Source organism: Methylophaga sp. UBA3613 (assembly GCF_002375415.1).
Taxonomy (GTDB): Bacteria; Pseudomonadota; Gammaproteobacteria; order Nitrosococcales; family Methylophagaceae; genus Methylophaga.
Window position 1 is genome coordinate 287,253 of record NZ_DFLS01000004.1, and the last position, 230,686, is coordinate 517,938.

Here is a 230,686-nt window from a genome sequence, read left to right on the forward strand (position 1 = left end):
TTTTGTTCAGCTTGTCTGTTGCCGGTATTTTTCTCAATCGTAAAAACATCATTATCCTGCTGATGTGTATTGAATTGATGTTGCTGGCGGTTAACCTGAACTTTATTGCCTTTTCTTATTACGCCGGGGATGCCGCTGGCCAGGTATTTGTGTTTTTTATTCTGACTGTTGCGGCGGCTGAAGCAGCGATTGGCCTGGCAATCCTGGTCGTATTATTCCGCAATCTCAGCACCATCAATGTTGATGATCTCAACCGGTTAAAGGGCTAACGGCATGACCCAGACCCTGTTACTGACCATTGTTTTAGCCCCCTTACTGGGCAGTATCATTGCTGGTTTTTTTGGTCGTAGGATTGGCCGGAACTGGTCACATCGAGCGGCAATCGCCGGTGTCAGTATTGCGTTCTTTTTATCGCTCTGGGTGTTGAAGCTGGTAGTCATGGATGGCGCAACCTATAACCAGGCGGTATATCAGTGGCTGCAAGTTGGCAGCCTGAGCATTGAAGTCGGCTTTATGGTTGATTCACTGACTGCAGTGATGATGACCGTGGTGACCTTTGTATCGCTGATGGTGCATATCTACACCATTGGTTATATGCATGATGATGACGGCTACAGCCGGTTTTTCAGTTATATCTCGCTGTTTACCTTCTCAATGCTGATGCTGGTGATGGCCAATAACTTTATGCAGCTGTTTTTTGGCTGGGAAGCGGTTGGCGTGGTGTCTTATCTACTCATCGGCTTCTGGTACAAAAAGCCCACGGCTATTTATGCCAATCTCAAGGCATTTCTGGTCAATCGTGTGGGTGATTTCGGTTTTCTGCTGGGGATTGCTGCCGTACTGATGTACTCCGGCAGTCTGGATTATCTGGAAGTATTTAATCAGGCTCCGGTGATGGCGGGGCAGACCATTTCCATATTTGATAATTACGCCTGGTCGTTAATGACGGTGATTGGCATTCTGTTATTTATCGGTGCAATGGGGAAATCAGCGCAGGTGCCACTGCATGTGTGGTTACCGGATTCGATGGAAGGTCCAACGCCAATATCCGCATTGATCCATGCGGCAACAATGGTGACGGCGGGCATTTTTATGGTGGCGAGAATGTCACCTCTATACGAATATTCTGAAACTGCACTGTCATTTATTCTGGTGATTGGGGCGATTACCGCTTTGTTTATGGGCTTTTTGGGCTTAATTCAGAACGATATCAAACGGGTTATTGCCTATTCAACCTTGTCACAGCTCGGCTATATGACAGTAGCATTGGGTGTGTCGGCATACTCCGCAGCCATTTTCCATTTATTCACCCATGCATTTTTTAAAGCTTTGCTGTTTTTAGCGGCTGGCTCAGTGATTTTAGCCCTGCATCATCAGCAGGATATTCGACAGATGGGCGGGCTAAAAAAATATTTACCCATTACTTACTGGACCAGTCTGATTGGTACGCTGGCGTTAATTGGTTTTCCCGGGCTGGCCGGCTTTTTCTCCAAGGACGCCATTATCATGGCGGTGCATGAATCGACCATACCAGGCAGTAGCTTTGCCTTATGGGCAGTGATGATAGGGGTATTTGTTACCAGTCTGTACAGCTTTCGGCTTTTGTTTTTGGTGTTCCACGGCAAAGAACGTTTTGATGCGCATGGCCATCCGCCACATGAATCCCCTAGCGTGGTTACCTGGCCGTTGATTCTGCTGGCGATTCCATCGGTATTGGCCGGTTATTTGATTGGCACTTTGGTGTATGACAATTTCTTCAGCGATGCGATAAACGTTATGCCGCAGCATGATGTGCTGGCGGCTGCCCATTATCATGGGTTAATCGGATTTATCAGCCATGGATTGATGACCGCACCGTTCTGGCTGGCAATGGCCGGTTTGGTAACCGCCTGGTATCTCTATCTCAAACGTCCGGATCTGCCCGCCAAAATTCAGCATCGACTGATGTGGCTATGGAAAATACTGGAAAACAAATACGGCTTTGATGCATTTAACGACCGAGTTTTTGCCGGTGGTTCACGAGGTCTGGGTTGGTTGTTCTCTCGCGTAGGTGATCGAATGTTGATTGATGGTTTAGTGGTTAACGGTACAGCACGGACAGTGGGCTTGATCTCGAGAGTAGGGCGCAAAATGCAGAGTGGTTATTTGTACCATTACGCCTTTGTAATGATTATCGGGGTGTGGCTGTTGCTCACCTGGTTTGTGGTTTAGGAGCAAGCTGATTAGATGATGGACTTCCCGCTACTCAGTATATTGATTCTGCTGCCGATTATCGGCGGCGGTTTACTCTTGTTCTGTAAACAAAATCATGTTTTGGCCCGCCAACTGGCTTTAGTTATCAGTGTCGCCACCATGCTGCTGTCTTTTTTGCTGTATATCGGCTTTGATACCACCAGTCATCAAATGCAGTTTGTTGAACGCCTGTCATGGATCGCCACATTTAATATCGAGTATTACCTTGGCATTGATGGCTTTTCGATGCCACTTATGATCCTGACCACGATATCTACAGTTCTGGTTGTTATCGCTGGTTGGCAGGTCATTCAGGATCGGGCAGCACAATACATGGCTGCTTTTTTGATTATGGAAGGCTTGATGCTGGGTGTGTTTGCAGCGCTTGATGCCATTCTGTTCTATCTGTTTTTTGAAGCAATGCTGATTCCGCTGTTTCTGGTGATCGGCATCTGGGGAGGACCCAATCGGGTCTATGCCACGATTAAGTTTTTTCTGTATACCTTTTTCGGCTCAGTGTTTTTGCTTATTGCACTGTTATATCTGCAATTTCAGGCGGGCAGTTTTTCGATTCTGGACTTTCATGCTGTCAGCTTGACTCTGACTCAACAGATATGGATTTTCCTGGCATTTTTAATTGCCTTTGCAGTGAAGATTCCGATGTGGCCGGTACATACCTGGTTACCCGATGCTCACGTTGAAGCGCCTACCGGTGGTTCGGTAATTCTGGCGGCGATCACGCTGAAAATCGGTGGTTATGGTCTACTACGTTTTGCTCTGCCGATTACCCCGGATGCCAGTATGACGCTGGACTGGCTGGTCATTGGCTTATCGTTGATTGCCATTGTTTACATTGGCTTTGTCGCGTTGGCGCAATCCGATTTGAAAAAACTGATTGCCTATTCAAGTATTGCTCATATGGGTTTTGTCACCCTGGGCTTGTTTATTATATTTCGGATTACTGCCAATGAGGCAATCACTATCGGTATCGGGAATGGGCAGGTGCTGGCGATTGAAGGTGCGATGGTCCAGATGATTTCGCATGGCTTTATCGCTGCGGCGATGTTCCTCAGCGTGGGCGTGTTATACGACCGGATGCATACCCGGGAAATCAGTGCCTATGGCGGTGTCGCCAACAGCATGCCGAAATTTACCGCGTTGGCCGTGTTCTTTGCGATGGCCAATGCCGGGTTGCCCGGTACATCCGGTTTTGTTGGCGAGTTTATGGTGATCCTGGCGGCGTTTCAGGCCAACTTCTGGTATGCCTTTCTGGCGGCCACGACTTTAATTCTGGGCGCGGCTTATACCTTGTGGATGGTCAAACGGGTATTTTTTGGAGAGATCGCCAATGACCAAGTCGCCAAACTACAGGATATTAATTCACGGGAAATGTTGCTGTTGGCAAGTCTTGCGGTCATTGTCTTAGTGATTGGTATTTGGCCCGATCCGTTACTTAATGTGATGCATGCGTCGGTAGATAATCTGCTGCTGCAAATCACTCAGTCAAAGCTTTAAAGGAAACACCATATGGCGTTTGAGGTTCCAAATATGCTGTTTGCCTTGCCAGAGATGCTGCTGCTGGCTATGTGCTGCATCGTGCTGCTCGTGGTCGCATTTACCGGTAATCGTCAGATTAATCTGGTGCATGCATTAAGCCAATTGAGTCTTTTAGTAACCTTTTTGACGGTTTTCTGGATGATGGGCGAGGGTGGGCTGACCTTTTCTGAAACTTATATCAAAGACCCGCTTAGCGATATCCTTAAACTGGCTATCTGCCTGGTGAATATGCTGGTTTTGAGCTATTCCTACAGTTATTTACAGGCCCGAAATTTATTGCAGGGCGAATTTTATGTACTGGCCTTGTTTGCCACCCTGGGTATGCTGGTAATGGTGTCGGCACATCACTTTTTGACGCTGTATTTAGGGTTGGAACTGATGTCGCTTTGTCTATACGCCATGGTGGCCATGCAACGAGATTCATTTGCCGCTACCGAAGCCGGAATGAAGTACTTTATTTTGGGCGCATTGGCTTCGGGCATGTTGTTATACGGCATGTCGATTATCTACGGGGTCACTGGTGAATTAGGTATCCAGGCCATAGCCGCAGCATTAGACACTGAAGAATTGAATCAGACAGTCCTGAGTCTGGGCATTGTGTTCTTGGTGATTGGTATCGGCTTCAAGTTTGGTGCGGTACCGTTTCATATGTGGTTACCGGATGTCTATCAGGGGGCGCCCACAGCTATTACTTTATTTGTCGCCAGTGCCCCCAAAATAGCGGCTTTTGCCTTGCTGATACGTATATTGACGGAAGGTATGGGCGATATGCTTAGTGTCTGGCGCGATATGCTGATCATGCTGGCCGTATTGTCGATTATCCTGGGTAATCTGCTGGCAATTGCACAGAGCAACTTAAAGCGGATGCTGGCCTATTCCACCATTTCGCACGTTGGTTTTTTATTATTAGGGGTTTTAGCCGGAACCCAGGCAGGCTATGCTGCAGCATTGTTTTACACCCTGGTCTATGCACTGATGACATTAGGCAGTTTTGGTATGATTCTGCTGCTGAGTCGTGAGGGCTTTGAAGCTGAAGAGATAGAAGACTTTAAAGGTCTGGGGCAACGCCACCCCTGGCATGCGTTGATGATGCTGTTACTGATGTTTTCCATGGCGGGTATTCCACCACTGGCCGGTTTCTATGCGAAATTAGGCGTGATTAAATCAGTCGTCGATGTTAATTTACTGGCCGTTGCTATTGTTGCTGTCGTGATGTCGGTTATAGGTGCGTATTATTATTTGCGGGTGGTCAAGGTGATGTTTTTCGACACTGCCACCGAAAAGCCCCATATCGCAGCCACAACCTCAATGCAGTACCTGCTGAGTGGCAACGTATTAGCAGTACTGTTACTCGGTTTGTTTCCGGGAAGTTTATTTGCGCTTTGCGCCAGAATATTTAGTTAGGTTTAAAAATGTCGATTTGGTTACTGCTGTTGATAATGTTTGTGCTGGCAAATTTACCATGGGTAAATTCAAGATTATTTCTGTTTATCCCGTTAAAAAATGGTAAAAATGCATGGTTAAGACTGTTTGAAGTAGTAGTATATTATTTTGTAGCTCTACTGGTCTCCATCGCTTTTGAGCAGCAGTATGCAGGCAATATTTATCCCCAGCAGTGGGAGTTTTTTGTCACTACCTTGAGTTTGTTTCTGGTGTTTGCCACACCGGGCGTAGTGTATCGGCATCAATGGTTGCCATTACAGCAAAAGCTCCGTTAAAAATCGCAAAAATGCGCCTGTTAAGGGCGTAGTAATTCAATCCGAAACTTCAAAAGACTGCTATCAGGGCACTTACAGGCTTTGATATCAATTCGGGATGCATCCCGAAGCATTGTAGTTTAGAATTTGCGGGTTTAACTCCCTGATGATGTAAACAACATCGGTTTTTCACACAAAAGAGACAGGATTATGGCTTCTTCCGATTTATCCAAGTACAGAAATATTGGTATTTTCGCTCACGTTGATGCGGGCAAAACCACCTCCACCGAACGTATTCTTAAACTGACCGGTAAAATTCATAAATCCGGTGAGGTTCATGATGGTGAATCCACCATGGACTTTATGGATCAGGAAGCCGAACGCGGTATTACTATCCAGTCAGCAGCCACAACCTGTGAATGGAAAGGCCATCGTCTGAACGTTATCGATACCCCAGGTCACGTTGACTTCACGATTGAAGTATATCGTTCACTGAAAGTATTGGACGGCGGTATTGGTGTTTTCTGTGGTAGTGGTGGTGTTGAGCCGCAATCAGAAACCAACTGGCGTTATGCGAATGACTCAGAAGTTTCTCGTCTGATCTTTGTTAATAAGCTGGATCGTATCGGTGCTGATTTCTACCGTGTTGTAAAACAGGTTGAAGACGTACTGGCAGCAACGCCACTGGTAATGGTTTTGCCAATCGGTATTGAAGATGAATTTACCGGTGTTGTCGATTTGCTGACCCGTAAAGCATGGATCTGGAAAGATGAGAAAAATGCTGAAGACTACACCATCGAAGAGCCACCAGCTGATATGGCTGACCAAATTGAAGAATGGCGTGAAAAACTGATCGAAACTGCTGTAGAGCAGGATGATGATCTGATGGAAAAATATCTGGAAGGTGAAGAGCCTTCTATCGAAGATCTGAAAAGATGTATCCGTAAAGGTACATTGCAATTGGATTTCTTCCCAACATACTGTGGTTCGGCATTCAAAAACAAAGGTATGCAGTTAATCCTGGATGCCGTTGTTGATTACCTGCCTGATCCAACCGAAGTTGATCCACAACCAGAAGTTGATCTGGAAGGTAACGAAACCGGTAAACACGCTATCGTTGATATCAAAGGCCCACTGCGTGCACTGGCATTCAAAATCATGGATGACCGTTTTGGCGCATTGACTTTCGTTCGTGTCTACTCAGGCGAATTGAAAAAAGGCGATACCATCCTGAATACTTTCACCGGCAAAACAGAACGTGTTGGTCGTATGGTGGAAATGCACGCCAATGATCGTAACGAACTGGATTACGCACACGCTGGTGACATTATCGCCATCGTCGGTATGAAAGATGTTCAGACTGGACACACCTTATGTGACCCGAAAAACCCGGCGACACTGGAACCAATGGTCTTCCCGGATCCCGTTATCTCAATCGCGATTGCGCCTAAAGATAAAGCTGCCGCGGAAAAACTCGGTGTTGCACTGGGCAAAATGATTAAAGAAGATCCTTCTTTCCGTGTTGAAACCGATGACGATAGCGGTGAAACCATTATGAAAGGTATGGGTGAATTACATTTGGATATCAAAGTCGATATCCTGAAGCGTACCCATAACGTTGATGTAATTGTTGGTGAACCGCAGGTTGCTTACCGTGAAACCATTACGCAAAAAATCGAAGACAGTTACACCCACAAGAAACAATCGGGTGGTTCTGGTCAATTCGGTCGTATTGACTACATCATTGAACCAGGTGAACCAGGCAGCGGTTTCAATTTTGAATCAACCGTAACTGGTGGTAGCGTTCCTCGTGAATACTGGCCAGCTGTTGAAGCCGGCTTCAAAAAAATGATGGGCCGTGGTGTTTTAGCGGGCTTCCCATTACTCGATGTCAAAGTAAACTTGTTTGATGGTGCATTCCACGCCGTGGATTCATCGGCAATGGCCTTTGAAATTGCTGCGATGGGTGCGTTCCGTCAAACCATTCCGAAAGCGGGCCCACAATTGCTGGAGCCGATCATGAAAGTAGATGTGTTCTGCCCGGATGATAACGTTGGTGATGTTATCGGTGACTTGAATCGTCGTCGTGGCATGATCAAATCGCAGGATGCCGGTGCAACTGGCGTACGTATTAAAGCTGAAGTCCCACTGAGCGAAATGTTCGGTTACATCGGTACTCTACGTACGATGACATCTGGTCGTGGTCAGTTCTCTATGGAGTTCCTGCACTACTTGCCATGCCCACGTAACGTGGCAGAAGAGGTTATTAAAGAAGTTAAAGAACGTGAAGCTGCTGCGAAAAAATAAGCAGTTTACTAAAAGTTCTATTGAGAAAGGGGCGTTTATCGCCCCTTTTTTTTGGCCAAAAATTGACCTTAACTCAGGTTAGCCCAGTATTGAAAGAACTAGTCTATGCTGAGCTTTCTTTACAATGGACAAGGCTGAAAAATGGACCTGAAAAGCGGGTATCCCTACTGGGCGATTAGAAATGGATTGATGCGAATCTTTCCGGCTCAGGACCAGGATATTGACTGTGATGTGGCAGTTATTGGCGGTGGTATAACCGGAGCTTTGATTGCTGACGATCTCAGTTCAAATGGATATACCGTCGCGGTTATCGAACAACGGGATATTGGCTGGGGCAGCACTGCTGCCAGTACCGCTATGCTGCAATACGAAATTGATACTCATCTGACTGAGCTTGCAGAATTGTATGGCGAAGTGGATGCATTAAAAGCTTATCGGGCATGTGCAGAGGCAATTAATGACCTTAAAAAACTTGCTGAGACTGTCGGTGATGTCGATTTTGAAATGCAGGAAAGTCTGTATTACGCCAGTCGCAGTCGTGATAAAAAATCCCTAAAAGCTGAATTTCTCTTACGACAAAAACATGGATTTGATGTTGAATGGTTGGAATCAGATGCGATAAAAAAATTGTATGGTTTTAAATCGCCCGGGGCGATCCTTAGCAAACTGGCTGCTCGAGTTGATCCTTATCGGCTGGCGCATAAACTTCTGGACAGGCTGCAAAGTAGTGGCCATCACGTTTATGACCGTACCGAAATAAAAGATTTGAAGCCTTCAGATAAACAGGTTGTTTTAACGACAACGTCTGGATTTAAAATTAACTGTCAACATGTGGTAATTGCAACGGGTTATGCCAGTCAGAAATTACTGAAACAAAATGTAGCGTCAAATCGCAGCAGCTATGCCTTTATCACCGACCCGATAGATCCCGAGTTACTGGGCGAATTAAATAAAACCATGATGTGGGAATCCACCAGACCGTATCTTTATATGCGAACTACTGGCGATGGTCGTTTGTTGGTCGGTGGGGAAGATGATGATATTGATATCCCGGCAAAACGGGATAAACGTGTCGATAAAAAAGCCCAGACTCTGGCCAAGAAAGTCGAAAAATTGTTTCCCAAACTACCAATGAACCCGACATTTTCCTGGGCGGGTACCTTCGCTGAAACGGAAGATGGCTTGCCATTTTTTGGTGCTCATCCCCAATATGGTGAACGTGTGCAGTTTGCCATGGCCTATGGTGGAAACGGTATTACCTACAGCATGATTGGTGCTGGCTTGTTAAGAGCGAATATCGAACAGCGCGAACACCCGTTAGCGGAGCTGTTTTCTTTCTCCAGATTAGACCAAAGCAACAACGATTGATGCACTGACACAGAACAATACAGTCCATAATGCCGAACGTTTCAGCACGAAAATAATTAAAAAGCCGCCGAGCGCAATCAGTAAATCCAGCCAATGATTTACGCCTTCAGTGAAAATCGGATCGTATAAAGCAGCGGCCAGTAAACCGACTACAGCTGCGTTAATGCCGGCAACAACGGCACCTGCATTGGGCAGATGAGCAAGTTGCTGCCACAGCGGTAATATCGCCAGCAATAATAAAAACCCCGGAACAAAAATGGCGAGGGTAGCCAGCAGGGCATTCCAGGCCGAGGGCACTTGAGTGGGGATTTCAGCGCCAAGATAGGTTGCAAGCGTAAACATTGGGCCAGGAACGGCCTGAGCGGCGCCATAACCGGTTAAAAACTGATCGGTGGTGAGCCAACCAGTGGCAACGGTCTGCTGTTCGAGCAACGGCAACACAACATGGCCACCGCCAAATACCAATGCGCCGGCCTGATAGAAGCCGGCCAGCATATTAGTGGCATTAAGCTCACTGCCAGCAAAAAGACTGAAAATAAGCAGCAACATAAATACACTGAATAATATCCACGCGGTTTGTTTGCCATAATTGACCGGGAATCTAAAATCCGCTGTAAGTTGTTGCTGGCGACATAAAAACCAGCCTGCCAGTCCACCCAGGATAATCACTGCAATTTGCATAATCGCCAGATTGAAAATCAACAGTAAGGCAAAACTGAACAGTGCTATCAAGATACGTTGCCAGTCTGGCGTCAGTTTCTGAGCCATACTGATAACAGCATGAGCGACCACCGCAACCGCCACCAGTTTTAGACCATCAATAATCGCCATGCCGATAGCATTGTCCAGCTGATGAGCAATGGTGGCAAAAGCAAACAGCAGTAATGCAGAGGGCAGGGTAAACGCGATAAAAGCAGCAATGGCACCAAGCCAGCCAGCGCGAAACAAGCCAATTGAAAATCCCATCTGGCTACTGGCTGGGCCAGGTAAAAACTGTGTAACAGCAAGTAGCTGAGAAAACTGCTGTTCAGAAAGCCATTGCCGTTTATTGATAAATTCAGTGCGAAAATAACCAATATGAGCAATCGGTCCGCCAAACGCCGTCAGACCCAGTTTGAGAAAGGCTAAAAACACATCAGCGATGTGATGCAGATTGTTAAGGGCCTTCAAAGCTATTTCCTCTGGTTAATCGGTATGGCTGGCAGCATCCATCCGTAACAGTTCCAATAATCGTTGCATATCATCGGGTAAGGGAATCTGCCAGCTCACTGCTTCCCCAGTAGTCGGATGATCAAACCCCAGTAAACCGGCATGTAAAGCCTGACGACGGGTATTCTGCAAGGCAGCCAGACAGCTATCCGTCATCCCTTTTGGTGTTTTAAACCGGCCACCATATAAAGGATCGCCCAATAAAGGATGGCGAATATGCGCCATATGCACACGGATCTGGTGAGTGCGCCCGGTTTCCAGTTTGCAACGCAAATGGGTATGTGCCCGAAAGCGCTCCTCAATCCGATAGTGTGTCACGGCAGGTTTACCGTTTTGTGTCACTGCCATACGTTTACGATCAATATGATGTCTACCAACTGGTGCATCAACCGTCCCCCCGGCGGTAAACACACCGCAGGCAATGGCCTGATATTCACGAATTACGGTACGCTGCTGTAGTTGGCTGATTAATGAATGATGTGCTTGCAGACTTTTAGCGACCATTAATAGTCCGGTAGTGTCTTTATCAATGCGATGCACAATCCCGGCGCGCGGGATATGAGTAAGTTGGGGCGCATGAGCCAATAACGCGTTGACCATTGTGCCATTCTGGTTGCCAGCGCCAGGATGCACTACCATGCCTGCCGCTTTATTGATGATTAATACATCGTCATCTTCATAAATAATATCCAGTGCGATAGTTTCGGCCTGCCAGTTATCTTCATGAATAATCTGCTGTGCGGCAATTTCAATCTGGTCACCGGTGCGTACCGCATCTTTAGGGCGACAGACTTTCTGATTGACCAATACATCGCCGGCTTTAATCCATTTGGTCAGCTGACCGCGGGAGTATTCTGAGAACAGCTGGGCCAAGGCCTGATCGACACGCAAGCCACTTAATGACTCGGGAATGGTGGCATCTAGTTTAATAATCTCGGTCATGAATGGCTTTGCATAAAATGGGTTACGTATTATAACGTAGCTTGATACATCGCCGTGAAACGGACGAAAGGGGGATTATGAAACGACTGCTGATATGTCTTGCATTGCTACTGACTTCGACCTGGATTCAGGCTGAGCCAAATATTGCTTTACTGGCTTCATCCTGCGCGACTTGTCATGGTACCAATGGCCACAGCAAAGGTGAAATGCCCAAACTTGCAGGTCTGGAGCAAGATTATTTTATTGAACAGATGCAGGGGTTTGCCAGCGGGGCGAGAGAGTCTTCTGTTATGCGACATCATGCTGCGGCGTACAGCGAAACTGAAATTCGCCTATTGGCAGAGTATTTCTCTAAACAATAATTTGCTTCAAATCTTTTGGCAATATGGGCAGAAATAGGTCGCCCGCTGTGACTGGCGAATCAATTCTATTGGATGACCACATTGTTTACAGCCTTGTTTCTGCCGGGCATAAACCCATAATTCCTGAGCAAAATATCCGGGTTTGCCTTCGCTATCCCGAAAATCCCGTAAGGTTGTCCCGCCCGCTGCAATAGCTTTTTCCAATGTCAGTTTGATCGCGGCAACCAGTTTTTCTGCCTGTTTTTTTGTTAGTTTTGCAGCTATCAGCTGAGGGTGAATGGCGGAGAGAAACAGCGATTCACTGGCATAGATATTCCCCACACCTACAACGATCTCCGCATTCATAATAAAAGTTTTAATGCTGACCTGACGTTTACGGCTACGTTGGAACAGATATTCGGCGTCAAAATCCTCCCCCAGTGGCTCTGGCCCCAGATGGTTTAATAACGGATGTTGCAGCGGTGGCTCACTGGTCCACAATACAGCCCCAAAGCGGCGTGGATCGGTAAAGCGCAGAATAATATTATTGGCAAACACAATATCAACATGATCGTGTTTTTCGGCTGGCTGAAAAGCAGTCAGAATACGTAACCGCCCGGACATACCCAGGTGGATAAACAGCGTGCCTTCAGTGGTATGCAACAATAAATACTTGGCGCGGCGGCTGACCGACTGAATGATTTTCCCACACAGTTTTTCATCCAGGTTGTCAGTGATAGGCCAGCGCAGTCGAGAGTCACGAATGACAACCTGCTTAACCTGCTGATTTTTTATATATGGCGCAATGCCACTGCGGGTGGTTTCGACTTCAGGTAATTCAGGCATATCACTCGTTTATTGAAAAGAGGGCAGGAATAATGGTGGCTGGAAACAGATATTGTAATTGTTGTTGATGATCAGTAAGCGTAAGACCTTCCTCGCTATTTGATACAACAAATTTACGCTGTGTGTGATCGGTTAATTTAATGGTCACTTCCTGCTCATCCGGTGTACTTGTTTCATCATCTAACATGATAACAACCTGCATGGCATAAGCCTGTTGCCAGTTTTGCAAAAGTGCCAGGAGTTTATCCTGAGGATAATTTTGCGGCATGGAGTGCCAGCTGTCATTTTGCTGAACTATGGAGAGTGCCGCGTATTTTTGCTGGCCCTGTTGGTTTTGCAGCTCAGGCAAGTGCAGAGCTGCAATTTTGCTGGCCGGATCCAATAAACGGTTATCGACAAAGCTACTGGCACTGGCACCGAGTAATGGTGAAATATCATCGTTAATTAAATAAATCTGCTGATTGTGCAGAATATAACGATACCCGCTGAGCGGTTCAGTATCACCAAAAGCAAAATGGTATTCATTGAAAACTAATGATAACTCAGGCTGCTGCAGTCCGAATTCTGCCAGGTCAGTTGTTTGTGTCACCGGGATCTGTTGATGAGCTGGTTGTTGTAACAGACTGAGTAACAGATTGATCCGGGTTTGATTGGCTCGCACATGTATTGGCTGGCTTAACTGCCATTGCTGATCGCGTTGCAAGTGAATGGTTTGCTGTTCACGGCGAACAATTGTAATTTGATTGACCTGTGCCGCCTGAATTTTATCAGTGATATAAGCTGAATCCTCTACTTGCGATTCTGTCATTAACCACACTAATAGAACCGCAACCACCAATAACAGCAGATTGGTCAGATATGTGCTTTTCATCGGCGTCTTCTAATCCACCAGATACTTATGCCAATCAAAAGCAGACTAAGTGGTAATCCGAGTAAAAATCCAATACCAATAAATAATGATTGGTGCTCGGTTAATACCAGTTGGTTATCTCGGGTTGTGATGACCGGAATATCGATTGAATCATCCTCAGCCACCAGCCAGTTTGCCAGAGCCATCGCAAGTTCAAGATTGGCCGCTGTGCCAAGATACAGGTCGGAGACAAAATCGCCATCACCAAATACGGCAACACGTTGTTGTTGAGTTGTTGAAACAGGTTTTTCCATTAATACGCTGAGCATTAACGGCCCTGGAATATCGATTTCTGCATCAAAACGTAAATCATCCAGACTGGTGCCGGTCATATCACCTAATTCAGACCAGCTATCACTTTGTGATTGCATCAGCTCAGTAACTTGCCAAGCAGATTCAGCTTCTGATAATTGAATAGCATGCGCTTCTGGCATCAGGGTGACGCTGGAAGTGGCTGCAGTAACCGGGTGATTGGCGTAATCTGTCACAATCACAAAACGTGGATCTTCCAGACCTAATTTACCGGCATTGGGATCCACCATCGTACCCGGTACAAAGCTCAGATTAAGCTGTTTACGGATGGCCGCCAAGCCCGTATCAGTGTCAGGTTCGCTGAGCCAGAGCAGATTACCGCCTTGCTGCAACCATGACTGTAACTGGACAATATCGCTTTGCGGCCAGGCGGCTTGTGAACTGGCAATAACCAATACAATTTTTTTATCCTCGCTGTTAAGTTGCATCGCTTCTGTCATGGTCAGAGATTGCACCTCAAAGCCGGTGCTATTCAACTGTTGTCCCCATTGCGACATATCAAATGCACCATCACCGGCAATATCCCGTTCCCCATGACCAGTAATAAAGATTAATTCAGGCAAGTTACTGCGACTGACTTTTATAATGGCATTGCTTAGCGATTGCTCAGATAAATCATATACATGTTGTTGTCCCTGTTGACCTGAAACTACCATTTCAGCCTGCTGCTGAATGTCCAGTTCACGAACCCGCTGTGGCTGGCTGACAGGATCAATAAACGACACTGTAAGTTGCTGACTATGCTGTTGATAGCGCTTTAATAAACTTTCTGCTGCTGATTGATACTGATGTCCGGGACTGATAAATACTTCTATTGTCACCGGAGTTTCAAGCGACTGTAATAATTCGGTAGTAGCAGAAGAGAGGGTATGTCGCTGGTTAGCTGTCCAGTCTGACTCAAAGCTGTAACGATTCGAAAGAACGGCTACTGCGATAATCACTACCAGCAATAAAATGTAAAAGATGATCTGTTGCAGGCGATGTTGATATTTAAACTGTTTTGACATCTTCATAGACTCAACCTCGCTGCATCAAGTCGCCGAATAGTCATCAGAATAAATACCACGCAGAACAGAGCAAAAAAGCTTAGATCAACACTGTTAATCTGTCCTGCCAGCAGCGGTTGAAAATGTCCTAACAGGGATAACCAGGCCAGCCAGTTAATTTGGCCTGAAACAGCGCTGGCCGCAGCAAAATCAATTATCCATAATAAAAACAGTAAACAGAATGTCATCACCGCTGCAATAATCGGCTGGGTGGTGAGTGATGATAAAAATATTCCGGCGGCCAAGAAACTGGCTACCAGCAAAAACAGCCCGAACATGCTAACACCAAACTGGTAAAAATCGATTGCTGATCCGGCAAGCAGCGATAGCGGCATTAAAGCAATCAATGCTAATTGCAGCAGAAAAAAACCAAGATATCCGAGGTATTTACCTAACACAATCTGACTGGCGGAAAGTGGCGCAGAGATCAAAAGAGGCAGACTATGGTTACGATGTTCATCAGCAAAAGCCCGCATGGTGATAAATGGGGCAATCAATAGCAACACCAGAGCAGCATTGCTTAATAATGGCGCAATAATCATTTCTGTTACACCGGGAGCTCCCGGGATGGCTGAAATCTGGCCCTGAATCTGAGCAAAATACTCAATATGACTGAGAAACATATATGCCAGTAAAAACTGTACCAATGCCAGCATTATCCAGGCAAAAGGAGACAAAAACAGTCGCGAAATTTCAAGTCTTGCCACGCACCACATCAGTTTTTAACCTCAGCTAGCGGTGCGTCATCTTTTATCAGATGCATAAAAATATCTTCCAGCGAGTCCTGTTCACGCAACAGTTCCTGCAGTTGCCAGTGTTTAGATACGGCACTCGCTATCAGGTTTTCTGTAGGATCCTGTTCCGGGTGATAAAGGATTCGAAACTGATTGGCTGAAACGGGCTCCACCGAAGACACATTCGTTAGAGCCTGAAGCTCGGTGATCGGTGGCGGGGCAGATAAAGTGATCCTCAGGCTGCTGTTGAGTCTTTGCTGATGCAGAGCTGTCAGGCTATCGGCAAACATGACCTGGCCTTTACTGATGATTTGTACCCGATCGCAGAGCATTTCCACTTCTGGCAGAATATGCGTCGACAGTATCACGCTATGTTCATTGGCCAGTTCACGAATGAGTTCGCGGATCTGCCGAATTTGTAGGGGATCCAGACCAGAAGTCGGTTCATCCAAAATGACCACCGCCGGGTTATGCACGATCGCCTGAGCGATGCCGGTACGCTGTTGGTAGCCTTTGGATAATTGACCGATCAAACGTCGCTGGACATCACCCAGTCCACAGCGCTCAATGACCGTTGCAACTGCAGATTTAAGTTGCTGGCCTTTGAGCAGATTGAGTCTGGCACAATGCTGTAAATATTCGTTGACGGTCAATTCACGATATAACGGCGGATTTTCCGGCAGATAGCCCAGTTGAGCCTTGGCCTGCTTAGGTTGCGACAATAAATCAAAACCATTGATATGGATCTCGCCTTTATCCGGCGCCAGATTACCGCTAAGCATTTTCATAGTGGTGCTTTTACCAGCACCATTGGGACCGAGAAAACCCAGTATTTCTCCGCGTTTTACCGTGAGATCGATATTTTGAACCACAACATTGGGTCCAAAATAACGTGACAGATTTTGTGCTTCCAGCAATATAGTCATAGCGCACTATAATACGGTTTTGAGGTGAATCGTCTACTACGTTGTTGCAACATAGATATCATCTGAGATTTCAATATTTTTGGAGCGCGGCACAGTTCATCTCATTGCCCAAAATAAAGAACAATTTTAAGTTTAATTTATTCGAGCCATAAAAAAACCCGCATTAAAGAGCGGGTTTTTTTAGAAGCAGTAAACAATAGTGTTACTTGATTTTTGCTTCTTTATACATCACGTGTTGACGGATAACGGGATCAAACTTTTTGATTTCCATTTTTTCCGGCATGGTGCGTTTGTTTTTATCAGTAGTGTAGTAGTGACCTGTACCTGCTGATGAAACTAATTTGATTTTATCGCGCATGTCCTGACTCCTTAGATTTTTTCGCCGCGGCTACGGAGATCAGATAAAACGGTATCAATACCTCTTTTATCAATGATACGCAGACCATGATTGCTGACACGCAATTTTACCCAACGGTTTTCAGACTCAACCCAAAAACGGTGTGAGTGAAGGTTAGGTAGGAAACGGCGTTTTGTTTTGTTGTGAGCGTGTGAAACATTGTTTCCGCTCATAGGGCGTTTGCCCGTTACCTGACATACTCTGGACATGTTAATCCTGCTCCTGATGCATTTTTAGTGACTGACGCGTCCTGCCAACGCATCATTCTGAATAAACTAAGCCGGACTTTATACCATATGTGCTATCTGATGTGTAGCAGTTTTAAGCTATAAATCAGCTGAGGCCCATTTTGTCGAGCTGTGCTGAAACGCTCTCTTTATCGAGTACACCAATTTTGCGCATCACAATTTTGCCTTCGGGCGAAATCAGATAATGCGTTGGTGTCACCCGAACATTATTAAATGCGCTGGAAATTTCGCCTTCACTGTCCCAGATAAGCGTGTAGGGAAGACCCCGGTCTTCACGCATTGCCTTGATATGTGAAGGTGTGTCGTGGGGCAGTGAAACGCCCAGCATGACCAAGCCTTTTTTTGCGTATTCTTCATGCAAAGCAATGAGTTCGGGCAGTTCCTGAATACACGCCGGGCAATCAGTCGCCCAGAAAATCATCAATATTGGTTTACCGGCATATTCGGTGAAATTATGCATTTTTCCGTCTACATCCTCAAACGTAAGTTCGGTGTAGGCCGGAGCGGTAGCATTCTTGTACATAAAGACGACAAACAATAATGCAAATAGGGCGGCTATAAACAGTGCAAAACGTTTTCCAGACTTCATTTTATCTCTCAGTTTGCTGGGTTAATTGACCTAGAGATTCTGTCAGTTTCAGATTTTCACGATAATCCACCGGACAATCAATAACGGTGACTGTATTTCTGTCCAAAGCTTCTTTTAAAACAGACATTAACTCTTCGGTCTTATTCACTCTGACACCCGTTGCGCCAAATGATTGCGCATATTGTACAAAATCCGGATTGCCGAATTTTACATTACTGGTTCGGCCAAACTGGTTTTGCTGTTTCCATTCAATCAGACCGTAGCTTGCATCGTTCCAAATCAGAATGACAATCGCGATATTCAAACGAATGGCTGTCTCAATTTCCTGAGAGTTCATCAGAAAACCAGCGTCACCGGTTACTGCAACGACTTTGCGTTCCGGATGTGCCAGTTTGGCTGCAATTGCACCCGGAACTGCTATGCCCATGCTGGCAAAGCCATTGGAAATAATGCAGGTGTTCGGGTATTCACAGCGGAACATTCGTGACATCCACATTTTATGGGCACCCACATCGCAGATTACGATATCTTCCAGATGCATGGCGGTACGCAGATCCCAGATGATTTTCTGTGGTTTAACAGGGAATTCGGTATCACGGCGATGCTGATTCATTTCTGTAATCAGACTATCGCGTAAAGTACGCATGGCCTTACCTTCGTGCGGCGTGGTTAGGGCTGCAATTCGATTCAGACTGTGCGTAATATTGCCCACAACACCCAATACCACACTGTAATATCCATCAACCTCAGCATGGGTGGTATCAATATGAATCAGCGTGCGATCCCGTGAGGGATGCCAGAGATAGGGGTGGTATTCAACCATGTCGTAGCCGATACAAATAATTACATCGGCATTGGCAAAGCCGGTATTTACATAGTCATTTGACTGCAACCCAACACTGCCCAGTGACATGGGATGACCAAACGGAATGACGCCTTTGGCCATAAAGGTGTTGGCGACAGGAATTCCCAGCTTTTCAGCAAATTCTGTAAGCGCTTTAGCGGCATGCGCACGAATGACGCCATTACCCGCCAGAATAATCGGATTTTCTGCATTGGAAATTAATTCTGCTGCTCGTTCGATATGTTCAGCAGCCGGTTCAGGAGGTGTGGCGTGTTTGACCCGCAGTGGAGCATCGTCAATTTCCATCTCGGCAATATTTTCAGGAAACTCAATAAAACAGGCACCGGTTTTCTCGGTCTGCGCCACTTTAAAAGCTTTGCGAACAATTTCCGGAATCACTTCAGGGCTGACAATTCGAGTGGAGTATTTGGTGATGGGCAAAAACATCGCTTCCAGATTCAGGACCTGATGCGATTCTTTATGCAAGCGATTGGTCGAAGCCTGACCGGCAATGGCTACCAGGGGGGCATGATCCATATTGGCATCAGCCACACCGGTAATCAGATTGGTCGCACCCGGACCGAGTGTCGCCATACAGACTCCTGCACGGCCAGTGAGTCGACCATAAACATCTGCCATAAAGGCCGCACCTTGTTCATGCCGGGTGGTAATAAATTGAATGGAGGAATCCAGCAAGGCGTCCATGACATCCAGATTCTCCTCACCGGGAATACCAAAAACATATTCCACACCTTCATTTTCCAGAGTACGGACAAATAGCTCTGCTGCTTTCATTTTTTCGCTCCGCGATGAATGGCTTTAAAAAAGGGGCTTTCGCCTCTAGGGTCTGTTGATCTTTCATAGCCACCACTGCTGGAGGCTATTTTTTTCGTCCTACAAGGCGGAAATGATGCGATGTAGTTGTTCTACATAAGTCATTTTCAACACTGTAGGGCGGAAAAATAGTCCCAGCCCTTTGGGTTGTGACTGAAAATGTACCACTCCACGTTGCTCGTCATGTATTTAGAGCAACTACAAAAACGTCTGGAACGTTTTTAAGCGTAAGCCCCTTAGGGGTGAGATACATGGATGTATCTCACAAACTGCATTCCTCGCGCCTTGATTGGAGCATTTTAGTCACAACAGAGGCGGCTCTGAAAGATCAACAGACCCTAGGTTTCACTGAAATGCTGTTGGAATTTGTTTATGCCAATCAGTGACCTGTTGGTATTGATGAGCAACATTAAGTAAACGTGCCTCATCGAAATAATTACCAATGATCTGTAAACCAGCAGGTAAGCCATTGGCAAAACCTGCCGGAATTGACATACCGGGCAAACCAGCAAGATTGGTATTAATGGTATAGATATCCGCTAAATACATGGCTACTGGATCATCGGCTTTATCACCCAGTTTAAAGGCTGTGGTTGGCGCGGTAGGTCCCATAATCACATCAACTTCTTCAAATGCCTGTTGGAAGTCATCGCTTATCAAACGGCGGCATTTCTGAGCTTTAAGATAGTAGGCATCGTAATAACCGGCAGATAGTGCATAGGTTCCGATCATGATGCGACGTTTAACTTCGTCACCGAAACCTTCACCGCGTGAACGTTGGTACAGATCCAGTAAATCTTTTGGATCTTCACAGCGATGGCCAAAGCGCACGCCGTCCATACGAGACAAATTGGATGAGCATTCTGCAGGGGCAACCACATAATAAGTTGGTATCGCCAGAGAGGTATTTGGCAGGCTGATCTCTTTGACGGTTGCCCCGAGCTTTTCGAATTCCTTAATGGCGACATCAATTATTTCTGCCACTTCCGGTGCCAGACCTTCACCAAAGTATTCTTTTGGCAGACCAATGCGCAGACCTTGCAGGGAATCATTCAGATTTGCGGTGTAATCTGGAACATCACGTTCCACGCTGGTGGAATCGCGTTCATCAAAACCCGACATGACATTTAACAATAATGCCGCATCTTCGGCGTTGGCCGTCATCGGGCCCGCCTGATCCAGGCTGGAGGCAAAAGCAATCATGCCGTAACGGGAAACACGACCATAAGTTGGTTTCAAACCGGTTAAATTACATAAAGATGAAGGCTGACGAATTGAACCACCTGTATCTGTACCGGTAGCCGCCGGTGCCAGTCGAGCAGCGATTGCTGCTGCAGAGCCTCCGGAAGAACCACCTGGAACCCGTTCAGTATCCCAGGGATTTTTGACCGGACCGTAAAAGCTGGTTTCATTGGATGAACCCATGGCAAATTCGTCCATATTGGTTTTACCCAACATTACCATGCCACTGGCTGCAATTTTTTCCACCACAGTCGCATCATAGGGCGCAACAAATTTATCGAGCATTTTTGATGCACAGCTGGTACGAACGCCCTTGGTGCAGAAAATATCTTTATGCGCCATTGGAATGCCGGTCAGTTTACCGGCAGTCTTGTCTGCAAACTGTTTATCAGCAGCCGCAGCCTGCGCCAGCGCGCTTTCTTCAGTCACACTGATAAAAGCATTCAAATTGCCATTATGCGTTTTGATACGGTTTAGAAAGTGTTGAGTCAGTTCCACACTGGTGATGTCACCGTTGTGTAGCAAGGCCGAAAGTTCAGAAAGAGTTTTGTTATGCATGTACTTGCCTGTGTTGGATTTATTCGATGACCTGTGGAACCAGGTAGACGCCAGCGTCGGTTTTAGGGGCAATAGACTGGAACAATTCACGTTGGTCAGTTTCGGATACCACATCCTCACGCAATCGTTGGTGTGCATCCAGTGGGTGCGCCATGGGACTGACTGCATCGGTATTCACCGCGCTCATCTGTTCGACCAGATTGAGAATGTTATTAAGATCTCGGGCGTAATCAGGAATCGTGCTTTCATCAATGGCAAGCCGCGCAAGATGCGCGATTTTTTCTACATCGGATTTATCTAAACTCATCAGTCGTCCCGTAAGTTAATTGATTTCACAAAGTTGAAGTTTAAATCATTAGTTGCTTGCCCAACAGACCTGAGCATTGCTAAAGTATCCATTTTACCTCTTCCGGATGTGGTTTCTTCAATGTTTGAACGTTTACGTGGGATCTTCTCTAACGATCTGTCTATCGATCTGGGTACAGCTAATACGCTGATTTATGTGCGCGGCCGGGGCATCGTTTTGGATGAACCTTCAGTAGTCGCAATTCGACAGGATAAGGGGCCAGGCGGCCCTCGCTCGATCGCCGCGGTAGGTGCAGAAGCTAAAAGAATGTTAGGGCGTACTCCTGGCAATATCACTGCGATACGTCCATTGAAAGATGGTGTTATAGCCGATTTCACTGTTACTGAAAAAATGTTGCAGCATTTTATTCGCAAGGTGCATGAAGGTCGCTTTTTAAAACCAAGTCCGCGCGTTTTGGTCTGCGTACCCTGCGGCTCAACACAAGTCGAACGTCGGGCAATTCGTGAATCTGCTGCCGGCGCCGGTGCGCGTGATGTATTTTTGATTGAAGAACCGATGGCAGCGGCCATTGGTGCCGGTATGCCGGTAGAAGAAGCCAGCGGCTCGATGGTGCTGGATATTGGTGGTGGCACCACTGAAGTCGCGATTATCTCACTGAACGGTATTGTTTATTCAGCTTCAGTGCGAATTGGTGGTGATTTGTTCGATGAGGCGATTGTCAATTATGTCCGTCGGAATTACGGCACATTGATTGGTGAAGCCACTGCTGAAAAGATCAAAAAAGAAATCGGTTCTGCCTATCCTGGAAACGAAGTCCGAGAAATGGAAGTACGTGGACGTAATCTGGCAGAAGGAATCCCCCGGAGTTTCACACTGAACAGTAATGAAATACTGGAAGCGTTGCAGGATCCATTAGCCGGTATTGTCGCTGCAGTGAAAACTGCGCTGGAACAGACACCGCCGGAACTGGGTGCTGACGTTGCTGAACGAGGCATCGTGCTGACGGGTGGTGGTGCGTTACTAAGAGACCTGGATCGCCTGTTAATGGAAGAAACCGGCTTGCCAGCCATTGTCGCAGAAGACCCGCTGACCTGTGTTGCCAGAGGGGGTGGTCGAGCATTAGAACTTATTGACGAACGCGGGAGCGACGTATTTACGTTTGAATAGTCTTCAGTCAGATTGAAGTAGGTATTTGACCTTTACAAATAGCAAGGTTATTTGTGAAGGTCTTTTCATTTTCGGAACTGAGCCATTAAACCGTTATTTGCCCAAACACCTTCATTAAATACTCGGATGCTGCTTGCAGTAGTCGCATCGTTGTTATTGTATTTTCTGGATACACGACTGGATTATTTCAAGCCCGTCAGGATGACCCTGTCTACGGCTGTTTATCCTGTACAGAAACTCGCCTCTATGCCAGACGATTTCACCACATGGTTTACTGATTTTTTTCAGGGCCATCGGCAACTGCGTGAGAAAATCATGAAGCTTGAAGCACAAAACCTCACTAATAGTGTGCGGATGCAAAAAATGCAGGCGCTGGAAAGTGAAAACATGCGCTTGCGAGAATTGCTTGGTTCATCATTTCGTCTACAGGAACGGGTGCAGGTTGCCGAACTGCTCAGTGTCGACTTAGATCCTTTTTATCAGCATGTCATCATCGATAAAGGTGAAACCTTTGGCGTCTATGAAGGGCAGCCAGTACTCGATTCTCTAGGTGTCATGGGACAGGTGGCGGAAGTCAGCCAGTTTTCCAGCCGCGTCGTGTTGTTAACCGACCCCAGCCACAGTATTCCAGTACAGATTGTCAGAAATGGCTTACGCGCTGTGGTCACTGGGCGGGGTCTAGGAGAAAATTTACAGATGGAGTTTTTACCGCACAATGCCGATGTGCGCGTTGGAGATCTATTGGTAACCTCGGGCCTGGGGGGGCGTTTCCCGGTTGGTTACCCCGTTGGAAAGGTGATCTCAGTAAACTTCCCTCAGGGAAAATCTTTTGCCGAAATTAGCGTTAGTCCAGCTGCTCGGTTGGCAACCAGTCGAGAAGTCATGTTGGTACTGCCGGGTGAAAAAATTGATTTCGGTATTACATATCCTTTGCAAATTGAAGAAAGTGATTTACCTGCAGTGGAAGAACAGCCTGCAGTGGATGCGCCAGTGACGCCATCGGAGGAAAGTAACTGATGGTTCTGGTGAAGTCACAGCATAGCAGTGTCATATACATTACCTTGTTATTCGCCATTTTATTAATGCTGGTGCCACTGCCAGATACGCTCCGATACGCACGTCCGGAATGGGTTGCTATCACGTTGATTTACTGGGCAATGGCTTTACCACAACGGGTCAGCATTGGCGTTGCCTGGTTTACCGGATTGGTGATGGATGTGGTCACCGGAGGTATTCTGGGGATTCATGCATTTGCCTATGCACTGGTGATTTATCTGGTTGGGCGTTTACATTTGCAAATTCGTCAATATCCTCTTTGGCAACAGGCTTTTACAATATTGTCCCTGGTTTCTCTGGTGCATTTTATCGTGATGCTGAGTGCGCCGATCACCTTCAGTTGGAACCACTGGTTGACCGTACTGACCAGTACACTGGTCTGGCCCTTTGTGTATGCCGTATTAAGGAAAATACGTCGTAGTTTTCAGGTGAGTTGATTGTGATCGATCCCCGGCACAGGCTCAAAGACCATTTTCGTGAAAGTCGATTGGTCAGTAACCGACTGATATTCGCCGGGCTTTTTTCGCTAGTGTTGTTTGGCATCATTATTTTTCGCTTGGTGATGCTGCAGATTGTCGAATTTGAACACTTTGATTCACTTTCCAATCGCAATCGGGTGGATATTGAGCCGTTAGCGCCTCAACGCGGCTTGATTTACGATCGTAATGGTGTGTTACTGGCCGAAAATATTCCGACATTCAGTCTCGAGTTGATCCCGGAGAAAGTAAAGAATGTGGATCAAACAATTGCCGAATTGGCTGAGCTGTTATCACTAACCGCTGAAGATATTGATGCGTTTAATGAACGCCGTAAACGTCATCGAGCCTTCGAAGAAATAGTGGTTCGTAACCAGCTGACTCAGAAAGAAGTCGCATTGTTTTCAGTTAATCGTCATCGTTTCCCGGGTGTTGATGTGGTAGGCCGGTTGATACGGCATTATCCGCAGGGACCGCTTTTTGCTCATGCGGTGGGTTATGTCGGTCGTATCAATCAGCAGGAAACACAGGTTATTGATCGACAAAATTACAAAGGTACACTGCAGATAGGTAAAACCGGTGTTGAAAAACAATACGAAGATTTTCTGCATGGCACAGTAGGGTATCGTCAGGTTGAAACCAATGTGCAGGGGCGCACCGTTAGAGAACTTTTCAGTGAACCGGCCACTGCAGGACAGGATCTGTATTTGCATCTTGATATTAACCTGCAGCAGGCGGCCGCAGAAGCATTGGGTGAATATAATGGCTCTGTTGTCGTACTCGATACAAAAAACGGTGGTGTGTTAGCCTTGGTCAGCAAACCGGATTACGATCCTAACTCTTTCGTGAACGGCATTAGCGTCAAAGAGTATGCAGAATTGCGTGACTCCATCGATCAACCCCTGTTTAATCGTGCATTGCGCGGTCATTATCCCCCGGGATCGACATTCAAACCCTTTGTTGCTCTGGCGGGTTTGGAGTTAAATGTCGTGACCCAGCAAAGCCGAACATTTTGCCCTGGTTTTTATTCATTACCAGGCAATTCTCATCGGTACCGCTGCTGGAAACGCATAGGACATGGTCACGTTGATCTGAAAAGTGCGATGGCCGAATCCTGTGACGTGTATTTTTATGATTTAGCACATGCAATTGGGATTGATCGGTTACATGGCTTTCTGGATTTGTTTGGTTTTGGTCATCAGACAGGTGTCGATATTCCTGGTGAGAGTAAAGGTTTGTCTCCTTCCAGAGAGTGGAAGCGTAATCAGCGCAATCAAGCCTGGTATCCCGGTGAAACGCTGATATCGGGGATAGGGCAGGGATTTAATCAGATGACGCCGATTCAACTGGCTCATGCAACCGCAACGCTTGGAATGATGGGAACGGTTTATACCCCCCAACTGGTTCGCGCTACCAAAGCGGATAATGACGAAGGTATGCAGTTGTTGGGTGTGCAACAGGCTGACAGTTTACCGATACAAAATTCCAGTCATTGGCAGTCGGTAATCGAAGCGATGGTTGAAGTGGTCCACGGCAAACGTGGCACGGCAAGACATATTGGAACAGATTTACCATTCCAGATTGCAGGGAAAACAGGCACAGCACAAGTATTCGGAATAGCCCAGGATGCTAAGTATGATGCGGAGTTACTGGCCAAAAAATTACATGATCATGCGCTTTTTGTGGCTTTTGCCCCGGCGGATGATCCTGAAATAGCGATTGCAGTAGTCGTAGAAAATGGGGGAAGTGGCAGTGCCACAGCTGCTCCAATTGCACGTAAGCTTATCGATGTATATTTTGGAATTGAGACTGATGAGCCAGTTACGGAATGAGGTAAGACAGTCGCCCAGAGCGATGAGCGGTTTGCTGCAGGACAGACGACGGGTGCCCGGATTTCAGTGGCGCTCAGGATTGCAACGTGTGCACCTGGATGGCTTATTAATATTGGGCATCCTGACGCTGCTGTTGTTCAGTTCTGTCGTGCTATATAGCAGTGGCGGTGAAGACATTGGTTTGTTGCTACGTCAGGGAGTCAGAATGGCAATCGCCATAACGGTGATGATTCTTCTGGCGCAGATACATCCCGATCGATTCAAAGATGTTGCGTTTTGGATTTATGCAGTCGGACTGCTAATGCTGATTGCTGTTTTATTGTTTGGCACGATAGGAAAAGGCGCTCAGCGTTGGCTTGATTTGGGTTTTTTCCGCTTTCAACCATCTGAGATTATGAAGCTGGCGGTGCCTTTGGTAGTAGCCGTTTATCTGGCAGATAGACCATTACCGCCCAGCTTTGTCAGAATGTTTTTTGCACTGGTGATGATTGCTGTTCCAGCCTTGTTAATTGCCAAACAGCCAGATCTGGGAACGGCATTGTTAATTGCCAGTTCGGGGTTGATAGTGGTTTTTCTGTCGGGTGTTTCCTGGCGATTGATCATGAGTTTTCTGGCTCTGGCCGCTGCAGCTGCGCCGGTATTATGGTACTTCATGCATGACTATCAGCGACGCCGGGTGATGACCTTATTTAACCCTGAGTCGGACCCACTAGGTGCCGGCTATCATATTATTCAATCGAAGATTGCGATTGGATCGGGTGGGTTACAAGGTCGTGGCTGGCTACAGGGGACGCAGTCGCATCTGGAGTTTTTACCGGAACGCTCCACCGATTTTATTTTTGCGGTGATTGCAGAAGAATTTGGTCTGATTGGTTTGACACTGTTGATTACAGTTTATCTGTTAATTACTGCGAGAGGCCTCTATATAGCTGCTCAAGCGCAATTGAGTTACATGAAATTATTGGCGGGCAGTATTGCCATTACATTTCTGGTCTATGTTTTTGTAAATGTAGGAATGGTTACTGGTCTTTTACCTGTTGTCGGGGTGCCGCTGCCACTGATCAGCTATGGAGGTACATCCATGGTGACCTTGCTGGCAGGCTTCGGTATCCTGATGTCCATACACACTCATCGGAGGATGATGTCACCGTGAAGAAACACATTACCGCTACACTGTTAAGCCTGATAATGACGCCAGCATTTGCCAATCCTGAACTACCGGATGTGGATAAATTTATTGATGAAATGGTTGAAGAACATGCGTTTGACAGAGCCGAACTGGAAAACCTGTTTGCTGAGGTTGAAGTCAAAGATAGCATTCTTAAAGCTATTTCCAGACCTGCTGAGAAAAGTAAGCCGTGGTATGAATATCGCGAGATTTTCCTCGATCAGGCACGTATTAATGCGGGTGTAGCTTATTGGAAAAAACATGCCGATACGTTAGAAAGAGCTGAAAAAGAATTGGGTGTACCCGCTGAAATAATCCTGGCTATTCTCGGTGTAGAAACCCGTTTTGGCGGTAACATGGGCAGTTTCCGGGTTCTGGATGCCTTATCTACTCTGGCCTTTCGTTACCCTCCGCGTAGCACTTTTTTCCGCTCGGAATTGAAAAACTTTTTAATCCTGACTCGCGAAGAGGAGATGTCTCAACTGGAACCGATTGGTTCTTATGCCGGGGCCATGGGGCTGGGGCAATTTATGCCTAGCAGTTTTCGTGAATATGCTGTCGATTTTGATAATGATGGCCACCGTGATATCTGGAATAATCCAACGGATGCTATCGGCAGTATCGCGAATTATCTGCGTCGTCACGGCTGGCAGCCAGGCGAAAGCATTGTGCATGCTACAAAGTACGAAGGTAATGATCTGCCACAGGATTTGATTGATCGCGGATTGAAGCCTACCGTAACGCGTGAAGAGTTAAGAAAATCCGGTTTGAGCACCGATAAATTACCCGAGGGTGAAGATGCGATTACCGTTTTCAGCCTGACCCAGCCCGATGGTGAAGAGCTATGGTTAGGCCGGCAGAATTTTTATGCGATAACCCGTTACAATCACAGCCGTATGTATGCCATGGCTGTTATCCAATTGTCAGAAGCGATTCGTGATGGTTATGAGTCTGTAAAATGAAACAGCGTGTAGTTAAGTATTTAACTTTATCGATAATGCTGACGGGGCTTTGGTCCTGTGGAACCGTGACTGAACAACAGGATTCTGCACCAAAAGTAAAACCGGATGTTTCGAAAATCCCGGATGCAGTCCCACGTGATGAACCAAGAAGTAAATATGGTAATCCAGCTTCATATGAAGTGTTCGGCAGAAGATATTACACACTTGCCAGTAGTGAAAATTATGTAGAGCGTGGCAAAGCATCCTGGTACGGTACAAAGTTTCATGGCAGACGCACCTCCAGTGGTGAGCCTTACGATATGTATGCGATGACGGCTGCTCATAAAACATTACCTTTACCAAGTTATGCTGAAGTCATCAACCTGGAGAATGGACGCAAGGTCGTGGTAAAAATTAATGATCGTGGACCGTTTCATGATGATCGATTGATAGATTTATCCTATAGCGCCGCAACCAAGCTGGGTATTATTGATAAAGGTACTGGCCAGGTTGAAGTAAGGGCAATCAGCAGTAAGAATGTCGTTGCGTCTACTACCGCTAAAAAAGATGTAGTCGCCAATGTAACACCCACAGCAAATGCTGTTTCAACCCAAACCACAACAATGGGGAAAGTCGGACTGTTTCTGCAAATAGGAGCATTCAGCACATTAAGCAGGGCAGAACAGATAAAGCAACAAGTTCAACAACAGATTCAAGAGCGAGTTCATATTTCATCTGTTGAACGTGTTCAAACTCCCTTATACCGGGTTCGGATTGGCCCACTTGAAAGTGTTGAATATAGCGATAGGATCGCTAATCAACTAATGGGATTAGGTTTTTCTGATACCCGGCTTATCAAGGAATAACTGTTTTTTATTGAGAGTAACTAAATGATTAAAATTTTCAAAATGAGCCTGGCAGGGCTACTGTTCAGTGTCGCCACTATCAGTTCGGCGGGAATGATCACGCCGAATCCTACAGCACCCTCAATTGCGGGTACTGCCCATATTTTGCAGGATTACGATAGCGGACATATTTTAATGTCCGAAAATGCAGATGAGCGTCTGCCACCAGCCAGCATTACCAAATTAATGACCTCTTATGTGGTTTCCCAGGAAATCCACGATGGCAATATTAAACTTGATGATGAAGTATTAATCAGTGAAAAAGCCTGGCGCATGATTGGCTCACGCAGCTTTATTGAGGTGAACACTAAGGTAACCGTGGAAGCCCTGTTGCGTGGCATGATCGTGCAATCAGGTAATGATGCTGCTGTAGCGCTGGCTGAACATGTTGCGGGTAGCGAAGAAGTGTTTGCCCAGATGATGAATCAATATGCTCAGAAACTGGGTATGGTCAACACCAACTATCAAAATGCCACCGGTTTGCCGGGACCAGAGCATTACACCACGGCGCATGATATTGCGATCCTTTCAGCAGCCTTAATCCGGGATTTTCCCGAACATTACCAATGGTATGCAGAAAAGGAATATACCTACAACGGTATTACTCAGCACAATCGTAATAAATTGTTATGGCGTGATAATACGGTTGATGGATTGAAAACCGGTCACACCGAAGAGGCTGGATACTGCTTATCTGCATCAGCAAAGCGTGATGGTATGCGCCTGATTGCTGTGGTTCTTGGCACGGCAAGTGAAAATGCACGGGCCCAGGAAATCCAAAAAATGTTTAATTTTGGTTTCCGTTTCTTTGAAACGCATCAGCTTTATGCGGCAGATGAGGCGATTACTCAAACCAAGGTTTGGAAGGGGCAAACTGATCAGTTGAATCTGGGTCTGGCACAGCCATTATCTATTACGGTTCCTCGCGGACGTTATAAAGACTTGCAGGCCTCAACCAATATCCAACAGCCTGTTGTCGCTCCAGTTGCCAAAGGCACTGAGCTGGGAGAGGTGGAAATCCGTTTGGGCGATGAAGTGGTTGCCACTCGTAAACTGGTGGCTGTGGAAGAGGTTGAAAAAGGCAGCTGGTGGAGACGAATCCTCGACAGTTTGTTGATGCTTATCTGGGGTTAATGTTTCGTGGCAATAGTTTATCTTAACGGCGAATTTATCCCCGCTGATAAAGCTCAGGTCTCTGTGTATGACCGCGGATATTTATTAGGTGATGGCATTTATGAAGTGATTCCGGTGTATGCCGGAAGCGCTTTTTTACTCGATAGGCACCTGCAGCGATTGCAGAATAGTCTGGACGGCGTACGGATCGAAAACCCGTTTTCAGATGCGCAATGGACCGGCATTATTAATGATTTGATCTCCCGGAATAATGCGGGCGATCAGTCGTTGTATTTGCAGGTCACCCGGGGCGTAGCACCAAGAGATCATATCTTTCCGATTGGTGTGGCACCTAGTGTGTTTCTGATGAGTAATCCACTGCATCCGGTTGCCGATAGCTGGAAGACGGATGGTATCAAGGCCATTACCACAGCCGATATTCGCTGGATGCGTTGCGATATTAAAGCAATTACCTTGCTGGCAAACAGTCTGATGAAACAGTTGGCGCAGGATGCTGGTGCACAGGAAGCGTTATTGCTCCGCGATAATTATCTGACCGAGGGTTCAGCCAGTAATGCGTATGTGGTCATCGACGGTGTCATCTTTACTGCGCCAAAAGATGAAAAAGTATTGCCTGGCATTACCCGTGATCTGATTATTGAGCTGGCGGCGCAAAATGATATGCCGCTACATGAAAGAGCCGTCAGTGAATCAGCTCTGCGAAATGCGGATGAAATCTGGATCAGCAGTTCAACCAAAGAAGTGGTGCCAGTGACCTTATTGGATGGTGAAATCGTTGGTAATGGTAAACCCGGCCCCGTGTGGCAACAAATGGACATCTTGTTTCAGCGCTATAAACAAGAGGTAATCTGATGAGTGAATCAAACGGCGAAGAGACGTTACTGGAATTTCCCTGTGAATATCCGGTAAAGGCAATGGGAGAAACCCACCCGCAGTTGGATAATATTGTGGTGGAAATCGTCCGCAAGCATGCTGGTGATATTACTGAAGGAGCAGTCACCAGTAGACAGAGCTCAGGGGGGAAATATACTTCCATCACCGTGGTTATTGAGGCGACCAGTAAAAAACAACTGGACGCTATCTATCAGGAACTCAGTAGTCACGATGCCGTTAAATACGTGCTCTGATGAAGATACAGGATCTCGGCCTACGGGATTATCAACCAACCCTGCTAGCCATGCACCAGTTCACGCAGCAACGTGATAATCACACCGAAGATGAACTGTGGTTATTAGAACATTATCCTGTTTACACTCAGGGGTTTAATGGTCAGGACGGTCATCTGCTGAGACAAAATACAATTCCGATGGTACGAACTGATCGTGGTGGTCAAATAACCTACCATGGTCCGGGACAATTAATCGTTTATCCATTAATTGATTTACGTCGTTTCGGCATGGGCGTACGCAATATGATCAGTTGTCTGGAAAACACGGTTATTGCCATGCTGGACGAGCATAAGATTGACGCATATGCTCGTAAAGATGCCCCCGGAGTGTACTGTGGCGAAGCGAAAATTGCTTCACTGGGATTACGGGTCAAACGCGGCGCCTGTTATCATGGCCTGAGTTTAAACATTGATATGGATTTACAGCCATTTGCCGATATCAATCCCTGTGGTTACGCAGGCATGCAAATGACCGATATGAAAACATTAGGTGCAACGGTCGATATGGCCTCAGTAAAACAACAATTTGTGTCTGTTTTTCTCGCACACATGCAACAAGGTAGCAACACATGACTGACACGGTTGAACCGGTAAAACGTGATGTAAAAGCGCTTAAAGGTGCCTCTAAAGTCGCGCGTATTCCCATAAAAATCGTTCCTAGTGATCCTAAGCGCAAACCGGAATGGATTCGTGCCAAATCACAAGGTGCACCTGAAGTACAGCGCATCAAACAAATGTTGCGTGATCATGATTTGCACACCGTGTGTGAAGAAGCGTCCTGTCCCAATCTTGGGGAGTGTTTTGCCCACGGTACGGCGACATTTCTGATCATGGGCAATATTTGTACCCGACGTTGCCCTTTCTGTGATGTGGCGCATGGCCGTCCTGATGCATTAGATGAGAATGAACCGAATCATCTGGCAAAAACCATTGCCGCCATGCAGCTCAAACATGTAGTGGTGACCTCGGTCGATCGTGATGATTTACGTGATGGTGGCGCTGCCCATTTCAGCCGCTGCATCAGTGAAATTCGTCAGCAATCGCCACAAACCCGTATTGAAGTGCTGGTGCCTGATTTTCGTGGTCGTATGGATGTGGCGCTGGAGATACTGGCGGATAATCCACCGGATATTTTTAATCACAACCTGGAAAGTATCCCCAGACTCTACAAAGCCGTTCGACCTGGCTCGGATTATCAATGGTCATTAGATCTGATTCAGCGCTTTCAGCAAATGCATCCTGAAGTGCCCACTAAATCTGGCCTGATGCTCGGTTTGGGTGAAAGCATCGATGAAGTTAAACAGGTGATGCAGGATTTACGCGATCATGGTTGTCGGATGCTGACGCTGGGTCAGTATCTACAACCTAGCAGGCATCATCTGGCAGTTGAGCGTTTTGTCACTCCAGCAGAGTTCGACGAGCTGGCAGTAGCAGGTAAGGAAATGGGCTTTGAACATGTGGCCAGTGGACCAATGGTGCGATCGTCTTATCATGCCGATCTGCAGGCTCAGGGTGAAAAAGTCTCTTGAGTCAATAATTATTAACAGCTGAGTGCTCTGATATGACTATCAAGCGTCGACAAGTGTTAAAAAATGCAGCTTATTTATCGGCTATGGCAGCCCTGCCATTGGGATTATCTACTGCTTGTTTTCGTAATCAAAAACAGAAAGTCGTAGTTATTGGTGGTGGGTTTGCTGGAGCCACTGCAGCGCGATATCTGGCAATGTGGGCGCCAGAACTTGAAATCACATTGATAGAAAAAAACAGTCAGTTTATATCCTGTCCACAGAGTAATCTGGTGCTTAGCGGCAATCGCAGTCTGTCACAGCTTACTCGCGAGTACACTGCTTTACAGACAGATAAAGCTATTCGCTTTGTACAATCGGAAGTTATTGCTGTTGATACTGAAAACCGTCAACTGTGGCTTGCAGATAAAAGCCGAGTGGACTATGACCGGTTGATTATTGCCCCGGGCGTCAGTTTCATTTATGACCAGTTGCCTATCCTTGCTACGGCCGAAGCTCAGGAACATGTTCCCCATGCCTGGAAAGCAGGTGAGCAGACTTTGTTATTAGCCAATCAGCTTAAGTCGATGCGGCAGGGTGGGGTCGTGATAATGACTGTCCCGGCTGCACCTTTTCGCTGTCCTCCTGGGCCTTATGAGCGTGCTTGTCAGATCGCATTGCATCTTAAACAACACAATCCTACCGGCAAACTACTGATACTAGATGCCAATCCGGATATTGTCTCTAAAAAAGCCTTATTTACCGAAGCGTGGCAACAGCAATATGCTGGCTTGATCGAGTATCAGCCAATGAATCCAATTGAATCGGTCAATGTCGGCAATCTGGAGGTTGAAAGTTTTTTTGATCACTACCAAGCCGATGTTTTAAACGTCATTCCTCCGCAAAAGGCCGGTGCGGTGGCTGCAATGGCTGGCGTGGTTAATGTAGATAATCGCTGGTGTGATGTAGACTTTCTGACCTATGAGTCGACAGCAGTTGAACGAGTGCACGTGATAGGGGATTCGGTGGCGGCGAAGGTGCCCAAATCTGCTCATATAGCTAACCAGCAAGCCAAGGTCTGTGCTGCTGCGGTCATCGCTCTATTGCGTGAAGAAATACCTGAGCAGCAACCCATTTTCAGCAATACCTGTTACAGTTTTGTCGATGGACAACAGGCAGGGCATGTTGCCGCGGTTTATCGTTATGATAAAAGCAGTCAGGATATGGTTCCTCACCCCAGTGGTGGGGTTTCCGAGACGGCAAGTGAAGAGGAAGGTCGCTATGCTCAGGGCTGGGCCGAAAACATCTGGGCTGATTCGTTAGGCTGATTTTCAACTTTCTTTACGCTGGTCTGCTCGGGGTTTCGGTCTTTCCCCATTGCAGTATAATGACCCCCAATTTCAATAACTCCACCAGCTGGATTTAAACACGAGGTAGTAGATGAGCGATTTTTTACCCGGCCTGGAAGGTGTGCCTGCCACGAAGTCAGCCATTTCATTTATTGATGGCGAAAAAGGCATCCTTAGTTACCGTGGTTATCCACTGGAAACACTGGCAACCAACAGTACTTTTGAAGAAACTACGCTATTGCTACTGGATGGCGAATTACCCACTAAAGCTGCATTAAATCGCTTTTCCAAACAGCTGCGCAGCAGTTATCGTATTAAATATCATATTCGTGAAATGATGCGTCATTTCCCACATACCGGTCATCCGATGGATATGTTGCAAACAGCGGTTTGCAGTTTAGGTATGTTCTATCCGGGCACCGAATGTCTGACCGATGCTGAAAGTTGTAAAGATATCGACTATGTCCGCAATATGACGGTCAATATTATCGCGCAGATGGCACCTTTGGTCGCGATGTGGGAACACATGCGTCAGGGCTATGATCCGATCAATCCACGTGATGATTTGTCAGTTGCGGAAAATCTGTTGTATATGTTTACCGGCAAAGAACCGGATAGTCTGATGGCACGCATTATGGACGTTTGCCTGATTCTGCATGCCGAACATACTCTGAACGCCTCAACGTTTGCAGCTTTGGTTGCCGGTTCAACATTAGCATCGCCTTACAGCGTTATCTCAGCAGCAATTGGAACCTTATCTGGTCCATTACATGGTGGTGCTAACCAACGTGTGGTAGGCATGCTGCAGGAAATCGGTTCACCCGATAATGTTGAAGCCTGGGTTGACAAGAAACTGGCCAACAAAGAAGTTATCTGGGGCATGGGACATCGTGAATATAAGGTCAAAGACCCTCGAGCCACTATCCTGCATAAGCTGGTGACCAAGCTGGTGGAAGAACGTGGTGGTTCACTGGATAAAATGTTTGCCACGGCGATGAAGCTGGAAGAAGTCTGTGTCGATCGTCTGGGACATAAAGGCGTTTATCCGAATGTGGACTTCTATTCGGGTATTTTGTATTCCGAAATGGGCATTCCGGAAGATCAATTCACCGCGTTGTTTGCAGTAGCACGCTCAGCGGGTTGGCTGGCACATTGGCGTGAACAGATTTCCAATAACCGTATTTATCGTCCGACACAGATTTATGTCGGTCATGAACAGCGTGAATATATTCCGATGTCGGAACGGAAAAAAGCGCCTAAGCAATAATGGTTTTACTGGCTTCACCTTGTTGCTCGCGCACCAGGCGTGGCACAAGGTAGCCAGGTAATTCGCGACGCATGGCAGCAATGAGCTCTATTCCTTGCTGTTCATCCACATCAAAATGACTGGCGCCTTTTACTTTATCGAGTAAATGCAAGTAATAAGGCACTACCTGAACCTCGCTTAATCTCTCACTAAGAGCGATTAAGCTGTCCGCATCATCATTAACTCCCCGTAACAACACAGCCTGGTTCAATAACTCACATCCAGCATTACGTAACTCTGATAGCGTCTCAGCAGTTTCAGCATCAATTTCATTGGCATGATTGGCATGGATGACCATCACCACCCGTAAGGAAGTGCTGCTGATCCAGTTCAATAAGCTGTTGCAAATCCGTTTTGGCAGCACTAATGGCAGCCGTGTATGAATTCGCAAACGTTTGATATGTGGGATTTTTTGTAAGTCCTCTACCATGGCGGCTAATTTTGTATCGGTTAATGCCAATGGATCGCCGCCACTGAAAATTACTTCACGAATACTGTTATCACTTTGCAGTGCAGCTACCGATTGTTGCCACTGACTCGCTAATGGATTGCTTTCGCTATAAGGGAAATGTCGGCGAAAACAATAACGACAATGAATGGCACAGGCACCGGTGGTCAGCAATAATGCACGGCCCTGATATTTATGCAAAATGCCGGGTGAGCTGATCGCCAAATGATCCCCCACAGGATCCGCTGAAAAACCTTCGACCTCAATAGTTTCATCAATCAGCGGGAAAACCTGACGTAAAAGCGGATCGCTGGCGTCGCCATAATGCATTTTATTAATGTAACTTAGCGTCACCCGCAGCGGGAATTTCTTTAAGCTCTCCGCATCAATCGTTTGCAGATGATTCTCCAGTCCGAGCATTTGCAGCAAGACTGTTGGGTTTTTAATGGCATGACTTAATTCATCCTGCCAATCAGCAAAGATTACGTCAGCTTGCGATTGCGGTATCATAGTGGGCTTTGATTTTGTGAACAGGCGACGATCGTCCCCCAAAAGAGGTAAGCATGGCAAGTTATAGTACAAATGAGTTTAAAGCCGGACTGAAATTCATGATGGATGGCGATCCTTGCAGCATCATCGAAAATGAATTTGTGAAACCAGGTAAAGGTCAGGCATTTAACCGTGTTAAATTCCGTAACCTTAAAACCGGTCGCGTTAATGAACGTACTTTCAAAACTAACGAATCTGTAGAAAGCGCTGACGTTGTCGAAATCGATCTGGAATTTTCCTACAGTGACGGTGAATTCTGGCACTTTATGGATCCCAGTAGTTTTGAACAATATGCTGCCGATGCCAATGCGATTGCTGACAGTAAAGACTGGCTGAAAGAACAATATGTTTATACAGTCACGCTATGGAATGGCACACCACTGCTGGTGACGCCACCTAATTTCGTTAATCTGGCAGTAGTTGAAACTGATCCGGGTGTGCGTGGTGATACTTCTGGTGGTGGTGGTAAACCGGCAACGCTGGAAACTGGTGCAGTAGTGCGAGTTCCGTTATTTATCGAAATTGGTGAAGTGTTGCGTGTTGATACTCGTTCAGCATCATACGTCGAACGTGCTAAAAAAGATTAAACTCATTATCAGTTTTTGTGTTTTTAGTGGTGCATGTAGCAAGCTTACATGCCTTAAACCTAAGTCTGAATAATGCTTCACAATGAGCAATTACAGAACATATTAAAACGGCGGGCAAAGCTTCTGGCAAATGTCCGCCGTTTTTTTTCAGTCCGCAATGTTTTGGAAGTGAATACTCCCATTTTATCTTCGGCAGCACCTACCGCGCCTTATCTTGACAATTTCTCTACCCGGTTCGAGGCTGGCAGCGACTCCAAAGTCCTGTATTTGCATACTTCACCTGAATTTGCGATGAAACGCTTGCTGGCGGCTGGTAGCGGCGCGATTTATCAAATTGCCACGGTGTTTCGTAATGGTGAGTTGGGTCGCCAGCATGCGCCCGAATTTTCCATGCTGGAGTGGTATCGACCAGGGTTTTCACTGACAGAGTTAATGGCAGAAGTCGATGCTTTGATGCAACAGGTGATCGGCTTACCTGCTGCAGTCATTTTTCCTTATCGTGATTTATTCGCGAAATATCTGCAGTTGGATATTTATCAGGCTGATGATGTTTTGTTGAAGCAAATTGCATTGGATTGTATAGCCGGGCTTACTGCTGATTGGCAAACTGATCGGGATGGCTGGCTGGAAATGCTGATGAGCGAAGTAATTGAACCACAGCTTAAAGCGCTGGAAATGCCGGTGATGGTTACAGAGTTTCCTGCTTCTCAGGCGCAGTTGGCGAAAATTGAAATAAATGCTGAAGGATATCAGGTCGCCAGTCGTTTTGAGTTATATGCTGGTGGAATGGAGCTGGCCAATGGCTATGACGAATTGTGTGATGCCACCGAATTACGTCAACGTTTTGAACACGATAATCAATTGCGTCTGCAACAAGGCAAACCTCAAATGCCGATAGATGAAAACCTGCTGACAGCGATGCAGTCTGGTTTACCGCAATGCAGTGGCGTGGCATTGGGGCTGGATCGTTTAATGATGTTAGAGCTCGATGAGAAAAATATCAGCCAGGTACAAGGCATTGCATTTATTGAGAGCTGAGAAATCTAGAAGCCACCAACGATGTCGTTGGTGGCTTTTTGGTTTTATAACTTAAATTAAAGTGATTTTTTGCGATTACGACGAAGTGAGAAAAATCCAATCAAACCACTCAGAAACAAGGGCAATGCGGCTGGGACAGGAACTGCTGCCGGTGGGACGAAATTAGTAGGTTGAGAATGAATCTCACCATATTGTGTCAGGCTTTTAGCGGCTAGCGTGCCCTCAATATTATTACTATTCGTCACAGCTGCATTCAATGCCAGAATACTACCGCCGAATTGGCTGGCCAGATTGAGCTCGGTAGCATCAACAAAATTCCATAAAAACATCGAGCCGTAAAGGGTCGCTGCACTGGCCAGGAAGTTCGCTTTGATATCAAACTCGGTATTACCCCCACCAAATACATTAAACAGAATGCTTTGCGTGTTGGTCATGCTGAAATCAAACTCAAAGGCTTTATCGAAAAAACTACTTGCATCCGTGATGCTGAAGATTGCCAGCCCACTATTGTTACCGACGGCGTTAAAAGTGACTTTTCCCCCATTAATGCTATAGCCACTGTTTGCGTCAAGCCCGGATAACTGGTTAGAAAAATTGCTTAATACATTCATCGCATTTAAAGCTTGAGTTGCAGGTTCGAAGGGTGCGGTAACCGGTTGGTTTGATACGGTTCCGCCGCCATTGGCATTTGCCGAACCTGTCAGATTTCCGCCATAAATCGTATTACCGCCATTGGTGTTTACATTACCTGAAATATCACCAACAACGGAGGTGGAGCCGCTGCCGTTTGCATTATTTTGTAAGGATCCAGATACCGAACCAACAAAGGCATCGCCACCATCATTCAGTGTGACATTCCCGGCAATATTTCCACCTACATTAAGGCCTTTGCCTTTGGTTTGAACGTTGCCACTAACGTTTCCACCCACCGTCAGTGAGGGCACAGCAGCATTTGATGATTGATGCATGTTGTAAAGGCCGCCATTTACATTGCCCCCAATAAGAGCGTTTCCTTCGACCTCTGAGGTACTTGAGACATTGCCTGAAGTAATGAGGTTATATTGGTTGAGTAATGAAGTGGCGTCGACAGGGCTGGCATTTGCCATCTGACTGAAACTGATAAAAAAGAGACTGGCAAGGGTTAATTTAGAGACATGCACTTGGCTTATTCCTTTAAAGGATACATGGGAGTCGATTGTATGATATGGATATACAAAAAAATAAACAATTGGACTTTGGTACACCCTTAAAAGAGATAGCGTGAAAGATCAACAGGCCCTAGCAGTCAGGCTTTACCCCATCAAGTTTGGCAACCAAAGTGAGATGGCCGGGAAACTGATAAGCAGTGCAAGCACAATAATCTGAATACCGACAAACGGCATGATGCCTCTATAGATATCCATCAATTTCAAGGTGGGTGGTGCACTGGCTTTCAGATAAAACAGTGAAAAACCAAACGGCGGTGTCAGAAATGATGTTTGCAGGTTAATTGCAATTAGCAGAGCAAACCACAATGGGTCAATATTCAAATGGATTGCTACCGGTGCAATGATTGGCACCACAATAAAGCAGATTTCAATAAAATCGAGAAAAAAGCCCAGTATGAATATCAGTAACATACTGAGAACTAAAAACGTCCATTTACCTCCCGGCAGACCTGAAAAAATATCCAGAATCAATCCATCCCCACCCATGCCGACGAACACCAGCCCAAAAGCGGTGGCACCAATAAAGATTAAGAACACCATGCTGGTCAGACGAGCTGTTTTCTCCATAGCATCGCGAAGATTAGGCAGCGTCAATCGACGATGCAGAGCAGCCAGTATCAATGACCCCAGTGCACCCACCGCAGCGGATTCTGTGGGGGAGGCAATACCATAAAAAATGGAACCTAATACCGCTATTATGAGCAATAAGGGGGGTAGCAGACTCTTTAATACACTGATCCACAGCGCGGCCAGTTCCGGGTTATCATCCCGTACCGCTGGTGCCAGGTGTGGATGGCGCCATGCGACATAGACTATATATAAAATGTAAGCCAGAATCAGCATTATGCCTGGCACTACCGCACCGATAAATAATTCACCCACCGGTACGCCGATAACATCACCTAACAGGATCAGAATGATACTGGGCGGAATAATTTGTCCTAAGGTGCCGGAAGCGGCAATAGTGCCACTGGCTAAAGACGGGGCATAACCTCGTTTCAGCATCGATGGCAAAGCAATTACCGTCATGGTGACTACTGATGCGCCTACTACCCCGGTGGTAGCGGCTAACAAAGCACCCACCATGACAACGGATATTGCCAGCCCTCCGCGGATTCTCCCAAACACCCGGCCCATGGTATCGAGTAGTTCTTCTGCCACCCCGGATTTTTCCAGTATTACTCCCATAAAGACAAACAATGGCACCGCCAACAAGGTGAAGTTGGTCATGATGCCCCAGATGCGAAATGGCAACAGCTGGAAGAAGTCAAAACCCAGATAAATACTACCAAATAACAGCGAGATGGCACCGAGCACAAAGGCGACCGGATAGCCGGTCAGCAGTAACAGGATCAACAAGCCAAACATCAGTAATGCAATATATTCCATTACTTTTGCTCCTGATGATGTTGAATAATGCGGATATTACGAATTAACTCCGCCACAGCCTGAATCATTATCAATAGAAACCCCAGTAACAAAGCTGCTTTGAGAAGAAAACGATAGGGCAGGCCGCCTGGGTCAGGCGACCCCTCCTGATAGAGATAGGCATTGTAGGCAAATGGCCAGCTGCTGATCAGAATCAGCAGACAAAACGGCATCAGAAATAATATGATGCCTATGACATCAATCCAGGCGCGATGTATATCACTAAGCCGTTGACTGCGATAAAGGATATCTACCCGCACATGCGCATCGTGTTTGAGCGTATAAGCGCTACCAAGCAGGAATATCAATGCAAACAGATGCCATTCCAGTTCCTGTAAACCGACCGATCCCTGTTGAAACAGATAACGCATCATTACGTCGTAGCAGGTTAACAATACCAGCAGCAAAACCAACCAGCTGCAAAGTTTGCCAGTGTATTCAGTAAAACAGTTTATCGATGTTTCCAACGAGGCAAAGAATCGGTCCATGGTAGTCTGTCATCAACAAAATAAACGTTGAAGTTTCCCATAAAGCGGCCAATTGCTCCAGTAATTCGGCATTTGCAACATTAATTGAAATTTATTGCTCGACTTTCCGCAACAAGTTATGGAAGTGTTAAAGTGATATTGACCTATCCTCTACCAGGAGAAATGAAATGGATAATACGGAATTTAAAAACAGTGATGAAAAAAACCAACTGATACGCCTTTTATATATGTTGCTTTACGGTTTTGTGCTCTATCTGACGATGTCAGTATTAGCGATTGTGGTTATTGTACAGTTTGTCTTTGCATTATTTAGTGGCAGCGCCAATGATGCTATTCGAGGGTTTTCAAAAGACTTGTCACGCTTTATACAGCAAATTGTTTTATTCCTGACATACAATGATGAGAAAAAACCGTTCCCATTCAACCCACTATATGACGAGGTGGAAGTTGAAGCGGTGTATGATAACGACGATTATATTGCTGACTATGAAGACATCACTGACCGTGATGATCCTGATGCCCCTAAAAAATAAAATTGATTGATGGAATACTGAATTTCTTATGCTGACTGTAATTTCTCCGGCCAAGACACTTGATTTTGATACGCCTGTGTCTACTAATAAATACTCTGAACCTCGCTTTCTGGATCAATCACAACAATTGATTGAGCAACTGAAAAAGCTGTCTTCTCAGGAAATTGCCAATTTGATGAAGATCAGCGACAAACTTGCCGGTTTGAATATGGCGCGGTTTCAGCAATGGCAAACACCCTTTACCGAAGAAAATGCCAAACAGGCGATTCTGGCATTTAAAGGCGATGTATATACTGGACTGGCTGCTGAGACCCTGGATGAAAAGGGGCTGGACTTTGCACAGCAGCATTTACGAATACTCTCTGGTTTATATGGGGTGTTAAGACCCCTGGATTTAATGCAACCCTATCGTCTGGAAATGGGAACCCCGTTTCAGAATGATGCCGGCAGGGATCTTTACAGTTTTTGGGGAGATCAAATACGTCACTCTCTGGAGGCTGAACCAGCACTGAAAGATGGCGTGTTGATCAATTTAGCGTCAAATGAATACTTTAAGGCCGTCGATGCCAAAAAGCTCAAGGCGACTATTATTACCCCGGTTTTTAAAGATTGGAAAAACGGGCAGTACAAAATCATCAGTTTTTATGCCAAAAAGGCGCGTGGACTGATGAGTCGTTTTATTATTGACCAGCAAATTAACTCTCCGGAAAAACTCAAGCAATTTGACTCGGATGGCTATCGTTACAGTGAAGAAATGAGTCAAAAAAATGATTGGGTGTTTATCCGGGATAATAATTAACTAAAGTGAACTAAGGTCGGCAATGAAGCCAGGGATGGTTAAGAGAAACATACATACAATACTGATCTTGATTGGCTTTATGGCGGGGCATATTTCAGCCAACGCAGAAGTCGTTTTGACGAAAGCAGAACAGGCTTATCTCACCCAAAAACAAGTCATCAAGCTGTGTGTTGATCCTGACTGGCTGCCTTATGAAGGCATTGATGAGCGCGATAAGTTCACCGGTATCATGTCTGACTTTTATGCTTTATGGTCTGACAAAATCAATATGCCCATCCAACTGGTCAACACGGAAAGCTGGGAGCAATCCTTGCAATTTATACAGGATGGCAATTGCGATATTCTTGCCAGCGCGCAGGATGTGCCCAGTCGACGTGACTGGCTCAATGTCAGCAATCCCTTTATTTTTTATCCATTGGCTGTAGCCACTCAGCCCGATCATCAGTTTGTGGTGAAGTTTGAACAAATCCAACATCGTGATTTTGTGATGGTGGGGGGTTATGCGGGGGTCGAATTGTTGCGTAATCGTTATCCAGATATCAATATCACCACCGTAAGCACCTCACGAGAAGGGCTGAAAATGGTCGAAACCGGTAATGCCTATGGATTTATCGATACGGTACCGACCATTAATTATCAGATGCTTCGCTGGGGAATATCGCATCTGAAGATCAGCAATGTGCTGGATCTGCAATATGCAATGTCGGTGGGAGTGAGCACCCGTGAACCCCAGTTACTCGAAATTTTCAACAAGGCCATTGATGATACTTCAGAAGTTGAACGACAGCGTGTATTGAACAATTGGTTATCAATAGAGTTTCAGCAACATAATACGGCGTTATTCTGGCAATTACTGGTGGGCGTGTCGTTAGTGTTGTTAGTATTGGTTTATCGTTATCGGCAGGTCCATCACCATAATCGAAACCTGCGTAATCTGAATAATCAGTTAGAACAAATCTCGCGCCACGATCACCTGACCGGGTTAGCGAACCGTTATGCGTTACATGAACGGTTTAACGTGGAAATGGAAACTTCCAGCCAGACCAGACAGGTCTTTTCAATCATTTTGCTGGACGTTGATTTTTTTAAAACCATTAATGACGAGTACGGTCATGATGTAGGCGATGAGGTTATCAAACAATTTGCTTCTCTGTTAATGTCCATGGTGCGTGAGAACGATATCGTTGGTCGTTGGGGCGGCGAGGAATTTCTCATTCTCTGCTCACAAACAACCAAAAATGGCGCTTTTCAGTTAGCTGATCAGCTACGGCATCAGGTGCAAAATTACAATTTCCCGGTAAATCAGCAAATTACTGCCAGTTTTGGATTAAGTGAGTATAGTCATGGCGAAACTATTGGTGATACGATTAAGCGAGCTGATGATGCGTTATATGATGCCAAGAAAAATGGTCGGAATCAGATTGTAATGGCGGACTCTGATTAATATGAATTCACAACAAAACACCCCGTTAACACCAGGCAGATATTTTTTCGCCTTGTCTCCAGATACCAGTTCACGGATGCAGATTCAGCACATTATGAAACGTCTGCCGGAAGATCCCTCGCTGAAATTACAAACCACCGCCAATTTACATCAGACATTGTTATTTCTCGGCCAACTAGACCAACAACAATTAAATGCCCTGTTAAAACAGACTGACTCAATACGTTTCCCGGCAATAGATATGCAGTTTGATCACCTGTCATACTGGGATGGTCCAAAGATATTTTGCCTGACAAGTCGTGCTCCAAGCAGTGAATTGTATAACCTGGTGAACCAACTGGAGCATATCGCCAGTCAGGCAGATATTAAAGTCGATGTAAAACCTTACCTACCCCATATTACATTGGCGCGAAAAGCCAGTGAATCTCTAGACGTGCCCATTGCCCCAGTTAATTTTAAAGCAGAACAGCTGGTATTAATGAAATCAGTTTCCACCGATCATGGGCCGCAATACCAACCCGTAATGCATTGGCCTGTCACTGCAGATTGATTAATTATATTTGCTCAATGAGAGCACTATAATCTGGTATAAATGGTGCTCTATCCCGGCGGCTATTCCCATAATGAGTTCAAACACAAAACTAGCCAATTTATTCAGGTTTTTGGTGGTGTTATCTGCCATCCTAACCAGCGGCAAATTGTGGGCTGAGGAAACTGTTTTACGGGTGGGTGTTTATGAAAACCCACCCAAATTGGTGATGGACCCAAACGGACAGGTGAGTGGCATTCTGGGGGATCTTTTACAGGTTATTGCGTTACAGGAAAACTGGAAGCTGGTTGCTGTACCCTGCTACTGGAATGATTGTCTGGAGCTTCTTGCTAAAGGGGAAATTGATTTATTACCTGATGTGGCAACCAGCTCAGAGCGAACTGAGTTTTATGATTTTCATAATACGGCTGCATTACTCAGCTGGTCGCAGATCTACGTAAATCGTGAACATAACCTCAGCAGTCTGTTGGAACTGGATGGTAAACGCCTGGCACTGCTCAAGGGCTCCATTCAATACGATTACCTTAGACAATTAGCTGAAAATTTCAATATTGATGTCACCTTTGTTGTTGTTGATACCCAACAGGCAGCATTCGCTGCTTTATCGGATGGCATTGCCGATGCTGTCACCGCTAATAATTTTATCAGTGAGCTTAAAGCGGCAGAACTGAATTTAAGACCAACGCCAGTGGTATTTCAACCGAGTCGATTATTTTTTGCTGTCCCCAAAAATAAACATGGAGAGGTGCTAAAAGCAATTGATAGCTACTTACAACAATGGCAGGCAGATGCCAATTCGCCGTACTTTACGGTCTTAAAAAAATGGAACAGCTCTACTAGCAAGATGACGATTCCAAAAGAAATCTGGTGGTTGCTTATTGCTTTGGTAGTCGGTTTTCTCAGTGCTTTAATGTTTTTGCTGTTGATGCGTCGCCGTGTAAAGGAAAAAAATATTTCTCTGCGTCAGACCCAACAAAATCTCAACGTGATTCTTGATAGTGTGGATGCTCATATTTACATCAAAGATCTGCAGTTACGCTATCAATATGTAAATAAAAATGTCTGCAAACTGATTGGGCTGGACGAAAAAGAGATTCTGGGTAAAACCGATGCCATTCTATTTGATCGGGATACCTGTAAAACGTTGCAGGAACATGATTTAAGGGTTATCAAACAAGGCGAACGGATTGTTGAAGAAGAAATAAATACCGTCCTTGGTTCAGATAAGCCCCAAACATTTTTATCGGTCAAACTACCATTGCGTCAGGAAGATGGCAGTATTTACGCTTTATGTGGGATTTCCACTGATATTACCGATTATCTATTAATTCAAAAACAGCTTCGTAAACTGGCGTTATATGATTCTCTGACCGGTCTGGCCAACCGCCGATTGTTAATGGAGTTTCTGGAGGATTCGCTGGCAGAAGGCCACCAATCGGAAATGGAAGGTGCTTTACTAATTGTCGATCTGGACTCATTTAAAACCCTGAATGATACCTTGGGACATCACGCTGGAGATTTATTATTACAAGGCGTCGCAAAACGACTTCAGTCTCGATTATTGCCACATGATCTGGCTGCCCGATTGGGGTCGGATGAGTTTGTAATCGTCAAACCTAAAATGGGTAAAGCGCGGGGAGAAGTAGAAGCGCTTGTACAACAATACGCCGAGGAAATTCTGCTGGATTTTGTCATGCCATTTGCACTTGAACAAACTCAGTACATTGCTTCCGCAAGTCTGGGTATAGCATTGTTCTCCGATGCCGAGGGAGATGTTGAGCGTCTTTTACAGGAAGCTGATATGGCTTTGTACCGAGCCAAAGCCTCGGGGCGAAACAGTCTGAGATTCTTTGATCCGGTTATGCAGATGGAAGTTAATCGTCGCAGTCAATTGGAACGCAAATTAAGAGAAGCCATTGCTTCTCAGCAACTTGAATTGTATGTACAGCCTCAAATCAGCAGTGACCAGCAGTATGTTGGCATGGAGGCGCTACTTCGATGGCATGATCCGGTTGAGGGCTTTATTTCACCGGTCGACTTTATCCCGGTTGCCGAATCCAGCGGCCTGATAATTCCTCTGGGCGCCTGGGTGTTAAGAGAGGCTTGTCAGATTTTGGCGCAGTGGGCGAAGCTACCTGAAATGCAAAATCTTACTTTATCGGTCAATATCAGCCCACGGCAGTTCCGACATTTGCAGTTTATTGACTATATCGACAGTTGTCTGAAAGAGTTAGATGTCAATCCAAATCATTTGGAGCTTGAAATCACCGAGAGCCTGTTAATTGAAGATATTGATCAGACAATCGAGAGGATGAATGCCTTGCGCCAACGTGGTTTGCGTTTTGCACTTGATGATTTTGGCACCGGCTATGCGTCGTTAAGTTATCTAAAATTACTGCCACTGAATAAACTGAAAATCGATCAGTCATTTGTCCGGGATGTGCTGACCGATCCAAACGATGAAGCAATTGTCAGCACCATCATTGCGTTGGGACAAAGCCTGGATTTGGCGGTGATCGCTGAAGGAGTGGAAACCGAAGAGCAGGCAGTGCTGTTGGAAAAATTTGGCTGCCATGTTTATCAGGGCTATCACTTTGGCAGGCCTGCACCAGTGGCCGAGTGGCAACAAACTATTTCCGAAAAGCGTTTGGCCCTTAAACCTCATTAACTTTTTTAATCAATTGAGTTTCTTGCGCAACGCAAACTTATAAAATTCAAATCCGCTAACGTTGTTGTAAAAAATTGTATGGGTATTTTCGACAAATTTAGCGTTAACACGCTATTTTTCCATACAATATCATTTTTTAGTTCAACATCCCCATACATTATCTTTTTTTGTATGTAAATAAAATTGTTTTTGTCCGGGAAAGTGCTTAGCCTGTAGCCTAAATGTTAGGGGCTGTTTATCTTTCATAGCCTCCAGCAGTGGTGGCGATGAAAGATAAATAGCCCCTAGGAATTTACCTATGCACTTGTGGAAAGCCCGAATCGAAACCGATGCTAAATCCAAATATCTTGGTATTGTGGAAGCGTTGGAAGCTGATATCTATTCTGGTTATGTCAAAGCCGGTGATCGTTTACCACCGCAACGCGCTGTGGCCGAAAGCTTAAATGTGGATCTGACCACCGTCACCCGTGCATTTAACGAAGCGCGCCGGCGTGGATTGATTGATGCGACCACCGGGCGTGGCAGTTATGTTCGACAGCATGTCGAAAGCAAACTTATTTCCCATATCTCTGAGTCTCGTCCATTGCTGGATTTGAGCATGAATAATCCGCCGCAGCCTGAGTCAGCCGGTTTACAGCAACATATTCCACAAGGTATTGCCCAGCTGATTTCCGCAGCCGACCGGGTATTACAGATGCATTATCAGGATAGTGCCGGGAACCCACATGATCGAAGTGCTGCCTCGGGCTGGCTAAATCAAACCATAACGAATGTCTCGGCAGAACGCACACTGATCACCGGTGGAGCACAGTCTGCTTTGTATGCCATTTTGCATTGTATGGCAAAACCCGGTGATATCATTGCTTGTGGTGAGTTTGTCTATCCCGGCCTGAAATCGGCTGCTGAACAGCTTGAACTGGTATTGCAGCCTTTAGCTATGGATGAAGAAGGGGTACTTCCAGCGTCATTTGAACAGGCATGTCGGGATCACAGAATCAAGGCAATTTATCTGGTGCCGACGATGGATAACCCGACAACCGCCACCATGTCATTAACCCGTCGGCAGCAAGTCGTTGCCGTTGCCAACGAATATGACATCACGATTATTGAAGATGATCCTTATTCGCCGCTGCAGACGGAGGCCGTTAAAGCCTTAGTCGATTTAGCAGCTGATCGTACCTGGTATGTAAGGACACTTTCCAAATGTATCACGCCCGCTTTGCGGCTGGCCTATGTGATTGCTCCCAGTAACTCACAGGCACTGGGCCTCGCTAATGTATTAAGAGCGATTAGCGTTATGGCATCTCCATTGATGGCTGCGCTGGTGACACGTTGGATTTACGATGGACGTATTAACCGGTTTGCTGAAGCCATTCGGGAAGAAAACCGTCTGCGTCAACAGATTGCCAGCCAATTATTAGCGGGAATGGACTTTTACAGTCATCAGGAAGGCCATCATATCTGGCTACAGCTTCCCAGTTGCTGGCAGGCCCAGGCCTTTGCTGAACAAGCCACCGTGCTGGGCGTATCGGTGGTGGCATGTAACAGTTTTGGTTTCACTGACAATCAGCGACAGGCCGTGCGCCTGTCGCTGGGATTGTCGCCGGATCATGCGACTTTGTCACAGGCATTAAGTATCTTGCGCGGATTATTAATTCAGCCCGCCACCACATCACATCACATCATTTGACCCCAGAGGTGAAATAATTATGACTGAACAACCTATTCACTTTATGGAAAAAAATGGCGATATCTATGAGGAAATGGCCGATTGGGATGTGAATGCCGGCGGCGAGAAAATTGTCGCAAAACGTATGTCAGGCCGGTTTCGTAACTTGAAATGGTTTGGTATGTCGGTTTGGCTGTTTTATTTTCTGGTGCCGTATATCCGCTGGGATGATAAACAGGCGGTATTACTGGATATTCCCAATCGTCAGTTTCATTTTTTTGAGCTGACGATTTTTCCGCAGGATATCTGGATGCTCTCACTGACGTTGTTGTTTTTTGCCATTTTGCTGGCGGCAGTAACCAGTGTTGCCGGACGGGTTTTCTGTGGTTACTTTTGTTTTCAGACAGTGTGGACCGATATCTATACCTGGATTGAAGGCAAACTCGAAGGCAATACTCCTCAAAAACAATTACGTTTCAAACAAGCGCCATGGTCGGTCAGTAAACTACTGAGAAAAATCAGTAAACACACGCTATGGTTGGCTATCGCCTTGTTAACCGGGCTGACTTTTTCAGCCTGGTTCACTGATGCGTTTGAGTTGTGGCGTGATGTATTTAGTTTCCAGGCGCATATTGCGGTGTGGATTGCGATGGCAATCTTTACCACTTTTACCTATGTTTTTGCCGGGTTTATGCGTGAGCAGGTTTGTTTCTGGTTGTGTCCTTATGCCCGTTTACAAGGGGTTATGTATGACCAGAATACGATTTTGCCTGCCTATGATGCTGAGCGGGGCGAGCCACGAGGCAAACTGAAAAAAGGTGAGACCGACCCGAGTAAAGGCAGCTGCATAGATTGCAAACTTTGTGTCAATGTCTGTCCGACCGGCATTGATATTCGTAAAGGTCAGCAGGAAGGTTGTATTACCTGTGGTTTGTGTATTGATGCCTGCGATTCGGTAATGGATAAGATTAATGAACCCCGTGGTTTGATTCGTTATGCTTCCTATGCCGAGCTGCAAGGTCACAGCAAACCACAACCCTTGTACAAGCGTCCACGGGTGATTATTTACAGCTTGATCCTGCTGGCGTCACTGGGCGGTATAGCCTACGGCTTTTTATCCTTATCAGCCACCGACTTCAGTGTCAGACCGGACCGTCAGCCTTTATTTGTGCGCCTCAGTGATGGCTCAATACAGAACCGCTATACGCTGAAATTGCTCAACAAGCAGAATGTGCCGATTGAAGTGCAATATCAGATTGAAGGTCTGGAGGGGGCCAGTCTGCATGGGGTGCATGACTCTTATGTTTTAGAGCCCGCCAAAGTACTAAGCGTGACTGCGCTGGTCCGGGTGCCGGAATCAGAGCTGCAAAGCGGCATCAGCCCGTTGACTTTTAATGTTGAGGTTATCGATGGACCGCAGTCCGATATTTCTTACCAGACTATCTTTATCGCACCCAAATAAAAGGGTGCGATAAGGTATTTAATCTTTTGGTTTGATAAACAGTTCGTAAAGATCGGCCCGACGATCTTTCAGATTATTGACGGCACCTTCATTGCGGACCAGTTTGAGTTTTTCCAGATCCAGATCGGAAAACATGATCATCTCACTGTTAGGCGTGGTTTCAGCCATTATTGCATCATGGGGGAAGGCGAAGTCAGACGGTGAGAATACCGAGGATTGGGCATATTGCACATCCAGGTTTTCCACTTTCGGTAAGTTGCCAACACTACCGGTAATCGCAACATAACATTCATTTTCAATCGCTCTGGCGCGTGCACAATGGCGAACCCGCAAATAACTGTTTTTGGTATCAGTCCAGAATGGAACAAAAATAATATCAACTTCCTGATCAGCAGCAATACGGCCCAGTTCAGGAAATTCAATGTCATAGCAGATCATGATGGCAACACGACCGGCATCGGTTTCAAAAACCTGAAATTTATTGCCACCTTCAATTACCCAGTCACGGCGCTCATGCGGGGTAATATGAATTTTACGCTGTTCATCGACCCGGCCATCACGATGGCAAAGATAAGACACATTGTAGACCCGATCATTTTCCAGTAACGGCATTGAACCGGTAATAATATTAATGTTGTAGCTGACCGCCATTTCCGACATTTCGTCGCGGAACTGTTCGGTAAAACTCGCCAGATAACGGATTGCCCGAGTCTGATCCATTTGATCGGTCAGTCCCATTAATGGGGCATTGAAAAACTCGGGAAACAGGGCAAAGTCGCTTTTGTAATCCGACAATGCATCAACAAAGTATTCAACCTGTTTAAGCACTTCCTCAACCGAATGAAACTCACGCATCTGCCACTGCACGGCGCCCAGACGAACCTGAGTTTTTTTGACATCCAATAACGAAGTGGGTGGGGTGTAAAGAATATTGTTCCAATCCAGCAATGTGGCATGGCCCAGAGATTTCTCATCTTCCGGCAGATACTTATGCATCAACCGCATGACCTGAAAATCATTGGATAACTGGAAAGTCAGGATCGGATCATAAATCTCTTTTCGTGAAACTTGATCGATGTACTCTGCAGGTGAAAGCTTGTCAGCAAATTTATGGTAATTAGGGATCCGTCCACCGGCCAGAATAGCGCGTAAATTCATTGAACGGCATAATTCCTTACGCGCTTCATATAAACGACGCCCTAACCGATAACCCCGATATTCCGGATGAATAAATACATCCAGACCATACAATGAATCTCCTTTCGGGTTATGCCAGATTTTGTCATTTTTCAAGATTAAATCATCGTAGGTATGCGGATTGCTGAATCGCTCATAACTGACCATAACGGTTAATGCCACAGCAATCAGTTCACCCGAATCTTCAATGCAGATCTGTCCATCCTGAAACTGATTAATTAATCCTTCAATCGTGGGTTGCGGCCAGGCACCGCCGATGTCGTCGTATACTGTGTCCATCAGAATTTTGAGCTGATCGTAATCCTCCAGGGTCAGATTACGTAAATTCAGGTGCAGCTCTTCATGGGCCATAAATGCTCCGGGGTTCAATTTGTTTCAATGATGAAATATCGCATTGAGTCTAGCAGATGCAGACAGGCATGATCAGGGCTTAAGACTTTATTTTTACATTAACCCGTACTAACGTCGTTCTCGGCACAAGCTGTTATATTGCGGTTTAAAAGGAATCTTATGACCACTGATCAAATCATTATTTTTGCCGTGCTGGCAGCAACACTGGGCCTGTTTATCTGGGATAAGCTGCGCTATGACGTGGTGGCGGTGTTGGCCCTGTTAGCTGTTGCGTTAACCGGTCTGATTCCCGCAGATGATGTCTTTTCCGGCTTAGGACATCCAGCGGTGGTGACGGTGGCTGCGGTATTAATTCTTGGTCAGGCACTGGTTAATGCCGGTGTGGTCGATGTCATTGCTCGCCAGTTGACCCGAGTGGGCAGTCATCCAACCATTCAGATGGCCGCGCTTACCGTGACCGTGGCAGTTTGCTCCGGATTTATGAATAACGTCGGTGCATTGGCCTTACTAATGCCCGTGGCGATCTGGATGTCCCGGCAGAGCGGACATTCGCCATCAATGTTTTTGATGCCTCTGGCGTTTGGTTCGTTATTGGGTGGTTGTTTGACCCTGATTGGTACACCACCGAATATTATTATTGCCAGTTATCGTGCTCAAACAGATTCACCCGCATTCGGCATGTTTGATTTTTTACCTGTTGGCGCAGCAGTTACGATTGTCGGCGTGATTTTTTTGGTGCTATTTGGCCGTTTACTGACACCTAAGCGTGAGGCCAGTAACAGTGAAGAAGAATTATTCGAGATCAGCAGTTATCTCTCAGAACTCACCGTGCCGGAACAATCTGATTATAGCGGACGCAGTCTGATGGATTTGGTCGCTGCAGTAGAAGATGAGGCTGATATCACGGTGTTGGCATTATTACGTGGTGAAGAGCGCTTTAATACACCTTCCATGTATAAAGTGTTACAGCAAGACGATGTGTTGTTGGTTGAAGCGGATTCCGACAGCCTGAAAGCGCTTACCGATGTCACGGGACTGAAGCTTATCGGCGATAAAACCAATGAGCAAACTGAAGAGCAAGCCGACGAGGCAGATTCGAGCAAAACCAAAGCTCTGGATTTGGCCGAAGCTATTCTGGCGCATGATTCGATTTTGGTTGGAAATACCTTAAGCAGTCTGTCAATCCGCCAACGTTACGGCGTCAATATTCTTGCTGTGGCACGTCGAGGTCATCAGCTCAAACAACGTTTGCATCAAATCCGCTTTGTCGCTGGCGATATTTTGCTGATGCAAGGTAATGAGGACGTGCTCAAATCAGTTATGGGAGAGCTGGGTTGTCTGCCCTTGGCATCGCGAGGCTTACGTCTTGGGCAACCGCGGAAAGTGGCCATAGCTTCGCTCATTTTTATCGGCGTAATTCTGTTGATTATGTTTGATGCTGTTTCCACTGCAACGGCAATGGTGGCAGGGGTGGTGGCGATGTTTTTTGCGGGTTTATTGCCGATTGCAAAGTTATACAAAAGTCTGGATTTGCCGGTGATTGTGCTGCTGGCGGCGATGTTGCCAGTGGGTCAGGCATTGGAAACAACGGGGGGATCAGAGTTAATTGCCACTTTATTACTTAATATGTCGGAGTCCACGCCACCGGCAATGACGTTGGTGATCCTGATGGTGGCAACAATGTTACTGTCGAATATTATCAATAATGCCGCGGCGGCGATATTGGCCGCACCAATTGCCTTGAGTGTGGCCAGCGGCATGGATGTTTCGGCAGACCCGTTATTGATGGCCGTGGCGATTGGTGCCTCTTGTGCTTTTTTGACTCCGATTGCTCATCAATCCAACACATTGGTCATGGAGCCCGGTGGTTATAACTTTACTGACTACTGGAAGCTTGGTTTACCGTTATCTATTTTGGTGATTCTGACAGCCTTACCGGTAATATTGTGGGTTTGGCCCCTGTAAACTTGTTTTAATAGAACGCTCCACTAATTTTTCAGCAACAGGACATTAAATGGCTCAGCAAATTGTGCAATTGCAACTCAGCGGCATGCGGTGTGCTGCCTGTGCGAACACCATCGAAAAAGCCCTGAAAAAAACGCCTTCGGTGAAGTCGGCGCAGGTGAATTACGCCAATGAAAAGGCCACGATTCGTGGCGAACAGCTTGAAGCAGATGTGTTGATAAAAGCCATTGAACAAGCCGGTTATCAAGCGCAATTAATTGATATTGAGCACCAGCAGGATAATCGGCAGGATTTGCAGAAAATCCAGCTATATAAATTTATTGCCGCAGCAATTTTATCTCTGCCGCTGCTTTACAGCATGATCGGTCATTTCAGTTGGACCCGTGATCTGCCGATTCCAACAGTTTTGATGAATGCATGGGTACAAATGGCCTTGGCCACGCCAGTGCAGTTTATTATCGGCTGGCAATTTTATCGTGGTAGTTATTACGCTTTAAAAAATCTCAGTGCCAATATGGATGTGTTGGTAGCGTTGGGCACATCAGCTGCCTATTTTTACAGTGTCTGGCTTACCTTCAAATTTGGTGCGATAGCAGCGCATGATGGTCTGTATTTTGAAACCAGTGCGGTATTGATCACGTTAATTTTATTAGGCAAATGGTTTGAAGCAAGAGCCAAAGGCCATACTTCTGAGGCTATTCGCAAACTATTAAAACTGCAGCCTCAACAGGCATTACGCGAATCACCAGATGGTCAGACCTTATTGGTTTCGGTAAAAGAGTTGCAACAGGGCGATATTGTGCAGATTAAACCCGGTCAACAGATCCCCGTTGATGGAGTGATAGTCGAAGGTCAGTCGGCTGTAGATGAATCCATGTTGACCGGTGAAAGCATGCCAGTGGAAAAAAACGTCAATGACAAAGTGGTTGGTGCCACCTTTAACAAAAATGGTTTTTTACGGGTTCGCGCTACCCATTTGGGCGAAGAAGCGGCACTGGCCCGAATTGTTCGGGTAGTTGAACAGGCTCAGGGCTCCAAAGCGCCGATACAGCGTCTGGCGGATAAAGTTTCGGGTGTATTTGTTCCGGTGGTTGTGGTGATAGCTCTGATTACATTTTTACTGTGGTGGTTTTGGTTTACCCCCGGTGATAGTGGCAGAGCTTTGGAAACCATGGTGGCCGTGCTGGTTATCGCCTGTCCGTGTGCTTTGGGGCTGGCTACACCAACCTCGATTATGGCCGGGTCAGGGCGGGCGGCTGAAGCTGGCATTTTATTCAAACAAGCCGATACGCTCGAATTAACTCAATCATTGACAGCGATTGTGTTTGATAAAACGGGTACGTTAACCCAGGGCAAACCGGCATTAACGGATTTTTTGCTGGCAGAAGATTATGAAAAATCGGTTATCGCTGGCATCGTCATCGCTATTGAAAGCAAATCAGAACATCCGCTGGCACAGGCTATTGTTGATGGGTTAAAACCCCAAAAACCTCAGAGTGTATTGATTGAGAACTTTACCGCCCTGAGTGGTCATGGGGTGATGGGTAATGCTGAGGTGAACGGCAAAACCTCCCAGATCCGTTTGGGAACCAAAAAACTGATGCAGGATCACGATATCGATATGGGTGATTGGCAAACTCAGCAACAGCAACTGGAAAAACAGGGAAAAACCGCCATGCTGATTGCAGTAGATCAGCAGGTAATCGGCTTACTGGCTGTGGCTGATACGATTCGGGATTCCGCCAAATCAGCTGTTACCGCTTTAAAAAAACGCGGTTTACAGATCATTATGTTGACCGGAGATAATCAGCTTACAGCGGATGCCATTGCTCTTGAGCTGGGTATTGATAAGGTAATTGCCGAAGTCTTGCCAGAACACAAAGCCGATAAAATCCGTGAATTACGTCAGCAGGGACAAGTCGTGGCAATGGTGGGGGATGGTATCAATGATGCCCCGGCAATGGCTGAAGCAGATGTTGGTATTGCAATGGGAAGTGGTACCGATGTGGCGATTGAAACAGCGGATATCGCGTTGATGCGGGCTGATTTGAATACCGTTGATACTGCCATTCAGTTAAGTCATCTGACCGTGCGAAATATTCGACAAAACCTGTTTTGGGCATTTGGCTACAATTCTTTGGGTATTCCTATTGCAGCAGCAGGTTTACTGGCCCCGTGGCTGGCTGGTGCAGCAATGGCGTTCAGTTCTATTTCTGTTGTGTTAAATGCATTAAGGCTGCAACGGGTTAAAAATATCCACTAGGGTTTGATGAGCTCTCATCTCCACTTTGTCAGACACAAAAATAACCTCCTGCAGTGGTAGATATGAACGATACAACAGATTCTGGTTCATTAAATGGGATAGTCATTATCAATATTTCTCAGCTTGATGCTGTTTCAGGGCTCTCAAACTTGTTAAAGCGTTCTTGGCTTGCATCACATTGCGGAAAATTATGAGTTCAGATCCATGCACAGCTGATGTAAGATTCCTGAAAAGGAATAAATCCTACATTGCCTATAACAAAGGTCGGACCAATGGCGGCAGAAGAGCTGGAAAGTAAACTCGAACAATGGAAGCACAAATATCTCGAGCTGCTTGCACGTGAAGAAAAACAGACAACTTATACCGAACTTCTGGAACGCAGTCTTGGACGACTTGCCCTGGTCTCTGAAGGGATTAATCCTGTCCTGGATAAACAGCTGCATTCACTGCGAAAGGAATTACGCAGTAATAAAGATGTTGGTCGGATCAGCGATATCCTCGAAAAAATACAGCAATTTATCAACCAAATGGATGAAAGTCCGCAGAGTTCCGATGCTTCAGAATTATTACGTCATCTGCTGTTATCGTTAACCATACCAGCAGAATCAAAGCCAGCTGTTGATAATCTGCTAATTCAGCTGAAAGATGCTACCAACCAACAAACCCGTGAATTGTTACCGGATTTTGTGTCTTTACTGGAAGCGATTAACGTCAAGGTATCTGCTTCACCGGACCAGGAAAAACCTCGTTCAGGGCTGTTGCAGAAAATCGGCTTTAAGAAACGTACTATTGAAGTCACTCAGTTGCTGTGCAGTATGATTGATAATCTGCAGTTGCCAGAAATGTTCAACGAACAACTCCGTGAGATCCATGCGCAATTGCAATCCCAGCCGGATAAAAAGAACTTACCGCAAATTATTGATGCCCTGACTGCGCTGATTAATTCGCTGGGAGCTCAAGCTCAGCTTCAACAACTTGAATACCGGGCTTTTCTTGCCACGTTAAGTGAGCGCATTAATGAGCTTGATGATTTGCTGCGGGTGACAGTGAAAGACGAAGAAGAAGCCTTTAATCAACGACAGAAAATTGGTCAAAAGGTTGATGCCGGACTGGATGATATTTACAAACAAATTGATGTTGCCAGTGAACCGCGTGAGTTGAAGACGATTATTCGTGAACGTTTGACAGCACTGAGCGGAGCGGTAGATGAATATCGAAACGCTGATCAGACACGCTATTATCAATCACAATTAGAAATCAAAAAGCTGACAGATCGGTTACAGGAACTGGAATCTGAGACCAAATCCTTACAGGATGGTATTCGCAAAGCCCATTAAATGGTACGCAAAGATACGTTGACTGGGATCGGTAATCGTCAGGCTCTGATGGATGCTTTGGAAACAGAATACATTCGCTGGCAGCGTTACAAACATCCGCTTAGCCTGGTGGTCTGGGACATTGATAACTTCAAACAGATAAATGACAATCTTGGCCATCTGGCAGGCGATAAGATATTAATTCGTATTGCCGAGATTTTATCGACTTCTACCCGTGAAATTGATTTTGTTGCTCGATTTGGTGGAGAGGAATTTGTCGGGATATTTCCTGCGACCGCATTAGCTGAAACCATGCTGCTGGCCAATAAAATTCGCGAAGAAATCAGCAACACACGTTTTCTATATGATGGCAAACCTGTGCCCATTACCGTTTCTGCTGGCGTAGCTACTTTTCATCAGGGTGATAATACCGAAAAAGTATTTAAACGTGCTGATGCTGCGATGTTTAAAGCCAAAAAGCAGGGGCGTAATGTCTGTGTTGTTGAAGAGATATAAGTTTTTTTTTGCCTGATTCACCCAGGAGTCGTGATGAGAATCATTGGGTTGTTTTTATTGTGTGTTTCAGCTCCTGTAGTAGCTGCAGAAAATTGCCAAAATGCCAACACAACCTATGAGATTGGTGTTTGCATGGCTGAGCAATTAGAGCAGCAAGAGGTTGAAATGCAACATTATCTTGCCGAAGCCAGAGCCCGTTATGCTGATGATATAGTGATTGTAGAATCGATTGAAAAGGCCCAGCAAAATTGGCTCGGCTATCGTCAGGAACAATGCGGTTCCATCTATAATATTTGGAGAGATGGGACTATCCGTAGCATCATGGGATTAAGCTGTTCTATTCGGATGACAAAATTACGAACGCATCAGATATGGCACAGTTACCTTACTTATATGGAAAATAGTCCACCACTTTTGCCTGAGCCAAAGATAGAGTGAATAACGGATTCTGGATGAGTCTCCATGAACAACAGTATTCAGGAAAAAATTCATCTGGAACATGAAGCAGCTAAATTGTTTATGCGGTTGTACGAAAAACAATTTGCTGTACCGATGCGACATATCTGGCATAACCTGCCGCGCAAACCGGATGTTTCATGTTATCTCAATGGCACACAGCTAGATTTGGAGATTGCGCATATCTACGGTAGTGAACCAGAGGCAAAGTTAATCCTTGGAAGAGCAGCAGAAGACAGGATATTAGCTGCCTTACACCAGCTATCAGAATTACCCATCAACAATCGGTTAATTGCATCGCTGAATGCTGTTCTTACTACTAAATCGCAGAAAAAATACCACAGCCAGAGGGTATGGTTGGTGTTACGCAATATGAATTCATTATGGCAACAAAAGAATTTTGAAAAACATCGCCATCAAATAGTGTTACCGGACAAACATCCTTTCGAACAGATCTGGTTAATTTGTGATGCCAAAGGCGATAGTGGTGTTATACGTTTATTTCCATATGAATAGCGAAACAGATTAATCGTTTTCTGCAGGAATTAACGTCACCTGGCGCCGAATTTTGGGGACCAGCTGAACGTTCCAATGCTGAATGGCCCATTCCCATAAGATATCCAGTGGGACATGGGCTAAATCCGTTGGTGGTTGCATCCCCAGAAAATTCAACACACGACACAACACAGCTCCGCTGTCTCTATGCTTTACCGGTTGTGCCCGGGTTTGCTTACTGAGTTTTTCACCATGAAGATTGGTGGCCACTGGTATATGGGCATATTCCGGGGAGTTAACCCCCAGCTGCTGTTGCAGATAAATCTGTCTCGGTGTTGAATCGAGCAAATCTGCACCACGCACAATATGTGTGACCCCCTGCAGCCCATCATCAGCCACCACCGCAAGTTGGTAGGCAAATAAACCATCTGCCCGTTTCAAGACAAAGTCACCGACTTGCTGACCGAGAATTTGAGATTGTTTGCCTTGAACACGATCTTCATAATCAATACTTTCATTATTTACCCGCAACCGCCAGGAAACTGGTTGCTTCCCTTCTGGCAAACCATGACGACAAAACCCAGGATAAACAGGGCCATCAATACCCATTTGGGCAGCAGCGTTAATTTCTTTACGACTGCAACCGCATGGGTAGGCCAATTGTTGTGAGATTAATTTTTCAAGTGCCCGACGATAGATATCATCACGCTGGCTTTGATAAATTATTTCACCGTCCCATTGAAAACCAAAGCTTATCAGCGTATCAATAATATCCTGAGCTGCACCGGGTACCTCACGAGGTTTATCAAGGTCTTCCATTCGCACCAGCCAACTACCATTATGTGCACGTGCATCCAGATAGCTGGCGGTTGCAGCGACCAAAGAGCCAAAATGCAGTGGGCCAGTGGGAGACGGTGCAAAGCGTCCGATATATTTTAGAGATGTTAAGTCTGAATTCATGTTTAGTTGAGATAATCCACCACGTAGAGTGTAATGAGTTTCTGTTGATCTTTCATAGCCTGAATTTATGACTGAAGATTATCTTTTTGTATACGGTACCTTACGTAAAAACACTGAACGCCATGATTTGTTGCAACGCTGCTGTGATTATATCGATACCGGAATGTTGCAGGCTGTCATGTATCTAATTTCTTATTATCCAGGAGTGATATTGACAGATAATCCGCAGCAGCAAGTTGTCGGGGAGGTGTATCGTATCCATAATCCCCAATTGCTGTTTGCCGAGCTTGATGATTATGAAGAATGTTCTTCAAGTTTTGCAGAGCCTCACGAATATGTGCGGCAGCAGCAAATAATTTGTTTGAGTAATGGAAATAAGCTCTCAGCCTGGGTTTATCTTTATAATCAACCTATATCGGGTAAGAAACGTATCATCTCCGGCGACTTTCTTAACCCTTAAACAACAGACCATCATAAAAACTATTTATTTCTATAACGGTTTTTAAAGATCACATCAGCAGTTAAAGTGCTTGAAAAAAAGAGGTTTTATGTTTCGATCAGATGCTTTTCGCCAGCAAGCTCAAAACTGGCAACAACAATTTCGACAAGTTCAGTCTGCCGGTTTTTTGCAACGTATTTTTGCCTGGATTTTACTGGGAATGGTGATGATGCTCAGCCTGGCGTTGTTGTTGGTGGTCGTGTTGCTAAGCTGGATTCTGATCCCCCTGATGTTGTACCGGGCGCGTAAACAAATGCGTAGAGCTCAGCAAGCAGGTAACCAGCATCAGCCGTTTTCTCAACGATCTTCTCGACAATCTCGTCATGAGACTCATATCATTGAGGGTGAAATTATCAGCCGTAAAGAGGATTAATTTGCCTGATTAATCGCTGTATGATATCAGTCGAACAAGGAGGCCACGATTGTCAGAGACCATTAGCCCGATAGGCTTTAGCGCCAGCGAAGACTGGACGGTAGAAGATTTTTACCGTTTCTTTCACCAACTAAATATATTGTATAACCGTCTTTATGTTCTGGAAAAGATAAAAAATAAAGGCCAAAGCCGTAATCTCAAAAATGCGTTTTACGGTTCATTATCCTCTGTGAGTGAATCCCACCGCCTGATTATCAAATCCATCGAAGTGCATTCGCCTGGAGATTTTAATCTATTGGGAGTGGATAAAATTATTCAGCAATTGCGTGATTTGTGGAAAGATATTTCCTATCAAAACCGGCTGACCAAACAGCGGCTCACTGAACAAAATCGTCACGATAAACAAATGCATCAGTTGAAAGAAGTCGCTGCAATGCAGAAACTGCTGCAAAATCAGATCAAATTGATGCACCAACTGGGATATAAAGAAGACGAAATTGCACAAGGAGTGAAAGCGTTGGCCGACCCACTCGAACAGTTAGTGGAACTGGCTGACAGCCGTAAAATTTCGTTGAAAGAGGTAAAGAGTAAAAATTAAGCATGAAGTCGTCATGACATTGATAGTAATCATCAAGCGATCGATGCCATTAAGATACAAACATCACAATAAAATCAAAAACGACGAAAGTTTATTACAACTCCCGTCGTCATTGGTACGTAATCTATTAAGCCTAAGGCGTAATGTTGAGATTGCCGCCAAAGATACCTACCAAACCGATAATAATCAGATAAATTGCCACGATATAGTTCAGTAATCTTGGTACCACCAGGATCAGAATACCGGCTATCAAAGAAATCAGTGGAGTCAGTGCAATAGTCATTTTTTTCCCTCGCTGTTGTAATTAATTTTATTATTGTGCTCAAAAAGCCTGTCAGAAGACGTGAGCAGGAATGATAATACAGAATTAGCCCTGTTCTTTAATCAGAATATTTTTCATTAGCTCTGGTTCATCAACCATATCTTCTGGCATCGCTGATGAATGGTGATTGATGATTAACCATTCACCATCATTCTGACGTTCATATACAAAGTTGTAGCGTGCCTGAACTTCCTGTTCCTGCCCGTTTTTTGTCAGGGTGAAGGTATAAATTCCGGCATCAATTGCAATATTGCCATTAATGGTAATGTTACTTTCATCAATCCGGCCATTGGGTTGCAGGGCGAGAAAATATCCGAAATATTCACGTATGCCCTCATGGTCAGTACGAACCTGGTTAGAGAGTGTTGGTAACAGAACCGCATCATTTGCATAATAAGCTGCTACCGCGGCTGCGTCGCCGGTTTGCAAAGCATTATTCCAACGGTCAAACAAGTATTCGATTTCTGCTTCAGTTGCCTGAACGTCTTTTACTTCAGGCTCTGGTGCACAGGCTGTCAGCATTAAGCCCAATGCTAAAGTAAAGGTCAGTTTGTGGTGTGGTTTAGATAAAAAAATACTCTTTGTCATAATGATTCTCCCTCGGAAAGCACTTATCATTAACAACATAAGGCGAAATAATAGGCTTCTACCGGCCAAGATACTCCAAAATGCTGTTTGATGTGATCAGTTTCCATTAAACCAGATAATACAGTGCCATGACTTAAGCCAGATTAATCAATGCTTAATTTATTGAGCAAACAGGCAAACTTTAAACAGAACGGGGGATAGTCATAGCCCTTTTCAGTAATTTTTCAGGACTCAGAATGCAGGCACATTATTTTCAGCATGTACCGTTTGAAGGTTTAGGCAGTATTGAAGCCTGGTTTCAAAATCATGGCTATCAAATCAATGCTACCCGGTTTTATCAACAAGCTAATTTGCCAGATATTAATGATGTGGATTTTCTGGTGGTGATGGGCGGGCCAATGAGCGTGAACGATGAAGCTCAGTATCCATGGTTAGCAGCAGAAAAGCAGTTTATCCGGCAATTTATCGAGACTGGTAAACCTGTTCTGGGAATTTGTCTCGGTGCACAACTGATCGCCAGCGCGATGGGTGCCAGAGTCTATCCCAATATAGAAAAAGAAATCGGCTGGTGGCCAATTCAGGCGGTGGCTAACAATAATGCAGCTGCTTTCACTTTTCCTGAAATGGCCATGGTGTTTCACTGGCATGGTGAAACCTTTGATTTACCGAAGAATAGCTTGTGGCTGGCAAAAAGTTTTGGCTGTCATAATCAGGCATTTCAATTGGGCCAATCAGTCATTGGTTTGCAATTTCATTTAGAGACCACCGAAGACTCTGCTCAGGCCATTATTGAACACTGTGCCGATGAATTGGTGCCGGCACCTTATGTGCAGGCTGAAGGTGAAATACTGACCGCCGATCTGCAAAAATATCAAAATATCAATCAGCTGATGAATTCAGTACTGGATTACCTTGATAATGCACAGCAACAATAGTAGTGACTAATAGATATGACACATAATCAACTCGAACGCTATCTGTATAAACACATTCCTTTGTCGGCAGCCATGCAGGTAAGTGTGCAGAACATGACTGCAAAATCATTAACTCTGCAGGCACCGCTGGCCCCCAATATTAACCATCAGGAAACGGTATTTGGTGGCAGTGCATCAACGTTGGCGATTCTATCAGCCTGGTCGTTATTGCATACACGATTGGCGGAGGAGGGGATAGCTTCTCAACTGGTGATTCAGCGAAACGAGATGGCCTATCTCAAACCCATGACCGGAGACTTCACTGCTACGGCTGCGCTAGTGGATGAAAATGATTGGACAAGGTTCCTTAAAATCTTACGTCGTAAAGGAAAAGCCCGTATTCGCATGGCAGCAGTTTTGTATTCCGGTCAACAGCTGGCGGCTAAGTTTTCAGGGGAATATGTGGCGTTATACGACGAGCACTAAATTATTTAATCGGATTTGGATTACATTGGCGTTATTGAGTTACGCTCGCCACGATCAACCCAATCACCAACAGCACAATTATTCCGCTGAGAATTTTTGTTTTGTTACCCGGCGTTTTACTGAGTTTAATCGTCGAAGCATGCGTTTGCGTTTTTACTGATCCCCCACGGCTAATATTGATGGCTCTGGTTTTACCATCGGCTGTGGTTTCAATGTCAAAATCAAGCAGTTCACCAACTTTGGGACGGGGACTGCTGGATGGGAAGGCTGAAATATGAACAAATACTTGCTGTTGATTATGCTCACAGAGGATGAATCCAAAACCTCTGTCATCTTTCCATTTGATTAACTTTCCGTGCATTTTCATTCAATCTTAATTTAATTAATAACTTGTCAACATAACAAAGCCAGACGCTTTAAGGAAGTTTAATAACGTTCGCCAGAAGGGATTTATGGATCGCTGATAAATTTATTCATGGTTAATGCAGGTCAGATCCATCGAGTTTGCCTTTACCTGGAACAACGATGCCTTGCAGGCTCGTAGTTGCTTGGCTATCTTCTTGCTGCACCACACTAAATGAACCATCGGTTTCCAAAACCACGGCTTTGATATGCTCGAATGTTTGATTACCCGAGGAGCGTACAGCCGAATGAATTTCATCTTCAGTGACTCGTGCACGTTTCAGTGCTGACGATAACAGGTTTCCCTCATAGACCAGCAGTGCAGGTTCGCCGGTGACAATTTTTCGAACCCAAGGCACCCTGACACTGGACCAGGTCACCAGATATTGCATGCCGATCAGCAAAGCAAACGCCAGGACTCCCTCTGCCAATGCAACATCTCTATTAAGTAAAATAGTCGCCAAAGTAGAACCCAAAGCTACAGTCACAACCATATCAAACGCATTCATTTTGGATAAAGTTCGTCTGCCTGAAATCCGTAATAAGATGACCAGACTGATGTATGCCAGCACTCCGATAATCAGAGTGCGAAATAAGGTTTCCCAATTATCAAAAAATATCTGGCTCATTTGTTTCTCCTGCTTATCCAACACGCCAACATTTTAAATTGATAGGTTAAATCAGGGTAATCATCTATCAATTAGGCTTGGTTTACTTCTGTGAGCTCACGATGGAGTATGGTTAATGGCATTCATTACTGCTGTTTAGCAGGCAGTTTTCAGTTTCCATTACTGACTCGATTTGAATGGTGGAATGTACGATCCCAAAATGATCATGCAAATGGTTTTGCAACTGATAGAGCAAGACAGTATTCAGATCGGACTCATCAACGACCAGATGAACGGTCAAAGCTGTTTCATTGGTGCTTAAAGGCCAGACATGCAGGTCATGAAAGTGTCTGACCTGTTCAAAGCTTAACAAATAATGCTGGATCTTTTTAATATCGATATTGGCTGGGACAGCATCCATCGCATAGTTGAGGGATTCATTTAATAATCGCCAGGTGCCTACCAGAATAACAGCAACAATGAGCAGGCTGACCACCGGATCAATCCATAACCACCCTTTAAACAAAATAAACAATCCGGCAATCACTACGCCTAATGAGACAGCAGCATCGGCAGCCATATGCAGGAAAGCCCCGCGAATATTCAAATCCTGTTTTTGCCCTTTAAAAAACAACAGTGCCGTGATGGTATTAATGACCACACCAATGCTGGCGACAATAATAACGGTCATACCTTGCACTGGCTGAGGGGCCAGCATCCTGTTGATCGATTCCCAGGCAATCCCACCCAAGGCAATTAACAGCATGACAGAACTGATTAATGCCGCCATCACGGTGGCTTTACGAAATCCATAAGTGCGTTTTTCAGTGGCAGCTTTTTTCGCCAGGATACTGGCTCCCCAGGCGAGTAATAAACTGACTACATCACTCAGGTTATGCCCTGCATCTGCCAGCAAAGCCATTGATCCAGACAGAATGCCGTAACTGGCTTCAATGATGACAAATATAATATTCAGGCTGATGCCAATGGCAAATGCCTGATTGTAATTAGCGACTTCGTGATGATGTGGGTGACTATGAGCCATCAGTTGATCCGTTAGTGAGTTCTTCAGGGTAATAAACAATAACCTGTTTGTCTTGTCTTGATGTTTTTTCATTAAAGCTAAAGGGATAAATACAAACGCAGCTATTCAACTGAGAGTAAGTCGACAATGCTATTATTTATCTGTTTAAAATTACTTCATCAGGGTGCTGCATGTCAGATTCAGTCAGTATAAAAATCAGGTTACATAACCAAGACTCGGTCGCGTTGGGGCCGGGGAAAGCCGATTTGCTTGATGCCATTTTACAGCATGGTTCAATCTCTGCTGCCGGGCGTGCGATGGGAATGTCTTATAAACGTGCCTGGGATCTGGTGAATACGATGAATCTGAGCTTTTCCAAACCGCTTGTGGTGACAGCAAAAGGTGGTTCACATGGAGGTGGAGCTGAAGTCACCGAGTTTGGGAAATCCATTTTGACTGCTTACCGTGATCTTGAAAAGAAAGCCTACGTTTCGATTGCTGATGATCTTGAAAAAATGACACAGCTGCTGGGCAGCTGAGTTCAGTAAACAGTATTAAAGAAATATTTACCTTAATCGTTATATATGTTGGAATACGTCGATAACAGGTTAGGAAGATTATGCTACCAACTAAAGCACAGCGCTGGTATATCGGGATTGATGATACAGATAATATTGAAAGCCGTGGCACCGGCTTTCATGCGCGTTCACTTGGTGCTGCGATTAATAACCAGCAATTGGGTAGATGCCGATTTATAACACGCCATCAATTATTGATGAGTCCGCTGGTGCCATTTACTTCCCATAATAGTGCTGCTTGTCTGGTTATTGAGCAGTTCAATGCTCCCGTTAGGCATATTGAAAAATTGTGTGTTGAGTATCTTTTAAACGAGAGTGCCGAGGGGGCTGATGTTGGTTTGTGCATTGCATCTGAGCAACAGCTTTCCATGGCTATGCTGCAGTTCGGTTTTATCTGTAAACAACGATTGGTGACTCAGCAGCAAGCCCGTGATCTTGCAAGGCAATACAACGTTATCCTCCATGGCCTGACGGGAACAGAGGATGGTGTAATTGGCGCGCTGGCAGCGGTTAATCTATGTGGCTCGGGAGTGGATGGACGTTTACTGTGGTTGCCTGGCATGCGTGATCATGTTCAGCAAACCTTAAGCCTTTCGAGTTTGTTGGATTTGACCGACATAACAGTGGTACAGGATCGGCAAGGAAAAGTGTTAACCGATCCTGTTATCCAAATTGCAATGGGAAGCTGGCCACGTGCTATCTGGCTGGGTGGAGAAGCCACCTTGATTGTTGAACCTGACGAGGAAACCCCCAATGAGTGGAAAGTTGCTGAAAAGAGCTATCTCAAACAGTTCTGAGGTCTGGCAATCAGATAAATCCCAGCATGCATGGATTTTTATCGCAGGTGCAATGGCGATGCTAATGCATGAAACCTTCCGTTTCGGACTCGATTTGCCAGGTCGTCAGGGACTGACGTTAATGGCAATATTGATATTTGTACGACTGGTTTCGCCATATCACTATTCTGCCACATTGGCTGGAAGTGGTGGTTTAGTGGCCGCTTTAGTGATACGTGACAATCCTGCTGCTGCGATTATCGTTTTGAGCCAAGGGATAGTCCTTGACCTCGCATTTAAACAACTTTCTGTTTCCAACATTACATTATGGTTATTGCCTTTAGCTGCTGGTCTTGCTCATATGTTAAAACCCCTGTTCAAAATGGGATTTCTAACTTGGGCAGGGGTCGAAACGGATTCATTGCGACATGGTTTGGCGTATCCCTTTATGACTCACTTTATCTTTGGTGCAGTGGGTGGGCTGATTGGCTTTCTGGCCTGGCGAACGCTAAAGACATCGCAAAAATACAATCACTAAACTCAAGGAGACTTTGTGAGCACTTCACATCATAATGCTGTCAACCGATATATATTAAAGAATATATCCAGGTTGGTTTTCAGTGCACTGATAATTCCTGTTTCAGCACAGATCATGGCTGCCGAAATAACAAATGAAAACTACGAGCTTGCTGAAATTAAGGTTGAAAATAATCCGGTGAACAGTTCACAGGTATTGATTGATCAGCATGATCTGGAATTGTTAGGTGCGAGAAGCCTGGAAGATGCGTTGCGCTTAGTGCCATCAGTCAATACCAGATATGGGGGTGACGGTACTCCTCGTATGGATATCCGTGGATTACGAACTAGGCAGGTCAAGCTTCTACTGAACGGTATCCCTTTTAATTCCACGTTTGATGGTCAGTTTGACCCCAGTCTGATTCCGGCTTTTGCTATTGGCAAAATTGATTTGAATATCGGTAGTTCATCGGTTTTGTATGGTGATGGCGGTATGGCTGGTGTGATGGATATTAAAACCCGCAATGCGATGAGCGGGTTTCAGGCCAGTTCCAAACTAGAACGTGGCTCAGATGACTTCTGGCTAGCCAATGGGCAGGTTGGTTATGGGGATGCCGATCAGGATTTTTTCTTTGGGTATGGTGTGAGAGAGCGTGATGGCTTTTCATTGTCCAATGATTTCACTTCGCCGCTGGAAACTTCTGCAGATAACTTTCAGGATAATGACCAGCGGCGTAACAGTGATGATCGACGGGAAAACCTGATATTTTCATATAATCGAAATTTAACCGAAAAACTCACCATTGGCATGTTTGCCAGCTATCTTGAAGGCCAGTACGGCAAGCCACCGATTGTCTTTGATAACAATAGAGACGATTTTGCTCAACGTGCCAGGTTTGAGCGTGTTGAGTCTCAGCGAGGCTTTTCTCTTCAACTTGGAGGGGATTATCAACTAGCCGATAACTGGTCAACGCGCTTATGGTTTTTTGAAAACCAACTAGAAGAGCGCAGCGCCAGTTACGATGATAATTCTTTCTCAACTATCACCACTAATAATACTTTTGCTAGAACAGAGCAGACTAAAACGCATGGTAGCCACGCCCAACTGACAGGTGTATTTCCCACAACCGGATCCAAAGTGGCATTTAGTTTTGATCAGCGTAAAGAAAGCTATGACGAGGCTGGTCTGGAATGCACCATTTCTGGCGGTGGCGGAGGCGGTGGCGGTGGCGGTGGCGGTGGCGGTGGCGGCGCCCAAACTTGCCCATCACGACCTTTTACCCAAACCAGTTCCGATGAATCGATCAGGGTAAAATCCTATGCAGCTGAGTTAACACAGCCATTGGCATTTGATATTACGGCTGTGCTGGGTATTGCGAGACATGAACTAGATAAGTCGGGAAATACTGATGAGTCAACGCACAGCGGGCAATTTTCACTCACTAAACCTATAACAGAGATATCAACCCTTTATGGAACAATTGCACGTAAAGTGGATGCTCCAACCATCCGTCAATTGTTTGAGCAGGGCTCTGGTAACAGTGAGTTGGGTTTTCAAAGGGCCAAACATTATGAAGTGGGTGTGAAAAATCAATGGCAAAAAGGTGCATTGAATATCGCCTTCTGGCAATCAGATATTAAAGATTTTATTGAAAAGGACAACATCACAGATGTATTTGAAAACCGTGATAAATTGCGTTTTAAAGGAGTTGATATTGATGGCGGATATCAGTTTACGGATAAATTAACCATTAACGCTGGGCTAGGCTTTTTAAGTGCTGAAGATAAGTCATCAGATGCCACTACTGAAAGACTGCAGTATCGCCCTTCACATAAAGCCAGCCTGCAGGCCATCTATCAGTTAACACCACAATGGCAATTGAGCGGGGATATCATTCGTATCGGTTCACAAAATTACTTTAACCGAAAGGATTCAGCTATTCGAGATAAACTCGATAGTTTTGAATTAGTAAATACTCGACTTAAATATACGCTTGCCAATCAGAAGGCCGACTTCTATGTTGGTGTTGAAAACCTTTTGGATGAGGATTACTCCACCAGTTATGGTTACCCCCAGGCAGGCAGGTTTGTTTATACCGGTGTGAATTTACGCTGGAAGTAATTTCAAATAGCAAAATCATAGCTACACTTGACGCTAGCTGCCCTAGCGTCAAGAGCCGCTTTGCCGAAGAGCATTGATGATCCGCTTTTGTTCTTCTTCGGCGTAAAAACTCGGATCATCGAATAAATCACGTTGCTGTTGATCAAACATCATATTAAGTGCCTGGGCACTGGTTTGCACCATTGGTTCAAAGTGGGCATTTTGACCACTAACCAGATCCACCACCCGGCGCCGACGATAAACGATATAACCGCCAAGTAACAGCAAGACCACTCCGATATAAATCGGTAACCCATGCGCTCCCAGTAATGTCATTAAGGAACCGGACAGCACCGGAGCAAACGCACAGCCGGCTCCATGCAATACCAGCATATCGGATGAACCGGAAACAATTTCATCCGGATGCAGTTGATCGATCAGCTGGGCAACCGAGAGTGGATAAATGGAAAACGCCAGGCCACGCCAGATAAAGAACATACTGAGCAGCAATTTTTGTGAGGACGCTATAATCATCATTATCGATATAGCTGCAGCCAGCATCACCACCCATGTCATGACTTTCGGTCGATCATGCTTGTCCGAATAGCGACCAATTGGAATCTGCAACACCGCACCCCCGATAATGGTCAGGCTCATGATCAAAGCAATACCGCTGATATCGTATCCAAGTTGGGTGGCATAAATAGGTGTCATTGACCAGAAAGCGCCCATAGCCAATCCGGATAAAGACGCCCCGGCAACAGACAGTGGAGCGATTCTTAATAAGTTTTTTAAACTGCTTTTTGGTCTTTCAGTCGCGATGTTGGGTTGATTACGCCTGGTAAGGGTTAGCGGTAAAATCGCCCAGCTCACCAGAATCGATACCAAAGCAAATAATAAAAAGCCTTCTGGCGAATCAAGATGCAACAATTGTTGTGCAAGAGCGAGCGCGCCCAGGTTGACTACCATGTAAAAGGCAAAGATGCGTCCACGTTCATGACTGGCCGCCTGACTATTGAGCCAACTTTCAATCACAGTCATCAGCGTGATATAGGCCAATCCATAAAAGAAACGAAAGCCCATCCACGCCCATTGGTCGATGAAGATAATGTGTAAAAGCGTGGTGGTGGCGCAGATAGAAGCACAAAATGCAAAAGTACGAATATGCCCCATACGACGAATCAAGCGTCCACTCACCCAGGTGCCACAGATAAATCCGACGAAATAAGCTGACATGATCATGCCCATTACTGCACTGGAAAACCCTTCACTGGTTCCTCGTAAGGTTAACAGTGTGCTGATAAGTCCATTTCCAAGAAGCAGGAGAGCAACGCTCCACAAAATCGACTGAATAGGTTTTAGCAACGCCAATGATTGCATGCATAGCTCCTTATTCGACTGTCCATTTGGTTATTTTTGAACCATCACGCACCAAAACAAAGCCGTGATGGATTCTGCAATGCAAATGCACCTAGCCTGGAAAATGCCATTAAACCTGCATTACTAAAAGGGATAAGAGGTTAGCATTGCTGATCAGCATCTTCGCTGCAATTGATTGCTTAAAGTATTATGCAATTGTTGAACCGCATGAAAGCTTGCTGGAAATACTGGCAGAATCAGCCATTGGGAAAACGAATTAACCAATCAGGCTGTGATATAGCGGAATGCCTACAAGCACATTAAATGGAAACGTCAGGCCTAATGCCGCCAGCATAGCTAAACCAATATCAGCTTGTGGAATGGCCGAACGAACGGCAACCGGTGCAGCAATATACGAAGCACTGGCGGTTAAACTTGCCAGGATCAATACGGAGCCGTCTGGCAGTCCGAGCAATTTACCGACAAACAATCCAGCCAACGCTAAGATACTGGGTGCAACGATGGCAAATAGTACTACGGGAATTTTATCGCGTGATAATTTACTCAATGCTTCGGCGGCGACCAGACCCATTTCCAAAAGAAACAGTGCGAGGACGCCCATAAATGCCCCGGTATATAAATCAGTTACCCCGGCGCCTTGTCTTGGACCATACATCCAGCCAATCACTACCCCGCCAACCAGCAATATAACGCCTCGGTTGGTTAATGATTCATGCAGAATGTTCAACATGCCACCGGAGGAGGCTTGTTTTACCCCGCTGAAATGCCGGTAAAGTATTAACCCAATAACAATAGCTGGTAATTCCAGTAACACCAGATAAAGTGTTACCTGTCCGCCAATCACCAATTGATTGCTTTCTGCATAAGCGAGCGACACAGCAAATGTACCGGCACTGACAGAGCCATAATGCGCAGCAAAACTGGCACTGTCGGCCAGATTCAGCCGAACAACTTTCAACAGTAATGGGAATAAAATAAGCGGTATCAAAAAGCCCAAAAAAGCCACGGATATCAGTTCTGGCACCAAATTCCAGCCCATATTGCCATGTAATGCCATACCGCCTTTGAGACCAATTGTCAGCATTAATAACAGACTTAAAACATCGTATGCGGCTTTGGGAATGGCCAGATCGGATTTCACCAGGCCACCCACCAGGCCAAGCAGGAAAAACATTACAACGATGTCAGGCACAGGCAATCCTTGATTCTATATAACAAACAAGAGGAGATAGTGTAACGTTATTGCCGGCTTGCGCCGAGCAATTCTTCGTTAAAGATGGAGCAGACACTGCGTCTTTAGTTAAAATTCAAATGCGGCAATTAATGGTGCATGATCCGACAGCATCTTCCAGGAGGAATGTGGAGGACATTCACAAAATGTTGGCTCCAGGCCACGATAATAAATGCGATCCATCTTGAAAATCGGCATCCATGAGGGCCAGGTTCGTGCATGTCTTTTATGCAGCGTTCGAAACGCTTCTTTCAAATCCAACCGTTGGGTGAAATGTTTTTCAGCCTGACCATTCCAATCATTAAAATCCCCGGCAACAACCAAGGGAGCGTCGTGCGGTACGTGCTGATCAATACGCTCACATAGTGTTTGCAGTTGACGTTTACGTTCGGTGCCCGTCAGACCAAGATGCAGGCAGACAATATGCAGTTCCTGCTGGGTATCGGGAATGTGAATGACGCCATGTAGCAAGCTGCGGCTTGCCCAGGTGTAGGGGGAAACATTGATATTTTCCCAGCTCTGCAACGCATATTTACTGAGGATGGCATTGCCGTGATGACCCACACTGTAAACGGCGTTTTTGGCATAGGCGAAATGTGGCCACATATCTTCAGCAATAAAATCACAGTGTGGGCAATCTGGCCAATGACTGTGTTTCTGCTGATGGCCAGTGTGCTCACCTTGAATTTCCTGTAACAGCATAATATCGGCATCTGCTTCGCGAAGCGCCTCCCGCATTTCATGCAGGATGAACTGCCGATTGCCGGTATTAAAGCCTTTATGCAGGTTGTAAGTCAGGATTCTAAGTGATTGTTTGGACATTCCATCTCTGAAAAAAGCTTAAAGCAATACAGTAACATCTCTTATGCCTAGAAAATATGACCTATATTAAACCTTTAAATCCTAGCCAAAAAAAACGCCGGTTCAACTATGAGCCGGCGTTCTGTAATGTGGCTTTTATAATAGCTTTTACTGAATCAAGGTTGTACCTCGGGAAGTTCTTCCGGATCTTTGTTTGCCAGCTTCACCTCACATTCTGGTGATGCGACCATCTTTTCAGAAGAACTCACCAATAGTGAATTTTCTAAAAAGTTACGCCCAACCAGGATAGGGAAGGTCATACGACTGCGATCAGCAAGTGTAAAACGGGTTTCTTCGTAATGGGTGCCAACACACAGCCCCATTTCAACTACATATCGTGTTTGTTTACCGCTGGCCTGTTTAATCGTGACTTTATCCACGATGGGCCGGGTCAAGATATATTCCTGGTCTTGATGATCGATAAAAGTAAAACGCACCATTTCCTCGCCGTTTTCTTCAATGACCTTTGTATCAACTGCATACATCGAATTGGTTGCAGCCCCGGTATCAATCCGTGCTTTAGTTTGGATTTCACCAGGGAATAACGTGACGATTTCCTGATGACCTAAAACCGATTGTTGTTCGATATCAACTTTGCTTTCATTGGCATGTACTGTGAAGCTGAAGGCCAATAACAAGCTCAAAGTGAGTTTACGCATGGTGTCTCTATCCTTTTCTTAATTATTTGAATTGGGTGGGCATCATGGCCAGCAACAGGCTAACACGGGCTTAATGAATTCAAGCTTAATCAAAGTTAAAGTGCTGATTTATCAAATTTTTAGCCTTTTATAGTGATGCACTCTTGATATCTAATATGAACAACCCCATCTGTGAGCTATCGTTAAAACAGCCAGACGGAGGCAACACAGAAATGGGCGTTGATGCACATAAGGAAACAATGGGTTTCCAGACAGAAGTCAAACAACTTCTCAACCTGATGATTAACTCGCTTTACAGCAACAAAGAGATCTTTCTGCGTGAGCTGATTTCCAACGCAGCAGATGCTGCCGACAAATTGCGTTTTGAAGCGTTATCCGATGATGCGTTATACGAAGAAGATGGCGATCTGAAAATCCGTGTCGATTTTGACAAAGAAGCCCGCACCATCACCATCACTGATAACGGTATTGGTATGACCCGTGAAGAAGTCATCAATAATATCGGCACCATTGCTCGTAGTGGTACCAAAGCATTTTTTGGTCAGTTAACCGGTGATCAGGCGAAAGACTCACAACTCATCGGCCAGTTTGGTGTGGGATTCTACTCTGCCTTTATCGTGGCGGATAAAGTCACCCTGAAAACCCGCCGTGCTGGTACTACCAAAGAACACGGTGTGTTATGGGAATCGGCTGGTGAAGGTGAGTTCAATATTGAAACCATTGAAAAAGTCACCCGCGGTACCGAAGTCACACTGCATTTACGTGAAGATGAAGATGAATTTCTCAATGGCTGGCGTCTGCGAAATGTGATCCGTAAATACTCTGATCACATCAATCTGCCGATCATCATGCAAAAAGAGCCAGTGCCGGATGAAGAGGGCAAGATCGATGAAAGCATTATCGAAGATGAAACCGTCAATAAAGCCACAGCCTTATGGACTTTATCCAAAAACGATATCACTGATGAGCAATACAAAGAGTTCTACAAGCAGATTGCCCACGACTTTCAGGATCCATTGAGCTGGAGCCATAACAAGGTCGAAGGGAATACCGAATACACTTCACTGCTGTATATCCCATCCAAAGCACCGTTTGATCTGTGGGATCGCGACCGCATGCATGGCATCAAGCTGTATGTGAAACGCGTATTTATCATGGAAGACAGCGAACAGCTGATGCCTCGTTATCTGCGCTTTATCCGTGGTGTAATTGATACCAACGATCTGCCATTGAATGTGTCGCGTGAAATCCTGCAAAGCAGCAAAGTCATTGATACCATCCGTGCTGCTTCAGTGAAGAAAATTCTCTCTGAACTGAACAAAATGGCCAATAACGAACCTGAACAATATGCTGAATTCTGGAAAGAATTCGGTCAGGTGATCAAAGAAGGTCCGGGCGAAGACTTTGCCAACAAAGAAGCGTTGGCAAAATTACTGCGCTTTGCAAGCACCGAAACCGGTAATGCTGATCAAACCGTTTCACTGGAAGACTATGTCAGCCGGATGAAAGACAAGCAGGACAAAATCTTTTACATCACTGCTGAAAGCTATGCCGCTGCGAAAAACAGCCCGCATCTGGAAGTATTCCGTAAGAAAGGCATTGAAGTCCTGTTGCTCACCGACCGTGTTGATGAATGGCTGGTCAATTCTCTGACGGACTTTGACGGCAAACACCTGCAATCCGTTGCCAAAGGCGATCTGGATCTGGGTGAGCTTGAAGATGAAGAAGAGAAAAAAGCGCACGAAGAAGTCGAGAAAAACTTCGAAGATCTGGTTGAACGGGTCAAGAAAACGCTGGATGAAAAGGTCAAGGATGTTCGCATCACCCATCGTCTGACCGATTCACCAGCCTGTCTGGTAGCCGATCATTACGATATGAGCGGTAATCTGGAACGCATGCTCAAAGCTGCAGGCCAACAGGTTTCAGCCAGCAAACCAATTCTGGAACTCAATCCTGAGCATCCAATGGTCGCCAAACTGAAAGACGAACAGAATGATGAACAGTTCAGTGACTGGACATCCATTATCTTCGATCAGGCTTTATTGGCTGAAGGCGGACAGCTGGAAGATCCGGCTAGCTTCGTCAAAAAACTGAACGCAATGTTATTACAACGCGCTTAAACTGAAATCAGCCCATTACTCCATTTTCTCGGGGTAATGGGCTTTTTCATTTTCCCGGAATGCTTAAACTTAGAGCCTAATCTGCGGATCAACACAACATTTGCTCATGGTAGGTTGGGTTGAGGCATGAAACCCAACAATCCACTTTGTTTTAATCATACTTGCCAAAACCCTGCGACCGAATCACAATCTAATTCCTCGAAAAAATCACCACAGCCATCGCGAGGGACAACGCTGATGAATATCACTAGAAAGCAGCATGATTCAGCTGTGCAAGAATATTCAACAGCTATGAGGGATTTTTTAGCCGCCCGAAGCCGCTGATAGTTTATGGCTTGATCTTCTTAGGGTTAAACCCCACTTGTAATCAGATACGTTAAAATGTCGCTATTATTCGGCAGCTTCATTTGCCATATAACCACCCGCTATAGATGCAGTGTGAGGATTCATCATGCAAGACGACGCCATTCAGGCAGATCATTTACAACGTTTCATCTTTGATAATGCCGCCATCCGTGGTGAATGGGTGCAACTTAAACAAACCTGGCAAACGGTTAAAGTTCAACGGGAATATCCACCTGCAGTTGCTGGTCTGTTGGGAGAAATGCTGGCAGCCGCAGCATTGTTGGCTGAAACAGTCAAAATGTCCGGACGACTGGTATTACAATGCCGTTCCGATGGGCCGGTATCGTTATTAATGGTTGAATGCACCAGTGATCACACTCTTCGTGGATTAGCGAACTGGGAAGGCGAAATTGCTGATGATGCCACGATGCAGCAAATGCTCGGCGACGGTAATCTGGCTATTACCATTGAAAATGTTGAAGCCAAACAACCTTATCAGGGCATTGTCAGCGTTCAGGGTGAATCAATTGCCGAGATGCTGGAAATGTATTTTGCCCAATCTGAACAATTGAAAACCCGTATCTGGTTATCTACTGATGAACAGACTGCTGGTGGTTTGATGCTGCAACAATTACCTGATCAGGATCCGGAACAGCATGACGAAAACTGGACGAGAATTAATTTTCTAGCCGATACCGTGACCTATGAAGAACTGCTGAACCTTGATGCAGTCTCTTTGTTATATCGATTATTTAACGAAGAAATGGTAAGACTATTGAGCACAACCGTATTGGAATTTGCTTGTACCTGTTCGCGCCAGCGAGTGGCTGATACTATCAAGTTACTGGGGCGGCAGGAAGCAGAAGACATTATTGCCGAACGAGGCTTTGTTGAGTTGGCCTGTGAGTTTTGCAATACCCATTATCAGTTTGATCCAGTGGATGTGGCAGGCTTATTCAGTGACCCGCTTAACATTCAGAATGACTCGGATACGCTGCATTAATTCAGGATAGATATGGCACATATTGTCATTATCGGAGCAAGTACCGGCGGGTTACCCGCTGCTTATGAATGTCGTTCTGCTCTTGATAAAAAACACCATATCAGCGTCGTTTCCAATACGCCAATATTTCACTTTGTACCCAGCAATCCCTGGGTCGCCGTGGGATGGCGCAAACGTGAAGATATCAGCTTTAAACTGGCCTCAGTTTTATCCAGCAAAAACATCGATTTTTATGATTCCGGTGTGGCCAAAATCAAACCGGCTACCAATCAGGTTTTGTTGGGTGATAACACCATTCTTAATTACGATTTTCTGATTGTGGCAACCGGAGCCAAGCTGGCATTTGATGAGATCGAAGGCTTTGGTCCACATGCCCACACCCATTCCATCTGTACCGTGGATCATGCTGAAGACAGCTACCGGGCCTGGCGTGAATTTCTGAAAAATCCAGGTCCGATTGTGGTGGGTGCTGTTCAGGGTGCTTCCTGTTTCGGTCCTGCCTATGAATTTGCTTTTATTATGAATCGGGCATTACGTAAGGCCAAAGTCCGCGATCGGGTGCCAATGACCTTTGTCACTCCCGAACCCTATATCGGCCATATGGGATTAGGCGGTGTAGGTGATTCAAAAGGGCTGTTCGAGTCCGAGTTTCGCAAAAACGATATTAAATGGATCACCAATGCTCGTGTTAAGTCCATCGCAAACGGCAAAATGCTGGTCGAGCAGGTGGACGATAACGCTGAGACTTTCAAAACGCATCAACTGGCATTTGATTACAGTATGTTGATTCCCGCGTTTAAAGGGGTTGATTGTGTCGCCAATCTGAATGAAGAACTGGTTAACCCCCGAGGCTTTCTTAAAGTCGATGAATTCCAGCGTAACCCTGTTTATCCCAATATCTATGGTGTCGGTGTCTGCGTTGCGATTCCTCCAGTTGAAGCAACGCCTTTACCCGTTGGCGTGCCGAAAACCGGTTATATGATTGAAAGCATGGCCAAAGCAGCTGTGGCTAATATTCAAGCTGCTATAGTAGATCGCCCGATTCAAACCCGAGCCAGTTTGAATGCGGTTTGTCTGGCAGATATGGGACATACCGGTGCTGCATTTGTGGCTTTACCACAAATTCCGCCACGCAATCTGGCTTGGATGAAAAAAGGCCGCTGGGTACAACTGGCCAAAATCGCCTTTGAAAAGTACTTCCTGTTCCGGATGAAACGCGGCCTGCCAGAATCTTTTTATGAGCGCTGTCTGCTGCGTTGTTTTGGCATCAGTAAAACCAAGTAACGCTGAAATAAAGCCCAGCAACAGTTTATTGTTCAATCGATACGGCCAGTTTTCCTGAGCGAATATGTAAATCACGTTGCGGGAATGGAATTTCGATGTCTTTTGCCCGAAGCTGGGTTTCGATTTCCCATAAAAACAATGCTTTGGTACGAGCCGGTCGACTCATTAATTCATTACCAACCCAAATCACTAATTCAAAATTCAGACTGCTATCCCCAAACTCGGTTAACCATACTTCAGCAAGTTTGCCCGGATCACCCGTTATCGCTCCCGGTACATGAGAGGCTGCCTCAAGTGCTGCTTCCCGAACCAGATCTTTATCCACACCATAAGCCACACCAAATGGAACATGGATTCGGCGCAGTTTCTCGCTAAAACTCCAGTTGGTGACCTGTCCGTTAATAAACTCTGAATTTGGCACCAGAATATCGATATTATCGCGCGTGGTAATACGGGTATAACGAAGGCCAATTTCCTGAACTATCCCGGTAGTGGAGTTGGATATTTCAATAAAGTCACCGACTTTCAGCGACTTTTCCAGGATCAAAATAATGCCGGAAATAAAGTTACTGACAATATTCTGCAGACCGAAACCAATGCCGACACCTATTGCCCCACCGATAAAAGCCAGACCGGTAAGATTAAAGCCTATATAAGACAAGCCAACTAATGTGGCACTGATCCAGATGAAGTAACGAAACAGCCGACTGATAAGATAAAAGGTAGAGTCATCGATATGCCGATAGGACTTTCCCAGCGTCATGCGTTGCAGGATTTTCTCGACTTTGGCTGATGCCCACCAGGCAACAAAGACAATCAATACAAATCCAAGCATATTCGAAATGGTGATACCGGAATCCGATCCCATTATGGGCGTTGTCATCCAACGAATAAAAATATCCCAGTAATAATCAAATTCATTCATAAAGCAATTTCTCAAGTGATGTAGCTTTCATTCTGTTTCAATCACTTTCGTATGTCGAGGCCAATGATTTCAGTTAGCTTTCCACAATGGTGAATTTTGACCCACAGTCCAGACACATTCGAAATTTTCGGAATAGCAGACAATAAGCTTTACAAATTTGGCTGCTAGGCTACTATCCGCTCTGAAAAATTTATTGAGATAGTCTACATGTCAGAAAAAATTAAAACGGTAGTGAATCAAGGATTGGCAATTGCCCAGGATATCGGGCTGATCATTGTGGCTATCGCCACCCTGGTCGCTGTGGGAATTGAAATCAATTTCATGGTTGAAAACGGTACAGTACTGCTGACAGATTTATTGTTGTTGTTTATCTATCTGGAAGTGTTGACCATGGTCGCGGTCTATTACAAATCAGGTGAGTTACCTATCAAGTTTCCGTTATACATCGCGATTGTCGCGCTGGCACGGTACCTGATTCTGGATATGAAAAACATTGATACCTGGCGGATTCTTGGGATAACCGTGGCAATTCTCTTGTTAGGCTTATCCATCATTGTGATTCATTACTGCAAAACAAATCTGTTTGAGAAAGACGCCAGAGATGAGAACTAACATTCACTACGTCTTTAGTTAAGTTCACTACGATTAAATAGCCAGAGTATCGGCTTAAGCCAATGCTGACGCCAGGTAAGGATGGTCGCAATGCCTTTTGCCGCTAAACTTAACAACATTACCCAGACTAAAACGGCCATCGTTGGATGATCGGCAGCAAGACACAAAAGCAATGCCACCACCAGACTGGAATAACCCAAAATACGCAGGCTAAGTTGTTCGGAACGTGAGGGGAGACTGGTTTCGATACCGGTAACCTGCCGCCAATGATTTGGCAGGCTGAGTGAAAGCGAGGCCATGCCCAACATAGTGGCAAAAATAGCAGCTATCCAACAAACGATCTCAACCACGGCTAGCCTCCAGGTTTTGTGCAGAAAATTCAATGGCCTTATGCACAGCAACATTTTCACGCCTTTTCAGAAATCTGGCGGCATAAATCGCAATCGCACTGCTGACCAGCAAGCTTAAATCCACCCCAGCTACCGGCCAATAATGAAATGCAGTTTTCAAAAGATGATCGCCAGTAGTAATCCAGTTAAGAATCACCGCAGCAACGGCAAGCACAGCAAATAAAATGCTCTGTTCACGCCAGGCAGGTGAAATACGCATATGACGAACGGCAGAGCTGCGCCAGAAAGCATGCAGTAACATCACGCCCCAGCTTCCCCAGAACACCACCTGTTCCCAGTAACCTTTGCCAACCATTTCGGCTGGTAGTAACCGGTTAGCCACTAACATACTTACCGTGGCCACTAACATGCCAGTCACGGTCGTTACCGCTAAAGCATCAACCACCTGACTACCAGAGCTACCCTGCAGCGTATGCTGGCGTTTACGTTTTTCAACGAAGAAGATAAAACCGGTAGCAATGCAGATGGCGCCAACCAGACCACCAAACACATACAGCCAACGCAGAAACCAATGTTCAAAATGCTGTAAATGCAAACCGGTTAGAAATTCTTCAGTTTCTGCAATAGCGGAGCGGGGAGGTTCTTCACGGATTAATTCGCCCGTAATGCCATTGAAATGCATGCCTTCACCAACCAGTGCCACCCGATCACTGCCAGCTCGATAAATGCTCACATAACTGTTGGCATCATCCACATGATTAATCTGCAAAAAGCCTACTTCACCTGGCATATCCTTTTCAGCCCAACGCTGTTTAGCCTTGGCAACCATCGCATCAATGGAAGCCATATCTGTGGGAACGCCGGCACGATCATGCGGCAGACCGGTTTCATTGGCCTCAACCATTTCGTGATATTTATGTAACGGTTCGAGCTGGGTATGTGTTACCGGAAAGAAGAAGAAACTGGCAAAAATCAGCAAACCGGTAAAGGTGAAGAAGAAATGAAACGGCAACGCCACCATGCCGGTAAGGTTATGTAAATCCAGTACGCTGCGTTGGGTTTGTTTGGTGGGGCGGAAAGTGAAGAACTCACGAAACCGTTTACGGTGAATAATGACGCCACTAACCAGTGCCGCCATCATAATAAATGCGGCGATACCGACGATATAAATCCCAATTCGATTCCAGTTCCAGTTCAGGCTGAAATGCATTGGATAGAAAAATTTACTACCGATTTTTAACTGATCATCAGGCAGGGCTTTACCGGTACGTGGATCAATGGTGATATTGCCATGAATATGATTGTGGCCTTCCGGATCCAAAGGTTGTGGCACCCGAAAACCAACACCCATAATTAATACCGGATCACGATGCGTGGTGTAGGCCCAGAACTCATCAGCAGGTAATTCGGTGCGAGGCGTCATTGGCCCCTGACTTGTATCATGCAACAGCGGCATGTTGGTATTGTAGTCTTCTTCATTGGGTTCAACCGAACGCAGAATGGGCAACAACATCTCATCAAATGATGGCATTACCTGTGGTTCAAATCGGGTTTCCGGAATCGACCAGCGATCAATCTCGCGATCAAAAACCGACAGGCTTCCAAAAAAGAAGACCACCATCAGAATAAAGCCTAAGGTCAGGCCAAACCACGTATGCAGCCAAGCCATTGCCTGTCGAAAGCTACTGAACATGGATTAAATTCCTTGTAAAAATGACTGTTGCACAACACTGGCCAGTAAGGTCATAGCCACACCACCGCCAAACAGGATTAGCCACAACCAGATTAATTTATCGGTGGCCATGCCCCACAAAAACAAACTCAAATAAACCAGCAAACCCAGCATCAGCATGCCCATCTCAGCATCATGAAACTCCACACCAAGTGGAATTAACGCCGCGATAACGATGGCAATCAAACCCCAGGTGAACAGGTAGCCACCTACAAGACTGGCAAAAATCCGACTGGCAATTGGCCAGGCAGGAGATGAAAAATTTGGCATGAAAACGGACCTGTTTGAAAAACGAAAAAGCATAACCAAGAGTAAGCAAAACCAATGCTCGTAAACGCTAATGCTAAATGATAATAATTAACATTCACATTGTATAGCGTATAGGGGCGTATTTCAAAGTAGAAAATGCGTCTAAAAATGACAAACCCATTAAATTGTCAGTGAGCTATTTGTACTGGTATGGTTTGATTAAATATTGAGCAGCAACCATTACATGCTGGCAAAGTGCTGAAATGAAATCACAAGGAGCGCTGACCATGACCAATCGCTTCACCCGCAGACAAAGTCTCAAGTTGATCGGTGCCGGTCTTGCCATGACTATGCTGCCATCGATGCCGAGCTTTGCGGCAAGCAATGAACTGCTTCAGAAATCTTATTCTGGTAACAAAAAGCTACCGGTCATCGGTATGGGAACCTGGCGAACGTTCAATGTCGGCACCGATCCAAAGTTGCTTGATGCCCGAACCGAAGTGGTAAAAACATTTTTCGAGCTTGGTGGTGGCTTGATTGATTCCTCACCCATGTATGGTTCTGCCCCGGATGTCATGGGCTATGCATTGCAACAGTTGGGTATTCCAGACAGCCTTTTTTCAGCAGAAAAAGTCTGGAGTCCTGCGGGCGGTTCAGCGCGTGAGCAGGTTGCTGATCTGCAAGCACGTTGGACTGTCGAGCAATTTGATTTAGTGCAGATACACAACCTGACAGACTGGCGCGAGCATCTGGCAGCACTGCGGGAAATGAAAGCCGAAGGCAAAATCGGCCATATTGGTATTACCACCTCACACGGCCGTCGCCACCAGGAGTTCGAGCAGATCATGGCTAACGAGGATATCGACTTCATCCAGCTGACATACAATATTGCTCAGCGAGAAGCGGAAAACCGTCTGCTACCACTAGCAGAAGAAAAGGGTATTGCTGTTATCGCCAATCGACCCTTTGATGGCGGTAGTCTGATTAAAGGCATGAAACGTCGCGATGAACCACTGCCGGAATGGGCTGAGGCAGAATGCGGCTGCACGACCTGGGCAGATTTTCTGTTGAAATTTATCGTCAGTCATCCGGCGATTACCTGTGCCATTCCCGCGACCACAAAAGTCGAGCATCTGCGAGAAAATATGCATGCGGGTACGAGTCCTATGCCTTCGGCCAGCACCCGGCAAAAGATGGCAGATTATATCGAGTCGTTATGAACACCTGGTCCAGCTACAAGCTGCAGGATTTTATTCCCTTTACTGCTGATATCTATTTCCGCCTTCTTGAACGCATGAGTGAAACCTTCTGGCCGTTGCATCTACTGACGTTGGCTTTAGGCGTTGCAGCAGTTTGGTTGGCACTCACCAACCGCGCTCGCCTTGCCAGTGCTCTTATCGCAACTGTTTGGGGCTTTGTCGGCTTTGCCTTCTTTATTCAACGTTATGCTGAACTCAACTGGGCTGGTGGTTATATTGGTTACTGCTTTCTTGGTCAAGCAACCCTGTTGTTATTGCTAGCGCTGATTGGAGTTGCTTTAGACAGCAATCCACGCAAAAGACCAGCTACTTTTATCGGTGTAGTCATCGCCCTTGTTGGATTAATTGGTTTGCCGTTTATCGCACCTTACACTGGCGGGTCCTGGTTCCAGGCAGAAGTATTTGGTATCCATGCCGATCCAACTGCCATAACAACGCTGGGGTTGGTATTGATTATGTTCAGAGGTTGGGCCTTGTGGCTTATTGCTATTATTCCAGTACTCTGGTTGCTTGTCTCGGGCTTAACTTTATTGGTTCTAGACGCAACCGCGGCCATTGTTCTGTTTGCCTTATTGGCAATAGGACTAATCGGCCTGGTTTGGAAGAGTGTTGAGTACAGATCTGCTTAAACAGGAACAAAAAATATGAAGCTCGAGTTTAAATGGTCTCGATTGGAGTTTTTTGCCGCGCTTGAGCTTTACCAGATCATCATGGCTCGCGAATCCGTTTTTGTTGTCGAACAACACTGTCCCTATCAGGAAACAGATGAGTTGGATCCTTATGCATGGCATCTATCTGCTTTGGTAAATGGTGAACTGGCAGCCTATGCCAGAGTGGTTGATCCGGGGATTAATAACAGCCAGCCTTCGATTGGCCGGGTAATGACCCTGAAAAAATTCAGGGGACAAAAGATTGGCCGTGCTCTGATGGAGGAAGCCATAAATTTCACTGAGCGAAAATATCCAGGCAATGACATCAAAATCTCAGCACAGGTTTATCTGCAAAAATTCTATGAGTCGCTTGGATTTCACTCTTCCGGGGAGCCTTATGATGAAGATGGCATACCGCATATTGAGATGATTAAGTCGAGCCAGACACTTTTCGTAAAGTCATAGACAGGAGTAAAGTCAGCCGTCTGGCCAGAAGGAAGTTTTATATCTTTATGTAGGGATCTGTCAGTGGCTGATCCTTGAAACCATGCCAAAGCAGATGTAACTCTGGTCAAGAAAGGTAGAGAACAACAAGTCTAAAATTTAGGATGTAACTGGTTTTCTTGAATTTAGACAAGCAAATAAAATGGGCTAATGCTTTTTTATAGATCTGTCGCAAAATATGGACAGATTTATCTTTGGAGATTTTTCAACTCGCCAAATGCTTTGAATATTTTCATGGATTCTCTATGGCTTTGATTTTGCCTGTCTGGTGGTGGGAGTCGCTCAGCCCTAAACCCTAATATTACTAGTAAAGAGTTTGGTAGTATCAGGTTTGTGTATTTTCCGCAAACACAGAACAGGAGGTTTGATAATGTCGGACGATGATTACCTGGCCTGGTACTACTTTAACGAAAATCGTTGGCATGGGCCCGTAAGTATTAACAAACTCAAATCATTATATTTTGGAAAAGAAATATTTGAGTCAACCAAGGTGGTTAAGCACTCTGATATCACTGATTTATCCAAGGATAAGGTAAAAGAAAGTGATTCGTTAGTCAGAGACCTTGAGCAATGTGAATTCTATCAGGACACAATTGCCAAATTGAATCTGCTTTACAATGAGGATGTTGCGGTCAGAGACTGGTCATCCAATAGTGCCATAGTCCCCATTCTGGGGTATGCCGTACTGGTTTTCTTTCTGATGTACGTTGTAATTACCACGCTGCCGGAGAGTTTCCTACATTTCGAACTGTCTGCCTCAAGAATTGTTTATTTACTGTCTTTGAGTGTGTACATTGGATTTTGGTTAGCTTATTTCTCATCCAGCAAAAAACTGAGATTCCTCAATGTCGCCACGCTCAGAAGAATACTGACGGCCTCCAGCCTGCAGTGGAAAGGCGAAGAGGGGAATGCAGGCGTTGTGGATGATCCCTTTTCTGTTAAGCACCAGCTTGAAGAATCCTATCGCGAGAAGGCGCGTGCTGCGATGACGGTAATCGCTATTATGATTGCTGGCAGTCTGATTCTTCTTGTACAGACTAACCAGTACCTGGTATCAAAAGCGGACTTCCTGACTTTACCTTTCATTTGGGAAAGCACCTTTTTGGCCTTGTCGGCCTTGTCATCATTTATCGCTTTCATTTCCTTTTTGTTATCAGTGGATGCACTGGACTCTATGTTCAACCGTTACCTGACAGATAGAATCGAACTGAAAATGGTTAGAAAATTCTATAGGTTCACTCTGAACCCTAAGTATATGGGGCTCATATTTCTAATATTAGGTATTACCTCTTTTGCAGCAATACATAATGGGTTGATTGCTTCTATTATGCTGTGGATTACTATGTCGATCGGCTATTATCACTGGTTCCCCTACCATGCCACTCTGGATGATCTTTCCTCAGAAGATTACGCTGAAAATAACCACGGCCTGGGAATGAGAATTCTGTATTCGGGTTTTGCCAGAGAGAGACTCAGGCTAATTATTAGAATTCCATTTTTTGGGGTGTTAACACCCTGCTTAATTTATGCGTACCTGGTTCTATGGAACTAACAGATATTTTTTCAAATTGGCCTAGTTATACTTTGCCCGTTATGAGCGCAGTTTTGTGGGCGTTGTCCGCACCAATTGTTAATCTAGGTTTAGATAAAATTCCCCCAAGACTAGGCAGTCATGGCGTTCTGTTGGGCTTGTTTGTTGCCTTGAGTTCCGCTGCGTTGTGCCTTGCCATTTGGGCTTGGCTGAGCGGCGCAGTGATAAATTTAAATTGGCGTCTGGCAGCAGCTGGGGTGTTCACTTTTCCCGTGGCCACTGGCATGTACTACATTACGGCGGTTGCTTTTAAAGGCCAAGCTGAGGTAGCAGCCCAATTCGCAAAACTCAAACCACTGATCTCGATTATCTTTGCAGCGGTCTTTGTAGGTGAGGCGCTGAACGCCGAGATGGTGTTTCCGATTGTGCTGATAGCTGCGGGTATAAGCATTTTTATTGTCACCGCAATACGCGGAAAAATTACCATGCAGGCGGTGTTTTTGGGAGCACTTACCGCGATGGCCTGGTCTGTAGGTGAAACCTTCATGATTCTGGGCCTGACCGGCGGTTCTCCTCTGACTGATAATTTCGTATCTTTAGTGTTTGGTGCCTTAGCTATAGTGCCGGTTATGCTGGTTTTTAGTAAAAAGTTGTATATTGAAAGACACTCCCTGGGGGGGGGATGGCTGTTGCCTTTTGCAGTGCATGGCATCATTAGTTTCTGTTTAGCTTATGCGTTATTTTTCGCGGCGCTGGAGTCGGTAGGAATGTTAAAGACAGTAGTTATTAATGCCTTTTGGCCAGTGCTGGCACTGCTTTTTACCTATGTTATTAATCGGGTCCGAAGAGTGAAATACAAGGTTCCCTACTATGCATGGTTAGCCGGAATTCTGCTTTGCAGTGGTAGCGCCGTGCAAATATGGAACATGGCAACTTAAAAGGCATACCTGATTAATATGCTCGAACCTGATAGTTCAGATCGGCCAGCTTGATTCCAGGTATCGTCATGGCCCAAAAAAAAGCCCGATGAAACATGCGTTCCACCGGGCGAATTATGATCATCAGTTGGCTAAGAGGACAAAAAAGCCAATCAGATTATCAATTATTGACGTAATGCAGTGCTGATGGCTGCATCACCTTCCAGTTCAATATAGTCTTCTGAACCGTAATCATTCATCTCTTTAAGCTGAGACTGTGTTGCTTTAACGTGCAATTCATCATTTGTGCGAGTGAACTTTTCAAGCGGTATCAAAATGGTTTTGCCACCTACGCCGAGCAAACCACCAACTGTAACAACGGCATGAACGTTTTGGTTATCAGGGCTCATAACGATTTTTTCAATACCGCCGATATCTTCGCCATCACTGGTAATGACGTCCATGCCATTCAATTCATTGGCTGACATATCGTACAGTCCACCTCTGTTAGCTGGTGTGCCTGCACCGGTTGGGCCATGAGGTTGTTCATTCATTTCAACATCATTGTTTCTATCCATTTGGCCTTTCATCTCAACATCAGTGTCGGTTTCGATTTCTGTATTACCGATTTCTTCTTCCTCTTCTTCTTCCTCGGTTACATTACTTTGATGCTCGGATAATGGACGATCAGTTTTTGCTGGATCAGCTCTATTGCCTGCGCTAGGGCCTTCATCATCTAGAGTATGGTTAAATTCGGCCTCATCGGCATTTTGACCATCAGATGATTTTTGCTTCTGCTGATCAGCTTTATTGCCCGCACTGGGACCTTCAGCATCGATGGTTTCGTTAAACTCTTCTTCATTGGCATTTGGGCTGTCAGTAGATTGTTGCATCTCTTTATCAGCGCTATTACCTGCTCTGGGCACATCAGCATCAATGGTTTTATTAAACTCATCTTCGTGATTCGGCATTGCTGGATGCGTTGAAGATGAGTCATTCTGTTGCATCTCACCTTGTTTACTCGCATCAGATCCATCGATAGTTTTCGAGTAATCATCTGCTGCAATGGCCCCTGAGCTAAAAATCGCGGTAAGGGCGCTGGCTATTAATGTTTTACGAAAAATAGAATTCATAAAAAGTACTCCTATTCGTACTATGAGCGTTTTAAATCTTCGATCCAATCCGGCGGATTGATATCAGACTTGCCATAGCGTGAAGACAGTATTGGCTACATTGAAAGCAGTGTCTGTGCGTTGTCGAACCAAGGGAAGTGAGTTGTAAAATGTAGATATGTCCCCGAAGATTGCCGCAAACAAAGCTTTGCTATACACCGATGATTTTGGACATGGCTCTTAGTCAGGAGTTAACTCAGTCTTTGTTGAAATGTGTGCCATAAGCGCATGAGCTTAGAGTAATTATTTTGGTCATGTTCACAGCTCATAATTTACAGAAAGTTGCTGATCAACATTCCCAGAGGAGGGTCGTATGCAAAAATCACATAGCAGATTCAAGCGGGAGCAATCTGGTGGGGAAGAGATTGCCAATGCGATCAGCCATGGATTCGGGCTTGTGGGTGCACTGATTGGTACGCCTTTTTTAATCACACAAGCTGTTCGTCAAGCTGATACGGCTTTTGTGGTCGGGGTCAGTATATTTTGCGCGACGATGATAATTCTTTACCTGGGTTCTTCGTTGTATCATGCATTGCCTGCGGGGAAGGCGAAGCAGCTTTTCCGGCGTATTGAACATTCTGCAATTTATCTGTTGATCGCTGGGACGTATACACCTTTCACCTTTGGTGTGTTGTATGGCGCATGGGGCTGGACACTCTTTGGCATTATCTGGGGGCTGGCAGCTATTGGTATTGTTCTTAAAATAGTTGAAAAACAACAACATCCGATCTTCTCTACCAGTCTTTATTTATTAATGGGATGGGTGATGTTGGTTGCTATCAAGCCTTTGCTGGAAAACTTACCCACTACTGGTTTTTTATGGTTAGTGGCAGGTGGTTTGTCTTATACCTTGGGGGTTGTGTTTTTTGCCACCGATTCAAAACTGAAATATGGTCACTTTATCTGGCATTTATTTGTTCTGGGGGGTACCACATGCCATTTTTTTGCCGTGTTGTGGTATGCCGCTTAGCTGAATAAATAGGGTTAATGTTGCAGTTATATACCTGGTTTAGGTGTTAGGGGCAGTTTACTCCCAAGTAAAGATGCTTAACCCACCATTAGGCTTGTTTAACTTTTAGGGTGAGAGCAACTCAGCTATTTTTTCTCAATTTGACTATCGTATTCCAGAAAATTTGGATTCTGGCGTGTTAAAACTATTCACTAAACCAAAACGAAACTAAGGACGGCTTTCCCCATGGAATTGAATCAACAGGATAAATCCACGCAATTACCATCAAAACTGATGATTCTGATATCACTATTGCAGGGGCTCGGTTTACTGTACCTGCATCAAGCCATTGAGCTTCATTACTGGCCACACGGCCAGCCAGAGTGGTTATTCGCTTTCTATAGCGTGATGTTTATTTGGCCGATTATGCTGTTGCTTGGGCTGGATCAGAACAATGGGCGGGCAATGGTCAAAGCTACCTTGCCATTCGCGCTGGTCAGCGGTCTGCTGGGATATTACGTCGGCCATCAGGTCACGCCCATCGAACATATTCGTTTTAATGCACTGTTGTTCAGCTTTGTGCTGACGATGGTCATCGCAACTTTTAAAGCGTTAATGTACAGCCAGCAGTGGGCCAGAGGGGAACGTGTTACTTATAGCGCGTTGTTTCTCTGGTCATGGCGTAATTTCCTGACTTTGTCTTTGGCAATGCTTTTTGCCGGCAGCTTCTGGCTGTTGCTGATGTTGTGGGCCGCGCTGTTTAAAGCTATCAATATCGATTTCTTCAGTGACCTGTTTGAGCAACGCTGGTTTTATTACCCTGCTATTGCGCTTGCCAATGGCTTCGGCATTATCATTTTTCGCAAACTCACTCATATTATCGACACCATTACCCGTCTTCAGCAGGCGTTGATTAAATTTCTGCTTGTGCTGCTGTCGTTGGTCTCACTGCTATTTCTTGGCGCTTTACCCTTTACCGGTCTCGAACCATTGTGGGAGAGTGGGGGGAGCAGCCTTATTCTATGGATGCAGGCGCTGATTTTGTTTTTCGTCAATGCCGTGTATCAGGATGAGCCGGACAACTGGCCTTACTCGGTTTGGCTGCACCGCTTTATTTATATATGTATCGCGATACTGCCTGTTTACAGTGTGATCAGCTTCTATGGTTTGAGCCTGCGTATTGATCAGTACGGTTGGAGTCTCAGTCGTTTTTGGGCTTACCTGATCTGGTTTTTACTGGCATTGTTCGCTATCGGCTACCTATGGGGTATTGCCAAATACCGGGATAGATGGGCACATCAGCTCAGCCGGACGAATGTTGCCATTGGTCTGGTCGTATTGGTGGTGATGCTATCGGTTAACTCTCCACTGCTGGATTTCAGAAAAATGGCCGTGGCTGATCAATTGCAACGGCTGGCTGACAACAAAGTCACGATTGAAGACTTCGACCTCAGCTATTTTCGTAACCACTTGGCACGGCCAGGCTATGAGGGATTACAAACCCTCAAAGCACAATACGGCGAAGCACATCCAGGTCTGCTGGTCAGAATCAACGCTCTGTATGCCAACGGTAACAATGATCGCCCCAGCTCTACCCGAGACGAATTTATCGCTGCCATCACCCAGTTATCCGAAAATCCGCCCGAGGCGTTGCTGACGGCTATTTATAAACAGGAGACAAAAAATCACTGGAACCTGCAGCAGACACAGCAATATTTTTTACAGGCACTGGATCTGGATAAGGATGGAGACCAGGAATATCTTTGGATTGAAAAAAAACCTGAACACACTGTAATAAAATTATTTTTCCAGCAGGATGAGCAATGGAAATCGTCTTATCTGGGAAGCTTTCGAAAAGATAAAGATAACGTTGACCAGTTTTATCAGGCGTTATTAGCGGGTGAAATTAAAGTGGCCCCATCACGCTGGAATGATGTAATTATTGGTGACCAGCGATTCAGGGCGGGTCTGAGGTAGGGGAGAGATGCCTTATCTCACAAGAAGCGTCCCCCTCGTGCCTTGATTGACGCTTTATCAAGTCATAACAGAGGCGGAAATGAATAAACACACCCTAAAAATCATGGGGCGGCAGCTAGATTTTGTGATCACGTTTGGTACATCGGGTATCTTGATTAGGGTTAACGACCTGGTCGTATTAAGGACTTATAGTCTTCTTGAAGCGTTTTTCATTTTCCTGACGAAAGCTATCTTAACAAGGGAATAAACATTTGCAGCACGCGTTGTTAATTATTAATCCGCATAGCCGAAAAGGGCAAGACGAGGCCTTGGAGGGAGCCGTGCGATTGCTTGAAGCCTCTGGTATCGAGGTATCCGTTTGTGAGTCTGAAAATGAGTCCCATTTGGTTTCGCTTATTAAAGATTATGAACGTGAAGACGGAATCGTCATTATTGGTGGCGGCGATGGAACCATTAGTTCAGCTTTGCAGCCGTTACATAGCTGTAAACGAACCTTGGCCATTTTCCCGATGGGAACGGCCAATGATCTTGCACGATCACTTGGTGTTCCAGAAAATTTGTTAGACGCTGCACAGGTCATCGTGGATGGAAAACGAGAACAGATCAGTTTAGCTAAGGTCAATAATGAACATTTTTTTATCAATGTGGCTCACATGGGGTTAGGTGTTGAAGTGACACGTGAACTCACTTCAGATAGCAAAAAGTTCTTTGGTATTTTTGCCTATCTGGGCGCTTTTTTAAAAGCGATAAAGCGAAATAAAAGCTTTAAAGTACACATTAAAACAGATGACTGGTACATCTCCACACGGGTGATTCATCTGGCGGTAGGTAATGGTCGGTTTTATGGTGGAGGCAATATCGTTGATCAACGATCAACGTTGCTGGATGGACAGCTGAATTTGTTTTTTATCAAGCCGCAACGATGGTGGCAACTGTTGTTGCTCGGGCCGAGTTTACGACAAGGCGCTTTGGATACGACTGACCGCATCGTCCGTAAAGCAGCTGAAAAATTCAGCATCCAGACCTCTAAACCAAAAGAATTGGAAGCCGATGGTGAATTTAAAACGACAACGCCTGTAGAATTTGAAGTCATCCCTAAAGCAATCGAAGCCATTGTTGGTGATATTCCAACATCAACCACAGGAAACGTTTGATATGTCGATACTACGCACCGATGACCAGGCAGATGCTCTGGAAATTTTAAAATTAATCATTGAAACAGCCGACTTTTACCGGGCAATGGGTGAGTTATTAACCGAAGATAATGTTGATCATCAGCTATTTGAGATTGCCAGCGAACGGGAAAGTTATATAGAGCCGTTTCGAGAGGTCGTTAAAGCGCTGCACGAACTTCCGGCGACACCTGATTCCGATAAAGAATTGGTCGAGCAGCTTGGTGGCAAATTGACCCAATTGCTTTCTGCTGATTCAACAAATGCTATTTTGGATAAATGTCTCAAAAAAGATGAAGCGCTGGTAAATCTTATCAGTAAGACGGCATTAGGTGAGCAATCGACGGAGTTCAAAAGATTACTTTATTCTCTGGATCAGCATCTCGCCAATACCAAAAAAATCCTGTTAAATAACTAACTGACGGGGTTCAGAAACGGACCATGGTCAGGCCACATAGCCATTGATATATCTATAGACTGAAAGAAGTTATGGAAAAAAAGCTGAAAGACAAATTGCAACGGATATACGTTTATATCATGGTAATAGCCGCCCTCTTTGTGATTGCCATGACGTTTTATCACGGATTTTTAAAGTTCAAAGAGATCCTAAGCCTTTAATTCGATTCAAACCGCATTTTGCATCATTTTCTGGCGCGCTCATCCGACTGGTGTTGCCATCCTTTGATAGGCCGTTTAATCACTTTCCGAGGATTTTAATCCACGCTCTGTAACAGTCTTTGATTTCATTTGTCTTTGAGCTATAAACAGTCTGAGGGATTTTGATCATGAATGCTTTTTCAAAACATGCCAGTTTGCTTCTGGCCGCGATTTTTTTCCTCACGGGACTAGCAAAGCTCGCTGGCCTGGAGTTTGAGATTCAGGCTTTCGAACGTTGGGGATATCCACTTTGGTTTATATATCTGGTGGGTTTTATTGAAGTGTCAGGTGCAGTGGCATTGCTGTTCAAACAGGTGCGAGCCCTAGCAGCAGCGGGTTTGGGGTTATTTATGATTGGGCCTGTGGTTACACACGTTTTACATGCAGAATGGGCCATGTTGATGGTTGCCTTGATCATCATGCTGTTTTCAGTTTGGATTGCCTGGCAATGGCGCAAAATGGTCTCACTGCCATTTTTAATTAAGTAAACCGCTTTTTATGTTTGAATGTTTCCCCTGACTCTCTGGATATCAGGTGATTGAACTCTGATCCGTTCGAAGATTTTGAAGTAGTTGAGGGGTACCTGAAACATGTTTAAGCGATTGCATGACTGGCTCGAAGGTCGTCGGATTAAAAAAATGGGGTTTACCGCCGACCAATGGGAGTCGGCGATTGCCGACTGGCCGGTCATGGAGCGTTATCAAGGAACTGAGCGTGACGACCTACGCGAGATGACCTTTCGTTTGCTGGCTCGGAAAAATGTGCTTTCCGGAGCTGAGTTTCAATTCACAGATGCGATGTGCCTGAAACTCGCCACTATGGCTTGTGTTCCCATTCTGCATCTTGGCCTTCATTGGTATGACCATTGGAAGACCATCATTCTGTACGAAGGGGACTTTGTCCCAAACCGGCCTTATCGAACTGACGACGGTGTAGTGCATCCCAGAAGCCCCGGCCTGAGTGGTGAAGCCTGGAAGCGTGGACCGGTGATTTTATCATGGCAGGCAATTACTGAAAGCGGCGGCAATACTCGTCACGGCAAGGCCAGTAATGTGGTTATTCACGAATTGGCACATAAGATCGATATGTTGCGTGATGGCGCCAATGGGGCACCGCCGATGCACCCTGATATGCAACCTGGTGAATGGCACGATATTTTTACAGCAGCATGGGATCGTTTGGAAAATGACAGGCAACACCATCGGTCATTGCCACTTGATGAGTATGCGTTAAACAGCCCGGCAGAATTCTTTGCTGTCTGCAGTGAGGCTTTTTTTGAGTCACCGGAAACCATGAAGGAAAAAATGCCCAAGGTTTATGGTTTGTTGTGCCAGTTTTATCGTCAGCAACCCTAGTATCCAACGATAATGACATTAAAGTATCGGCTGAGGAATCTTGGAACACCTTGCTCAACCAGGCTATTCTGGCTATTAAGCATTTTTCAGGGAGAGATAGTTGTACTGGATTCGGTTAGCTGTCTGCCATCAAATATCAGGATCGATTTTGATGCAAAACATCCGAAGTGATCTATTGAATTAAAAATGCAAAACCAAACCGTTAACGTCATTATTATAGATGAACGAACATCTTTATTATTTTCAAGAGTAAGCATCAAATGAAAAAAATCGAATATTATTTCGAGCAATTTTTGTGGAAATCCCGCTTTTTAGTTTTAATCGCGGTGGTTTCAAGCTTAATAGGATCATTGGTCCTGTTTGTAGTTGGTACGCTGGATATCTTCAAAGTAGGAATTTCAACAATTAACTATTACCTGGGACGAAGTGAGCAGGACATTCATGAGTTTATTGTCAAAGATATCATTCTTGCTGTTGATATTTACCTAGTAGCAGTCGTGCTGCTTATGTTTGGTGCTGGTGTTTACAGGCTGTTTATTTCTCCAATCGATCAGTCTGAGGAAAGTGATATTGCTCATCCATTCAATATACAGACCTTTGATGAGTTGAAAGATAAAATTGTCAGAGTGGTTATACTTGCAGTGATAATTGAATTCTTCAGGGCAGTAGTGGACATCCAATTTATCACTCCGCTGGATGCAATTTATTTAGCCTTGTCCGTTCTGGCTTTGGCAGCATCTGTATATCTCATGAATATGAATCAGGGAAAGAAAACCGAGGTTGGGAAAAAGTAGCTTTTAAGTTCATCAATCAAATCCGATCCGTCTATGCCAGTTGTCTGGCATGGCGGATCTGTAGTTCTCCAAATATGTCATATTATGTAGCAATTACTCGATCCGGTACTTTATGCACCGCAAATGTTTCAGTTTGTATTAGAAAAAGGACATTCCCACGCTTTTATCAGTAGAATCAGAAGCTAGATGATTCGGAGTAGACGTAATGTGGACAACAAATCTTTTGTTGGTCTTAAGACATCCTAAATATGTCGAGTTGCGTTAAGTGACAGCATATTCAAAGATCGTGCAACGGGAGTCACCAGTTCGAGTGAAAACCATTGTCGGGGTAGCGGTGGTGGTCTTTGTTTTTCTGATGCCTTTTTCACTCTATAACTTTTTTCAGGGAAGATATATTTTAGGAACGGGATCATTGTCCGTGGTCTTGCTTATGGCCATCAATGCCTGGAACTGTTGGCATGGTCGTTATTATCCTTTTTTGATATTGGTTGGCTTGGCACCAATCATCATTATCTTCCTCGGCTTCACTATTTATCAGCAGGGCCTTATTGGTTTGTTATGGTGCTACCCGGCGGTGATTTCCTTTTATTTCATGCTGCCGGAACGCTACGCCTGGGGAGCCAATATTGTTTTACTGGCGATGTCATTGCCAATGTCATGGCTGTTTTTAGATGCCGAACTGGCATCAAGGGCTACCGCCACCTTGCTGTGTGTCAGTGCCTTTGCCGTGATTTTTGTTCGGGTGATCAGTCTCCAGCAACATGAATTACATGACCTGGCCATGACTGACTCGTTAACGGGGCTGTCAAACCGTGTGCAGTTACACGACTCGCTGGAACAAGCTGTGCAAATGTTTGAGCGTCATGCGGTGCCAATGACGCTGATTTCATTGGATCTGGATAATTTCAAAAAGATTAATGACACCTTGGGGCATGATGCCGGTGATGACGTTCTGCGTGGTATTGGAAAACTACTGCAAAAGCGTATTCGGCGCTCTGACAAAGTATTTCGTCTGGGCGGGGAGGAGTTTCTGATCCTGCTCTATGAGACTGATTCAGCACAGGGTTTGCTGGTTGCTGAGGAGTTGCGCAAGAAGATTGAATCCATGCGGTTATTACCGGATCGAAGCGTAACAACCAGTGTTGGTGTCGCCACATTGCAGCCAAAAGAAGATTGGCGGGATTGGATGAAACGTAGTGATGACAATCTATATCGTGCCAAAAAGGAAGGCCGCAATCGCGTGGTAACTTGAAAATGGCTGTTTTATAAACGGGTCGATCAGGTTCAAAGCGTTGTGAACTGAGTTGAGTTCCTTGATAGTGCATGGTGAAAGTCATTGAATAATGCGTGTTAGTTTTTTCATAATTAACATAATCGACTTTTGCCAGTTTGTGATATTGCGGATTGTTGAAGTGACTAGTATGGAGTAAGAAATGTTATTCCATCGAGGTCACCATGAATACGCCAATCCACACCGCTTATAAACCAGAAACCACACCCGGTATTAAACCTACCCATCCGTTAGATCCATTGACCCTTGAAGAATTGGCTGAAGCCACTTTGCTGCTCAGAAAACAGAAACAGCTCAGTCCGTCATGCCGTTTTCCCTATTTGCAACTGGATGAACCTGCCAAAGATGAAGTACTGGCCTTTGAGGCGGGTAAACCCATTTCTCGTAAAGCCTTTGCGGTGGTGCTGGATAAATCGACGGGATTGATTCACGAAGCCAAAATCGATCTGATTGCTGAGCAGATTACCGAGTGGAAACAACTGGACCCGGAAGTCAACGGTCAGCCGCCTATAATGGTTGAAGAGTTCTTCAGTTGTGTGGATATTGTGCAAGCCGATGAAGGCTTCAGGGCAGCGGTGAAGCGTCGTGGTTTAACCGACAAAGATATTGAAAATATTCAAATCGATCCCTGGTCATTTGGTTATTACGGTGATGATGAAAAATATCGTGGTCGCCGGTTGATGCGTGGGGTTGCGTTTGTACGGGATGAGATTGTCGATAACGGCTATGCCCGTCCGATTGAAGGCCTGATGGCGATTATTGATCTCAATGAAGAGAAGGTTATTGAGATCATTGATGACGGTATGAATACACCGGTCCCCAAAACCAAACGCAATTACGATACACCGTCATTAGGCAAACCCCGTGAAGGCCTGAAACCGTTACATATCGTGCAACCGGAAGGAGTCAGCTTTACGGTGGATGGCTGGAGGGTGGATTGGCAGAACTGGTCATTCCGAGTGGGCTATACCCCACGTGAGGGACTGGTGCTGAATCAAATCAGCTATAAAGATGGCGAGCGGGTTCGTCCTATCATCTATCGGGCGAGTATCAATGATATGGCGGTGCCGTATTCTGATACCGCGCTCAATCATTACTGGAAATGTGCTTTTGACGGTGGAGAATACGGGCTGGGTCGTATGGCCAACCAACTGGAACTCGGTTGTGATTGTCTGGGTTCTATTCGTTATTTTGATATACCTGCCGTGGATGATCAGGGGCTGCCGTTTCTGATGAAAAATGCCGTGTGTATGCATGAAGAAGACTACGGCACCTTATGGAAGCATTACGAATTTCGTAGTGAAACCTATGAAATGCGTCGCTCACGCCGCCTGGTCATCAGCTTTTTCTGCACCGTCGGTAACTATGATTATGGTTTTTACTGGTATCTGTATCAGGACGGTACCATCCAGCAGGAAACCAAACTGACCGGCATTATCCAGACCAGCGGTATGGTGCCAGGCGATAAACCTAAATTCGGAGGCATTGTCACGCCGGAAATTTACGGCCCTACACACCAGCATTTCTTTAATGCCAGGCTGCATATGATGTTGGATGGCGAAAATAACTCCGTAGTGGAAACCAACTTTTCACCGGCCGATCAGGATGCGGAAACCAACCCGTGGGGCAATGTATTCAAAACCGAAACCACCTTATTCAAAACCGAACTCGAAGCCACCCGTGAAGCCAATGGCGCGACAGGACGTTTCTGGAAGATCATTAATCCTAATATGAAAAATTCGGTCGGTAATCCACCAAGTTATAAATTGGTGGCAGAGCATAATCCGGTGATGCTGGCGGGCCCCAATAGTTACATTGGCAAACGCGCCGGTTTTGCCAGCAAGCATTTATGGGTGACGCCGTATGATCCCAATGAAATGTATTGCTCAGGCATGTATCCCAATCAGAATAAAGGCGATGGTCTGCAATTCTATGTGGAGAAAAATCGACCGATTGAAAACACCGATATTGTGGTCTGGCATACCTATGGTCATACGCATGTCTGCAAACCGGAAGATTTTCCAATCATGCCGGTGGAATATGTTGGCTTTTCGTTAAAACCCAATAACTTCTTTGACGGCAATCCGGCAATGGATCTGCCGAAAGAAGTGGATGGCTATAGTGTTGATACCGCATCTGCTTCTGGCAGTTGCTGCTCCAAATAAGTCAATACGATGCTGCTCACCACGGCGGATCTGTTATGCAGTGTGATCTTTGTGATCACGCTGCATCAATGGAGTGTTGCCAATCAACTAATCAACCGACCTTTGTTATTTATTATCGGGAATGTGGTGTTTTTGACCGGTATGCTACCGTGGTTTGATGCCTTGGCACGCTATTCAATCTGGTTGCACAGCGCTCAGAGTGTGATGGTGCATCATCTTGCACCGTTATTATGGATCAGTGCGTTGCAACATCACTCAGCACGAAAACCGTCTAATGCGGTTGCTGCTTCACATTGGCCATTGACGCTATTGATGAGCGGCTTTGCCGTATTAACCTGGGTGTGGATGTTACCGGAATTGCATCCGTTATTTATGCAAAGTGCACTGTTATACAGCGTAATGAAATGGCTTATGGCATTGAGCGGCATAGCCTTGTGTTTGATGATGATACAAAAACATCAGCAGACAAGTTATTGGCAAAACTTAACGCTGTTAACTGTGATCATGCCGTTAGTGCTTTGGGGATTGTTGATGCTGGTGTTCCCAAATATGTACAGCGATACTCATTTAGGACCCCACCATCACCATATGATGATGAACAACTTACCGGACTGGCTGCAGCTTTCTGCGGTGGCCGATCAATATTTGGGTGGGCTGATATTTATAATAGCTGGATTAGCCTATTGGCAAACCGGAACATCAGGCATAAAGCTTACGCGTCATGCTCGGCGTTTCGCCAAATAAACGGCGATATTCCTGCGAAAAATACCCCATATGAAAGAAGCCGTAATTGGCGGCGATATCCGTTATCGAAAAAGCAGTCTGCAATAAATCACGCCGTGCGGCATTCAGTTTAACAGCCCGCAAATATTGCATCGGCGAGGTGCCGGTGGCTTTATGAAAACTGTAATTCAATGTGCGATGCGGGATATGTAATGACTCACAAATATCCACCACGCTGGCACAGCTGCCTTCGCTTGACGTCACATAATCATGGCAGCGTTGCACAATAGAGTTATGTTGATTGCCCAATCTTTTTGGATGACTGATGCCGGTTTCTTTAGCGTCATATATGACCAACACCATTAATATAATCTTATCTTCAATGGCTTTTAGCTGTTGCTGGATTTGGCTCTCTGATAATGCCGCGTCTTCGGGAATAGACGTTAACTGCTGCAGCAGTGCGGCAAGATGATGACGAAGCCGGGTTAACGTTGCAGAGTCCGTTTTCACACCATGACTTTTGTTAAACCCGATAAGACGTGAATAGGTTTCAGGACTGAGCAATTGACTTAGGCGTTGCTGATCAACGGCTATGACACTGTAATCCAATTCCGCGGGACCCACAAAAGCAAAATCACTTTCGTAAGGGAGCAGAGTCACCCCATCGGCCATGATCTGCCGGGCCTGATCAGAAGTATCACTGGCATCCATATTATGCGGAATCATTAAACTGATTTTCCCAGTGGGTGTATGGGTGTTCTGCACTACGCTTTGTTTCATTCGTTCACGAAAAACCCGCACGGAATCCAGCTGGATATCTTCAAGGAAACCTTCAAATTTGCCCGAGCTTAGTTGAGCATATTCCTGTGGCCAGTTCTGCAAAGAATGGGCATGTTGATTCACATCATCAAATACAGCAGATTGACTGAACATAATGCTGACACCTGTTAAGTCTAATAATCTGATGTATAAGCAAAAAATGCACCGTGTCAGTTTGAGAGTGGCTTTACCAGTTCTCTGAAAAACTTAACCAAGCAAAACCAATAGCTTTAAGAGGAAAACGAGAATTTTTGTCATTAAAACGGTTTTGAGAGAATTCGATAATTTTGCCCAAATTTAGAGCAAATTTATTAATCAGGCTTCAATTTAGGTCAATTATTGAGAGCCCATTGTTTTAAAAAATGAGTTAAAGCTTTTGTTAGCTTAACGTCCCCACGCAGAGCATGTGAACGAGATTTAGTTATATTACCAAAGCATTTTTAGGGTAGCGGAGAGATCATGACGTTGGTCAGAACTGGCCCATTCGCCTTGATAGCCCAATTGTATTGAAGTCAGCTCAGTCATCTGCATATCGAGACCCAGAGCTAGTCTGGCTCGATCACGGTTAAGCTCCGGGCCATCAACCTGGAAGTTAGCCAGCGAGGTGGCAGCAAAACCTGCACGCATCTGCGCTTCGTTATCCATCAATTCGTGCACCCAGGCCATTTCAGCTGTAGGTTGAATACGGTAGCCACGTTTGGTTTTCCACCGATGCGTAATACGTGTACCGAGAACCGATTTTAATGAATCCTGCCGGTCACGACGGACGTTAAGATTGCCTTCATCTGCATCTTTTTCAACGAAATCTGTCCGATTAGTGTGAGCATATTCTAGTCCAGCGAGAGGCGTGAGGTTTGTATTCTCACTAACTTCAATCAGTCGGCCAATTTCAACGGCGAGGTTGCTGGTCCATGCATGGTAATCCGCTCTGGCAGTCGAATTTGATAGACCAACAGTGATACCACGTTTGCTCTCAAAATCATGATAGCCAACACCAGCGATACCACTCACATAATAATTATCAGTAAATAACCTTTTGCCATACAAAGCGACCTGATAACTGTCTACATCCAGAGTACCTTGTGACACGCTGGCATCGGTCCGGTTATAGCCTAAAGCCAGCCCCACTGTGAGTAAATCATCCACAAAGATATCGCGTCCGGCGGCTGTACCAGCTGATTTGTAATAGGCACCGCTGGCATTGGATGTACCATCAATATCGGCATAACTGCCAGTACCACGCAGCCACCAGCCACGATTGTTAGCAGGCTTTTCACCTATTAATGACATTCCTGCATCCGTCATCGTGCCGGTGTCATTGTAGACAAGCTGGATCTTTCCGTTATCGGCCAGAGTGGAGGAACTGCTATGTAAGCGCCCAAGCAGCAAACCCTGGAACTGATTAAGGGATTGCAAAGCGATTAGATTGCTGTGAGTGTGCTGCACACCACTGAGTGAGTCATAGGCTTGTTGGGCCCCTTGATCCGACAGAATATTAAGATTATTAAACAGGTTATCCAGACTAGAGATGTTATCGAGCGCGAGGGTATCGAGCGTTGAGCTTACAGCTGTCTGGTTAGGCGTATTCGCAACAGAAGCATAGTCAAATGAATTACGACGCAAGTTTAGGAGGACATTACTGGCATCGTAAGTCAGTGTCGGAGTGAGAAAGGCGAGATTGGAGCTGATGCTATCAAATGTAGTACCGCCTAACCCGCCTGCTGCGCTGAGGATGGTGTAATCAGTGCTAAGCGAATAGTTGCCCGACTCAGGTAAAACCAACACCGTGCCGTTAGTGAGGGTGGCCATGGCGGTGGCATTAATCAAGTCGGAATTGCCTGCGGCATCCACTTCCACCTCATAAACACCGCCACCAGAGAAATCAACACTACCGGAGACGTTCATTGTGCCGATCGAGTTGCCAGGAGCGAGGGAGCCGCCATTGATTGTAATACTGCCAAGTGTGCCACTACCACCCAGCGCACCACCTGCATTGACCGTTGTACCGGAGTTAGCAATGGAGCCATTAACGATAAGCAGTCCATCATTAATGATAGTGGCACCGTAATAAGGGTTGTTGCCAGTCATGGTAAGCGTTCCAGTTCCTGTTTTAGTTAAATAACTAAAGTCAATAATTGTGCCGCTAAAAACAGTGGACGTATTATCGCCACCAACGGTCAGTGTAAAGCCACCCGACCCGGTATCCACATCAACAGTACCATTACCTGCTAACGAGCCAATTGTCAGATCAGATAATGCTTCAAGCATGGCACCAGTACCAACGGTCACCGCACTGTTGTTTCCCAATGTTCCGCCGTTATACACTACTAACTTTCCGCTACTAATATTAGTGCTGCCGGTGTAAGTGTTATTACCACTTATATACGTTGTGCCGCTGCCAACAAAATTGACATCGGTGGTTCCAGTTATTCTGATGGTATCGCCACCCGAAGTACTGTCGTTGGTAAAAAAATAATTACTCTCATTATGGTTGAAATTAAGTGTAGCCGTGCCTGGGCCACCATTGACTGCCGCCGCATTGAGAATGCCTGCCGCACCACCATTACCCATATTCAGTGTGCCGCTGCCGCCAAACCGTCCTAATTCAACAGTAGCTGCACCACTGGCGACCGTTACCAGCCCATCATTAATGATATTCAGCGTTCCGTTTCCCCAGTCGCCTAAACCTAAAGCGTTACTGTTGTTCCAACTAGAACCAGCGCCGTCCACAGTCACTGTTCCTGTAGCGCCAGATAGACGACCGACAGAGCCAAATGTGTTGCTGACCGAACCACCATTAAGAATATTAAGCGTGCCGTTGCCCGAGTTGCCTACGTTTATGCCGGCGTTAATGTTCGTCAATTTTGATCCAGTGCCATCCACTGTAACCGTACCGCTGCTGCCAGCATTGTCACCTATCGAAGTGCTCAAAAAAGAGTCAGCATTGAGCACTTCACCGCCATTGGTAATAGTAAGACTGCCTTCACCAGAGGCGCCCACGTCTAAACTGGCACTTGGGCCAGTGAGCTGCCAGCTTGAGCCAATTCCGTCTACAGTAACTGCTCCACTGCTGCCAGCGTTGCGGCCTATTTCATTACCATAAAAGCTCTCCAATTGGCCGCCGCCAAAAATATCCAGTGCTCCACTATTTACGTTGCCAATATAGACATAACCTGCTACTGAGTCGGTTGTCTGTACCTGTGCGGTGCCGCCATTATCAACAAAGGCAAAAGCATCCTCATCTGGAACCATTGAACCGAAGCCATTAGACCAGTTGCTGCCGTTCTCCCAGTCACCAGTGCCTGCGTTCCAGTTAAAATCAATGGCCTCGGCTGTGCCTAAAACGGCAGTCGTCCCAACCAATGTTGCGACCAATGTGATAGCGGTTTTATGTAAGTAGTGATGGGATAGGACTTCAGATAATGACATCAAGATGGATGAAGTTGTCTTACGTATAAACCGGAAATAGCGGTTCATGGATTATTCCTATTGAGCGAACAAATCCAATTAACTTACGCAGATGAACACATTACGACTATCCGATTTCCGCAAACCGGAAAATTGGACAGGATTTAGGTCAATGAACGGCGAAGTGTCGCAGAGGGGAGCTCACCAAAAAGCTGAACATAATCACTGGAGAAACGTCCCAGATGCCAGAAATGCCAGTGAAAAGCGACTTCGGTAACCGTCACATCACTGTCTTTGGGTCTAAGCAATTGGGCGCGTACCCGATTGAGTCTCAGCCGATAGAGATAGGCGTTAGGACTAATATCCAATACTTTTTTAAAGCAGTATTGCAGATTACGTTGACTGATTTTCAAATCGGTACAGATATCGACGATGCTGTGACAAGTGTGGCTCTCAAGCCCCGAATTTACATAGTTTATAGCCTGATTCACCAATTCACATGCTCGCCGCCGAGCAATCACATCTGGTGAGGTTGTTTCGTGTATCTGAGACGAATCTAAGGTTAATAACACCTGCTCCATAATCGAAGAGGCAACGTATTCTTCACGCCGGGTAAGACCTTCGGTTGAATGTAAAACAGAGTTTTCATAAAGGTGGTCGGTAAAACGATCTAAATATCGACGGTCAATAGCATCAAAAAGCAGTAGATTGTCAGGCGTATTTTCCCAACGTTGTGGGTTAATGGCTCTGGCCGATTCCAGCAGGGCCGATTCTTCAAACCGAAAATAGACGGTTTCTACATCGGCACCGACCTGAATATCCAGCTCGGCATTGCATGGAAGAAAAAATAAGGCATTTTTAAACGCGTTATATTCAGAAAACCGCAGGGAAGTGTCTGAAGAGCGAACAAAAGAAATGGTGCAGAGTTTGGCATCCATGATGCCACGTTTATGAACGGTACAATTTTGCTGCTCAAAAACAACTCTGACATCCTGGTTGCCTAATTCTTTAATTCGCCCTTGATAATCACCAGAAGAAATTTGAGCTATTTCCAATGGTAACCAGTCTTGTGCTGCCTGTTGTTCAGAGACATCACTTAAGTGTTCATCACGATAGAAAGCATGTTGTTTTGACAACATTATTTTAGGTTTCTCGATAGATTCTTTTAAAGATTTTTAAATGAATATACCGTACTTTTATTAATTCTATGAATATTGGTCCCATCTTTAAGGTAAAAAGCTGCGTTCCCACGCGGACCATGGGAACGAGGTTTTTGAAAAATAGAGCTCTTTTAGAACAGCAGTTTGATACCGACTGAAGCTATCCAGTCTTCTTCGCTCTCATCAGCATTTCGGGCGATAGACGCCGTTCGGCCAAATTTGCGTTCGTATTTCAGATCCAGATAAGGCACGACTTTACGGGTGATTTCATAAAACAGTTTGAAGCCGATTTCACCCTCGCTTAAGCCCCGGCCTAATTCCTGACGTTCAACATTCTGGGCAGTAAAGTCCAGTTGATAGTAGGGTTCAAAGCCAAACCGCTGGGTGAACAGCAGATGGTTTTTCTGTTTCAGCCGGGCACTGACATCACCGTAATCACTGATGAAGAAATGCGCCTGCGTTTCAAACAGGTAAGGTGCCAGACCATTAAAGCCCAACGTTAGATAGCGGGTCGATTCTGGTTGGGTATCCACACGCAGACCCAGTTGAGCATCCCAGAAGTCGTGCACATTTCGGCTGTACAACGCCCAGACTTCGCTTTGTTCCAGCTTGCCTTTGTGACCTTCCAGTTCACCTTTCAGCCAGAGCTTGTGATAGTCCCCGCCGATCCAGCCATCCCATTCAACATGGGTTTTATCACCTTCACTGCCACCGCCATGTTGGGCTTCAAACCATAAGGCATGAAAGATTTGCGATTCATGCTCGTGCCCATGCCCATCATAATTATCATCGGCATGGCTGCTGGAGATAAACAGACTCAGCACGAGGATGAAAAACAGATTGGTTTTAGTGATGATCATGATGACCTCCCATCTCTTGTAGTGCTGGTGGAGCAGCTGGTAAATCATCTTCGTCATACTCAGCAACCACTACGGAAGACATCATGCCAGCAGACATGTGATAGAGCAGGTGACAGTGAAATGCCCATTCACCGGGTTCATCCGCTGTCAGTAATACCGAATACTCTGTGCCAGGTGCGACATTTACCGTGTGTTTGTTGGGTAGTTTTTCACCGGGTTGACCGTTTTCCAGCTGCACAAACATGCCATGTAAATGCATTGGATGCGCCATCATGGTTTCGTTTTTAAAGATCAGCCTGACCCGTTCACCATAGTTAAGTTTGATCGGTTCAAAGCCCGGATCGCCATATTTATGGCCATTTAACGTCCAGATAAAGCGTTCCATGGTGCCGCCTAATTTGACCACAATTTCCCTTTCGGCAGGACGCAGATCATCTTGAGTGCCCAGTGATCTTAAATCACTATATTGCAACGCTTTGTGACCTTCTGGCGTACTGGCATCGGCCCAGCCACTTTGCATTTCAGCGGGTTCATCTTCCTGCATCGCCTGATGATCATCGCCGTGCATATCGTGTCCACTATGATCCATCGAATCAGTCTGGCTCATCTGATGATCGCCGTGATCCATATCGTGGCCCATATCAGCCATGGTTAATAATGAACGGGGCCGGTGTGCTGGCACCATTCCTTTCATGCCTGTTCGTGGGGCGAGCGTACCCAAAGCAAATCCGGTACGGTCTATAGATTCCGCTGCAATGGTGTAAGCCTGATCCGCCTCCGGCGTCACAATCACATCATAGGTTTCGGCCACGGCAAAACGGAATTCATCTACGGTGACCGGCTCGATGTACTGACCATCAGCTTGAATCACGGTCATTTGCAAACCCGGAATCCTTACGTCATACATCGACATGGCCGAAGCATTGATAAAGCGCAATCGCACACGTTCACCGGGTTTGAAAAGTCCCGTCCAGTTTTGTTCGTTGGTTTGACCATTGACCAGAAACGCATCGTAACGCACATCGGCCAGATCGGTGGGTGACATCCGCATCTCTCCCCAAGGGCGAACATCTTGCCAGGCGGAAGCTAAACCTTGCTCGCGAACTTCACTGAAAAAGTCGCCGACAGTACGTTGTGAATAATTGTAGTAGTGCGGGCTTTTTTTCAGATTGTTGAAAATCTGCTGACCGATTTCATTGCTGAAATCCGACAATAACACCACATAATCCCGATCAGCTTGAACCACCGGTTCATCTTTGGGGTAAATCACCAACGCCCCGTAATGCCCATCCTGTTCTTGTGTACCGCTATGAGCGTGATACCAGTATGTGCCGTTTTGACGCAGGGTAAAACGATAGGTAAACGTTTCACCGGCTTTGATGGCTTCATAACCACCCAGGCCCGGTACACCGTCCATTTCAGGCGGCAGCAATAAGCCATGCCAATGCACAGATGTTGGCTCATCCAGTTTATTTACCACATGGATAACCGCTTCATCACCTTCGGTGAATTCCAGTATCGGGCCGGGAATACCACCGTTAATAGTGATTCTTTCGACGGTTTTGCCCGTAATATTGACCGGTTCACGATCAATGACCAAGGTATATTCGGTCACATCCGCTATGGCGGAGAAGGGTAATAATACGGCTGAAATAGCGATCAGCCAGCGTGTAAATTGTTTCATGAGATCTATCCTCAACGTGTTTCGATTGGGTATCGGACGATACCCGCTACAACGGGAGGATTAGCTGCGGGGAGGGCGTTCTAGTTTGGTAGGAGATTGACGAACAAGCTGCTCAGCAGCAATGGCCAAGCGACTTTGTGAATAGAGTGAAGCAGTAAAAACAGATTGAAAACCTAAAACACCGGATGCATGACAATTGGCTGTTGCACAATGACAATGATCACTGGCGCAATGCGAATTGGCATCGTGTTTTACTTGAGGTTCAGCATCGGAATCACAATCATGCTGTTGCTGACTCATTTCATGATGCACAGCCATATCATTATTTTCTGCATGCGCAGCAGGCATCAGCATCGACAGCATAAACAAGCCGATAAGCAAATAATGAAAAAGAGACTGTGGTTTTGTCATTAACTAAATACCAATAAGTAACGTTTGGTTAGACACAGAATAAGCGAAAAGTTTTTTTGATGCCAAAATTCTAGAGAGAAAAAAGCAGAGGTTAACTTCTTAATGCAGTTTGACTCCGTTGCGCAACGCGCTACACTATGGCGCATGATCAAGTCTTTTAAGCACAAGGGATTGAAGCGCTACTACGAGACAGGGAGCATGCGTGGTATTCAGGTGAATCATGCCAAGCGGCTCAGAATGCAGGTGGCAGCTTTGGATACTGCAATGGAGATTGATGATCTCGATATACCTGGGTACGGGTTACACCAACTTAAGGGCGATAGAAAAGGGATATGGGCCATAACCGTCAGCGGTAATTGGCGACTGACTTTTGAGTTCTCGGATGGAAATGCGTACCTACTTGATTATGAGGATTACCACTAATGACTATGCACAACCCTCCACATCCTGGTGAGTTCATCATGGCAACCTATATGGAGCCTTATGGGCTAAGTTGTCGCTATCTAGCAGAGCAACTGGACGTCTCTCCCTCTACTTTAAATCGAGTTTTAAAGCAGCAGAGCGGAGTAAGCCCCGAAATGGCACTGCGCCTGTCAAAATCGCTTGGCCGAACTCCCCAGAGTTGGCTTGCCATGCAAGATGCCTATGACCTTTGGCAGGCAGGCAAGAGTATCAAGCTGGATAGAGTTCACAAGGTTGAACTAACAGCTGCATAACCATCAAAACCAAGTAAATCGATCTTATTGGGTTCATGCTCTTTTACGAGCCGTTTATAGGATAATCGATTTAACCTCAATCATATCGCCGACGGCCATTACGCCTTAGAGTTTGTCTTAACAAGTAATTCACGACAACAATAGGTTGAATGTTGGTATGAGTGACCCGATAAAAACAACTGATAGCGAGCAAACGTCAGATCCTGACATTGTCCAGACAGAAGGCGAGAGCGTTGATCAATCTCCAATAAACCCAAAGAAACGAATCATACGATCGTGGTTACTTTTTGGTCTGTTAGCTTTATTAGTTATTCTTCTGGTTGTGCGTGATGACGTAAGACAAAACGCAGCAGAAAGCAGCGAAAATGCACTCCATTACATTGCCTTTGATGTATTAGGCTGGTCTCCAAGAGATCTGTTTATCTGGCGTTTACGAATGGCGGGGTTGTTGGATAGCCCATTGGGGCAACGTTGGATAGAGGCTGTAAATCGAGCGGGCGAGCAACCCGTGCAAGCTGGCGGTCAATTCCGCACAACAGAATCCTTTACGAGTGATGAAGTTGAGGCACATGTTTATCAGGTATCGCTTGAGCGAGGCGAAAAGCTGATATGGCAATTTTCACGTCTGGATAATGCTGAAAGTAGGCTTTACGCCAGCCTGGAGCGTCGTGAAAAAAACGACCAACAATGGTCAACCATCACGGAACTGGATGCAGATGACACAACCAACAGTCAGGTGGTATCCAAAGCGGGTGCCTACCGCATCGTTCTGCAACCAGAGTTATTTGCCAATGCAGAATATTCACTGGCAATGGCCAATGGCGGTTCATTACCATTCCCAGTAGAGGGAGCAGGCCAACGGGATATTGGTAGTGCCTTCGGTGTGGAGCGCGATGGCGGTGCCCGAAAACATCACGGCGTGGATATCTTTGCAGAAAGGGGAACACCAGTTACAGCGGTTATTGATGGTTATGTCCGAACCGGAACAGGCGCTAGAGGTGGTGAACATGTCTGGCTATCAGGCAGCATGATTGGATTCGGCAGTGCTCGTTATTATTACGCCCATCTGGATTCATTCGCGGTTGAGTCCGGCGACAGGGTTAAAAGAGGCGACATACTTGGATACGTTGGCAACACCGGCAACGCTATCACCACGCCACCACATCTTCACTTTGGGATTTACTCAGGCGGCCCAGTTGATCCAGCACCGTTTCTTAAGCCAGAGCCGGAATTACCTGCTCTCTGAGCATCTGAATATTCAGCTAATTATGATTAATTAACTCCAAATAAGTTACTGAATTTGCATGCCATTTAAATCTGTGAAATATTCAATCCAAGACATCTGCAATGGATTGGAAAAATGAAAATAAAGTCATTTGGATTACAAGGATTTCGAGGTTATTCAAGTCGAATCAATGTTGAATTTCCCAATTTGCGAGTATTGGTCGGAAAAAACGACATCGGTAAATCAACTATTCTTGAAGCACTGGATATATTTTTTAACGATGGTAAGGGAAGCGTAAAGCTAGATAAAGAGGATATCAATAAAGCTAATCTGTTGACGGGCGATAACACTATCGAAATCTCTGTAGAGTTTGAAGACTTACCATCCAAGATTGTTATTGATTCATCAAACGAAACCACACTATCAGCTGAGTATTTGCTAACACCATCCAATACGCTGAAGGTGATAAAGCGTTATCCAAATGCGGGAGCAGCAAAAGTTTATATCAAAGCAAACCATCCAAATGCGGATGGATGCAAAGAGCTACTACTTAAGAAAAACGCTGATTTAAAAAAGATATTAAACGATCAATCTTTAGTGTGTGCAGACAAAACCAAAAACTCTGAGTTGCGAAAAGCTATATGGCTTGGTCAAGCTGATTTGCAGTTAGAAGAAACCGAGATAGAGGTGGCAAAAATTGACTCAAAAAATATTTGGGATCAATTGAAAGCTTACATGCCTCTTTATACGCTATTCCAATCTGACAGGAAGAATAGCGATGGAGACAGTGAGGTGCAAGATCCAATGCGCCTGGCTGTGAAGGAAATTTTAGGAGATCCAGGAATACAAGCGGATTTGGCTAAGATTGCGGACACTGTAAAGTCAAGGCTTGACGAAGTAGCCAGACAAACGCTTGTTAAGCTCAGCGAAATGAATCCAGATATTGCATCCTCCTTGAATCCCCAAATACCAGATTCAGGAACACTGAAGTGGGGTGATGTTTTCAAAAGTGTTGCCATTTCTGGTGATAACGAAATCCCTATTAACAAAAGAGGAAGTGGTGTTAAGCGGCTAATATTGATAAGTTTTTTTCGTGCTGAGGCGGAAAGACGGCAACGCGAGGCGGGTTTACCAAGCGTTGTTTATGCAATTGAAGAGCCTGAGACATCTCAGCATCCAGACCACCAACGTGCCTTGATAGACGCCTTAGTTGCATTATCGGATGTGCCACGTACACAAATTATCCTCACCTCGCACAGCCCCGAAATCGTAAAGCGTTTAAAGTTTGAAAATATTCTCTTAATAACCGGCCAAGACTCAGCTTCAATACGACAAGTGCAAGAGCATGAGCTTCCTTATCCCAGTTTGAACGAAGTCAATTATGTGGCTTTTGGTGAACCATCGTTTGAGTATCACAATGAACTTTATGGCTATATTGAGTCACAGGGAGCACTTGAAGCATATAAAGCTGGAAAACCAACTGTTGCTTATAATCGGTTAAACCGTAATGGAACCACCACACCACTACAAATAATCTTAACCGAGTATGTGCGCCATCAAATACACCATCCTGAAAACACCAGTAATCCTAAATTCACAGACGCCCAGCTAAATCAATCTATTGAGGATATGCGAATGCATATCCAGGCAAATCCTTGATCGGAGAAAAGCACATAATAAGCGGCTGTCGCCAAAGGACCAAAAGGGGCGGGGACCAAAAGGGTCAGAGTCAATTGAAATCCATCCGGCTATCAGTGATAAAGTCGTCATAAAAAACTAGTATCAATAAGATAGCTCACCATCTACAAATATATATCGAATGAGGTGCAAACATGGATGAATTAAAACAGAAAATCGCATTATTTATTGATGCTGATAATGCGCCCGCGAGTAAGTTTGAAGATGTTCTGAGCGAGGTCGCAAACTATGGTGTGGTTACCATTCGTAAAGCCTATGGCAATTGGAAGTCGCCTACGCTCAAGGCTTGGGAAGATCTGTTGCATGAATATGCCATTCAACCCATCCAGCAATATGATTTAACCAAGGGTAAAAATGCGTCTGATATCGCATTGGTGATTGATGCGATGGATGTGATGTATACCAAGCAAATTGATGTGATGTGTTTTGTGTCATCGGATTGTGATTTTACGCCGATGGTGACTAGAGCTTTAGCGGAAGGGAAGGTTGTGCTGGGGTTCGGTGAGCGGAAGACACCATCGGCATTTGTTAACGCCTGCTCTAAGTTTCTTTTTCTGGATCAAGAAAAAGAAGTCACCAAAACAGCGGTTAAACCCAAGAACATCAAATCCGATACCAAACTGATTCATTTGCTACGGCAGGCCATCGAGGCAACCGAAGACGAAGACGGCTGGGCGGCGCTGGGGCCGGTTGGTTCTAACATCTCGAACAAGACGTCATTTGATACTCGAAACTATGGCTTTAAAAACCTCAGCAGCCTGTTTAAAGCGATTGATTTATTTGAATTAAAACGTGGCCCAGGTAATTCGTTTTTAGTACGCAATGTTCGCAATAAGTAAATGCCATTTGTGGCTATGGCCTGAATAAGACCAGGTTTCTTTTATGTTGTTTTTCCAAAAAATGTTTATGAAATTGATCATCCCAATTGTTTTCTCTCTGGGGTTATCGGGAGTGATATTGCCTTCCTGGGCGGATGAGGCCACCGAGTACAAAATCGAGCAGATGAAAGACAATGTGTATCGTTTTTCGGCGGGTCATTATCATTCGATATTTGTGGTAACCGATGCGGGGATTCTCGTCACCGACCCAATTAATGATGCCGCGGCGAGCTATTTAAAAAAGGAATTGGCTAAGCGGTTTACTGTGCCGATTCGCTATCTGGTATACAGCCATAATCACATTGACCATACCATGGGCGGCCATATTCTTGCCAACAGGGATATTCGGGTGGTGGCACATGAATTTGCTGCAGAAGATTTGCAATGGACAAAAGCGCCAACCGCTTTACCAGATATCACGTTTCAGGATGCTAAGACCTTGCAACTGGGAGACAGTGAAATCCACCTGCAATATCACGGCCCAAACAATGGTCGTGGCTCAGTCAGTATGCGAGTTATGCCAGCCAATGTGCTGTTTGTGGTGGATTGGATTGTGCTTGGCCGAATGCCTTATCAGAATCTTTTAGGCTATGACATTCATGGCATGATTCATTCCACCCGGGAAGTGCTGGCGGCTGAACCGTTTGATTTATTTATCGGCGGACATGCTGATACCGGCACGCGCGAGGATGTGGAGCATTATCTTGGTTATCTGGAAGCGCTTTATGCAGCTGTGCGTGAGGGCATGCTGGCGGGGAAAACGCTTGAAACGCTTCAGGCTGAAATTCGCTTACCGGAATATGCGCATTTGCGGATGTATGATGAATGGCTGCCAATGAATATTGCCGGTGTTTATCAAACCCTGGTGGAGCAATCCTACTTTAATTTTCGACCGGATCTGAACGTTGAATTCTAGATCAGGAGTATCTGAGTAAACGTTACGAACTAAGGAACGTAACGAAATCAAAAGAGTAGGATGGCCACCACCCGTTATTTCATTTCTTTCACGGCAAGCCAGAATCAATTTTTACACTGTCTTTGAGATTAACACTCTGCATATTTTTAAGCTGTCATTGCCTTCTTACGTCGTAAACCCAAAAAGCCTAATAATGCCGGGCCAAATAAGAATAATGACGCTGGAACAGGCACTTCACTCACCGATTGACTGATTTCTAAATTGGCAAACGTATCACCAAACACCACATCAAAATTAAAGCCCATAAGGGATGGATAAATGATGCTATCAAAACTACCGACAATGCTGGCAAACGTTAAGAACTGAAATGTTCCTACTTGCACATTATCACCAATAAACTCAAAGGTTAGTAAACCGGCCAGAGAAGCCTCATGTGAAATATTAAAGATATCTGAACTGGTTTCATTAAACTCCACCACCATTGAACCGAATTCACCTTGAGTGTAATTGCCATTAATGGTCATCGTACCAATCGAGTTACCTGCATTTATGCTGGCATAGTTGTCAGAACTGGTGCCATTCACCGTGACATTGCTGTTAATGATGCCTGTACCAGATAAGCTACCGCCGTTGATATTGACACTGGTTTGAGTGATGACGCCGTTATTTATGGTTTGCCCAGCGGTTTGGGTGTAATTACCCACTGAACTGCCATTACCTCTTATGGTTGCTTTTTCATTGTTAATAAACACGCCCGTATTAATAATCTCGTTCATATTCTGAAGAGTACTATTATTGGTCATGACGCCATTATTGGTCACGGTGTCATTAATTGCATTGGAGAATACGTATTTATTCGTAAATGAACCATTATTAATTAACTTACCGGCATTAGTGAAGCGACCCTCATTGTTCATCGTGCCATCATTAATTAAAGTGGAATCGATATAGTTATTGAATCTACCCGCACTGGTATTAGTTAAGGTTCCCGTATTGGTCAGGGTTGCTCCTCTATAACTTGATAAAACACCTCTATTCGTGAGGGTATCTTGATTGGTTAACTGCCCGTAATTAGTCAATGTGCCTGAATTGTTAAACTCAGCCTGATTATCAATGAAGCCATCATTTTTCAAGCTACCACCGTTGTTGTATATATAGCCGGTGTTAGTGATGTGACCGCTTGCTGCATTATTTAAACCACTGACATGAGTAGTCAGACTGCCTGTATTTAACAGCACCCCATCATTTTTTAAATCACTGAATTTACCGTAAAAGGTACCATTATTTATAAAAGTCCCTTCGTTTGCTAAAACAGGATCTTTAACAAATGGCTGACCAATAACGGATAACTCATTATCATTTTGAAATTGTGTGCCCGTCACAATGGTTGTGGTGGCATCATCATTAATCGTTAAAGGTGATGTATTGACTCCAATTAAAACACTATCGGCACTTGCCGCAGTACTTAAAACGATTGATGAAATAAAAAATGTGCTGAGTACAGAACGTTTTAAAGATTGAGTTTGCATGTTCAAAGTCTCTTAAATCTATGCAACTCAGCCACCTTAACAACATCATCAAGGTCTGTAGTTTTCCGTCCTTAGTTCACACCAAGTTTGGCAATAATAAAATGGGCTATAGTCCAACCCAACCGAAATATGATGATATAGAGACGGATGACATGGCACTATCCGATTTTCGCAAAGAGATAAATTAATCATTTATCGAGAACACGGATAATCTTTATTAATTTTTTTGGATTAGAATCAGTCGGTTTTTATAAACCTAAGCCTGAATGATTAAAGGGGAGATTATGTTTACTTTTCGTTGCCTGCTTATATGACATTACAAGTCTGATATTCGATATCGGCCACATAAAGCCGTATCAATCGCAGCTAAAAAGTAATGATTTTAATTAAAGGCTCGATGTAATGTGGTGGAAGGCAACTCGCCAAATAATTGCAGATAATCCTTGGAAAAACGACCTAGATGCCAAAAATGCCAGTCACTGGCTAACTGCGTGACTGTCACACCGATATCAGCTGGTTTTAGAAGTTGTGCACGAACCCGGTTTAAACGTAATCGATACAAGTACGCATTGGGGGTGATTCCCATTGTTTTTTTAAAGTTATATTGCAGATTACGCTGGCTGATATGTAAATCTTTACAAATATCGATAATGGATGGACAAATCTGTCTCTCCAGGTTGGCGTGCATATAGTCTATTGCCTGCCTTACTGATTTTGCCGCCCGACGGCGAGACAGTACATCAGATGATTGTTCATCAAACACTAAAGATGAATCGAGAGAGAGCAAGACATATTCCATTACTGATAAATTAATATCTTTCTGCTGCTCATGCAGATTATCATCCGAACTCAGTGCCGAAAGCTGATATAAATAATCGGTAAAATCCTCTAGGGGTTCCCGGTTAATACCATCAAATACCAAAATACGGTCTGTCGGCATTTCCCAATATTTTGGGTTAATGACTCTTGCTGCTTCAATTAATTTAGACTGTTCGAATCTAAAATAGACCGTTTCAACACCGCTCGCTGCCTGAATATCGACTTCGACATTTGAAGGCAGAAAAAATAATGAATTATCGAAAGCATCGTACTCAGAGACCCGTACCTGATTTGCAATGCGTGCAAAAGAAACCGTACAGAAGTCCCGCTCAATAATGGCACGTTTGTGTATGACCTGATTTTGTTGTTCAAACACAACTCTGACATCATCATTACCCACTTCACGATAATGCCCACGAAAATTCCCTGCGGATAATTGCATTATCTCAATGGGCAACCAGTCTTGTGCCATCTGCTGTTCATAAGCATCGAACAAAGGCTGATCACGATAGACGGTGTGGTGTGTTGACGTCATTTTTAATGCATCAGCAAAGATATGAGAATGACCATGATAGTAAAACCATAAAATAATCAGTGAAAATGACTATACCTTATTCATTAACGTATTGGCATCTAAACAAAAATGAGCTTACTGGCTTGGTATTTGTTATCAAACAAACAAGCCTAATAGTTACCCACGGAGGCTTTTGAATACTATCTATATAAGGTTTTCGTACCTTGTCTCTATAAGCTTCAACTGCAATAAAGTTTTAAAATAAACGTATGACTTGATATTTTGTTTATGAAACATGTATCCGACAACTTGGTATTTTAGGAAAAATCTTATGCAACAAAATCGTGTGGATCCGTTAACCAATGGTGCGACGGCAGTTATTACCCATCAGGTTGCCAAGGATAAACATCCCGAATACGAAGCATGGTTAAATGAAATTGCTCCACATTGTAAAAGCTCGCCGGGGCATCTGGATCTGAACGTGATTCGGCCTATCGCAGGATTGACTGAAACGTATACGATTATTATTCGCTTTGATAACCAATCACATTTACGGGGCTGGATGGAATCGGCCAAACGCAGTGAGCTGATAGCCCAAGTTTCACCATTACTGGTGAAAGGCGATGATTTTTATATTAACAGCGGGCTGGATTTCTGGTTTACCCCGGAGCAGGCAAATACCAAAATTCCTATTCGTTGGAAACAGGCTTTGGTCACCTGGTCAGCTATCTATCCGCTGGTACTGATGTTGCCATTTTTGTTGCCACCCATTCACAGGTTGGGACTGCCTGATAATCATTATCTCGACACATTGATCATTACCGGTATTGCGGTTTTGCTAATGGTTTATGTGGTAATGCCGCGCTACACCAAATTAATTCACGCATGGCTGTTTCGAGGTTGTTAGGTTTAGAAAAAGGATCTTGAGATCAAGAGGCTTCAAATGCTGGCTATTTTACTCGAACCAGATGATTACCCCATCGGTACTATGAAATGACTTTAGAACGGAAGATTGCTGGGCTTTTTAAGCTTGATGATGACAACTGGATGAGGCACGCAAACCCCATTAGTGTTTGGACCCGATACTCTGTGCTTCCTGTTATCGTTCTCGCGTTCTGGAGTAGAGAGTGGATAGGCTGGTGGTGTTTGGTGCCAGGGCTGTCATCGCTTCTCTGGTTATTTTTCAATCCAATTCTTTTCAAAAAACCGAAATCTACCAAAAACTGGGCATCGAAGGCTGTTCTGGGCGAGCGTGTTTTTTTGAACCGGGATATTGTTCCAATACCGGATAGCCATAACACTCCGCTACACGGCATTCTTAATGGAATTTCGTTGATAGGCGTACTGGTATCGGTCTGGGCGACTGTTTATTTCTCAGTATGGGGCGCTGTATTAGGTGTTGCATTGGCTTATCTTGGCAAGAGCTGGTACCTGGACCGAATGGTCTGGCTATACGAAGATATGAAGGATAAAAACGAGCTTTATCGTAGCTGGGAATATTAGGGCTTGAATCAAGTCACGAGGTACACATTCCAGCTCCCTCATGAATCCTATTATGACGATTATCAATAACGCCAAAAACAAAATAAAACGAAATCTTCATTCCAAAAAACCAATAGAGATATCGCTTTTTTTCCTCAGCTCCATCTCACTGAATATTATTAAATCTCACTTTAGTTAATCTAATAAAAAAGCCATCCAACCCAAACTGTCTACCTAGCTGATCACTCCATCCTGTGCCGTTATGAAATGGTCGTTAAGACTTAAGTCATAAATTTTATTTATACCGAACATAAATATTTATGCCTTTTATTTATTGCCTCTCTGGTCTAGATTAAAAAAACCAGAAATGACTGGTCATCAGTGACACGCTTTTCCGCCTATGGAATTGCAAATCGAAAGGATGAATATTTTGGCATTACTAGATCTGGCAACAGCATGTAAACACATTGCTTTTACGGTTGGTCGAGGCGTCATTACTGGCATGTTGGACGCCTCGAACTCAACCAATGTAAAGGGTAAACCCCAACATCAGCCCGATATCATTACCAATGATATCCTGGTCGATGCCTTCTCGTGGACCGGCTACCTAGCCCGGAAATTGTATTCGTAACAAATACAAATTCGTTTCCCAATGTTCACCACCAAGGAGAAGGCTTAAATGTCGATTTCCCATCCGATTATTGCCGTTACCGGTTCGTCAGGAGCCGGTACTTCAACCGTAAAACATGCTTTTGAAGATATTTTTCGCCGGGCAAATATCAAACCCGTCGTTATTGAAGGCGATAGCTTTCACAAATATACCCGTGAAGAAATGCGTGCTGAAGTCATCAATGCTGAAGCAGAAGGCCGCTCGCTGACCCACTTCGGGCCGGAAGCAAACTGTCTGGATAAATTGGAAAAACTATTCCAAACCTACTCTGAAACTGGTCGTGGCGAAAAGCGTCACTACATTCATGATCAGTGTGAAGCCACCAGATATAACCAACCTCCCGGCACTTTTACCAAGTGGAAAGAAATCGATAATGACAGTGATTTACTGTTCTATGAGGGGTTGCATGGCGGTGTGGTGACTGATGAAGTCAATATTGCCCAGTATGCCGATCTGTTGATTGGTGTGGTGCCGGTTATCAATATCGAATGGATTCAGAAAATCAAACGTGACTGTGCCAACCGTGGCTATTCACAAGATGCCGTAGTAGACGTCATCCTCAAACGGATGCCAGATTATATTCACCATATAACACCACAATTTTCCCGCACCCATATCAACTTCCAGCGGGTGCCTCTCATTGATACGTCCAACCCTTTTGTGATGCGTGAAATACCGACCGCGGATGAAAGCCTGTGTGTGATCCGTTTCAAGAACCCGCAAGTGGCGGATTTTCCCTATTACCTGTCGATGCTGAAAGACTCGTTCATGTCACGTCCCAACAATATCGTGGTGCCTGGCGTCAAGATGGGCCTGGCGATGGAAATCATTCTGACACCGTTCGTCGAAAGGATAATGGAGAAACGCAAGCGAGGTTAAAGATGCTGTAACGGTCGATTGAGAGAACGTTTCAGATGGGAATGTTCTGATTATGAAACGATATGAATTTTTATCGACTGGATACTTACACACCAAAAAACCGATAGAAATAACGCAGTTTTTCCTGAGCTTCTTCCAGCGAAATCTGGGTAAATCTCACTTCGGTATGGGCTTGTTGCTGGGCCAGTAAAAAGGCATCAAGTACAAACAAGGTGCCAACTTTGGGATAGCCGCCCATGGTCTGACGATCTTTCAGCAAGATGATTGGCTGACCATCAGGGGGCAGTTGAATGGTGCCGTAGGGGATGCCTTCGGAAATAATGCCCTGCACATTAGGCATTATCGGTTCGCCTTCCAGCCTTATCCCCATGCGATCGCTTTGCGTCGAAATCCGATAGGTCCAGTGATAAAGCTTTTCCAGTTCGGCTTCGTCAAATTGATCAGTTTGTTCGTTAGGAATGACGCTGAGAATTAAAGAGCGCTGGTAATCAGGGATAAATAAGGGTGGTACATGTGTTGTCAGTTTTGGTTTGTGTTGACTGCATGGCAAAAAGTCATCGGCTTTTAACGGATTGCCGTAACCGTCAATGCCGCCGATTTTTTCTCGCATGACCGTCGCGACAGAGCCAAAGCTGGGCTGCAATTCAAAACCATCCTGTATTGCCAGGTAGCTGCGTATTCCTGAAGAGGCATGGGCAAAACTCAGTTTATCTCCCACCATGAGGGTATGCGTCTGCCAGTTATCAATGGGTTGGTTATTGAGAGTGGCGTTCATTTCGGCGCCGGTTATGGCAATAGTGGTATTAGCTAATACTTCAAGTTGTAAACCACCAAAACATATCTCCAACGCAGGACTGTTAGACCGGTTATTAAGTAAGCGGTTTGCCCATAAAAAAGCATGTTCATCGGCAGCACCGCCGGGGGAGAGTCCGATATGTTGATAGGCAAAGCGTCCCAAATCCTGTACCAGCGTTAAAATGCCGGGTTTGAGCACTTTTAAACCTGGCTGCGTCATTCGAGCTGGCCTCCTGCCAACAGAAATTCGGCTTTGCTGACCGAGACAAATTTCACTCTGTCACCGGGACGCACCGGGCATAATTTCGGGCTGTGACGATCAAACATTTTCATCGTCGTACGTCCCAGAATATTCCAGCCACCAGGTGTACTGATCGGATAAACCGCTGTTTGTTGATCGGCAATGGCAACTGAACCAGCTGCAACATGAGGCCGTGGTGTTGTCAGTCTTGGTGTGGCGAGTTGGTCGGATACATTGCCCATATAAGCAAAGCCAGGTGCAAAGCCAATGGCAAAGATTTGATAAATGGTTTCACTATGCCGTTGAATAACGTCATCAATGCTGATTTGATGATACTCGGCAACATGTTGTAAATCAGGCCCCACCTCGGGGTGATACCACACCGGAATCTCAACCAGATTACCCATTTCGGTCGGGCTGATATTCAAGTTGGCGAGATGCTGCTGAATTTTATCCTGAATACTGGGGAAGTCATTCTTGCGGGGATCATAACAAAGCATCAGGGTGGTATAGCTTGGTACAAGTCCACGAATTTCTTCCTGAAATTCTTTTTGCAGGCGTTTGGTGGCGGCACGAATGATGGGGACCAGATCCGTATTTATCTGATCACCAAACCGGATTAACACGGCATCCGGTCCAGCATGTTCAATATGAAACTCGAGTTTCATCAGCAGCGATATAGTTTGTTGAAGGAGTTGCGGATATGTCGAACAGCCTTAACCGATTCAGCGTTATCACCATGTACACATAATGTGTCGGCATCAAGCTTTAATCGCTGACCATTTCGGCTGATGACGCTACCTTCGGTGGCCAGCAATAACGCCTGTTCAAGGATTTGCTGTTCTGAATGATAAACAGCGCCTTCCTGAGTGCGGGGGCGCAGTTGGCCGTTATTCTCATAGGCACGATCAGCATAGGCTTCGAATAGTAATTTGATACCAAACTCTGCAGCAATCGATTCAGTTTTACGATTATCAGTGGAGGCCAGCACCATCAAGGGCAAGTTGCTATCGTAAGAGGTAATGGCCTCAAGTACTGCACGCAGAATATCGGGATCTCGCATCATATCGTTGTAGAGCGCGCCATGTGGTTTGACATATTCAACACGAGAATCATGTGCCCGGCAGATGCCATCCAAAGCGCCAATCTGATATTGCACCATGGAAATAATTTCCAGTGGTGTGCATTGCATGCTGCGACGGCCAAAGCCAATCAAATCGGGATAACTTGGATGGGCGCCAATTTGTGTTTTGGCTTGTTTCGCCAACAGGACAGTTCGGGTCATGGTGACTGGATCAGAAGCATGAAAACCACAGGCGATATTGGCCATATCCACCAAGGGCATAATCTGTTCATCCATCCCCATAGACCACGGCCCGAGACTCTCGCCCATATCACAGTTCAATAGCAGTTTTTTGATTGGGAGTTGGCGTTGGTTCATGGTTCAGTTGGTTCAGTAAATGAAACGGTAGGTAAAGGATACACCCTTATTTTAACGACAGTAATTTGTCTTGGTTAGCAGTAACATTCAATAGCAGGTATGCTTATTTAGAGGAATGGTTCCTGTGACACGAACTTATAAAAACCTTAAATGTCACAGGTTTTATTCGTTTGGCAGCAGCCTCAAATAATAAGACTAAACCAGCGTGAGTGAGTGCTGTGTGTATGTTAGCCAAACGTTTGCAGACCCTAAGCAGCGAAATAGCAAAGGGTTATATAAATGGAGAGAGTAGTAGACGTCCACCAGACGGTACTGTTTTCTGTTCGAAATAATTAATAATAATTGAGGGCAGGTGCTTATGGTATCTAACGATCTAAATAATAGCTCGACGCCTAACTGGGCCAGTATTCTTGGCGTAGTGGCGATCATGCTTGGTGTCTTTCTGACAGCAATGCATGGCACAGAGCTGATGAAACAATCTGTATTGACTTCAAATATGCCGGCATCGGGCGAAATGCCTGCGGCTGATTGTCCTTTAGGCGAACTTGATGAAGAAGGTATCACGCTGGAGCAGTGTGAATTCCTTGTTGATTACGTTCAAGGTGTTGCACAGGCGACCCCAGAGGGATTCCCGGGCACGATGATGACTCTGGCATTAATCGGTACCTTACTTGCGTTTGCATCAGTGATTATCGGTGGCGCTTTAGTGAACTATACCTCATGGTCTTCCATGGCAGCAGTGGTGGTATTTGCAGGACTGGCAATAGTTGATCTGCTGCAGTTTGCAACTGTGGTGAACGCGGGACCTATTTTGCGAGGCATGTATCTTTGGAGCATCCTGCTGTGGTTCATTCTGCATTTGATGTTACTGGTCGGAGCTCTTGCTGGTCGACATACCGAAGCGGCACGAATTGCCTGATTCTCACAAATAATTAATTGGAAGACATTATGCAAAGACAAGGTTTTAACAGAGCGGTCGTCGTCCTTCACTGGTTGCTGGCCGTATCCATCTTTTTTCTCTTCATTTCCAGCTGGTGGATGATGGGGCTACCTTTACCGTCTGAGGAGCTTCAATTCCGGGCTTTCCCGTTTCAATTGCACAAAAACATCGGCTTGACGCTGGTGGTACTGCTGATTGTGATGCTTTACATGCGATTTAAATATCCACCGGCTCCACCGTCGGCACAGGATATGACGCCGTGGATGCATAAATCAGCGATTCTGGCGCACATTGCCATTTACGGTCTGATCTTTTTTGTCTGTATCAGTGGTTATCTCTCTTCGGCGCATACCAAGTGGGATACCGTAGTGTGGTGGTCATTTACCTTGCCACGCATTGCTGAAGCCAACGAAGATATGAATGAATTCTGGGGTGAGTTACACACTTACTCAGCATGGATTCTGTTGGCATTAGTTGCTGTGCATGTCAGTGGGGCGATTTACCATTCGTACCGAAATGACGGCATTATCAGACGCATGATGCGTTGGTAAGAATTGCTGTAATGCAAAAATTGAAGGGCCGCTTTGCGGCCCTTTTTTTTGTAACCGCCGACAGGGATTTTCATTGTCGGCGTAAGTTTTCAAGCAATGTCTGGTGAAATTTATCAGGCGCCTGAATTTGTGGCGAATGCCCCAACTCTTTAAAAGTGATCAAAGTGGCATTCGGTATTTGATCAGCCACTTGCTGACTGATTTTTGGGTAGTTACCCAGCTCAGATTGTTTGTCTTTTGGTGCCAGGTTTTTACCAACCGCTGTATTATCCTGTTCGCCTATCAGCAATAAAGTTGGCACCTGCAGATTTTTAAATTCATACACTACTGGCTGAGTCAGAATCATGTCGTAGGTCAACGCTGAGTTCCAGGCGACAATTTCCTTTCCCGGGCCACGAAACATGCCGGCCTGCATTTCCACCCACTGATCGTATTCAGGCTGCCAGGTCCCTGCGTAATAGGTATTTTTTTGATAATTACGAATGCTCTCTGCATTGGTTTTCAGAGCATTTTGATACCAGCCATCGATTTCACGGTAGGGCACCCCTTTAGCCAGCCAGTCCTCAAGGCCTATGGGATTTACCATCACTAACTGCTGAACCTTGTCAGGATTTAGCAAAGCATGACGAGTGGCCAGCATACCGCCCATTGAATGGCCCATAACCGAGTAACGCTCAACAGCTAAATAATCAAGTAAAGCGCTGGTGTTGGCGGATAATTGATGAAAGCTGAATTGATAGTGCTCAGGTTTACTCGATTTACAGAAGCCGACTTGATCCGGTGCGATAACACGATAGCCATTCTCTGTCAGAAATTGAATAGTGCCTTCCCAAGTGGCTGCGCAGAAGTTTTTACCATGCAGCAGCACCATTGTCTGACCATTGGGTGTTTCAGGCTGAATATCCAGAAAGGCCATCTCAAGTGACTGACCTTGTGAATCAAACTGGAAATAGTCAACGGCAAACGGATACTCAAAACCTTCCAGCCTCGGACCGTAATTATGTTCCGTGGCCAGAACCGGCAGGGTGAACATCATCAAAGCGATGCAAAGCAGGCGAGACATAAACATTTTCTCCATAAACAAGCCCAAACGATGATGGTGATGGTTTTATTACGACTCTAGCTGCTTATAGCTGTGGCTATCAAACCAATTATCCAGCCAATCAAAGCAATCATAAGGACTAAAATGCTCAGTAATACGGCAATAAAGATAATATTCTCGATCAGCGATTTACGATAAACTTGTTGGGGTTGTTGCTGATATTTATCCAAAAGTGCTGCATTACGTTTATTGGCTTTCCAGACAAAATCAAACACATCGCCAGCAACCGGAATAGCACCTAATACGGTGTCAATCATCATATTAATGACCATTCTGCCCAGAATCATTCGTGGTACGCCTATTTGGTGAGCTTTGTAGATGATAACGCTGGATAACAGCCCGCCTATAAAATCGCCGATGCCAGGAATCAGACCAATAAAGCCGTCTAGCCCGATTTTATAGCCACCCGGAAGGGTAATGCTCTCATCGAGAAACCAACTTAAACGTTCGACAAAGCGACTTTTTGTTTTCATGATTCGATATCCTTATTTTAGTCTTGTTGATAATACGCATATTTTAACGGGGGTTTAAGCTTGACCAGTTCACCATCAACTTCTGCTACTTCAATAAAGGTTGCTGTTCAGCTGCTGTTCTCATGCAGTAAAGTGGTTAGCATACTGTAATTCAATTGCCAGTCTGCCATCTTTTCCGACCGCCGCAATCTGGGAAAGAACTTGTTATTTCAGGCACTCACGCGGTAATTACCTTATCTGCACAGCCAGCTTATTTATTAACAAACTCTGTCAATGAGTCGGGCCACTGATTACTGTTCATACCAACCATCGCTCTGTTTAATAAATGATTGCTTGGTGAGATAGGTAAAATCACCCTTTGACCAGTGATAGCGAGAAATCAGTATATTGCTCGGATCACCCTCTAGTAGATTAAAACTGTTGGGGAATCCCGGTAATAAACGGTCGGAAGTCGTTGTTCCGGCATGAGAGACAATAATGCCACCGTGAACATGGCAATAATCCAGATGTACATGGCCACTAAGAATGATATCCGGGCCATTGGCCTGAAAAGCTTGGATAGCTTGTTCAGATCGACCAATCAAGCCACGATGTTGATGCCCGGTAGGTAACCAGAAAGGATGATGTGCCACCAGAATCTTGATTTGCTGGGGTGAGGCGGATTCAAAAAACGCAGCGATCCGTTTGATTTGCTGGGCATTGATACGTCCTTGGGACCAATCCAGCGAATTGCCTACTCTTCTGGCCGTGTTGATACCGATGACTTTATATGTCTCTGTTTCAGTTGTTGGTTCCAAATCTGCAGCAATAAAGCGTTGCCATTTTTTCCAGGGGTAGAGAAACCGTTCATGCAGTCGGTAAGTACTTAAATCATGATTGCCGGGGATAATTAAATAAGGGGCAGAAAGCCTTTCAAGAAAATTAGCGGCCTGAATAAACTCGCTGGTTTTAGCTCGCTGTGTCAGATCCCCACTGATGATAATCAGCTCTGGGGACAATTCAGTTATTTTCTTTTCGAGTGCCGATATCACTTCGGGTATCAACCGGCCAAAATGTAAATCCGAAATATGTAAAATTCGTTTCATACACAACCTCTGGCTGGTGGCGGGGGGCTATTAAGACATTGCTTAACACCTGACATTTTTAATTGTCCTGACTTCTGCCTTCCTAAGCCTTAATGTAAAGCAATATCATCGCAAGAAGTTATTTAAGTACTTGTCTTTTATGGAAAAATAACTTAAAAGGAAAGTTGGAATTATTTCCAGCGAATTTCAAGGAGGGGGGGATGAAACAGCTTAAAAGGGTTATTTTCACCGTTTTTTGTTTTAGTTTTATGACGACAGTTCAGGCCAATGATTTCGATATCGTCGGCCTGAAATTAGGTATGACCTTTGAAGAAGTAGAAAAGACGCTGCTTGATTATGGCGCGAAACCGGAAAGTATCCAGCAGCAACATCAATATTTTCAATACCACGACGGCGCTGAACTCCACAAAACAGAGACTTTTCTGCATAGCGTGACGGCTGGAAAAGAGGTGATGGGGGAAAAAGGCCGGGATCAGGATAGCTTCATTGTGAATTTTTCGTCGCCACCGGAACAGTCTCGGGTTGTGGCGATTACTCGAATTGTCACAACACGTAATAATCCCACGACAGTAGGCCAATACATGGCGGCCCTTAACGATAAATATGGAGAAGCTCAGACGATAGGGAGTCGTCTTGTCTGGTGGTTTCCAGAGGGGAAGCAGAGTTGTTATTCCGCCACCAATCTGGTGATGTCGCCAGATATTGATCAGATTATGAAAAGTATTTTTTTGTCGAGTGGGAACCGATATTTTCTGGATAGATTTCAAAATACCAAACTCACCAGTGTTGATGATTGTGCAGGCTATCTTGTATACGAATTGGGCATGTTACAGCCAGATGCACCAGCCAATAGAGTCACTGCCACCATGATTGATGCACCAACGTGGGTGAAAGCTAACCTGAAATCCATGGAATGGGTTGAGCAGCTGCAAACCGAAGCCACTGAAGCCAGACTTGCTGGCAGTAGTAAACCTACTTTATAAGGAACAAGCAGATGAAAAAAATACTTATTATTAGCCTACTTTCTCTTTGGATGACAGCCTGTGGTTCAGGGCTGGAAGGCACTTATGCTGATGATATTGGCATCTATAACTACACCTTTGAACCGAATGGCAAAGTGATGATTCGTGAAAAAGGACAGATGCAGGAATATGAATATCACGTTGATGGTGACCAGGTATTCATTGAGTTGAGCGAAGAGGATGAGGAAGTCCTGGTGATTAACGATGATGGTTCGCTGTCACCTAAAGGCTTGAAAAATGTTTATTTGATCAAGCAGGAATGAGTTCGGTCATTTAATATTGCACTCTTAAAAAGGCGCTTTTTTGCGCCTTTTTCTGTTTAATCATCTGGAGTTTTTTATCAATTTCCGTTTAGCTAAACTGCTTGGTTTTATTCTTTTAAGTTGGATAAATTGATATTGACTCTCAACCATAGTGACGAAACATTTTTTGTTTAATAAATTTTATTAGCCTTCTATCCTGCCGAAATTACTGACAGCTTGCTGCCAATAGATGATGTCACGGCCCACTGCCTCGGCCAATCCAGCGAGAATGAGAGGTATGAACGACTCATTGACAATCAATTCGTATTGAGAACGCTTGCGCCTTCCCGAAACCTGCTCAGCCACGCTGAGTCCTTGATGCTGGCCATGACCATAAACTGTATAAGAGGTGAAACCGACTATCTGCTCAATGGAAAGCAGGTAATCAACCAGATCTTCCTCTAGTTCCGGCGCAACATTGAGCATCAGTAAGCTGATTTCCTCTTTGATATGTTCAGGGGGGGACGTGTTCATACGCGGTCTCCAGGGTTGTTAAGAGGACGATGAAATGCTTTATAAATAATTGGAAGCATGAAAAGGGTGAGCAGGGTGGAACTGATTAGTCCACTGATGACCACGATCGCCAATGGGCGTTGAATCTCTGATCCTGGACCGGTAGCAAGCAGCAGTGGTACCAGGCCGAAAGCACAGATCGTAGCAGTCATCATCACCGGACGTAGCCGTCGCAGTGCGCCTTCCGTTACCACCGTGGCAATATCCAGACCTTTGGCTCGTAATTGATTGAAGTAGGTCATCATCACCACGCCGTTCAATACTGCAATACCCAGCAGGGCGATGAAGCCCACCGATGCTGGTACAGAAAGGAACTCACCTGTCACCCACAAACCGATCAGTCCTCCTGTCAGGGCAAAGGGAATATTGGACAAAATGATCAGCGTCTGTTTGATGGAATGAAAAGTCAGAAACAGCAACAATGCGATCAATGCAAGTGCAAGCGGCACCACAAGCATTAGTCGCGCGGCTGCTCGCTGCTGATTTTCGAACTCACCGCCCCATTCCAGACGGTATCCATCCGGCATCTCGACATTATCTGCGATCAGCTTCTGTGCCTCTTCTACAAAGCCCACCAGATCACGTTCTGCTACGTCGGTGCGGATAACGCTGAAACGCTGACCGGATTCACGGGAAATCAGAATAGGTCCTTCGACACGTACCACACGTGCTATCTCTGAAAGCGGAATCTTGCCGCCTTCAGGCAAGTCAATGAAACTATCATTTAAATGTGCCAGACCATCACCTTCAATGGCTCCATAACGCAGCATGAGAGGAATGCGTGCACTTCCTTCAATGACATTGCCAATGTTGACACCTTCAATCTCAGCACGCAGCCGGAGCTGCAGTGCATCAGCATTTAATCCCAGCCGCCCTGCCATAATGCGATCGATGCTCACCTGCAGATATTGAGATCCCTCATTGAGTGTGGCAAAAGTATCAATAGCACCCGGAATGGTTTCTACCTGCGTGGCGATCTGTTGCGCAAGGGTGTTAAGGGTAGACAGGTCGGGGCCAAACAATTTGATAGCGACATCACCCCGCGAGCCAGTGAGCATCTCCGATACGCGCATGTCGATCGGTTGTGTAAATCCATAATTGAGGCCGACGAAACGCTCCATTACCTCCCGAAGTTGCTGTTCAAGTTCTGTCTTGGTGGCGACACCCCATTCTTCAACGGGTCGCAACTGCAGGAATATATCAGTCTCGTTCAGTCCCATAGGATCCATGCCCATCTCATCAGAACCGATACGAGAGACGATGCGTGCAACCTCCGGTACCTCTTCGAGAATCGCACGTTCAACCTGACGCACGATGCGAGTGTTCGCTTCGAGGCTGATCGAAGGAATTGTTTCCAGCTGGATGAGGATATCGCCTTCATCCATGGTGGGCATAAAGGTTTTGCCTACCAGTGGAAACACCACAAAGCTGGCTGCCAGCAAAACGCCTGCGGCACTTAAAACCAGGACGGGGTGCAGCAGTGCTTTGTGCAACAAAGGCTTATAGGTTTTTGCCAGAGTCCGGCTCAGCCAAGGCTCAGAATGGGCATCAGAGCGGACAAGGAATGATGCAATGACGGGAATCAATGTCAGGGATAGCAGCAGCGATCCCAGCAGCGCAAAGATGATGGTTAAGGTTACCGGCCCGAAAAGCTTTCCTTCCAGCCCTTCCAGTGTCAGTAGCGGCAGGAACACGATGACAATGATGATAATACCGGAAGCCACAGGTGCTGCTACATCACGCACTGCACGGTAGATAATATGCAGGTGTGGCAGTCTACGTGTGCCGCGCTGATGCGCGAGGGATGACACAATGTTTTCGACGATCACGATGGATGAGTCGACCAGCATGCCGATGGCGATAACCAGCCCCCCCAGGCTCATCAAATTGGCTGACATCCCCATCTTTCCCATCATGAGGAAAGTGAATAAGGCGGATAAGGGCAGGATGATAGCCACAGTGAGGGCGGCACGCACATTGCCAAGGAACAGGCCAAGCAGGATGATTACCAAAACTACAGCTTCCAGAAGGGCAGAAGATACGGTGCCTACCGCACTTTCGATCAGTACCGTACGATCATAAAAAACGCTGATCTGTGTGCCCTCTGGCAAGGTATCTTGCAACGTCTGCAGCCTGGATTTAACGCCTTGTACAACTTCACGGGAATTGGCGCCACGCAGGCCGATCACCAGGCCCTGCACAGCTTCTGCTCCACCATCCGCCGTAACTGCGCCATAGCGCTCCATACTCCCAGTGGTGATACGTGCCACTTCTGCTAGCGGAATGCGATCACCCTCAGCGTTGACGACGAAGGTATTGCTGATGTCTTCAAAGCCGTTAATCGCCCCTTCTACACGAACCAGAATGACTTCCTCTCCCTGGTCGATCCGTCCGGCACCATCATTTTTGTTGTTGGCGCTGAGTGCGTCGGCGATATCCTGCAAGTTAACACCCATTGCTCTCATGGCTTCACGAATAGGTTTGACTTCATAGGTGCGCACAAAGCCGCCGAGCGAGTTCACATCAGCAACTCCGGGCACGTTACGCAGCGCCGGACGAATGGTCCAGTCGAGCAGGAAGCGCTTTTCCTCCAGTGTCATGGATGGATTGTCGATGGTAAACATAAACATGTCGCCCAGTGGTGTGCTCATCGGTGCCAGTCCACCGCTGATGCCTCCGGGGAGATTGTCCCAGACATTGCTGAGCCGTTCGCTAACCTGCTGGCGCGCCCAGTAAATATCCGTACCGTCCTCAAAATCCAGTGTGATTGAGGTGAGTGCATACTTGGATATAGAGCGCAGCATGGTTTGGTATGGAATACCCAGCAATTCTACTTCCACAGGTTGTGTGATAAGCGACTCAACTTCCTCCGGAGTCATACCCGGCGCCTTGATGATGATCTTGACTTGTGTTGGCGAAATATCGGGGAAGGCATCAATAGGTATATTGAGCAGTGCACGACCACCAAAACCAATCAACAATATTGACAGCAATAAAACCAGCAGACGCTGACTGAGGGACCATTGAATAAGTGAAGACAGCATTATTCAGCTCCACCCAAACCGAGTTGAATCCCCTTGAGAACAGCGGTGCCCTGAATGGCGATCTCCTCGCCAACCGCAATGCCTTCGGATGCCAGATAGTTAGCGCCGATGGATTGTAGTTCCAGAGTACGTGCTTCAATCCCTGCAGCTGTTCGTACATAAATTATCGTTTCACCGCCGGTATGCACGACCGCACGGTCAGGAATGAGCACACCATTGTCGACCGGTGGCAGCACAATAGATAAGACCTGCCCCGTGGTGAAAGAAGTATTGGTGTTAAACTCCGCCAGCAATTTAATCGTCTGATTACTGCTGTCGATGACCAGATCCTTCTGGCGCAACGTCAACGTCTCGCCACTATTGGCAATACTCAGCTGATGGCCAATCTCCAATGCTTCTGCTGCTTTGGCAGGAATATGAGTGCTGACCCAACGGCGAGTACCTGCATTCAGCGTAGCGATGATTTGTCCAGCCTCTACATAGCTGCCGACGTTATACATGCGCTGTGAAAGGACGCCATCCTCCTGCGCCACCAAATAGAATTCTCCCAGGCCCGAACCCTGATTGCGCAGCGCCTCTAGTTTTGCGCTATCGAAACCGCCTTGTGCCAGATGTGATCGCGCAGTACGTTCAGCGAACGCGGCTTGTTGCTTTAGCAGGCGGGTTTTTGTCAAACGCTGTTTGGAGATAATGCCATCTTTGTATAGAGACTCGTCTTTGCGCAGTTCGAAGTCGGCTCCTTTCAGAGCGGAGACGGCATCTATCCAGGTATTTTGCAGGGGCAAGATGGAAGGGCTACTGAAGGTGGCGAGAATAGTGCCAGCAGTTGCACTCTGCCCAGGTATGAGGTTCCATGAAACCAGTGTACCGGCCCAAGGAGTTGTCAGGCTTGCTGCACTGTCCGGTGAGTTGACGACTGTCGCGGCATATCGTGCGCCGGAGCTCGTGTCCACTGGTATGGCTGGAGCAAAGACAATCCCCATCCTGGTTACATCTTCACTGTTAATAGGCACGATCTCCTGAGCACTCAGAGATGCAGAAAAAATTGCCAAAACAACCACAATGAATTTCTTGCGGAAAAAAAAGCTCATGGCAGGACTCCAACGATTTGGTTAAATTCAGTAATCAGGCGGGCGTGTCGCAGAGTAATCACTTCAAGCTCACGGGCACTCCGGCGCGACTGCTGCAAGGCGATGACTACCTGACTTATATCGGTCTCGCCGGTAACGAAAGCGGTTTTTGCCATCTCCCACTGCTGACGAGCCAGCTGGGCCTGCTCCTTGCTGAGTGGCAGAGATTCATTCAATGTGAAAAGCTCGTGGGCAACCTCATGAAGTTGCAGGTTTAATTCACGGTAAGTATTGAGGTAGCGCACATCAGCGTCGACCTTGTTGCGACGTGCCGAACTTGTTGAAGCATTGACATGTGCGCGACCGCCGAAGGGGATTGTCAATGAGAGTGCTAAGGCATCTTGATAATCGTTCTGATTACCGGCTCTTTGACGCCGTGACCCGATGCTGAGAGTGGGGCTGCCTAGTGCATCCAATTCTGTCTTGTCGATTTCGGCTGCTGCCAGATCAATATCGCTTCTTAACAGCCGCAACAAAGGATGTTCTGGGCTGACTTCTTCAGCTGTTAGGAGGGATTCGATATGCGGCTTTGCTGGTCGCCTATTCAGACCAGTCAGCATCTGATATTTACGTTCAGCATCAACACGAGCAGCTTCTGCTGCCAGTTCATTTCGTTGCTGGGCCAGCAGCAATGTTTGAGCCTGTAAAACATCACGCCGTGCGGTTTCGCCTGCAGCATGTAAGGACTCAGCGATTGACAATAGTTGCCGAGCATCTGCTGTAGCCTGTTTTTCTGTGGTTAACAGAGTATCTGCATCCTGCATGTCTGCCAGTACCTGGCGTAGTTTTCCTGCCATAGTCAAAGTAAAAGCTTTTTGCCACGCTGCTACCTGGGCATTGTATTGTTGTCCCCGGGCCTGCATGGAATTTCTCTCTCCCGATCGCCACAGCGGTAGAGCTATGCCATAAGTGAGCTCGCGTTCACCGAGGTTACTGAGCATTTGATCATCGATATAGTCCAGTTGCGCGCTTGGCCGGCCAGCAATCCAGCTTTCACCAACATCTACCATGGCCTGCGCCTGCTCTGTCCGTACTTCGGTTTCCAAAGCTTCAGGGGCATGGGCTAACGTCTGTTCCAGCAGGGTAGTAAAATTTAAATCTTGAGCCTTGATAAGTGGCGCATGATCTAGTTCCTGAGCGTGCAGATTTGGCGTGGTCATGAGCGCAACTAAAATGGTTAATGCTCTAAGGCGTTGTATGTGTGTTTTTTTCACTTTGTAATGTTTCCCTTTGTCAGTTGGGATAGGGTGAAAGCTTTTACGTCAGCCTAAGTCAGAAGTTGTAAATAAATTGTCAACCCGTTGAGTTGACTTTTTTTTGACATGGGCCGATGGACACTGACAAAGTTATTGATTGGTGTAGGGGGTGGCAGTGAAAGTGCTGGTAATCGAAGACAATCGCGACATTGCAGCAAACATTGCTGACTATCTCGAACCTAAGGGACATGTGCTCGATTTTGCTGCGACTGGACCACATGGTTTGAAGCTCGCGCTGAGCGAGCGTTATGACGTGATTGTCCTTGATATTATGTTGCCAGGACTTAATGGCATGGAGGTATGCAGGCGTCTGCGGAGTGAAGGCAGCAACGATGTGCCGGTGCTGATGCTGACAGCCCGTGATCAGCTTGACGATAAATTAGAGGGATTTCAGGCGGGGGCCGATGATTATCTTGTGAAACCTTTTTCAGTGAAGGAGCTCGAGGTGCGGCTGCAGGCACTGATAAAACGTGGCAGCTCACACACACCACGGACATTGATAGTGGGTGATTTACACTACGATCCCCAGACACTTGCTGCGACAAGAGCTGGTCAGCTTTTGGAACTCAATCCTGTTCAACGCAAAGTGCTGGAGCTATTGATGAGAAATACTCATCGTGTTGTCACCCGTGAAGAACTGGAGCAGCACATTTGGGGAGATATGCTGCCCGATAATGATGTGTTGCGGATGCACATCTACAGCCTGCGCAATGTGGTTGATAAACCGTTCGACACCAAACTGATTCACACTATTCATGGAGCGGGCTACCGACTGGTTGCCGAGCCATCACTTCCATGAAATCTAACGCATCCCTTAAATTTCGAATACTCACTGCACTTGTACTCATCGTCAGCATCACTAGTTTTTTGTTTGCAGGAGGGGTGTTGCTGATCAAGTCACAACTGGAGGCAAGAGTTTTCGGTGACATGGTCGCTGAGCAGTTGCGAGTGCTAACGGCGCAACTGGATGATGGCAGTTATCATGAAAATGCATTATTCACCGGCTGGGAATTTCTTATTGGTGATAAAAACACCAATATTGCTCCAGAGTTCGCTGAGTTGGAGCCAGGATCTCATCACACGGTCTCAATGGGGGATTCGGTTTATCAGGTTGAAGTGGGCGAATGGAATGGGAGTCCTGTTTATTTGACCTACGATATTACCGAGTGGGAAGCACAGGAACATGCTGTATTACGTATGCTTCTCTATGGTCTTTTTCTGGTATTGATCGTGGCGATTGTTATGGGGTTGAGTGCTACAAGGGCAATATTAGCACCGGTGCAGAATCTGTCGCGACGACTCATAGATATTGAGCCGGGACAAACCGGCTTACGTATTGCTGTTGATTATGTCGGCACGGAGATCGGTCAGATTGCTTCCTCGTTTGACAAATATCAGGAACGTTTAGAGAAATTTGTCGAAAGGGAGCGATCTTTTACTGCAGCGGCAAGTCACGAGTTACGCACGCCGCTGACCGTGATGATGGGGGCCCTGGATGTACTCTCGGCCGATACGCATAGCCCTGCGTCGCAGCGAGCATTGGAGCGTATAAACCGAGCCTGTACAGAAATGCTTGCCTTCATCGAAGCGACGCTTCTTTTATCACGCGAAGAAAGCAGCCAGATCCATCAGGACAGCTCCATCGACCTCGCGGCCCTGGTAGAGCAATGTCTGGAAGATTATGCCGGACAGATAGCTGACCAATCATTGCTGATTGAACGTGATTACGTTGGCACGCCGCAATTATTTCTACCCGTTAATCTGGTGCAGATAACCGTTAGCAATCTGCTGCGAAATGCTATCGAGCATACTCAGGGAGGAATCATACGGATTCACATTAGCGACAATGAATTTTCGATTAGCGACACGGGTGAAGGTATCCCAGCCGACAAGCTAAATCAGGTGTTTGAACGGAGTTACAGTACCAAGGTTGGTGGGACAGGGCTGGGATTGAATCTCGTTAGAAGAATTTGTGATCGATTGCACTGGACGATGACATTAGATAGCACGCTCGGTCACGGAACAATAGTTAAAGTGATTTTCCAGCAAAAAATTAAGCAAAAACCTAAACCTTTTTAAGGAGATTATCGGCAAGCTATTGCAGAAACACTCTCTAAGAGGGGCTTACACTCCGAATAAACGACCAACCAAAGCCGTCAGTCCCATTGCTAACGCCCCCCAAAACACCACACGTGAGACGGCTTTTGCAACGGGCGCTCCCCCAATCATTGCTGATAATGCGCCCAAAATCGCTAATGCTATTAAAGCACTGATGGAAACACTTAGTATCAATTGATTACTGGAGACCAGCAGCACCACCATCAAGGGTAGCAGCGCGCCAACTGTAAAGGTAATAGCAGATGATAACGCGGCCTGTACTGGACGAGCGGTAAATTCCTCAGAAATTCCCAGCTCATCTCGAGTATGAGCAACCAAAGCATCCTTATCCGTCAGCTGTTTTGCTACTTGCTGAGCAAGAGATTTATCCAGACCGCGATGAATGTAAATCGCGGTCAATTCTTCATACTCATGAAGCGGATCAGTTGCTAACTCGACGCGTTCACGCTCAATATCGGCTTTTTCAGTATCAGCCTGTGAACTAACGGAGACATACTCTCCTGCGGCCATGGACATAGCACCTGCAACCAGGCCTGCTACGCCTGTCATAAAGATGATCTCCGTTGATGCACCTGCCGCCGCCACACCAACAATAAGGCTTGCTGTGGAAACAATGCCATCATTTGCTCCCATTACCGCGGCACGAAGCCAACCAACATGTTGCGTTTTATGAGATTCAGTATGTTTTATCATTAAGGATCTTCCGATGTTGATTGTTTATATGCATATGTTTGAAAGCAGATATATGCGGCAGACTTTTACTGTTTTATAAACATAAACTTATTTGTAATAAGATGCATGGAAAACACTTTCACAGTATTCATGATTTCGATCCGATAGTCGTCCAAAAAACTTAAGTTTCTCTTAAGCATGAAGACAGACAATGCCACTTCCTTTCCTTATCAGAGTGAGCATGTCATATATGTCAAACCTGGATACCACTCAACTTGAATTTTCAGAAAAATATAATGAACTTCATGCAAAAGCCTACTTTTATAAGCATGCAGATGGTTTAGCAAGAAAATTGTCAAACTGGCGAGATCAACAGATCGCCAGAAAAGCCTTAAAAATTGCGGGTGATCCGCTGAGTGTGCTTGATGTCCCTTGTGGAACAGGACGCTTTTGGAAGGTACTGACGGAAAACCCTGAAAGAATAGTCTACGCCAGCGACAATAGTCAGAAGATGATTGATATTGGGTTGCAATATCGTGAAAAACATCTCTCAAAGAAAATACATACCTTTAAAGCGTCTGCTTTTTCGTTACCAGTTAGTGACGGTTATGTAGATAATATTTTCTGCATCCGTTTGTTACATCATATTGGTCAATCTGAAGACCGTCTTAAGCTGTTAAAAGAATTTCACCGCGTCACCAAATCAACAGTGATTGTCTCGTTGTGGGTGGATGGCAATGTGAAAGCATGGAAACGTAAAAAACTCGAATCCAACAGAACTAAACGATCATATCAAAACCGCTTTGTCATTCCCCAGCATATTATTGAAAAAGAATTTCAGGAAGCTGGTTTTCGTATAAAAAACCATCTGGATTTCCTGCCGAAATATGCGATGTGGCGGACTTATATTCTCGAAAAAGATGAGAATATGTCATGCTGAAAAGCATCAATCAAAGCAGTTTATTAGGCTCTGCTGCAAACAACAGCAGCGATACTTTCGATGTGCTTTGGCGTAACAATGCACCATGGTTTGAAGCTCCCAATATTCGTCGCGGAGGCTGGAGTGGCGTTGTTAAATGTGTAGTTGATCGCTTGGGTAAACCCGAAAAAGTCTTTATCAAGCGCCAAGAAAACCACATGACAAGAACACTGAAGCATCCAATTAAAGGTATTCCAACCTTTCTGCGCGAATACCATAATATTCAATCACTGCATGCCAAAAGTATCCCAACGCTGGATGTTTTATATTTTGGTGTCAGGTCGTCCAAAGCTATTTTGGTTACAAAAGCTTTAGAAGGATACGCAAGCCTTGATGAAATTGACTTTCAGACGCTTAATGGACGGGAGAGGAAAGCGCTAATTATTCGTATTGCCGAATTGATTCATCATCTACACCGATTTCATTACCAGCATAATTGTCTCTATCCAAAACATATTATGGTTAGGTATCAATACAATGAATGGGATGTAAAACTTATCGATCTTGAGAAGTTAAAATATCGATTATTTAAAAAAAATGCAGTCATTCATGATCTGACAACCTTTATCCGACATCTAAATGGGCTTTGGACGGCTAGAGATATCGTGTTTTTTTTTCAAGCATATTTCGGTCAACAGAAAATTTCGTTAACGTCTAAAAAAATGATTCATCAGATGTGCAAAAAAATTCAACAGAAAGCGAATTCCAGGAAACAGTTTCAATCAGTATTTATGCCTTGATTCAGGTACAAAAGCAGATCTAGCCAGGCTAATGAATTAAGGCCATTAGATTAAGATATCTCGATATAAGAACGGCTCTAGCTAAGAACAATTTATCCAGATAAAAAGCGTCATGAAGCAGGTTAAAGCTGATGACATCAATCAGAATCTTGTCTAGGATATGGCCATGTTTGCCTCTCAGGTATCCGTCCCCCGCTGGCGAAATGGCAACGCTTAATTTTCAAATTACATCACTTTCATACAAGGCGCTTTGGCGCCTTTTTTATATTGAAACGTCAACGGAATGTTTATGAAGATCCCTGTGGTTAGCTTGCTTGGTTTTATTCTTCTAGGGTGTAGCAATGCGTTTGCTCAATTGAATAGTGAAGAGCGACCTGACTGGCAGACAATTTTTGATAACTATGCTGCGCAAGGCACAATTGTGGTGCTGGATGAGCGTAAAGACAACGCCAAATTGATGGTATTTAATGAACCGAGATCCAAGCAACGTCTACCACCTGCATCAACCTTCAAGATACCGCATGCGTTGTTTGCTCTGGATGCTGGCGTGGTAAAGGATGAGTTTCAGGTGTTTCCATGGGATGGGGTTGAACGTAGTTTCGCAATACATAATCAGGATCAGGACTTGCGTTCTTCCATGCGCAATTCTGCAGTGTGGGTATATGAGTTATTTGGTAAACAGATCGGTGAGGATAAAGCTCGGGAATATCTGACCAAAATCCACTATGGCAATGCCGATCCATCAGGAGACACCAGTACCTACTGGATAGATGGTAATTTGCGAATTACCGCTCAGGAGCAGGTTCAGTTTCTGAAAAAACTCTATTTAAATGAGTTGCCGTTTGACGAAGCGGATCAGCGTCTGGTCAAAGATATTATGATCGTTGAAGCTGGAAAAGAGTGGATACTCCGGGCCAAAAGCGGATGGGAAGGACAAATTGGCTGGTGGGTAGGCTGGGTTGAATGGCCGACTGGACCAGTGTTTTTTGCGTTGAACATTGATACACCCAATCGGCTGGAGGACTTGCACAAACGCGAAGCGATCGTTCGCAAAGTGCTGCAATCCATCGAAGCTCTGCCCCAAAGTAAATAAATGGACAAATAATGTTGCCTGAGAATAAAACAGACACAAAGCTCAACGAAATCACAGACTTTTTACTTGAGTTGGATGCGCTTAAACATGTGGAACGGCGTAGTTTTATTACCGGCGGTGAACGTCGCGAGAACTCGGCAGAACATTCCTGGCATTTGGCGATGGCTTGTTGGTCCATCGCTAATCATTTCAAGCTTCAACTCAATATGGAAACATTATTAAAGTTGGCGCTCGTCCATGATTTGGGTGAAATTGATGCGGGCGATACGTTTCTATATGCCAAGGATCGTAGTGCAGCCCACCATGCTGAACGCTCTTGTCTGCAACGGTTAAGCGATCATCCGGGAAACAGTATTAACGATCTTAGCGATTTATGGGAAGAGCAGGAGTTGGGTAACAGTAGGGAGGCGATGTTACTTAAGGTTGTTGATCGATTACTGCCATTTTTATTGAATATTAATAATGATGGCAAACCGTGGAAAGAGCACAGTGTGAGAAAGTCGCAGGTCGCAGGAGCACATGCTTTCATTGCTGAGTTGTTTCCGGAGATTCATCAGTGGATAACCGACAATATCGAACGGGCAGAGGCAAAAGGCTGGTTAGTGAATGACTGAGCAAGCATAATGCCGTTGAGTTAGTTGATATTAAACGGATAACGATGTGGTGAGAGGACTGACCTATTAAAATACTTTGGATAGTAGTGTTTGTGAGCACACTGGTTTGGTCAGGTATTGAGCCAAAAGACCAGTTAACGTGGTTTCTTGAGGTATTGCCAGCGCTAATCGGTGGTGCCGTTTTGTTATTCACGTATCAGCAATTTCGATTAACGCCGTTGCTATACCTGCTCATATTGCTACATTGCATCGTGTTGATGGTTGGTGGCCACTATACCTACGCCGAAGTCCCCTTATTTGATAATTTGCTGGGCTTTGAGCGAAATAATTATGACAAGGTGGGCCACTTCTTTCAGGGCTTTGTGCCGGCATTACTGGCAAGAGAAATATTAAAGCGAAAACATGTCGTCAATGGCGAAGTTTGGCTGGTAGTGTTTATTTTATCGATTTGTCTGGCTTTCAGTGCTTTTTATGAACTTATTGAGTGGTGGGTTGCTTTACTAAGCAATGAAGCAGCCGAAGCATTTTTAGGGACGCAAGGCTATATATGGGATACCCAGTCAGATATGGCAATGGCTCTGGTTGGTGCCATCGTGGCGCTGGTATTCCTTTCAGGTATGCATAATCGCCAATTGAGCAAATTACCATCCTGATTAAACTGGACCCGAAAGGATGCAGTGTAATGAATATTCGAGCATTAAAAATGATGATGGACATACCGGGTTGGTCAGGAAAAAACTAATATGCTGAAAGTGGTCTACAGCAATTCGATGTCGCAGCTGGCTGCACATCTGGCGGAAAACCAGCAACAGAATCCTTTGCCACCTCTGCAGGCTGAAACCGTGATGGTGCAGAGTAACGAGCTGGCGCGCTGGCTTAATTTATTCCTGGCCTCAAACCAATCGATTGCTGCACATATTGAATTTCCGTTTCCATCTGCCTGGTTGTGGAAGTTATTTCGCCAGGTCTGGCCGGATATTCCCCGCGAATCGCCGTATTCAACCGATGCGATGAGCCTGAAAATCTTCGAATTGCTGCCAACGATCAAAAACCAGCCGGAATTTGAGGCGATCAGTCGTTATCTTGGCGAAGCAGATGATGCTCGGAAAATGCTGGATTTGTCACAACGCATTGCTGACAGTTTTGACCAGTATCTAATGTATCGTCCTGACTGGATTGCCAATTGGGAAGCAGGTAAAACAACTAACTGGCAAGGTGCTTTATGGCAGTTGTTAACCAGGGATGATCCTGAGCCGATGCACCGGGCGCGTTTACTGCAGAAGATGCAACAGGCACTTAAAAGCAAACAGTTTCCAACTTCAATATTACCCCCGCGGATTGCCATTTTCGGGCTGACAGCGATGCCACCCATCTATCTGGATTTGCTGGCAGAAATTGCTCAACTCACCGAGGTTTCAATTTACTTTCTGTCTCCCAGTGAAGGTTATTGGGGTGATCTGCTGAATCAGAAGTCACAGGCTAAACAACGACTTTTGTTTGATGATGAAGATGACTTCACTGATAACGGCCATCCTTTACTGGCCAGTCTGGGCAAACTTGGCCAGACATTTTTTGAGCAGCTACAGGCGATTCCTCATGAAGCGGAGATGCTGTACCTGCAACCCCAGGCTACTGACATCCTGAGCCAGCTTAAGCAGGATATCTATCAGCTGGATAATGCAGATGAGCTGGTGGCCGTGGCCAGTGATGACGATTCCGTCCAGATCCATAGTTGCCACAGCGCCATGCGTGAAGCCGAAGTATTACATGATCAATTATTAAACTTATTTGAAAAACACCCCAATTTATCGCCCACCGATGTGGTGGTGATGACACCGGATATCGAAGTGTATGCTCCGGCGATAGAAGCCGTTTTCAGTAGCCAGCCTGCTGAACGGTTCATTCCCTTCAGTATCGCTAATAGGGGTGATGCACAACAGCAGACCATTATTGAGACATTTACCGATTTACTCGGGCTGCCCCAATCCCGGTTTGATGCTGAGACCATTATGCGGCTTTTGGAATGTACGGCCATCCAGCGTCAGTTCAGACTGGACCATACAGATTTGGATACCATTCGTGGCTGGTTACGCCAAACCCAGATCCGCTGGGGACTGGATGGCAAGGACAAGCAGGCATTGGGTTTACCTGCGTTGGATGCCAATACCTGGCGAGCTGGATTGGACAGATTATTACTGGGATATGCCTTACCCCCGGCCGAACGTGATCAATGGCAGTTATTTAATGCGCAGTTACCAGTCGGTGGTATATCCGGTGATCGTGCCCAATTAATGGCGCAGCTCAATGCGTTTATTGATCAACTCAGCCAATTACGTAATGAATTAAAGCGGCCGAGAACGCCGTCTGACTGGCAAATATTGCTTATGGACTGGCTGCGTAAATTGTTTTCGGTGCGAGAAGAAAACGAGCAACTGCAACTGGATGCGATTTTGAAAGCGATAGATTCGCTGACCGAAGCGGCAGTGCTAGTTGGTTTTGAACAAAAAATATCGATTGAGCTGTTGCGCGACTGGCTGGACCTGCATATTGAACTGCCCAGTGCCGAGCATCAGTTTATGGGCCGCGGCCTGACTTTCTGCGATATGGTGCCGATGCGTAGCATTCCCTTTGATGTGGTCTGCCTGATAGGCATGAATGACAACAGCTATCCGCGACGCCAGCCCAAACCCGGATTTGATTTGCTTTCCAGCGATTATCGGCGGGGTGACCGCTCACGTCGAGATGATGATCGTTATCTATTTCTGGAAGCAATTCTCTCAGCGAATCGGCATCTTTATATCAGCTATGTGGGGGCCAGTATTCATGATAACTCGCCGATCCCACCGTCGGTGCTGGTCAGTGATTTTGCCGATGTGCTTAACAGGCGCTTTCAGACCGTTGACGGCACTGAGATCTGGGAGCAGTTACTTACGCGACATCCCTTACAGGCGTTTAGTCCACGCTATTTTTCGGGGCAGCATGAAACATTATTCAGTTTTAATACTGAGGCCTGTCCACCAGTAAAAAAACTGTCTGAAGCAACAAACTGGTTTGCCGGACCACTGCCTGAAGCGGATGAAAGCTGGCGCTTTGTCAGTCTGCATCAACTGATCAGCTTTTTCAGTCATCCGGCAAGATTTCTGGCCCAGCAGCGACTGGGTATCAACTTTGAAAATGATGATGCGACGCTGGAAATTCGTGAACCATTTGTTTTAAATGGACTGGAAGCCTGGTCTGTCCGGCAACAAATGCTGGAGGGCAGATTAAACGCACTGGATAAAGCGCAGATCCAACCAGTGATACAGGCGACAGGGGTATTACCACAAGGACATTTTGCCGATTTGTTATTTGATCAGCAGCTGGAAACGGTCGATGCCTTTACTGATAAGTTACAACCGTTAACCAGCTCTCAGACAATGCAACCATTGGCCTTTGAATTTGATCTTGGTGACTTCACCTTGACCGGCCAGCTTGAGGGACTTTCAACATCCGGGCTGTTGCATTACCGGCTGGCGAAAATGAAAGCCAAGGATCTGTTAGGTTTGTGGTGTTCGCATTTGGTGTTGAATTGTGTCAGCCCTGAAGGTGTGGCCTTACAAAGCCAATTACAATGTGAAGACAACTATCTGCAACTGAACCCTGTGAACGAGCCGGAACAATTGCTGGCCGATTTATTGACGATATACTGGCAAGGCTTGCATCAACCCATCCCACTAATGCCACAAACCAGCATGGCTTATGCGTTAGCAGAGCTGAATACCGGAAAAGCCGATCCGGAGAAAGAAGCGTATAAAGCCTGGCAATCCTCAAGATTTCACCAGGGGGAAGAGTCTGATCCCTATCATCAATTACTGTTCAACGACTTACCGTTGAATGATCAATTCCGTGACCTGGCGCTGCGAGTGTATGAGCCTTTATGGGATGCGCTGCAGGGAGACAAGCTATGAAACAGTTTGATCTGCTGCAAACACCGCTTCACGATGTCAATCTGATTGAGGCCAGTGCCGGCACCGGCAAAACCTTTACTCTGGCCGGCTTGTATCTGCGTTTGATTCTGGAACATCAGCTCAATGTCGATCAGATTCTGGTGGTCACCTATACCCGAGCTGCAACACAGGAGTTGCGGGATCGTCTGCGTAAAAAACTCAGTGACGAACGCAAACTGATTCTGAATGAACAGCCACACCGCAACGAAGATTTGAAACGACTGGATCTGGCGATTCAGAGTTTTGACGAAGCAGCGATTTACACCATTCACAGTTTCTGTCAGCAGGTGCTCAAGGACTTTGCCTTTGAGTCTGGCAGTCCGTTTGAAATGGATTTGATTGGTGATGACCGTGAGTTATTACTCTCCGTTACCGATGACTTCTGGCGACAAAATGTGGTGCAGGCGGATAGCGATTTCAGTGCCTATTTACTAGCCAGAAAACAAACTCCGGAAAGCCTGCTGCAATCGATCCGTAATCTGGTGGCGAAACCCTATCTGCAGATTCAGTCGTTACCGGAAGTTGATGCAGAGGCGATCACCGAAGCATTGAATAATGCCTTTTGGCATGTCAGCCAATGTTGGCAAAAAGAGTCTGAACAGATTACTGCCTTTCTGCACAGTGGTGGTCTGAGCAAAACCAGTTACAAACCTGAAAAAGTTGAAAGACTGCTGGTTCTACTACAACTTGTTTTCAATGAACAATCCTGTCCGTTAGCCTGGGATGAACTGCTGGAGTTGGCCACGCTGGAAAAAGCCGAGGCCAGTTTGAAAAAAGGCACGGCGTTACCAGAGCTGAGATTCTGGTCAGCTATGGATACGTTAAAACAACGTTATCAGGATCTGGACACTGTTCGGGCATTGCAATTACAGCATTTACGCCTGCATTTACTGAGTTATATCCGGGAACAACTGCCACAACAGAAAATCCAGCAGCAGGTGCAGTCCTATGATGATCTGTTGATCAACCTTTCTCAGGCACTGCAAGGCCCACAAGGTGAGTGGTTAATTACACGATTGCGTGAACAGTTCAAAGCAGCTTTGATTGATGAGTTTCAGGATACCGATCCGGTTCAGTACGATAACTTCCAGCGGGTTTTTGCTGACAGTGATCTGCCGGTGTTTTTTGTTGGTGATCCCAAACAGGCGATCTACAGCTTCCGTGGCGCCGATATTTTCACCTACCTCAAAGCGAAACAGGATGCTGATGAAACCTATACATTAGGTAAAAACTGGCGCTCACATATTTCGTTAGTCGGTGCGGTTAATCGCCTGTTTATGCAAACCGCTACGCCGTTTATTTATGAGCAAATCCCGTTTGTCGAAGTGGATGCTTCGCGTGATCAAAAGCCGGCTTTGCAAGTCGATGAAGGCGAGCAGGCGGCCTTGCAATTCTGTTATGTGGAGAGCGACAAACCGTTAAACATTGACCCTATGAAAAGCACGGCAGTCGAAGTGACTACTAACGAAATTGCCCGCTTACTGAATCTCGCTGCCGACAATAAAGCTCGATTGCTGGATGAAGACAGTCAACAGACAAGACCGCTGACAGGTGGCGATATTGCCGTTCTTGTGCCCAACCATGCACAAGCCGAATTGATTCAGCAGGCATTACGGCGTCGAGGCATTAATAGCGTGCAGCAGGGTAGGGAAAATGTGTTTGCTTCCCGGCAGGCTGCCGATCTGTCCTGCTTAATGCTGGCATTGGCACAGCCCGATCATCATCAACGACTCAGCACAGTATTGGCAGGTCCATTATTTCAGTACTCTGCGGAAGAGCTGTATGCGATTCAGCAGGATGAATTACGTTGGAATGCATTAATGGATCAGCTGCAACTGTTACAGCAACGCTGGCAGCAATCGGGTTTTATGGCGATGTTCCGGTCATTACTGCAGCTGGATAATGGTCTGCAACGGTTACTGGAACAGGCGGATGGGGAACGGCAGTTAACCAACTTTCTGCATCTTGCCGAATTAATCCAGGCTGAATCCGCCCGGCAGAATAATCATATTGAAGCAGTGAATCAGTGGTTTGCCAGACAGCAGGAAGCCAGTGCGACAGAAGACGAAATAGCGCAGTTGCGACTGGAAAGTGATGCGGCGCTGGTCAAGATCATGACCATTCATTCGAGTAAAGGGCTGGAATATCCAATTGTATTCTGTCCATTTAACTGGACAGCAAAATCCAATAGAACCAAGACGGATATCGTTGAATTTCATGATCCACGAAATCAGCATCAGCCCAGTGTTGCATTGGCCGAACCGCTTTTATCCGAAGCGCAGTTAGTGGCAGAACAGGAACAGCAGGCTGAATCATTACGTCTGTTGTATGTAGCGTTAACCCGCGCCAGAGAACGCTGTGTAATTGTCTGGGGCAATGTCAGAGATGTGCAGAAATCCGCTCTCTACCAACTTTTGCATGGTGAAAGTTCAGAGGGCATGCGTGACGATTTACACCGTCTGGCAGCTAGCAGTGCAGGCAGTATTGCCGTGACGCAGTATCAGCCTCAGCCACCCGTGGTATATCAGTCTGCTCAGTCAGGCACTGCCATTTATCAGGCTCGCCGCTTTAAAGGCGAAATCCATAAACCGTGGCGGATTGGTAGTTTTTCGTTGTTAAGTCGCGGCCATGTCTCAGAACAACCCGATTACGACGCTGAACCGGTGACGGTAGAAACCGAGATGGTTTTACAACGGAGCAGCAAAGATCGATTTGGCTTTGAACGGGGGCGTCAGGCCGGTAATTTCCTGCACAAATGTCTGGAAAATATTGAATTTGATTCAGCTGATAACAGCCAAATCAGCCAAACGGTATCGCGTTTACTGCCACAGTTTGGTCTGGATTTAAACTGGACTGAAGTGGTTACTGACTGGTTGCAGGCGGTGTTGCAGACACCATTGAATGCCGACAATGGTGTGCGATTATCTGATTTACCGGCAAGTCAGCGGATTAATGAAATGGCGTTTTATTTTCCGGTGGCCGGTTTGAATGTGGCCGGCTTAAAAAATGCGTTGCAGCAGACGGCCAAAGATTCTATCTGGCAGAAACTAGCAGCCGATCTGCACTTTCACGAACTCACCGGCTTTATGAAAGGCTTTATCGATCTGGTATTTGAATATGAGGGCCGTTTTTATGTGGCCGACTATAAATCCAATCACTTGGGGTCAGAACAGTCACAGTATCAAGGTGAAGCCTTGCAGAATGCGATGCTCAGTCATGGGTATCCGTTGCAATATCTGATTTACAGTCTGGCGTTACATCGACATCTGCAACAACGTTTACCGGATTATGATCCGGAACAGCATTTTGGTGGCGTTTATTATCTGTTTTTACGTGGCATGCAGCCGGAGTGGTCACAAACCGGTGTGTTTTTTGACCGGCTGGACAGGACATTACTGGAAGCAGTGGATCAGCTTATGGCAGGTGTTCAATGAATGCCTTGAAACTGCTGCGAGAAGCGGGGGTTTCCGAGCTGGCTTATCAGTTTGCAGCCTATATTAGTCGTCAACAACAGAATGAAGAGTCAATCGTTACCCTGACGGCTGGACTGCTAAGCGAAACCATTAGTGAAGGGCATGTGTGCCTGAATCTGAATGACTTCCAATCACTTAATCCGGTTATTCAGAGCGCGATTCCTGAAGCGTCACTGTGGTTGGAGCTTCTGCAAAACAGTGAGGTTATCGGTGCTCCTGGCGAATTTAAACCTTTAGTACTGACATCCGATGGCTTGTTATATCTATATCGCTACTGGCAGTCAGAACAACAGGTAGCAATTGCCATACAAAGGCGATTGAAGGACGGGGACACCCTGCCAGCAGCAGAAAATCTGTCGACATTTATGGTGGAGTGGCAAAATAATCTGCCCGATACCGACTGGCAGAAAGTTGCGGTATTAAGTGCGTTACGCCGACAGTTGTGTGTGATTTCAGGTGGTCCAGGCACCGGGAAAACCACGGTGGTGTTAAAAATTCTGCAATGTCTGCAATTAAACGACGATAAACCACGGGTAGCTTTGGCGGCCCCGACAGGAAAAGCTGCGGCTAGACTGCAACAAGCAATCAGTCAGCATACTGGTGAGCAATATGTTGCTAAAACGCTGCATCGCTTACTGGGCATCAGTGCACGTTTTGATCAGGGGCGCTATTCAGCAGAGCGTCCATTGCCGGTTGATGTGCTGATTGTTGATGAAGCGTCGATGATTGATATCAATCTGATGGCAATTACACTGAAAGCCTTACCATTGCACGCAAGGTTGATTTTATTGGGCGACAGTGATCAATTAGCCTCAGTGGAATCCGGCGCAGTACTCGCTAACTTATGTGCCGACACACCGGATTTTTCGGCTGATTTCCGATCCTGGGTGAAACAGATCAGCGAAATAGAGCTACCGGTTTCGAGAGATGACAATCCCTTGCAGGATTCGCTGGTCAAATTAAAGCACAGCTATCGTTTTGCAGCGGGAGGGCAGGTCGGTCAACTGGCTCAGGCAGTCAATAGAGGAGATGCTGAACAGGTAACGGATTTATTGGTAAATCAATCCTTATCCGCCTTAACTGTGCCCTCAACAGAGAATATCCAGGCCCAGTTACTCAACGGATATCAGCATTTTATTGAGACTATCGAAAAACGGGCAGATGCGGTGAGTTGTATTCAGGCATTTGAAGCGTATCGGATGCTTTGTGCGGTGAAAAATGGAGCGCAATCGGTGTATTCGGTGAATCAACTGATGAGCCAGCTTCTGGCAAAACGTGGCTGGAGAACAGCGCAGCCATATTATCCGGGGCGGCCAGTGATGATTACGCAGAATCATTATCGGCAGAATCTGTTTAATGGTGATATTGGTTTGGTTTTGCCGACTGCCGAAGGGGAACTGCAGGCCTGTTTTCTATTCGGTGAGGAGTTACGCTGGTTGCCATTAAGCCGTTTACCGGCCCATGAAACAGTGTTTGCGATGACGGTACATAAAAGCCAGGGATCAGAGTTTGACCACGTCTCACTGTTATTACCCCAGGAAGATTCGGTCGTGTTAAGTCGGGAGCTGGTTTATACCGCGCTTACCAGAGCAAGGCAAAACGTGAATATCCTGTCGACACAGCCTGTTTTGCAGCAGGCAGTATTACGTCGACATCAAAGGGAAAGCGGATTGGCGCGGTTACTCGCCAATATCCGCTAGACGATTTGTTAATAATCCTTTTGTACAGCCGTCGGGTTTACCTTGCTGTAATCGGGGTTAGGTTTTAAATCTTCTGTCAGCTCGGGTGGGATATGTTTATTGGCATCCGGACCATCCAGTAATGCACCGGCACGATCGGGTAATACTTTGCGTTCGGTGAAATTACCAAGCTTGTCATAACCTTCAGTCAGATGATCAAACATTTCTTTGTAAGGTGCTGCAATTGATACAAACAGATTGGCTGTTTTTTCGTGATAGGCATGCACTTCTTCTCGATAGGCATCCAGTTCGGCTTGCGTCTGCGCTAATTGACGTTCATGCGCCTGGGTCAGTTGTTTCATCTGTTCCGGGCTGCCAACGGGTTGCCGCCGACCCAACAGAAACCCCAAAATACCTGTAATTACTGCTGCAACAATGCCGATGGCCCATATTTCGATTGATGTCATGACAAATCCCTAATGAAATCTTTACTAAAAAGCTTATTATTTAACGTTACGATGTGGCAGATAGTCTGCTGTGACTGACTACAGCATAGCTTGCATCAGAATAGTCCGCAAACCGATAAGCTGATATACGAGACATTTAAAGTGTTTAATATCCCATCAGGATTTCGAGACCGAATTGGCACAGATAAGGAGAGCATATGGCACAACCCATGTTTGTAGGACAGGCTGAGCTGCCGGTTTTTTTGTTACCCCAAATGGCCAATCGGCACGGTCTGGTGGCTGGGGCTACTGGCACCGGGAAAACCGTGACCCTTCAGGGACTTGCTGAAGCTTTCAGTAATATTGGTGTACCCGTGTTTGCTGCGGATATTAAAGGCGATTTATCTGGTATTAGTCAGCCTGGTAAACCGCATCCTAAAATCAGTGAACGTGTCACCTTAATGCAGCTGGAGGACTTTCAGTTTTCGGGATTTCCAACCACCTTTTGGGATGTGTTCGGTGAACAGGGGCATCCTGTTCGTACCACCATTTCCGATATGGGCCCATTACTGTTATCCCGGTTGATGAATCTCAACGATACGCAGCAAGGTGTGTTAACACTGATATTCCGGGTAGCGGATGATAATGGCTGGCTGGTGCTGGATCTGAAGGATTTACGTGCCATGCTGCAGTTCGTCGCTGAAAATGCAGGCGAATTCAGGACGTTATATGGCAATATTTCTGCGGCCAGTGTGGGGGCAATTCAACGCCGGTTACTGGTATTGGAAGAGCAGGGGGCGGACAAGCTGTTTGCGGAACCGGTATTAAATCTCGATGATTTGCTGCAAACCGATGTGCATGGCAAAGGCGTTATTAATTTGCTGACAGCCGATAAATTGATGCAGTCACCGCAGTTATACAGCACCTTTTTATTATGGCTGCTGGCCGAATTGTTTGATCAGTTGCCGGAAATCGGTGATCCGGAAAAACCCAAATTGGTGTTATTTTTTGATGAAGCGCATCTGATATTTGATGATGCACCCAAAGCACTGCTGGACAAGATTGAACAGGTGGTGCGATTAATTCGATCCAAAGGTGTTGGCGTCTATTTTGTGACGCAGAATCCGACTGATATTCCCGATAGTGTATTAGGACAGCTGGGGAATCGTATTCAACATGCCCTGCGTGCCTATACCGCAAAAGATCAAAAAGCAGTTAAAGCCGCGGCAGAAACCTTTCGTGATAATCCGGCGTTTTCCACCACGGATGTGATAACTGATTTGGGCGTTGGCGAGGCCCTAGTATCAATGCTGGATGAAAAGGGGCGTCCGCAGATTGTGCAACGCACCATGATCAAGCCTCCTCAAAGTCAGATTGGACCCATTACGCCTCAACAACGTCAGCAATTATTGCGAAGCTCTCTGCTAGCCGGAGTGTATGACAAGATTTTGGATCGTGAGTCTGCCCATGAAGTGCTAGCTGAACGCGCTGAAAAAATGCAGCAGGCAGCTTTGGCAGAAAAGAATGAAGCAATGAAGGAAACGGTGAAACCATCGCGTGCGAGTAATCGTCAATCAATATTTGAAGCCTTTGCCAAAAGCGCGATGCGCTCGATTGGAAGTCAGATTGGTCGACGCTTAGTGCGTGGAATATTAGGTTCTCTGTTGAGAGGAAAATGATTTTTTAGTTATGTCGCTGACAATTCAGTAAAAATCATTTTACTTTTTGTGGCATTTTTCATTTGTAACTTTCGCCATAATTTTTTGGAACGGTTTGAAAGTTTTGCTTCCTGCTGATAAGCGCGGAAAAAAAACAGACGATCTTTTTCGGACCAGTTACCACCAGAGTGGCGATAAAGCGTAATCAAATCGCGATGAATGGCATTTCTTTTAAAAAGTTGCCATTTGAGCTTTTCCAGATCAATAAACCGGACTCGCCATGCACCATTCACATATTTAACAAAGATATGTTTTGGATACAGACAATTGTGCTGGTAGTGATGCTGATGCATTAATCTCAGGTTTTTGGCAACTTCAGTGAGTAATGCACGTTTTTGCTGGCGATCCAGTTTCAGTGAAGCGATATCCAGCGGTTGATAATCAGTAAGTGCCTTGGTCACCAGGATGGCTTTCATGCCACGCTGCCCAAAGAACAGCGCATTCAGGGTGGGGATTTTTTTTTTGGTTAAACGCCTGATATTGCGGTATTCCTTGTAGAAGGTAGCTTGACCTTTAAAAGGATGTAATAGCGTTTTACTGGAGTGATTTTCCTGGCGTTTGATAAAAACCTCGACGGCTCCCGACTCAACCTGAATAGGTTGTTTTATAACGCCACTCCAGCCACCTCGACGTACGTTGGGTTCTTCAAACCAGTTGGTATAAAGGTGCCACAGTGAGTCAAAGTTAAGACTGCTTTTTTGGGAAGCTGAGTCGTCTGTAAGAAGCAATTTAGATACCGTCCTAGCGCCACTAATATAAACCAGTATCTGAGGATATTGCATAACCAAGTGAATATTCAAGTCATTTGTAATAGTTCTGTAATAAATAGTGTTATTTTTTTTTAGGATTACCGTTATAAACTCAGATTTTTTTAGCGCTTTACGCTTTCAAGAGCAGATTTTTATTAGTCAAAGCTGTCACCAAAATGTCAGTCTATTCTGCTTTACAGTAGAATAAGCTTGAGTAACCAAACTTAAAGGAAGCCTCATGATAGATCCGAAAAAATTCGATGAAATCGCCGACACTATTACCCGTGCCTTGCCACCAGGCTTACTGCAGATGCGTGAAGACGCTGAAAAGAATATTCGTGCTGCAATGAGCTCTACGTTTAACAAGCTGGATTTAGTGACCAGAGAAGAGTTTGAAGTGCAGTCGCAGGTGTTGCTACGTACTCGTGAAAAGCTGGAAGCACTGGAAAAACGTGTAGAAGAACTGGAACAGCTCAATACAAAATAAACGTTTTACCATCACTAAAAAGGACGTTAGTAGAGAAATGAAAAAATCAGTGACTTTGATCCCATCAGCGCTGCTGGTGTTGATCATGCCAATGCTGGCAGGCGTTCAGGCAGATACGTCTTCACAATCTGCCGCTACGATCAGTCAAAACCATAAGCAAAGCCTTGAAGGACATTGGGTGGATACCTCAGGACGTGGGGTTTTAACCTTTGATAATGGCATCGCATTTTTATCACCAACCGGTGAAGCTGATCCACAGAATACCTATCAGGTTGAATTATCAGCTGATGATCAGTTGACGATGATACCTGCAGAGGGCAGCAAAAAAACCAATAAAACCATTACCACCGAAGTGGACTGGCAGAAACAAAGCTTCAGTTTCAAAAATGGACTTTATAACTTTGTGCGTCCACCGCAGATAAGTGCACAGGAATTGAATGGCTATTGGCATGAAGAAGCTGATATGCAGGCCCAAAGCATATCCGAGCCATGGAATATAAAGATAATGCCACACGCTACGATTACTATTGGTGGCGGGTTACCCAGGCATTGGGCACCTTTCAGAAAGGAGTTGATAGGGACGTACCGTTAAAAATGCAGCATGGTTTTGTGTTTACCGACCCTAAATCAAGCAGTCCCTATGTACATTATGCAATCAAAAAAGAGGGTGACACCATTCATTACGTAGATCGTAATGGTGCTACCTGGTCAGAAACCAAAACCGATACGCTTTACGTCTATGAAGTGCCAAAAGGCTTTAAAGAGATGAAAGACTGGATGACACCTTGATAACTCCGGCGTATATTTCTCCACATTTTTATCATTAGAGAATCCTATGTCTACATTTGAAAATGTCACGGTAACCCGTGAAGCCAATATCTATTTCGATGGCAAAGTCACCAGCCGCAAAGTCACCTTTGAGGATGGCAGCTATAAAACGCTTGGCATTATGATGCCGGGTGAATATAAATTTGGCACCGAGAAAGCCGAGTTAATGGAAATTCTCGCCGGCCAGCTGCGCTACCGTCTCGATGGCGACACCGAGTGGACACCGATTACCTACGGTCAGTCATTCAATGTACCGGCTAATTCATCATTTGATATCGAAATCACCGAATTAGTCGATTATTGCTGCAGTTATCTTGATTAAATTGTATTGAAAATGATTTTGCTAAACCGCCGTATGTTGCAGTACGGCGGTTTTTTTATGTCTTTTACCACACCTTCTGTCATTAAATCGTCATTTAACCTTCATTTATCGGTCATATACAAACCTTAGCATTCGATTGTGAACCGCAATACTGCGGTGCTAAATATTGCGAAAGGTGATGATATGACTACAACCAAGACATCTCAATCGATTCTCTCAATTGATAATCTTGGTATTACCTATCCAGGTGGTATTGAAGCATTACGAACAACTTCAATCGACTTTCAAGCTGGCAAATTCAATGTACTGCTTGGATTATCAGGAGCCGGAAAATCGTCGTTATTAAGGGCACTGAATCATCTAGTCAAACCGACTTCAGGTAAAGTGATTTCAGCCGAATTCGGGGTATTGAACAATCAACGTACCCTGCGCCGACATCGCCGTAAAACCGCTATGGTTTTTCAGCACCATCAATTGATCCTGCGTCACACCGCTTTACAAAATGTGCTGATGGGTCGGCTGGGTTATCACTCATTCTGGCGTAGCCTTATGCCGATGCCTAAAAGCGATTTGGAGCTGGCATTACATTGTCTGGATAGGGTCGGGTTGGCGGATAAAGCCATGACGCGTGTTGATCAGTTATCTGGGGGGCAGCAGCAACGAGTCGGTATTGCTAGAGCCTTGGCTCAGCAGCCCACCATCATTCTGGCGGATGAACCCGTTGCCAGTCTGGATCCTGCTACTTCCGAAAAAGTCCTGTCTCAGCTGAAAAAAATCTGTGCTGAAGACGGTATCACCAGCATTGTGTCTTTGCATCAGCTTGAATACGCCAAACGTTTTGCCGATCGCATTATTGGTCTGGCCAATGCACAAGTGGTGTTTGATGCTGCCCCTGAACAGCTTGATGACAAACAACTGGCGTTGATTTACCAGCAACCTGCTGAAAAAAATAAATCCACCCAAGATAGCCAACCCAAATCCTCCCCTGAACGTTTACCTACTAAAACTGCAACACAACTGGAGATTGCCTGATGAAACTGTTTAAACAATTACTGTTAGCGACATCCTTATTGGTCACTGCCGTTGCCCCAAGCATGGCGGCTGATGCTGACCCAGATCCGGATACGTTAAAAGTTGCCTTACTTCCCGATGAAAATGCGTCAGAGCTCATCAAGCGGAATCAACCGTTAAAAGACTATCTCGAATCCACGCTGAATAAAAAAGTAGAGTTGATTGTCACCACCGATTATTCCTCGATGATTGAGGCGATGCGATTTGGCCGTATTGATTTAGCCTATTTTGGACCACTTTCTTATGTGATGGCGAAATCGAAAAGTGAGATTGAACCGTTTGCTGCCATGGTGATAGATGGGGTGCCGACTTATCGTTCTATTCTGATTGCCAACGTCGATTCCGGTGTGGATTCATATGCGGATATCAAAGGTAAAAAAATGGCCTACGGTGACCGGGCTTCTACCTCCAGCCATCTCATCCCTAAAACGGTGCTGTTGGAAGAAGGTGGGATCGAAGCAGAAACTGATTATGAACAGCATTTTGTGGGAAGCCATGATGCCGTTGCAGTGAATGTGGCCAATGGAAATGCCGATGCCGGTGGCTTGTCTGAAGTGATTTTCAAGTATGTCGTAGAACGCGAACTGATTGATCCGGCGAAGGTAAAAGTGCTGGGTTACAGTAAGCCGTTTCCTCAATACCCTTGGGCCATGCGTTCAAACCTGAATGATGAACTGAAAGTACAAATCAAAGACGCCTTTATCAGTCTGGATGATGAAGAAGTGTTGAAGAACTTTAAAGCCGAGGGTTTTGCACCGATTACCGATGCAGACTATGACGTGATTCGTGATATGGGCAAATTACTGAATCTTGATTTTTCCAAGATGTAAGGTTGATTTATGACTACCCATGTCCTTGAACAATCAGAGGCACTGAAACGTTACAGCCAGCGCTGGAAAAAACAAACTCTGCAAGTGATGGCCTTATTGGCCATCATTCTGCTGGCAGCCTGGTATGTTGATGTCCTTAATTTTGAATTACTGGCGAATGGTTTGCCTGCTATTGGCACATTGGCCAGTGAATCATTTCCACCCGACTTTACCCATCTTCGTGACTGGTTTTCACCCTTATTGGATACCCTGGCGATGAGTATTGCCGGAACCGCGATTGCTGTGATGTTTTCGGTACCAATGGCGTTTTTAGCAGCTCGCAACACATCTCCCCATGGTGTGGTTTTTCAACTGTCACGCATCGTTTTGAATGCTTTGCGATCAGTGCCAGAACTGATTATGGGGATTATTTTTGTTGCTGCTGTCGGTTTTGGGGCATTACCCGGTGTATTGGCTTTGGCACTGCATTCGATTGGTATGGTGGGCAAGTTCTTTGCTGAAGCGATAGAACATGTGGATGAAGCGCCCGTTGAAGCAGCCCGAGCAGCCGGCGCTTCGCCAATGCAGGTGTTATATCACGCCATTCTGCCCCAGGTAATGCCTCAGTTTGCCGATGTGGCCATTTATCGCTGGGAATATAACTTCCGTGCTTCCACGGTCATGGGCATGGTCGGAGCCGGCGGCATCGGTTTTGAGCTGATGGGGTCGCTACGCATTATGCAGTATCAGGAAGTATTTGCGATTCTTCTGGTGATTTTGTTGATGGTTACGCTGGTTGACGCATTAAGCGGCGTGTTACGCAAAAAATTCAAGTAAAGGATGACAATGAAACCAAAACTGGTGATTACCCATAAAGTACATGATGAAGTGCTGGAAATGCTCGCACCGCATTGTGATGTGATAACCAATCAGACGACTTGCAGTCTTTCACGGCATGACACCATGCAGCTGGCAGCGGATGCTGATGCGTTAATGGTGTTTATGCCGGATCGGGTTGATGCAGATTTCCTAAAGGCCTGCCCTAAATTGAAAGTAATCGGTGCTGCATTAAAAGGCTATGACAATTTTGATGTGGAAGCCTGCACGGCGAACAATGTCTGGCTGACCTTTGTGCCGGATTTACTGACCGTTCCCACGGCTGAATTGACCATTGGTCTGATGGTCGGGCTGATCCGCCATATTCGGGCATCCGATGAACATGTGCGAAGCGGCTATTTTAAAGGCTGGCGACCACAATTTTATGGGCTTGGCGTTGAAGGCTCTACCATTGCCATTATCGGCATGGGAGCGATTGGTCAGGCGATTGCTCAAAGACTGTCTGGCTGGGATGCAAAATTAATTTATACCGATCAGCAGCCTTTATCTGCTGAAAAACAGGTGGCATTAAACCTGGAGTTTGTGTCACTGGATGAAGCGCTTGCACAGGCTGACATTGTGATTATGGCCTTGCCTTTAAACGCGCAAACGCAGCATTTAGTGAATGAACCGCGTTTAAAGCAGATGCAGTCCGGTGCGTTTTTGGTCAATCCTTGTCGTGGGTCAGTTGTCGATGAAGCAGCCGTTTTACGCATGCTGAGTAAGGGCCATCTGGCTGGGTATGCCAGTGACGTATTTGAAATGGAGGATTGGGCAAGAGCGGATCGACCAGGTGAAATCGATCAGGAGCTGTTGACGCATCCCAAGACGCTATTCACCTCACATATCGGTTCAGCTGTAAGCAAGGTTCGACTGGCCATTGAACAACGTGCCGCTGAAAACATTCTCAGCGTATTACGAGGTGAACGGCCACTTGATCCAGCAAATCAGTTATCTGACAAAAAGGAAATGTCATGCTCAACCTGATCTGGCTGAAAAGCCTGATAACCGTGATCGAGCAGCACAGTTTTCAGGCGGCGGCCAGTCAATTGGGTTTAGCTCAACCTACCATCACACAGCATATTCAAAAGCTGGAAGAAATGCTGAAGGTGTCACTGATTCAGCGAGGACGTAGTGGCTGCCAGCCGACAGAACATGCGTTAAGGTTGTTGCCTTATGCTGAGAGCATGTTACGTCTACAGGACAGAGCGTTACTGGCAATTAAGTCACCCAAGCTTAAAGTGGGTGCCAGTTCCAATATCGGTATTTATCTATTGCAGCCTTATTTACATGATTTCCTTCGCCATCAATCACAGGAGGAAGACAAGCTGGACTTACTGATTGATAACAATCCTACAGTTGCTGACAAACTGGAAAACGCTGAAATCGATATTGCCCTGATGGAATGGTGGTCATCTAAAGCCGGGTTTGAATCGCAAACCTGGAAAATAGAACCTTTGGTGTTGATTACACCCACGGATCATCCGCTGGCAAAGCTGCCATCAATAAGTAAATCAATTTTAGCCGGACTGGATTTGATAGGCGGTGAATCGGGGAGTGGAACAGGTCGATTGCTAAAAACGTATTTACAGGATTTTCAGCAGATGCCCAAAGTCACAATGCAACTAGGAAGCACAGAGGCTGTGAAACAGGCAGTTCGGGCGGGGCTGGGTATCTCACTGGTATTTGCCTCTGCCGTTGCCGATGAGGTAAGGCATGGAAGTTTATGCGCCATTCCGATTGAAGATAATGCTTTAAGAAAGTCCATCCAACTTGTCTGGCGACAACACCCGGCCGCTCAACAGAAACGGCCGGAGTTTGTCGATTATCTGCTACAGGATAATCCCTAGGGTCTGTTTACTCCCAATCGTAAACCAGATTCAGCCGATAATTGGTATCAGTCGTTTCAGCATCGCCGGCTGGTTGACTGTTGTACTGACTTCTCAGGCTGGCGCGTAGCTTCCAGGCTTCATCGTTGGTAATTGGCAATTCAGCGCCAAAATTAGTGACCAGCAGATAATTTTGTCCGGGGCTGCTAAACGAAGGGTAGTAAGTTAAATCGTGAAACAGATTCATTCGGCTATTGAGGTTGTAATTGGTTTCATAACCTAAAACGCCCGTTGGATCTTTTTCAGTGGTGCCATCAGAGTAACTTTCAAATCGATAACCGACACCGGCAAAGCCTTTAAAGACTAAATCCGGTTCCTGAATAAAAAATCGACCCAGACTGGCGGTGGCTATTGCCCGTAAATCCAGTTCTTCAAAATCATCAATCTCAAAATCGGCGCTGCCACGGGCAAAATAGTTTTCACTGATATCACGTTCTAATTTGATACCCGCCAGTTTCTCGTTCTCGGTTTGTTCGTCATCTTCCTTGGCATAATTGACTTCCAGGTACATGCCTAAACGTTCATTCACAGTTTCTCGGAAAAGCTCACCCCGACCGGTGACGGACATTCGATCAGTATTACCACTGGCTCCCTGAATACCAAATGCCAGATTACCGCTCCATGGATCCAGTAGTGCTTCGCGTTCCGCTCGGAGCTGTTGCACTTCGGCTGTATACGTTTCTTCCAATGCGGCTTTTTCCTTTGCCTGAGCTGTTTTGATTTGCTCAATTTCCTGCTGATATTGCTGTTCCAGTTGAGCATTCTGGGGTTGCACAGCATCTTTTTCCCACAGCGTATTAATCCGTTTTGGATCGATATCCACTGTACCAAATGCTGTACCAGTTAACTGGTGTTGCCCCTTATCATTAACAGTCAGCTGGCCCAGAACCCGATCACTACTATCAAGTTCAATAAGATGCTTCTGATCTGTACTGATTTGTGTCACTCGATTGAAATCAACGGTAACTTCATCGGCAAAAGCAGTATCCATAACCACTTTGCCTTCAGAAATCTGTTTAATAGAACCTTTAAGAATACTGCCATCATCGAGCAATATCTGATCCGCTGCGAGGCTGGTGGAAGTGAAAAGAAGAACGGTGGATATAGCGGTGCTCAATCGACGTTGAAGCATGATTTCTCCGTGTTTGATTAAGGTCTTCCGTGAATCTACGACGATTATTTGATGGATTACCTTTGGTTCAAAAATGCTTTGCCAAGGATGCGAAACCGAAGCTTTATAAATTGACTGAAACGTTATTTTTAAAACAATTTATTCGCGGTCTGGAAAAACGACTCCCACAGACCCTAAAAAATAAAACGTGAAAATACTGTGAAAAAGAATATTCATTTTCTTCAAATGACGTTTGGCTATTGTCACTTTTGAGAATTTTCACTTGGGAAAATTTCCTAGGTTTGCTGAAGCTGTGCCGTTATAATCTTTTGTTATATGGCATAACGCTTTAAGCCATCACCGATCCCCTTATCAGGATAAACAATGAAGTTCATAAATAACCTGCCGATTGGCAAGAAAATTTTCACCGTGGTCATTGTTCTTGGGTTGACCCAACTATTGATAGCGGCTTTTGCAATTTTAAAAATGCAAGAAATCTCAGAAGAATTTTCGGTGATGAATGAGATGGTTATTCCACTTGAAAGACGCGTCGCCAAGACCAGCGAACTTCAGTACAAAAAAGCCGCTACCTTGCAGTCACTTTTGCTGGATGCCCGCTCTGGTGCGCCCAGAAGTATCATCAAGACCCATTTCGCAGAAATAGAAAATATAACCACAGAGAGTCAGCTTACCTTGGCTGAAACCGTCGGTATTCTTGAACAAGCCAAAAGCACAAACCTGCAAGCTGAAATGCTGGTGGATGTGACAAGCATGTCGGAAAATATTGAAACAATCGTTCAACAGCAACAGAACTATCAGGCTTATGTAGATGCAGCGATCAATGTCATCAAACGGGGTGGCAGCATGTCCGGCGGTGGTTATTTGTCTGAAGAGGAACAGCGAGAACTAAAAACGATTGAAGCGGAATTATTCGTCACTCTGGCTGCGATGAAGGCGAGTATTGATAACATTTCACAACGTGCGGTCAGTAACGTTGAGCAGAAACAAAAAACAAGCATCCTTAGCCTGATAGCCATCGCTGCAGCATCATTATTACTTGGTGTCTTCATTTCAAAAATTATTATTAATAATATTGTCCGGCCCATCAAAGAGGTTATGAGTACCCTCAGCGCCATGGCACAGGATAACGATCTCACCAGAAGAATGACCTTCACCAGCAAAGATGAAGTCGGGGCGATGGGCGGCGTGTTTAATACATTCGTTGAAAAGCTTCAGGAGCTGGTGGTGGGGATTACTTCTGCATCCGAGCAGTTATCGACCGCCGCGGAAGAAACTTCGTCAGTCAGCGAAACAACCAATACCAATATTGCTAAACAGAAAAATGAAACAGATCAGGTTGCTACTGCTATCAATCAAATGACGGCAACGGTAGAAGAAGTGGCGGCAAATGCTGAGAAAGCATCAAATGCCGCCCGCAAAGGTGAAGCTGACTCTGAAGCAGGCAGAAATGTCGTTGAGCAAATCATGACATCAATTAATGCATTAGCCTCTGAAATCAATGATTCCTCCGGCGTGATTACCAAAGTGAAGACGGATAGCGAAAACATCGGTCTTATTCTGGATGTCATCAAAAACATCGCCGAACAAACAAACCTGTTGGCACTGAATGCTGCTATTGAAGCTGCCAGGGCAGGGGATCAGGGACGTGGTTTTGCAGTCGTGGCAGATGAAGTTCGTACACTTGCTCAACGCACACAACAATCTACACAGGAAATTGAATCGCTTATTTCAACATTACAGGCTGGTTCAGATAATGCGGTTCAGTCCATGGAGCAAAACCAGTCGAGTATTACCCAACTAGTCGCCAAGGGCACAGAAGCAACAGGTTCGTTGCTGGCAATCACACAGTCAGTCCGTGCCATCACCGAAATGAATCTATCGATTACCACAGCAGCAGAAGAACAAAGCCATGTGGTAAACGATATCAACCGAAATATTCATACCATTCAACATGTGTCTGAAAGCACTGCAGAAGGCTCAGAACAAGTCTCCAAAGCCAGCCAGGAAATTGCCAAGTTAAGTGAAAAACTCACGGCGATGGTTAGGCAGTTTAACGTTTCATAAAACAATCGCGTAAACCTTTTCTTTAAATTTAACCAGGGATTTGTTGATCTTCATAGTCACATTTGAATGATCAACAGACCCTTGAGGTCACAAACTTTATTTACTTGTAGATAATAATGAATATTATTTAGATTATTATTGACAGTAATTTTTGACTAGCTGATAATTTATCAATTCATCGTTGCTATACATGCGGCGATTCCTCTCCTCGTTAGTAAGTTGAAGATAAATGTCTCGCATTGATAATAAAAAAATCCCGTTAAAAGCTTTAAACACTAAGTCCCAACGTCATACTGCTGCTCTTCTTCTATGTACGCCATTAGTCGCTGTATCTCTTAGCGTGAATGCACAGGAAGAAAGCGATAAAGAAGTCTATCGGTTTGCCCCAATCATCGTTAATACTCAAGCCATGGCTGACGATGATGCAAATTCAATCGTCGCTCAGGAAATTTCGGTGGGTGGAAAAGTAGCGACCAGTATTCTGGATACACCTGCTTCTGTCTCAGTGATTACCGAAAAAGAAATTGAGCAACGCCATGCCAGCACCACCGAAGAAGTGTTGCAGTACACGCCTGGCATTATCACGGATTTTTACGGTACGGATGATCGTAATGATTATTTCCAGATTCGCGGCTTTCAGGCCACAACTTATCGCGATGGTATGACACTGGGTTCAATGCGTGGGGTGCGCGAAGATGCCTATGCCTTTGAGCGCGTTGAAGTCTTACGCGGTGCAAACTCAACCTTGTTTGGGGCTGCTGATCCGGGTGGATCGGTCAATTTTGTCAGCAAAACGCCAAAATTTGAGCAGTTTGGCAGCGGTTATGCCCGTTATGGTTCATTTGACCGCAAAGAGGTCGGTCTTGATGTCGGTGACACCTTAAACGAAGACAAAACGCTCGCTTACCGCTTTACCGGTAAATTTCAGGACAGTGAACGCGAATACGATTATTCCAAAGACGATAATGAGTTCTTTATGGGCGGCATTACCTGGGAGCCAACTGATTTCACCTCTGCGACATTATTATTGGATTACCTGAATCGCGATAGTACGCCTAACAGTGGTGGTTATCCTAAAGACAGGGAGTATGACCGCGATGAGTTTTATGGTGAACCCGATTTCAATTCTCAGGAAGTAGAACGCACCAGCATAACCGGCATGTTCAGCCATGACTTTGATAACGGTTTTATTGTTCGCGCTAATTTACGCTATAGCGATTTAACTGATGATTTTGGTTATGCTTATTTGACAGGCACTTCAAGCGCCGCAGGTGCAAACAGAGATTATTTTGGGACAGACAGCCAAGCTCAGGAGCTAATAGGTAACGCAATTGTGCAATATGATGCTCGCTTTGAGCACTTTGATACAAGTACGCTCATTGGTGTTGAGTATCGTGATGCATCTACCGAAGATAGTAGTATTTATGACCCGAATGTAGTCGCACCTATTAATATTGCCAATCCAGTTTATAGCGGTATATCGAGTCTTCCAGCACCATATAGTGCAAATGATCAGGATTACACAACGGAGTCTATTTTCCTACAACAAAACCTGTCATTTGCTGAGCGTTTTATTGTTACGGCTGGAGTTCGTACTGATCACATGGATCTTTCAAGTACGGATATTACCGGATTCGAAAAGTCGGATAATTTAACTGAAACATCATTGCGTGGCGCGCTAACCTATAAAGTTACAGACGAGGTTTCCACTTATATCAGTATGGTTGAATCGGTTGCTCCTCCATCAATTGGTGTAAAACCAGAGCGTGGTAAGCAATATGAAGTGGGTCTGAAATTTGCTCCTGCTGGTTCTAACGCGCTTTACTCAATGGCTATCTATGATCTGACCAAAGACGATGTCACTATCGCTGTTGTTCAAGAAAATGGATCGATTGAACGGGAGACTATTGGTGAATCAAGAGTAAAAGGGCTGGATTTAGAGGCCAAAGTAGAATTAAGCGATAGTTTCAGCTTAACCGGTGCTTATTCTTACATGGAGACAGAAGTAGTAAGCGGCACCTTACGTGATGGCTCTTCTATTAAAGGCAATGAGTTTACATCTGCACCAAAACAAATGGCATCGGTTTGGGGGCATTACACATTTCCTGCTCGGGATATGAGTTTGGGCCTTGGCGTTCGTTATACCGGCTCGTACTACTTCGATGCAGTGAATTCAGCAAAGAGCGATTCAGCTACATTGGTTGATTCTTCATTCAGTTACGAGTTTTACCAAAATACCGATTTAACGGTTTATGTACGTAACTTGTTTGATGAGCAACACGTAGTGGGATCCGGTACGGCCAATTATTACAATCCGGGCCGCGAAGTCCTGGCTACAGTTAACTATAACTGGTAAATCCATTAGCTAATCAAGAGGTCAGACATTTAACAATGTCTGACCTCTTTTTTATTGTTGATATAGGAAACTGATAACCAGGTTTGATTAAGCCGGGATTGGTCTTCATTACATAGCGCTAATCGTCTAGAATCGACTTACACTAATTTTCCAGGGAAGGAATATGAGTATTGCCACGGTTTACAGTCGTGCTTTGACCGGTATTTATGCTCAGGCAGTGACGGTTGAAGTGCATCTTTCTAATGGTTTACCCAGTCTGTCGATTGTGGGTATGGCGGAAACAGCGGTTAAGGAAAGCAAGGATCGCGTTCGATCGGCGTTGATTAACTCTCAGTTCACTTTTCCTCAGCAACGTATCACTATTAATCTGGCTCCTGCAGATTTGCCCAAAGAGGGTGGGCGATTTGATTTGCCGATTGCTTTGGGCATTCTGGCGGCTTCTAATCAAATTCCGGTGCAATCGTTAAGTGGTATGGAGTTTATCGGTGAACTCGGTCTTACCGGTGAACTGCGTGGTGTTCGCGGTGTGTTACCAACTGCATTAGCCACATCTGAGACTAACCGACAATTAATGGTGCCGTTTGAGAATGCTGAAGAGGCGGCCCTGACTGAACAGGGTGAGAGTTTTGCCGCTAAGAGCTTGTTGGAAGTCTGTGCACATTTGCATGATCAATTGCGTTTATCGACCAATATAAATCAACAGAAACATATTCAAAATAATTATGCAGACTTAGCAGATGTACGTGGTCAGGCATCTGCCAGACGGGCATTGGAAATCGCAGCTGCTGGATCACATAGTCTACTTTTTGCTGGTCCGCCCGGAACCGGAAAAACTATGCTGGCTAGTCGGCTTCCAGGAATTCTGCCGCCGATGACTGAGCAGGAAGCGATTGAAACGGCGACTATTCATTCCATATCGTCTGCCGGATTTGAGGTAGAAAACTGGATGCAGCGTCCTTTTCGGGCGCCACATCACACCGCTTCTGCTGTGGCCTTAGTCGGTGGAGGCAGCCAGCCTAAACCGGGAGAGATTTCGCTGGCGCATCAAGGTGTGCTGTTCCTTGACGAGTTACCGGAGTTTGATCGTAAAGTATTAGAAGTTTTACGTGAGCCAATTGAATCTGGGAAAATAACTATTTCCCGCGCCGCTAATCAAGCGGAATTTCCCTCTAAATTTCAATTGGTTGCCGCAATGAACCCCTGTCCTTGTGGTTATCTGGGGCAGGCAAGATGTCATTGCACAGAAGAGCAAGTCAGGCGCTACCGTGGTAAGATCTCCGGCCCGTTATTGGATCGCATTGATATGTTGATGGAGGTGCCGGCAGTGGATAAAAAACTGTTGCGACCTCAGCCTGATGATGTCCCGCCGGAATCCAGTGAAGTGGTTCGTCAGCGAGTGATTCAGGCACGACAGATTCAACTGGAGCGTGCCAATAAAGCCAATGCGTCCCTGCAACATAAAGAACTAGAGGTTTTTTGCACCTTGTCAGATCAGGATTTTCAATTAGTAGAAAAAGCCATCAGCCGTTTTGGTCTGTCGGCCCGTGCCTATCATCGTATTTTAAAAGTGGCCCGCACCATTGCTGATTTGGCCGGTTCACCCGACATTCAAACAGTCCATTTAACAGAAGCCATCGGCTATCGACGCCTCGACACAGCGAATTAATATTTAGTGAAAGATCTCAATCCGGAACAGCGGGAAGCTGTGCGTTACATCGATGGACCGTTGTTAGTGTTAGCTGGTGCCGGCAGTGGCAAGACGCGGGTTATTACCCGCAAGATTGCCTATCTGATCGAGCAGTGCGGCATCAAAGCCAGCAATATCGCCGCCGTTACCTTTACCAACAAAGCCGCTCGTGAGATGAAGGAGCGGGTTGCGGAGCTGATGTCTACCCGACAAGCCTCAGCACGTGGTTTGATGGTCTCCACATTCCATACGCTTGGATTGAATATCCTGCGTCGTGATGGCAAATCATTAGGCTATCGTCCGGGTTTTTCCATTTTTGATGCGCAGGATTCACTGGCAGTTTTCCGCGATCTGATGGGACGCGATTTTGCGGCTGACAGCGATCATGCCCAGGAAGTACAAAATCTGATTTCAAACTGGAAAAACCAGCTGATTCTGCCCGAACAAGCCGCCCAGATTGCTGATGGGGCTCAAGAGGAATTTGCTGCCAGGGTTTACCCACGTTACGTGCAGGCATTGCAGGCCTATAACGCTGTGGATTTTGATGACCTGATTTTAAAGCCAGTGATTCTGTTTCGTGAACACCGTGATGTGTTGCAAAAATGGCAGGCGAAAATTCATTATCTGCTGGTGGATGAATATCAGGATACCAACGGCTGCCAGTACGAGCTGGTCAAACAATTGGTTGGCATTCGTGAAAAGCTCACCGTGGTAGGGGACGATGATCAATCAGTTTATTCCTGGCGTGGCGCACGCCCGGAAAATCTGGTGCAACTGCAAACGGACTTTCCCCGATTAAATCTGATTAAACTGGAACAGAATTATCGTTCCATGGGCCGTATCCTGCGAGTTGCCAATAAACTTATCAGTCATAACCCCCATGTGTTTGAAAAGCGCTTATGGAGCGCTATGGGTGAGGGCGATGCCATTCGGATCATTGGTTGTCGTGATGACGAGCATGAATCGGAAAAAGTCATTTCCGAGCTGCTATATCACAAGCTCAAACACCAGGCGAGTTTCAAGGATTATGCGATTTTGTATCGCAGTAATCATCAGTCCCGTTCGCTGGAAAAAGTGTTACGCGAACATAATGTGCCGTATTTTTTGACCGGTGGCACCTCGTTTTTCTCGCGAGTCGAAGTCAAAGACATCATGGCCTATCTGCGACTGCTGGCCAATCAGGATGACGATAATGCGTTTTTACGGGTCATTAATACCCCACGTCGTGGTATCGGTTCATCCACCTTGCAGGCGCTTGGTGAATACGCCGCCAAACGTAACACCAGTATGTTCGGAGCCTGTTTTGAAATGGGATTGGCGGAAAGCCTGCCAGCTAAATCAGTGCAGAATCTGGAAGTCTTTACCCGCTGGCTGATTGATATTGCTGATCGCGCTGCTCGTGGCAATCTGCTGGACGCGATCAAAGATATGATCGAGGAAATCAATTACCGCGGCTGGCTGGAAGAAGTCAGCGGCGATCCAAATAAAGCCAATCGTCGTATGGAAAATGTCGATGAACTGGTTAGTTGGATCGAACGAATGATTGATCAGGACACCGAAGAAAAATCCATAGGTGATATTGCTGCACGTTTAACGTTGATGGATATCATGGACCGTCAGGCGGATGAAAATCAGTCCGATGCAGTGCATCTGATGACGTTACATGCTGCTAAAGGACTGGAATTTCCACATGTATTCATTGTCGGTATGGAAGAAGAAATCCTGCCACATCGAACCAGTATTGAAGAGGATTCCATCGAAGAAGAACGGCGTCTGGCGTATGTTGGCATCACCCGGGCACAACGCAGCCTGGTAATGACGCTGGCAAACACCCGCAAACGTTATGGCGAAAAGGTGGATTGTGAAGAGAGTCGTTTTCTTCGCGAATTACCACCAGAAGACTTGATTTGGATGACCGAAAAAACACAGGTCGATCCAGAAGAGCGAAAAGAGCGTGGCAAAGCCCATTTATCCAATATTCGCGATATGCTTAAGTAGCACATAGGTTGTATAACCTATTAGCGGATACGACTAAGGCGGTAAATATGAAAACAAAACTTCTGTACCTGGCGATGATGATTCCTGGCCTGGCAAATGCTCAAGTGTTTCTGGAACAGACTCAGGCCGAAAGTGGCAGCTATTACAAAGGTATACTCACCGTAACAGCAGGCTGTGATGGTTCGTCCACTACCTCCATTACCGTCGATATTCCCGAAGGTCTGCAATTTGTACAACCCATGCCCAAAGCAGGCTGGCAGCTGGAAATTGTTAAAAAACCTGTTGAACGACCCTTCTTTAAGGATGGGATTGAGATAACCGAAGCAGTAAGACAGATCACCTGGTCGGGTAATTCATTACACGATATTCATTTTGATGAGTTTATTTTCCGGGGCCGTGTCGGCGTTGGAGCTACCAGCGTGTTGTATTTCCCAGTTATTCAGAAATGTGAAGCAGGTGAACTGTATTGGGATCAAATTGCTGAGGTGGAACCGGTCAAAAAAACCATGCCCGAAACTGGTCCCCAATCCGTGATTGATCTGATGGAAGAAATGGAAGGGCTGGATAAAGAGCATCAAAATGATCAAGCGAAAAAATCAGAAATTTCAAGCGACGATGATCAGGTAAAAGCCGATCAACATCACCATGGTCATCAGATGGATATGACGGATACAGCCGATAAAATGGATCATTCAGCCCATTCTGGACATGGACAAACCACACTGCAACACCCCGCCCCGTTTGTCAAAGTGGTGGATGGCACCGGTGACCATAATCACCATTAATTCTCTCTGACTGAATAAAAAGGGCCCAGTTTTTAATTTAAATTGGGCCCTTTTTTTATGCATTATGGAGGAGTAGGCGGCTGCGGCATAGGCGGCGCGTCTTCAGCCTCTTTTTGTTTATCCTCATCCGGATCATCAGCCGGCTGATAGGTTCCTTTCGAAGGGTTTGGAACCTGAGGTGATTTTTCATCTTCTTTGTCCTCATATTCAGACTTTTTAGAAGCGGCGATAATAGTGGAGATACTCACTGAGCTTTCTCCATGGTTTTGTTGTAGTGTCATTATGTTATTTCCTTAAGGTAGTTAAAGAAGATATCTTGCAGCAATTGCAAGACTGGAATGACTAACGCGATAATTTGCAGGGGGTAACCATTCAATGTGGCTAACAGTATCTCAAGGTGAAAAATGAATTCGCCTTACGCATAACCTGCTTAGAGATTTACAGAATTGAAATGCTTTAGTGTTTTCTACAGTAACGTATATAAACAAAAATACAAGAACATGAGTTAAGACGATCCTGAATTATGTTCATTCAAATCTGCCCATGACTATTGCCAACCTTAATTTCAATTAATTCTGACTTTTTGATTTTAAATAAACAGGGCATTTTTGTCCGGTATTTAATAACGCATTAACTTTTAGAAATTAACTACAGAGACCCAAAGGGCGCAGAGAAAATAAGCTTTACTATCGATACATCCCTACTACATTAAAGAGATCTAAATATTCCAGTCTTTACCGAACCTTTTAATTTAGATGGTCAATGTAGGGTGGTCTTCCAACTTAAAGGCAGTCCTCTGATAAGTTGCGTCTCTGGTAAGATTGGTAAAGCAGAAGTCACCAAAGATTTGACCCATATCAACTGTTTGAATGTCTAACCCCAGTAAACTTGTTCTCTAGCTAAAACAGCATTTGCCAGACAAGGATCACACGCATATGAAACTTCGCTTTCTCGGTGGTACCAGCACAGTAACCGGCTCCCGCTATCTACTTTCTGATGATAACCACCGGTTACTGGTGGATTGTGGTTTGTATCAAGGAGTGAAAACACTGCGACGGCGTAACTGGGCGCCATTTCCGATAGATCCTTCAACTATCAATGCTGTGGTACTCACTCATGCTCATATCGATCATTCCGGCTATCTGCCGGCACTGGTGAAGAACGGCTTCAAAGGTAAAATCTACTGCACCAAGGCCACCCACGAACTGTGTAATGTGTTGTTACCAGATGCTGGTTATCTCCAAGAGGAAGATGCCAAATATGCTGCTCGCAAGAAGTTCTCAAAACACGAGAGCCCGGAACCGTTATTTACTGAAAAAGATGCCAGAGAAGCGTTAAAACATTTCGAATCTCTGCATTACCATGAGACATTTGAGCCGGTAAAAGGCTTTGAAGTCAGCTTCACACCAGCAGGACATATTCTGGGCTCATCCTGTGTGCATGTTCATCACAAAGCTTCAGACCGAACAGTGGTATTTTCGGGTGATGTAGGGCGACAAAACGACATTATCATGCGTCCACCGGAACCACTCCAGCACGCAGATGTACTGGTATGCGAATCCACCTACGGTGATCGCCTCCATGGTGAATCAGATCCCGAAGCGGTACTTGCAGAAATCATTACCAAAACCGCAGCCCGTGGTGGTATCACGCTGATGCCTGCTTTTGCTGTTGGCCGAGCACAAATGCTGCTGTATGTGGTGCATAAACTTATGGGAGAAGGCAAAATCCCCGAAATGCCGGTCTACCTGAACAGCCCGATGGCTATCAAGGCCACGGAGACTTTCATCAATCACCACAAAGAACATAAGCTGGATCAAAGCCAGTGCGCGCTGATAGATAATCAAACTCAGTACATCCGCACGGTAGAGGAAGCCATTGAACTAGATACCATGCGCTACCCGTGTGTGATTGTTTCCGCAAGCGGTATGGCCTCCGGCGGTCGGGTATTGCATCACCTTAAAACCTTATTACCCAATCCACGTAACAGTATTGTCTTCGCCGGCTTTCAGGCTCCAGGCACCCGTGGTGATGCGTTGGTGAATGGGGCTCAATCTGTCAAAATCCACGGTGCTTACTGGCCGGTAAAAGCCGAAATTCATAATATGGATTCCATGTCCGCTCATGGTGATTACAATGAAATCCTGACATGGTTAGAGCAGGGCAACCTCAAGCCCGATAAAGTTTACGTCACCCACGGCGAAGTCGTCGCCAGCGACACCATGCGTAAACACATCACCGAAAAATTTGGCTGGGATGCCGAAGTGCCAGAACTGTTTGAAGAAGTGGATATTTGATAACTCATCAGCTTTCAAAAAATAACCACAGAGACACAGAGGACACGAAGAAAAATTTTGAATTGCCGGTGCAGTTTTATGGCAGCTACTGAATTCGTCTGAATCAAATTCAAATCTTCGATTCATCGTTATATTTCAAATAAATCAAAGGTTTGTTTTAATATCAAAAACCGTATAAATTGTGAGCTATCTCTCATTTTGAGGCCGATATGAATATTCAGCCAGTATTGGCTTAGTTTTGCATTAGCTTTTGGAAAGGTACGAACATGGAAAATATCGGCGTTCGGAGTTGGTTGATAGCGTGTGATGAATCTGGCGTTCATGGCTCAGCCCATTATGGCTTTGGGAGTCTTTGGCTTAAGTGGCAGCGTCGCGGAGATTTTCTTGAAGATTTCCGAGCTATCAAGGAGCGTCATGGCTTTAGAGATGAGTGTAAATGGAACAAGGTCAATTCGGAGCGAAATTTACCATTTTACCAGGAGTTGATTTCTTATTTCTTTCAACGGCACTGGATTGTGTTCCATTGTTTGGTCGTCAGAAAAGACACTGTCAGAAAGGGTGAGTTTCATAACAATGATTGGGACTTAGCTCGTCGGAAGCATTTTACGATGCTATTAACGAACAAAATGGGAAAAGCGCTTAAGCGCTTTCCAGATAGAGAGCATGAGTTTCGTGTTTATGTTGACCCAATTGCTTCCCGATACGATAAGGCTGACGAAGCCGTTGAAGTAATCTCCAATAATGTGCTCAACCAAGAATTCCGAGGTAGATCGCCTGTTAAATCGGTGATCACTCGCGACTCGAAGTTAACTCCATCAATACAATTGTGTGATTTGCTGCTAGGTGCAGTTATGGAGACTTGGCAACAAAAAGCATCTAATCCTGCCAAGTTAGCTGTACGACAGATTGTAGCGGAACATCTCGGCTGGAATACGTTTGACTCGGATACTCACGTTCGAGAAAGGAAATTTAATATATGGTATTTCTTCGATCCTCCAAAAGAAGCGGTGCGGCGCGTAAAAACAAATATCGTGCATTTGAAATATCCATATCCTGATTCATAACGATATTTGGTCTTAAACACTCAATCTAAATGATGCGTTAAGAATTATTATTGGGCCACAGTCCTTAACATGTTAAATATATATCCAACATAGGGTTAGCAGATGAAAGTTTTAGCCATTCGTGCAGTCGTAATAACGTTAGTATGTGTGGCCCTATCTGCTTGCGCATCAATTGAAAAAAGCAGGTTGGCGGAACAGCCCACCAATCAGCCACTTTTAGCTGGCAAAGGTGACATCGTGCTGAGAGTTAACAAGAAACGTGATCTAGAAAACGCATTTGGTAATGCTGATATTTTCGGGCGTAAAACAAACGAAGGTTTCAGTGAACTTCGGTTCGTTGGGATTGAAAAATCAGGAGCGGTAGTTTTTTACCGAAATGATGTTCAAATAATAACCAATGAGACGACCATGAGTCGCAGTGGGGCTTCGACAACTTACGGTTCTGCAAACACGACAGCTTCCGGAAGTTACTATGGGAATGAAAATTACGGAACTGTCAGCGGGAGAGCCTCCACCAATTACTCGTCAACTACTTTGTCGCCAACAAGCGATTTTCACGCCATTATTCCACAGGGCGCCACACCAATAATATTAAAACCAGGCGATACCTCAATTGTGATGGAAGGTTATGTTGTGGAGGTTCTTGATGTGAGCAGCGGTGCTCTGAAATACCAAATTTTCGAACCATCAGATCTTTGAACCAGTTATTAATTTTCAATTGACTCTGACACTTTTGATTCATTCCCTCGTTACTTAATATCCATCGTTATTTACCTGAAGACAAACTAAGGAAAAAAAATGAATAAAAAAGTAATTGCCGTAACATCAACTACTCTCGGTTTCATTGTCCTGGCACTTGTCATTTCATGGCTAAGTGATAACAAACAAGTTGGCAAATTGTCACCATCTGTCATTGATTGTCAGACTTACGGGGCCGGCGAGGCTTGTAATGACCTTTTAGAGCTTGGAGTATCACCGGAGCTATCTAAGAGTAATAAGTCTTACCAATTGGAGAGTTCTGAAATAGCTGAAAGCCATGATCCAGAAGAAATGGAGAACCAGATTGATTTAACTTATCAGCACTTAGCTGAGAACAGCCACACTCTGCCAGAAAAATTTACTCAAAGATGGTCCTACACAAAGGTATCCCAAAAACAAATAAACACCAAACAACTGCAATTGATAGCAGCTAAATGTATCATAACAAGGAACCAGAATGGCCGCGAATGTCTTGAGTTATTCGAATTAGGCATTGCTCCTGGACTGTATTTGAATAATCAAACGTATCTTGAAAAGACATTCAAAAGAATCGCTAGTGCAGCAGAAAAATCAGACCCTAGTTTATTAAAAGATCTGGATGTGTATACGCATGAATTTGCTTCAGAGAATGGCATATCATTGCCTGAAAGTTATACTTCTCGCTGGCCTAAACCATAATTAAGTCAGAACCATTTTTGGATGTGAAATGACAGGAATATCAAGGGGTCAGCAAACTTGATATGAGACCAACGTTATTTGGGGATGAAAATGGCTAAACATCCTATCTTCAACATGCCATTTTCAAAGGTCTATCCGCTTTATATTCAAAAGGTCGAACGAAAAAATCGGTCAAAAAAGGAAGTGGATCAAATCATCTGTTGGCTGACCGGTTATGACCAAGCTGGCTTAAAACTACAAATCGAACTGGAAAATGATTTTGAAACTTTTTTTGCTCAATCTCCAGCCATTCATCCAAATAGCTCACTGATCAAAGGTGTGGTTTGTGGCGTTCGGGTTGAAGAAGTCGACGACCCATTAATGCAGAAAATTCGTTATCTGGACAAGCTTGTTGATGAGCTGGCTAAAGGCAAGTCGATGGAGAAGATTCTCCGGTACTAAAACCAGCTATCAACAGACTAGATACTTGATTAATTATGCGCGTGCTCCGGATGAGGACGATGATCTTCTACCCATTGATCGTCCATGCGTGGATCCATTTCAGCAAGAACGCTGCCGGATGCTGCCGGAACGGCAACATAGACATTCATATGGTCTTCTGAAACTCGCTCGCTTTGTAATGAGTAATAGCCTAATACCAAGGCAAACAACGCCAGCACGATAAAAAAGGCGATTGCTGAAAATCCCAGTACAAAACCCAAAACTAACGGTGCAATAAATGACCCGAAGCCATACGAAAACAATAAGGTTCGGCTAATCTCAACCAGGTCGGTGTTTTCATCAAATACATCATTGGCCCGGGCAACACTCAAGGGATAAATGCTGAACAAACTGACACCCAATAAAAATCCTACTGTATAAAGCAACGCCACACTATCACGCCAAATCAAAGGCAAAATCAGCATCAGCAGCAAAACACCAACACTGAAAAATCCAGACCAGGCCAGCATTTTCCGACGGCCTAAACGATCCGATAACATGCCCACAGGCAATTGCGCCATCAGCCCACCCAGAATGGTAATCGTCATAAACAATGAGACCACCTTAGGCTGATCAAACAGATTTAAGACGTACAGCGGTAGCATGGTGTAAAACGCGCCAACAAACACTCCACCAATAAAGCTCCCCACCAATGCCAAAGGGGCTATCGATAATAATTTTGGCATGCTGTAACGTTCAAAGGGCTTTAATACAGGTTGCGTGACACGCGTCACCGCGACCAATACCAGCGACCAGAGCACCAGAATGGAACCCAGAATGAAAATCGTATTGGCTGGCATCTCCAGTATTAATAGCAATTGACCTAATGCCAATGCCAAGAAGAATACGATGGTGTATATCGCAAGGATTTTACCGCGGTCTTCAGAGGAGCTTTTTTCATTGAGCCAGCTTTCTAATACGATCAGCATGGCGTAAAAGGCAAAACCGGATACCAAACGTAATGTGGCCCAAAACCAGGGATCAAACCATAAGGCGTGCCCTAAAAATGCCATGACCATAATTGCAGAAAAAGCCGAAAAACTGCGTGCATGACCTACGGTGACGATGAGTTTTTGACTGAAAATTGCGGCTAACATCGCGCCCAGGAAAAAAGCGGAATTGATTAAGCCGATGGCGCCCTCATTGAGGCCTTCCTGTTTCAGGAAGATGCCGATGAAGGTCATCAATAAACCGTAACCCGTTGCTAACAGTGCAATAGAGAAGAACAACGATGAAATCGGTAATAAGGCTCTTTTGAAAAACATGGGGGTTCCTGAACGAAAACAGCTTGCTGCGTGTAAACACAGCAAGCCACTATTTTGATTATTTTCTACACAAATTCAAGGCAGGATACAGCAAACTTGATTTATGTGGACTATGTTTATAACTGATCCTTGTGTGTTCATTGGAGTGGATATAAATATCTTCTAAATTGAAGGTACGATATATTCTCCCAATTCCTGAATTACCTCTTTCGCGGGACGTTTTCCATACTTGAGGTTGATCGTTACGTGATTAACACCTGCACCCTTAAGATGTAATAAATAATTCAACAGCGCTTTAATCCCAGTGCGAATGCCTAAATGGATGGGAGTTGGCAGCGTTTTAGGATCTGCAACTAAATCTATGTAGAGAGACTGTGCGAACGGTTTGAAAGGTTGATTATTCTCGTCCAATATTCGATACCACTCTTTGACAATTCGATCATGAATTGCGAGTGGTCTGGGGTAGGTAATCCATCCATCTGCATTTTTTGCAACCCAGTCTAAGCTTTGTTGGCTATGTCCAGTGACAAATAATGGAATCACTTCTTTTGCCTTAGGCAGACTGTCCGCTCGACCGTCCAAGACGCCATAAGAATTGTTGTACCGTGGTAACGTGTCGTACAGCAATGTTTTCAGTGTCTCGAAATGCTCTCTAAACAATTGCCCCCTTGATTCTAGGTCAACCCCAAATGCTGGAAATTCAATTGGTCGGTCACCTGATGCAACACCTGCTACGATACGACCATTGCTAAGTATATTGAGTGATGCTAATGATTTAGCCAGATGAACAGGGTGTCTTAGTGGCAGTATGAGCGATCCTGTCGCCAGCTTTATTCTCTTAGTATGTGCTGCAATCCAACTCATATAGACTAAGGGATCATAAATTTGTCCTACATCGCCAAACAGGGGATCTCGCAAAGGAACATCTCTAAACCAAAGCGCAGAAAATCCTGCCTCTTCTGCCAAGCAAGCCAATGACTCCTGATTGGCCATAGTTGGAACATCCCCCTGATAGGATTCAAGGGGAAACATAAGGCCTAAACTTAATTTTCCTTCAGTAAATATGCTGTTGGCATTAGTCGGTTCATTTTTCATGTAACCATGCTCCACTAGATTTTTGTCGAAATAATTGTTCGACCTCGTACTTTTCCATACAAGAAGCCGATTGCTTTCCCTTTGACCTAATCTAACGAAATATCCTCAACCATCGCTTCGGTTTTTTCGAAATTCAGATAACCTAAGCCAATCTTTTGCTTTTTGTTCTCTGGGCCATTATGCTCTTAATGGCTGCTGTTACACCTCTTAATATCACTGGCGCAACGCTTGCTGGACCTGCGGTCACGCCACAAGCGGTAACAAATCCACCATATTGTGTTGAGATGCAGGCATTTGCCAATACATCTCTGTGATTTGACTCTCAATAATCCAAGTTAGCGTGTGTCCCTGCTTATATAGTATGCAGAAATCCCGGCAGCGAGAACTACCGGGGTTTTTAAATATCAAAAGTCCAGTTGGGCTCCCAGTTTGATGGTGCGTGGTGCGCCCTGGGCAATGCTAGAGCTGCCTGCAGAGGTTAACCAATAGGCTTTATCTGTCAGGTTCTCAACGTTCAGCCGCAGTGTCAGTAGTTGTTTGTTGAGATCAATTTCATAGCGAGCGCCCAAATCAAACAACGTCACTGACCCGACATGCCATTGGTTTGCCGTATCCAGTGGTCGTTGGCTGGTATATTGCGCGCCGCCGGTCAAGGTCAGCTGGGTATTCGGCACCTGATATTCACTGTATAAACGGAACTGTTTGTCGGCGACACCTTGTATTGGTTCTCCTTCGAGGCTTTCATCAGTAGTTTTTCGGTTGGTGGCATCCAGCCACATTGCACTGGCTCCCACTAACCATTGTTCATTGATTTTGGCCCGGGTGGAGAGCTCAAGACCTTCATAACGTGCTTCACCATCCTGGCTGAAGACATCATTCTCATCCTCGTAGGTGAGGCCTTTTTGCAACTGGAAAACTGCCATATTGGCCGACCAGTTATCATGCTCAACTTTGATGCCGGTCTCGTACTGTTTGCTGATTAACGGTTCAAAAACCTCGCCAGCATTGGCAGCGGTGTTCGGTGCTGTGGCACCTTGTTCAAAGGCCTCTACATAACTGGCATAAATGGACATCCATTCGAGTGGACGATAAATGGCTGCGAAGGAAGGGGTGATTTCACTCTCTTTATAATCGCCATAGTCATCCTCAAGACTACCGTAGCGTGCCCCAATAATGAAATCCCAGCTGTCGCCGACATTCAGCGTATCGGAAAGAAATACTTCTTTACGGGTGACTCTGGAATACTCATTAAAGCTGGCATCACTTTTATCAAGATGGCCAACTGGACGCTCGAAATCAACAGGGGAAGATACATTACCCGATCCCAGTGGAATAGCCAGTGTACCAATACCGCTGCTATTTGATGAAATAGTGCGGGTATGTGATAAACCAGCCACCACATTATGCGTAACAAGGCCGGTTTCAATGATGCCACTGAGCACATTCTGTGTCTGATAGCTTTTGAACAGATTGTTGTAATTGTAAAGTGTAGCCGAATAGTTACCATCGCCATCCACGTACAAAATGGGCATCAACGGGTTGCGGTAGCTGGTGGAATAACGATAGGAAAGTTTATTGTTCCAGTTATTATTAATCTGCCAAATTAAATCACTGCCCGTGGTAATGTGCTCCGATTCGTAGCGGGTCCACTCTGGAGCCAGGCGTTTATCACCGTCAATTGGACTGACAATATTGCTGACTGTGCGATCAGTGAAAGAACCGTCGGAGTTGGGGGAAATCGAAAAATAACCACCATAGCTTTTACGCTCAGATATCAGTGCATCTGCCTGCCAGGTCAGATCCGGCGTAATACGTAAATCGACGGCAACAGAAGCTGATTTACGGTAGGCCTCACTGTCATCGACATAAGTGTCACCAGCCTCACTGACCACATTAACGCGGTAACCAAATATATCATCTGGACCGACACGACCGCCGACATCGCCGTGTGCCATTAGCAATCCGCTATCCATCACTTGTGTGGAAACACTGGCTTTGAATTCTTCTGTTGGCCGTTTAAGCACATAATTGATGATGCCGCCGGGAGCAGCAAAACCATACAGAAAACCGCCCGCACCTTTCAGAATTTCTACGCGTTCAAGGTGTTCCAGAGGGAGGTCTTTGGCACGGCTGCGGAAATTCATTCCATCGAGTTTCTGTCCGGTATCGAAATCCGGATTGATGCCGCGAATCGAAAATGCGTTATTTTCCGTGATCAAATTATTCGATGAGAGGCTGATAGCGGCATCAAATTTGGTTAACTCACCCAGCGAACGTGCCTGCAGATTAGCAATGTAATCTTCAGAGTAAGTTTCAATGGTAAACGGCGTATTTTGCTTTGAGAGGTTTCCCAGTGCACCAGCGAAAACATCACCCACCCGATAGGCATTGGCGGCCGAGCCATTCATACCCAGACCTTGTACCTGCATCGTCGATAAAGTGACGCTTTGATCATCCTGATTGGCTTGATGCAAAGCGTAACTTTTGTCACCTTGAGCAACTGCGACCAGACCACTGCCGTTGAGAATATGGCTTAATGCATTTTCAACGGTATAGTTGCCTTGTAATCCATCACTGCTCTTGCCGCTGGCTAATTCCGAAGCACCCACAAGATAGATTCCAGCCTGGGCAGATAAGCGGGCCAGTACCTGACTAAGCGAACCGCCGGGGATATTAAATTGTTGCGTGGCTTGAGCCGCAGATTGCGTTGTTTCTGCCTGTGCAGCAGGTAGTGTCAGCAACGTCCCTATGCTGGCAGCAGCAATAAGATGGATCGAAAGTGCCAGTGGCTTAAATCGGTTTATACCCGGTTGTGTGTGGCGTTGTGGTTTCACCATTGTTTTACCTCATCGAGTTTAGTGTTGATACAGATATAAACGGATGAGGCGTGTAAACCCGGAACCATAATTTGAAATAAAACGAAAACAATCTGTAGGTATTTGATTAAATTGAAATTTAACTCTGGATTGGTTCCAGAATGATCCACCCTGGAAACACCTGACGTGCCTGTATGGGCAAAACGCTGGTGAGCATTGCCAAAACACGGTCAGTATCCGCTAGCGGGAAACTGCCATACACTTTCAGCTGAGCAACCTCATCAGAGATATTGATATAGCCATATTGATAACGGTTAAGCTCGGCAATCAGCTCCTGCAGTGTCATATCTTCTGCCACTAACAATCCCTGTCTCCAGGCCTGTCTGGCAGTTACAGCATTCTGTTTTGGCATTATCTGGCTTTCATTAAAACGGCTTGTTTCACCTGCTTGAAGTTCAACATAGTGGTCGTTATTGGTATGAACAGACACTGAACCGTCATAGACGGTGAGCTCGATATCCTGTTGCAGGTTCATCACGTTAAATTGTGTTCCGAGCGCAGTTAATCTTCCATGCACCGTATCTACAACGAATGATCTTCTGACATCTTTTGCTGTCTCGATAAAGATCTCACCCTGGAGTAACTCAATGCGTCTTTGTTGGGTTGTGTAATCAACATTGATGGCACTCGCTGTGTTTAACCATACCTGCGAGCCATCTGGCAGGTTGATATCAGTTTGTTGTCCGACACTGGTGCGGTAGTCAGCAGCCAATGCCATCACACTGTCAGGCAGCCATTTTCTATTCCAGCTGAAATGACTTGCTAAACCAATCACAGCAATACTGGCCATGCCACTGAGAAGTCGGCGGCGTTGACGTAATCGTTGATTGGCATTGTATAGATTGTCAGCTGTGCTATGCGGGTCGGGTGTTTGCTGTAAGGGCTGGAAACCCTGGCTGATTTTTTCCACGTAAAGCCAGGCGGTTTTATTCTCAGGTTTGGCATCAAGCCATTTACGCCAGCCTGACTTGTGGTCATTGCTGGCTTGACCATCACGAAGAATGGCAAACCATTCGGCGGCTTCTTCCAACGTCTTATGAGAAGGCTCAGCCATTTTATGATTGTGGTTCAGAAATGAGTTCGCGAGTTGTTTGCGAGGCTTGCAGTTTCAGGCAGGCCAACATGGCCTTAGCCACATATTTACGCACCATGCGATCCGAGACACCCAATTGAACGGCTGTTTCGGCATCTGTCATCTGGCATACGACAGCTAAAAGAAATGCTTTGGCGGCTTTGGCTGGAAGCTCACTCAACATCAGATTAATTTCTTCCAGGGCTTCCAGCACTGCCACCTGTCGCTCGGCTGAGGGCGCGGTTTCTTCCGGATAGCTGGAAAGTGTATCGTGCCAGGCTTTTTCAATTTCCTTTCGACGCCAGAGGTCGATACAGAGGTTTTTGGCGGTAGCTCGTAAATAACTGCGCGCCTGATCGCTACTGGAAAAGTGGCGCGATGAGGGAAAACCAAGGAGGCGGAGAAACGTATCCTGAGTCAGATCAGCGGCTTCAGTACTATTACCTAATCGTTGGGATAACCAGCCTTTTAGCCAGTTATGATGTTCGCTATACAGCACCTGTACATGATGGTTGATGACAGATTGGGCACTGCTCACGAAAAGCTCCTGAATGCTATTTGGTAATGAGAATCAATATCATTCTATTGATTAAAATAAAACATAGCAAGTGAGCTGTAAGTCAGGAAGTAAAATGAATGGTATTGCTACTCAGGATGCTGAGTAAATGATTGATGTAAGGCCAGTGAAAAAGTGTGGAGTGGAGAAAAAATGTTCGATCAGTGCTTACTTATCATGATCGTTGCGTGTCACTAAAAATTCCAGACCGGCACCTACATCTTCTTCGCCACAGGCAGCCATATCATCAGGGCTGGCGGCCTGCGCATCTTCATGATTGAGTATCAAATCACGTTCGTTTCTCGGTTTATCTTTTTTAGTTTTTGCTTTGTCACTGACTTCAACTGAGCTTTTTGGCGAAATGGTGCTGTCGTCCATAGCATTTTCCGGGCCGTTAGGACTTTCCGCCTGAGTAGATTTAGATTTATTGCTCATGTTGTTTACCTCTAGTGACATCAAAAGTAAGACTATTTGATAGCAGGGAGAATTCCGACTTAACGCTTTGCCTTTTGTAACCACTTATCCAGTTGATTACCAAACGCTTGTCGATCACGTTGATTAAAAGCCGGTGGGCCGCCCATCTGTTCGCCGCTGCTACGCATGGTTTCCATAAAATTACGCATGGTCAGTCGGGCGCTGATAGTGTCTGTAGTATACAGTTCACCTCTTGGGTTTAAAGCCAATGCGCCTTTTTCAATCGCTTCGGCGGCAAGCGGGATATCGGCGGTGATGACTAAGTCACCTTTCATCAGACGTTCGACAATTTCATTGTCCGCGACATCAAAACCGGATTGCACTTGCTGGAATTTGAGAAAAGGTGAGGGCGGTAATCTTAAGCTATGATTGGCAATAAAAGTGGTTTGGGTTTCTGTTCTGGTAGCAGCACGATAGAGGATTTCTTTTATTACCACCGGGCAGGCATCGGCATCAACCCAGATTTGGGGCTTACGTGGTTCAATTTCGGTCAATTTATTTTTCCAACTGGCGGGTACGTTCCACCTGTTTAACTTTGATATGAATGGCAGCTTTTGCCATCAGATGTGCGCTTACCGGTGCAGTAATAAAGAGGAAAAGCGTCACCAGGATTTCATGCAAGCTGACACCATCTGTTTTAAAACTGAAATGAATTGCCGAGGCAATCAGAATAGCTCCCACGCCAAGTGTGCTGGCCTTGGTCGGGCCATGCAAGCGCATATAAAAATCGGATAGTTTGTACAGGCCGATTGAACCCACCAGCGTGAAAAACGCACCTATTAAAATCAAGATAGCTAAGACCCATTCAAGCATAATTGCCTCTATTCCATGATATCGCCGCGCAGCAGATATTTGCTTAGCGCGAGCGTACCCATAAAACCCATTACCGCGATTAATAAAGCCGCTTCAAAATAAAGAGCACTTTGCAGGTTTATACCCAGCAGAATCAGCAATGCAATGGAGTTGATGTATAAGGTATCCAAAGCCAGGATTCGGTCTGGTGTATTCGGACCAATAATCAGCCGGATAAAGCTTAGCAAAATCGCTAAACCGACCATGATGAACGCGAGTGATAAGGCCAGATTCAGCATGTGACAAATATCTCCAGCAATGGCTTCTCGAATTTGCGATGTATATCAGCTTTGATCGCTTCAACATCATCAATATGTAGCGCATGAATCAGTAAATAGCGGCGATCTTTTGAGAGATCACAACTGACAGTTCCTGGTGTTAAAGAAATGGTATTGGCTAACAGCCCGATGCCGACAGAACTGGTTAATTTCAGTTCATAATGCAGGAAGCCCGGTTTTAAATTCTTTTGAGGCCCCAGGATCAATTTGGCTACGACGGCGTTGGCTACCAGAATTTCATACAATACTCTAAGCACATAGAGCAATAACATCCATGGGTGCCGAATACTGATTTTTTCAGGCCAGTAACTGGAGGTCAGCCACGGAATTAAAATTGCCAACACTGCGCCCAGCACGATATGACCAGGGCTGATGGTGTTATTCAATAATAACCAGATACCCCACAAAATCAGCGTGAGGAATGGATGGGGAAATAGTCGCTGAAGAATCATTTGCTGTTATTTCCTCCATATGGAACTGTACTTAATACAGCATCAATATATGCCTGACCGTTGAATAACTGTCCAGCAATCTGAGTGTTCATATCGGTTAAAGGTTTAGCAAACATTACCATTAATGGACTGACCAGCATCAGCAGGAAAACAGCCACGAAAGCCGACTTATTTAAAGGACTGGTTTTTTGACCTTCTTCCTTTTGCACACTGTAAAACAATAATGAACCCGAACGGACTACCGCTATGATCATCACTAAACCGGCAGTTAATATCACGCTCAAAATGGCTGCAAACCAAGGATGGTTAAGAGCAGAATGTAAAATCATCACCTTACCGAAAAAACCGGATAACGGTGGCATACCGGTTAAGGCGATACCTAACAGCATAAACACTGAACCGACGATTATTGGCCGATCAATCGGAATGGCTTTGGTAAACGAATCGGAATAAATGCCACGGCCTTTCATAATCACATCGGCTATCAGGAACATTGCTGCACCAAGCATGGTGGAATGGATTAAGTAATACAAAGCGGCAGCAAGGGCGGCTTCATTATTGATACCGATGGCAACCATTAAGGTAGCGACTGACGCTAGTATCAAATAGGCGACCTGACGACGTAATGCACGGGCGGCCAGCACACCCAAAGCGGCCAGAGCCAATGTTATTAAACCGAGTAGCAATACCCATTCAATATGCACAAACGCCAAATCACCGGCTTCTTCGCCGAAGATCGTGCCATGGACCCGGATAATGGAGTAAAGACCAACCTTGGTCATAATGGCAAATAATGCTGCGACTGGAGCAGAGGTATAGGCATAAGCGCCGGGTAACCACAGATAAAGCGGGAACATGGCAGCCTTAATACCAAAGACCACCAGTAACAAGACGGCCGCGGTGGCAACGATGCCTTGATCCGCCTCTGATACGTTTCGCACGGCGATGGCCATATCAGCAATATTCAAAGTCCCCAGAATGCCGTAAAGCGTGCCGACAGCGAACAGGAATAAGGTTGAACCTACCAGATTGATCACCACGTAATGCAGACCTGCACGGGTTCTTAAACGCCCCCCGCCATGGAGTAATAAGCCATAAGAGGCGATCAGTAGCACTTCAAAAAATACAAACAGGTTAAATACGTCGCCCGTCATAAATGCACCGTTCAGGCCGAACAGTTGCAACTGGAATAACACATGAAAATGCTGACCCTGTTTATCGGTATCGGTACGAATCGCATACCATAACGCGCCCAACGCCAGAAGGGAGGTCAGCAACAACATCAGTGCCGATAGGCGATCCAGCACAATGACAATGCCAAAAGGCGCTTGCCAGTTGCCAAGCAGCACGACTTGATAAATCTCGCTGTTGGCCAGTTGGAAGCTGACAAGGCTCACACCCACCAACAGAGTAGTTAAAATCAGACTTAAAATACGTTGTGTATCAATGCCTATGGGACGAGCCATCAGCATCAGGATGCCGCCAATTAACGGCAATAAAACCGGCAAAATAGTAAACGGACTCATGATTGGCTCCGTTCAGTTTCTGTCTTTGTACTGTTATGTTTAGTGGCTTTCAGTTCATCATCTGAGCGATGCAAGCCATCAACATGATCATTACCCAGCTCGCTACGGGCTTTTAGGGCCAGTACGATGAGGAAAGCCGTCATCCCAAATGCAATTACGATAGCTGTTAATACCAAAGCTTGAGGCAGGGGATCGGTGTAAGCTGCAGCGGCAGGATCAATAACGGCCGGGATGCCGATTTGCAAACGCCCCATGCTAAATAGAAAGACGTTTACTGCATAGGCAAGCAGAGTCAATCCCAGTACTACCGGAAAGGTTCTTGCTCTAAGTGTGAGATACACTCCGCAACCTGTCATCACGGAAATGACACTGGCAATTAGCCACTCCATTACTTGATATCCTCAACATTGATGAAATGTGCAGCATGACTCAGTTTGCCAAGCTCAACCAGAATCATAACGGTGGCGCCAACCACCACCAGAAATACCCCTAAGTCAAAGGCTATGGCACTGGCCACTTCAAATTTACCCACTACGGGCCAGTTCAGATAGGTAAACGCAGATGTCAGGAATGGATAGCTCAGTAACATGGAAACGACACCTGTACCGGTAGCGATCAATAGACCCAGCCACATTACCCGATGCATATCGGTCCGCAACCGCTCATTGGTCCAGTCGATACCGTTAGCAAGATATTGTGAAATCAATGCAACCGAAGCAATCAGGCCGGCGATAAATCCTCCGCCAGGCAGGTTGTGACCACGAAGGAATATATACACTGCAACCATCAGCATTAATGGGAACAGCAGCCGGGTCAGAGTCTGCATAATCGGTGGGTGTGGGTCATGACTCCATTCCAGTCCTTCAACATCTTTTGCTGGTGCAGCAAGCTTGAGTCCTTCCAGCATGGCAAAGACCCCGAGACCGGCCAATGCCAGCACGACTATTTCACCTAAGGTATCAAAACCACGGAAATCAACCAGAATCACATTGACCACATTGGTACCACCACCACCCGGTTTGGCATTCTCTATAAAGAAATTGGCAATGGAGGTATATTCACGACTCAATACAGCCATGGTCAACAGGAATACCGCAACAGCGGCAGAAATGGAAATAATCCCATCACGGCTTAAACGGATATAGCTACGTTCCTGAGGGGTGTGCTGTGGCAAAAAGAATAACGCTAACAGCAGCAACACGATGGTCACCACCTCAACAGAAAGTTGGGTCAGAGCCAAATCCGGGGCTGAGAATTTCACAAATCCTAACGCTACCACCAGACCGACCACGCCGATACTAATCAGAGAAGTCAGGCGCTGATGATGCAAAACGACTGTTAACAGGCTGGCCACAATCAACGTCAATGCCATCAGAATGGTGATGACATCGGCTTCCATTAAAGCTCTGTCACCAAATAATGGTGAGTTAAACTGGAAGAACGTCAGGATGCTGAGCACCAATGCACCGCCAATCACCCAGCTCACGGAAGGTTGTAAGGTAGTTTGATCAAAATAATCGGTTACTTTTTTGGCGAACCGGATGGTTTTCCACTGCAGCCAGTCAAACACGGCTTTACCTTCAATCCCGTGTAAACATCTGTCATGCCAGGCAAACAGACGATGTCGTACGGTATAAACCGCCACCCCTAAAACCAGGGCAATAAAGCTCATCATCAATGGCAAGTTAAAGCCATGCCAGATGGCCAGACTGAATTCCGGAGCCGGGGCCTGCAGACTAGCGGCAACCGCTACAGACAGAATCGGCCCAATCAGTAACATTGGGGCTACCCCAACAATGAGACATAACACCACCAGAATATCGACGGGTATTTTCATAAAACGCGGTGGTTCATGAGGTGTTTTAGGCAAATCAATTGGTTCACCATTAAAGAACACATCGTGGATAAAGCGCAGTGAATAAGCGACCGAGAAGATAGCGGCCAGGGTGACTAATGCCGGGATGGTCCAGGCTGCCAGTGTGGTATCTGACGCGCTGATCGCCTGTTCAAAAAACATCTCTTTACTCAAAAAACCATTCAGTAATGGGACACCGGCCATTGCGGCGGCGGCGATCATGGCCAGCATTGCCGTATGCGGCATCATTTTGAATAAGCCGTTCAGTTTACGCATATCACGGCTACCGGATTCGTGGTCAATAATACCGGCGACCATAAACAGTGAACCTTTAAAGGTTGCATGATTAATGATATGAAAAATCGCTGCCACCAGTGCCATTTGGCTGCCAAAGCCGAATAACAGGGTAATAAGCCCCAGATGACTTAAGGTTGAATAGGCCAAAAGCCCTTTCAGGTCATGCTTGAATAAAGCGACATAGGCACCGATCAACAAGGTCAGCATACCGGCCGTACCGACCAGCCAGCTCCATTCCGGGGTACCCGATAAAGCCGGGAAAAAACGCGCCAGTAAAAAGATACCGGCTTTCACCATAGTGGCAGAATGCAGATAAGCTGAGACCGGGGTAGGGGCAGCCATCGCATGCGGCAGCCAGAAATGGAATGGAAACTGCGCTGATTTGGTGAATACCCCCAGCAAAATCAGTAGCAATGTCGGCAGATATAAATCATGACCTCTGATTAAATCGCCCGACGCCAGCACTTGAGTCAGTTCATAACTGCCAACAATATGGCCCAGTAATAACACGCCACCCAATAAGGCCAAACCACCTGCGCCGGTGATCGCTAAGGCCATTCTCGCACCTTGACGGGCATCCTGACGATGCTGCCAATAACTGATCAGCAGGAATGACGTTATTGAGGTGAGTTCCCAGAATACGACCAGTTGCAACAGGTTTTCAGATAATACGATGCCCAGCATAGAGCCCATAAACATCAGCATATAGGCGTAAAACCGTCCCATAGAATCTTTGGCTGAAAGATAGTAGCGAGCATAAAAAATAACAAGCAGACCGATCAGCAGAATCAGCAAGGCAAATAACAGCGCTAAGCCATCAAGCCTGAAGGCAATGTTAAAACCAATAGCTGGTAGCCATGACCATTGTTGAATGAGGGTTTCGCCAGCAAATACAGCTTGCATGGACGGGAATAGAATCGCCAACGTTAACAATGTTGTCAGTCCAGCTACCCAGGCAGAAGCCAATCGATTGTATCGGGTAGACCATGCAGCAAGTGGAGCGGCTGCAAATGGGAGGAGTGCGGCTAAGGGAAGATTAAAACTGAGTAAGCTCATGGCGGCTAATGTGATCCCTGTCGATGCTAGACGATAATCGTTTCAGCATGTGGCTTAGAATGATTAAATTTTACTCGCTGAGTTTTCAGTTATCCGTGAGAACCGAATATGTTCGGTGCTCACGGACTAATATTTTTATCGGTTATTCAGCCGAAGAGGTCATGTAGTCGACGGCAGCCTTAACTTCATCATCACTCAGTTTTGGATTGCCACCACGTGCCGGCATCATATTAAAACCGTTGATAGCATGAGTATAGAGAGTATCCATGCCTTTTTCGATACGGGGAGCCCAATCATTTGCATTACCAATTTTGGGCGAATTCATCATACCGGTTGAATGGCAGACCGCACAAACCTGAGTCACAACTTGTTTACCGACGCTAGCATCGGCAGCATCATCTGCAGCCTCAGTTTCCTCAGCTGTGGGAGCCTCTGCAACCTGTTCTTCACCAATGTTTACTTTGGCTACTGGTTTTAATCGCTCTGCAATTGCTTCAGCATCCATGGGCTCAGGTTCGACTACATTGTCGGCAATAGACAGCATATTCGACAAAATTAAATTAGCGATTAAAAACAATACCCCGACAACAATTAAACTGCCGATCAGGTACTTTGGTGTATTAGAAGATTGCATGGTTTACCTCTGACTCCATAATAGTGGCATTAATTATACGGGCATATGTTCAGCCGCGCTATGTATCAGATAGCGCTCCAAGCGTGATTTTTCCGATTGTTTGACCCAGGCTTAATAAATGATGAGCCTGATCAAGTGTTTGTGGCGTTAACTGATCAAAATGCTGCTGCGAAACAGGTTGTAACTGGTTTAAATCAGCCATCTCTGCAATACGTTGCAGAATATAGCCCTGTTGCTGAATATCGGCTGTTTTCATATTAGGACGGGTAAACATAAACTCCCATACCAGACCGGCGCTTTTGTTTTTTAACAGGTTCAAATCAACTGGTTGCTGGAAGCTGACCACGAGGGCGATTAACCCTTGAGGTGCAATCAGTTCAACCATTTGCGGGTAGTAATAATCACTGTCATTCAGACACAGAATATAATCTGCAGCTGGCAAATTTGCTGCCTGATAATTATCTTTCAACTCACCCTTGTGACTAATCACCACATCCGCACCTAATTTTTTACACCATTTTTGTGTTTCTGGCCGTGATGCCGTGGCAACCACCTTGAGGCTGGTGAGTTGTTTTGCCAGCTGAATCGCCATCGAGCCGACACCACCGGCAGCGCCAATAATTAATAAGGTTTTATCGCGATCTTTTTCTGCATCAATTTTCAGTCGATCAAACAGCGATTCCCAAGCTGTCAAAGCCGTGAGTGGTAACGCAGCTGCCTGATGGGGCTGCAATGATTTTGGCGCTTTGGCAATAATCCGCGAATCCACCAGTTGATGAGTTGCGTAACAGCCATCACGGCCAATATCACCGGCATAGAAGACTTTATCCCCCACCTGAAAGTTCTGACATTGTTCGCCAACGTCAGTGATGATTCCAGCAGCATCCCAACCGATGGTTTTGCCATTGGAGGCATCCTGAATAGTTGATTTCACTTTCAGATCCACTGGATTTACCGCGACAGCTTCTACTGAGACCACAACATCGTAACCCGTGGCTTTGGGCATTTCTTTTTGAACACGTTGGGCGGGGCCGGTTGCATGTTGAAATTGTAATGCCTGCATAACTATTTCTCCGTTAAGCGTTGAAGTGCATTGAGATAAGCGGTTTCGGATGGCGGTTGTTGGTTTTGCTGGGCCAACCACAACTGTTCTGCCAGACAGTCAATCATCATATGCTGTGCTTTATGCTCATCAGCCGTCTGGGCGATTAGACGCTGATATGCCTTTACAATTCCGGCTGGACGATCGGTGGAGAGCTGTTCAAGCACCGCAATATGCAGGCCCATATGCAGATAGGGATTGGTCTGCCCGTTTTCCACAAAATACTCCTGACCGGGTTGAATCGGGGAGGAGAGCAGGTTGTGATATTCCGGATGTAACACAATCACATCGGCAATCATTTGTTCGAGCGCGGTAAGTATTTGTCCGGATTGCATTTTTTTCCAGACATCATGGTATTGCTGGCGTAACGCATCACGATCCTGACTGAAAATGGCCATCAGGCGGTTTTCCGCTGGCGTTGAGTACGCCGGTATTCATCACATAAATCGGTAACGATGCATTGATCACAATGCGGTTTTCTGGCGGTACATACATAGCGGCCATGCAAGATCAGCCAGTGATGGGCATCAAGTTTGAATTCGTCCGGGATCACCTTCATCAATCGATCTTCAACTTCACGGACATTTTTGCCTTTCGCCAGACCGGTTCGGTTCGACAGTCGAAAGATATGGGTATCCACGGCCATGACCGGATGTTTAAAAACGGTGTTGAGAATAACATTGGCGGTTTTACGGCCGACGCCGGGTAGGGCTTCCAGCGCTTCGCGATCATCGGGTACTTCACCACCATGTTTGTCGATTAACTGCTGGCAGGTTTTGATGACATTTTCCGCTTTGCTGTTAAACAGTCCGATGGTTTTGATATAGCTTTTCAAACCATCCAGACCCAAATCCAGAATGGCCTGGGGTGTGTTAGCCACCGGGTAGAGTTTATCGGTAGCTTTATTGACGCCGACATCGGTTGCCTGAGCGGACAGGATCACGGCGATCAATAATTCAAACGGCGTCTTGTAGTTCAGCTCGGTAGTGGGCGATGGGTTGTGATCGCGCAGTCTGCTGAAAAATTGTTGCCGCTGCGTTTGATTCATCGTTAACCTGTTGTGGTTTGCGGAGTCAGTACTTCAGCTTTCACTTTCTCGGTCCGATTCGCCACACGGGCATCAATTGCATTTTTCAATGCCACGATAAGTCCCAGACCAATAAAGGCGCCGGGTGGCAAAATCGCAATAAGAAAACCACGATAATCATCGATGACTGTAATGGTTAAACCACGCGCTGCCTCACCAAACATTAAATGTGCCTGACTGAATAAGGTGCCCTGGCCAAGCAGTTCTCGCATTCCACCCAGCAGTACCAGTACGGCGGTAAAACCGATACCCATCATCAAACCGTCAAGTAATGACGGGGTAACAGGATTACGTGCAGCAAAGGCTTCTGCCCGGGCAATAATCGAACAATTGGTGACAATTAACGGAATGAAAATACCCAGGATCAGGTAAAGCTCATGGAACCAGGCGTTCATTGATAATTCAATGGCCGTTACAATCGACGCAATAATTAAAACAAACACGGGTAAACGTGCTTCATCGGGAATCTGGTGGCGCAGCATGGAAATAATGCCGTTTGAAGCCACCAATGTCAGGATGGTGGCAAGTCCCAGCCCCAGGCCATTGATGACGGTGTTGGTCACGGCAAGCAATGGACATAAACCCAGTAATTGCACTAAAGCCGGATTATTTTTCCACAGACCTTCTTTAATAATCTGATTGTAGATTGTCATGTGTTTTCCTCTGCCGGGATAAACAACTTACCCTTATTTGCTTCAAAAAATTCCAGTGTACGCTTGATGGCATTGACCACGGCACGTGCGGTAATCGTCGCACCGGTAAATTGATCAAACTCACCGCCATCTTTTTTAACTTTCCAACGTGATTCATCCGGTGATTCCAGTGATAGTCCGGCAAATTGCAGGATCCAGTCATCACGTTGCACATCAATTTTATCGCCGAGACCAGGGGTTTCCTTATGGCTGATAACCCGAACTCCCGCCAGCGTGCCATCCGTGTATATGGCAATCAGAATTTTGATACTGCCACTGTAACCATCAGGGGCCACAGCGGTTAATACGGCTGCCACGGGATGACCGTTTTTTCTGGCTCGGTAAACAACGGTTGGCTCCTCGGTACCTAATTGCGGCGTCGGCGGTAACACGAGTGTGTCACTCAGGATATTATTGTCATATTCTTGTTTAGGCACCAGCACATTTATCGCTTCGAGTAGGGCCTGACGTTCATTTTCTCTGATCTGTTCGCGAGTACTTTCTTCAGTAAAAGCAACCAGAGTGGTGGCCACAATAGCAAACACAGCCAGCATCAGCCCAACTCGAAATGCCGGTTGATTCCATAATGCTTTCATCGTGTTGCTCCACCATATACACGTGGTTGAGTGTAATAGTCGATTAACGGTACCAGCATATTCATCAAAATAACGGCAAAGGCAACGCCATCCGGATAGCCGCCCCAGATACGAATCACATAGGTCAGAATGCCAACGCCGGCACCAAATACAATACGACCTTTCAAGGTGGTAGAACCCGAGACCGGATCGGTCGCAATAAAGAATGCCCCCAGCATGGTGCCACCACTGAGTAAATGAAATAATGGTGACCCTGACACAGTGGGGTCAATTAACGTGGTAATACTGCTGATGATCAGCAAAGCCAGAATCATGGCGACAGGAACATGCCAGCTAATGACTTTGCGGTAAATTAACCAGATACCACCCAAAGCAAACCAGATATTGATCCATTCCCAGCCCAGCCCACCGACCATGCCGAACAATTCCTGACTACTGATAAATTCAGGATGCCGATCCAATACAATCTGCGTTTTCATTGCATCAAGTGGGGTTGCACCTGAATAAGCATCAATGCCCAAACCATTAAACTGACCGGTAAAAATTAATTGCAGGGCACTTAACCATCCCATTGGTTGCTCAGCAATCGACTGCACGGGTAACCAGGTGGTCATTTCCAGCGGAAAAGAAATCAAAAGCAAAACATAACCAACCATCGCCGGATTAAACGGGTTATAACCCAGACCACCATAAAGGTGCTTGGCGAAGATAATGGCAAAGGTCACACCAATTACCGTCATCCACCATGGCGAAAGTGGCGGGATAGCTAATGCCAGTAAAATAGCTGTTACCGCAGCGCTGCCGTCACTCAGGAAAGGCTTTAATGGCCGATGACGAAGTTTAAGCATCACCGCTTCGGCGATCAGGGCAACCACCACAGCAAGTGTGACATTAATCAGCACACCGGGACCGAAATAATATGTCATGGCGATTACTGCTGGAACCAGTGCAACAAGCACTTGCAGCATTTGTAAGGTGACGCGGTTAGCTCCAGCTAAAAACGGTGGGCTCAGCCGAAAAATGGGCATCAGGCTTTTTCCTCATTTACCGAATCTGCTGATTCTGCGTTTGTGGTGGATTCTTCTTTGGCTTTGGCTGCTTTGGAAGCCGCCAACGCAGCTTTACGCTGCCGCTGCCGCTCTTCTTTTTCCTGCTTTTCGCGTTCCAGTCTGGCCAAACGGCTTTCATGACGCTCACGAGCCAGATCAGCTTTTTGCTGTTCACGTTGCTGATTCATGATTTCGGTTTTGGAGAATCGGAAGTAGGAGACCAGCGGAATTTTGCTGGGACATACATAATCACAGCAACCGCATTCAATACAATCAAATAAATTGTAATTACGGGTTTGTTCAAAATCTTTGGCGCGTGAATACCAGTAAAGCTGTTGTGGTAACAAACTGGCAGGGCAGACGTCTGCACAATCACCACAACGAATACACGGTAACGGCTGAGCAGGTGGGGCAACATCATCCACCCCGACCAGAATACAGTTGGCGGTTTTGGTAATAGGTAAATCATCACCAGCCAAGCTGTAACCCATCATCGGCCCACCCTGAATAAAGGGCTCATCGGGTTGACGTTTGGTTTCACAAAAATCCAGTAAATCTTTGATCGGAGTACCAAACAATGTTTCAAAATTACCGGCGTGAGGGACATCAGTACCGGTAACCGTCACGACTCTTGAAATCAGCGGTTCACCATGCAGAATCGCACGACCCACAGCATAGGCAGTACCCGGGTTATGACAGACGATCCCAATATCAATCGGTAATTTATTGGTAGGAACCTGTTTGCCGGTGACCACCTGAATCAACTGCTTTTCGCCACCGGTTGGATAACGGGTCGGCACAATGACAATTTCGGTTTGCGATAAATGTGGTCTGCCGGTCAGGGCATAGCGTATTGCCGCAATCGCCTCAGGTTTATTATCTTCAATCGCCAGAATGCAGCGGGAAGCTCGCAGCGCAAATAACATGATCTCGACACCATCAAGAATGCCATCGGCACGTTCACGCATCAGCATGTCATCACAGGTGATGTAGGGTTCGCACTCAGCACCATTTATCAATAAGGTTTCGACAGTATGGTGTACACCCGGATTGAGTTTTATAAAGCTGGGGAAACCTGCTCCACCTAAACCGACAATGCCTGCATCACGAATAATTTGCCGTAACTCATGTGCGGAGTGTTGACGGAAATCGGCTATTTGCTCGCGTTCAATCCACCGATCTTCACCATCGGTTTCGATGGTAATACAAGGTGCTGAAAGCCCGGAAGGATGCGGAATAGCATGTTCTCCAATGGCGCTGACCACACCAGAGGTAGGAGCATGCAGACATACTGAAACATGTCCTTCCGCTCTGGCGATACGCTGGCCTTTTAATACGTTATCGCCAACTTCGACAATGGGCACGGCCGCTGCACCGATATGCTGTTGCAGGGGCAATACCAATTGTTTGCTCAATGGTGTTTTGCGAATCGGTTGCTGCGTAGAACGTTTTTTATGTCCTCGCAGTTTCAGTCCACCGGGGAAATTGCTTAACGGTGCACTCATGAGCCGGTCCTCCGTTGCAAATCAACATGGGAAGGATCCGGCCAGCGCCAGGTATGTGGATTTGGTTGGGTTTCGACCATATCAATACAATCTACCGGACAAGGTTCAACACATAATTCACAGCCGGTGCATTCATCAGCGATAACGGTATGCATATGTTTGGCTGCACCCAGAATGGCATCTACCGGGCAGGCCTGGATACACAGCGTACAACCAATGCAACGATCTTCATCTATTACGGCCAGTGTCTTGGGTTTTTCCACACCACATTCTTCATCCAGTGGTTTGGGTTCTACATCCAGCAGATCGGCCAGCGCCTGAATAGTGGTTTCACCGCCCGGGGGACAACGATTGATATCAACTTCACCGGCAGCAATCGCTTCAGCATACGGGCGACACCCGGCAAAACTGCATTGTCCGCATTGTGTCTGTGGCAGAATTTTATCGATTTGATCAACAATTGGATCACCCTCGACTTTGAAGCGGATTGAAGCAAATCCGAGTACAAGTCCAAGGACCAACGCGAGCAGCGTGATGGCAATGATGGCTGTCAGCATACGTTAGACCTTCACCAATCCGGCAAAGCCCATAAAGGCCATCGACATCAGTCCGGCTGTGATCAGCCCGATTGCGGCACCCTGAAAAGGAACAGGCACATCAGCGGCGGCCAAACGTTCACGCATTGCTGCGAAAATGATTAAGACCATTGAAAAGCCTACAGCAGCCCCGAAGCCATACAAAGCAGACTCAAGGAAGCCATGTTTTTCCTGAACATTAAGCAGTGCAACACCTAATACAGCACAGTTTGTGGTAATCAACGGGAGAAAAATACCCAGCACCTGATACAGCAGAGGGCTGGTTTTATGCACCACCATTTCAGTGAACTGTACGACGACTGCAATGACAAAAATAAAGCTGATGGTGCGCAGGAATTCAAGGCCCAGCGGAGACAATAGATATTCATTTATCAAATAGCTGCTGATAGAAGATAAGGTCAACACAAAGGTGGTTGCCAGTGCCATGCCCATTGCTGTTTCCAGCTTACGGGAAACACCCATGAACGGACACAGGCCAAGGAATTTCACCAGCACAATGTTGTTCACCAGAATGGTGCTTAACAAAATTAGGGCATAGTCAGCCATTTAATAACCTACTGATTTTCTCAGGAATTCACTTGGATTCACGCTTAATCCTGATTCAAATATAAATTACGAACCGAATAGTATAGCTTAATAACGCTTTTTATGTAGCGTTGCGATAGAGGTTAAGGCTTGATGTTGAAGGACTTAGGACCGTTGCAACGAGTTTGCAATCTGACTATGAAACGCAGCAAAGATTCCATTGTTTGATCTTTCATCTCCGCCTTGTCGGTCACAAAAATAGCCGCCAGCAGTGGTGGATATGAAAGATCAACAAGCCCTAGGCAGCAGCGGAATTCTTGCGACGCTGTCTGACTGCAGCTGCTAATTCACGTAACAGTGGCTCACTGTTCTCCCAAGCCATACAGGCATCCGTAATACTTTGGCCGTAAACCAGTTCTTTATCCGCTTCGACATTCTGTCTACCTGCCACCAGATTGCTTTCCAGCATCAAACCAATAATACGATTATCTCCAGAGGCAATTTGTTCGGCCAGCAACCGACCAACAACTTCCTGCTGCAGGTGATCCTTACCACTATTGGCATGACTGCAATCAACCATCATGCGAACCGGCTGACCGCTACGGCCAATGACTTCGGCTGCCTCATCAATACTGGTTTGATCATAATTAGGTTTTTTCCCGCCGCGGAGAATGACATGGCAGTCGGGGTTTCCCGTGGTAGAGAATATAGCGGAATGTCCGTCTTTGGTCAGAGACATAAAGTGATGGGGTTTTGATGCTGACAGACAGGCATCTACTGCGATTTGCAATCCACCGTCAGTAGCATTTTTAAATCCGACCGGGCAGGATAAACCCGATGCAAGTTCTCGATGAGCCTGACTTTCAGTAGTGCGTGCGCCGATAGCACCCCATGAAACCAAATCTGCAATGTATTGTGGACTGATCAGATCCAGATATTCGGTTGCCGCCGGCACTCCCATTTCTGCCAAATCCAGTAATAGTTTTCGCGCGATGTGCAGACCATCATTGATTTGGAAACTGCCATCAAGGTAGGGATCGTTAATCAGACCCTTCCAACCGACAACGGAACGTGGCTTTTCAAAATAAACGCGCATGATGATATGCAGATCATCAGCCAGTTCATGAATCAACGGCTGTAAACGGCTGGCATAGTCACGTGCCGCATTGGGATCGTGAATAGAGCAGGGACCAATAATAACAATCAGACGATCATCACGGTGATGCAGAATGTTCTGACAGGCTGTGCGTGCGTTAAACACAGTTTCAGATGCCGCATCCGAGATCGGTAATTGTTCATGCAATTGCGCTGGCGGTAATACTTCCTGTATTCCAACGATGCGTAAGTCATCTGTGTTGTAACGCATTTTCAACCTGATTTGTGTTCAAAAAAATAATCGGCAATTGTAATACTTCGGGGCCTTTTTCGCTATTTCAAGTTGTTACGGTCGCTTGATTTTTCTCAATAGCGGACCTTATGGCAATACCACCGTAAATAAATCTGCATTCAACCAAAGATGAACCCAGATGCTGGCGATGTAGCCCAGTGCGATTGCCCAAATCCATTTCAGGTGAGACATAAAAGTATAAATACCGCGGGCTTGACCCATCACAGCAACCCCGGCTGCAGAACCAATGGATAGCAATGAACCACCGACACCAGCGGTTAACGTTGCCAATAACCACTGACCTTGACTCATCTCCGGCATCATCGATAACACGGCAAACATCACTGGAATATTGTCGACAACTGCGGAAATCAGACCCACCAGAATGTTGGCGGTGGTGGCGCCTAGCTGACCGTATAAAAACTCAGAGCCCACACTCAGGTAGCCGATTGTTCCCAAACCTCCGACGCATAAAATAATGCCATAGAAAAACATCAGCGTGTCCCATTCGGCGCGTTGCAATTGTTCGAAAATATTAAAAGGTGCTTTTCGCTGTGTTTCATCCTGAATATTAAATGCAGCTTGCCCGTCAATCTCTTTCTTATTTAAAAGACGTTTATCATTCATTTTAAGGACATAACCATGCAACTTGAGAAACCCGAGTCCTGTCATCATGCCCAGTACGGGGGGCAGGTGAAGAAAGTGATGACTGCTGGCGGCCATGGCAATGGTGAGAATAAATAATCCAACCACGATCATCGCACCAGATTTAAGCGGTGCATATTCATGTACAGCGATAGCGGCAACATTTTTAATCGCCAGAGACAATAAGGCTGCCGGGATTAACCAATTGACTAATGATGGGACAAATAAAGCAAAGAATTCATGGAAAGCCAAAACACCTTTCTGCCACACCATCAGGGTGGTAATGTCACCAAAAGGACTGAAGGCACCACCGGCATTGGCTGCCACAACGATATTGATACAAGCGACCGCAATAAATTTGTGATTATTCCCAGCAACCGCCATCACCACCGTAGCCATCAATAGAGCCGTGGTTAAGTTATCAGCGACTGGCGAGATGAAAAACGCCATTAAACCCGTTAACCAGAAAATAGTTCTTAATGAAAATCCCTTATTCACCAGCCAGGCACGAATAGCATCAAATACACCACGTTCGCCCATGGTGTTGATATAGGTCATTGCTGCCAGCAGGAATAAAAATAACTCAGCATATTCAAGCAGATTATGCCGAATCATAATGCCAGCTGTTTCATGAAAAACCGGATCAGTCTGCTGTGAATAAATCAGGGCAATCAATCCCCAAATCAGACCGGCCGCCACAATGACCGGTTTGGATTTACGCATATGGATATGCTCTTCAGCGATTACCAACGCATAAGCAATGAAAAATATCGCTAAGGCGGCAAATCCGACCCAGTGTCCGGTTAAATCAAGTAATGCGACATTTTCTACTGCCCATGTTGAGGGGGAGAAAAGCATGGCCAATAAAAATAATGACCAACCGGTAAAAGACTTGAAAAGGCCTGAGACGGGCATAATGACTTCCTGAAAATGGGGGAGCAAAAGCGCTAAATGATACCCCTCATCACTGGAATGACAACTGTTATTTTAGAACTGTGCGATAGAAACCTTCTGCCGCATCTGTGACCAAATCAAATACATGGTTGAACCCATTCTGACCACCATAATACGGGTCGGGAACATCGGTCTCATCACGTCCTTCAGCGAAATCGAGGAACAGCTTGACCTTATGCTGGTGTTCGCTCGGACAGGCTTGCTGAAGAATCTCCAGATTGTCCTTATCCATTGCCAGAATATAATCAAAATGCTCAAAGTCCTCATAGCGAAACTTGCGGGCTCTGATAAAAGACAAATCAATACCACGCTGTTTGGCCGTTTGTTGGGCCCGGGCATCAGGTGGTTCGCCCACATGGTAGGCATGGGTACCGGCCGAGTCGATTAGAAATTTGTCACTGGTACCTTTAGCTTTCAGCAAACTGACAAAAACGCCTTCGGCGGTGGGAGAACGACAGATATTGCCCATGCAGACAAATAACACTTTGATTTGACTCATTCGTAACTAACTCCGTAGCTCGGCCAGTAATTGTGAAATCATGGCGTCGGCCTGACCGAGGTAGCCGCCACCAAACAGGTTGAGATGATTAATAATATGATAGAGGTTGTAAAGCGTTTTGCGTGTGCGATAGCCTGAGTCGACAGCACGAACATTGCGATAAGCCGCATGAAAATCGCTGCCAAACCCGCCAAATAATTCGGTCATCGCCAAATCGGTTTCGGCATCACCGTAGTAACAGGCCGGATCAAATATCACCGGATTACCCTGTTCATCACCGGCAGCATTTCCCCCCCACAGATCACCGTGCAACAGGGAGGCTTGTGGCTGATAATCGGTAAAAAAGGCGGGCAACTCATCAATAAGCCGTTCGCCATTTTTTTGCAGACTGCCTCTGAAACCATTGCTTGCAGCAAATTCCAGTTGTTTGCCCAAACGCTGCTGTTGCCAGAACTCCACCCAATTATTTGAGCGATCATTTAATTGTGGCGTGCTGCCAATGGTATTATCCATGTGCCAACCAAAATAGGGTTGGGGCTGTTGGTGGAGCAGGGCCAGTTGTTCACCGAGTTTGGCATTCGCGCCACCGCGCATGCCGCCTAAAGCAATATATTCCAGCACCAGATAACTATGTCCATCAGCGGTGCCGAAACAGATTACTTCCGGGACTCGCACAGCATTCAATGCGGCCATCTCCTGCAGGCCCTGCGCTTCTGCGACAAACATATCCGCCAGGTTTGGGCTATTTACCTTGATAAAGAATTGCTTGTCGGGCGTTTTCAATTGATACGCTGTATTAATGCAACCTCCTCCGATGGAAGACAGTTGATGCGGATGGCAACTTAGTCCGGTGACGCTTTCAATTTGCTGAATAATTTCATTGAGTTGAGCCATAAATTTCTCCATCAAAGATGAGCAGGCGGTTTAACCATGCTAAGCTGAAACGGTAATTTTGCCAAAACATTCAAGGAGTTTGTCAATGTCTACTGATACCGAGGCCACGCCACAAAGCCCCAAACAGCAAGTGGCAATCAAAGCCGCTGAAATTGTCGACAATGGCATGATTGTGGGGCTGGGGACAGGATCAACAGCGAATCTTTTTATTGATGAATTGGCTCGCCGTCAACGAGAAAATCAACTGGATATTCAAGTGGTCGCCAGCTCTGTGATCAGTCGGGTTAAGGCCGAACAGGCCGGGCTTAGAGTTATGGCCATAGAGCATCTGTCGCATCTGGATATGTATGTCGATGGAGCAGATGAAGTCACCAGCGATATGACTTTACTGAAGGGCAGAGGGCAGGATCTGGTTTGTGAAAAGTTGCTTGCCACTCATGCCACAGCCTTTTATGTGATGGTCGATGAAAGCAAAATGGTGAACAAAATAGGTGAGAAAAATGCCATTCCAATTGAGGTAATCCCGCAGGCAGCACAGCTGGTATTGAATCGCTTGTCCAAATTACAGGCCAAAGGCAGTTTGAGATTAAATGCCGCGGGTGACAATGTTGCTTACAGTGCGGCAGGGAATTTGATTCTGGATATGCAGTTTACGACGTTTGAAACCGCACAGATCAATGCTTTACTGACAGTGATGCCGGGAGTAGTTGAGCATGGGATTTTTGCTGATGTTGCCAAAGCCGTATTTGTTGGCTCATCTGACGGCGTCAAGTTATTGCAGGCCTGAATAAAAAAAGGGCAGTGATCAACACTGCCCTTTCAGCAAACAGATAACGTAATTGGTTTATTTTTTTAATTCTTCAAGAATGGTTTCGGCTTTGGATTTACCAAACTCACCCGAACCTTCAACACCAATGTATTTCACTTCGCCATCGGTAATGATCATCGCTGCACGGAATGAACGTACACCCATTCCACCACCGGTTAAATCACGATCCAGACCTAATGCTTTAATATATTCCGCACTACCGTCTGCCATCATGCGAACTTTGCCATTGGCCTTTTGTTCACGACCCCATGCCGCCATCACAAATGCATCGTTCACCGCTAAACACCAGATTTCATCAGCGCCAGCGGCTTTTAATTCTTCAGCATGTTCAATAAAACCGGGCAGATGTTGAGAAGAGCATAAAGGGGTAAAAGCGCCGGGAACCGTGAATAAAACAATGGTTTTGCCTTTTGCCATTTCACGTACATCCATCGGAGATGGATTCATCGGGCAGCCATTCTGAGGATCAAACTCCACACACTCTGTGAGTTTGCCATCGGGTATTTGTTGTCCAACTTCGATTGTCATAATCTCTCCTTATGGATAAATAAGCTGACTGGTTAGCATAAGCCATCTGTCAGGAGATATAAACACTGATTATTGCAGGGACTTTCAAGTTTGGTGCAATCAACTTAAATCGTTATGATGGATAGCACAAATGATTGATGGAGAAAAAAATGACGGCAGATAAAAACATTCTGAACTGGGGCATTCTCGGTGCAGCGCGTGTCACTGAAAAACTCATACCAGCCATTACGCAAGCCAGCAATGCGCGGTTAATCGCTGTGGCTAGCCGTCGTAAAGGGGCTGCAGCGGAAGTAATTGAAAAACTGGCCCCGGCAGATAACGATATTCAGGCCTGGGATGCCCCTGAAGCTTTATTAACGCATCCTGATATTGATGTGATCCATTTACCAATGGCCAATGAAGAACATGCTGAATGGGCATTAAAAGCGATTGCTCATGGCAAGCATGTGTTGATTGAAAAACCGATGGCTCTCACGGTTAAAGATATTGATGCCATTACCCAGGCTGCTAAAGAAAAGGGCGTGACGGTGATGGAAGGGTTTATGTATCGTTTTCATCCTCAGCATGATGCAGTTCGGGAGATTATCGAATCTGGTGTTATTGGCGAAGTCAGAACCGTCAGTAGCCGTTTTGCCTTTCCAATGAAACCGGCACGTTTATACCGGGTTAATCGACCCATTGCCAATGGTGGTGGAGCAATGTGGGATATTGGCCCCTATGCCATTCATACTGCCAGATTATGGTTTGAAGAGGAGCCCAAAGCCGTTACTGCGGTGGCTAATCTAAATGAGCACGGTGCTGACTTAAGTCTGACCGGTATTTTTGATTATGGTGAAGGAAAATTCGCCCAGTTTGAGATGAGTTTTCAACATGCCCGCCGCAGTGTCTACGAAATTATTGGCACTTTAGGCGGAGTCACCTGTCATGCCACCTGGCAACCGGCTGACGAACCCGCCAAGATTTCGTGGTGGACCGAGGCGGGCCAACATGAAACGGTTGAAGTGCCCGCTGCCGATCAGTTTGTTAACGAAATCGAACATTTTTCCAATTGCGTGTTGAATAATAGTGCTCCATTACTCAGCCTGGAGGATGCCCGGGCTAACTGCAAAGCGATTGTGGCTACATTGCAGTCGGTTAAAGAGGGCAAAATGATAAAACTGGATTAACAAAAAAGGCTGCACATTGATGCAGCCTTTCTATTTAATCAAACCTGGAATTTATCGACAGTAGTTTTGAGCCGTCCGGAGAGCAAGGCAAGTTGCTCAGCAGTTTGTGATATTTGCTCACTGATTTCGGCTCGGTCTTTTGCCATTTGTGAGATTTTGTCTATCTGGCTGTTAATTTGCTGACTGTCCTCACTTCCCTGGGCTGCTGCCGAGGCAATATTTTCAATGACATTATTTGTCTGCTGAGCGCCGGCGTTAATTTGCAGCAGGGATTGACCTGCTTTTTCGACCAGTTCCACGCCGTGTTTTACCAGTACTTCACCTTGATCTGCATGTTTAACAGCATTCTGCGTTTCCGATTGGACTGCGGCGATAACTTCTCCAATCTCTAATGTGGCCTGGGAGGTACGCTCGGCTAATTTGCGTACTTCGTCAGCTACAACGGCAAAACCTCGTCCCTGTTCACCCGCCCGTGCGGCTTCAATCGCGGCATTTAATGCCAATAAATTGGTTTGAGCTGCAATATCCTGAATCACTTGAAGAATGCCACTTATTTCGTCAGAACGTTCGCCGAGATTGGTAACCGTAGACGCCATATGTCGAACGGCTTCAGCAATTTGATTAATACTGTTAGCAGCTTCAGCCACAACCGCCCGACCGTTTTCTGCAGAATGTTGTGCGGTTTTGGAAATTTCCTGAGCTTCAGAAGCATTATTGGCAACTGACTGGATAGTGGAATTGATATGGCTAATTTTCTGAACGATATCATCTACCACTTGTTTCTGTTTGACTGAACCGGTGGCGACGCGATCGGATATATCCGTTAGCTGATTGGCAGATTCTGAAGTTTTTTGGGTATGTTCCAGTAAATCACGAATAATATTCTGTAAGTTATTCATAAACTTATTAAAGGCACTGGCCACCACGCCTATTTCATCATCGGCATTCACTATTGGTAACCGTTTGGTTAAATCGGCCTCACCCATAGCTAGATTGCTCATCGACGTTTCCAGTCCGTTAAGCGGCAGCAGTAAACGGCGGGTTAACAGACGAATGGCAATGGCAGAAATAATTACCAGGATAATGGCAAATATCATGCTTTTAGTCACCAGCTCGCCAATAATATCGAAAAACCGTGCTTTTTCGACACCGACATACAAAATGCCGATGACTTCACCCTCATTATTCAGAATAGGCTCATAGGCAGTAAAGTATCGTACTCCCAGAATATCTGCTTCACCATGAAATGGCTGCGCCTGTTTTAAAACCGTGTCGTAAACTTCTCCTGGTGCGAGCTTTGTACCAATGGCGCGTGTGCCATCGTCTTTAATCACATTGGTCGATATGCGCGTGTCATATTGAAAGATAGTGGCCGTACCGCCCACTAACTGTTTGATTTTATCGACGACAGCATAATCCTGATCAATGGGTTGGCCATCTATCAGTAATTGGTTGTTTTCCAGACTGAATTGCTGGCCTTGTTGCTCTAACACTGACCAGGCCACCCGCATATTGCTCTCCTGGTTTTCCTGAGCTTGCATGTATAAACCCTGACTCAGGATATAGGTAGTGGCGCTGACAATAATTAAGGTTAGCAACAGGCTGCTCACCACATTGGAGACAATGAGTTTCTGGTATAGCTTCATATTCTCTCATCCTAGTGTACTGATTTTTATAGAATAACTATGGCCCTTGATAGTTATCGTCCGCAGTAACTTTTTAATGAGTTTTATATTCTATTAAGTAACTATTTGGGGTGAGCTATATGTCCAGAAGTGAGGTGTAAAGCGATTAAACGGCGTTGTTAAACAAAAATGCCACTTAATGAAAAGTGGCATTTTCTATGGTCTTGAAGTGAATGATTTAACTTGCAGTTTTAAATTTACTGATGGATTGTTGCAGTGCATCAGCCAGTTGATTCAGTTCAGTACTGAGTGAAGAAATAGACTGTGATCCCGCTTCCGCCTTATCAGATACATCGGTAATCCTGCGAAAGTTATTGTTAATTTCTTCAGCGACGGCTGACTGTTGTTCGGCGACACTGGCTATCTGAGCATTCATATCATTGATGGCGGTAACTGAACGGCTGATGACCTCCAAAGATTCACCGGCATGTTCTGCCTGGGTGACACATTGATGGGCTTTGTTTTTGCCTTCTTCCATGACTTTCACTGCGATTACCGTTCTACTTTGAGTCTTTTCAATTAATTTCTGAATATTGAGCGTCGACTCTTTGGTACGGCTGGCGAGACCACGAACTTCATCAGCAACCACGGCAAAGCCTCTGCCATGTTCACCAGCACGGGCCGCTTCAATAGCAGCATTCAATGCCAATAGGTTGGTTTGTTCGGTAATGTCTGCAATAACTTCAACAACGGTGCCAATTTGTTTGCTGTCTTCGGAAAGTTCATCAATAACTCTGGCAGCTTCTTCTACTTTTGCCGCCAACTCTGCAATGCTGGTAAGTGTTTTGGCTACTTCCTGATTACCATTAATTGTCTCTTTATCCGCTGTTTGAGCTTGCATCGCAGCCTCACTGGTCAGACGTGCAATCTCTTGTACTGAAGTGGAAATTTCACTGATGGCATTCGCCCCATCTAGCGTTTGCTGTTTCTGGTCAATGACTAAACTCTGATTATCTGCCGAAGTTTGATTCATTACTTTTGCCGCATCTGATACTTGTCCTGCGGATGAGCTAATGGCTTTCATAATATGCGAGAGTTCGCTCGACATAGTGCTTAGTGCACCGACAATACTTTTAGGAAACTTTGTTTGAGCTTGTTGAGTTAAGTCACCTGAAGCAAATACTCTGATTAATTGAGCTGCTGAATCAGGCTCACCACCAATGGTTGAATACAATCGGCCAATCAATCGATAACTGACAAAGATGGCAATGACGAAGGCGATCAGCGTCACCGTAATCATTAATGCCATAAATCCCCCGGTTTGCTGACGTATATAGTCAACCTGATCGCTGATGGTGGCTTCCTGAAAATCAATAAATTGATTTACTGCTTTCAACCATTGTGTGTAAGCAGGGGAGGTATTCAGTAACAGATAATCCCGTGCTTCAATATCCCGACCCTGATTAATCAGCTGTATGGTTTCTGCGGTGTGGGAAAGCGTTTGTTGTTCAATGGTTTTAATATTATCCAGCAGCGTTTTTTCCTGAGCGGTAAATTGCTGAGGATTATTGGCCATTGCTTCCAGGCTTATCGCTGATTCTGCATAGAACTGTTCTAAACGTTCGATATCCTGAAGATGCTGCTGGCGCTCGGCACTGCTGTCACTTAACACCACATCCCGAATCGAAATGGCCCGGTCGTGAACACTGCCTCGAAAATTAATAGCAGCCCGTTGTTTTACGGTATCAACCTCATTGATTTTACTCATAGTACGGTCAATTTTACTGACTTCATTAATCCCGATAATGGCGATTAACACCATTAAACTTAAAACGATGCCAAAGCCGAGTTGAAGCCTGTTTTTAATAGTCACTGAATATTCCTGATATGCGTAAACGTACACGACATTGCGTAGTTAGCTGATGAAGCCGGCGATTATCGTTCAACACATGTGAGATTTATGTCAAAGCGGTATTATCGATGCCGTTTTAAATTATTGCTTCAGGAAATTTCTTTTTGGTCTTGGCAATTGTGGATTAAAGGAGAACGCAATAACTGCTTAGAAAGACACTATCGAAACAACTTCGCACTTTTTTCGGAGTTGGAATGCATCTTATGCATTTTAGTTTTATTTAAGAAGTTCATAGAATGTCGTTAGCATGGATTTTTTTGAATGCTGTCGTCATTTACAGCACGCCAGTAATACATCTAATAAAACAAAACATTTATTTCACAAAGACTTATGGTTTGGTACCGTAGAGTTAAAACGTTATGATAGTCAGAACAAATTGATGTAGTTGAAGTAAGTAATCCACCCATCCTTACCTAAAATCAGCACCGTTACGCTATTTAAACAGAAACAATTAACAAACTTCTTAAGGCGCAATAAAGCCATAGATGAATTCGAAATTGTAAGGTCTACATGTCCCTATTCTCAAAATTTTTCCCTCAGTTAGCCAGTATCCGTAGTCGTTTAGTTTTGTTGGTTTTGTTAAGTTTGGTTCCAGTTGCATTGGTATTAATCTATTCAGCTTTGGAAAATCGACGACTCACAGGTGAACAGGCAATTAATAAATTGTCCACGATTGTTGAATTGATTCACAACGATTTCGAAGATGCTATTTATGCCTCTTCTCAGTTATTAACCTCATTGTCATTAACACCTGAGAAATGGCTTAAAGCTTCTCCACAATGTAATCAGCAGTTGGCCAATCTGAGTAAACAATTTGCCAGTTACAGCAATATTTATTCGGTGGATCTCAATGGGGAAGTCATTTGTACTGCAACAAATAATGAGACAACGATAAATCTGCTGGATAGGGATTACATTCAGAATTCCTTGTCTGGTGGAGCAATTATTGTTGGTCAACCCGTAGAAGGAAAAATCTCCAAGCAAATGGTCATGCCAATAGCGCTGCCTTTATATTCATCAACGGGTGAAATTATGGGTGTCGTTGGCGTTAGCATCAATCTTTCCCTGTTTCTCAATCATAATCTTCGGTCGCATTCTCTCAACAGCAAAAGTCTAAATAATGTCACGGCGACTTTATGGCAACCAGATGGAACAGTACTGGTCAGAGCGCCGGACCCGTTCTCTATGACTGGGCTGCAAGCTCGTGAAAGTGAATTGTTTCAAACGCTCATTGGTAACACGACTAATCGACAGACAATGGAAGTACGCGGTCTGGATAATACACCGCGCTGGTATGCATTTGACCAAATTGGTCTTGGTGAATCCAATATTTTATTGAGCGTAGGTCTGCCAACGGAGGAGTTATTTGCGGAAGTCGATGCTATTTTTTGGCGAACATTAAGTGTACTGGCGGTGGTTAGCCTTTTAGTTATTCTCGCTGCATGGTTTATCGCTGAGCTCGCAGTGCGTCGGCCGGTGAGCAAGCTGGCAAGCCTGGTTGAACAAGTGTCAAGCGGTCAGCGTGGTATTCGTATTGGACAAATGGTCGGGGCCAGTGAATTAAAAACACTAGCCCACAACTTTGACTTAATGGTTAGTTATCTGGAAAGTTACGAAAACAAACAGGCTGCCAATCAGCAAGCTTTGACACAAGCCAAAGAAAGTCTTGAACTGAAAGTGCAGGAACGCACTCTGGCACTGGAGTCGGCCAGTCGTGAAGCTATTGATAGAGCTAAGCTGCTGGAAAAACAACGACTTGAAATTACTGTTATGAATGAGCTGACTGACATGCTGCAGTCCTGTCATACATTGGATGAAAGTTGGCCAATAATTGGGCGGTCTCTTACCCAATTGTTTGATGATTTAGAGGGCACGATTTATACCTATCGGGATAGCGGTAATGCTTTAATGCATGGTGTCAGCTGGGGAAAAAAAGCGATCGAAAAACATGATGGCTTTGCCCCTGATGATTGCTGGTCTTTAAGATTGGGCCGTAGCTGGCAATTTGAACCCGAAGGACTGCATACCCGTTGTAATCATATTGCTGAGACAGAGCAAGGTGCTTATATTTGCATTCCTATGCTGGCTGATGGCAAAACACTTGGAGTATTACATCTTCAACTCCCCACTAACGACGGAAAGCAGGTTTTTGTTGAGCTTGCTCAATCGGCTGCTGCACGATTGGCGCTTGCCTTATCCAATATCAAACTAAGACAGACGTTACGTAACCTGTCTATAAAAGACGTGTTGACCGGATTGTATAATCGTCGTTTTGTTGAAGAAATATTTGAGCATGAAGTTGCGCGCTGTCGTCGAAATGATAAATCTTTGTCAGTACTTATGATCGATGTTGATCATTTCAAACGTTTTAATGACAGTTTCGGTCATGATGCTGGTGACGTGGTTCTTCGAGCCGTCGGCACCCTGTTGAAAGAAAGTTTCCGTAAAACTGATTTTCCATGTCGTTTAGGTGGGGAAGAGTTTTTGGTCATTCTTCCTGAGTGTGATGGCAATGCGGCTTTCAAGGTTGCAGAACAATTAAGACTAAAAATCAGTGAGCTTGTATTGTTTCATCAGGGTAAAGCTTTGGATGGGGTGACAGCATCAATTGGTGTAGCCACTTGGCCAGAACCGTTGAAAGACGAGCATATATTGATTGCTGCTGCTGATGCCGCTCTTTACTCAGCAAAACATGCTGGCCGTAATCAGGTGCACACTGCCGAAAAGAATGATGCATTAAAAAAGGGATAGCTGCTGACCGGGAGCCTGGAATAAATCCTGCCTTAAAGGCGCTAATTTAGAGTCGATCTGAAGTTTTTTAGTGATATTTCGAAAGCGTTGGGCTAACAGATCAGCAAATATCCCTTCACCGCGCAGGCGGTGACCAAAGCGCGGATCGTTGTTTTTACCTCCACGTAAGTCATGGATTCGGTTCAGAATGTGCTGGGCCTGATCTGGTCGGTGAGTTTGCAGCCAGTTTTCAAATAATGGGCTTACCTCAAGGGGTAATCTGAGCAGAATGTAATTAACATCCAATGCGCCTGCATCGGTAACAGCTTTCACAATATTTTCCAGTTCGGCATCGGTTAATACGGGTATAACCGGGGCAATCAATACCGTCACCTCGATGCCTGCAGCACGTAAGGTTTCAATGGTTTGTAGTCGTCGTTTCGGCGCGCTGGCTCTGGGCTCCAGTAAGCGCGATAGCGCTGGATCCAATGTGGTTACTGAAAGATGTACCCGAACCAGATTTTGTCGGGCCATTTGCTGCAGAATATCGATATCCCGTTCAACCATAGATGATTTGGTGACGATATGACAGGGATGGCAGGTTTCATTCAACACTTGCAGGATCTGACGAGTGATTTGATATTCGCGTTCAATGGGCTGATAGGGATCGGTGTTGGCTCCCAATGATATTGGCGAACATGAGTAGCTTTTTGCAGCTAACTCTTTTTTGAGCAAAATGGCAGAATTGGGTTTGGCCGTAAGTCTGGTTTCGAAATCAAGGCCAGGCGATAACCCTAAATAGGCATGTGATGGCCTTGCATAACAATAAATACAGCCATGTTCACAGCCCCGGTAGGGATTAATAGATTGGCTAAAAGGCAGATCCGGGGATTGATTACGGGTGATGATGGTTTTGGGGTGTTCAATTTCTACCGTGGTTTTGGGCGGGTTTTCCGGTTCCTGAAACCAGCCATCTTCGACCGTTTCACGCTGATGTGTGTTGAAACGTCCATCAATTTTGTCTGCAGTTCCTCGTCCTTTGATAGAAGGTTGTGTAGGAGGCATCAATCAGACAAATAATATTCCACTGTAGAAACCACCCGAACCTTTTTGATATGCGGATTATTATTATCGCGGGCGCTGATACTGAATTGACCTTGAGATGCTTTGCGGATTTTGCCTAGATTGCTGTCAGAATCCTCGGCAAATTTTTCGGCAACTTCACGGGCATTTTCGGTCGCTTCTTCAATCATTTCCGGTTTGATTTCGTTCAGTCGTGTAAACAGATATTCGGTCTGTGCCATATAGTTATTACCCGCTAATACCAGACCTTTTTTGCCCAGATCGGCCAAATCTGTCATTGCCATGCGAACCGCTTCAATATTTTCTGAATAAACGGTTATTGTCTGGTTTGCGGTGTAACGAAATTCTGCCCTTGGGCCACCACCATATTGCTGGGCTGATTTATCGGTAATGGAAGGAGCATTAAAAGTGATTTCAGCTTCATCAATGCCACGTTGGAGCAGAAAATCACGAACTTTACTGCTGTTATCTTCGACAGTCCGATAAAGCTCAGGCAAATCATTGTTGGCTTCAATAAACTGAATAGGCCAAATCACCACATCAGCAGGGTAGTCACGTTCAGATAAACCTTTTACCGTGACGCTGCGTTCGAATTGTTTAAAATCAATCAACGCCTTGCCAAGTTGAAATCCCAGCAGTGTCAAGCCCAGAAATAATGCGCCACCTAAAATCAATGCGGTCGATTTGGTTTGATTGGCCATATCCTGAACTCCCATAGAATCAGCGATGATCGGTAAAGTGTTCTCTTGCATAGGCGACGCGGTCAGCGACACTCATTCTTCTCTTATGACTAAGACTTTCTATCTGGCGTAGTCGTGGCAGCAAGCCTTTGCCATTGGCAATCTGGATGGTCAGTCCAGGCCGGGCATTTAATTCAAGTAGCATTGGCCCTTTAAAACGATCCAAAACAATATCAGTGCCTAAGTATCCCAGCCCTGACATTTCATAGCAAGATACTGCCAGTGTTAATACTTCTTCCCAATGCGGGACCTTCAACGTCATCATATTCAATCCGGTATCCGGATGTAATAGAATCGGCTTGTCAAATTGTACGGCCCGCAGAGCATGACCATCACCTATATCCAGTCCAACGCCGACCGCACCTTGATGCAGATTGGCTTTACCATTGGAATCTGCGGTGGATAAGCGCATCATCGCCATGACTGGAAAGCCCCGGAAAACAATAACACGGGTATCCGGTACGCCTTCATAGCTGAAGCCGCTGAAGCAATCATCAAAGTGAATCAAATCTTCAATAATGGCCACATCGGCTCGGCCGCCCAGTGAGAATAGACCCGCCAGAATATTGCTGACATGGCGTTCCAGATCACTAATAGTGGCAAATTGACCGTTAGACTTTCGGTAACCTTCTTCACTCTGACGGGTAATTACCATGATGCCCTTACCGCCTGATCCGTGGGCTGGTTTGATGCAGAATCCGCTACTACAGCGCTGCAGAATCTGACTTAATTCTTTAACCGCATGCTGTTCACTGATAACGCCAATTAAATCAGGGACTTTTACCCCGGCCTCTAAAGCCAGTTCCTTGGTCTGTAGCTTATCGTCTACTAATGGAAAAAGATGCCGGGGATTGTAACGGCTAATATAGGAAACATTACGACGGTTCATCCCCAATACACCGATTTTACTCAGTGCACCGGGATGCGCGTAACGTTCACGCATGGTTTGGAACCAGTTCATTTTTACTGCTGGCTCGCTCATGATTTGTCCAGTTTGGTTAACGGTTTAAAGCGTTTTAACTCCAGTAAACGATAGCCGGTGTAACTTCCTGCCACCAGGGTCAATCCCATCAGGATGAATTGAATTCCCATGAAGTTGAAGGTCAAGTGACGCACCCAGTCCAGATTCATTGCCATATAAGCCAAAATGGCCACCAACAGAGAACCGCCACCCTGAATCATGACTTGTTTGGCACCTTCTTCTTCCCAAAGAATCGACATACGCTCAATTGTCCACGCCAGAATGATCATCGGGAAGAAGGTGATTTTCATACCTTCAGTCAGGCCAAATTTATAGGCGATGATGGAGAAAATGGCGATCATGCCAATAACCATGATGATTACCGCGGATATTCGGGCTACCAGTAATAGATTCAGGTAGGACAAATAGGAGCGAATCATCAGTCCCACACCGACAATCAATAAAAAGCCAATCAGACCGGTCAGCAGACTGGTTTGAATAAACGCCATGGCAATCAATACCGGCATAAAGGTACCGGAGGTTTTGATACCGACCAGAATGCGCATTAATACAACGATTAAAACACCAACCGGGATCAATAAAATGCCTTTGAAAATGGCCTGCTCTTCCAGCGGGAGTGTATATAACGAGAAATTCAGCCATTCATTATCGGCAAACTTTTGATTTAACGCGATATTAAAAGGTTGTTCCTGAGAGATCATTGAAAAGGAAACCTGAGCATTTGTCGCCCCAATGACTTCCAGTACCGGTCCGGAGTGATATTGCCACAACAACATATTTTCCGCTTGACCCTGCTCACCTGTTTCAGGATTGAAGATGTCATATTCTTCCCCCTCAAACACCTGAATATATTCAATTAACGACTGTCGGCGACGGCCATCCTCAAGTTCTAATGCATGGATACGCCTCGCTGGTACACCTGCCTCCTGTAGCAATTGTGAAATCCAGGCTGTTCTGGGTTTGACCTGTGCCAGCAGTTCAGCGGTTTGTTGTTGATTATTAAACTCATGTATTAACTCCCGAGCCAGCGTGTAATTGGATGATGAACGTTCTATTGCACGATCGAGAATCATTTGTGCTGCAGTAGCATAGGGCTCTTTTTCGACATTCGGTTTAGCGCTTGGAATGACAACCTGTTCGTCTGGAATGGCAAAAGGATCAACCAGCATATCTACTTTGTAATACAGAGACTGGTTACCAGTTGCTTCACGAATTGACCATTCAGCATAGGTACCACTTTCACGTTCAACAAAAGAAAGCCCATAACCCGGGCTGGCCGTCTGTTGGTTCAGCTGTGTAAAACCGGGTTGGGTATTTGGAATGGCTAAACGCGCCGTTACCGGATTTCCATCAGCTTCAAAATCTACCTTGGCTTCAATTGACCAGGTCTGTCTTTGCTCACCGGGAAACCAGGGAATATCAAAAGCAATATGCCGGTGCAGAGTTAACGCAGTACCGGCAAGAAACAGCAGACTTACCAGAATATAAAAAGGCGTACGTGATGCCATGATGAATCCTTATTCTTCGTCTGATGCTTTAGGGTTAGCCTGCTTGGCTTTTTTCGGTATCGCCGATGCACGATCTTTGAGGATTTCGGGTTTTGGCTGAACATTTTTCTTAGCCACATCCACCACCGCGATATCTTTTAAAAATTCACGACCTAACAGAATCGGATAACTCATATGCGAGCGATCGGTCAGAGTGAACTCTGCGGTGTCCGTCATGTTACCAATACGAATGGTTAGTCTTACCACGGGGCGTTTATCAAGTTCGTTGGTCGAGGACTGGCGAATATTCGCTATCCGGGCAATGGGGGCTTCCACTTCGTAACTATTGTCGCTGCCTTCTTCCGGAACAATGGTGAAACGCGCCCATTTTTGTCCATCACGCTCCAGAGTAATAATATCCTGAGCTGTCAAAGATGATGTTGTAGCGCCTGTATCGACTCGCGCAGGAAACACCCGATTTACGGCTTCAATCCACAACCATTCTGTTTGGCCCAATACCAGTTTGTCATTTAACGTCATGGGTGCCGCTGGTGGACAACTGCTGGTTTCCATTGGCTGAATAGCTTGTACTGACTGAACAACGGCACGTTTAGCCAGTGTTTCATTCAGTTCTGCAACTTGATCATTAAGCTGATCAAGCTGTTTACGGGTAATTTGTTGTTCTTTGGAAAATGACTGTAGCCCAGACTGGTGTTTGTTCTGGTTATCAATGATTTTCTGGCACTGTTGGCGAACCTGAGTTTCCATTCGTGATTCAGTGTCGCTAAGTGCGGATTTTAATTGTTCATTGGAAACAGTCGGGCGTGACTGGTTTTGAATACAAGCAGTGGTCAACAGACTTGATACCAGGATGATGAATGGAAGTTTTAGTTTGAGCATGTCTTTCCTAAATCTTAAAACGGATTATAAAGTCAAAACGCGTTTATCAAGTTCGGCTTGATTGGGCTGCATATTATGAAGTATTCCCGGTTAACCCGGCGACTTTTTCTCGGCCAGTAAATGCACGTAACGTCCCATATCACGATAGGTTGGCATTCGGCAATATTGCTGCTCTAAAGCCAGCAATTCCTGTTCATTTGTCTGGCGACGAGTCTCAGAGTTCAAATAATCACTAAACACGCGGATTCCACTTTGTTGTTTAATGTCAAAACCCTTATTTTGTAAAAACTGAATCAATTCAAATGGGTATTGCGGATTGGGTGGGCTGAGCTTGTTACCAACACCAATATAGCGATCATTAAGAATTGGTTCCAGTCTCCAGCCACCACGAATGATATTTTTGTAAACCATAGCGTTACGATTATAGAACATCAAGGACAGATAACCACCGGGTTTGACGCGATCCATGACCTGTTTCAGCGTTTCCAGGGGAGTTGCCAGCCATTCCACAACGGCGTGACAAATTACCAAATCAAACGCTGCCAGTTGCGGCGCCAATTGTTGAATAGAGGCATGGTGAAAACTGGCTTCCAGTCTTGACTGAGCAAATTCCTGTCGCGCCTGACTTAACAGTTTTTCAGAGATATCACACAACGTCAGCTGATGACCAAAACCGGCTAACCATAAACTCATCTGCCCGGCACCACAGCCAGCATCCCAGATGCTTAATGGTTTAGCCTCGGTAAACTGCTGTAGATCCTGTTTAAGGATCTCTAATCGTAACTGGCCTTTAGCTGTGTCATAAATTCGCGCATTAAATCGCTCAGCCAAATCGTCGAAATTTCGATCCTGTTGCATCAGGCGGCCGGTTTAAGCAGGTTATCCAGCAGTGTATCTATAACCATGATCCGACTTTCCGCATCCGGCATGTTATCGGTAAAGCGTAATTTATCCTGACCATCCAGTTTGAAGCGAGAGGGTTGTTTTTGAATCAACTGGATGATGGTCATCGGTTCAACCTGAGGTTCTTTATCAAACAGCAAACGACCCCCTTGATCATAAACATCAATCTTGCGAATACCGATGGTTTTGGCTTTAAGGCGCAACTCATGTACAGCAAATAAGGTTTGTACTGGTTCCGGTAACAAACCAAACCGATCAATCATTTCCACCTGCAGTTCGCGTAAAGCTTCTTTATCTGCCGCCGCTGCAATGCGTTTATATAACACCAGTCGGGTATGCACATCAGGCAGATAGTCGGATGGAATCAATGCGGGCACATGCAGATCGATTTCAACTGTGTGGCGCGCCATATTATCCAGATCCGGGGTTTTACCGGATTTCAATGCATTGACTGCACGTTCCAGCAGTTCGTTATATAAGGTAAAGCCAATTTCCTGCATCTGGCCGCTTTGTTCATCGCCCAATAATTCACCGGCACCACGAATTTCCATATCGTGGGTCGCGAGGGTAAAGCCTGCCCCCAAATCTTCAATTGATTCAATCGCTTCAAGACGTTTAATTGCATCCGCTGTCATGGCCTGTTGCGGTGGGGTAATCAGATAAGCATAAGCACGGTGATGTGAACGACCGACACGACCACGGATTTGATAAAGCTGGGCCAAGCCTAATTTATCGGCTCTGTCGATAAAGATAGTATTGGCAGTCGGTACGTCGATACCAGTTTCAATAATGGTGGTGCAGACCAGCACATTAAAACGCTGATGGTAAAAGTCGAGCATTACCTGTTCCAGCTCACGTTCACGCATCTGACCATGGGCAACGGCAATGCGCGCTTCAGGCATTAAGGTTTCCAGTTCGCGTGCCACCCGATCAATGTCTTCGACCTTGTTATGCAAGAAGTACACTTGTCCGCCACGTTTGATTTCACGCAGCATGCCTTCACGTATTTTGTCGGCATTCCATTGCAATACGAAGGTTTTGATTGCTAACCGGCGTGCCGGTGCTGTGGCAATAATCGATAAATCACGAATGCCGGAGATAGACATATTCAAGGTACGGGGAATCGGTGTCGCGGTTAAAGTGAGGACATCGATCTGGGCACGATATTTCTTCAGCTGTTCTTTCTGTGTGACACCGAAACGATGTTCTTCATCAAGAATAAACAAGCCCAGTCGTTTGGGATCAATATCCTGCTGTAATAATTTATGGGTACCAATGACAATATCGGCAGTCCCTTCGCTGATCGCTGCTTTAACATCATCAAGCTGTTTTTTACTGCGGAAACGGGACAAAACTTCAACGCGCATGGGCCAATCAGCAAAACGATCTTTGAAGTTTTCATAATGCTGCTGAGCGAGCAGGGTGGTGGGCACCAGGACCAAGACCTGTTTGCCTGATTGAACTGCTAAAAAAGCGGCGCGCATAGCGACTTCGGTTTTACCAAAGCCCACATCACCACATACCAGCCTGTCCATCGGTGTTTCTGATTGCATATCAGCAATCACAGCATCAATCGCATCCTGTTGATCGGGCGTAGTTTCAAACGGGAATGCCGCGGAGAAGGCTTCATATTGTTCATCGGGTGATTGCATCGGCGGTTTTTTGTTGGCAGCGCGTTTGGCATAAATATCGAGTAATTCTGCTGCCACATCACGTACTTTTTCAGCTGCACGGCGGCGCGCTTTTTCCCATTGCGTAGTACCAAGTTGATGTAACGGAGCAAGTTCAGGTGCAGAGCCGGAATAGCGGCTGATTAAATCCAATGAGGCCACGGGCACATAGAGCTTGTCGCCCTTGGCATATTCCAATGTGACATATTCAGTGGCCACATCACCAACATCCAGTGTTTGCAGACCCAGATAGCGGCCAACACCATGATCTTCATGCACCACGGCATCACCAATGGTCAGTTCAGCAAGGTTTCGGATGATGGCATCGGAGTCACGTTTTTTACGGCTACGACGACGGCGTTGCATAACCTGCTGGCCGAACAGCTGGGTTTCAGCCACCACCGCAATGTTTTCAACTTGCAGTAGCAAACCCTGTTCGAGTGGAGCCACGGTAATGCATAGCGGAGCATTTTCGTTAATAAACGCATCCCAGTTGTCGACAACTTTGGGTTGCAGCTGGTTTTTACGCAATAGGTCCAGCAGGGTTTCACGACGTCCTGCCGATTCGGCAGCGATTAAGATTCGGCCGGAAAATTTATCGATAAACTGATGTAACGCTTCGCAGGGACGATCCTGCTTTGAGTTCAGCGGTAAAGATGGTGGCATTACCGTGGCATAGTTGCTGTTACCTGCCGAGCCATCCAATTCAAAGTTCTGGCATTGCAGTCTTTGCCATTGTTTGAACTGACTGAATAATTCTTCTACCGGCACAAACACATTGATCGGGGGTAACAATGGTCTTTCTGGATCAACACTATGCTGACGGTAACGGATCTGGATTTCCTGCCAGAACAGTTCAGCAGCATTAAAGGTGTCATTGAGCTGTACTAACAGCGTGTTATCCGGCAGATAATCGGTGAGTCGGGCAGTTTGCTCAAAAAATAGCGGCAGATAAAACTCTATACCGCCCGGCATATTGCCGGCACTGACTTCCCGGTAAATCAAACTGCGTTGCGGATCCCCATCGAAATACTGACGGAATTGTTTACGGAATAACGCAATACTGTCGTCATTAACTGGAAACTCTCGCGCCGGTAACAACTGAATCTGATCAATGGAGTCGATGGATCGCTGGGTTTCCGGATCAAAGGTTCGAAGCGTATCAATTTCATCATCAAATAAATCAATACGGTAAGGATGCCGACTGCCCATTGGAAACAAATCGATAATCGCACCGCGAACCGCAAACTCACCGTGCTCAATCACCTGGGCAACATTCCGGTAACCGGATTTTTCCAGTTTCAATCGCCATTGTTCAATATCAAACTGATCGCCAATCTTCAGTTCCAGGTGGTTGCCATCGAGAAATGCTCGCGGTGCAATGCGCTGCATCAGGGTGGCAATCGGCACCAGTAAAATGCCGCGTTTAAAGTCGGGTAGTTGATGTAATGTCTGCAGTCGTTCTGAAACAATATCCTGATGCGGCGAAAAGCTGTCGTAAGGCAAGGTTTCCCAATCCGGGAAATGCAATATTGGCAGCTCGGTATCGCCCAGATAAAAACGAATTTCCAGTTCAAGCCGATGGGCGCTGGCAACATCATCAGTGACCACTAATAATGGACCATTATGTTGCTGAGCCGCTTTAGCTAACAGCAAACCCTGTGCACTACCGTATAATTGTCCGGCACGAAGTTGATCTTTGGCTGATGCTGGTAAGACAGGCTGAAGCAAATTAGCTGGCAAGAGTGATACCCTGATAGTGAAATGATAAAGCGCGTTATTTTCCCACAATTGCCCGATCACAGCACTCGTGATTTCGGAGGAAGATAATGTCCTTACAAACAATAAGTGTTAATGCTATAGTCAAAATTTTTGCAACGAAGCGGAGATGGAACATGGGGAAACGTACGGAAAATGTTGTGTTATTAAAAGTTATTGGCACTGCTGAGTTATTAGCTGCCTTGGCCATGTTTTATTTTTATCACGAAAATGTACCTGCAGTAATCGGTGGATTAATTTTACTAGGCTTGTCTGCTAACAGTTTTTATCAGGCCCATAAATGTTATCAGCGCCAATATTCTCCACGAAAAGACGATAATTCTTAATTACGAAATTTAATGAGTCAGGCTGAAAACCCCACTATAGAATCCCATTTCGATCCGGTCAGTTTTGTAAAATCACTAACCAGTCGTCCTGGTGTCTACCGTATGCTCGATGCTGAAGGCACGGTCATTTATGTCGGCAAGGCAAAAAATCTCAAAAAACGTGTTGGCAGTTACTTTCGCAGCAGCGGTTTAACCAGTAAAACCCAGGTGATGGTGGCGCAGATCGCGGCGATTGAAACCACTGTCACGCATACTGAAAACGAAGCCTTGATCCTGGAAAATAATCTGATCAAGGAGTTGATGCCTCGCTATAACGTGTTATTGCGGGATGATAAAAGCTACCCATACTTATTGATATCCGGTGATAAATTTCCTCGCTTAAGCGTTCATCGCGGTGCCAAGCGTAAAAAAGGCAAATACTTTGGTCCTTATCCCAGTGCCGGGGCGGTTCGGGAAAGTCTGAATCTATTACAAAAACTGTTTCCGGTGCGTCAGTGCGAAGACAGTTATTATCAAAATCGCAGCCGGCCCTGTCTGCAATATCAAATTAAACGCTGTACTGCGCCCTGCGTTGATTTAGTCTCTGAAAGCGATTATCAAAAAGATGTGCAGCACACCATTATGTTTCTGGAAGGTAAAAACCAGCAGGTAATGGATGAGTTGAGCCAGCAGATGGACACGGCGTCACAGAATCTGCAGTTCGAACAGGCGGCTTTTATCCGTGACAAAATCATCAGTTTACGCCGGGTGCAGGAACGCCAGTATGTCAGCTCAATGCAAGGTGATTCCGATGTGCTGGCGGCGATAGTCAGAGATGGTATAGCAGTAGTTGAAGTCAGTTTTGTACGAGGTGGACGTAATTTAGGTAGCAAATCCTATTTCCCTAAAGGGTCGTCGGATTTGACCGAGTCAGAATTACTGGCGGCCTTTATACCGCAGTATTATCTTGGTAAAGACGTGCCGGCGGAAATCCTGCTGAGTCATGAAGTTGAAGAATCACAGCTGTTGCAGGAAGTATTGCAAACCGAATCGGGACATAAAGTCAGCCTGCGTAAGCCGCAACGTGGCCATGCGACACGTTGGTTGCAGATGGCGATGACCAATGCCGATATCAGTCTTACCCAGCGTATCAGCAGTCGCTCCAATTTATTGCAGCGTTTTGAAATTCTGCAGGATGTATTAGAGCTGGATGAAATGCCCAAACGTATTGAGTGTTTCGATATCAGTCACACCAGTGGCGAGCGCACGGTAGCTTCCTGCGTGGTATTTGGTCTGGAAGGCGCAATTAAAAGCGATTACCGTAAATTCAATATCGAAGGCATTACCGGTGGCGATGATTATGCCGCCATGCATCAGGCATTGAGTCGTCGATTTACCCGATTGAATAACGGTGAAGGAAAACGACCGGATTTACTGTTGATTGATGGTGGTAAGGGACAGATTAAAGAAGCGCAGGAAGTGCTGGCTGAGCTGAATTTAAGTGATCTTCCTATCTTAGGTATCGCTAAAGGTCCTGCACGTAAACCTGGTGAAGAAACGTTATTTCTGGTCGGTCGGGCTGGCGAAGTGATCTTATCTGCAGATTCACCCGCATTACATTTACTTCAGCAAGTTCGGGATGAAGCGCACCGTTTTGCCATTACCGGTCATCGTCAACGCCGTGCCAAAGCCCGTAAAAGCTCAACCTTGGAAGATATTGCCGGATTAGGCCCCAAGCGTAGACAAAAATTATTGCAGCAATTTGGCGGCCTTCAGGAAGTAAAACGGGCAGGGGTTGAAGATCTGCAGAGGGTGGATGGAATCAGTGCTGCTTTGGCACAAAAAATTTACGATATGTTCCATCCGGACAATTAAACACGTCATAGTGCTAACATAAGCGTTATCTATAGCTTATAACGAAACGATTTATGCTGAATATACCTAACTTACTCAGTCTGCTCAGGGTGCTTTTAATACCTGTTCTGGTGGTACTGTATTTTCTTCCCAGTACCTATGCTCCTTTGTGGGCCACCATTGTCTTTGTGCTGGCAGGTATCACGGATTGGCTGGATGGCTATTTGGCTCGAAGGATGAACCTCACCTCGCCCTTTGGAGCGTTTATTGATCCTGTCGCAGATAAATTAATTGTGGTGGTGGCGTTATTGCTGATTCTTTTCAAATCACCAGTATGGTTTATTCTGCTTCCGGTGATTGTCATCGTATTTCGTGAAATCACAATTTCCGCATTACGCGAATGGATGGCTGAAATTGGTGCCCGCCATGTAGTTCAGGTTTCTTCTATCGGCAAATGGAAAACCACATTTCAAATGGTCGCTATCGGTTGCCTGATATTCTATAAACCGCTGTTTGGATTACCTGTTTTTGAAATCGGTGTAGGCTTGTTATACATAGCCGCATTACTCACTTTGACCTCAATGATCAGCTACTTGAAAGCAGCCTTGCCAGTGTTGGTAGATAAGGGTTGACAGAAAATATTAAGTGCCTATAATGCACGTCTTCCTAAGCGGGAATAGCTCAGTGGTAGAGCACAACCTTGCCAAGGTTGGGGTCGCGAGTTCGAATCTCGTTTCCCGCTCCAAGAATAAAAAAAGCCGCGGTCAGTCCAAGTTACTACTGCGGCTTTTTAGTCTTGAAACGTAAGAAAAAAGACATACCATGGCTGGGTGGCAGAGTGGTCATGCAGCGGACTGCAACTCCGTTAACGCCGGTTCGATTCCGACCCCAGCCTCCATTTTAAAGTTCAATACAATCAAATAGTTAAGGCGCTTTCGGCGCTTTTTTTATGCCTGCAATTTGATGTTTTCCATGATGGACCCTCTATATAGCTTTTACTTCACCTAAATCATCCGTTTGAACGGGGCTGCGTAAAAGTTGTATGCCTTAATGAATGGCAAACTTATCTGTAACTTTAAAAGCGAGAATAGGGGATGAAATTCCAAGATTTTTGTAATATGAGGAGGGTTGAAAAAAAGCAGTTTTATTTATCTTCCATAATCGTTTATATAGCCAGTCATGCTGGAAGCCGCAAAGAAATGAACGATCTTTGCCAGAAACTTGAAGGTGGCATTTAACCACTTTATCATTGGGCGAAAGACTGATTGGTGGACTTCGTGTGCCATCAGCAGCAACAGAAATCAGGACGGGTTCGTAGATTGCTCATTTCCCGCTGGTTCATGTTGTTTATTAAAAGTCTTAAGTCTTAAATTCCTCACTAAAGTGATTTAGCCGGACTCTTTCGCTCTATCTCAAACCTGTCTCTGCGAGAAAATAGTGTTTCCTGATCTTCGAACAATTGTCCTTGTTTTAGTTATCACCACCTGTATCGCGGCAATCGCCTTATTTCTGTTTTATCGACTGATAAAAGAGATAAATGGAATGCAATATGCCGCCATTGGAGGTGGTTGTCAGGCATTAGGTTCCGTGTTCTTATTGCTCAGGGATAGCATCGAGCCGATGGTATCGATCATGGTGAGCAATAGCTGTTTTTTTCTGTCATTTCTTTTTTATTATCAGGCTGTCAGATTACTGACCGATTTAAAAACGAGTTGGGTGATTCCATCAACGCTAATCGTTGTTTTGTCCCCGCTGTTTATGTTGTTCCCTGGCAATGAAAATCTTGGTGAACGTATCATTATCTCGTCGCTGGGTCTCGGCATATTAGGCATGATGTGTGGTTGGGTGTTGGGGAAAAATGCCATTGACTTGCCAGGCAGAAAAGGCCTGGCATTGATGTTTTTTTTATTCAGCGCGATAAGTTTGTGGCGTATTCCGAATATGTTGATTACCCCAATTGGGGAGGTAAGATTTTTAGATTTCAATGCGGGTTATATGATTTTTCTGTGGGGGATCATCAACAGTATCGTAACGACCATCGGTCTTATCATATTGGCGTCGGAAAAGTTGCAGCAGCAATTAAGAGCTAAGGTCGAGCAGGTCAGTTATGCCCGTGACATTGCCCATCGTTCGCTTCAGGAGCAGCAGCACTTCATGGCGATGTTGTCGCACGAGTTCAAAGCACCGATTGGTGCAATCAAAGCCAATGCAGATGCTGCCTTATTGTTAGCAACGCCACAGACCGGCTTTGTGGAAGAGAGTTTGTCACGAATTAAAAATGTTTCAGAACGACTCAATTCACTGGTGGAGCGATGCCTGGATGATGAATGGATGGCCCACTCAATCGAAAACAACCAGGTCAGTTTAGAACCTGTTTCGCTGACGCAAATTCTCAGGAGTTTATCTGACGAATTTAATGTGACATTTCACTCCACAGTTTCTACCGATGCTGTGGTCAAAGGTGAATCCATTTTTCTGCCGGTATTATTTGCCAATTTGATTGCCAATGCCTTGCGGCATGCGAGAAATATTGAATCTGTGCAGGTGAGTTTACTGGAGCAGGGCAATGATTATCTGGTTCAGGTAATGGATGATGGTGAAGGTATTGATGAACAACAGCGCCATTATATTTTTGATAAATACTACCGTGCTGACAATGGTCACTCGACAGGGGGCTCAGGGTTAGGATTGTTTTTTGTCAAAAAAATTACCGAAATGCATGAAGGTGAGGTCACAGTGAACTGTGATGGGCTGACGACATTTACCGTACGGTTAACAAAGACAGAGGAAAGCAATGGCTAAGCCCAGAGTTGTAATAGTCGATGACGATCCGGACTTTCGAGCGCCAATCAAAGCTGTGCTTATCAATGAGGGCATTGTGGTGCAAGAGGCAGAATCTGCATCACAGCTAAGGCAGATAATGGAGACATTTCACCCTGATATGGTATTGCTGGATGTGAATTTGCCAGATGACAGTGGTTTCAACATTGCACGCCATTTAAAACAAAATACTTACGTGGATGTGGTCATGCTGTCTTCAATGGGGGAAGTAGAACACCGGGTAAGTGGTCTTAATTCAGGTGCGGATTATTACTTGCCCAAACCCGTTGATATTCGTGAATTATTGGCCGTTATGCGCAATCGTTTTACGACGCAGGCTGTGAAACCTTTCAGGCAGACCGGACGTTGGACGCTGGATACAACGAGCTGGCTTCTGACATCACCCGATGGTCAGCAACATGCTTTGAACAGCAGTGAGTTTGCCTTGTTATCCGAACTGACCCAACAATCCCGTCAGGGTAAACCATCAACCCGCGAAGCATTGTACACAGCGATTGGCAATCCTAATTATTCCCCGGAAAGCCGAAGCCTCGATATACATATGTCACGCCTGCGCCACCGGCTGAGTTCAGACCAGTTCAGGTTCCCGATAAAAACGGTACGTAATGTCGGCTATGAATTGACCGAAGCCATAGTGATTGTTTAGCAAGACCTACACAGTTCGATGTTACATATTGAAACAAAAATAAGCTTAGAAAATACCCGCCTGTTCAGTATGGTTTATCGGTGCAAACAGGGGCCTGCAGTGAAATAAAATGCTGCAGGGTTACCTGTTTATCGATGAAACAAACGTTACAGGAACTCTCATGAACCGGGTATATCGCATTGTATGGAACGCCAGCCGTCAGGCCTGGATGGTCGCTGCTGAGCTCACTCGCGGCAAAACCAAAAGTCAGATCAGCCGTAAAAAAGGGTTGCTGAAGCTGATCAGTAGCAGCTTGTTGGTTTCAACCAGCCTTGCCTATACCGGTACTGCATTGGCAACAAGCTACGACTGGAACATACCGAGTGGTTATTGGAGTGAGGGGGCAAACTGGGCCGAAGGTGCAGCACCAGACGAAGCTAATCCTGAAAGAAACTACATTCGTATCAGTAATGGTGGCGAGGCAATTGTTCACAGTACGATTGATCTCGAGGCCAACAACAGTATTCTTTATGTTGGCAATGATACCAGTCAAACTGGTTCACTGGTTATCAACGATAATGGACAACTAACGCTTGGCATATTGTATATCGGGACATATGACGATTCACAAGGGAAGGTTTTGGTTACAGGTAAAAATGCCCGGTTAAATATGACTAGCACGAGTAGTAGGTCATATTTTGGCTTTAGTGGCAGTGCTGAAATTACATTGAATAACAGTGCTGTTATCACGGCAAATAGTATTACGCTAGCTTCATCTGTTGGCTCTAACGGCATAATTAATATTGGTGCTGCGAAGGATGAGCCGGCAGTTGCTGGGGGGAAGTTTGATGTTAACCAGTTAAGCTTTGGAGATGGGGTTGGCAGTCTGGTGTTTAATCACACTGATGAGGATCTTCAATTTCGCTCTTCAATAATTGGTAAGGGAGATATTGAGCTCTATAGTGGCACGACCCGATTCACTTATTATAATCAGCGGTTTTTTGCTGGTGATATGCGAGTAAATGGAGGCACGCTGGCAGTCGATTCAGGTAATACTCTAAACGTTGGAAGTATATATGCTAGTCAGGCAGCCAATTATCATCAGGAAACCAATGCCAAATTGAGACTTGGGGTGGCTACAATGGATAACTATGCCAAGTTGAATGTGATGGGGACTGCCACATTTGCCAAAGATACTGGTCTGGATGTCAATGTGATGGGGTCACCATCACTGACTCAGGGCGGCACTCTATCGAGTGTGATCAGTGCAGGCACACTCAACGCTTCTAGTTTTACCATGACTGATAACTCAGCTTTATATGATTTTGCCTATGAGATTAATGGCAATGTAGTTGACCTGAAAGTCATTGCTGAAGGAACGGGAGGGGATTCGGGCGATGACTCTGGCAATGGCGTGCTCAGAAGTGTTAATAGCCAGGGCTTTACACCAGGCCGCGGTGCTGCCAGGGTGCTGGATACCTTTGTAAATAGTGGTATCACCGGTACTGATATTGAAAATGTCACAACCGCTCTTGGTAAATTATCTACACAACAACAAGTCAGTGAGGCTGTAGCTGAAACCTTACCATTATTAGTTGCAGGCACCACTGGACTGGCTTCGAACACCATGCGCGGCACCAACCGGGTGATCCAAAGTCGGCAGGCCAGTAACCGTGGCTTATCCTCTGGTGATGAGTTCCTGGTGGATAAAGCGGTGTGGTTAAAACCCGTGGGAAGCTGGAGTCGGCAACAAGAGCGTAATGGCGTCAGTGGTTACGATGCTGACAGTTATGGGTTTGTTGGTGGTATTGATGGTGAAATAACGCCCACTAGTCGTTTAGGTTTTGCCGTGTCTTATATGAATACCAGTGTTGATGGCAATGGCTTAGCATCTGGCAATCGTGCCGATATTGATGCCTATCAGCTTATCGCCTACGGCAGCCATGACTTGACGCAATTTGAAGATGTCGAAGTGAGCTGGCAAGCCGATGTGGGTCTCAATAAAAACGATGGCAAACGCCGTATCAGCTTTATGAACCGTAAAGCCACTGCTGACTATGATAGTTATACAGCACACGTTGGGGCAGGCATTGGTAAGCGCTTTCAGCTGACTGAGCAAAGTCTGATTATGCCGAGCCTGCGTGCTGACTATGCTTATATTAAAGATGAAAGCTATACCGAAAAAGGTGCTGGTGCGTTAAATCTAGATGTGGATAGTGTCAATGCCGAGGAATTGATTCTGATGGCCCAGGTGGAAGCTAACCATCAGTGGAGTGAGTCAACTTCTTTATCGACCACGCTTGGTGTTGGTTATGATGTGATTAATGACGACACCAGTTTGACCGCCTCATATACGGGTGGTGGCGCTGCCTTTACCACAGAGGGAATAGATCCATCACCCTGGTTAGCGCGTGCAGGCGTCGGAGCAACCATTTCACTGAATGATATGACCGAGCTGACAGCCACCTATGATTTGGAAGGGCGTGAAGACTTTTTGAATCAAACAGCATCAGTGAATATGCGCTGGCGTTTTTAACAAAATGCTATGTTTAGTATAAAGAAAAGCCTCAGTGGATAACCACTGGGGCTTTTTTTGTGGCTTAATGCCCATGTTAAGTATGACGTTCAAAGTATTTAAGGATGGCAGGTGAAGCAGTTTGTTAAATCGTTTCCTTTTTATATTATTTTTTTCCTGCTGATCACTGGTTGCACTCATCTGCCATCTACTCAGGAACGCCTAGAGAGCGCTACAAAGCTTGCCGAAGACGCTGGCTGGACCTCTGAAACCATATCCACCTCCTATTTCGATCTTCAGGCTTTTATACCTGCACAGCGTTTGAAAAATACACGTTTGACAGTATTTATTGAAGGCGATGGCTTAGCCTGGATTTCACGTTCACAGCCTTCCTCTGACCCTACGCCGTTAAATCCTGTTTCACTGAAGCTGGCCTTAGCTTATGAGTCTGATGATGCCGTGGCTTATCTTGGGCGACCCTGTCAATTCACATCCCACGATCAAAAGCGTTGCACACAAAAATATTGGACCTCCCACCGCTTTTCAAAAGAAGTCATTATCGCCACAGGTGAGGCGATTACAGCACTTAAAATAATGATAGGAGCTTCTGAATTACAGCTGGTAGGCTATTCTGGTGGCGGGGCTATTGCAGCGTTAGTTGCCAGTCGACGCGACGATGTGACGCGTCTAGTCACGTTTGCAGGCAATCTGAACACAACAGCGTGGACAGAACTGCACCATATTTCACCGTTATCAGGGTCGCTCAACCCCGCAGACGAGGTATCAGGGCTTCAAGGTATACAACAGATTCATTTTGTGGGAGAACATGACCGTGTTACCCCTGCAGAAATTGTAGAAAGTTTTCAACGTTTATTACCACCAACAGCGGATAGTCAGATCATTATTATCCCCGAGGCAGATCATCGATGCTGCTGGCAACAGGTCATCAAACAAATGAAATAAGCGTATTAATCAATGCTGATAATTAGCACTTAATAAGTTTTTATTTACCCATACAGCAAAAGTCGCTCATTTCGGATAAATCTCACAAAGCTCACCCGGTTGAAGTAGTGTTTTCATGGTTGATAAACGTGAGAATTTAGTTCCTTTTGCCAACTTTCGTCTCTATGCATAAAGGCAATCATGTGCTGGGCGGAAAGGAAAGTTGAAATAGCACGCCTTAAGATTAGCCTATGTTCTTAAACTAAACTGGTTCGTTATTAGTCATACAGGCATACTGCGGTTCTGTTTTTTTATTATTTTGTTGGAGACAACAGTGTTCAGAAAAAAAATCATTTATGTGCCTCTGCTGATAATCGCTATTGCATTGGGTGGAGCCCATGCAGTTGCTAATAATGAGGCAAATCAGGCAGCTCAGGCGTTAGTTGATGAGTTAGTCGCTAAAATTAACCAGAATGGCGTTCAGGTCGAAGTCGGGGAGGTTGTTGCCAACCCCTACACCAAAGATATTACGGTGAATGATGTTCTCATCACTGATGATGCTGATCGTAAACACCAGATTGGTTTACTGACGATAAGTGATATTGAGTTGAATCAGGCGCAGGATTTTATCTATGCGATGGATATTTCAACTGAGGATGCGTTGTTTACCGTTACCGGTGGTGATGGCACGGAACAACAGGAACAATCTTTAGTTGAAGCATTGCGAAACCTGGGTATTAAAGAAGACAAAATTGGTCACAACCAGCATCTGGCTTACCGCTATCATCCGGTTGAGCGCCAACTGACGCTGAATTTGCAGAATCAGTTTTATAATCCCGAGTTAACAGAAAAAGATGCGGCACAGCTGTTTTCGATGAATCTACATACCAACTTTAGTCAGATCCCGGATCTGGAAAGTCAGATGAGACGGTTAAGAAATAATGAGGATATGTCGGCTGTTACAGCAGAATGGATGCAGACTGGTTTGATAACAGCTGCCATAGAGTTTGAAGATGCTGGTGCGTGGCAGCCTTTAATAGAGCAAGGTGCTGAAAGTGCAGGGATGACTACAGAAGAGTATAAAGCCGGCTTGAAACTACAGATTCAGCAACAGTTTTCAGCTTTACAGGCGCTTTCACCCGGATTAAGAACCCAATTGATTGAAGCCAGCAGTCAGTTTATTGATAGCGATACACCACAAGTCGAGCTGGATATAAATTCTAAAAGTCCCGAAGGTGCTGGAATATTTCTGGTCTTTATGGCGACGTTGATGTCGCCAAACGCACTTGAAAATTATTTTGATATTCAGGTAGCAGCCGAATAGGTCATGCTGATTATATCCATTTGGCTGAAAGCTTCCCAATAGCTTGTTTTAGCTGGTGTTTCACGGATAGCTACAGGAATTATTCCTCAATCTTTCCTGACCTATTGTTATCATCAAAACAGGCTCTTTATAATGAGAATGGTTGTTATTAAAGCTCAGTATCAAGTTTTGTCCCTGCAACATTAGCAGTTAGCTATCCATGAAGCTTAAGGACTACTTGTTTGTTATGGTTTGCTTGTAACTTTATCCCGGTAACGTTGAAAGGATGAGCATTAATAATGAATCATGTTTAACGCATATTAAACCAACTTAATTTTTCAGCTGATAAAGTTGATGCTCGTTGAGAAGGCAATGTTGCCGGAATTATTGGGAGATCGAAATGAAAAAAAATCGTTTGTTAATTGCTGTGGGATTGTTTGCTTTATTACCATTCACAGCATTTGCCGATGAATGTGATTTAGTGATTGAAGCGACAGATCAAATGACCTACAACACTAAGAAAATGTCAGTTCCTGCCAGTTGTGAAACAGTCAAAGTCACCCTTAAACATATAGGTTCATTGGCTAAAGATATGATGGGCCATAACTGGGTTTTGACCAAGGCAGATGATATGCAGGCAATCGTGAAAGAAGGCGCTGCTGCGGGGCTGGATAATAATTATCTGCCAGAAGGTGATGATCGTATTATTGCCGCGACGGAAGTAATTGGTGGTGGCGAATCGGCTGAAGTTGAGTTTTCTACTGAAGGACTTGCTGATGAAAAACTGACTTTCTTCTGTTCATTCCCAGGGCATAGTGGAATGATGAACGGTCGTTTCAATATCAAATAAGTTCACCTGAAATCCTCCCTCCAGCCAGTGTCTGTTGTTCTTTCAGAGCCACCACTGCCGGAGGGAGGATTTTTTATTTATATCATTCATACAAAGCCGGGTCGACTTCTGGCAAAGCTTCGAATTGAGGCCTGGCAAAATAATAACCCTGAAATAAAGCCACGCCTTGATCGCGGATAAATTGAAACTCTTCTATCGTTTCGACACCTTCAGCAATAACTCTTATTTCCAAATCATTACAGGTCATAATGATTGAGCGGACAATCGATTGTCTGACTTTATCTTTATTAATACCCCGAATCAGTGCCATATCGAGTTTGATAATGTCTGGCTGCCAGTCGGCGAGCAAATTTAAGCCGGCATAACCGGAGCCAAAATCATCAATTGCTGTAGTGAAATTATGCCGTTTGTATTCATCAAAAATATTTTTCAGATGATTATTATCAGTAACCTTTTCCACCTCGGTGACTTCAAACATTAAATTTTTGGTGGGAAAATCCATTAAATCAGCTGCTTCCAATGTCGCTCGAATGCAGGTTTCCGGACGATAAACGGCATTAGGAAAGAAATTAATGCTGAGCATGCCTTGTAAATCAAGTTGTTTAGCCAGCTGAATGGCTTTCACCCGAATTGTCTGATCAAAGGAATAACGATTGGTGTCATTCAATTTATCCAGAATGGTATAAGCCGGCTCATTATTTATGCCACGTACCAGTGCCTCGTAACCAAAAATCTGTTTTTCCTGAACATTAACAATCGGCTGAAAAGCCATTGAAAAACTGAAGTCTAATCCACCACCTTCTAAACATTTATTACAACCTAAAGGTTTGAAATCGGGTAGTTGATTTGTCATTTGATACTCTTTCTTTGTGTTGGTTATCGTTGGATAGTCATCTGTCATTAGATAAAAATCGTCTGATCAGTTTTCTTTATCGGGTTATTTAAATAATGTTTCAGCTGATAGGCAAAGTTGTCAGCATTATCATTCGATAACTTTTCTGGTAGCTCTTGCCTCAGCCGGCGCATATCGCCCTGACTGATATCAATGTATCCCATTGCCCAATTATTAAAAATGTATTTATTGCTAAGGCATATATTAATGAGTTTACAGTCATGATGACGTTCATCATCAAGGATTCTTTTATAGAGAGAGATAACAGCTGTTTCTGGACCTTCGAGCACCTGAATAAAATCGGAATGGTTATAACATAGGATGCCATGAATCTGGATGCGCTGATTATTTTCACGACTCTGATGTAACAATCTGGTTAAATCGACATCGGATAAGCGATTATGAGTTTTACTGGTATACAAAATTCTCAATAAGCTTTTCGTCAAAATACCGCATCCTGTTATCCAATACGAACAAGCTGGTACAACTAGCCTCGTCTTGTTTCAGATTAGTCTATGTCAGAGAATGCATGACGACAAGCTTAAACATGCATCTAACAGACCTGTATCACCTTTCTTGATAACCGTCCTTGAGCTGCTGTATTTTGTCAGGTTAATCAATCTGGACAGTTAATCTTGGGGCAACTGTTATGGGTCAGAGGTTCCAGCAGTAACATCTCCTGAAATGTGGACTGAATATTTTTGTCATCAGGTGCCAATCGTGTCGCACAAGATGCAGAAGCTAACGCAGTTTGATGGCAACCAATGTCTTTCAGGCTATAGGCCCGGTTATTCCACAGAGAAGCGTCGTATGGGAATTGTTCGGTTAATTGACCATAGACAGTATCAGACTTATCAAAACGCTCCTGCTGATAATACAAATTGGCAAGTGCGATTCCTGCCTGCTGATGTTCGCTCCAATGCTCCATCGCAGCGATATAGGCTTGTTCTGCTGTTTTATGCTGTCCGGTCTTTTCAGCATCATAGGCAGTTTGTAACCAGGCCGGCATGTTCGCGGTGGCAGGGATTTGTTCAGGCCTGACAATGACCAGTGCCCAATGATCGGTGCGGGCCCAGGTACGTTCAAAGGTTTTTAATGTTGTTTGCCATCGTTTGGTTTCACCAGAACGCAGAATGAGTTCCTGTGAGTTGATATCAAAACCAATCACCACGGCATAATGCCAGAAGGGTTTCCAGTTATAGCCAAGGTTTTGCATCACTAAAACGGGATTGCCATTCGCCACTTCAGTCAATAAATCGTTCATCTTTGGCGCCAAAGGGTAGGGCATCAAGCCTTGTTTTCGAGTTGCCGCAACCATTTCTATCTGCAGGCTGCCTTGTTTCTGTGGAATATAGACCTGATCAGTTAACTGATCGGGCGTGATATCGACGCCACGATATTGCATCACGGTTGCTAAGGCAGCCGGACCACACTGATATTGGGTCTGGGGAAAAAAGGGCACATCATCGAGCTCGGCCTGAACTGGCTCGAATGGCTGT

At 45.5% G+C, this 230,686-nt stretch carries 217 protein-coding genes, 2 tRNA genes and 1 riboswitch (2 of these 220 only partly in view); of the genes, 123 read left to right on the forward strand and 96 right to left on the reverse strand.

Going from position 1 to position 230,686, the window contains the following annotated elements:
* The 7 genes from nuoK to B3S93_RS03590 all read left to right on the forward strand — a co-directional run.
* Window positions 1-269: the 3' portion of an NADH-quinone oxidoreductase subunit NuoK gene (nuoK, locus tag B3S93_RS03560; RefSeq protein WP_292353720.1), read on the forward strand. Its footprint begins 37 nt before the window's first position; only the last 269 of its 306 coding nucleotides appear in the window; its start codon lies off the left edge, out of view; the stop codon is at window positions 267-269.
* A gap of 4 nt (window positions 270-273) precedes the next feature.
* On the forward strand, window positions 274-2,211 hold the full coding sequence (gene nuoL, locus B3S93_RS03565) for an NADH-quinone oxidoreductase subunit L (protein WP_292400013.1): 1,938 nt from the start codon (window positions 274-276) through the stop codon (window positions 2,209-2,211).
* Window positions 2,212-2,226: 15 nt separating this feature from the next.
* Window positions 2,227-3,747 carry an NADH-quinone oxidoreductase subunit M gene (locus B3S93_RS03570; RefSeq protein ID WP_292400011.1) on the forward strand — a complete coding sequence of 507 codons (1,521 nt, stop codon included), beginning with the start codon at window positions 2,227-2,229 and terminating at the stop codon, window positions 3,745-3,747.
* Between the two features lie 12 nt (window positions 3,748-3,759).
* Window positions 3,760-5,193 carry an NADH-quinone oxidoreductase subunit NuoN gene (gene nuoN, locus B3S93_RS03575; protein WP_292400009.1) on the forward strand — a complete coding sequence of 478 codons (1,434 nt, stop codon included), beginning with the start codon at window positions 3,760-3,762 and terminating at the stop codon, window positions 5,191-5,193.
* Between the two features lie 8 nt (window positions 5,194-5,201).
* Entirely contained in the window at window positions 5,202-5,507 is a 306-nt protein-coding gene (locus tag B3S93_RS03580) for a DUF2818 family protein (protein ID WP_292353728.1), read from the forward strand.
* A 189-nt stretch (window positions 5,508-5,696) separates the two neighbouring features.
* Entirely contained in the window at window positions 5,697-7,793 is a 2,097-nt protein-coding gene (fusA, locus tag B3S93_RS03585) for an elongation factor G (protein ID WP_292353729.1), read from the forward strand.
* A 141-nt stretch (window positions 7,794-7,934) separates the two neighbouring features.
* Window positions 7,935-9,161 carry an NAD(P)/FAD-dependent oxidoreductase gene (locus B3S93_RS03590; RefSeq protein ID WP_292400005.1) on the forward strand — a complete coding sequence of 409 codons (1,227 nt, stop codon included), beginning with the start codon at window positions 7,935-7,937 and terminating at the stop codon, window positions 9,159-9,161.
* Here the strand turns inward: B3S93_RS03590 and chrA are convergent.
* Together chrA and rluD are read right to left on the reverse strand one after the other, a co-directional pair.
* Window positions 9,138-10,331 (reverse strand): chromate efflux transporter, encoded by a 1,194-nt coding sequence (chrA, locus tag B3S93_RS03595; protein WP_292400003.1) that lies wholly within the window; start codon window positions 10,329-10,331, stop codon window positions 9,138-9,140. The two genes, B3S93_RS03590 and chrA, sit on opposite strands and share 24 nt — an antisense overlap.
* A 15-nt stretch (window positions 10,332-10,346) precedes the next feature.
* On the reverse strand, window positions 10,347-11,312 hold the full coding sequence (rluD, locus tag B3S93_RS03600; RefSeq protein WP_292400000.1) for a 23S rRNA pseudouridine(1911/1915/1917) synthase RluD: 966 nt from the start codon (window positions 11,310-11,312) through the stop codon (window positions 10,347-10,349).
* Window positions 11,313-11,389: 77 nt separating this feature from the next.
* Here rluD and B3S93_RS03605 point away from each other — a divergent pair, with 77 nt between their 5' ends.
* Entirely contained in the window at window positions 11,390-11,674 is a 285-nt protein-coding gene (locus tag B3S93_RS03605; protein ID WP_292399997.1) for a c-type cytochrome, read from the forward strand.
* 6 nt (window positions 11,675-11,680) lie between these two features.
* Here B3S93_RS03605 and mutM read toward each other — a convergent pair whose 3' ends face one another.
* From mutM to gatC, 11 genes are all read right to left on the reverse strand, one after another.
* On the reverse strand, window positions 11,681-12,499 hold the full coding sequence (gene mutM, locus B3S93_RS03610; RefSeq protein WP_292399995.1) for a bifunctional DNA-formamidopyrimidine glycosylase/DNA-(apurinic or apyrimidinic site) lyase: 819 nt from the start codon (window positions 12,497-12,499) through the stop codon (window positions 11,681-11,683).
* A 1-nt stretch (window position 12,500) separates the two neighbouring features.
* The gene (locus tag B3S93_RS03615; protein WP_292399992.1) at window positions 12,501-13,370 is read right to left on the reverse strand and encodes a DUF4340 domain-containing protein; all 870 of its coding nucleotides are present in this window, start codon (window positions 13,368-13,370) and stop codon (window positions 12,501-12,503) included.
* Window positions 13,367-14,734, reverse strand: a complete 1,368-nt coding sequence (locus B3S93_RS03620) for a GldG family protein (RefSeq protein WP_292399989.1) — start codon at window positions 14,732-14,734, stop codon at window positions 13,367-13,369. Before B3S93_RS03620 ends, B3S93_RS03615 begins: the two co-directional genes overlap by 4 nt.
* Window positions 14,731-15,483 carry an ABC transporter permease gene (locus tag B3S93_RS03625; RefSeq protein WP_292399986.1) on the reverse strand — a complete coding sequence of 251 codons (753 nt, stop codon included), beginning with the start codon at window positions 15,481-15,483 and terminating at the stop codon, window positions 14,731-14,733. Before B3S93_RS03625 ends, B3S93_RS03620 begins: the two co-directional genes overlap by 4 nt.
* Window positions 15,483-16,427 (reverse strand): ABC transporter ATP-binding protein, encoded by a 945-nt coding sequence (locus B3S93_RS03630; protein WP_292353745.1) that lies wholly within the window; start codon window positions 16,425-16,427, stop codon window positions 15,483-15,485. Before B3S93_RS03630 ends, B3S93_RS03625 begins: the two co-directional genes overlap by 1 nt.
* Window positions 16,428-16,629: 202 nt before the next feature.
* Entirely contained in the window at window positions 16,630-16,785 is a 156-nt protein-coding gene (gene rpmG, locus B3S93_RS03635; RefSeq protein ID WP_014707985.1) for a 50S ribosomal protein L33, read from the reverse strand.
* A gap of 11 nt (window positions 16,786-16,796) precedes the next feature.
* On the reverse strand, window positions 16,797-17,033 hold the full coding sequence (gene rpmB / locus B3S93_RS03640; protein ID WP_226070964.1) for a 50S ribosomal protein L28: 237 nt from the start codon (window positions 17,031-17,033) through the stop codon (window positions 16,797-16,799).
* A 124-nt stretch (window positions 17,034-17,157) separates the two neighbouring features.
* A complete protein-coding gene (locus B3S93_RS03645; RefSeq protein WP_292353753.1) occupies window positions 17,158-17,661 on the reverse strand; it encodes a peroxiredoxin family protein in 504 nt (167 codons plus the stop codon).
* Between the two features lies 1 nt (window position 17,662).
* Complete coding sequence (locus tag B3S93_RS03650) at window positions 17,663-19,300, reverse strand: acetolactate synthase large subunit (RefSeq protein ID WP_292353755.1); 1,638 nt, start codon at window positions 19,298-19,300, stop codon at window positions 17,663-17,665.
* Between the two features lie 384 nt (window positions 19,301-19,684).
* Window positions 19,685-21,139, reverse strand: a complete 1,455-nt coding sequence (gene gatA, locus B3S93_RS03655) for an Asp-tRNA(Asn)/Glu-tRNA(Gln) amidotransferase subunit GatA (protein WP_292353757.1) — start codon at window positions 21,137-21,139, stop codon at window positions 19,685-19,687.
* 19 nt (window positions 21,140-21,158) lie between these two features.
* Window positions 21,159-21,446, reverse strand: coding sequence for an Asp-tRNA(Asn)/Glu-tRNA(Gln) amidotransferase subunit GatC (gene gatC / locus B3S93_RS03660; protein WP_014707980.1), 288 nt, complete (start codon window positions 21,444-21,446; stop codon window positions 21,159-21,161).
* Window positions 21,447-21,566: 120 nt separating this feature from the next.
* Between gatC and B3S93_RS03665 the strand changes: the two genes are divergently transcribed.
* The 14 genes from B3S93_RS03665 (at window position 21,567) to B3S93_RS03730 (ending at window position 35,414) form a co-directional block, all read left to right on the forward strand.
* Window positions 21,567-22,613 (forward strand): rod shape-determining protein, encoded by a 1,047-nt coding sequence (locus B3S93_RS03665; RefSeq protein WP_041354692.1) that lies wholly within the window; start codon window positions 21,567-21,569, stop codon window positions 22,611-22,613.
* A gap of 84 nt (window positions 22,614-22,697) precedes the next feature.
* A complete protein-coding gene (gene mreC / locus B3S93_RS03670; protein WP_292400595.1) occupies window positions 22,698-23,630 on the forward strand; it encodes a rod shape-determining protein MreC in 933 nt (310 codons plus the stop codon).
* A complete protein-coding gene (gene mreD, locus B3S93_RS03675) occupies window positions 23,630-24,106 on the forward strand; it encodes a rod shape-determining protein MreD (RefSeq protein ID WP_292353761.1) in 477 nt (158 codons plus the stop codon). Before mreC ends, mreD begins: the two co-directional genes overlap by 1 nt.
* Before the next feature lie 2 nt (window positions 24,107-24,108).
* Window positions 24,109-25,977 (forward strand): penicillin-binding protein 2, encoded by a 1,869-nt coding sequence (gene mrdA / locus B3S93_RS03680; protein WP_292399984.1) that lies wholly within the window; start codon window positions 24,109-24,111, stop codon window positions 25,975-25,977.
* 22 nt (window positions 25,978-25,999) lie between these two features.
* Window positions 26,000-27,130 (forward strand): rod shape-determining protein RodA, encoded by a 1,131-nt coding sequence (gene rodA / locus B3S93_RS03685; RefSeq protein ID WP_292354105.1) that lies wholly within the window; start codon window positions 26,000-26,002, stop codon window positions 27,128-27,130.
* The gene (gene mltB / locus B3S93_RS03690) at window positions 27,127-28,107 is read left to right on the forward strand and encodes a lytic murein transglycosylase B (protein WP_292399981.1); all 981 of its coding nucleotides are present in this window, start codon (window positions 27,127-27,129) and stop codon (window positions 28,105-28,107) included. Before rodA ends, mltB begins: the two co-directional genes overlap by 4 nt.
* A complete protein-coding gene (locus tag B3S93_RS03695) occupies window positions 28,104-28,952 on the forward strand; it encodes a septal ring lytic transglycosylase RlpA family protein (protein WP_292353768.1) in 849 nt (282 codons plus the stop codon). Before mltB ends, B3S93_RS03695 begins: the two co-directional genes overlap by 4 nt.
* A gap of 24 nt (window positions 28,953-28,976) precedes the next feature.
* The gene (locus B3S93_RS03700) at window positions 28,977-30,125 is read left to right on the forward strand and encodes a D-alanyl-D-alanine carboxypeptidase family protein (RefSeq protein WP_292399979.1); all 1,149 of its coding nucleotides are present in this window, start codon (window positions 28,977-28,979) and stop codon (window positions 30,123-30,125) included.
* Window positions 30,126-30,131: 6 nt separating this feature from the next.
* Window positions 30,132-30,977 (forward strand): D-amino-acid transaminase, encoded by an 846-nt coding sequence (dat, locus tag B3S93_RS03705; RefSeq protein WP_292399976.1) that lies wholly within the window; start codon window positions 30,132-30,134, stop codon window positions 30,975-30,977.
* A complete protein-coding gene (locus B3S93_RS03710; protein ID WP_292353773.1) occupies window positions 30,977-31,252 on the forward strand; it encodes an HP0495 family protein in 276 nt (91 codons plus the stop codon). The genes dat and B3S93_RS03710 overlap by 1 nt, the downstream gene beginning before the upstream one ends.
* Entirely contained in the window at window positions 31,252-31,866 is a 615-nt protein-coding gene (gene lipB, locus B3S93_RS03715) for a lipoyl(octanoyl) transferase LipB (protein ID WP_292399973.1), read from the forward strand. Before B3S93_RS03710 ends, lipB begins: the two co-directional genes overlap by 1 nt.
* On the forward strand, window positions 31,863-32,822 hold the full coding sequence (gene lipA / locus B3S93_RS03720; protein WP_292353776.1) for a lipoyl synthase: 960 nt from the start codon (window positions 31,863-31,865) through the stop codon (window positions 32,820-32,822). The genes lipB and lipA overlap by 4 nt, the downstream gene beginning before the upstream one ends.
* 32 nt (window positions 32,823-32,854) lie before the next feature.
* The gene (locus B3S93_RS03725; RefSeq protein WP_292399970.1) at window positions 32,855-34,126 is read left to right on the forward strand and encodes an NAD(P)/FAD-dependent oxidoreductase; all 1,272 of its coding nucleotides are present in this window, start codon (window positions 32,855-32,857) and stop codon (window positions 34,124-34,126) included.
* A gap of 112 nt (window positions 34,127-34,238) precedes the next feature.
* Window positions 34,239-35,414, forward strand: coding sequence for a citrate synthase (locus B3S93_RS03730; protein ID WP_292399967.1), 1,176 nt, complete (start codon window positions 34,239-34,241; stop codon window positions 35,412-35,414).
* Here the strand turns inward: B3S93_RS03730 and epmB are convergent.
* Window positions 35,404-36,411, reverse strand: coding sequence for an EF-P beta-lysylation protein EpmB (gene epmB / locus B3S93_RS03735; protein ID WP_292399964.1), 1,008 nt, complete (start codon window positions 36,409-36,411; stop codon window positions 35,404-35,406). The genes B3S93_RS03730 and epmB overlap by 11 nt on opposite strands.
* A gap of 53 nt (window positions 36,412-36,464) precedes the next feature.
* On the opposite strand from epmB, the gene efp reads away from it, so the two are divergent.
* Window positions 36,465-37,037 (forward strand): elongation factor P, encoded by a 573-nt coding sequence (efp, locus tag B3S93_RS03740; protein ID WP_041354687.1) that lies wholly within the window; start codon window positions 36,465-36,467, stop codon window positions 37,035-37,037.
* A gap of 72 nt (window positions 37,038-37,109) precedes the next feature.
* On the forward strand, window positions 37,110-38,075 hold the full coding sequence (gene epmA / locus B3S93_RS03745) for an EF-P lysine aminoacylase EpmA (protein WP_292399961.1): 966 nt from the start codon (window positions 37,110-37,112) through the stop codon (window positions 38,073-38,075).
* Window positions 38,076-38,131: 56 nt separating this feature from the next.
* Here epmA and B3S93_RS03750 read toward each other — a convergent pair whose 3' ends face one another.
* The 3 genes from B3S93_RS03750 to B3S93_RS03760 all read right to left on the reverse strand — a co-directional run bounded on the left by B3S93_RS03750 (window position 38,132) and on the right by B3S93_RS03760 (window position 41,199).
* Entirely contained in the window at window positions 38,132-39,235 is a 1,104-nt protein-coding gene (locus B3S93_RS03750) for a choice-of-anchor A family protein (protein ID WP_292399959.1), read from the reverse strand.
* 132 nt (window positions 39,236-39,367) lie between these two features.
* Window positions 39,368-40,672, reverse strand: coding sequence for a TRAP transporter large permease (locus tag B3S93_RS03755; RefSeq protein ID WP_292399956.1), 1,305 nt, complete (start codon window positions 40,670-40,672; stop codon window positions 39,368-39,370).
* Window positions 40,672-41,199 (reverse strand): TRAP transporter small permease subunit, encoded by a 528-nt coding sequence (locus tag B3S93_RS03760; protein WP_292399953.1) that lies wholly within the window; start codon window positions 41,197-41,199, stop codon window positions 40,672-40,674. Before B3S93_RS03760 ends, B3S93_RS03755 begins: the two co-directional genes overlap by 1 nt.
* 167 nt (window positions 41,200-41,366) lie before the next feature.
* On the opposite strand from B3S93_RS03760, the gene B3S93_RS03765 reads away from it, so the two are divergent.
* From B3S93_RS03765 to ccoG, 7 genes are all read left to right on the forward strand, one after another.
* Window positions 41,367-41,732, forward strand: a complete 366-nt coding sequence (locus B3S93_RS03765) for a DUF4389 domain-containing protein (RefSeq protein ID WP_292399950.1) — start codon at window positions 41,367-41,369, stop codon at window positions 41,730-41,732.
* Window positions 41,733-41,760: 28 nt separating this feature from the next.
* A complete protein-coding gene (yaaA, locus tag B3S93_RS03770; RefSeq protein WP_292399947.1) occupies window positions 41,761-42,531 on the forward strand; it encodes a peroxide stress protein YaaA in 771 nt (256 codons plus the stop codon).
* Between the two features lie 34 nt (window positions 42,532-42,565).
* Complete coding sequence (locus B3S93_RS03775) at window positions 42,566-43,975, forward strand: diguanylate cyclase (RefSeq protein ID WP_292399944.1); 1,410 nt, start codon at window positions 42,566-42,568, stop codon at window positions 43,973-43,975.
* A 1-nt stretch (window position 43,976) separates the two neighbouring features.
* Window positions 43,977-44,525, forward strand: coding sequence for an RNA 2',3'-cyclic phosphodiesterase (gene thpR / locus B3S93_RS03780; protein ID WP_292399942.1), 549 nt, complete (start codon window positions 43,977-43,979; stop codon window positions 44,523-44,525).
* A gap of 73 nt (window positions 44,526-44,598) precedes the next feature.
* Window positions 44,599-47,193, forward strand: coding sequence for an EAL domain-containing protein (locus B3S93_RS03785; protein WP_292399940.1), 2,595 nt, complete (start codon window positions 44,599-44,601; stop codon window positions 47,191-47,193).
* Between the two features lie 298 nt (window positions 47,194-47,491).
* Window positions 47,492-48,883: a PLP-dependent aminotransferase family protein gene (locus B3S93_RS03790; RefSeq protein ID WP_292399938.1), complete on the forward strand. Its 1,392-nt coding sequence runs from the start codon at window positions 47,492-47,494 to the stop codon at window positions 48,881-48,883.
* A 19-nt stretch (window positions 48,884-48,902) separates the two neighbouring features.
* Window positions 48,903-50,324: a cytochrome c oxidase accessory protein CcoG gene (gene ccoG / locus B3S93_RS03795; protein ID WP_292399935.1), complete on the forward strand. Its 1,422-nt coding sequence runs from the start codon at window positions 48,903-48,905 to the stop codon at window positions 50,322-50,324.
* Window positions 50,325-50,342: 18 nt separating this feature from the next.
* Here ccoG and B3S93_RS03800 read toward each other — a convergent pair whose 3' ends face one another.
* The gene (locus B3S93_RS03800) at window positions 50,343-51,872 is read right to left on the reverse strand and encodes a bifunctional GNAT family N-acetyltransferase/carbon-nitrogen hydrolase family protein (RefSeq protein WP_292353805.1); all 1,530 of its coding nucleotides are present in this window, start codon (window positions 51,870-51,872) and stop codon (window positions 50,343-50,345) included.
* A 159-nt stretch (window positions 51,873-52,031) separates the two neighbouring features.
* Between B3S93_RS03800 and B3S93_RS03805 the strand changes: the two genes are divergently transcribed.
* The 6 genes from B3S93_RS03805 (at window position 52,032) to B3S93_RS03830 (ending at window position 58,904) form a co-directional block, all read left to right on the forward strand.
* Window positions 52,032-53,837: an SLC13 family permease gene (locus B3S93_RS03805; RefSeq protein ID WP_292399933.1), complete on the forward strand. Its 1,806-nt coding sequence runs from the start codon at window positions 52,032-52,034 to the stop codon at window positions 53,835-53,837.
* Window positions 53,838-53,886: 49 nt separating this feature from the next.
* Window positions 53,887-56,100: a heavy metal translocating P-type ATPase gene (locus tag B3S93_RS03810; protein WP_292399931.1), complete on the forward strand. Its 2,214-nt coding sequence runs from the start codon at window positions 53,887-53,889 to the stop codon at window positions 56,098-56,100.
* Window positions 56,101-56,348: 248 nt separating this feature from the next.
* On the forward strand, window positions 56,349-57,437 hold the full coding sequence (locus B3S93_RS03815) for a hypothetical protein (RefSeq protein WP_292399929.1): 1,089 nt from the start codon (window positions 56,349-56,351) through the stop codon (window positions 57,435-57,437).
* Window positions 57,438-57,932 carry a GGDEF domain-containing protein gene (locus B3S93_RS03820; protein ID WP_292399926.1) on the forward strand — a complete coding sequence of 165 codons (495 nt, stop codon included), beginning with the start codon at window positions 57,438-57,440 and terminating at the stop codon, window positions 57,930-57,932.
* Window positions 57,933-57,965: 33 nt separating this feature from the next.
* A complete protein-coding gene (locus B3S93_RS03825) occupies window positions 57,966-58,370 on the forward strand; it encodes a lysozyme inhibitor LprI family protein (protein ID WP_292353812.1) in 405 nt (134 codons plus the stop codon).
* Between the two features lie 24 nt (window positions 58,371-58,394).
* Entirely contained in the window at window positions 58,395-58,904 is a 510-nt protein-coding gene (locus B3S93_RS03830; protein ID WP_292353814.1) for a hypothetical protein, read from the forward strand.
* A gap of 9 nt (window positions 58,905-58,913) precedes the next feature.
* Here the strand turns inward: B3S93_RS03830 and gluQRS are convergent, their stop codons facing one another.
* On the reverse strand, window positions 58,914-59,843 hold the full coding sequence (gene gluQRS, locus B3S93_RS03835; protein WP_292399923.1) for a tRNA glutamyl-Q(34) synthetase GluQRS: 930 nt from the start codon (window positions 59,841-59,843) through the stop codon (window positions 58,914-58,916).
* Window positions 59,844-59,910: 67 nt separating this feature from the next.
* On the opposite strand from gluQRS, the gene B3S93_RS03840 reads away from it, so the two are divergent.
* From B3S93_RS03840 to B3S93_RS03850, 3 genes are all read left to right on the forward strand, one after another.
* The gene (locus tag B3S93_RS03840) at window positions 59,911-60,303 is read left to right on the forward strand and encodes a gamma-glutamylcyclotransferase family protein (RefSeq protein ID WP_292353818.1); all 393 of its coding nucleotides are present in this window, start codon (window positions 59,911-59,913) and stop codon (window positions 60,301-60,303) included.
* An 88-nt stretch (window positions 60,304-60,391) separates the two neighbouring features.
* Window positions 60,392-60,715 carry a hypothetical protein gene (locus B3S93_RS03845; protein WP_292399920.1) on the forward strand — a complete coding sequence of 108 codons (324 nt, stop codon included), beginning with the start codon at window positions 60,392-60,394 and terminating at the stop codon, window positions 60,713-60,715.
* Between the two features lie 49 nt (window positions 60,716-60,764).
* A complete protein-coding gene (locus B3S93_RS03850; protein WP_292399917.1) occupies window positions 60,765-61,313 on the forward strand; it encodes a hypothetical protein in 549 nt (182 codons plus the stop codon).
* A 133-nt stretch (window positions 61,314-61,446) separates the two neighbouring features.
* Here B3S93_RS03850 and B3S93_RS03855 read toward each other — a convergent pair whose 3' ends face one another.
* Together B3S93_RS03855 and B3S93_RS03860 are read right to left on the reverse strand one after the other, a co-directional pair.
* The gene (locus tag B3S93_RS03855) at window positions 61,447-61,596 is read right to left on the reverse strand and encodes a DUF3096 domain-containing protein (protein ID WP_014707945.1); all 150 of its coding nucleotides are present in this window, start codon (window positions 61,594-61,596) and stop codon (window positions 61,447-61,449) included.
* An 84-nt stretch (window positions 61,597-61,680) separates the two neighbouring features.
* On the reverse strand, window positions 61,681-62,223 hold the full coding sequence (locus B3S93_RS03860; protein ID WP_292399914.1) for an SgcJ/EcaC family oxidoreductase: 543 nt from the start codon (window positions 62,221-62,223) through the stop codon (window positions 61,681-61,683).
* 236 nt (window positions 62,224-62,459) lie between these two features.
* Here B3S93_RS03860 and B3S93_RS03865 point away from each other — a divergent pair, with 236 nt between their 5' ends.
* A complete protein-coding gene (locus B3S93_RS03865; RefSeq protein WP_292399910.1) occupies window positions 62,460-63,158 on the forward strand; it encodes a glutamine amidotransferase-related protein in 699 nt (232 codons plus the stop codon).
* A 15-nt stretch (window positions 63,159-63,173) separates the two neighbouring features.
* The gene (locus B3S93_RS03870) at window positions 63,174-63,623 is read left to right on the forward strand and encodes a thioesterase domain-containing protein (RefSeq protein ID WP_292399907.1); all 450 of its coding nucleotides are present in this window, start codon (window positions 63,174-63,176) and stop codon (window positions 63,621-63,623) included.
* 31 nt (window positions 63,624-63,654) lie between these two features.
* On the opposite strand, the gene B3S93_RS03875 is transcribed toward B3S93_RS03870, so the two are convergent.
* The 3 genes from B3S93_RS03875 to B3S93_RS03885 form a co-directional block, all read right to left on the reverse strand.
* A complete protein-coding gene (locus B3S93_RS03875) occupies window positions 63,655-63,984 on the reverse strand; it encodes a cold shock domain-containing protein (protein WP_292353831.1) in 330 nt (109 codons plus the stop codon).
* Window positions 63,985-64,102: 118 nt separating this feature from the next.
* A complete protein-coding gene (locus tag B3S93_RS03880; RefSeq protein WP_292399903.1) occupies window positions 64,103-64,654 on the reverse strand; it encodes a DUF421 domain-containing protein in 552 nt (183 codons plus the stop codon).
* Window positions 64,655-64,766: 112 nt separating this feature from the next.
* On the reverse strand, window positions 64,767-65,678 hold the full coding sequence (locus B3S93_RS03885; protein WP_292399900.1) for a cation diffusion facilitator family transporter: 912 nt from the start codon (window positions 65,676-65,678) through the stop codon (window positions 64,767-64,769).
* Between the two features lie 170 nt (window positions 65,679-65,848).
* Between B3S93_RS03885 and B3S93_RS03890 the strand changes: the two genes are divergently transcribed.
* The 4 genes from B3S93_RS03890 to B3S93_RS03905 all read left to right on the forward strand — a co-directional run bounded on the left by B3S93_RS03890 (window position 65,849) and on the right by B3S93_RS03905 (window position 69,649).
* Complete coding sequence (locus B3S93_RS03890; protein ID WP_292353837.1) at window positions 65,849-66,196, forward strand: winged helix-turn-helix domain-containing protein; 348 nt, start codon at window positions 65,849-65,851, stop codon at window positions 66,194-66,196.
* Window positions 66,197-66,276: 80 nt separating this feature from the next.
* Window positions 66,277-67,032: a hypothetical protein gene (locus tag B3S93_RS03895; protein WP_292399897.1), complete on the forward strand. Its 756-nt coding sequence runs from the start codon at window positions 66,277-66,279 to the stop codon at window positions 67,030-67,032.
* Window positions 66,989-67,549 (forward strand): hypothetical protein, encoded by a 561-nt coding sequence (locus B3S93_RS03900; RefSeq protein ID WP_292399894.1) that lies wholly within the window; start codon window positions 66,989-66,991, stop codon window positions 67,547-67,549. The genes B3S93_RS03895 and B3S93_RS03900 overlap by 44 nt, the downstream gene beginning before the upstream one ends.
* Window positions 67,550-67,564: 15 nt before the next feature.
* The gene (locus B3S93_RS03905; RefSeq protein WP_292748425.1) at window positions 67,565-69,649 is read left to right on the forward strand and encodes a TonB-dependent receptor; all 2,085 of its coding nucleotides are present in this window, start codon (window positions 67,565-67,567) and stop codon (window positions 69,647-69,649) included.
* 48 nt (window positions 69,650-69,697) lie between these two features.
* Here B3S93_RS03905 and B3S93_RS03910 read toward each other — a convergent pair whose 3' ends face one another.
* From B3S93_RS03910 to B3S93_RS03925, 4 genes are all read right to left on the reverse strand, one after another.
* Entirely contained in the window at window positions 69,698-71,008 is a 1,311-nt protein-coding gene (locus B3S93_RS03910; RefSeq protein WP_292399889.1) for an MFS transporter, read from the reverse strand.
* Between the two features lie 256 nt (window positions 71,009-71,264).
* Complete coding sequence (locus tag B3S93_RS03915) at window positions 71,265-72,200, reverse strand: sodium-dependent bicarbonate transport family permease (protein WP_292399884.1); 936 nt, start codon at window positions 72,198-72,200, stop codon at window positions 71,265-71,267.
* Between the two features lie 108 nt (window positions 72,201-72,308).
* Entirely contained in the window at window positions 72,309-73,061 is a 753-nt protein-coding gene (locus tag B3S93_RS03920; RefSeq protein ID WP_292399882.1) for an endonuclease/exonuclease/phosphatase family protein, read from the reverse strand.
* Window positions 73,062-73,216: 155 nt separating this feature from the next.
* Complete coding sequence (locus B3S93_RS03925; RefSeq protein WP_292399879.1) at window positions 73,217-73,759, reverse strand: ATP-dependent zinc protease; 543 nt, start codon at window positions 73,757-73,759, stop codon at window positions 73,217-73,219.
* 212 nt (window positions 73,760-73,971) lie between these two features.
* Between B3S93_RS03925 and htpG the strand changes: the two genes are divergently transcribed.
* From htpG to B3S93_RS03940, 3 genes are all read left to right on the forward strand, one after another.
* Complete coding sequence (htpG, locus tag B3S93_RS03930) at window positions 73,972-75,879, forward strand: molecular chaperone HtpG (RefSeq protein ID WP_292400592.1); 1,908 nt, start codon at window positions 73,972-73,974, stop codon at window positions 75,877-75,879.
* A 451-nt stretch (window positions 75,880-76,330) separates the two neighbouring features.
* Window positions 76,331-77,227: an Hsp33 family molecular chaperone HslO gene (hslO, locus tag B3S93_RS03935; RefSeq protein WP_292399875.1), complete on the forward strand. Its 897-nt coding sequence runs from the start codon at window positions 76,331-76,333 to the stop codon at window positions 77,225-77,227.
* Between the two features lie 12 nt (window positions 77,228-77,239).
* Window positions 77,240-78,511, forward strand: coding sequence for an NAD(P)/FAD-dependent oxidoreductase (locus B3S93_RS03940; RefSeq protein WP_292399872.1), 1,272 nt, complete (start codon window positions 77,240-77,242; stop codon window positions 78,509-78,511).
* Window positions 78,512-78,536: 25 nt separating this feature from the next.
* Here the strand turns inward: B3S93_RS03940 and B3S93_RS03945 are convergent, their stop codons facing one another.
* Window positions 78,537-79,436: a mechanosensitive ion channel family protein gene (locus B3S93_RS03945; protein ID WP_292399869.1), complete on the reverse strand. Its 900-nt coding sequence runs from the start codon at window positions 79,434-79,436 to the stop codon at window positions 78,537-78,539.
* A 207-nt stretch (window positions 79,437-79,643) separates the two neighbouring features.
* Here B3S93_RS03945 and B3S93_RS03950 point away from each other — a divergent pair, with 207 nt between their 5' ends.
* The gene (locus B3S93_RS03950; protein WP_292353860.1) at window positions 79,644-80,048 is read left to right on the forward strand and encodes a phosphate-starvation-inducible PsiE family protein; all 405 of its coding nucleotides are present in this window, start codon (window positions 79,644-79,646) and stop codon (window positions 80,046-80,048) included.
* Between the two features lie 14 nt (window positions 80,049-80,062).
* On the opposite strand, the gene B3S93_RS03955 is transcribed toward B3S93_RS03950, so the two are convergent.
* Genes B3S93_RS03955 through B3S93_RS03965 form a run of 3 tightly spaced genes read right to left on the reverse strand, consistent with a single transcriptional unit; the run spans window position 80,063 to window position 82,400 of the window.
* Window positions 80,063-80,398 (reverse strand): DUF3325 domain-containing protein, encoded by a 336-nt coding sequence (locus tag B3S93_RS03955; protein ID WP_292353862.1) that lies wholly within the window; start codon window positions 80,396-80,398, stop codon window positions 80,063-80,065.
* Window positions 80,391-82,091: a PepSY-associated TM helix domain-containing protein gene (locus tag B3S93_RS03960; protein WP_292399866.1), complete on the reverse strand. Its 1,701-nt coding sequence runs from the start codon at window positions 82,089-82,091 to the stop codon at window positions 80,391-80,393. The genes B3S93_RS03955 and B3S93_RS03960 overlap by 8 nt, the downstream gene beginning before the upstream one ends.
* A gap of 3 nt (window positions 82,092-82,094) precedes the next feature.
* Window positions 82,095-82,400, reverse strand: coding sequence for an iron uptake protein (locus B3S93_RS03965; RefSeq protein WP_292353866.1), 306 nt, complete (start codon window positions 82,398-82,400; stop codon window positions 82,095-82,097).
* A 266-nt stretch (window positions 82,401-82,666) separates the two neighbouring features.
* Here B3S93_RS03965 and B3S93_RS03970 point away from each other — a divergent pair, with 266 nt between their 5' ends.
* The 5 genes from B3S93_RS03970 to B3S93_RS03990 all read left to right on the forward strand — a co-directional run bounded on the left by B3S93_RS03970 (window position 82,667) and on the right by B3S93_RS03990 (window position 87,261).
* Window positions 82,667-83,599 (forward strand): aldo/keto reductase, encoded by a 933-nt coding sequence (locus B3S93_RS03970; RefSeq protein WP_292399864.1) that lies wholly within the window; start codon window positions 82,667-82,669, stop codon window positions 83,597-83,599.
* Window positions 83,596-84,267 (forward strand): DUF6064 family protein, encoded by a 672-nt coding sequence (locus B3S93_RS03975; RefSeq protein ID WP_292399861.1) that lies wholly within the window; start codon window positions 83,596-83,598, stop codon window positions 84,265-84,267. The genes B3S93_RS03970 and B3S93_RS03975 overlap by 4 nt, the downstream gene beginning before the upstream one ends.
* Before the next feature lie 15 nt (window positions 84,268-84,282).
* On the forward strand, window positions 84,283-84,753 hold the full coding sequence (locus B3S93_RS03980) for a GNAT family N-acetyltransferase (RefSeq protein ID WP_292353873.1): 471 nt from the start codon (window positions 84,283-84,285) through the stop codon (window positions 84,751-84,753).
* Window positions 84,754-85,162: 409 nt separating this feature from the next.
* Window positions 85,163-86,344, forward strand: coding sequence for a hypothetical protein (locus B3S93_RS03985; protein WP_292399859.1), 1,182 nt, complete (start codon window positions 85,163-85,165; stop codon window positions 86,342-86,344).
* Window positions 86,335-87,261, forward strand: coding sequence for a DMT family transporter (locus B3S93_RS03990; protein ID WP_292399857.1), 927 nt, complete (start codon window positions 86,335-86,337; stop codon window positions 87,259-87,261). The genes B3S93_RS03985 and B3S93_RS03990 overlap by 10 nt, the downstream gene beginning before the upstream one ends.
* A 164-nt stretch (window positions 87,262-87,425) precedes the next feature.
* On the opposite strand, the gene B3S93_RS03995 is transcribed toward B3S93_RS03990, so the two are convergent.
* Window positions 87,426-88,373: a PRC-barrel domain-containing protein gene (locus B3S93_RS03995; RefSeq protein ID WP_292399854.1), complete on the reverse strand. Its 948-nt coding sequence runs from the start codon at window positions 88,371-88,373 to the stop codon at window positions 87,426-87,428.
* A gap of 352 nt (window positions 88,374-88,725) precedes the next feature.
* On the opposite strand from B3S93_RS03995, the gene trhA reads away from it, so the two are divergent.
* The 10 genes from trhA (at window position 88,726) to B3S93_RS04045 (ending at window position 99,516) form a co-directional block, all read left to right on the forward strand.
* Entirely contained in the window at window positions 88,726-89,382 is a 657-nt protein-coding gene (trhA, locus tag B3S93_RS04000) for a PAQR family membrane homeostasis protein TrhA (protein ID WP_292399851.1), read from the forward strand.
* Between the two features lie 225 nt (window positions 89,383-89,607).
* Entirely contained in the window at window positions 89,608-91,338 is a 1,731-nt protein-coding gene (locus tag B3S93_RS04005; protein WP_292399848.1) for a DUF4153 domain-containing protein, read from the forward strand.
* Between the two features lie 251 nt (window positions 91,339-91,589).
* On the forward strand, window positions 91,590-92,492 hold the full coding sequence (locus B3S93_RS04010) for a lipid kinase (RefSeq protein WP_292399845.1): 903 nt from the start codon (window positions 91,590-91,592) through the stop codon (window positions 92,490-92,492).
* Between the two features lies 1 nt (window position 92,493).
* The gene (locus tag B3S93_RS04015) at window positions 92,494-92,928 is read left to right on the forward strand and encodes a hypothetical protein (protein WP_292399842.1); all 435 of its coding nucleotides are present in this window, start codon (window positions 92,494-92,496) and stop codon (window positions 92,926-92,928) included.
* Window positions 92,929-93,295: 367 nt separating this feature from the next.
* Window positions 93,296-93,655, forward strand: coding sequence for a DoxX family protein (locus B3S93_RS04020; protein WP_292399840.1), 360 nt, complete (start codon window positions 93,296-93,298; stop codon window positions 93,653-93,655).
* 102 nt (window positions 93,656-93,757) lie between these two features.
* Window positions 93,758-94,522: a zinc-dependent peptidase gene (locus B3S93_RS04025; protein ID WP_292399837.1), complete on the forward strand. Its 765-nt coding sequence runs from the start codon at window positions 93,758-93,760 to the stop codon at window positions 94,520-94,522.
* 260 nt (window positions 94,523-94,782) lie between these two features.
* Complete coding sequence (locus B3S93_RS04030; RefSeq protein ID WP_292399835.1) at window positions 94,783-95,316, forward strand: YqhA family protein; 534 nt, start codon at window positions 94,783-94,785, stop codon at window positions 95,314-95,316.
* 265 nt (window positions 95,317-95,581) lie between these two features.
* Window positions 95,582-96,568, forward strand: a complete 987-nt coding sequence (locus B3S93_RS04035) for a GGDEF domain-containing protein (protein ID WP_292399832.1) — start codon at window positions 95,582-95,584, stop codon at window positions 96,566-96,568.
* 203 nt (window positions 96,569-96,771) lie between these two features.
* A complete protein-coding gene (locus tag B3S93_RS04040; protein ID WP_292399829.1) occupies window positions 96,772-98,772 on the forward strand; it encodes a primary-amine oxidase in 2,001 nt (666 codons plus the stop codon).
* Window positions 98,773-98,781: 9 nt separating this feature from the next.
* Window positions 98,782-99,516 carry a cytochrome c oxidase assembly protein gene (locus tag B3S93_RS04045; protein ID WP_292399826.1) on the forward strand — a complete coding sequence of 245 codons (735 nt, stop codon included), beginning with the start codon at window positions 98,782-98,784 and terminating at the stop codon, window positions 99,514-99,516.
* On the opposite strand, the gene B3S93_RS04050 is transcribed toward B3S93_RS04045, so the two are convergent.
* The 6 genes from B3S93_RS04050 to B3S93_RS04075 form a co-directional block, all read right to left on the reverse strand.
* A complete protein-coding gene (locus B3S93_RS04050; RefSeq protein ID WP_292399824.1) occupies window positions 99,472-100,428 on the reverse strand; it encodes a helix-turn-helix domain-containing protein in 957 nt (318 codons plus the stop codon). The genes B3S93_RS04045 and B3S93_RS04050 overlap by 45 nt on opposite strands.
* 312 nt (window positions 100,429-100,740) lie before the next feature.
* Window positions 100,741-103,791, reverse strand: a complete 3,051-nt coding sequence (locus tag B3S93_RS04055; RefSeq protein ID WP_292399821.1) for an autotransporter outer membrane beta-barrel domain-containing protein — start codon at window positions 103,789-103,791, stop codon at window positions 100,741-100,743.
* Between the two features lie 95 nt (window positions 103,792-103,886).
* Window positions 103,887-104,861, reverse strand: coding sequence for a helix-turn-helix domain-containing protein (locus B3S93_RS04060; protein ID WP_292399818.1), 975 nt, complete (start codon window positions 104,859-104,861; stop codon window positions 103,887-103,889).
* 152 nt (window positions 104,862-105,013) lie between these two features.
* Window positions 105,014-105,742, reverse strand: a complete 729-nt coding sequence (locus B3S93_RS04065; RefSeq protein WP_292399815.1) for a copper resistance protein B — start codon at window positions 105,740-105,742, stop codon at window positions 105,014-105,016.
* The gene (locus B3S93_RS04070) at window positions 105,729-107,426 is read right to left on the reverse strand and encodes a copper resistance system multicopper oxidase (protein ID WP_292399812.1); all 1,698 of its coding nucleotides are present in this window, start codon (window positions 107,424-107,426) and stop codon (window positions 105,729-105,731) included. Before B3S93_RS04070 ends, B3S93_RS04065 begins: the two co-directional genes overlap by 14 nt.
* A 60-nt stretch (window positions 107,427-107,486) precedes the next feature.
* A complete protein-coding gene (locus B3S93_RS04075) occupies window positions 107,487-107,837 on the reverse strand; it encodes a hypothetical protein (protein WP_292399810.1) in 351 nt (116 codons plus the stop codon).
* A gap of 144 nt (window positions 107,838-107,981) precedes the next feature.
* On the opposite strand from B3S93_RS04075, the gene B3S93_RS04080 reads away from it, so the two are divergent.
* The 6 genes from B3S93_RS04080 to B3S93_RS04105 all read left to right on the forward strand — a co-directional run bounded on the left by B3S93_RS04080 (window position 107,982) and on the right by B3S93_RS04105 (window position 113,270).
* Window positions 107,982-108,260 (forward strand): type II toxin-antitoxin system RelE/ParE family toxin, encoded by a 279-nt coding sequence (locus B3S93_RS04080; RefSeq protein WP_292400588.1) that lies wholly within the window; start codon window positions 107,982-107,984, stop codon window positions 108,258-108,260.
* The gene (locus B3S93_RS04085) at window positions 108,260-108,553 is read left to right on the forward strand and encodes a HigA family addiction module antitoxin (protein ID WP_292399807.1); all 294 of its coding nucleotides are present in this window, start codon (window positions 108,260-108,262) and stop codon (window positions 108,551-108,553) included. Before B3S93_RS04080 ends, B3S93_RS04085 begins: the two co-directional genes overlap by 1 nt.
* A 157-nt stretch (window positions 108,554-108,710) precedes the next feature.
* Window positions 108,711-109,799: a M23 family metallopeptidase gene (locus B3S93_RS04090; RefSeq protein WP_292399804.1), complete on the forward strand. Its 1,089-nt coding sequence runs from the start codon at window positions 108,711-108,713 to the stop codon at window positions 109,797-109,799.
* A 114-nt stretch (window positions 109,800-109,913) separates the two neighbouring features.
* Window positions 109,914-111,437, forward strand: a complete 1,524-nt coding sequence (locus tag B3S93_RS04095) for an ATP-binding protein (protein WP_292399801.1) — start codon at window positions 109,914-109,916, stop codon at window positions 111,435-111,437.
* A 173-nt stretch (window positions 111,438-111,610) separates the two neighbouring features.
* The gene (locus tag B3S93_RS04100) at window positions 111,611-112,315 is read left to right on the forward strand and encodes an NYN domain-containing protein (protein WP_292399799.1); all 705 of its coding nucleotides are present in this window, start codon (window positions 111,611-111,613) and stop codon (window positions 112,313-112,315) included.
* 67 nt (window positions 112,316-112,382) lie between these two features.
* Window positions 112,383-113,270: an MBL fold metallo-hydrolase gene (locus B3S93_RS04105; protein WP_292399796.1), complete on the forward strand. Its 888-nt coding sequence runs from the start codon at window positions 112,383-112,385 to the stop codon at window positions 113,268-113,270.
* 146 nt (window positions 113,271-113,416) lie between these two features.
* Here B3S93_RS04105 and B3S93_RS04110 read toward each other — a convergent pair whose 3' ends face one another.
* Entirely contained in the window at window positions 113,417-114,799 is a 1,383-nt protein-coding gene (locus B3S93_RS04110; RefSeq protein WP_292399793.1) for a PEP-CTERM sorting domain-containing protein, read from the reverse strand.
* 18 nt (window positions 114,800-114,817) lie between these two features.
* Window positions 114,818-114,901, reverse strand: a riboswitch (cyclic di-GMP riboswitch).
* 280 nt (window positions 114,902-115,181) lie between these two features.
* Window positions 115,182-116,153: a helix-turn-helix domain-containing protein gene (locus tag B3S93_RS04115; RefSeq protein ID WP_292399790.1), complete on the reverse strand. Its 972-nt coding sequence runs from the start codon at window positions 116,151-116,153 to the stop codon at window positions 115,182-115,184.
* A gap of 310 nt (window positions 116,154-116,463) precedes the next feature.
* On the opposite strand from B3S93_RS04115, the gene B3S93_RS04120 reads away from it, so the two are divergent.
* The 4 genes from B3S93_RS04120 (at window position 116,464) to B3S93_RS04135 (ending at window position 119,163) form a co-directional block, all read left to right on the forward strand.
* Window positions 116,464-117,039, forward strand: a complete 576-nt coding sequence (locus tag B3S93_RS04120; protein WP_292399787.1) for an antibiotic biosynthesis monooxygenase — start codon at window positions 116,464-116,466, stop codon at window positions 117,037-117,039.
* 86 nt (window positions 117,040-117,125) lie between these two features.
* A complete protein-coding gene (locus B3S93_RS15585) occupies window positions 117,126-117,635 on the forward strand; it encodes a DUF6653 family protein (RefSeq protein WP_292399784.1) in 510 nt (169 codons plus the stop codon).
* Window positions 117,636-118,044: 409 nt separating this feature from the next.
* On the forward strand, window positions 118,045-118,245 hold the full coding sequence (locus B3S93_RS04130; protein WP_292399781.1) for a hypothetical protein: 201 nt from the start codon (window positions 118,045-118,047) through the stop codon (window positions 118,243-118,245).
* A gap of 48 nt (window positions 118,246-118,293) precedes the next feature.
* A complete protein-coding gene (locus B3S93_RS04135; RefSeq protein WP_292399778.1) occupies window positions 118,294-119,163 on the forward strand; it encodes a phosphoribulokinase in 870 nt (289 codons plus the stop codon).
* An 85-nt stretch (window positions 119,164-119,248) separates the two neighbouring features.
* Here the strand turns inward: B3S93_RS04135 and B3S93_RS04140 are convergent, their stop codons facing one another.
* Genes B3S93_RS04140 through B3S93_RS04150 form a run of 3 tightly spaced genes read right to left on the reverse strand, consistent with a single transcriptional unit; the run spans window position 119,249 to window position 121,640 of the window.
* Window positions 119,249-120,178, reverse strand: coding sequence for a biotin-dependent carboxyltransferase family protein (locus B3S93_RS04140; RefSeq protein WP_292399775.1), 930 nt, complete (start codon window positions 120,176-120,178; stop codon window positions 119,249-119,251).
* On the reverse strand, window positions 120,175-120,867 hold the full coding sequence (gene pxpB, locus B3S93_RS04145; RefSeq protein WP_292399771.1) for a 5-oxoprolinase subunit PxpB: 693 nt from the start codon (window positions 120,865-120,867) through the stop codon (window positions 120,175-120,177). The genes B3S93_RS04140 and pxpB overlap by 4 nt, the downstream gene beginning before the upstream one ends.
* The gene (locus B3S93_RS04150; RefSeq protein ID WP_292399768.1) at window positions 120,867-121,640 is read right to left on the reverse strand and encodes a 5-oxoprolinase subunit PxpA; all 774 of its coding nucleotides are present in this window, start codon (window positions 121,638-121,640) and stop codon (window positions 120,867-120,869) included. Before B3S93_RS04150 ends, pxpB begins: the two co-directional genes overlap by 1 nt.
* 358 nt (window positions 121,641-121,998) lie before the next feature.
* Here B3S93_RS04150 and B3S93_RS04155 point away from each other — a divergent pair, with 358 nt between their 5' ends.
* Window positions 121,999-122,559, forward strand: a complete 561-nt coding sequence (locus B3S93_RS04155; protein ID WP_292399765.1) for a hypothetical protein — start codon at window positions 121,999-122,001, stop codon at window positions 122,557-122,559.
* A gap of 29 nt (window positions 122,560-122,588) precedes the next feature.
* The gene (locus B3S93_RS04160) at window positions 122,589-123,131 is read left to right on the forward strand and encodes a cytochrome b (protein ID WP_292399762.1); all 543 of its coding nucleotides are present in this window, start codon (window positions 122,589-122,591) and stop codon (window positions 123,129-123,131) included.
* A 70-nt stretch (window positions 123,132-123,201) separates the two neighbouring features.
* Here B3S93_RS04160 and B3S93_RS04165 read toward each other — a convergent pair whose 3' ends face one another.
* The 3 genes from B3S93_RS04165 to B3S93_RS04175 all read right to left on the reverse strand — a co-directional run bounded on the left by B3S93_RS04165 (window position 123,202) and on the right by B3S93_RS04175 (window position 125,791).
* The gene (locus B3S93_RS04165; RefSeq protein ID WP_292399759.1) at window positions 123,202-124,194 is read right to left on the reverse strand and encodes an alpha/beta fold hydrolase; all 993 of its coding nucleotides are present in this window, start codon (window positions 124,192-124,194) and stop codon (window positions 123,202-123,204) included.
* A 56-nt stretch (window positions 124,195-124,250) separates the two neighbouring features.
* Window positions 124,251-124,706, reverse strand: coding sequence for a DUF4112 domain-containing protein (locus B3S93_RS04170; RefSeq protein WP_292399756.1), 456 nt, complete (start codon window positions 124,704-124,706; stop codon window positions 124,251-124,253).
* A gap of 290 nt (window positions 124,707-124,996) precedes the next feature.
* A complete protein-coding gene (locus B3S93_RS04175) occupies window positions 124,997-125,791 on the reverse strand; it encodes a metallophosphoesterase family protein (RefSeq protein WP_292399753.1) in 795 nt (264 codons plus the stop codon).
* Window positions 125,792-125,991: 200 nt separating this feature from the next.
* Between B3S93_RS04175 and B3S93_RS04180 the strand changes: the two genes are divergently transcribed.
* Entirely contained in the window at window positions 125,992-126,774 is a 783-nt protein-coding gene (locus B3S93_RS04180; RefSeq protein WP_292399751.1) for a hypothetical protein, read from the forward strand.
* Between the two features lie 11 nt (window positions 126,775-126,785).
* A complete protein-coding gene (locus B3S93_RS04185) occupies window positions 126,786-127,076 on the forward strand; it encodes a hypothetical protein (RefSeq protein WP_292399748.1) in 291 nt (96 codons plus the stop codon).
* A 183-nt stretch (window positions 127,077-127,259) separates the two neighbouring features.
* On the opposite strand, the gene B3S93_RS04190 is transcribed toward B3S93_RS04185, so the two are convergent.
* Genes B3S93_RS04190 through B3S93_RS04205 form a run of 4 tightly spaced genes read right to left on the reverse strand, consistent with a single transcriptional unit; the run spans window position 127,260 to window position 133,016 of the window.
* A complete protein-coding gene (locus B3S93_RS04190) occupies window positions 127,260-127,589 on the reverse strand; it encodes a DUF3240 family protein (protein WP_292399744.1) in 330 nt (109 codons plus the stop codon).
* Complete coding sequence (locus B3S93_RS04195; RefSeq protein ID WP_292399742.1) at window positions 127,586-130,672, reverse strand: efflux RND transporter permease subunit; 3,087 nt, start codon at window positions 130,670-130,672, stop codon at window positions 127,586-127,588. The genes B3S93_RS04190 and B3S93_RS04195 overlap by 4 nt, the downstream gene beginning before the upstream one ends.
* Complete coding sequence (locus B3S93_RS04200) at window positions 130,672-131,763, reverse strand: efflux RND transporter periplasmic adaptor subunit (protein ID WP_292399740.1); 1,092 nt, start codon at window positions 131,761-131,763, stop codon at window positions 130,672-130,674. The genes B3S93_RS04195 and B3S93_RS04200 overlap by 1 nt, the downstream gene beginning before the upstream one ends.
* A complete protein-coding gene (locus B3S93_RS04205; RefSeq protein ID WP_292399738.1) occupies window positions 131,760-133,016 on the reverse strand; it encodes a TolC family protein in 1,257 nt (418 codons plus the stop codon). The genes B3S93_RS04200 and B3S93_RS04205 overlap by 4 nt, the downstream gene beginning before the upstream one ends.
* A 157-nt stretch (window positions 133,017-133,173) precedes the next feature.
* Here B3S93_RS04205 and B3S93_RS04210 point away from each other — a divergent pair, with 157 nt between their 5' ends.
* Entirely contained in the window at window positions 133,174-133,857 is a 684-nt protein-coding gene (locus tag B3S93_RS04210; protein WP_292399735.1) for a response regulator transcription factor, read from the forward strand.
* Between the two features lie 86 nt (window positions 133,858-133,943).
* On the forward strand, window positions 133,944-135,137 hold the full coding sequence (locus B3S93_RS04215) for a sensor histidine kinase (RefSeq protein ID WP_292399732.1): 1,194 nt from the start codon (window positions 133,944-133,946) through the stop codon (window positions 135,135-135,137).
* Window positions 135,138-135,182: 45 nt separating this feature from the next.
* Here the strand turns inward: B3S93_RS04215 and B3S93_RS04220 are convergent, their stop codons facing one another.
* Entirely contained in the window at window positions 135,183-135,869 is a 687-nt protein-coding gene (locus B3S93_RS04220) for a VIT1/CCC1 transporter family protein (protein ID WP_292399729.1), read from the reverse strand.
* A gap of 229 nt (window positions 135,870-136,098) precedes the next feature.
* Between B3S93_RS04220 and B3S93_RS04225 the strand changes: the two genes are divergently transcribed.
* The 8 genes from B3S93_RS04225 to recD all read left to right on the forward strand — a co-directional run bounded on the left by B3S93_RS04225 (window position 136,099) and on the right by recD (window position 148,433).
* Entirely contained in the window at window positions 136,099-136,788 is a 690-nt protein-coding gene (locus tag B3S93_RS04225; protein ID WP_292399726.1) for a class I SAM-dependent methyltransferase, read from the forward strand.
* On the forward strand, window positions 136,782-137,567 hold the full coding sequence (locus B3S93_RS04230) for a lipopolysaccharide kinase InaA family protein (RefSeq protein ID WP_292399723.1): 786 nt from the start codon (window positions 136,782-136,784) through the stop codon (window positions 137,565-137,567). The genes B3S93_RS04225 and B3S93_RS04230 overlap by 7 nt, the downstream gene beginning before the upstream one ends.
* Before the next feature lie 289 nt (window positions 137,568-137,856).
* A complete protein-coding gene (gene blaOXA / locus B3S93_RS04235) occupies window positions 137,857-138,660 on the forward strand; it encodes a class D beta-lactamase (RefSeq protein ID WP_292399721.1) in 804 nt (267 codons plus the stop codon).
* Between the two features lie 11 nt (window positions 138,661-138,671).
* Entirely contained in the window at window positions 138,672-139,274 is a 603-nt protein-coding gene (locus tag B3S93_RS04240; RefSeq protein WP_292399718.1) for an HD domain-containing protein, read from the forward strand.
* A 92-nt stretch (window positions 139,275-139,366) separates the two neighbouring features.
* Window positions 139,367-139,927 carry a DUF2238 domain-containing protein gene (locus B3S93_RS04245; protein ID WP_292399715.1) on the forward strand — a complete coding sequence of 187 codons (561 nt, stop codon included), beginning with the start codon at window positions 139,367-139,369 and terminating at the stop codon, window positions 139,925-139,927.
* A 90-nt stretch (window positions 139,928-140,017) separates the two neighbouring features.
* Window positions 140,018-143,221 (forward strand): exodeoxyribonuclease V subunit gamma, encoded by a 3,204-nt coding sequence (gene recC / locus B3S93_RS04250; RefSeq protein ID WP_292399712.1) that lies wholly within the window; start codon window positions 140,018-140,020, stop codon window positions 143,219-143,221.
* Window positions 143,218-146,694 (forward strand): exodeoxyribonuclease V subunit beta, encoded by a 3,477-nt coding sequence (gene recB, locus B3S93_RS04255; protein ID WP_292399709.1) that lies wholly within the window; start codon window positions 143,218-143,220, stop codon window positions 146,692-146,694. Before recC ends, recB begins: the two co-directional genes overlap by 4 nt.
* Entirely contained in the window at window positions 146,691-148,433 is a 1,743-nt protein-coding gene (gene recD / locus B3S93_RS04260; protein WP_292399706.1) for an exodeoxyribonuclease V subunit alpha, read from the forward strand. Before recB ends, recD begins: the two co-directional genes overlap by 4 nt.
* Window positions 148,434-148,441: 8 nt before the next feature.
* Here recD and B3S93_RS04265 read toward each other — a convergent pair whose 3' ends face one another.
* On the reverse strand, window positions 148,442-148,879 hold the full coding sequence (locus B3S93_RS04265) for a YhcB family protein (RefSeq protein ID WP_292353974.1): 438 nt from the start codon (window positions 148,877-148,879) through the stop codon (window positions 148,442-148,444).
* Window positions 148,880-149,076: 197 nt separating this feature from the next.
* Here B3S93_RS04265 and B3S93_RS04270 point away from each other — a divergent pair, with 197 nt between their 5' ends.
* The gene (locus B3S93_RS04270) at window positions 149,077-150,537 is read left to right on the forward strand and encodes a helicase HerA-like C-terminal domain-containing protein (protein ID WP_292399703.1); all 1,461 of its coding nucleotides are present in this window, start codon (window positions 149,077-149,079) and stop codon (window positions 150,535-150,537) included.
* An 8-nt stretch (window positions 150,538-150,545) separates the two neighbouring features.
* Here the strand turns inward: B3S93_RS04270 and B3S93_RS04275 are convergent, their stop codons facing one another.
* Window positions 150,546-151,304: a lipopolysaccharide kinase InaA family protein gene (locus B3S93_RS04275; RefSeq protein WP_292399701.1), complete on the reverse strand. Its 759-nt coding sequence runs from the start codon at window positions 151,302-151,304 to the stop codon at window positions 150,546-150,548.
* Window positions 151,305-151,563: 259 nt separating this feature from the next.
* On the opposite strand from B3S93_RS04275, the gene ubiK reads away from it, so the two are divergent.
* From ubiK to B3S93_RS04320, 9 genes are all read left to right on the forward strand, one after another.
* On the forward strand, window positions 151,564-151,812 hold the full coding sequence (gene ubiK, locus B3S93_RS04280) for a ubiquinone biosynthesis accessory factor UbiK (RefSeq protein ID WP_292353981.1): 249 nt from the start codon (window positions 151,564-151,566) through the stop codon (window positions 151,810-151,812).
* 37 nt (window positions 151,813-151,849) lie between these two features.
* Window positions 151,850-152,404 carry a hypothetical protein gene (locus B3S93_RS04285; protein ID WP_292399697.1) on the forward strand — a complete coding sequence of 185 codons (555 nt, stop codon included), beginning with the start codon at window positions 151,850-151,852 and terminating at the stop codon, window positions 152,402-152,404.
* 2 nt (window positions 152,405-152,406) lie between these two features.
* A complete protein-coding gene (locus B3S93_RS04290; protein WP_292399694.1) occupies window positions 152,407-152,601 on the forward strand; it encodes a hypothetical protein in 195 nt (64 codons plus the stop codon).
* Between the two features lie 46 nt (window positions 152,602-152,647).
* Window positions 152,648-152,962: a pyrimidine/purine nucleoside phosphorylase gene (locus B3S93_RS04295; RefSeq protein WP_136552894.1), complete on the forward strand. Its 315-nt coding sequence runs from the start codon at window positions 152,648-152,650 to the stop codon at window positions 152,960-152,962.
* Window positions 152,963-153,145: 183 nt separating this feature from the next.
* Window positions 153,146-153,994: a phosphonate ABC transporter ATP-binding protein gene (gene phnC, locus B3S93_RS04300; RefSeq protein ID WP_292399691.1), complete on the forward strand. Its 849-nt coding sequence runs from the start codon at window positions 153,146-153,148 to the stop codon at window positions 153,992-153,994.
* Window positions 153,994-154,863 (forward strand): phosphate/phosphite/phosphonate ABC transporter substrate-binding protein, encoded by an 870-nt coding sequence (phnD, locus tag B3S93_RS04305; RefSeq protein ID WP_292353989.1) that lies wholly within the window; start codon window positions 153,994-153,996, stop codon window positions 154,861-154,863. The genes phnC and phnD overlap by 1 nt, the downstream gene beginning before the upstream one ends.
* Before the next feature lie 9 nt (window positions 154,864-154,872).
* Window positions 154,873-155,679, forward strand: coding sequence for a phosphonate ABC transporter, permease protein PhnE (gene phnE, locus B3S93_RS04310; protein WP_292399688.1), 807 nt, complete (start codon window positions 154,873-154,875; stop codon window positions 155,677-155,679).
* Between the two features lie 9 nt (window positions 155,680-155,688).
* On the forward strand, window positions 155,689-156,705 hold the full coding sequence (locus tag B3S93_RS04315) for a phosphonate dehydrogenase (protein WP_292399685.1): 1,017 nt from the start codon (window positions 155,689-155,691) through the stop codon (window positions 156,703-156,705).
* Window positions 156,693-157,568 (forward strand): LysR family transcriptional regulator, encoded by an 876-nt coding sequence (locus tag B3S93_RS04320; RefSeq protein ID WP_292353994.1) that lies wholly within the window; start codon window positions 156,693-156,695, stop codon window positions 157,566-157,568. Before B3S93_RS04315 ends, B3S93_RS04320 begins: the two co-directional genes overlap by 13 nt.
* A gap of 7 nt (window positions 157,569-157,575) precedes the next feature.
* Here the strand turns inward: B3S93_RS04320 and B3S93_RS04325 are convergent, their stop codons facing one another.
* Window positions 157,576-158,739 carry a DUF481 domain-containing protein gene (locus tag B3S93_RS04325; protein WP_292399682.1) on the reverse strand — a complete coding sequence of 388 codons (1,164 nt, stop codon included), beginning with the start codon at window positions 158,737-158,739 and terminating at the stop codon, window positions 157,576-157,578.
* 363 nt (window positions 158,740-159,102) lie between these two features.
* Here B3S93_RS04325 and B3S93_RS04330 point away from each other — a divergent pair, with 363 nt between their 5' ends.
* The 5 genes from B3S93_RS04330 to B3S93_RS04350 all read left to right on the forward strand — a co-directional run bounded on the left by B3S93_RS04330 (window position 159,103) and on the right by B3S93_RS04350 (window position 167,629).
* Window positions 159,103-160,803 carry a methyl-accepting chemotaxis protein gene (locus tag B3S93_RS04330; protein WP_292399679.1) on the forward strand — a complete coding sequence of 567 codons (1,701 nt, stop codon included), beginning with the start codon at window positions 159,103-159,105 and terminating at the stop codon, window positions 160,801-160,803.
* Window positions 160,804-161,032: 229 nt separating this feature from the next.
* Window positions 161,033-163,159 (forward strand): TonB-dependent siderophore receptor, encoded by a 2,127-nt coding sequence (locus B3S93_RS04335; RefSeq protein ID WP_292399676.1) that lies wholly within the window; start codon window positions 161,033-161,035, stop codon window positions 163,157-163,159.
* Window positions 163,160-163,322: 163 nt separating this feature from the next.
* On the forward strand, window positions 163,323-164,825 hold the full coding sequence (locus B3S93_RS04340; RefSeq protein ID WP_292399674.1) for a YifB family Mg chelatase-like AAA ATPase: 1,503 nt from the start codon (window positions 163,323-163,325) through the stop codon (window positions 164,823-164,825).
* Between the two features lie 6 nt (window positions 164,826-164,831).
* Window positions 164,832-166,844, forward strand: a complete 2,013-nt coding sequence (rep, locus tag B3S93_RS04345) for a DNA helicase Rep (protein ID WP_292354003.1) — start codon at window positions 164,832-164,834, stop codon at window positions 166,842-166,844.
* A 47-nt stretch (window positions 166,845-166,891) separates the two neighbouring features.
* Window positions 166,892-167,629, forward strand: coding sequence for a YcnI family protein (locus tag B3S93_RS04350; RefSeq protein ID WP_292399671.1), 738 nt, complete (start codon window positions 166,892-166,894; stop codon window positions 167,627-167,629).
* A gap of 62 nt (window positions 167,630-167,691) precedes the next feature.
* Here B3S93_RS04350 and B3S93_RS04355 read toward each other — a convergent pair whose 3' ends face one another.
* A complete protein-coding gene (locus B3S93_RS04355) occupies window positions 167,692-167,910 on the reverse strand; it encodes a hypothetical protein (RefSeq protein WP_292354007.1) in 219 nt (72 codons plus the stop codon).
* 654 nt (window positions 167,911-168,564) lie between these two features.
* Between B3S93_RS04355 and B3S93_RS04360 the strand changes: the two genes are divergently transcribed.
* From B3S93_RS04360 to B3S93_RS04380, 5 genes are all read left to right on the forward strand, one after another.
* Window positions 168,565-169,926, forward strand: a complete 1,362-nt coding sequence (locus tag B3S93_RS04360) for an MBL fold metallo-hydrolase RNA specificity domain-containing protein (RefSeq protein ID WP_292399669.1) — start codon at window positions 168,565-168,567, stop codon at window positions 169,924-169,926.
* Window positions 169,927-170,192: 266 nt separating this feature from the next.
* Complete coding sequence (locus B3S93_RS04365; protein ID WP_292399667.1) at window positions 170,193-170,990, forward strand: DUF3800 domain-containing protein; 798 nt, start codon at window positions 170,193-170,195, stop codon at window positions 170,988-170,990.
* 102 nt (window positions 170,991-171,092) lie between these two features.
* Window positions 171,093-171,689: a hypothetical protein gene (locus B3S93_RS04370; protein ID WP_292399664.1), complete on the forward strand. Its 597-nt coding sequence runs from the start codon at window positions 171,093-171,095 to the stop codon at window positions 171,687-171,689.
* A 99-nt stretch (window positions 171,690-171,788) separates the two neighbouring features.
* Window positions 171,789-172,427: a hypothetical protein gene (locus tag B3S93_RS04375; RefSeq protein WP_292399661.1), complete on the forward strand. Its 639-nt coding sequence runs from the start codon at window positions 171,789-171,791 to the stop codon at window positions 172,425-172,427.
* Window positions 172,428-172,517: 90 nt separating this feature from the next.
* Window positions 172,518-172,868 carry a DUF2200 domain-containing protein gene (locus tag B3S93_RS04380; RefSeq protein WP_292399659.1) on the forward strand — a complete coding sequence of 117 codons (351 nt, stop codon included), beginning with the start codon at window positions 172,518-172,520 and terminating at the stop codon, window positions 172,866-172,868.
* Window positions 172,869-172,897: 29 nt separating this feature from the next.
* On the opposite strand, the gene B3S93_RS04385 is transcribed toward B3S93_RS04380, so the two are convergent.
* From B3S93_RS04385 to B3S93_RS04515, 27 genes are all read right to left on the reverse strand, one after another.
* Entirely contained in the window at window positions 172,898-174,172 is a 1,275-nt protein-coding gene (locus tag B3S93_RS04385; RefSeq protein ID WP_292399656.1) for an MFS transporter, read from the reverse strand.
* A gap of 162 nt (window positions 174,173-174,334) precedes the next feature.
* Window positions 174,335-175,267, reverse strand: a complete 933-nt coding sequence (locus B3S93_RS04390) for an LLM class oxidoreductase (RefSeq protein ID WP_292399652.1) — start codon at window positions 175,265-175,267, stop codon at window positions 174,335-174,337.
* 404 nt (window positions 175,268-175,671) lie between these two features.
* Entirely contained in the window at window positions 175,672-178,104 is a 2,433-nt protein-coding gene (locus tag B3S93_RS04395) for a TonB-dependent siderophore receptor (RefSeq protein WP_292399649.1), read from the reverse strand.
* Window positions 178,105-178,222: 118 nt separating this feature from the next.
* Window positions 178,223-179,197, reverse strand: a complete 975-nt coding sequence (locus tag B3S93_RS04400; protein WP_292399647.1) for a FecR family protein — start codon at window positions 179,195-179,197, stop codon at window positions 178,223-178,225.
* Between the two features lies 1 nt (window position 179,198).
* Window positions 179,199-179,753, reverse strand: coding sequence for a sigma-70 family RNA polymerase sigma factor (locus B3S93_RS04405; RefSeq protein ID WP_292399645.1), 555 nt, complete (start codon window positions 179,751-179,753; stop codon window positions 179,199-179,201).
* A 186-nt stretch (window positions 179,754-179,939) separates the two neighbouring features.
* Window positions 179,940-180,206 (reverse strand): hypothetical protein, encoded by a 267-nt coding sequence (locus B3S93_RS04410; protein ID WP_292399642.1) that lies wholly within the window; start codon window positions 180,204-180,206, stop codon window positions 179,940-179,942.
* Window positions 180,207-180,265: 59 nt separating this feature from the next.
* The gene (locus B3S93_RS04415) at window positions 180,266-180,739 is read right to left on the reverse strand and encodes a YaiI/YqxD family protein (RefSeq protein ID WP_292399640.1); all 474 of its coding nucleotides are present in this window, start codon (window positions 180,737-180,739) and stop codon (window positions 180,266-180,268) included.
* Window position 180,740: 1 nt separating this feature from the next.
* Entirely contained in the window at window positions 180,741-181,058 is a 318-nt protein-coding gene (locus B3S93_RS04420) for a Na+/H+ antiporter subunit G (protein WP_292354027.1), read from the reverse strand.
* An 8-nt stretch (window positions 181,059-181,066) separates the two neighbouring features.
* The gene (locus B3S93_RS04425) at window positions 181,067-181,336 is read right to left on the reverse strand and encodes a K+/H+ antiporter subunit F (RefSeq protein WP_292354030.1); all 270 of its coding nucleotides are present in this window, start codon (window positions 181,334-181,336) and stop codon (window positions 181,067-181,069) included.
* A complete protein-coding gene (locus B3S93_RS04430; RefSeq protein WP_292399638.1) occupies window positions 181,330-181,827 on the reverse strand; it encodes a Na+/H+ antiporter subunit E in 498 nt (165 codons plus the stop codon). Before B3S93_RS04430 ends, B3S93_RS04425 begins: the two co-directional genes overlap by 7 nt.
* Window positions 181,824-183,353 (reverse strand): monovalent cation/H+ antiporter subunit D, encoded by a 1,530-nt coding sequence (locus B3S93_RS04435; protein WP_292399635.1) that lies wholly within the window; start codon window positions 183,351-183,353, stop codon window positions 181,824-181,826. Before B3S93_RS04435 ends, B3S93_RS04430 begins: the two co-directional genes overlap by 4 nt.
* Complete coding sequence (locus tag B3S93_RS04440; RefSeq protein ID WP_292399633.1) at window positions 183,350-183,742, reverse strand: Na+/H+ antiporter subunit C; 393 nt, start codon at window positions 183,740-183,742, stop codon at window positions 183,350-183,352. The genes B3S93_RS04435 and B3S93_RS04440 overlap by 4 nt, the downstream gene beginning before the upstream one ends.
* Entirely contained in the window at window positions 183,742-186,561 is a 2,820-nt protein-coding gene (locus tag B3S93_RS04445) for a monovalent cation/H+ antiporter subunit A (protein ID WP_292399631.1), read from the reverse strand. The genes B3S93_RS04440 and B3S93_RS04445 overlap by 1 nt, the downstream gene beginning before the upstream one ends.
* Window positions 186,562-186,703: 142 nt before the next feature.
* Complete coding sequence (locus B3S93_RS04450; RefSeq protein ID WP_292354040.1) at window positions 186,704-187,195, reverse strand: c-type cytochrome; 492 nt, start codon at window positions 187,193-187,195, stop codon at window positions 186,704-186,706.
* Between the two features lie 58 nt (window positions 187,196-187,253).
* Window positions 187,254-188,258, reverse strand: a complete 1,005-nt coding sequence (locus tag B3S93_RS04455) for a zinc-binding alcohol dehydrogenase family protein (RefSeq protein ID WP_292399629.1) — start codon at window positions 188,256-188,258, stop codon at window positions 187,254-187,256.
* A 2-nt stretch (window positions 188,259-188,260) separates the two neighbouring features.
* The gene (locus tag B3S93_RS04460; RefSeq protein WP_292399625.1) at window positions 188,261-188,695 is read right to left on the reverse strand and encodes a DUF1841 family protein; all 435 of its coding nucleotides are present in this window, start codon (window positions 188,693-188,695) and stop codon (window positions 188,261-188,263) included.
* On the reverse strand, window positions 188,695-189,345 hold the full coding sequence (gene nth, locus B3S93_RS04465) for an endonuclease III (protein WP_292354045.1): 651 nt from the start codon (window positions 189,343-189,345) through the stop codon (window positions 188,695-188,697). Before nth ends, B3S93_RS04460 begins: the two co-directional genes overlap by 1 nt.
* 2 nt (window positions 189,346-189,347) lie before the next feature.
* On the reverse strand, window positions 189,348-190,037 hold the full coding sequence (locus B3S93_RS04470; RefSeq protein ID WP_292354047.1) for an electron transport complex subunit E: 690 nt from the start codon (window positions 190,035-190,037) through the stop codon (window positions 189,348-189,350).
* Complete coding sequence (gene rsxG, locus B3S93_RS04475; protein WP_292399623.1) at window positions 190,034-190,672, reverse strand: electron transport complex subunit RsxG; 639 nt, start codon at window positions 190,670-190,672, stop codon at window positions 190,034-190,036. The genes B3S93_RS04470 and rsxG overlap by 4 nt, the downstream gene beginning before the upstream one ends.
* The gene (rsxD, locus tag B3S93_RS04480) at window positions 190,669-191,700 is read right to left on the reverse strand and encodes an electron transport complex subunit RsxD (RefSeq protein ID WP_292399620.1); all 1,032 of its coding nucleotides are present in this window, start codon (window positions 191,698-191,700) and stop codon (window positions 190,669-190,671) included. The genes rsxG and rsxD overlap by 4 nt, the downstream gene beginning before the upstream one ends.
* Window positions 191,700-193,226 carry an electron transport complex subunit RsxC gene (gene rsxC / locus B3S93_RS04485; protein ID WP_292399617.1) on the reverse strand — a complete coding sequence of 509 codons (1,527 nt, stop codon included), beginning with the start codon at window positions 193,224-193,226 and terminating at the stop codon, window positions 191,700-191,702. Before rsxC ends, rsxD begins: the two co-directional genes overlap by 1 nt.
* Window positions 193,223-193,783 (reverse strand): electron transport complex subunit RsxB, encoded by a 561-nt coding sequence (rsxB, locus tag B3S93_RS04490; RefSeq protein ID WP_292354055.1) that lies wholly within the window; start codon window positions 193,781-193,783, stop codon window positions 193,223-193,225. The genes rsxC and rsxB overlap by 4 nt, the downstream gene beginning before the upstream one ends.
* 3 nt (window positions 193,784-193,786) lie before the next feature.
* Window positions 193,787-194,368: an electron transport complex subunit RsxA gene (gene rsxA, locus B3S93_RS04495; RefSeq protein WP_292399614.1), complete on the reverse strand. Its 582-nt coding sequence runs from the start codon at window positions 194,366-194,368 to the stop codon at window positions 193,787-193,789.
* A gap of 277 nt (window positions 194,369-194,645) precedes the next feature.
* Complete coding sequence (locus tag B3S93_RS04500) at window positions 194,646-195,713, reverse strand: 3-deoxy-7-phosphoheptulonate synthase (protein WP_292354059.1); 1,068 nt, start codon at window positions 195,711-195,713, stop codon at window positions 194,646-194,648.
* Between the two features lie 108 nt (window positions 195,714-195,821).
* The gene (gene nhaD / locus B3S93_RS04505) at window positions 195,822-197,294 is read right to left on the reverse strand and encodes a sodium:proton antiporter NhaD (RefSeq protein WP_292399612.1); all 1,473 of its coding nucleotides are present in this window, start codon (window positions 197,292-197,294) and stop codon (window positions 195,822-195,824) included.
* Window positions 197,295-197,361: 67 nt separating this feature from the next.
* The gene (locus B3S93_RS04510; protein WP_292399609.1) at window positions 197,362-197,832 is read right to left on the reverse strand and encodes a low molecular weight protein-tyrosine-phosphatase; all 471 of its coding nucleotides are present in this window, start codon (window positions 197,830-197,832) and stop codon (window positions 197,362-197,364) included.
* 6 nt (window positions 197,833-197,838) lie between these two features.
* Window positions 197,839-198,726, reverse strand: coding sequence for a fructosamine kinase family protein (locus tag B3S93_RS04515; protein WP_292399606.1), 888 nt, complete (start codon window positions 198,724-198,726; stop codon window positions 197,839-197,841).
* An 85-nt stretch (window positions 198,727-198,811) separates the two neighbouring features.
* Between B3S93_RS04515 and rpiA the strand changes: the two genes are divergently transcribed.
* On the forward strand, window positions 198,812-199,513 hold the full coding sequence (gene rpiA / locus B3S93_RS04520) for a ribose-5-phosphate isomerase RpiA (RefSeq protein WP_292399603.1): 702 nt from the start codon (window positions 198,812-198,814) through the stop codon (window positions 199,511-199,513).
* 57 nt (window positions 199,514-199,570) lie between these two features.
* Here the strand turns inward: rpiA and B3S93_RS04525 are convergent, their stop codons facing one another.
* Window positions 199,571-200,083, reverse strand: coding sequence for a peroxiredoxin (locus B3S93_RS04525; protein ID WP_292355804.1), 513 nt, complete (start codon window positions 200,081-200,083; stop codon window positions 199,571-199,573).
* Between the two features lie 149 nt (window positions 200,084-200,232).
* On the opposite strand from B3S93_RS04525, the gene B3S93_RS04530 reads away from it, so the two are divergent.
* Window positions 200,233-201,249 carry a Gfo/Idh/MocA family protein gene (locus B3S93_RS04530; RefSeq protein WP_292399598.1) on the forward strand — a complete coding sequence of 339 codons (1,017 nt, stop codon included), beginning with the start codon at window positions 200,233-200,235 and terminating at the stop codon, window positions 201,247-201,249.
* Between the two features lie 38 nt (window positions 201,250-201,287).
* Here B3S93_RS04530 and B3S93_RS04535 read toward each other — a convergent pair whose 3' ends face one another.
* Together B3S93_RS04535 and B3S93_RS04540 are read right to left on the reverse strand one after the other, a co-directional pair.
* On the reverse strand, window positions 201,288-202,895 hold the full coding sequence (locus B3S93_RS04535; protein ID WP_292355800.1) for a methyl-accepting chemotaxis protein: 1,608 nt from the start codon (window positions 202,893-202,895) through the stop codon (window positions 201,288-201,290).
* 217 nt (window positions 202,896-203,112) lie between these two features.
* Entirely contained in the window at window positions 203,113-204,747 is a 1,635-nt protein-coding gene (locus tag B3S93_RS04540) for a methyl-accepting chemotaxis protein (protein WP_292399595.1), read from the reverse strand.
* Between the two features lie 549 nt (window positions 204,748-205,296).
* Here B3S93_RS04540 and B3S93_RS04545 point away from each other — a divergent pair.
* The gene (locus B3S93_RS04545; protein WP_292399592.1) at window positions 205,297-207,537 is read left to right on the forward strand and encodes a diguanylate cyclase; all 2,241 of its coding nucleotides are present in this window, start codon (window positions 205,297-205,299) and stop codon (window positions 207,535-207,537) included.
* Here B3S93_RS04545 and B3S93_RS04550 read toward each other — a convergent pair.
* The 7 genes from B3S93_RS04550 to mfd all read right to left on the reverse strand — a co-directional run bounded on the left by B3S93_RS04550 (window position 207,523) and on the right by mfd (window position 217,024).
* A complete protein-coding gene (locus tag B3S93_RS04550) occupies window positions 207,523-208,581 on the reverse strand; it encodes a PA0069 family radical SAM protein (RefSeq protein ID WP_292399589.1) in 1,059 nt (352 codons plus the stop codon). The genes B3S93_RS04545 and B3S93_RS04550 overlap by 15 nt on opposite strands.
* Window positions 208,581-209,300 (reverse strand): SIMPL domain-containing protein, encoded by a 720-nt coding sequence (locus B3S93_RS04555; protein ID WP_292399586.1) that lies wholly within the window; start codon window positions 209,298-209,300, stop codon window positions 208,581-208,583. The genes B3S93_RS04550 and B3S93_RS04555 overlap by 1 nt, the downstream gene beginning before the upstream one ends.
* Before the next feature lie 19 nt (window positions 209,301-209,319).
* Window positions 209,320-210,321 carry an alpha-L-glutamate ligase-like protein gene (locus B3S93_RS04560; RefSeq protein ID WP_292355792.1) on the reverse strand — a complete coding sequence of 334 codons (1,002 nt, stop codon included), beginning with the start codon at window positions 210,319-210,321 and terminating at the stop codon, window positions 209,320-209,322.
* Window positions 210,318-211,829 (reverse strand): inactive transglutaminase family protein, encoded by a 1,512-nt coding sequence (locus tag B3S93_RS04565; RefSeq protein WP_292355790.1) that lies wholly within the window; start codon window positions 211,827-211,829, stop codon window positions 210,318-210,320. The genes B3S93_RS04560 and B3S93_RS04565 overlap by 4 nt, the downstream gene beginning before the upstream one ends.
* Before the next feature lie 9 nt (window positions 211,830-211,838).
* A complete protein-coding gene (locus tag B3S93_RS04570) occupies window positions 211,839-212,708 on the reverse strand; it encodes an ATP-dependent zinc protease (RefSeq protein WP_292355788.1) in 870 nt (289 codons plus the stop codon).
* Between the two features lie 90 nt (window positions 212,709-212,798).
* Complete coding sequence (locus B3S93_RS04575; protein ID WP_292399583.1) at window positions 212,799-213,566, reverse strand: methyltransferase domain-containing protein; 768 nt, start codon at window positions 213,564-213,566, stop codon at window positions 212,799-212,801.
* Window positions 213,566-217,024 (reverse strand): transcription-repair coupling factor, encoded by a 3,459-nt coding sequence (mfd, locus tag B3S93_RS04580; protein WP_292399581.1) that lies wholly within the window; start codon window positions 217,022-217,024, stop codon window positions 213,566-213,568. Before mfd ends, B3S93_RS04575 begins: the two co-directional genes overlap by 1 nt.
* Window positions 217,025-217,176: 152 nt before the next feature.
* On the opposite strand from mfd, the gene B3S93_RS04585 reads away from it, so the two are divergent.
* From B3S93_RS04585 to azu, 11 genes are all read left to right on the forward strand, one after another.
* Window positions 217,177-217,386: a hypothetical protein gene (locus B3S93_RS04585; RefSeq protein ID WP_292355782.1), complete on the forward strand. Its 210-nt coding sequence runs from the start codon at window positions 217,177-217,179 to the stop codon at window positions 217,384-217,386.
* Between the two features lie 12 nt (window positions 217,387-217,398).
* Window positions 217,399-219,240 carry an excinuclease ABC subunit UvrC gene (gene uvrC, locus B3S93_RS04590; RefSeq protein WP_292399579.1) on the forward strand — a complete coding sequence of 614 codons (1,842 nt, stop codon included), beginning with the start codon at window positions 217,399-217,401 and terminating at the stop codon, window positions 219,238-219,240.
* Between the two features lie 53 nt (window positions 219,241-219,293).
* Complete coding sequence (gene pgsA, locus B3S93_RS04595) at window positions 219,294-219,851, forward strand: CDP-diacylglycerol--glycerol-3-phosphate 3-phosphatidyltransferase (protein WP_292355778.1); 558 nt, start codon at window positions 219,294-219,296, stop codon at window positions 219,849-219,851.
* Window positions 219,852-219,889: 38 nt separating this feature from the next.
* Window positions 219,890-219,964, forward strand: a tRNA-Gly gene (locus tag B3S93_RS04600).
* Window positions 219,965-220,043: 79 nt separating this feature from the next.
* Window positions 220,044-220,117, forward strand: a tRNA-Cys gene (locus B3S93_RS04605).
* A 539-nt stretch (window positions 220,118-220,656) separates the two neighbouring features.
* Complete coding sequence (locus B3S93_RS04610; RefSeq protein WP_292399577.1) at window positions 220,657-222,021, forward strand: sensor histidine kinase; 1,365 nt, start codon at window positions 220,657-220,659, stop codon at window positions 222,019-222,021.
* Window positions 222,014-222,706: a response regulator transcription factor gene (locus tag B3S93_RS04615; RefSeq protein ID WP_292399576.1), complete on the forward strand. Its 693-nt coding sequence runs from the start codon at window positions 222,014-222,016 to the stop codon at window positions 222,704-222,706. Before B3S93_RS04610 ends, B3S93_RS04615 begins: the two co-directional genes overlap by 8 nt.
* Window positions 222,707-222,866: 160 nt before the next feature.
* Window positions 222,867-225,221 (forward strand): autotransporter domain-containing protein, encoded by a 2,355-nt coding sequence (locus B3S93_RS04620; protein ID WP_292399574.1) that lies wholly within the window; start codon window positions 222,867-222,869, stop codon window positions 225,219-225,221.
* A gap of 111 nt (window positions 225,222-225,332) precedes the next feature.
* Window positions 225,333-226,163, forward strand: coding sequence for an alpha/beta fold hydrolase (locus B3S93_RS04625; protein WP_292399572.1), 831 nt, complete (start codon window positions 225,333-225,335; stop codon window positions 226,161-226,163).
* A 313-nt stretch (window positions 226,164-226,476) separates the two neighbouring features.
* Complete coding sequence (locus B3S93_RS04630; protein WP_292355752.1) at window positions 226,477-227,466, forward strand: hypothetical protein; 990 nt, start codon at window positions 226,477-226,479, stop codon at window positions 227,464-227,466.
* A 379-nt stretch (window positions 227,467-227,845) separates the two neighbouring features.
* Window positions 227,846-228,295 carry an azurin gene (gene azu / locus B3S93_RS04635; protein ID WP_292399568.1) on the forward strand — a complete coding sequence of 150 codons (450 nt, stop codon included), beginning with the start codon at window positions 227,846-227,848 and terminating at the stop codon, window positions 228,293-228,295.
* An 82-nt stretch (window positions 228,296-228,377) separates the two neighbouring features.
* On the opposite strand, the gene B3S93_RS04640 is transcribed toward azu, so the two are convergent.
* The 3 genes from B3S93_RS04640 to B3S93_RS04650 all read right to left on the reverse strand — a co-directional run.
* Window positions 228,378-229,148, reverse strand: a complete 771-nt coding sequence (locus B3S93_RS04640) for an EAL domain-containing protein (protein ID WP_292399565.1) — start codon at window positions 229,146-229,148, stop codon at window positions 228,378-228,380.
* A gap of 47 nt (window positions 229,149-229,195) precedes the next feature.
* Window positions 229,196-229,633 carry a BLUF domain-containing protein gene (locus B3S93_RS04645; RefSeq protein WP_292399563.1) on the reverse strand — a complete coding sequence of 146 codons (438 nt, stop codon included), beginning with the start codon at window positions 229,631-229,633 and terminating at the stop codon, window positions 229,196-229,198.
* 170 nt (window positions 229,634-229,803) lie between these two features.
* Window positions 229,804-230,686 carry the 3' portion of a PA2778 family cysteine peptidase gene (locus B3S93_RS04650; protein WP_292399561.1) on the reverse strand. It continues 113 nt past the right edge of the window, so only the last 883 of its 996 coding nucleotides appear in the window; its start codon lies off the right edge, out of view — the gene reads right to left on this strand; its stop codon occupies window positions 229,804-229,806.

What these genes read in the sequence shown, in the direction of transcription:
- nuoL (WP_292400013.1), top strand. Translation starts at nt 274, where the DNA reads ATGACCCAGACCCTGTTACTGACCATTGTTTTAGCCCCCTTACTGGGC.
- B3S93_RS03570 (WP_292400011.1), top strand. Translation starts at nt 2,227, where the DNA reads ATGATGGACTTCCCGCTACTCAGTATATTGATTCTGCTGCCGATTATC.
- nuoN (WP_292400009.1), top strand. Translation starts at nt 3,760, where the DNA reads ATGGCGTTTGAGGTTCCAAATATGCTGTTTGCCTTGCCAGAGATGCTG.
- B3S93_RS03580 (WP_292353728.1), top strand. Translation starts at nt 5,202, where the DNA reads ATGTCGATTTGGTTACTGCTGTTGATAATGTTTGTGCTGGCAAATTTA.
- fusA (WP_292353729.1), top strand. Translation starts at nt 5,697, where the DNA reads ATGGCTTCTTCCGATTTATCCAAGTACAGAAATATTGGTATTTTCGCT.
- B3S93_RS03590 (WP_292400005.1), top strand. Translation starts at nt 7,935, where the DNA reads ATGGACCTGAAAAGCGGGTATCCCTACTGGGCGATTAGAAATGGATTG.
- rluD (WP_292400000.1), bottom strand. Translation starts at nt 11,312, where the DNA reads ATGACCGAGATTATTAAACTAGATGCCACCATTCCCGAGTCATTAAGT.
- B3S93_RS03605 (WP_292399997.1), top strand. Translation starts at nt 11,390, where the DNA reads ATGAAACGACTGCTGATATGTCTTGCATTGCTACTGACTTCGACCTGG.
- mutM (WP_292399995.1), bottom strand. Translation starts at nt 12,499, where the DNA reads ATGCCTGAATTACCTGAAGTCGAAACCACCCGCAGTGGCATTGCGCCA.
- B3S93_RS03615 (WP_292399992.1), bottom strand. Translation starts at nt 13,370, where the DNA reads ATGAAAAGCACATATCTGACCAATCTGCTGTTATTGGTGGTTGCGGTT.
- B3S93_RS03620 (WP_292399989.1), bottom strand. Translation starts at nt 14,734, where the DNA reads ATGAAGATGTCAAAACAGTTTAAATATCAACATCGCCTGCAACAGATC.
- B3S93_RS03625 (WP_292399986.1), bottom strand. Translation starts at nt 15,483, where the DNA reads ATGTGGTGCGTGGCAAGACTTGAAATTTCGCGACTGTTTTTGTCTCCT.
- B3S93_RS03630 (WP_292353745.1), bottom strand. Translation starts at nt 16,427, where the DNA reads ATGACTATATTGCTGGAAGCACAAAATCTGTCACGTTATTTTGGACCC.
- rpmG (WP_014707985.1), bottom strand. Translation starts at nt 16,785, where the DNA reads ATGCGCGATAAAATCAAATTAGTTTCATCAGCAGGTACAGGTCACTAC.
- rpmB (WP_226070964.1), bottom strand. Translation starts at nt 17,033, where the DNA reads ATGTCCAGAGTATGTCAGGTAACGGGCAAACGCCCTATGAGCGGAAAC.
- B3S93_RS03645 (WP_292353753.1), bottom strand. Translation starts at nt 17,661, where the DNA reads ATGAAGTCTGGAAAACGTTTTGCACTGTTTATAGCCGCCCTATTTGCA.
- B3S93_RS03650 (WP_292353755.1), bottom strand. Translation starts at nt 19,300, where the DNA reads ATGAAAGCAGCAGAGCTATTTGTCCGTACTCTGGAAAATGAAGGTGTG.
- gatA (WP_292353757.1), bottom strand. Translation starts at nt 21,139, where the DNA reads ATGCATAACAAAACTCTTTCTGAACTTTCGGCCTTGCTACACAACGGT.
- gatC (WP_014707980.1), bottom strand. Translation starts at nt 21,446, where the DNA reads ATGAGTTTAGATAAATCCGATGTAGAAAAAATCGCGCATCTTGCGCGG.
- B3S93_RS03665 (WP_041354692.1), top strand. Translation starts at nt 21,567, where the DNA reads ATGTTTGAACGTTTACGTGGGATCTTCTCTAACGATCTGTCTATCGAT.
- mreD (WP_292353761.1), top strand. Translation starts at nt 23,630, where the DNA reads ATGGTTCTGGTGAAGTCACAGCATAGCAGTGTCATATACATTACCTTG.
- rodA (WP_292354105.1), top strand. Translation starts at nt 26,000, where the DNA reads ATGAGCGGTTTGCTGCAGGACAGACGACGGGTGCCCGGATTTCAGTGG.
- B3S93_RS03695 (WP_292353768.1), top strand. Translation starts at nt 28,104, where the DNA reads ATGAAACAGCGTGTAGTTAAGTATTTAACTTTATCGATAATGCTGACG.
- B3S93_RS03700 (WP_292399979.1), top strand. Translation starts at nt 28,977, where the DNA reads ATGATTAAAATTTTCAAAATGAGCCTGGCAGGGCTACTGTTCAGTGTC.
- B3S93_RS03710 (WP_292353773.1), top strand. Translation starts at nt 30,977, where the DNA reads ATGAGTGAATCAAACGGCGAAGAGACGTTACTGGAATTTCCCTGTGAA.
- lipB (WP_292399973.1), top strand. Translation starts at nt 31,252, where the DNA reads ATGAAGATACAGGATCTCGGCCTACGGGATTATCAACCAACCCTGCTA.
- lipA (WP_292353776.1), top strand. Translation starts at nt 31,863, where the DNA reads ATGACTGACACGGTTGAACCGGTAAAACGTGATGTAAAAGCGCTTAAA.
- B3S93_RS03725 (WP_292399970.1), top strand. Translation starts at nt 32,855, where the DNA reads ATGACTATCAAGCGTCGACAAGTGTTAAAAAATGCAGCTTATTTATCG.
- B3S93_RS03730 (WP_292399967.1), top strand. Translation starts at nt 34,239, where the DNA reads ATGAGCGATTTTTTACCCGGCCTGGAAGGTGTGCCTGCCACGAAGTCA.
- epmB (WP_292399964.1), bottom strand. Translation starts at nt 36,411, where the DNA reads ATGATACCGCAATCGCAAGCTGACGTAATCTTTGCTGATTGGCAGGAT.
- efp (WP_041354687.1), top strand. Translation starts at nt 36,465, where the DNA reads ATGGCAAGTTATAGTACAAATGAGTTTAAAGCCGGACTGAAATTCATG.
- epmA (WP_292399961.1), top strand. Translation starts at nt 37,110, where the DNA reads ATGCTTCACAATGAGCAATTACAGAACATATTAAAACGGCGGGCAAAG.
- B3S93_RS03755 (WP_292399956.1), bottom strand. Translation starts at nt 40,672, where the DNA reads ATGGAATATATTGCATTACTGATGTTTGGCTTGTTGATCCTGTTACTG.
- B3S93_RS03760 (WP_292399953.1), bottom strand. Translation starts at nt 41,199, where the DNA reads ATGGACCGATTCTTTGCCTCGTTGGAAACATCGATAAACTGTTTTACT.
- B3S93_RS03765 (WP_292399950.1), top strand. Translation starts at nt 41,367, where the DNA reads ATGGATAATACGGAATTTAAAAACAGTGATGAAAAAAACCAACTGATA.
- yaaA (WP_292399947.1), top strand. Translation starts at nt 41,761, where the DNA reads ATGCTGACTGTAATTTCTCCGGCCAAGACACTTGATTTTGATACGCCT.
- B3S93_RS03775 (WP_292399944.1), top strand. Translation starts at nt 42,566, where the DNA reads ATGGTTAAGAGAAACATACATACAATACTGATCTTGATTGGCTTTATG.
- thpR (WP_292399942.1), top strand. Translation starts at nt 43,977, where the DNA reads ATGAATTCACAACAAAACACCCCGTTAACACCAGGCAGATATTTTTTC.
- B3S93_RS03785 (WP_292399940.1), top strand. Translation starts at nt 44,599, where the DNA reads ATGAGTTCAAACACAAAACTAGCCAATTTATTCAGGTTTTTGGTGGTG.
- B3S93_RS03790 (WP_292399938.1), top strand. Translation starts at nt 47,492, where the DNA reads ATGCACTTGTGGAAAGCCCGAATCGAAACCGATGCTAAATCCAAATAT.
- ccoG (WP_292399935.1), top strand. Translation starts at nt 48,903, where the DNA reads ATGACTGAACAACCTATTCACTTTATGGAAAAAAATGGCGATATCTAT.
- B3S93_RS03800 (WP_292353805.1), bottom strand. Translation starts at nt 51,872, where the DNA reads ATGGCCCATGAAGAGCTGCACCTGAATTTACGTAATCTGACCCTGGAG.
- B3S93_RS03805 (WP_292399933.1), top strand. Translation starts at nt 52,032, where the DNA reads ATGACCACTGATCAAATCATTATTTTTGCCGTGCTGGCAGCAACACTG.
- B3S93_RS03810 (WP_292399931.1), top strand. Translation starts at nt 53,887, where the DNA reads ATGGCTCAGCAAATTGTGCAATTGCAACTCAGCGGCATGCGGTGTGCT.
- B3S93_RS03820 (WP_292399926.1), top strand. Translation starts at nt 57,438, where the DNA reads ATGGTACGCAAAGATACGTTGACTGGGATCGGTAATCGTCAGGCTCTG.
- B3S93_RS03825 (WP_292353812.1), top strand. Translation starts at nt 57,966, where the DNA reads ATGAGAATCATTGGGTTGTTTTTATTGTGTGTTTCAGCTCCTGTAGTA.
- B3S93_RS03830 (WP_292353814.1), top strand. Translation starts at nt 58,395, where the DNA reads ATGAACAACAGTATTCAGGAAAAAATTCATCTGGAACATGAAGCAGCT.
- gluQRS (WP_292399923.1), bottom strand. Translation starts at nt 59,843, where the DNA reads ATGAATTCAGACTTAACATCTCTAAAATATATCGGACGCTTTGCACCG.
- B3S93_RS03840 (WP_292353818.1), top strand. Translation starts at nt 59,911, where the DNA reads ATGACTGAAGATTATCTTTTTGTATACGGTACCTTACGTAAAAACACT.
- B3S93_RS03845 (WP_292399920.1), top strand. Translation starts at nt 60,392, where the DNA reads ATGTTTCGATCAGATGCTTTTCGCCAGCAAGCTCAAAACTGGCAACAA.
- B3S93_RS03855 (WP_014707945.1), bottom strand. Translation starts at nt 61,596, where the DNA reads ATGACTATTGCACTGACTCCACTGATTTCTTTGATAGCCGGTATTCTG.
- B3S93_RS03860 (WP_292399914.1), bottom strand. Translation starts at nt 62,223, where the DNA reads ATGACAAAGAGTATTTTTTTATCTAAACCACACCACAAACTGACCTTT.
- B3S93_RS03865 (WP_292399910.1), top strand. Translation starts at nt 62,460, where the DNA reads ATGCAGGCACATTATTTTCAGCATGTACCGTTTGAAGGTTTAGGCAGT.
- B3S93_RS03870 (WP_292399907.1), top strand. Translation starts at nt 63,174, where the DNA reads ATGACACATAATCAACTCGAACGCTATCTGTATAAACACATTCCTTTG.
- B3S93_RS03875 (WP_292353831.1), bottom strand. Translation starts at nt 63,984, where the DNA reads ATGCACGGAAAGTTAATCAAATGGAAAGATGACAGAGGTTTTGGATTC.
- B3S93_RS03880 (WP_292399903.1), bottom strand. Translation starts at nt 64,654, where the DNA reads ATGAGCCAGATATTTTTTGATAATTGGGAAACCTTATTTCGCACTCTG.
- B3S93_RS03885 (WP_292399900.1), bottom strand. Translation starts at nt 65,678, where the DNA reads ATGGCTCATAGTCACCCACATCATCACGAAGTCGCTAATTACAATCAG.
- B3S93_RS03890 (WP_292353837.1), top strand. Translation starts at nt 65,849, where the DNA reads ATGTCAGATTCAGTCAGTATAAAAATCAGGTTACATAACCAAGACTCG.
- B3S93_RS03895 (WP_292399897.1), top strand. Translation starts at nt 66,277, where the DNA reads ATGCTACCAACTAAAGCACAGCGCTGGTATATCGGGATTGATGATACA.
- B3S93_RS03900 (WP_292399894.1), top strand. Translation starts at nt 66,989, where the DNA reads ATGAGTGGAAAGTTGCTGAAAAGAGCTATCTCAAACAGTTCTGAGGTC.
- B3S93_RS03910 (WP_292399889.1), bottom strand. Translation starts at nt 71,008, where the DNA reads ATGCAATCATTGGCGTTGCTAAAACCTATTCAGTCGATTTTGTGGAGC.
- B3S93_RS03920 (WP_292399882.1), bottom strand. Translation starts at nt 73,061, where the DNA reads ATGTCCAAACAATCACTTAGAATCCTGACTTACAACCTGCATAAAGGC.
- B3S93_RS03925 (WP_292399879.1), bottom strand. Translation starts at nt 73,759, where the DNA reads ATGCGTAAACTCACTTTGAGCTTGTTATTGGCCTTCAGCTTCACAGTA.
- htpG (WP_292400592.1), top strand. Translation starts at nt 73,972, where the DNA reads ATGGGCGTTGATGCACATAAGGAAACAATGGGTTTCCAGACAGAAGTC.
- hslO (WP_292399875.1), top strand. Translation starts at nt 76,331, where the DNA reads ATGCAAGACGACGCCATTCAGGCAGATCATTTACAACGTTTCATCTTT.
- B3S93_RS03940 (WP_292399872.1), top strand. Translation starts at nt 77,240, where the DNA reads ATGGCACATATTGTCATTATCGGAGCAAGTACCGGCGGGTTACCCGCT.
- B3S93_RS03945 (WP_292399869.1), bottom strand. Translation starts at nt 79,436, where the DNA reads ATGAATGAATTTGATTATTACTGGGATATTTTTATTCGTTGGATGACA.
- B3S93_RS03950 (WP_292353860.1), top strand. Translation starts at nt 79,644, where the DNA reads ATGTCAGAAAAAATTAAAACGGTAGTGAATCAAGGATTGGCAATTGCC.
- B3S93_RS03960 (WP_292399866.1), bottom strand. Translation starts at nt 82,091, where the DNA reads ATGTTCAGTAGCTTTCGACAGGCAATGGCTTGGCTGCATACGTGGTTT.
- B3S93_RS03965 (WP_292353866.1), bottom strand. Translation starts at nt 82,400, where the DNA reads ATGCCAAATTTTTCATCTCCTGCCTGGCCAATTGCCAGTCGGATTTTT.
- B3S93_RS03970 (WP_292399864.1), top strand. Translation starts at nt 82,667, where the DNA reads ATGACCAATCGCTTCACCCGCAGACAAAGTCTCAAGTTGATCGGTGCC.
- B3S93_RS03975 (WP_292399861.1), top strand. Translation starts at nt 83,596, where the DNA reads ATGAACACCTGGTCCAGCTACAAGCTGCAGGATTTTATTCCCTTTACT.
- B3S93_RS03980 (WP_292353873.1), top strand. Translation starts at nt 84,283, where the DNA reads ATGAAGCTCGAGTTTAAATGGTCTCGATTGGAGTTTTTTGCCGCGCTT.
- B3S93_RS03985 (WP_292399859.1), top strand. Translation starts at nt 85,163, where the DNA reads ATGTCGGACGATGATTACCTGGCCTGGTACTACTTTAACGAAAATCGT.
- B3S93_RS03990 (WP_292399857.1), top strand. Translation starts at nt 86,335, where the DNA reads ATGGAACTAACAGATATTTTTTCAAATTGGCCTAGTTATACTTTGCCC.
- B3S93_RS03995 (WP_292399854.1), bottom strand. Translation starts at nt 88,373, where the DNA reads ATGAATTCTATTTTTCGTAAAACATTAATAGCCAGCGCCCTTACCGCG.
- trhA (WP_292399851.1), top strand. Translation starts at nt 88,726, where the DNA reads ATGCAAAAATCACATAGCAGATTCAAGCGGGAGCAATCTGGTGGGGAA.
- B3S93_RS04005 (WP_292399848.1), top strand. Translation starts at nt 89,608, where the DNA reads ATGGAATTGAATCAACAGGATAAATCCACGCAATTACCATCAAAACTG.
- B3S93_RS04015 (WP_292399842.1), top strand. Translation starts at nt 92,494, where the DNA reads ATGTCGATACTACGCACCGATGACCAGGCAGATGCTCTGGAAATTTTA.
- B3S93_RS04020 (WP_292399840.1), top strand. Translation starts at nt 93,296, where the DNA reads ATGAATGCTTTTTCAAAACATGCCAGTTTGCTTCTGGCCGCGATTTTT.
- B3S93_RS04025 (WP_292399837.1), top strand. Translation starts at nt 93,758, where the DNA reads ATGTTTAAGCGATTGCATGACTGGCTCGAAGGTCGTCGGATTAAAAAA.
- B3S93_RS04030 (WP_292399835.1), top strand. Translation starts at nt 94,783, where the DNA reads ATGAAAAAAATCGAATATTATTTCGAGCAATTTTTGTGGAAATCCCGC.
- B3S93_RS04040 (WP_292399829.1), top strand. Translation starts at nt 96,772, where the DNA reads ATGAATACGCCAATCCACACCGCTTATAAACCAGAAACCACACCCGGT.
- B3S93_RS04045 (WP_292399826.1), top strand. Translation starts at nt 98,782, where the DNA reads ATGCTGCTCACCACGGCGGATCTGTTATGCAGTGTGATCTTTGTGATC.
- B3S93_RS04050 (WP_292399824.1), bottom strand. Translation starts at nt 100,428, where the DNA reads ATGTTCAGTCAATCTGCTGTATTTGATGATGTGAATCAACATGCCCAT.
- B3S93_RS04055 (WP_292399821.1), bottom strand. Translation starts at nt 103,791, where the DNA reads ATGAACCGCTATTTCCGGTTTATACGTAAGACAACTTCATCCATCTTG.
- B3S93_RS04060 (WP_292399818.1), bottom strand. Translation starts at nt 104,861, where the DNA reads ATGTTGTCAAAACAACATGCTTTCTATCGTGATGAACACTTAAGTGAT.
- B3S93_RS04065 (WP_292399815.1), bottom strand. Translation starts at nt 105,742, where the DNA reads ATGATCATCACTAAAACCAATCTGTTTTTCATCCTCGTGCTGAGTCTG.
- B3S93_RS04070 (WP_292399812.1), bottom strand. Translation starts at nt 107,426, where the DNA reads ATGAAACAATTTACACGCTGGCTGATCGCTATTTCAGCCGTATTATTA.
- B3S93_RS04075 (WP_292399810.1), bottom strand. Translation starts at nt 107,837, where the DNA reads ATGACAAAACCACAGTCTCTTTTTCATTATTTGCTTATCGGCTTGTTT.
- B3S93_RS04080 (WP_292400588.1), top strand. Translation starts at nt 107,982, where the DNA reads ATGATCAAGTCTTTTAAGCACAAGGGATTGAAGCGCTACTACGAGACA.
- B3S93_RS04085 (WP_292399807.1), top strand. Translation starts at nt 108,260, where the DNA reads ATGACTATGCACAACCCTCCACATCCTGGTGAGTTCATCATGGCAACC.
- B3S93_RS04090 (WP_292399804.1), top strand. Translation starts at nt 108,711, where the DNA reads ATGAGTGACCCGATAAAAACAACTGATAGCGAGCAAACGTCAGATCCT.
- B3S93_RS04095 (WP_292399801.1), top strand. Translation starts at nt 109,914, where the DNA reads ATGAAAATAAAGTCATTTGGATTACAAGGATTTCGAGGTTATTCAAGT.
- B3S93_RS04100 (WP_292399799.1), top strand. Translation starts at nt 111,611, where the DNA reads ATGGATGAATTAAAACAGAAAATCGCATTATTTATTGATGCTGATAAT.
- B3S93_RS04105 (WP_292399796.1), top strand. Translation starts at nt 112,383, where the DNA reads ATGAAATTGATCATCCCAATTGTTTTCTCTCTGGGGTTATCGGGAGTG.
- B3S93_RS04110 (WP_292399793.1), bottom strand. Translation starts at nt 114,799, where the DNA reads ATGCAAACTCAATCTTTAAAACGTTCTGTACTCAGCACATTTTTTATT.
- B3S93_RS04115 (WP_292399790.1), bottom strand. Translation starts at nt 116,153, where the DNA reads ATGACGTCAACACACCACACCGTCTATCGTGATCAGCCTTTGTTCGAT.
- B3S93_RS04120 (WP_292399787.1), top strand. Translation starts at nt 116,464, where the DNA reads ATGCAACAAAATCGTGTGGATCCGTTAACCAATGGTGCGACGGCAGTT.
- B3S93_RS15585 (WP_292399784.1), top strand. Translation starts at nt 117,126, where the DNA reads ATGACTTTAGAACGGAAGATTGCTGGGCTTTTTAAGCTTGATGATGAC.
- B3S93_RS04135 (WP_292399778.1), top strand. Translation starts at nt 118,294, where the DNA reads ATGTCGATTTCCCATCCGATTATTGCCGTTACCGGTTCGTCAGGAGCC.
- B3S93_RS04140 (WP_292399775.1), bottom strand. Translation starts at nt 120,178, where the DNA reads ATGACGCAGCCAGGTTTAAAAGTGCTCAAACCCGGCATTTTAACGCTG.
- pxpB (WP_292399771.1), bottom strand. Translation starts at nt 120,867, where the DNA reads ATGAAACTCGAGTTTCATATTGAACATGCTGGACCGGATGCCGTGTTA.
- B3S93_RS04150 (WP_292399768.1), bottom strand. Translation starts at nt 121,640, where the DNA reads ATGAACCAACGCCAACTCCCAATCAAAAAACTGCTATTGAACTGTGAT.
- B3S93_RS04155 (WP_292399765.1), top strand. Translation starts at nt 121,999, where the DNA reads ATGGTATCTAACGATCTAAATAATAGCTCGACGCCTAACTGGGCCAGT.
- B3S93_RS04160 (WP_292399762.1), top strand. Translation starts at nt 122,589, where the DNA reads ATGCAAAGACAAGGTTTTAACAGAGCGGTCGTCGTCCTTCACTGGTTG.
- B3S93_RS04165 (WP_292399759.1), bottom strand. Translation starts at nt 124,194, where the DNA reads ATGTCTCGCCTGCTTTGCATCGCTTTGATGATGTTCACCCTGCCGGTT.
- B3S93_RS04170 (WP_292399756.1), bottom strand. Translation starts at nt 124,706, where the DNA reads ATGAAAACAAAAAGTCGCTTTGTCGAACGTTTAAGTTGGTTTCTCGAT.
- B3S93_RS04175 (WP_292399753.1), bottom strand. Translation starts at nt 125,791, where the DNA reads ATGAAACGAATTTTACATATTTCGGATTTACATTTTGGCCGGTTGATA.
- B3S93_RS04180 (WP_292399751.1), top strand. Translation starts at nt 125,992, where the DNA reads ATGAAACAGCTTAAAAGGGTTATTTTCACCGTTTTTTGTTTTAGTTTT.
- B3S93_RS04185 (WP_292399748.1), top strand. Translation starts at nt 126,786, where the DNA reads ATGAAAAAAATACTTATTATTAGCCTACTTTCTCTTTGGATGACAGCC.
- B3S93_RS04190 (WP_292399744.1), bottom strand. Translation starts at nt 127,589, where the DNA reads ATGAACACGTCCCCCCCTGAACATATCAAAGAGGAAATCAGCTTACTG.
- B3S93_RS04195 (WP_292399742.1), bottom strand. Translation starts at nt 130,672, where the DNA reads ATGCTGTCTTCACTTATTCAATGGTCCCTCAGTCAGCGTCTGCTGGTT.
- B3S93_RS04200 (WP_292399740.1), bottom strand. Translation starts at nt 131,763, where the DNA reads ATGAGCTTTTTTTTCCGCAAGAAATTCATTGTGGTTGTTTTGGCAATT.
- B3S93_RS04220 (WP_292399729.1), bottom strand. Translation starts at nt 135,869, where the DNA reads ATGATAAAACATACTGAATCTCATAAAACGCAACATGTTGGTTGGCTT.
- B3S93_RS04225 (WP_292399726.1), top strand. Translation starts at nt 136,099, where the DNA reads ATGTCAAACCTGGATACCACTCAACTTGAATTTTCAGAAAAATATAAT.
- B3S93_RS04230 (WP_292399723.1), top strand. Translation starts at nt 136,782, where the DNA reads ATGCTGAAAAGCATCAATCAAAGCAGTTTATTAGGCTCTGCTGCAAAC.
- blaOXA (WP_292399721.1), top strand. Translation starts at nt 137,857, where the DNA reads ATGAAGATCCCTGTGGTTAGCTTGCTTGGTTTTATTCTTCTAGGGTGT.
- B3S93_RS04240 (WP_292399718.1), top strand. Translation starts at nt 138,672, where the DNA reads ATGTTGCCTGAGAATAAAACAGACACAAAGCTCAACGAAATCACAGAC.
- recC (WP_292399712.1), top strand. Translation starts at nt 140,018, where the DNA reads ATGCTGAAAGTGGTCTACAGCAATTCGATGTCGCAGCTGGCTGCACAT.
- recB (WP_292399709.1), top strand. Translation starts at nt 143,218, where the DNA reads ATGAAACAGTTTGATCTGCTGCAAACACCGCTTCACGATGTCAATCTG.
- recD (WP_292399706.1), top strand. Translation starts at nt 146,691, where the DNA reads ATGAATGCCTTGAAACTGCTGCGAGAAGCGGGGGTTTCCGAGCTGGCT.
- B3S93_RS04265 (WP_292353974.1), bottom strand. Translation starts at nt 148,879, where the DNA reads ATGACATCAATCGAAATATGGGCCATCGGCATTGTTGCAGCAGTAATT.
- B3S93_RS04270 (WP_292399703.1), top strand. Translation starts at nt 149,077, where the DNA reads ATGGCACAACCCATGTTTGTAGGACAGGCTGAGCTGCCGGTTTTTTTG.
- ubiK (WP_292353981.1), top strand. Translation starts at nt 151,564, where the DNA reads ATGATAGATCCGAAAAAATTCGATGAAATCGCCGACACTATTACCCGT.
- B3S93_RS04285 (WP_292399697.1), top strand. Translation starts at nt 151,850, where the DNA reads ATGAAAAAATCAGTGACTTTGATCCCATCAGCGCTGCTGGTGTTGATC.
- B3S93_RS04290 (WP_292399694.1), top strand. Translation starts at nt 152,407, where the DNA reads ATGCAGCATGGTTTTGTGTTTACCGACCCTAAATCAAGCAGTCCCTAT.
- B3S93_RS04295 (WP_136552894.1), top strand. Translation starts at nt 152,648, where the DNA reads ATGTCTACATTTGAAAATGTCACGGTAACCCGTGAAGCCAATATCTAT.
- phnC (WP_292399691.1), top strand. Translation starts at nt 153,146, where the DNA reads ATGACTACAACCAAGACATCTCAATCGATTCTCTCAATTGATAATCTT.
- phnD (WP_292353989.1), top strand. Translation starts at nt 153,994, where the DNA reads ATGAAACTGTTTAAACAATTACTGTTAGCGACATCCTTATTGGTCACT.
- phnE (WP_292399688.1), top strand. Translation starts at nt 154,873, where the DNA reads ATGACTACCCATGTCCTTGAACAATCAGAGGCACTGAAACGTTACAGC.
- B3S93_RS04315 (WP_292399685.1), top strand. Translation starts at nt 155,689, where the DNA reads ATGAAACCAAAACTGGTGATTACCCATAAAGTACATGATGAAGTGCTG.
- B3S93_RS04320 (WP_292353994.1), top strand. Translation starts at nt 156,693, where the DNA reads ATGCTCAACCTGATCTGGCTGAAAAGCCTGATAACCGTGATCGAGCAG.
- B3S93_RS04325 (WP_292399682.1), bottom strand. Translation starts at nt 158,739, where the DNA reads ATGCTTCAACGTCGATTGAGCACCGCTATATCCACCGTTCTTCTTTTC.
- B3S93_RS04330 (WP_292399679.1), top strand. Translation starts at nt 159,103, where the DNA reads ATGAAGTTCATAAATAACCTGCCGATTGGCAAGAAAATTTTCACCGTG.
- B3S93_RS04335 (WP_292399676.1), top strand. Translation starts at nt 161,033, where the DNA reads ATGTCTCGCATTGATAATAAAAAAATCCCGTTAAAAGCTTTAAACACT.
- B3S93_RS04340 (WP_292399674.1), top strand. Translation starts at nt 163,323, where the DNA reads ATGAGTATTGCCACGGTTTACAGTCGTGCTTTGACCGGTATTTATGCT.
- B3S93_RS04350 (WP_292399671.1), top strand. Translation starts at nt 166,892, where the DNA reads ATGAAAACAAAACTTCTGTACCTGGCGATGATGATTCCTGGCCTGGCA.
- B3S93_RS04355 (WP_292354007.1), bottom strand. Translation starts at nt 167,910, where the DNA reads ATGACACTACAACAAAACCATGGAGAAAGCTCAGTGAGTATCTCCACT.
- B3S93_RS04360 (WP_292399669.1), top strand. Translation starts at nt 168,565, where the DNA reads ATGAAACTTCGCTTTCTCGGTGGTACCAGCACAGTAACCGGCTCCCGC.
- B3S93_RS04365 (WP_292399667.1), top strand. Translation starts at nt 170,193, where the DNA reads ATGGAAAATATCGGCGTTCGGAGTTGGTTGATAGCGTGTGATGAATCT.
- B3S93_RS04370 (WP_292399664.1), top strand. Translation starts at nt 171,093, where the DNA reads ATGAAAGTTTTAGCCATTCGTGCAGTCGTAATAACGTTAGTATGTGTG.
- B3S93_RS04375 (WP_292399661.1), top strand. Translation starts at nt 171,789, where the DNA reads ATGAATAAAAAAGTAATTGCCGTAACATCAACTACTCTCGGTTTCATT.
- B3S93_RS04380 (WP_292399659.1), top strand. Translation starts at nt 172,518, where the DNA reads ATGGCTAAACATCCTATCTTCAACATGCCATTTTCAAAGGTCTATCCG.
- B3S93_RS04385 (WP_292399656.1), bottom strand. Translation starts at nt 174,172, where the DNA reads ATGTTTTTCAAAAGAGCCTTATTACCGATTTCATCGTTGTTCTTCTCT.
- B3S93_RS04390 (WP_292399652.1), bottom strand. Translation starts at nt 175,267, where the DNA reads ATGAAAAATGAACCGACTAATGCCAACAGCATATTTACTGAAGGAAAA.
- B3S93_RS04395 (WP_292399649.1), bottom strand. Translation starts at nt 178,104, where the DNA reads ATGGTGAAACCACAACGCCACACACAACCGGGTATAAACCGATTTAAG.
- B3S93_RS04400 (WP_292399647.1), bottom strand. Translation starts at nt 179,197, where the DNA reads ATGGCTGAGCCTTCTCATAAGACGTTGGAAGAAGCCGCCGAATGGTTT.
- B3S93_RS04410 (WP_292399642.1), bottom strand. Translation starts at nt 180,206, where the DNA reads ATGAGCAATAAATCTAAATCTACTCAGGCGGAAAGTCCTAACGGCCCG.
- B3S93_RS04420 (WP_292354027.1), bottom strand. Translation starts at nt 181,058, where the DNA reads ATGCTTGAATGGGTCTTAGCTATCTTGATTTTAATAGGTGCGTTTTTC.
- B3S93_RS04425 (WP_292354030.1), bottom strand. Translation starts at nt 181,336, where the DNA reads ATGCTGAATCTGGCCTTATCACTCGCGTTCATCATGGTCGGTTTAGCG.
- B3S93_RS04430 (WP_292399638.1), bottom strand. Translation starts at nt 181,827, where the DNA reads ATGATTCTTCAGCGACTATTTCCCCATCCATTCCTCACGCTGATTTTG.
- B3S93_RS04435 (WP_292399635.1), bottom strand. Translation starts at nt 183,353, where the DNA reads ATGAGTCCGTTTACTATTTTGCCGGTTTTATTGCCGTTAATTGGCGGC.
- B3S93_RS04440 (WP_292399633.1), bottom strand. Translation starts at nt 183,742, where the DNA reads ATGGAGTGGCTAATTGCCAGTGTCATTTCCGTGATGACAGGTTGCGGA.
- B3S93_RS04445 (WP_292399631.1), bottom strand. Translation starts at nt 186,561, where the DNA reads ATGAGCTTACTCAGTTTTAATCTTCCCTTAGCCGCACTCCTCCCATTT.
- B3S93_RS04450 (WP_292354040.1), bottom strand. Translation starts at nt 187,195, where the DNA reads ATGCAATCTTCTAATACACCAAAGTACCTGATCGGCAGTTTAATTGTT.
- B3S93_RS04455 (WP_292399629.1), bottom strand. Translation starts at nt 188,258, where the DNA reads ATGCAGGCATTACAATTTCAACATGCAACCGGCCCCGCCCAACGTGTT.
- B3S93_RS04460 (WP_292399625.1), bottom strand. Translation starts at nt 188,695, where the DNA reads ATGGCCATTTTCAGTCAGGATCGTGATGCGTTACGCCAGCAATACCAT.
- nth (WP_292354045.1), bottom strand. Translation starts at nt 189,345, where the DNA reads ATGAATCAAACGCAGCGGCAACAATTTTTCAGCAGACTGCGCGATCAC.
- B3S93_RS04470 (WP_292354047.1), bottom strand. Translation starts at nt 190,037, where the DNA reads ATGACAATCTACAATCAGATTATTAAAGAAGGTCTGTGGAAAAATAAT.
- rsxG (WP_292399623.1), bottom strand. Translation starts at nt 190,672, where the DNA reads ATGAAAGCATTATGGAATCAACCGGCATTTCGAGTTGGGCTGATGCTG.
- rsxD (WP_292399620.1), bottom strand. Translation starts at nt 191,700, where the DNA reads ATGCCCATTTTTCGGCTGAGCCCACCGTTTTTAGCTGGAGCTAACCGC.
- rsxC (WP_292399617.1), bottom strand. Translation starts at nt 193,226, where the DNA reads ATGAGTGCACCGTTAAGCAATTTCCCCGGTGGACTGAAACTGCGAGGA.
- rsxB (WP_292354055.1), bottom strand. Translation starts at nt 193,783, where the DNA reads ATGCTGACAGCCATCATTGCCATCACGCTGCTCGCGTTGGTCCTTGGA.
- rsxA (WP_292399614.1), bottom strand. Translation starts at nt 194,368, where the DNA reads ATGGCTGACTATGCCCTAATTTTGTTAAGCACCATTCTGGTGAACAAC.
- B3S93_RS04500 (WP_292354059.1), bottom strand. Translation starts at nt 195,713, where the DNA reads ATGCGTTACAACACAGATGACTTACGCATCGTTGGAATACAGGAAGTA.
- nhaD (WP_292399612.1), bottom strand. Translation starts at nt 197,294, where the DNA reads ATGCCCGTCTCAGGCCTTTTCAAGTCTTTTACCGGTTGGTCATTATTT.
- B3S93_RS04510 (WP_292399609.1), bottom strand. Translation starts at nt 197,832, where the DNA reads ATGAGTCAAATCAAAGTGTTATTTGTCTGCATGGGCAATATCTGTCGT.
- B3S93_RS04515 (WP_292399606.1), bottom strand. Translation starts at nt 198,726, where the DNA reads ATGGCTCAACTCAATGAAATTATTCAGCAAATTGAAAGCGTCACCGGA.
- rpiA (WP_292399603.1), top strand. Translation starts at nt 198,812, where the DNA reads ATGTCTACTGATACCGAGGCCACGCCACAAAGCCCCAAACAGCAAGTG.
- B3S93_RS04525 (WP_292355804.1), bottom strand. Translation starts at nt 200,083, where the DNA reads ATGACAATCGAAGTTGGACAACAAATACCCGATGGCAAACTCACAGAG.
- B3S93_RS04530 (WP_292399598.1), top strand. Translation starts at nt 200,233, where the DNA reads ATGACGGCAGATAAAAACATTCTGAACTGGGGCATTCTCGGTGCAGCG.
- B3S93_RS04535 (WP_292355800.1), bottom strand. Translation starts at nt 202,895, where the DNA reads ATGAAGCTATACCAGAAACTCATTGTCTCCAATGTGGTGAGCAGCCTG.
- B3S93_RS04545 (WP_292399592.1), top strand. Translation starts at nt 205,297, where the DNA reads ATGTCCCTATTCTCAAAATTTTTCCCTCAGTTAGCCAGTATCCGTAGT.
- B3S93_RS04550 (WP_292399589.1), bottom strand. Translation starts at nt 208,581, where the DNA reads ATGCCTCCTACACAACCTTCTATCAAAGGACGAGGAACTGCAGACAAA.
- B3S93_RS04555 (WP_292399586.1), bottom strand. Translation starts at nt 209,300, where the DNA reads ATGGCCAATCAAACCAAATCGACCGCATTGATTTTAGGTGGCGCATTA.
- B3S93_RS04560 (WP_292355792.1), bottom strand. Translation starts at nt 210,321, where the DNA reads ATGAGCGAGCCAGCAGTAAAAATGAACTGGTTCCAAACCATGCGTGAA.
- B3S93_RS04565 (WP_292355790.1), bottom strand. Translation starts at nt 211,829, where the DNA reads ATGGCATCACGTACGCCTTTTTATATTCTGGTAAGTCTGCTGTTTCTT.
- B3S93_RS04570 (WP_292355788.1), bottom strand. Translation starts at nt 212,708, where the DNA reads ATGCTCAAACTAAAACTTCCATTCATCATCCTGGTATCAAGTCTGTTG.
- B3S93_RS04575 (WP_292399583.1), bottom strand. Translation starts at nt 213,566, where the DNA reads ATGCAACAGGATCGAAATTTCGACGATTTGGCTGAGCGATTTAATGCG.
- B3S93_RS04585 (WP_292355782.1), top strand. Translation starts at nt 217,177, where the DNA reads ATGGGGAAACGTACGGAAAATGTTGTGTTATTAAAAGTTATTGGCACT.
- uvrC (WP_292399579.1), top strand. Translation starts at nt 217,399, where the DNA reads ATGAGTCAGGCTGAAAACCCCACTATAGAATCCCATTTCGATCCGGTC.
- pgsA (WP_292355778.1), top strand. Translation starts at nt 219,294, where the DNA reads ATGCTGAATATACCTAACTTACTCAGTCTGCTCAGGGTGCTTTTAATA.
- B3S93_RS04615 (WP_292399576.1), top strand. Translation starts at nt 222,014, where the DNA reads ATGGCTAAGCCCAGAGTTGTAATAGTCGATGACGATCCGGACTTTCGA.
- B3S93_RS04620 (WP_292399574.1), top strand. Translation starts at nt 222,867, where the DNA reads ATGAACCGGGTATATCGCATTGTATGGAACGCCAGCCGTCAGGCCTGG.
- azu (WP_292399568.1), top strand. Translation starts at nt 227,846, where the DNA reads ATGAAAAAAAATCGTTTGTTAATTGCTGTGGGATTGTTTGCTTTATTA.
- B3S93_RS04640 (WP_292399565.1), bottom strand. Translation starts at nt 229,148, where the DNA reads ATGACAAATCAACTACCCGATTTCAAACCTTTAGGTTGTAATAAATGT.